A 230,686-nucleotide genomic window follows, 5' to 3' on the forward strand; every position below is an offset into this window, starting at 1 on the left:
CGATGGCCATCACCGGGTTGAGGCCGGGTAGGGCGCCAATCAAAATGCCCACCAAGGTCCCGACGAAGAGGCTAACCAAGGAACCAAACTGTAGGGCCACGGGCAGTGCATTGAACAGGGAATCAAACATAGCGTGTCACCCTATTTAGGAAACCAGGAAAAATTCGACGGGCAAGGGGCGTTTCAGCACCATTGCAAACAACCCGTATAACAGGATGATAAAGCCCACCGTAATACCTAGAACGACGATGGGGCGTCTTTCACCGAGCACCAGCGACAGTAGTATGATGAACAGCGTGCTAGTGGAGTAGAAACCCACCGTTGGCATGGCCAAGTAGTAGATCAGGCAACAGGCGACTGTCGCCATAAATCGTCCTGGGTGATCGATTAACGCGACAGCGATGCTACTCGACTCACTTGCCCCTAATCTCTGCGTAACGCCTTTAAAGATGAGAGAAAGTGAGAAAAGGCACATCAGAATGCCAACGCCCATAGGCACATAAGCTGCTCCAGCATCAAAGCCATTCCCCACCCCGACCACTGTGCAGCCGAGGATGAGGAAGGCGATGCCAGAGATAATATCTCTGAAGTTCATGAGTAAATTATCGTCCAGTCAGCATGGGTTAGTTTTTCTTAAGCCCAAGCTTGTCGAGTGTCTCGCCAATTGCTTCGGTTTCCTGTTGCAGGCGCGCACGAAGCGCTTCACCACGAACGAGGTTGAGTGTTTCACCTTGAGCAGCTAGGAACGTTTGGAACTCGGGGTGCTCTACTGCTCTTGCAACAGCATCGGCGATGACATTAACGCGTTGTTCATCCATACCCTCGGGTGCCAGCATCATGCGCCACAGTACGGTTTCCAGCTCGGGATGGCCGAGCGCGGCAAGTCCTGATGCCTGAGGGAGGGCTTCATTGTCGTCGGCGGAGGTCACGAGCAGACATTTTGCCTTGCCGTCTTCTACGTAGGGGAGCACCGGTGTGATGGAGCCACCGTAGATGTCCACGTGGCCGCCAAGGAAGTTTTGGAGTGTTTCACCGGCACCACCGAACGGAATGGGGCGCGCTTCAATGCCAGTGGCGTCGAAAATACGCTCTGCCGCTAAACGCATGGTTCCCCCAACACCGTCATTACCATAGGTGTACTGACCAGGGTTGTTTTGTAGCTCGGCTAGGAATTCCTCACCTGTTTCAGCGGGAAAGTCGGGGGCTACACACATGGTGTAAGCACTCTGAGAAGTGCTGGTGATCGGGGTCAATGTCTCGTAAGAGTACTGAACACGCTGCATGTGGGGCACGGTAGTGATCGGGCTATTCCAGGTAGAGAGCAGTGTGTAACCATCGGGCCTAGCCCGGGCAATTTGGTTTACCCCGATAGCACCACCTCCTCCAGCGACATTCAACACCGCTAATGACTCTCCTAACTCTTCCTGAAGGTACTGGTTAAGCATGCGCGCAACGTTATCAGTGCCGCCGCCAGCGGGTGCCGGTACGACTATTTCGATAGGACGATCCGGGTAGTCGTCAGCCATGACAGGCATAGCAGTAACTGCGGATAGTGCAACAAGAGACGTAAGCTGTAATTTTTTCATTGTTAGTTACCTTTTTTGGTAATGCAGGGTGTAAAGACGGGCATCAAATGCGCCCTTATGCGGGGTGATCACCGAGCGTGACACGGTAGCGGAATCGCTCGGGTCGTCCGTGTACCCGGCGAAACTCAATGACTCTTCCGGCGGGATTGCGGGCAATGCGTTGGATGACGGCGACCGGTGCCTTGGGAGCTAGCTCCAATTGCTGAGCGCTGGTCTCGGTAGCAATGCCGAATGAAAGCTCATCGGTGGCCGACGAGATTAAAATCCCGACTTTCTCCAGAAATACGGGATATAACAAAGGCCCCATCGCTTTTGGATTGAGCGATAAGAGTCCTTCGAAATCGGGTAGACGTAGGTAAAGTTCTTCAAACAGTAGCGGTTCGCCTGACCACAGGCGAACGCGTTCGAGTTTTATGCAATGGCTGACTGAGTCCTCACCAAAGGCTTTCTGCACCTCAGCAGGCAGCGGGACTTCCTGGCAGCTAAGAATTCGGCTTTCAGGAATGACGGGGATATCAGGATCATCCACGTCATGTACATGGAAGAAGCGAAACAGATCAGCTCGGAAAGCGGGTTGCTTAACGAAAGTGCCGGTACCTCGCCGCCGATCCAGCAGCCCCTCATCAACCAGCTGCTTCAGGGCCATCCGCATGGTGGCTAAAGCAACGCCATACTCTTCGGCTAAACGGTTCTCCGAGGGGATCATGTCGCCTGGTTTCCACTCACCATTGGCGATCCTTGAGCCTAATTGATCGCGGAGCTTGGCGTACAGGGGTAATCTTCCGTCCGTATTAGCAGAGAACTTGGCTCGCATAGGGGGCATCCAGTGGTCATTTTGATTTCTTGAGGTCATTGAAGACCCGTGTATACTTCTAGTCAACCAGTTCTCTAGAGAACTAGACTTATGTATAACAAGTTAGTGTATGTAAAATGCCCAGGTTTAGGTCAAGAGGTACTAACGGTGAAATTAGGTTTTGATTGCCATGCTCATGTTTACGGGTCCTTTAAGAACGTCCAGGAGTCTAACTACACTCCCTCCCGTCCTGCTCCTCTCGTGGATTGGCAAGAAAATCTCGAAAGCTGTCAATTAAGTGGTGGAGTCCTGGTGCAACCAAGCTTTCTAGGAAACGATAATCGGCAACTTCTTGAGATCCTCGCTAAGCTTGATCATGCTTATCGTGGGGTGGTTCAGCTCCCCAAAGAAACGACGATTGAAGAAATAGCCGCTCTTGATGCTACTGGGATTGTGGGCGTTCGGTGGAATCTTATTGAGGGGCGAAGTGCATTGCCTAACCTCAGTGATCCGCAATGGATAGACTTCCTGGATAATCTTAAAACCATGGACTGGCATCTTGAGTTGCATCTGGAAGGAAATCGGCTGCCTGAAATTTTCCCAGCGTTACACGAGCATGGTGTTAAGTTAGTCATTGATCATATTGGGTTACCCGTCGAGGCCGAACCCATGCAAGACCGGGGCTGCCGTCTTCTGCTTGAATCAGGACAGGCAGAGCGAACCTGGGTAAAGCTCTCGGCTCCCTATCGCTCACCGGTGGCAGACCTAAAACCGCATGTTCAAGCGTTATTGCACCATCTTGGGCGAGACCGATTGGTGTGGGGCAGCGATTGGCCGTGGACACGTCATGAGGATAAGCATACTTACGGCGATACCTTCAGATGGCTCAATGACTGGATTAATGACGCTGACGATCGACAGCATATTCTTGATACTAATCCCCGTTCCTTGTTCCGATTAGGCGCTTAATTGGGGGGGTATGACACCTCTGGCCTCGAGCCTACTCGTATTGATTGAGAAAGGAGGCATGTCTACGCAATGCTTTCGCGAGCAAAGAAGCGACATTGTGAGCTACCATCCTCGCGGTGAAGTAACAGACTGCTTCGGCTCATGTCGCGTGGTTCTCATCATCAAAAATTTTCTCAATGGGCAAACTAAAGGCGCGAGAAATCTGGAATGCCAGCGGTAAACTTGGGTCATATCTGCCATTTTCAATCGCGTTAATAGTCTGACGGGAGACGCCCAGGATTGTGGCTAAATCCTGCTGCGACCAATGGTGCTGGGCGCGCAGCGCTTTAAGTTTGTTTTTCATTGATATCGATGCTTAGCGATCATTAACCCAACGATCCACATTAGTCCCATGACGGGCCATACCCATAGCCATGGAAGATGAGGCGCACCGATGTTTTCCATGAAGCCATAGCTAAAAGTCAACAGTGCTGAGGCTGCGAATGCAAATCCCAGTGCTTCGAACTGAATCCGCAGTTGCATTTCATCCAGTCGTCGCAATTTCCGTACTACCGCCCAACACATAAATGCTGCAGGGATAATTGGGGAAAGGGTAATGATCGCGCGGGATACAAAATCGGCATACTGGAATTGATTCAGAGCGAACAATGACGCCACCAGCACGACCATGTAACACCCTAAAGCAGCGCCCATCTCGTAAAGATATCTCATCTATGCAGCCTCCAATGTAAAGCAGGCTTTACATTAATTAATGCTAGACTATAAGTAAAGCTCACTTTACATTTTCGGTACGTCACTTGATGTACTTAGGGATCTCAGCTTTGAAACCGACCTGCCTAGGCAGTAGATAGAAGGCCCACCGTGTCAATGTGTCTAAAAGGGGTTAATTCGCGGATAAGCAGTCCGCTCATGGCCGATAGCGACGCTATAGCCAGTGCAGGCGTTTTCCCTACCAAACCTCTGCCGGTTCTGCTATTTCCAAGCGTTATTCATTTCTAGCTAAGAGCGCTTTCCAGCTAACGTGTCGTTCGATACTAAGACCATCGTGCCGGAAGGGTAGGTGGTAGAGAGCAGTTTTACATTGAAACCGCGGCAGCAGGTGTCAACGCAAGCCTGTTATCAGCGGCAGGTAGACTTGCCGGCCCTCACGGGCCGGCGTTGTTGGATAAGGCTTCTAAGGTTAGCGAGCGATGCGAGTACTAGCATCGGTAAAGCCGATCAGCGAAATATCGACATCCATGCGTTCACCGCGTGGGCTAATCATGCTCAGGGTGGCCGTATTGCCACTGCGGAGCTGCTGTAGCATCGCTGGTTCAATGGGGGCGTCAGCGCGGCAGCCTTGTTCCTGGCAGACCTGATAGGGGAACTGGATTGGCTCACCGTTATCCACCACCAATTGCAAGCCTGGAGCTAGGCGTACGCCCAGCGGCACGAAGAAGCTCATCACCGGGTCATCGATCTGAGGCGGATAGTCGAGCACTACCTGCATCAACGGCTGGTTGCTGTCAGGTTGCGTGATCAATTGCGCCATCGCACACGGGGTTGGGCCTTCAGCATTACGCTGGCAGCGGACTTCCCAATCCTGGAACGATTCGGTGGTGACATCATTACCGGCCGCCCCCGGTTGTTGGCTAAAGGCGCTGGAAGACATCGCTAAGAGCGATAATAGCCCCATCTTGCATAGGTTTTTTGACAGGTTTTGAGTCAGATTGTGCGGCATTGGCGTACCCTCCTGTTGGTTCGCTGTTGGTGAATAATAACACGCACCATGCCTGCTTGTTCGCGTGAGGTCGAGCCCCTTATAACAACAGAGTTTAGCGGGGCGGTTTAATCTCCTGTCTGGGCATTAAAATTAAATTCAACTCAATCATGTGCTTAGAACACATTTTACTTGCTTAATGTCGGATAAGCTTGCGGGCATGTTTATCCGATTATAAATAGGGCAAGCTAACACGTATTGATCTTTGGCTTTTCTAGCATTGTTCAAGTTTTATGAAAGGTAGCAGAACACTGTATAAGCGGATCATAGAGGGTTTCTACAACCCTTCGTTTGGCTATAATTTTGCTACCAATTCCACTCGCTACGCGCCACGGCATCATGCGCATGAAGGCTTTCTGCATGCACGACCTTGAGTTTAAATGCGGCCACTCCTGGCGCCTTACGCAGTGCTCGATCAAGCCTTCTCACCGCGTCTTCACAGAACATCAGGTTCTGGCCATTGGCGAGGGCAAAGGCCTGCTCGTCGATACGCTTAACGGCCGTTTGCAACGCGGTACCGAGCGTCTTTTCAATGCGATTAATCGAACGCGCTACAAACTCATCTATCTGCAGTGTGTTGGCATCCTCTTCTGCAAGGCGCAGCGTGCAGTGAGCAAAGCTGCGCTGACTGTGAGGTGTCGCCAATATTCCCTCTTCACTGCCTAGCCACGCCGATACCGCCGCTTTGGTTAACGGGATTTCCGCAAAATCTTCATCAAAGGCCTGTTGAATTAATTGTCGTGCCAGCGCCGCCGAGCAGGGGCAGGTGGATGAGTAACCCACCTCAAGGTCAATATCAGCCTGGAAGCCAGTCGGCGTTACTTGGCAGCGCAGAGTAAAGGGGTAGCTTTTCCACCCGGCCAGTGGGCTAATCAGCGCCTCACGTTTAAGTGGCAATTCGCCTTTAAAGGTTAGATAGGCATGCTGTGAAAGCCCTTCGTGGCTTGCTAAAAACGTGCTTAATAATGCCTTTACTGCAGAAAGCGTTAACGCCTTCTCTTCTAACGTTTCCAGCGCCAAATAAAGGCGGGACATATGGATCCCGCGAGCGTCAGGGTTCTCCAGGCTCACCCCGGCATTGATCTTGACAGTTACGCTGCGGCTACCGAGCCGAATAGGTAGCGCGATACCTTCCATGCCCACCCACGTTAACGCCCCTGGCGAACGAGTAGTTTGGCTTGCGACATCGGGCAAGGTGAAAACGGTCATTCCTCTACCTCTTTGGATGAGTTAAAAAAGGTGTAAAGCTCCGCGACCGTTTCTGGTGCCACGTTTTGGGTGATGAAGACAAATCGTGAAACACGGTCGTGAACGCTGTTCGCTGGCAATGGCGCCGGGGGATGAAAAATATGCTGCACGCCATGTAGCGCCAGCGGCGTCTCTCGATCGGTAAGGTGCACCACGGCTTTAATACGCAGCATTTTGTCGCCCATCAACGACATCAAAATATCCAGCCAATTCTCCAGTGCCTCCGGTTTGATAGGCTCATTAACGCTAAAGCAGAACGCTTTAATATTGCTGCTGTGGTGGGAATGGTCGCTCGATCGGTGAGGACTCATCGTTGAATTTTTCAGTGGTGCTGAAAATGCGGAGGATGGTGTCTCAGCCTGATGCAGTGCGTAGCTGCTTGCTTTTAGCCACTGCTCTACTTGATAGCCTTGCGTATCGGTTCGGTAAAGCCCTGAGCCCACCAGTAAATCCGCCGAGAGTTCGCCGTTGATGACCTGCCACTGCTCCGCTGCCGGGTTTAACTTGGCCAATTGATTCGCCAGTCGGGAAACCGTCTCCTCACTAGCCAAGTCGGTTTTGGTGATTAACAGCTTGTCGGCCACCGCGACCTGATGCTGCGACTCCCGGTGAGCTTCCAGGGTCGCCGCGCCATTGGCCGCATCGACGCAGCACACGACGCTATCGAGCCTAAAGCGGTGTGCCAGCCAGTGATCTGTCATTAACAGCTGCAGTAGCGACGTAGGTTCAGCTAACCCGGTGGTTTCGATAACCACCCGAGAGGGCAGGGGCTTGTCTTGAGCCGCGATATCCTCGAGCGCTTCTTGCAGCGTCCGACTCAGATCACCACGCAGCGTGCAGCATAAACAGCCGCTACTCATTTCGATGACCGCTTGTTCATCGCTGTGGGTAAGCAACTGGTGATCCAAGCCGATATCGCCGAACTCATTGATCACCACCAACGTATTGCGCATGGAGGTTTGGTGAACCCAACGGTTGAGAAGGGTAGTTTTTCCACTGCCCAAAAAACCTGTCAATACATTGATCGGTAGTAGCGATGGCTCTTGCATAATGTCCTACTCCCACCTCGCTTTACGGTAATGGTGTTCTTTGCGCTCCTGACGCTCTTTGGCCTCAATACATAATCGTGCAGTAGGCCTGAACATTAGGCGTGGAATACCGATAGGCTCGCCAGTCTCTTCGCAGTAGCCGTAATCGCCATTCTCGATTCGCTTTAATGCCGCATCGATATTGTTGACCAAGCGGCTTTCCCGATTGGCTTGACGCAATGCCAGGCGCAACTCCTCTTCAAACGAGGCTTGGTCCGCCTCGTCGCTGTCGCGCTCGTGGGAGGCAATCGCGGTTTTCATCTCCTTTAAATGTGCTTCAAGTTCTTCGCGTTCGGCCAGCAGCCGCTGACGGAAAAACGCCAGCTGCTCGTCGTTCATATAGTCACTAGCCGGCATGGCCAGTAGCTTGGCTTCCCACTCTTTCATCGTTACTTCACGCTGTTTGTCAGCGTTGTTACTCGGGTCACTCATACAGCGATTCCGCCTAATTTTAACGTTATAACGTAGTATAAATGCGCCGGTGGGCACCGATCGCCCAGGGTGTAAGTCCGTCACATCAGGCTGCGCTCATTCGCTCAAGCAGACGCTGAAGATCGGTTTGGCGTTGATGATCATCGGGGGCTTGAACTTGCTCTAGCAGTTGCGCTATCGCCTGCTTGAGAGGTACTACGCCCAGGTCTTCGCCTTCACGAGTACGTATCGCAATGGTGCCTGCATCGCGCTCTTTCGCCCCCGCCACAAGCAAAAAGGGAATTCGCTGGAGGGTTTGTTCGCGAATTTTGTAGCCGATCTTCTCATTGCGTGTGTCTACTTCGGTACGTACCCCCACACCATTGAGTAGCTGGGCGACGTCCCGAGCATAAGCGGCGTGCTCGTCGGTAATCGACAGCACTACTGCCTGAACCGGCGAGAGCCAGGCCGGAAGCTTGCCCGCGTAGTGCTCGATCAAAATACCGATAAAGCGCTCCAGCGAGCCAAACAGCGCCCGATGCAGCATCACCGGAGGTTTGCGCTGGCCGTCCTCATCCACGTATTCAAGGCCGAAGCGCTCGGGCAGGTTCATATCCACCTGCAGCGTTCCGCACTGCCAGTCGCGGCCAATGGCGTCGCGCAGCACAAACTCCAGCTTAGGTCCGTAGAAAGCGCCTTCTCCCGGATTGAGTCGGTACTCAAGCCCCATGCCCGTTAGCGCCTGCTCCAACGCGCCTTCCAGAACATCCCAGGTGGCGTCGTCGCCCATGCGGTTTTCCGGGCGGGTGGAGAGCTTGATACTCACCTCCTCAAAGCCGAACTGACGGTAGATGTCCAGCACCAGGGCCACCACGTCGCGGCACTCGGCGTCCATCTGGCCGGGGGTGCAGTAGATATGCGCATCGTCTTGAGTAAAGTGGCGCACCCGGAGCAACCCATGGAGCGCGCCGGAGGGCTCGTAGCGGTGCACCTTGCCAAATTCACCCATACGGATGGGTAGATCACGATAGCTCTTTAAGCCGTGGCGGTAGAGCAGCACGCTACCGGGGCAGTTCATCGGTTTGAGCGCCAGCGAGCGGCCATCTTCGGTCTCGGTGGTGAACATATGCTCGCGATAGTTGTGCCAGTGGCCGGAAATTTCCCATAGGCTGCGGTCCATCACATCGGGGGAATTTACCTCCACATAGCCTGCGGCCTGCTGACGGCGGCGCATGTAATCAATCAGTGACTGGAAAATCGCCCAGCCGCGGGGGTGCCAGAAAACTGCGCCAGGCGCATCTTCCTGAAAGTGAAACAGTTCCAAGCCACGCCCCAGACGCCGATGGTCGCGCTTTTCGGCCTCTTCAAGGCGCTGTAAGTACGCTTTTAGCTGCTTTTTATCCGCCCAGGCGGTGCCGTAAATGCGTTGTAGCTGTTCGTTTTTGGCATCGCCCCGCCAGTAGGCGCCAGCTAACTTGGTCAGTTTGAAGGCGTTAAGGAAACGCGTGTTGGGAACATGAGGGCCACGGCACATATCCACGTATTCTTGATGGACATAGAGTCCTACCGCTTTTACCTCCTCGGGCATCTCTTCGATTAAGCGCTGCTTGTAAGCTTCACCGCGGGTTGTAAACAGCTCAGCCGCTTCATTCCGTGGGGTGATGCGCTTTACAACGTCATACTCTTGATCGATCAGCGCCTGCATGCGCGCTTCAATGGCGGCGAGATCGCTGGGCGTAAAGGGCCGCTCAAAGGCGATATCGTAGTAGAAGCCGTCTTCAATGACGGGCCCAATCACCATCATGGCGCTGTGGTAGAGCTGTTTGACGGCGTGACCGACCAGATGCGCACAGGAGTGGCGAATGATCTCGAGCCCTGCCTCATCGCGTGGGGTAATGATCTGTAGCTGGGCATCGCTGTGGATCATCTCGCAGGCGTCGACCAGTCGGTCGTTGAGCTTGCCAGCGATAGCCTGTTTGCCAAGCCCGGGGCCAATGGCATACGCCACCTCTGCGACACTGATGGGGTGGTCAAAGTGGCGTTGGGCGCCATCTGGTAGTGTGATGGTGACGGCCTGTTCGAGTGTGTTCGTGGTCATTGGGTAAACTCATAATTTATCAGAGGTTAGCAAGCGCTAGGTGACAGAAGTGATAGGGCGCGTGAAGAGCGCTTCGTTAGAGCACAAAAGCTATGTACAGCTATGTCTGCCGCTGGCTCGGGTAGCGGCGGGCGCTGAGCGCCAGCAGTACGCGCCGAAGGAGTGTTAGATGGGGGAACTCCACTAACATACCAATCACCAGGGCGGCATAGATCAGCGGTTGTCCAGGTAACGCGGTCATCGTGACCGCTAGCATCAAGGGGGCATTGCGGGCAGCGATCGTCATGGTGAGTAACGCGTGCTCCGGGTAATCCAGACGGCAGAAGCGGCAGATAATCTCGCTTAGCAAAAAGGTCAGCACGAAAAACACAAACACCGACAGCAGTAGTAAAGCAAACACACGGTGGTGAGCGAGCATCACGGCGATATTACCCGCGAATATTTGCATCACCAGCAGGGCGATAACCCAGGGAGTGGCGCGGTCTGCCCAGGTCAGGCACTGCGCAAAGCGTTGCGCGCCAAGTACGCGGCGCAGGATGTGATGCAGCGTTAACGCGGCAATCGCTGGGAGCACAAACCAGTAGAGTAGCGTTGTACCGATCAGCTGCACCTCAATGCTTCCCGTCTGCTGGGTAAACCACTGCAAATAGAGTGGATAAAGCAGCAGCTGGATCAGCATGTTGAGGGGAACCAGTGCCATGCCCAGCGCAATATTGCCTCCTGCCAGGCGGGTAAAGCCGAGAAACCAATCGGTACACGGCGCCATAAAGTAGATCACCAACCCCACCATCAATAGCGGATGGGCCGCCATGAACAATGCGGCGACGCCATAGCCAATCAGGGGCACGAACACAAAGTTGGCTACCAGGGCGATGGCCAAAAAGCGCAGGTTACTCGCCTGCTGGGCAAGCATCTCAAAACGCACACTGAAAAAGAGTAAGCCAATCATTGTCAGCAGCGTGGCATCGACGTTGTCGCCCAGCCACTGCCCACGAGCGGGGGCGAAATGGCCAAGTAACGCCCCACCAACGATCGCCGCCAAAAGCAGGCTGGAAGTTAGCGTTACACCGGGCAATCGTGGGCGAGATGAGAGTGTTAGCATTGGCACTCCTCACAGCATTCCTGATTGCCGAAGGCTCCCCATACTTGGTTATCGGCTTCTAGCACCCAGGCATCGATCTCCAAACGTTCGGCCAAGTAGGTGGCAAGCATGCTGAAGCGCTGGCGAAACTTGTAAATAAAGCAGTAGATTTGCGGGTCGTGGCGTACTTGCGGGCCGACTAAAAATAGCCCGGGCGTCAGGGTGGATTCATCTACCTCGTTGAGCCGTATCTGCCCTTGGTGATCCCGCTCCCACAGCGATTCGATCTGGCTTGCCCCGCCGCCGCTGATAAAACCCGTACCGAGTATAGGTGGCTGCTCACACGCCCATTGACGGCCGTCGGTGGCATGTATGCTAAACCCGGTGTCCGCATTAGCGATGACTTCGACAATATCCGCACCGAAGACAATCTCCAGCCGCCCGGTGTTGACCGCCTCGTCCAAGCGGCCACGGGTATAAGGCGAAAGGGAAAGGCTGGGGTCGTGGGGACTGCTGGGGTCCCAGGAGGATTTGCGCGCTAACAGGCGTATCGATCGCCCAAGTTGAACCAGATTGATCGCCGCATCGACGCCGCTCTCGTACCCACCGATCACTGAATAGCGAGGAGCGGTAAAGTCTGCCCAGTTTTCCACTTCGGCATAATGTTGGCACCAACTCGCCCCTGGGAATGGCGACAGCTCGGGAAACTGATACTCACCGGTAGCCCAGACCAGAAAGCGCGTCGTCAGTTCGCCCTGCTCGGTACTCAGAATAAAGCCGCCGTCCGCCGCGGACGCTACTTCCTGCACATGGCAATTTTCGCGGATGGGCAAATTGTGTTGTTGGGCAACAAAGCTCAAATAGTCTGCATACTGGGCGCCGCTGGGGTGCTCTACGCCGCAGTGCAGAGCGGGTGAGCTCAATGCATCCACGGCGTTGAGATCGGCTAGGCCGAAGGGGTTGCTGTAGAAAGAGGGGGTGATAAAGCGCGTTTGCGCAGGCCAGCGGCGCAGCGACTCCCCGATAAGCCCGCCCTCCAGAAGGGTGTAATCCAGATCGGGCAGTTTTGCCAACATAGTGGCCAAGCCTATCCCCGCCGGGCCAGCCCCAACGACAATCACATCATAGTGTTGCATTACGCGCCTCCCTGCTCATACCGTCACCGCGTCGGCGTACTGCCACTCGCTGCCATGCGGCGTGTCGTGGACCACTACGCCAGCCGCTTCAAGGGCATTTCGCAGGGCATCGGCCTGGGCGAAATCGCGCTGCTGGCGGGCGTGATGGCGTTCTGCTACTAGCGCATCAATCTGACTGACGGGCAGTCGGTCTGGCGAGGCTTGATCCGGTAATTCCCGCAGGGCATTTAAGGCGCTTACTGCCGGTTGCTGTAGTAAGCCGATTAACGCGGCAGAGGCGCGCAGTCGGTAGGCTGCAGTGCGCGCATTGTCTTCGGTAGTGGCATTACCAATAGCGCTTGCCAGCTCGTGCAAACGGCTAATCACCCGGGGAACATTAAGATCGTCGCGCAGCGCTTCCAGCACCTCGGCATCCGGCGCTACGTTCTTCCACTCAACCTGCTCATCCCCAGCGGCCGAGGCTAGGCGGCGGTACCAGCGCACCAGCGTTTGCCTCGCCTCAGCCAAGCGACGAGAGTTCCAATCCAGCGGGTGACGATAGTGGGTCGCCAGCAGCGCAAAACGGATCGCTTCACCGGGCGCTTGGCTGAGTAGGTCGCGCACCAGCAGTACATTGCCGAGCGATTTAGACATTTTCTGTCCGTCGACAGTAATAAAACTGTTGTGTACCCAGGTATGGCAGTAGAGCGCGCCGTGGGCGCAGGTGCCTTGGGCAATCTCATTTTCGTGGTGAGGAAAGATCAAATCCTGGCCGCCACCGTGAATATCGATGGTATGACCCAGGTGTTGGCCGATCATCGCCGTGCACTCCACGTGCCAGCCGGGGCGTCCGCGGCCCCAGGGGCTTTGCCAGCCGGGCATGGCTGACGTGGAAGGCTTCCAGAGCACGAAATCGAGGGGATTGCGCTTGTAGGGGGCAACCTCTACGCGCGCCCCCGCCAGCATATCCTCGGTGCGGCGTCCGGAAAGCGCTCCATACTCAGGGTAAGACGCCACATCAAAAAGCACGTGTCCCTGGGCCTCATAAGCGTGGCCACGGGTAATCAGTGTCGCGATCAGCTCGATAATGTCGTTAATGTGGGCAGTCACTCGAGGCTCTAAATCCGGCGACAACACCCCCAGCGCCTGCATATCCTCATGGTAAGCGTCGATATAGCGTTCGGTAATGGTGCCAATCGGTACCCCGGCCTCTGCCGCGGCGGCATTAATTTTGTCGTCTACGTCGGTAAAATTGCGTGCGTAAACGACCTCGGGGTAGTCATGCCGCAATAAACGCGCCAGTAAGTCAAAAATAACCGCGGGTCGGGCGTTACCAATGTGCGCGAAGTTATAAACCGTGGGGCCACAGACATACAGGGTCACCCGGTCGGGACGCTCGGTGCGAAGCGGCCCTTTAGTGCGTGTTAGCGTGTTATAGAGGCGAATTATCGATGTCATGTCGTCTCCACGATGGAAATAAGCGAGTCGCTATAGCAATGTCTAAGCGGGATCAATGGACATCAAAAGTCTTTTTTGATCGTTACCCAGGGAAGGGCTTCTATGCACTAAGCCGCGCTCTTCGCAGCCTTCCCAGCCGCTTCCTTTAAGTAACGCTATGTCACCCGGTGAAAGGCGTTGAATAGCGCTGGCATCGGTTGCTATGTCGGGTCGGGTGGGATGTGGCGCGCCCAAACCGTCACGGTTGATGGCGTGCTCCGGCAGCCATTCGCTGCCCGGACCGAAATAGGTGGTCACCATGCGCGCGGGGAGGTTGTCGCAATGAAACCGCGGGCACATGGCACTGTTGAGCAGGCGCACGCGTATGCCGACGGTCTGGGTATCAAACAAAAAAGCGATCGCTTCAGCGATGGTCGCCATATCGTCGATTAGTGGGTCAGCAGCTTCCGGCGCAGGAAGCCGTCGCCGTAAGTCGGCAATGAACGTTTCATCGGGATGACCCAGCCAGCTATATTGCCAGGCGCGGTCTGTTTGGCATTGTGCCTGCGCGCTAAAGGCGATATCGGCGGGAAGAGGCCGCTGAAAGATCGCGATATTAATGGCGTCTTCAAAGATACGCGGTAACACGCTGATGTCGTTATCGATGGCTGCATGCTCTGGCAGCATTAGGTGAGTAGCGGGTAGCGAAGACATAAATGGCTCCATAAGCGATGGTAAAACGGGATATAAGTAGTCACGCGGTAAACCGATGCAGCTCGGTCATCCACCGCGTTATTGATCCCTACGAGTAGAGGCGGGTTTGCCGCGTATAGAGAGGTGCTGGCATAAAAATCGCCAACTTTGGGTCACGAGCATGGCAAGAACAAACAGCACTGCGGCCAGAGAGACAATGGTCGGGCCTGTCGGTGTGTCAAACATGTAAGCGGCGCGCAGCCCGCCAGTCGTGGCTACCATCGCTATCATGGCGGCAATAAGCGCCATCTGTTCCGGGGTGCGGCTGAAAGGTCGCGCCGTGGCGGCAGGGATAATCAAGAGCGCAGCAATCAAGAGTGCGCCGACCACCTTGAGGGCGACGGCCACCACAATGGCCAGCGCTACCGTCAACACCAGCTGTTCACGACGCGGGTTGATATGGCTGGCATAGGCGAGTTCTTCGTTGAGCGTTGCAGTTAAAAGCGCCTGCCAACGCCATAACATCAAACTGATGACCAGAACGGCTCCCGTCCAGATAACCGCAAGGTCGATTTTGCCCACGGCCAAAATGTCGCCAAACAGGTAAGCATGCAGATCAATACGCACGCCGGAAACAAAGGAAACGGCCACCAGCCCAATGGCCAGGGCAGAGTGCGCGACTACCCCTAGCAGGGTGTCCATGGCATAGCCTTTGCCGCTTAATGTCGACACACAAAAGGCCATCAGCAGAGCAACGCCCATCACACCGGCGAAAATGGAGAGATTTCATAGCAGGGCCAAGGCCACCCCTAGAATAGCCGCATGGGCGGTGGCATCCCCGAAATAGGCCATTCGCCGCCAAACAACGAAGCATCCCAGCGGCGCTGCGGCTAACCCCACACCGAGCCCTGCCAATGCAGCGCGCCACATGAAGTCATCCAGCATGACGCAACACCTCCTTATCTTGTGGGTTCGCATGTTGGTGACGATAGAAAGCCAGTGCGCTAGCCGCTTGGTCACCGAAAAGTGCATGGTACTGAGGTGATGCGGAGACTTTCTCGGGTTGGCCTTCACAGCAGACATGCCTGTTCAGGCAGATCACGTGGTCTGCCGTGCGCATGACCACATGCAAGTCGTGGCTGACCATCAGCACCGCACAGTGGGAGCGTTGGCGGATCTGTTCAATGCGCTGGTAGAACTCGGCAACGCCCCGGTGATCCAGCCCCTGTGTAGCTTCATCCAGCAACAACAAAGAGGGACGCGATAGTAGCGCGCGAGCCAAGAGCACTCGTTGCAGCTGGCCACCGGAAAGATGATTCATGGCCGCATTCAACAGATGTTCGGCGCCCGCCTGTTCTAATGCTTCGGCAATATCACGGCTGGCATGCCGTTTGGGGAGGTTGATAAAGCGATGCACCGTCATCGGTAAGGTAGGATCCAGATGCAGGCGTTGGGGCACATAACCGATCTTCAGATCACGCGAGCGGACAATATGACCAGCGGAAGGTTTGATCGCACCTATCAGCGTCTTGACCAGTGTGGATTTACCGGAGCCATTGGGGCCAATGAGGGTGACAATCTGACCAGGTTTTAGCGACAGATTGATGTTTTCCAGGACCGGCTGCTGGCCAAATTGAACCGTCAACTGATCGGTTCTCAGCAACGCATTGTCTGTCAACGAGGTGCAATATTCAGGTATGCCTTTTGTTGATAGACGCGAAAACATAATAGGCTCCGAGTTGATTTATTGTTATGTTATAACATAATTTGTGCGAGTGCCAAGAGGTTAACGAGTCAGCAAAACGAAACAACTTAAAAGGAGCGCATGTAATGAAAATATCACTTGCCCGTATGACGTTGCCGGTACTGCTGGGATTTCCATTGGCCGCCATGGCCGATGTGCCGAAAGTCGCAGTAGACATCCCGCCGGTACATTCGCTGGTCAGTAAAGTGATGGGGGAGTTGGGGGAGCCTACGCTGTTTATGCAGCAGGGTGCCTCTCCCCATGGGTACTCGCTGCGCCCTTCGGAAGCAAAAACGCTGGATGCTGCTGAGTTAGTGGTTTGGGTCAGCAATGACTTAACACCGTGGCTTGCCAGCCCACTGACGTCATTAGCGTCAGATGCCGAGCATATGCAACTGATGGCGTTAGACGAAACGCAGGTGCTGAATTATCGCGATCGATCGACTGATCTCATGGGCGTTCATGATGATCATCACGACCACGACCACGACCACGACCACGACCACGACCACGACCACGACCACGACCACCATCATGATGGGGAAGACCCACACGGTTGGTTAGACCCACAAAATGCTCGCTTCTGGCTAGATGCCATTGCCGGTCGTTTAAGCGCGATGGATCCTGAAAACGCCGAGACCTATCAGAGTAACGCTACCCAGGCCAAAGCCGATGTGCTGGCGTTGCAAATGTCGCTGGAAAGCCAGTTTGCTGAGCAATCAGCACCGCGCTTTGTGGTCTTCCACGATGCCTACCAGTATTTTGAGCAGCGTTTTGACGTCCCTTCAGCAGGCGCTATTTCGCTGGGCGATGCCTCTGACCCCAGCCCGGCGCGCATTGAAGCCCTGCAGCAGCATGTGCGGGAGAATGATATCCATTGCGTATTCAGTGAGCCTCAATTCAACGCTACGATGGTAGAAAACGTCTTTGGTGATACACCGGCCGTGATGGGTGTTATCGACCCCTTGGGCGTTGAATTGCCCCTTGGGCCAACGCTGTACGACCAGTTACTGCTCCAGTTGGCCGATGCGCTTGAGAAATGCAGCGTGCACAAGGGGACATAGCGATCATTGCTATTAAGCAGTAAAAACTTCACAGGGCGACACTTAAACGGTGCCGCCCTGTTGTTTGATGCTACCAGGGATAAAGAGAGGGGCATGTTAGCGATGGTGTCCGGCGTGGCCACTAAAAGTGGTATTGAACGGTAGTATCCCCACCCAGCTATTTTCTTTGTTGGTGGACTTGCTCATTTTTTACTGATTTTTTGTAATGGCAATGCCGGATTATCTGGGTTATCACAAAGAGTTGGTGATGATTAGCGGTATTTTTGAACTGGCCGGAGCTATTGGTATTTTGGTTCCCAAACTCGCTTTTGGGCCGCATGTGGTTTGATCATCCTAATGGCTGCTGTCTATCCTGCCAATATCAATATGGCGTTACATCCTGAGCAATATCCAGAGTTGCCCAAACTATTGTTATATGCTCGCTTACCTTTACAGTTTTTCTTGGCTTGGCTTGGCTTGGCTTGTGGTCAATTAAAGCAGAAAAATTAGAGCGCAAAGAGGCTATTTAAATTATGAAGGGGTGTCGGCGTTGTCGATTTAATATAATCGGTGCCTAGACAATATTGCAGATTGGATATTGCTCTTGGCAGGGCACCGGAATGCTCAGCTTGCTAGGCTGGTTTAATTACCTAGGGAAGGTCTGAATAACTGCCGATATTCATCACCGCTCACTTGAGCCGAGAAAAAATCGAAAATTCAGACATTCTTCTCCCGTTCTTTGTGTATTTTTGCCCGTTTCCCGCTCATTGAGCGGAAAACGGGCGCAATCGCCCTATTCCCATAGGTATTTCTCACTGATCAGCAGGTTGCTGAACGCCGCCAGCAAGTGCAGGCGCTGAGTGTTTTTGGCCAGTCCACGATAGCGAGCCTTGCCATAACCAAAAACTTGTTTGATGTACCGAAAGGGGTGCTCCACCTTGGCACGGATACTGGCTTTGATTTTTTCGACTTTCTGTCGCCTGGCATCTAGCTGCTTGCGGGTGCCAGGCCGTTTGGCAATATACCAAGAGACATCGTTGCGGTGCTTGTGCTCGTCTCGTTTTTGAATACCAAGGTAACCGGCATCACCGAAGACGCGTTGCTCTTCACCGTGAAGGAGCTTATCGGCAGGCACAATGTCATGGACATTGGCAGCCGTGGTCTCAATGCTGTGAATCAACCCAAGCTTATCGTCGACACCTATGTGCATTTTCATGCCAAAGTGCCAAGAGCTACCTTTTTTAGTTTGGTGCATTTGCGGATCGCGCTCGCCTTTTTTGTTTTTGGTGGAACTAGGCGCAGAAATGATAGTGGCATCGACAATGCTCCCTTCGCGCAGCATCAGGCCATTTTTCTCCAGGTGGTTGTTCACTTCCTGGAACAGCACCTTGCCAAGGCCGTGGCGTTCCAGAAAATGGCGAAACTTGAGAATCGTGGTTTCGTCCGGCAATCGGTCCAGTTTCAAACCGGCGAATTGGCGCATGGACTCGATCTCGTAGAGGGCGTCTTCCATGGCCGGATCGCTCAGGTTGTAAAACAATTGCATGCAATGGACGCGGAGCATGGCAGACAGTTGATACGGAGGCCGCCCGCTCTCGCCCTTGGGGTAATAACGGGCTACCTTCTTCTCCAACTGCGTCCAGGGGATCAGCTTGTCCATCCGCTCCAGAAAGAGTTCGCGGCGGGTCTTTCGCTTCTTGTTCTGGTACTCGGCTTCTGAGAAGGTGATTTGATCCATGGCAGCACTGAATCCTATGCAGTTGACGATAGCCGTATTATCGCTGATGGCAGTGACTTTTTCAGAGCTTCCCTAGCACATTTTTTTCACTTTTCTTTGATGATTTTACAGCTTTCTTTTCTTTGGCCGTTAAAAGTGGTTTCTTTTTAGTATTTTTTTTACTGTCTTGTCCTTTGCTCATGATATTTGCCTCTATAAATTCATTATTTGACTTATTAAGCTGTATGAAGCCAGCTTTCGAGAATTGATATTAGCGTATAAAGTGTCAGGGCGCATGGTTATATAGTGAAGACCCTACTTAAAAGTAAACCTATCCTCACCTTGGCCTGATGAAATCATCAAAATGTAGCAATGTGTCTGACAGACTGAGCCTGGTTCCGCTACAAGCTTATCCTTTGTATCTAAAGCGTTAGGCTTATTTTTCAGCTTTGAGATACCGTTATATTTTTTATCGGATAGATGATCCGTAACGGCTGGCTAGGCTAGATATCATCAGCTCCTGTTATTGGCTTTAAGCCGAAGATTCATGCTTGCAGATGGCTGGGCAACATCCACTGTGTTGCCCAGCGCTACTTGAGCCACGTTATTCAGTGTCCGACCCACTAACTTCTGTCTCTACCTGCCCATGCCGCTGCATCCAGCGCATCACGATCCAGCACAGTGCGGCCCAGCTTGCCCCGGCTGTCCAACCGGCAAGCACATCGGTGGGCCAATGGACACCAAGGTAGACGCGGCTTACGCCCACCAGCAGGGTTAGTAATATCGCCAGAATCAGAAGATAAGCCTTCAGCCTCAAAGCGGGCTGAACGCGGGTGAGTAGCGCGGCCAGGGTGAGGTAGGTGACGGCAGACATCATTGAATGCCCGCTGGGAAAACTTGCGGTGTAAACCATGGCTTCATGCGGCACGAGATCCGGGCGAGGGCGATCAAAACCTATCTTCATCACGGTGCTGAGGAGAATGCCGCCGGGGACCGCGATCGCGGCAAAGAGGGCCGCGCGATAGCGTCCGGCGAGTAACAGGTAGCCCAGAGCGCCTAACGTGATGAGTACCAGCACGCCGACACCGCCAAGCGCAGTAAAGTCCCGCCCCATTTCTTCAACCCAGCCCGGCCCAATCGGGTCGCTAAGATCGGCGGGGTTGCGAAGGGCGAGCAGCAGACTCTCATCGATGGTCTGGGTATCTCCCTCGCTCACCTCATCGGCCAGGGTGACGAACCCCCAAATCCCGCCGGAAAGTACCGCGACGCATAGCAGCATCGCTATCTCGTGGCGGCCAAGCCGAGCCAGCAGGGAAAAGCTTTTGTGTCCAACGTGTCTAATTTTTTCATGGTGCTTCATTTGCAACTCCTTTGCTTTGAGAAGTGATACGCAACGTCTATTCTGACGCTCTTATGGTGTCAGTGTTATCAATAGCGCAGAAAACCGCTTACTTCTAAAGCAGGATGACGTTTTACCAGGGGGTCGTTTAGCAAGATAGTCAGACATTAACGCCGAAGGTCTTGCGACAATGCCGGGGCTGACCTGATGACGCTGCCTGAATTATTGTCGAATCGACGTTGACGTGTGGCATTCTGGAGCCGGACCATCCCTGTAGGATTCATGCAACCATTTGATAATACATATAATTCATAACCTACGTTAGGTTGGTAAAGTAGGCAAATGTTTTAGAATAACGCTAATAAACCATTTGCCTGAGGGGTAACAGAGTGTCTCTCATCGATACAGAAGTGATGCGGGGCCTTAGTACTCAAGGCGCGCTGTCTCCAGAAGACAAAGCGCTATTGCTGGGCCTTGAGCTCAGCCCTCGGTATATGTCGGCTAGCGAGGTGCTCTGGCAGGAAAGCGAGGATGCTGATCTGTTCTGCGTGGTCAAGGAGGGCTGGGCATACTCCTATCGCAACTTAAAAAATGGTTCAAAGCAGGTCCTCAAGTTTTACCTTCCTGGCGATATCATCGGTATTCGCGATTTTGGTTTCACTCGCCGCCTAGCGAGTGCGGCAATGATTAATAAAGGGGTGATTTGTCCATTCTCCTATCAACAGCTTTTTGAGCTCTTTGGGCGTTCAAGCCTAGCCGCCGGTATCGTGGCCACAGCAACGCGTCAGCAGGCGCAACTCTCCGAGCGGCTGATCTACCTCGGCAAGTATTCAGCCCACGAGCAGCTGGCGCACTTTCTCTACGAAATCTATCTGCGACTTAAGCGGATCAAGGCCGTTAAGGATAATAGCTTCTTCATGCCGCTCACGCAGGAGCTGATTAGCGACGCGCTGGGGATGAGCCCGGTTCACGTGAGCCGGACTTTCTAAATGCTGCGTGAGGAGGGGCTGGTGATCCGAAACCGTCAGCACGTGAAGTTACCCGACCCCGAAGCGTTGGCGCGGTTAGTCGAATTCAATGACAGCTATATCGATGAATTCCTACCGCCCTCTTTTTTTGAGCTTCTAAAAGCCAGCCCATAAAGCGCCGGTAGCCTCTATTGGCTGATAACAGCCCCCACCAAAGCCCCTGCTTCCATAAGGATCTGGTTTCACCAATAGCTATTACTCTTCCTCCAACACTTCCTCGACCCATTCCACCCACGTTTCAGTAAGGCGTTGGCCAAGCCGCAACGTAGGGTAATGGTTAAAAGTCTGCATGACAGATAGAGCTATTAAGCTTTGAACAGGGTACTCCTATCGACATGGATCTTATGCTAACTTAGCATCAACAACCTGTGAGGTAGCTTTCCATGTCGATTGAAATCTGGTTCGCCTTTGCTCTTGCGTCCGTCGCCTTGCTCGCTATTCCTGGGCCAACGATTTGGACCGTGGTTAGCTACTCCATTGCCCAAGGCAGGCGCGCTAATATTCCGCTTGTCGCTGCGGTGGCATTGGGTGACTCAACGGCGCTGCTCTTTTCACTGCTTGGCTTGGGAGCGGTGTTAGCCACCTCGGCATTCTGGTTCACCGTGATCAAATGGATCGGTGGTTTATACCTGCTGTATATGGGCATCAAGCTGTTGCGTGCCGGTATATCGTCGGTGCAGCCGGTAACACCGGCGGTATCAGGTTCGTGCTGGAAGCTCTTCACTAACACCTATCTTGTGACAGCGCTTAACCCGAAGGGCATTATCTTCTTCGTCGCCTTTTTGCCGCAATTCGTCAGCCCGAACGCCGATGCTGGGCAACAACTGTGGATACTTGCGATCACGTTCGTGGTGTTGGCAACGCTGAATGCCACTCTCTACGCCGTATTCGCAACGTCGGTGCGTAAGATGCTCGCATCGCGTCGTGCCCAGCGCCGCTTCAACTTGGTTGGCGGAACGTTACTCTCTTCAGCGGGTGTCTGGGCGCTGCTTGCCAAGCGGCCTGTGTAAGTAAAGGGCGGTAAATTGGATGATGGAAATGCTGTGCCTAGCGGGAGACAACGGTGAGTGAAACTCTTCAAGAACTGCTAAGGGAGCTTGAGCGATTTGGCCAACAAAACGATGCTGCCATTTCTGAACCCCCAAGACGAATGCTCAATATCACCCGTGATACGGGGGAGTTTCTATCGGTACTTGTTCAAGCAACCAACGCGCAACGAGTGTTGGAAATTGGCACTTCCAACGGGTACTCCACCTTGTGGCTGGCCCAGGCAATACAGAGGTTTGGAGGGCACGTTACCACCGTTGAACTTTCCGAATTCAAGCTTGCGATGGCCGCGAAAAATTTTGAGCGCTCAGGCCTCTCTGATGTCATTACCCAGCATCCAGGGGAGGCGGGAGGTCTGTTTGAGAGGTTGAAAGATGCCAGTTTCGACCTGATTTTTTTAGACTCAAAACGCTCCGATTATGTGCAATGGTGGCCTAATATCCAGCGAGTTTTACGCAAAGGTGGGCTTCTTGTGGTGGATAACGCCACCTCCCATGCAGGTGAATTGGCTGCTTTCATGGTGCAGGTATCGGCGGATCCCAATTTCACCACGTGCACCGTCCCCGTTGGTAATGGCGAGTTTCTGGCAACGCGGTGTGGGTGATGCCTGGCTTAGCGTTAAAGGCGCCTTAGCTGACCAAGAAAGCGTTAGTCGAATTTTGTTACTCGTTGAACTTAAACCCCTAGAATATAAATGGAATAAACCATGATCAGAGATGCGGTCAAAGGTGATTCGAAAGCCATCGCGCGCATTTATAACCATTACATCGAAAATACCGCTATTTCCTTTGAAGAAAAGCCGGTTTCTGGAGCAGTGATTCAAGCAAGGATAGAAAGCGTGCAGAGCGTAGGCTTACCTTGGATCGTCTTAGTGGAAGGCGACACGGTGATGGGCTACGCCTATGCGACGAAATGGAAGGAGAGAAGTGCCTACCGATTTGCAGTGGAAGCCAGCGTCTACCTTTCCAACCAGGCGCACGGTAGGGGCTTGGGTGCAAAACTGTACGAAACGCTCTTTTCCAAACTCAAAGAGAGTGGCATTCAGACGGTGATTGGCGGCATCACGCTTCCCAACCCAGCCAGTGTTGCGCTACACGAGAAAATGGGGATGAAAAAAGTAGCCCAATTTGAAAAGGTTGGATTCAAGTTCGAACAATGGCATGACGTAGGTTACTGGCAGCTGATTCTGACTACCTGATTGGAACACATGGCATCACCGAAAAATGTTCTTATAAGGGTCGGCACCGTTGCTAATTGAGTATTGAGGTTATAACAAGCGGCATTTCGCATGTGTTGAATGACCGTTTCTAGCCGAATCAAAAACTTTCCTTCATATTAACGGCAGGGTCAGATCACGATCCGCTAACGAGCACACGTTAGCCACCAATGTAGCGACAGCACTTAAGCGAGAGGATTGCACCAATGACAGGGACTCATAAACCATCAACGATCGCATTGTTGCGCGATAACCGCGTCAGAGTGGTTTTGGCTATCGCCGTCATTGCGATGGTTTGGGCCGCGGTGGCGCACACCATTGCCGGGACGCGTCAGGACAATTTGCAAGCGCTGGAAACACAGTTGGCTGAAACCGAACGCAAGCATCAGCAAATTCAGGCGCAGATGTCTGAGGTGGAAGCCGCAGAGCTTGATTTGGCAACGCTGCAGCAGAGAATGAACGCCCTTGGGGTTGAGCAAACGGAAGCGGAGGCGGCACTTGCTTCAACGCGCGCCGACATTGCCAATGCCCAAGAAGATTTGACTGCTTTACGCGGTGAGCGTGAAACCCGTGAAGAAGAAATTGAGACGTTTAACGAACAGGCAGAAGAAAGGCAGAGTCAGCTTGAGACGCTGAATCAGGAATACGCCGAGGTAGAGACCAACAAAGAAGAAGCCGAAGCCGCCCGCGATGCTGCTCAACAGGCGCAACAAGAAGCAGAAGAGGCTCGTAGCCAAGCTGAAGCTGACCTTGAAGCGCTAAACACCGAGATCGAAGAGGCCGAAGCTGCTCGCGATGCCGCACAACAGGCGCGTCAAGAAGCTGAGGAGGCCCGCAACCAAGCTGAATCTGACCTCGAAGCGCTGAACACCGAGGTTGAAGAGGCCGAAGCCGCTCGCGATGCCGCGCAACAGGCGCGTCAAGAAACAGAAGAGGCGCGTAGCCAGATTGAAGCAGAGCTTGAAGCGTTAAACAGCGATATCGAAGAGGCCAATACCCAACTTGACGCGGTCGGTGATCAGATAAGCGAATTAGAAGAAACGCGTGATGCGCTCAGCGTTGAAGTCACATCGCTCCGAGTGACGCGCGAACAAGCGCAAATGCCTGAGTGAAAGGTGTGTGAAGAGGAGGGTGTAAATGATTCTGTGTAACCGCCCGCGGGTGCAAGAACTGTTGTGTAAAGATCTCCATGCGTGGCAAGCAGCAGGGCTTAGCCCCCCGTCATCTCCTTCAACGTGAGCCCCAAAGCTTTTCGTGACGGCACGTTTGCTTCCCGTTTGCGCGAGACCATGGTCCGTTACGGCATCTCGCCTGGCCAGCTCCAGGTGAAGTTCACCGAGGGCACCCTCACCGAACGCTCGGATATTGTTCATCAGGAAATTCGTGAGCTTCACGAGAACTGACTTGGCTGCAGGCGCAAGGCTGCAACCGTATCCAAGGTTATCTCCTCGCTTACCCCCTTGAGAGCGAGGATTTCCGGGCGATGTTGCTAAACCCGTAAAGTATTGTGCTTATAAACATGTTCAGTACATTTTATGTGTGCGCCAGTAGAAGCCTGGTCATTTGGAAAGCAAAGCCCATTTCCTGGCGTAAACCGTCATGCGTTGGATGTCATCTGGGCTTTTTGCGTAAGCCAAGTGATGAGGCTGTCCAGTGGCATCGGTTTGGCAAACAGGTAGCCTTGGAAAACCTCGCAGCCTAGCGACATCAAGTAGTCGTGCTGTTCTACCGTTTCGATACCTTCGGCAACCACCCTAAGGTCAAGCTCCAGCGCCAAGGTAATAACGCCCTGGCAGATAGCGGCGTTCTTGTCGCTCTTGGCAGCATCCTGCACGAAGCTACGGTCGATCTTGATCTTGTCGATGGGCAGGTCGCGCAGGTAACTCAGACTGGAAAAACCGGTGCCGAAGTCGTCAATGGCAGTACTAACACCCATGCCGCTTAGGGCATGGAGGATATCGATGGCGCCGTCGGCATCACGCATCAGGATGCCTTCAGTCAGTTCCAGCTCCAGGTGCTCAGGTGCAAGGTGCGTCTCGTTCAGTACATTGCGCAACGTGCTGAGGAAGTTGGGGCGGTGAAACTGGAGGGGCGAGAGGTTGACTGCCATGCGTCCTTTTAACAGGCCTTGTTCGACCAATTGTTGGGCATCTTTGCAGGCCTGCCGCATTACCCAGCGGCTCAGCGGAATGATCTGACCGGTCTCCTCCGCAATGGGAATAAACGTCGCTGGCGAGATAAAGCCCTTGGTCGGGTGGTACCAGCGAACCAACGCCTCTAGTCCGTCGACATCGCCTGCGCGGTTCAGCAGGGGCTGGTAATGCAGGTTGAGATGGCCGTGCTCAATGGCTTCCTGTAGCTCGCTGCGCAGGGTGACACGCTGACTGAGCTTGCTGTCGAGATCGTCCGTGTACATCTGGTAGGTGTTACGACCTTGCTGCTTGGCTTTGTACATAGCCATGTCTGCGTGCTGAAGCAGTCGCTCGGGCTCATCGAGCCCAGCGCGATTTACGGCGATACCAATGCTGGCCGACACGTGCAGCTCGTGCTCATTGATCCGGTGGGGTTTATTGAGTGCTTCCAACAGCCGGCCGGCCACTTCTTCGGCCTCATCGGGGTGGCTCAAGTCGGGCAGCAGCAGTACGAACTCATCGCCACCCAAGCGGGCGAGCGTATCACTGACCCGCAACCCCTGCTGTAGCTTCTCTGCCACGCTGATCAAGAGCTGATCACCAACGTTGTGGCCGAGCGTATCGTTGATAGGTTTGAACTCGTCCAGGTCAACGAAGAGTACGGCCAACGTTTGGCCATTGCGAGCCGCCAATTCAACATCATGGGCCAGGCGATCACTGAATAGTGCTCGATTGCCAAGGCCGGTCAGAACGTCGTGGGTCGCCTGATAAGCCAGCTGGCTCTCCTGCTCCTTACGCTCGGAGATATCGTTGATAATGCAGATGAAGTGGCTAACCTGTTGGTTGGCATCCTTCACCGGCGACATGAACAGTTGATTCCAAAAAGGGGAGCCGTCGCGACGATAAGTGCGCACGGTGGTGGTCAGGCTAGTGCCGTGCTGGATCGCTGCTTGGATCTGCTTGGTGTCCTCAGTATCCGTTTCAGCACCGCTGAGAAGTAGCGGCGCGTGGCCGATGACTTCTTGCTCTAGGTAACCGGTAATCCGTGTGAACGCGTGGTTCACATAAACCACTTGTTTCTCTTCCGTACGAACGTCAATGATCATGGCGCCGTTGCCGCTCGCCTCAAGGCTTCGCTCCAGAATGAGCAGCCGCTCCTCGGCGGCAACGCGATCGGTGATGTCCTTGGCAATACCGAAGACCCCGCTGACCTCGCCATCAACCACTATGGGCACCATTGTTACTTCCAAATCTTGAGAAGCCCCTTCGCTTACGAAGCGCATGGTATAGCTGCTGGGGAGTCCGTTGATGGCGCGATTGAAAGCGGTCTCCGTACGCTCTACATCCTGATTGGAACACGCTGGTTCGCAGACGACTGAGCGGAAGTGCTTTCCCAGTAGGTCGCTTTCCGAGAGTCCCACGATGGCTTCCGTCACCGGATTGAGGCTTTCATAGGTGCCGTCACGGTGATGAGCAAATACCGCATCTGGGTTATGGGTGAACAGGGACCGGAAGCGCTGCTCATTGAGCTGCAAAGCGGCGGCCTGTTGGTTACGGAAGGCGATAAGGGCACGGCTGATGATCAACTGATAAGAGAATACTAACCCCATTAGGCCGAAGATCACCGGCAAAGCGCCGGGCAGGCTGCTCAGCGACAGCGGCCCATCCAGTGCTGTAATCGTGAAGGTTGGCCCGCCGGGCAGCGTCACCTCGCGGGAGGCAAACGCCCTCGGGATAAGGGCTCCGTGCGAACTTTTAGCAGCCAACGTGCCCCACGTTTGGTCGTTTGAGGTATACGTGATGGTGAAGCCACTCGTATCCAGATGACGCTGCAACTGGATGATCTCGGCTAAGTCGATAGCAGCCAGCATGGTGGTCTGCCCCCCATCAAGCGTCACCGCTAGTAGGCCATGGCTGCTACGTTCTGGATCAGGAAAACGCCAGCTGATAGGTAGATGGAATATATTTTGCTGGCGTAGCCAGCCCAGTGTCGCTGGGCCGGTCAGTTGATCCATCATCCATAGTAGGTTTGCGGGTTCGCGGCCCACTCGCCACCGTACTTGGGAGTCATCGCCTAAGTGAACGATGGCCAGCAAGCTTGGCTCGTCACGCATAAACGTTCGCATCTCTACTTCTTGAAGCTCGCGAACGGCACTACGACCCTCGCCTCTTAACGCCATCCAGCGCTCTGTTAGGCGCTCAACCTGTTTTACTCTTGACTCAATTCGCTGCTCCATGCCATCGGCGACATTGTTCACTAGCGTATCGGCAGCGGTGAGGCGGGCGTTGTACTGTACCCAGCTGCTGGCCAGCCAGATCATGATGCTGACCGTGACGCCTAACACACCGACGATAATGGCAGAGCGGGGCAGTGGCAGCGTCGGATAGGTACGCTGATGGGCAATAATCAGTAGAGCCGCGCCCAGCAGAAGGCAGAATAAGCTACCCATGGAGGTGAGGCCTGCCACCGAGACGGGTGGCGTCTGGGTGATCAGTGGATAAGCCAACGTAGCGACGCCGAGGATGATCGACGTCCAGCCGATCAAGCGATAACCTCGCCGAGTGCCCCCCGATGCCGGAGAAAAGAAACAACTCGTTCCCATGATTACCACCAGCAACGCAGGTACCCTGCCCAGGCGTGGCTGTCCGGTGAGCCATGAAAGCCCGTCGTCCGTTCCCGGTGCGAGAAGATCATGGCCAAGGCTATAACCACCCAATACGATCATCAGGCCACCGGCTAAACGTCGCCAGCGTGACTGGTGGCTCAGCAGGGCCAGCAGGCCGACGCTAACCAACAGCACGGCAAGGGTGCCATCAGGGCTCAAACGCCACTGTGGGGGTAGCGGAAGGTGTGCAACGCGGTCTAGCAGCAGGCTGCTGACACTGATCAGCAAACTACTAGTGAGTAGAATCAACAGCCAAGCCTGCATGGCGAGACGACGGTTACTCTGAGCCATCTTTTGTTGTTGTCCTTCGGCTATGGTGAGAAGCATTGTCACAATGGGCGGAAACGCTGGGAGAGGCCTTACTGACGGTCTTTTAGTCTACGGCGGCTAAAAATATTGCGCTGTTATACAGGAGTAAGCCTAGTGCGCAATTAGCGGTAAGTATTATAAAAGGATGTTATTAACGAACGCTTGTATTCATGTAAACAAATGTTTCAGTTAGAGGTTGAGGTGTTTTGTGACAGATAGCCCATTCCCTATGCCACTGTCCCTGCTACTTTTGCTAGCCGACGCTATCCTTATACTTCATGTGTTGTTTGTGGCCTTCGTGGTACTCGGCTTATTCGCAGTATACGCGGGCTATTTTCTGAACTGGCAGTGGGTGCGCAATCGCATTTTCCGCATCGTGCATTTGTGCGCGATTGGCTATGTGGTCGTTCAAGCCTGGTTAGGTGTCGTTTGCCCGTTAACCACCTGGGAAATGGCGCTTAGAGCAGAGGTGGGCGCTGGCACCTATTCGGGGTCATTTATTCAGCACTGGCTGCATAGCCTGCTCTATTTAACGTTGCCGGAGTGGGTGTTTGTGGTGGTTTATACGCTATTCGGCAGCTTGGTGTTGGCCAGTTGGCTGGTGGTGAAGCCGCATAAGCGTGTTCGCTAACTCACTCCAGTTGACTGTTTCGGTTAGTGGGGTAGCTTTACTTAGTGAACCCGAAAGAAATCGCCGCGTTACTCAGGGAGTGTGGGGCTTTGCCATTACAAAAAAAGCGGAACCAGGTGCATTGGTTAACGGGCCAATTTTGCGACGCTGGCAGGGAGTCGATGTATCGCCAGTCTATCCAGGAAAACGTTAGGTTGGAGTTTAGCCGTGCCTTAAGCGTCGCGACCTTAGTCTTTGGTATGTTTGCGATTTCGGATTACTACCTGCTTGGACTCACTAGCGAATTTTATCTGCTGCTTAGCATGCGTGCTGTGGTGGTAAGTCTTTGCCTTCTTATTGCCTTGATTGTTAGGTATGGGCTTGGCCATTCTTATCGCCCCTGGCTCCACGCGTTGCCATTGTGGATATTGGCAACGGGCATCATTTTGATTATTCCTTTACGCCCAGACAGTCTCCCCACCCAAATTACCGCTGTGGTGGTCGCCACTATGGCGTTCTATCTTCTAATTCCCAACCTGCTAACCGTGGTGGTGTTTGCCAGCCTTTACTTAAATATTGGCTTTTTAGTCGCTGCTGTTCTGTTTACGGAGATTGCCCTGATAACGGCGCTTCGCATCGTACTTTTGTTGATTATGGGAATCGTGGTGGGGTTCTTTGCCTTGCTTCGTTTGGAGATTCTTCAGCGCAAGCAGTATGCGTTGCTTCACGAAGAGCGTGATTATAACCACCAGCTGCACGCGGAAATAGCACATCGAAAATCGCTGGAGGCGCAGCTGCGAGTGGTCGCAGAGCGGGACGCGTTGACCAGCCTCAATAATCGGGGCCATTTTATGAAACTGGCCGAGGAGCTGTTACAGCGCTCACAGTCAGAAAAGATGCCGTTTAGCCTTTTTATGATCGATGTCGACCATTTCAAGCGTATTAACGATACCTGGGGGCATAGCCACGGGGATTGGGTGCTGATTAAAATCGCAGAGGCTTGCGCAGCGTCGCTGCGTCCATCGGATGTAATAGGGCGTTTTGGTGGGGAGGAGTTTGTAGTGGCCCTGCCGAACACTAACCCAAACGATGCGCAAATCATCGCTGAGCGCTTGAAAAAGAAGGTCGCTGAGCTGCCGTTAAAGGAAGAGATGAGCGAGCTGAGCCCAAGTGTCACCATCGGGGTGGCTGCAACGAATAGTGGTGAGGTCGATCTAGACTCTCTCATCACGCGGGCGGATCAGATGCTTTATGCTGGCAAGCGCGGCGGCAGGAACCAAGTCGTGGTGTGTCGCGATGGTATAAAAGAGGGCGAAGGCGGGGGGCGCCTTTAATCTTACTCAATAGGTGATGCGCGTGTACTAAACTTCGTTCAACACCACCTTACTTGTGAGCGAACCCATGCGGCACTTATACCTAATGCGGCACGCCAAGGCCAAACAGCCCAGTGGCGATATGACCGACCACCAACGGCCGTTGCGAAAGCGGGGTAAGCGACAGGCAGCGGCGATGGCGCATGTGCTGCAGCGCTGGCAAGCGTTGGAAGGGGAGATTTACGTCAGTACAGCGGCTCGCACGCGGGAAACCTTCGACGAGATCGCGGTGCAACTGCCTGAACATACTCTGGTCGATCAGGTTCACTTCGATGAAGACCTTTACACTTTCGATGGCGCCGGGCTGCAGGCATGGCTCAAAGCGTTACCGGATGAAGCCGAAAGGGTGCTGGTGATTGGGCATAACCCGGCGCTGCATGATCTGGCCCGTTGGCTCGATAACACAGCGCCGCATTCGCTGCCCACCGGTAGCTTGCTGCATTTCACGCTGTCTGGCACTGCCTGGAAAAGCGTGGAGCAGGGCGGAGCTAAACTGACGGGGTGCCTGACCCCGGAAGCGGCCAGTTACCCACTTTTCAAGCGCCTTGCCCCCCAGCCACCCAAACACAAAGGCGACACTGCCAGCCGAATATGCGCCATGCTGGAGCACCAGTATCAGATGATTCGGGCCTTGGAGCCTGGCGTCATCGCAGGTGTTGATCCTGAGTTTCTGCACCAGTACCGGGTCAATCTGCGCCGCAGCCGAGCAGTGGGTGAATCCGTGCACGCCATTACCCGAGTACCTGGTTTTAAGAAGATGCTTAAGCGGCTCAAGCATCGCGCCCAGGCCACCAGTGATCTCCGTGATATTGATGTGTTTCTGGAGGATATGGGCAAGACATCACCGCCGCTCTCGTCGGTTACTCGAAAGGGGTTAACGCAGTGGCTGCAGGCTAGCCAGCGGGAACGGCACCAGACGCTGTGCCAGCAGTTAAATGCACCGGAGTACGCTGAAGAGCTTGAGGACTGGCAGAGTTTTATCGTTTCCGATGATGTTGGGAAGGCGCTGTCAAAACTCACGCCAAAACGCATCAAGGCGGCACTAGACGAGCGCATCGCACGCCACGATGAGGATCTGGCGGCACTCTCATTGGACGCTCAAGGCGCCGAGTTCCATGAACTGCGCAAGGGCGTGAAGCGGATTCGCTATCTGGCTGATCTGAATCCGCAGACTCCCGAGCTGTTCCTGACTGAATTGAAGCATCGCCAGGGCCTGCTCGGGGAGTATCAAGACCTGTGTTCCCGTCAGGCTTGGCTGGATGCCTTCGGCGCAAGCCCCGATAACGACCCGCAACAACAGCAGGAGTGTTTTCAGTGGCGCGCTTCGTTAGAGAAGCCGAAGCTGGCGCTGCGCAAGAAAGTAGTGGCGTTGAAACCTCTCTCTAACGTTACAGCTTAACGTAACCAGGTAGCCTTGCCGCCAGTCGTCACGCAATATATGATCTGTATATGATTTATATTCGTTTCATATATTAGGTGGTGTGATGGGTATCGTAAAAATCAATGATCAGCTGCACGAAGATATTCGCAAAGCGAGCTCTGTAATGGTGCGCTCTATCAATGCCCAGGCGGAGTACTGGATAAAGGTAGGTATGCTCGCTGAGGCCAATCCGAGCATGACTTTTTCTGAGATTATGCGTGAGCAAATGAAACAAGCTGACGTTGAAGTAAGGAAAGTAGCCGGTGAGTGAGGTAGCGCTGAAAAACGAGGAGGAGTTGCGCTTAATGCGGACAGCCGGCCAGCTACTCGGATTGGTGTTCAGTCATCTCAACCAACGGATAGTGCCCGGCGTATCCACCATGGCTATTAACGATTGGGCCGAGCGTTATATCGTTGATCAACTGGAGGCTCGCCCGGCCAGTAAGGGGCAATACGATTACCAATACGTATTGAATGCCTCAGTGAACCACGTAGTGTGCCATGGCATTCCATCCGACAAGCAAACGCTCAAATCAGGCGATATCGTCAATGTCGATATTACCCTGGAGAAAGACGGCTTTATTGCCGACTCCAGCAAGATGTACCTGATTGGCGATGTCACTCCCTTTGCCAAGCGACTGGTCGATAAAACCTACGAAGCCATGTGGCAAGGGATTCAAGCGGTCAAGCCCGGTGCCACCTTGGGCGACGTGGGTTATGCGATTCAGCAACATGCTGAACAGCATGGCTACTCTGTGGTTCGTGAGTATTGCGGCCACGGCATTGGCCGGGAAATGCATGAAGAGCCGGAGGTGCTGCATTACGGAAAGAAAGGCAGAGGCTTGGCGTTAAAAGAGGGCATGGTGTTTACCATCGAGCCCATGATTAATCAGGGCAGGGCCAAGATAAAAACCAAGCGGGATGGTTGGACGGTGGTCACCAGTGACAAAACATTGTCAGCCCAGTGGGAGCACACGATTGCCGTCACTGCTTCCGGTTTTGAAGTGCTCACCCTTCGGGCTGACGAGCGTATTCCCGCTGAACTCAATCAATCTGGCGAAGATCATTAGGTGCGTTAAGCTGAAAGCACGACTCTCTGCATAGAGAGGCTTTGCTTTTTATGGGTAAGCACTTGAGCAGTAACATTTGAAAGCCAGACGAAATGGAGGTCAGCGATGGCTAAAAAACCGACAGGCCGCGGAAACGGTAACACACCCACTGGAGAAAACGGGGTGCTTGCCACCGTTTCGTGTAGCACCGAAAAGCTGTTGTTGGCGGCCCTGGAACGAGGCGGTAGCTGCCTAGAAACAGGGCGCTTTCTTATCAGCTTTCGTGACGGATGGATGGAAGAGGGTATCAAATCGTTAAAAGCACAGAACTTTCGGGTGGCTGATGCCCGTGACTTTACCGATCAGGCCGTCAGCCTGGAAGACGCGGGGGATGCCGAAGCGATGGTATTTCCCGAGCTAGGCGTGGCACTGGTAGGTGGTGATGCCTTGGAGCAACATGGCATGAGTGTGTTGGATAAGGTGTCAGCGGATAGTCCTATCGAAATCATTGAGCCGGAGTACTTTGCGTTTTCCGAGAGCTCTGATTTTAAAAGCTCTGATTTTAAAAGCTCTAATTTTAAAAACTCTGGCTTTAAAAACTCTGGTTCTAAAAACTCGGAGTATCTCCGCGGCTTCTTGAGCGCAGCGAGCACCATCGCGCGCGACTTGGGGGTCGACCTTGATAGGGGGGACTCCGATGAGGGGACTGAGTCTGACGCTCAGCGGTCGACATGGGGGCTAACCCGGTGCAGGGTGCTGCAAAGTAGTTGGAGTGGTGCAGGTATTAAGGTGGCCGTGCTGGATACCGGGATGGATCTTGGCCACCCGGATTTCGCTGGCCGGGAATTCGTTACTCGCTCGTTCGTTGGGGAGCCGGTGCAAGATATGAATGGGCACGGTACGCACTGTATCGGCACGGCTTGCGGCCCCCTGGCGCCGGGTGAAAACACGCAGCGTTACGGTATCGCATATGAAGCTGAGGTCTACGTTGGGAAGGTGCTGACCAACTCGGGCAGCAGTACCGGGGCGGGCGTGCTCGCTGGCTTGAACTGGGCTATCGCCAACCGGTGTGAGGTGATCTCGATGTCGCTTGGCAGCCAGAGCCCGGTGCAGGCCGCCTACACCCATGCGGGTGAAGCGGCGCTGCGTAATGGGTGCCTCATTATTGCCGCGGCGGGGAATTCTGCGACCAATACGGGCGCGCCTGCCAACTCGCCTACGGTGATGTCAGTCGCATCTCTCGATCCGAACCTGAAACCCTCCAGCTTTTCCAATCATGGCAAGATTGAGATTGCCGCGCCTGGGCGCGATATCTTCTCCTCATGGCCCCGGCCTACTCGGCATAAGGCGATCAGTGGCACCAGCATGGCGGCGCCACACGTGGCAGGCTGCGCAGCCCTGTGGGCGCAGTCGGATGCCTCATTGCGGGGAAGCAAACTTTGGAAGCAGCTGGTGGCTTCGGTGCAAGAGCTGCCGTTGCCTGAATCCGGCGTGGGAGCAGGGTTGGTGCAAGCACCTTAATGTGAGCAGATTATCTCTAGGCGGGTATCCCATGCGGCCCTGCCTAGGGAACAGACTTCGAAGGTAAGATCGATGGCAAATATAGAGCTCTGGATAGTGACGATTTCAAGCGACCAGTCGATTGAGGAAATAGCTACACGCCTTAGTGCAGAAGGGTTAACCATCCGGGATGTTCTTAAGGAGATTGGCTGCATCACCGGATCAGCAGACATTGCCACTGCGGATCGACTAAAGCATATCCAAGGCGTGGTGGATATTGCCCCGGATATTCAGATCGACATGGGGCCGCCGGGCTCTGAAAACACCTGGTAAGCAAAGAGGAAAAGTTGCTATGCGGTATGCAAACGCTTTTAGATATAAACAGTGGGCAAATATTGAACTTCTTTCATTCGGAGAGCGGCAAATTCATTTGCTTCCAGAAAGTGATGCGAATTTCTTTATTCGCATACTGAACCATACTGCCGTTGTAGATAGCATATTTATTAGTCGTATTTCTGGTACTCAAGAGCAGTTTGAGCGTCGGTCATAATCAAATGAATCAAGCAGAGCTATCAGTATAAGTGTTTGAACTTGGTTTTTGCATTGCCGTACTTAAATTGTTTTAGGTGTTACTATTTTTATTACATATCTAATTTCTACTCTAAGGAAGGATCATGGCGCTTACACTCATCATTATCGTGGCGATCATCGCCGCTATCGCGTTTTACGTCATCGGTATCTACAACCGACTTGTGTCGTTGAAAAATCGCTTTGAGAACGCTTTTGCTCAAATTGAAGTGCAACTTAAGCGTCGGCATGACCTGATTCCTAATCTGGTGGAGACCGCAAAAGGTTATCTCAGTCATGAGCGGGAGACGCTGCAGTCCGTGATAGAGGCTCGAAATACAGCCGCCGCTGGGCTAAAAGCGGCCGCGGCAAACCCAGGCAGCGCCAAAGCCATGGCAGACCTGAGCGGTGCAGAGGGCGCGCTGACACAGGCGATGGGACGGCTCAATGTGGTCATGGAAGCCTACCCGGATCTAAAAGCCTCAGAAAATATGCAGCAATTGTCAGAAGAGCTAACCAGCACCGAAAACAAAGTGGCCTTTGCGCGGCAGTCCTTTAATGATGCGGTGATGCACTACAACACTTATCGGCAGAGTTTCCCACCGGTAGCAGTGGCGGGCATGTTCGGCCATGGACAGGATGCCTCGTTGTTAGAGTTTGAAGACAGCGCCCAGATTCAAGTGGCGCCGACGGTGTCGTTCTAAGCTCAGGGAAAACGCGACATGGATTTTTTTACCGCGCAGGATAACGCTCGTCGTAAAACCGGGCGTCTGGTCGTTTTGATGGTACTGGCAGTACTTGCCCTGATTGCTGTTACCACGCTGGCAATTACCATCGCGCTGCATCTAATGGGGGAGCAATCTGCTACACAAACTAATCTTTCTGCTCAGGGTATGTGGTCGGCACTCTCGATTGAACTGGTCACTGGCGTTGCTATTGCGGTGTTGGCCGTCGTGGTGCTGGGCGGGCTATTCAAACGCAGTCAGCTAAGGCGTGGTGGCCGGGTAGTGGCAGAAGCCCTTGGTGGACGCGAGATCAACCTTAATACCCGTGATGCTGATGAGCGGCGTATTCTCAATGTGGTTGAAGAGATGGCGATTGCCTCTGGTACGCCAGTGCCCTCCGTGTATGTGCTGGAGGAGGAGAGCATCAATGCCTTCGCCGCCGGTTATCAAACCAATGATGCAGTGATCGGGATTACTCGCGGCACGATCCGAAACCTGACGCGGGATGAACTGCAGGGCGTCGTAGCTCATGAGTTTAGCCATATTCTGCATGGTGACATGCGGTTGAATATGCGCCTGATCAGCATACTGCATGGCATCCTAATCATTGGCTTATTGGGCGGAACATTGCTGCGTAGTATGCGCTTTCGGCGGGTCGGCGGTGGAAAACGCGACAACTCAGGCGCTGTCGTTTTAGCGCTGGGGGCGGCGCTAATGCTGATTGGTTCCGCAGGTACCTTCTTTGGCAATTTGATCAAATCGGCGGTCAGTCGGCAGCGTGAATATCTGGCGGATGCCTCTGCGGTGCAGTTTACCCGCAACCCTAAGGGGATTGGTAATGCGCTGGTTAAAATCGGCTTGCACAGCCAGGGTTCTCACCTGCAAGCGACACAGGCGGCGGAATTTAGCCACCTGTTCTTCGGTCAAGGCGTGCGGCAGGGCTTTAGCCAAATGATGGCCACCCATCCGCCACTGAAAGATCGTATCAAGCGGGTCATGCCGGACTGGAATGGCCGCTTCGAAGCCACTGTTAATGGCCACCAGAACGGGCCCAACCAGCAAACCGAGAATCACGAACCCGAAATTGAAGGCAACGATGAGCGGTCTGAAGCGGAGCCCAGATTTGGCTCGGGAACAGCAACGGGAGCGGGGGCAATGGCGGCTGTGTTAACAGGCGCCTCTGCTCAAACCGCCATTAACACCATGGGCCAGCCTGACCCGCGCCATCTTAAACAGGCTAGAGCCACACTAGATGCGCTGCCTGAGCGGATTAAAAGTGCCGCCCATGAGCCCTATGCTGCGCGCGCTCTGATCTACTCACTGCTGCTCAGTCAGGATAAGACAATGCGTCAGCATCAGCTTAAGGCATTGCATCAAGTTGCACTGCCAGATGTTTACCGAGCGCTGATGGATTATGGCCCTGAAATGTTGAGGCTGGATGTACAGTTACGCTTGCCACTGGTTGAGCTGGTGCTGCCAGCGTTACGGTCGCTCTCGATGGAGCAGGCCCAGCATTTTCGCCTCTGTATGGAACGGTTGATCGAGGCGGATGGCCAGGTCAGTCTGTTGGAGTGGACGCTATATCAGTTGGTGTTGAATAACATCGGCAAGCAAGGCAGTGGGCCCGCTAACCTCAAGATAAACGACCTGCAGCGGGAGTGTCAGATGCTACTGACGGTGCTTGCCACCGCCGGGCAAGATGACCCGGTTGAGATAAGCGCTGCACTCGATGCCGCTGAGAGTGAGCTGCCGTTCTCATTGAGGGCCACTGACGATATAAGTGATATGCATGCGCTTAGCCTGGCCGTTGAGCGTTTGCGGCGCTTAAAGCCTCTGCATAAGCCTGCGCTGTTGCAAGCGATGGCGCGCTGTATTGAGCACAGTGGCCGTATTCTGCCTGCCGAAGCCGAACTGTTCCGTGCCATGGCCGATATTCTCGATTGCCCCATGCCGCCACTGTTATCAGATGATGCATAGACAACAATTCGTGAAACAAGGAAACCTTAGCCATGGATGAAACGGAATCTTTAAATCGAGCCATCCATGAGGAGGTCGCGCTGTTTCCCTATGATCCGGCTTGGCCAACTCTATTTGAGCAGGAGCGAGACCGGCTACTAGGATTATTTCCAGATAAATTTCTAGCCATTGAGCACATCGGAAGTACCGCTGTTTCTGGTCTATCGGCCAAGCCGATCATTGATATCCTGGCTGGCGTTGACTCAATATCCTGGGCCGATGAGTTATTGGAGCCGTTATGCCGTGCCCAATATGCTACATCAATGGAGTACAACGCTTCTTTGGTGGGGCGACGTTGGTTAATGCGATGGGCTGAAGGACGTAGGACGCATCATTTGCATCTTATGGTGTATGGCAGCGAGGAGTGGCATCGTCGGTTGGATTTTCGCAATAAACTGCGTGTTGATACTGAGCTTTCGCAACGGTATGAGAAAAAGAAGCGCCTGTGGGCAGTAGAGTTTTCTTCAGACCGAGAAGCCTATACGGCTGCAAAGGGGGGCTTTATTGTCGATGCGCTACTGATGGAGGCCGATTGACATTGCTGTGTAATGAATCTTTGGACTTTGAGCATGCTACTTTTGGCCGCTAAGTAATTAAGGAAAATAACAGTGTTCGACTACTCGCTATTACATTGGATAACATTTCTTTCCGCGGCGGTGCTTCTGAATCTTTCGCCAGGGCCGGATATTGCCTACATATTGGGGCAAACATTACGCAGCGGTCGACGGCAAGGATTCGCCGCTATGTTCGGGATTTGGTCAGGAGCGGCGTTGCATGTAGTGATGGCCGCCGTTGGCCTTTCGGCAATTCTGGCGACATCCGCTCTGGCGTTTTCGATTGTTAAATGGGTCGGGGCGGCGTATCTGATCTGGCTGGGTGTCAAAATGCTGCTGTCGCGAGGCGATCAATTTATTGCAGCAGAAAAGCAGAGCCCCAAGCGCCTATCCTCGGTTTATTGGCAGGGTATGCTGGTGTCAGCGCTAAATCCCAAAGTGGCCGTATTCTTTCTGGCTTTTTTGCCACAATTTATCGTCGAGGGCGCTGGTCCTGCTCAGGCGCAACTTTTATTACATGGCAGCTTGATTATCGTGGTCGCCGCGGTAATAGAACCCCCTTTGGTACTGGCTGGAGCTAAGCTGGGTGCTTTTCTGAAGAGCAAACCGCGCGTTGGTTTATGGATGGATAGAAGCTTAGGGGCACTGTTTGTGGCATTGGGTGCACGACTGGCAGCGAGTGCTAGGTAGATACTCAAGGCACGGATTTCCCGAGTCAGCGATCTCCGTACCTTAGATGCTGGTTGTTCACATCACATAGCTTTAGGCTGGTTCGGGGGTTGGAGCGTCCTGGAACGCCACCTGCAGTTCATCAACCAGAGACTCAACTTTACCGACTGCCTCGGCAACGGAAGCGGCCAGTAGCTCACCGCCCACTTCCTGGCCTTCGATAGCAATGTAATGAAGGCGGGTAATGCCGATAAACCCTAGCGCCGTGGCTAGGTGGGGTTCCAGCTGGTTCATATGGGCCATTTCTTCTCCTGGTGCCATATTCACGCCGCCTCTAGCTGTGAGCACAACGGCATGCCTTTCTCGGTCTGTAAGCTTGGGTACAAAAGGGTCTATCGGATTGGTGTCATCGAACTCCACCGTTCTGCCGGCCCGCACCACTTGATCAATCCACGCTTTAAGGGCGGCTGGCATGCCAAAGTTATATTCTGCGCATTCATGCGTCCCATGAGCCGGTTCCGCTGGATGGGGTAACGGCAGACATTGCCATTCGCTATGGCGATGGCCGTTGGCCGGGGTTGGTAGCGGAGAAACTTTTTGATAACACCTTTATCCCGGCCTGTAGCCCTCGCCTTGGCCTGCGTGATGTAGCAAAGCTGCCTCTGCATCCGTTGATTCATTTTCGCCCTCAGGGAGAAGTGTCTGAGCCACTGAATTGGAGCTTCTGGCAGAAACACGCAAAGGTGCCTGGGTTGGATGTTAGTGCCGGGCTGGTGTTTTCCGATGAGACCCACGCGATTTCTGCTGCCGTTGGAGAGCAGGGCGTAGCGCTGATGAGCCGTCAGTTGATTAAGGATGAATTAGAGGAGGGGCGCTTAGTGCAACCGTTCGGCCCGGAATTGGTAGGCAAGCCGTTCTTTTTGGTTTACCCGGAAAGTCGTCAGCATGATCCAACGATTCTGGCTATACGTGAGTGGGTAGTGGCGGTGCCGGGTGGGTTGTGTGCTCAAGCGCACTAACGTGTGGGTATGATGGACTATCGTATAGGAGCTAAAAGGTGCAAGAAATCAAAGAGATTATAATCTCTGAGTTTTCAGATTTTAACGATGTGGGTGAGCTCATCATTGTGGTAATCCGGCTACTGCTGGCGGCTATTCTCGGGGGCCTGTTGGGGCTCGAGCGAGAGCAGCGAGGCAAGCCGGCCGGTATACGGACCCATATGCTGGTCTGCATGGGAGCTGCTTTATTTATCTTTATTCCCGAGCAAGCGGGTATTTCTGATTCAGAGATGAGTCGTGTTATTCAAGGTGTCATTGCAGGCATCGGTTTTCTTTGTGCGGGCACTATCATTACTCGAAAAGATGAGCAGGCGACTTCAGGGCTCACCACGGCGGCCGGTATTTGGCTGACTGCCGCCATTGGGGTAGCGGTTGGTCTGGGGCGCGAGCAGACAGCCGTTTTGTGTACGTTGCTGGCCTGGATGGTGCTTTATGTGGTGCCTTTCTTTTCGCGCCCCATCAGCAAGAAAAAAGCTTCCTACTCAGGGCATGATGAAGATAGTTCCGATGTTTAATGGCTTTGATGTAAGGGCGTTGTTATTTATTGGTAGTGCCCCGTTTGGATTGAAAGTTACTCCTTGCGATATAGCACCATACCGGCGTGATACAGCACGCCATCTATAAATTCGCCGTCTGCAGTAAAGCCGGTGTCGTCCCAGTATTCGATATAGTTACCCGTCACCTGATACCGCCCTTGGTAAGCGCTTTCACGCTCACCGCGGGCCTCGTCGTAACGATTGTTGGCTAAAAGTTCATGACGAATGCGACCATCTTTAGTGACCCACATTCCAACATACGGGTGGTCTGTCATGGGGGCATTTCCTTCGTTCGGGGTGGTTTGAGCAGTGGTGGCCGCTGGAAAAATAGTGATAATGCCAGCGACCACCAGTGCCCGTGTCCAGTATATGGAAGGCTTGGTTTCTTGCATGTGAAGTCACTCGTGCTTAGGCGCACACCCGGCAACAGCTCGGGCGTGACGCAAGGGGTGTTATTGGCTGGCGGTAGGCCGCACCACGATGTCGCTGGTGTCGACGTCATCGGGTTGGTTAATGGCATGGGCTATGGCTGAAGCGATCGCCTCGGGCTTGAGCGCAATCTGACGGTAAACGTCGATCGCTTTTGCGGTTTCAGCATCGGTGATGGTATGGGCCAGTTCCGATTCCACCACACCTGGGTAGACACAGGTCACGCGTATATTGTCGGTTTCCTGGCGTAGGCCATCGGAAATAGCGCGAACCGCATATTTGGTGGCGCAATAAACGGCGGCGGTGGGCATAACGGTGAGGCCGCCAATAGATGAGATGTTGATCACCTGACCGCTCTTCTGGGCCTGCATCGTCGGCAGAATGGCAGCAATGCCATTGAGTACGCCGCGAATATTAACGTCGATCATGCGGTTCCACTCATCAACCTTGAGCGCCGCTAAAGGGGAGAGTGGCATTACGCCAGCGTTGTTGATGATCACATCAATGCGACCATGGGTATTGATCGCGAAATCCGCAAACGCCTGCATGTCTTCAAGATTGGTGACATCCAGCGCCTGAAAATCCACTGTGCCACCCTCTGCGCGCAGGGAGTGGGTCAATGCTTCCAGCCGGTCGGTGCGGCGCGCACCAATGATCAAGCGGTGCCCTTGGCCTGCCAGCCAGCGGGCAGTGGCCTCACCGATACCGCTGCTGGCACCGGTTAATAAAACAACTTTAGAAGATGGGGTTGATAACGTCGTCATTGGATAATCCTCTCGGTGGTTGACCTTGAGGAGATTAAGCTGCCACGGCGGGCATCAGTATAGGCGTTCCTATTGCATCATTGCCTAATCCTATTTGATTGTTAATAGCGTGCGGCGCGTTAAGCCACCCAGCATGTATATTACTCTTAAGAGGTGCCCGGCGCGGCGAGTTAATTCCGGTGCGGCATGCATATATAGAGGTGGTTAACATGACATTGAAGAGCGATGCTGAGGTTTACCGTAAGATCGTCGAGTGCTTATACCAACTGGCACCCCACGAAGGCTATACCCAGTCGTTATTGGATGGCGTGCGCTTTATGCGCTCTAACCGCCCACTGCAAAATACCTCGGTGCTTTACGAGCCGAGTATTGTCATTATCTGCCAGGGCCGAAAGCGTGGTTATTTGGGGAATGAGGTCTATATCTACGATGCACAGCATTACTTGGTGTTATCGGTGCCCCTGCCATTTACGTCGGAAACAGAAGCCAGCCCTGAAGAGCCAATGCTGGGGATTGCGATCCGCCTGGATGCAGTAGTGATCGCTGAGTTGGTGACGATGCTGGAAGCATCGGGAGGGCCGCCATTAGAGGCGCCGCGTGGAATGCTTTCCAGCCCGCTGGAAGCGTCGCTGGCCGATGCAACGTTACGGCTGCTGAGTGCGCTTGCCTCCCCAACGGATGCGCATATACTCGCCCCTTTTATCGTCAGGGAGATCTGCTACCGGGTATTGACGGGAGAGCAGGGGGGCAGTGTTCGAACAGCACTCTCCCGCTATGGCCAATTTGGCAAAATCGCTAAGGCGCTCAACCGTATTCATGCCCACTATGCCGATCCGCTGGAAGTCGCCAGCCTGGCCAATGAAGCAGGCATGAGTGCGCCAGCCTTTCACGTTCACTTCAAGGCGGTGACTCAAACCTCGCCTATCCAATACATTAAATCCACCCGTTTGCACCATGCGAGGCTGCTAATGATACGTGACGGGGTAACGGCAGCCGCCGCCGCTAGTCGGGTCGGCTATGAGAGCCCCTCCCAGTTTAGCCGCGAATTTAAGCGTTTTTTTGGCCGCCCGCCAGCAGAGGAAGTGCGCACCATGAAAGCGAGCCTTGATCTATTGCCGCCGACTCACCTGGTCGATATCGCTGTGCCTCACTGACTTTAAGTCTAAAAATACCCCTCAATCGCTACTCATATACCCTTTACTGCGCTTGCCTGGCTTACTCGAGCGGGTTCCCGTACTTTTCCTTTTCGTATATATAGCTTTTTCTCGGTTTTCCCGCGCGCTTTGCCGGGCCCCGGCTTCGCCTTGTGTTGTTTGCAGGCTCTGCCTGAGCTTTCTATGGGTGAGTAGGCCACGAAGATTATCCAATAATGCATGCTGCTGAAAAGCCTCGGGGTCGTCCTGCTGTTCGGCAATCTTGGCTAGTTGCTGTTCTCCACCGGAGGTGATCAGGGCTACTTGGAGTAGTCAACAGCTGTCATTAGAATAGTAGTGAGCCTGGGTAGTGCTATATATGATGTTATTCTTTACGCGACCCATTTTCGGCCATTTTCGGCAAATTCCACAACAAGTTCAAACACGTTATCGCACTTTTCTTTAAACACCATCCGGTCGTAGCTCGCAGATAAATCTTTGTGGAGTACTTCTTCAATTGCTGCTTTTACTGTTCGTTGTGTTTGGCCGTCCTTCCACCAATCCTGCACCAAGACTTTGGGGGAACCTTTAAGCAGCCGAATGATTAAAGCTTTAGCTGCTAGCTTGACTTTCTGTTCCTCTGCTTTGGTCAATTTGTCTTTCTTTAGGAGGTCATAAAGCTCTAATTCTTCCTCCGATAGCCCTTCACGACTGTGGCGTTCGGCTTCCTCTGTCAAGTTACTGACGTACTTTACTAAGTCTTCATAATAAGCATCTGCTGAAGAACTACCTGCGTTGTATTGGTCGATGATCTCCTGAAGACGCTGAGCAAAGTCTATTCGAGTGTGGTTCTGCTCAAGCAAATGCTGCAACTTATCTTCAATGAAGGCCCGAAGTTCTGCAATCTCTATGTAGACGATCGTTGCGTTTAATGACCTCCAGTTCGCGGGCATACTTTTTCTCCAGTTTTTCCTGCTGCGCTTCGTCCAGGTGTTCGTTTTCCAGCAATTCATAGAACTCATCACCTAGATCGTCGTTCTGGATGAGTACCTTCGGCACGCGTTTCTCGTAGAACAACGGGACCGTGGCCTTATCTTCCATCGCCTGCTGGAAGTTGTACTCGGATACATAATCGCCGAACCAGCTATTGGTTTTGCGATCACGGCCCAGGAGAGGCGTGCCGGTGAAAGCAAGGAAGTGAGCACCCGCAAGACCTGCCCGCATGTTTTCTGCCAAGTTCTTGTATTGGGTACGGTGGGCCTCATCCACCATCACGATGATTTCCCGATTTTCCTTTTCCGGGTCGAACAGCCGGGGATACTTACGACCCTTGTCGTACCTGAATTTCTGAATCAGGGTGAAAACCACCTTCTTGTTCTGCCCCAGAAACTTGCGCATTTCTTCGGCATCGGCCGGTTGAGCGGCATCCTCTTTTCGAACTGTTTCAGTATTGAGGAAATTCCGGTAGATCTGTCTGTCGAGATCCTGCCTATCGGTAACTACCACAAAACTAAAATTACCCGTGGCCTTCCGGAAAATCTTGCGAGCGTAGAAAATCATCGAAAAGCTCTTGCCCGAGCCCTGGGTATGCTAGAACACCCCCAGTTTGCCATCATGCTCCCGGCGTTTTTGGAACCGCTTAAAGGCGTTATTGACGCCCAAAAACTGATGGTTTTGGGCGATAATCTTGGTTTCGCCCTTATGAAACAAGATGAAGTTCTCGATATAGTCCAGCATCCGAGAAGGTTCGAAAAGACCGTTTGCCGCTTGTTCCAGGCTAGTGGCCTGCTCGGTAATTTTCTTGCGATCTATCGCTTCATTTTCGCTTTTGACCCGGAACCAGTTGAAAAAGTGCTCCCATCCAGCCGTGAAGCTACCTATCCGAGTTTCCAAGGCATTAGAAAGCATACAAAAAGCGTTACAGTGAAAGAGCTGGGGAATGTCATGGCGATAGCTGCGAAGGTTATCTTCGAAAGCATTGCGGAGCTTTACATTAGAGTTTTTCAGCTCAACAAACACCAACGGCAGGCCATTGATATACAGAATTACGTCCGGACGACGGTAGGTAGCTTTTGGTGCTTGGCCTATCGATTTAATCCATAGCTGGGAGACCGCCAACCAGTTGTTTTGTATTGGGTCATCAAAGTGAACAAGGCGAACCTTTTCGTACTGCTTAATACCTTGCTCATCATCAAACTGGACGGGTACGCCATCCCGAATCAAATCGTATAATTCACGGTTGGCGGCAATTGGCGACATGGCCTTGCGCCGATTCATCACCCGTTCAATGACGTCATCAATGTTGCGTTCTGGAATGCTTGGATTCAGTGCCACGCAGGCTTTTTTCAGCTGCACCGGGAGTATTACATCTCGTTTATCAGTGCGCTGGGAGCCATCGTTCAAATTTTCTGGCTTTGCGGTATAGCAATCCAGCACATCAAAACCATGGATATGCTGAAGGCGCTGTAATAACGCTTGTTCAAGATTATCTTCTGATATAAAGCTAGCCATCGACTTGCCGACTCCATGGTCCGGGTGGGTGCCAGATTTTCTGCACGGGGTCGGCGGCTGTTTTCTCTATCACGGGAGCAAGAAATTCCAACACCGCTGCGACAATCTCCGAAAACGCCTCCGGCACATGGGGTTGGCCAAGACGCTTACGGAAAGCCTGCCATTGTGGCTGCTTGCTGTCCACAAATGCGGTAGGAAAAGGATTGGTTTCAGGGAGTTCCGTATGCCGGTTGGCAAAGGTTCTTGTTATAGCGCCAGCTAGGTTCGAAAGTGTAAAAGAGTGCTGCCGCGAGAGTGACCAAATATCGTAAAAGTCTTTCATGCGGCTGTTTATTTCGCCCAGCTTAATCATCGCCTGAAATTTCTCAGCAATGGATGATTCTGGTGAGTAACAAAGAATTTTGTCGGTGGGAAAGTCCAGTAGGGCAGGAAATGTCTGCCAGGAAGGCAGCGGGAAAATAATGTCGCCAAAGCCAATATCCAATTGCATGGGAATTTTGGCGTTGCCGAGCAAACCTGTAAACGTCACCCTAATCCCTTGATAGTCGGCGTCTTCGGTAATGGCTTCGGCTTTCAACGTGTTTGCTTCAAACGATAAACCATCATCCACAACGCCCGTGGCCAGCATATCGCTCACTTGGGCCAGAATAGCCTCTGGGCGATTGCTGGTTTGGCCCAGCATATCGATATCACGCGTCGGTCTAATATCCGGCCCCTGCATAACCCATAGCAGCAGGGCGCCCTTAAGGGTAAAACTGCGTTTATGGGTCGATTGGCTAAGCCGGTAAAGAAAACGCTCCATGGCGTAGTACTGCAGTAATTCCTGAAAGGGGCGTTTTTCTTCTCGGGATTTGTTCAGCAATTTCTGGCGAACAGAGGCGGTGATGTTTTGGGCCACGATCATCTCCTTTCACTTTGCGTGAGCTTTCTTCACAGCTTGGCTTCCACATAAGGCGCCATGACCTTACCGACGCGACAGATATTGGCGTATGTCATCAGCTTCCCAGGCAGGAAGGTTTTACGGGTGCGGTAAAGCTCCAGAGCCTCCAGCACCACATCCATGCCGATGCGATTACGGAACTTGAAACAGTCCGCCAGGGTTTTCTCCGGGTTGTAGACCTTTAGCGTGATGCCATCTACCTCGACCGGCTCGATACCTTCACTGAAGGCCTGCCCTGAGAACCGGTAACCGGCCACCGGCGGATAATCCAAAACCGGCAGGCGGGCATCCCGCTCCACCGCCAAATGCACCTGGTGGGGAATCTGTGTGGTGATGCCGTGCCAATCCAGCGCCGAAATGAGGCATAGCACGGCATGGGGAAAGCGGGTGGCGGCAGCCACCAGATCCGGGTTTTCAATCGGCGGCAGATTCACTAGCCTGTACAGACCGCGGCTGAGCGGCTCGATAAGCCCTTCATCGCGGAGCTGATAGAACTGGTACCGGCTAATGCCCTGGGCTAACGCCTCGCTCAGGCGAAGCTTTCCGTCGTGCTGGTGGAACAGGGTTTCGAGTTGTGCCCGGGAGGACCGGGCGGAGCTGGGGTCAGACAAACTGTCACCACTTATTGATATCTGGTGACAGTTTGTCTGATTGCCATTGAAGGTTCAAGCCGCGGCTTCGTCCGCGCTGTCCGACTGATCGTTCTGCATGGAGGGCGGAAACTCAATATCCAGATTTTCCACGGAAAGTTTGCCTGAAATCAGTCGGGGAAGGAGTTGGCTCTTCGTCTGTTCTAGCTTCAAATTAATCATTGCCAAATAATCTAGCTGAGCAATAATCGGCTCAACTACTTCATCAAAACCCTTGGGAATCGACTTTTCGGGGACAAGCACAAGTTGGTTATCGAGGAAACTCTCAAACTGATAATTACTGATTCCAGTCGACTGAACCTGATAGATGCCAACCAAGTCCTGTTCATAGAAGAGTTTTAAGAAATACTTCATGAAAAGAGGCGACACTTTTTCTCTATCGAATCGAATGTGCTTGCAAAAACTGGCACAAATTATATCGTTGTCAAAAACAGACAGCATTCCTCGGGTTAGCATCAAGTTGCGACCTAGCAACTGATCTTTACTCCCGCCAGAGGCTTCAAAAACGAAATCATGTTCCTGCATCCTGCGGCTTTTCAGATTTGAGGGTTTGAGAAACCGGAATTTTTTTGGACTGAAATCACCAGAGGAGTGCCGCATGCTCTTGGGTAATGGTCTTTATAGCTTGCTCGTATTTGTTATCGGCAAATTTCAGAAAGATCAACCCGAGCACCGGGGTGGCATATTCGCTCGACTTGAGATCCGAGTTGGCACGTAAGTTGTCAGCGGCGGACCAGAGGTCATCTTCAAGCTGTTTGAGTTGGTCAGCATTCATGGTGTGCGCGAACTTCCTATACGGACGATGACAAAATTGGGGCCTGACTCTAATAAAAAAAACAGAGGGATGACAGGCTTTATTGAAAGAAGGTCTCTTACCAGTGTGATGCGGACAACGCTTGGCTTACGTCCAGTTGTTACGTAAGCGCTCCACTAACCCCATCTATGCAGGCTTCGCTTAGACCGGTAAGGTCTCTTTCCACTGCCAGGGCAGCAGCGTATGGAGCTCATCAGCGTCGAGGGTGGGCAGGGTCGCGAAGACGTACTGCAAGTAGTCGTAGGGCGAAAGGCCATTGGCTTTGGCGGTTTCGATCAGGCTGTAGATCGCCGCGCTGGCGTGAGCACCGCTCGGGGTGTGGCTGAACAGCCAGTTTTTACGCCCCACCACGAACGGGCGGATAGCGTTCTCCGCCAGATTATTGTCTAGCGGGATCAGGCCATCGTCCAGGAACCGGGTCAGCCGAGGCCACTGGTTATCCAGGTAGTGCAGGGCTTTACCCAGCGCACTTTTGGGCAGCACCTGGGCCAGTGACTTGTCGAGCCAGGTGCGCAGTTGGTCGATTAACGGGCGACTCTTCTGTACACGCAGCGCGTGACGCGCCTCGGACTCAAGTGCCTTCGCCTGTTTTTCCACGCCGTATAGCTTACGGATCTGGCTCAGCGCCCAGTCCGCTTTGCCGGTTTTGCCTTTGGGCTGCACCTTCTGGGCCTCGACGAACTTGCGCCGGGCATGCGCCCAACAGCCCGCATGGGTGATCCCATTACGGCGCACGATCTCGGCGTAGCCTTCATAGCCATCAGTGATTAAGCGACCCGCATAGTCGCCCAGCAGGTCAACGGGCACCCGTCCGGAGCGGCTGGCCGCGTAGTCGAACAAGACCACCTGCTGGCCCGGCGGGCCACCCCGCTGCACCCACATATACGAGGTGGCACTGGCGGCACGATCCGCTTCTTGATTGACCTGGAGCGTCGTCTCATCCATGTGGATCAGCGGGGCGTTTAAGAGGTGCTGGCGTAGCGTGTCGATCAGCGGGATGATCCGTTCCCCCGCCTGCACCATCCAGCGTGCCAGGGTATTGCGGGGGATCTCGGCGCCATGGCGGGCAAAGATCTGGCTCTGCCGATAAAGCGGTAGCGCGTCCTGGTATTTAGCCGTCGCGATATAGGCGAGCAGCGTGGCGCTGGCATTGCTCTTGGGCAACAGCTTGGCCGGCGCTGGGGCGGTGTTGACGCCCTCTTCGCACAGCGGGCAGGCATATTTGTGTCGCACATAGCGGATCACCTCGATCCGGGCAGGCACCACATGCAACTCCTCACTGACCTCTTCACCGATCACCTTTAGCGCGGTGCCATCATCGTGGCAGTGGCGAGCATCGTCGGGCAGTTCATGGATGACGTCGACGCGCGGCAGCTCCGGCGGTAGCGCAACACGCCCGCCGCGTGTGCGACGCTTGGCAGGCGTGGCGGTGTCGATCGTCGCGTCATCAGCAGTAGCGTCGCTCTCCGATGCGTCTTCCTCGTCCACCGCCACTTCCGCTTCATTGATCAGAAGATCCCGCTGGTCGACACGGTATTTCTCAGTGGAAGGGCCGAACTGACGCTCCAGGGCAAGCCGGAACTGTTCAAACAACGACTGCTTGGTGGCCTCCCACTGTGCTTCCTTTTTCTCCATCAACGCCAACAGCCGCGCATTTTCAGCGTCAGCAGCGGCCAGCTTGCGCTCAAGCTGGGTAACGGTCGGTGAGGAGGAAGCGGCGTTTTTCATATCGCATAGTTTACCAAAAACGCCCCTAAAATAGGAGAGCTACGGCTAGCCAACCCGCTGAAAATCCAACGCTTTGTGAGGCTGCATAGCCTTCAGGTTATAGCCATCCAGCAACCAGTTAAGTTCTTGACCCGTTAGCGTCACTGTGTCGTCCTTCAGGTGGGTGGGCCATTTAAACCGCTCACGCTCCAAGCGCTTGTACCACACCACAAAGCCGTTACGTTCCCAGAACAGCAGCTTCACTTTATCGCGCTGGCGATTACCGAACACGAACAGCGCTTGATCAAACGGGTTCAAGGCCATGGCTTCCTGAACTAGCAGTGCTAATCCATCAATTTGCTTGCGCATATCGACGGGTTCTCGGCACAGGTACACCTTCAGATCAGTGCCTGGGCGAATCATACGACCACCTCCACCGCGACAAACCGTGCGGGACGATAACGTGGAGGCACGGGAAACCCCTGCACAATTAACCGATTTTCCCACGCCATCAGGTCGGCTAACGTCACGGCTTGCGCTTCAGCATACGCACTTAACGGCATCTGCAACGCGGCGGCATAAGACAGGTGCCCTAACCAAAATGCTTGAGTGGAACTGAGGTCGCGACTCATGATGATCTCCAATGCTAAAGAGACCACCAGTGTGATCAGCCAACGTTAATATGGGTAGATGGGGTTTATGGCGCGCTTACGTTGTTACGGTAGCCACAAGCACCATCAGCGTTGTTTGGCAGGTTTGCGTTTTGCATAGCTGGTGCGTTTGGTTTTAGTGCTTTTTCTCGTTTTCGCCGCGCCACCGTCCTCACCCTGTGCGCTCTGCAAACTCTGCCTAAGCTTTGCTGCATCGCTATGGGTCAGTAAGCCACGTAGATCATCCAACAGCGCTTGCTGAAACGCGCCAGGGTCGTCCTGTTGTTCGGAAATCGCCCGTAGGCGTTGCTCCCATAACGCGGTGCGTTCTGGCGTGCTAACGGCGCTGGGTAGGGCAGTGATCAAGGCAGTGCCAAGCTTGGTAGCGCGCAGGGCCTTTTGTTGGCGTACCAGGTAGCCGCGCTGTACCAGGGTTTCGATAATCCCCGCCCGGGTGGCTTCGGTGCCCAAACCGTCGGTGTCACGCAGGGTGCGGCGCACTTCTGGGTCGTCTACATAGCGGCCAATGTTCATCATGGCCTTGATCAGGCTGGCGTCGGAAAACGGTTCCGGCGGGCGGGTCTCTTTCTCTTCAACGCCTGCGCCAAGTGCCTGGCAGGTCTCCCCTTGGGTGAGTGGGGGCAGTGGCGGGGTTTCATCGCGGGTGGTGAAGAGCGGCTTCCAGCCGGGATCGAGAATGCTTTGCCCACGGGCGCGGAAGGCTTCATTCAGTAGTGTAAACTCCGCTTTGACTTCAAAAGTGCGCAGCGGGCGATAGAACTGCGCCATCACATTGCGCACGATCAATCTAAAAACATGGCCTTCGGTGTCGGAAAGCTGACTGAAATCTGCCGGTTTGCCAGTGGGTGCGATCGCATGGTGCGCACCGACCTGCTTATCGTTCCACGCTTTGGAGCGTAGCGTAAAGTCCGCCCCATTAAGCCACTGCTGGATCGCTTGATCGTTTTGGCAAGCGCCAGTCAGGCTGCGTTGAGCTAGCTGGAGATGCTCCTCTGGCAGGTAGCGACAATCGGAGCGCGGGTAGGTGATCAACTTGTGGCGCTCGTAGAGTCGCTGGCAAATATCCAGCACCATCTGCGCGGATAGCCCGTGGCGGCGGGCAGCATCCACCTGCAGCGCGGAAAGTGAATAGGGCAGCGGCGGTGCCTGTCGTTTCTCCTGCTGGCCGAGTTTGGTCAGTTGTCCTGATGCACCGGGTAACTTCGCCGCTAGGTCATCCGCGGGCGCACGATCAATCAAGCGCCCTTGATCATCGAGTGGTTCATGCTCTTTGGGGGCCCACCAGGCGCGCAGTTGGCCCTGGGCCACCTTTAAATCCACCCATAGCGGATAAAAAGGGTGGGGCACAAAATCACGGATGGCGTTGTCGCGGCGCACAATTAGCCCTAGTACGGGTGTTTGTACGCGGCCAACAGAAAGCACGCCGTCGTGCCCCGCTTGGCGGCCAGTGAGCGTCCAGGCGCGGGTTAGATTGATGCCATACAGCCAGTCAGCACGGGAACGCGCCTGAGCTGCTAGAAAGAGCGGCTGGTACTCAACGTTGGAGCGCAGCTTGGCAAGTGCCCGGCTGACGGCGGGCTTGTTAAGATCGCTAATTAGCAGCCGCTGCACCGGGCCGCGATACTTCATGTACTCGATCACTTCCTGCACTAACAGCTGGCCCTCGCGGTCCGGGTCGCCAGCATGCACGACATCGGTGGCCTGTTTGATCAGTTTGCGAATCACCGCCAGTTGGCCGCGTGCTTTAGAACGAGGCATCAATTTCCACTGGTGCGGCACAATAGGGAGTCGATCTAAACGCCACTGTTTATCGGCGGGATCGTAGGCCTCCGGCGGCGCTTGCTCTAATAAATGCCCCAGGCACCAGGTGACCGTGGTGTCGCCACACACCATCGCGCCATCCTGGCGTTTGCTATAGCCCGGTAACGCCTCGGCAATGGCTTGGGCGAGGCTGGGTTTTTCGGCAATTATCAGGCGCATAGCAGCGAAGCCTTCATCGTATCCTTTGATGGTGCCTATGGTAGCAGACGCTTTCACGGTTAGTGACTGGCATTAGAGGGTTAGGGCAGTAAGGCAGTAGAGTGATGCGATAAGTTTTCAATGCTGTTAGTTTGTACAAAGTGTGTATAGATAATCGCTTGTAGTGAGACTGAGTTGGGTCATCGGGATGGGTTTTTAAGGGGTATAAGCATGCGCGAACAAGGCAGAACACGACGTTTGATGGGGTTGGGCGCACGCACCGGTGGAGCGTTGCTGAAAACCCGCTTGGGCGGTCAGGCAGATTGGCGCGCCCTGGGCGAAGCGCTATTTGAAGGACTTTCAGAGCTTAAAGGCCCGGCCATGAAGCTTGCGCAAATCATGTCGCAATGGGATGACCTGTTGCCCCCTGATCTTGCCGAGGAGTTAGCTCGCCTGCAGCGTCAAGCCGAACCCATGCCGTGGCCGCGGATTCGAGAAGCGTTGGTACTGCAATATGGTGATATCGACTTCTACTTCAGCAAAATCGAGGAGCGGCCGTTTGCCAGTGCCTCCATGGGTCAGGTGCACCGTGCCACCACCCCTGAGGGTGAAACGGTGGTGCTCAAAGTGCAGTATCCGGGCCTTGCCGATGTATTAGAGAGTGATTTGGTTCAGGTGCGGCGCATTATGCGGTTAGGCCGTTGGTTTAAGGTGCCACAGGCGCGGTTGGATGCCTTGTTTGAGGAGCTCGCCGAAAGCCTGAGGGGAGAGCTGGATTATCACGCTGAAGCCGATGCCTTGGCCCGTTACCGTGAACGTTACAAAGATGACCCCAGGCTTGCCATTCCCGAGCCGCTGCCTGCGCTTTCCGGGCAACACGTGCTGGCGATGCGCTTTGTCGACGGCACGCCGTTGCGAGAGTTGGCGGATGCCGATGATGCGACGCGCCAGGGCATTGCCCAAACATTAGCTGATTGGATTACCCAGGAGCTATTTACCTACGGCGAACTGCACGCTGACCCCCATGCGGGTAACTTCGCTGCCGATGCCCAAGGGCGACTGGTGATTTACGATTTAGGCGCGGTGATCGCCGTGCCGGAGGCGCGCATCAAAGCAATGATGCAACTGCTTGATGCCACGTTAAAGCATGATCCCATGGGCATGGATGAGGCGCTGATGCAGATGGGCGGTCGCCAGGGGCAGGGCGCGCCGTTAGCGCTCTATCGCGAATCGGCGGAGTGTATCGCGCCGCTGTTCGCGCCGGGTGAGCAGGATTTCAGCGATGTGCGGGTACATCGTCGTTTACGTGAGCTCACGCCAAAGGTCTGGGCGGCCATGGACCGCCTGCAGCCACCTGCAGATACACTGCTGCTTTCACGCGCGCTCAACGGTCACTACTGGAATCTTGTGCGTTTAGGCGCGCGATTGGATATGAATGAGCGTACGACCCCATTGTTACAACGGGCCCATTAACGATAAACCGATTGCCGCTGCGAGGGCGTCGGCCTTCGTGATAAACTATGCCGCTTTCATTTTAGACATCGATTACGGGTCATCGTAAAACACAGTGGAGACGGCAATGCTGGCGGTATGGGTCGATCAGCTGCTGGGATTTGCCTCCGGGGCACTCTCGGCAATCAGGCAACAAGAACACTATCCGGACTTCATGACCTGGGTGCGCGCCAAAGGGGCGGACTCATTTGCAGGCGATGTGGCAATGGCTCAGGCGTTGGCGCCCGTGCTGTGGTCGCAAACGCCGCTGGAGCGGCTTAATTTTGCCTGCGAGCCACTCGCTACGCCGGGGCGTAATGAGCCTTGCTGGTGCGACTCTGGGCGTAAGTTCAAGCAGTGCTGCTACAAGATTGAGTTTCCCACCGATATCCCTGATCAGATGATGTGGATGCTGTCGCTACGTGAGTGGAAAGGCGCCACCTTGAAAGCGGCGTTAGATAGCCAGCACGCGCCCCCTCAAGCGCTGCTTGAAGCCGGGTTGATCGCCGCTGAAAGCGGCCAAACAGGCCGCGCGATGCAAATTCTTGAATCGCTGTTCGACGGTAGCGACTGGTCACGTCTGCCGGAGCAGGCGGAACCCGCGTTTGAAATCCTGCTGGATATTTATCAAGAGCGCGGGTTCACCCGCAAACGCGCCGATTTGCTTGACGAAGTGATGGAACGTGGGCCGCTGTTCTTACGCGGCGTTGCTCTTGAACGACTGTGCTTGATGCACCTCGATAACGATGATCTGGATAGCGCTCGCGGGGCATTCGTGAAAGCCCAACAGGCGCTGCCTGACTCGCCTACCCTGGCTTATATTGAAGCCATGCTGCTGCTGCATGAAGGTCATGAGCAGGAAGCCAAAGAGCGCGCCAACTTCTGGTATCGCCGCCTGGTTCGCCAAGGCGAGCTGGACGAAGATCAGTTGGAGTTTCTAGCCGCACTGGCGGATAACCCCGGCGCGACGCTGGCTGACCAATTGCTCAGCGCAGAAGAGGATCTCGCTACTCCGCTGGTGGCGCTTCAAGCATTGCTGGCCGCGCTGCCTACCGCGCCCAAAATCGATGTCAGCGCCGACCCTGAAAGTGACCGATTGCTGTATAACACCAGCGCCCGTGAAGCCACGCTGTTTGCTGGCTGGCATGAGCAGTTTCAAGTGCTGGTAGACGAAGATGTCGCGTTGGGTTTTCGCGATGACCCCTGGGGTAATGCCATTGAGTGGATGTCGGCGTTGTGCGCGCACCCTGAGTGGCTAGATGCCCCGCAGGTAGTGCAAGACTTAACGTTGGCACTTACCAGTCGCTTTGGCAGCCTTCCCTGGATGGCACCAAGCCTGCTGGAGCCACTGGCGCTGCGCCTCTCGCGCTGGTTGGAGCAAGCCCGCGCCGAAGGCGACGGCAACCTGTGTTGGGACGATGCCAACAACGCGATGTTGCTACGTACTGGCTTGGCGCTGGTAGTCGGTATGGAGCGCGGCGCGCGTCAGCACTCTCGGGAGTTGGCTGAAGAGTTACTGTTGATCGACCAGGAAGATAGTTTAGGGCTGCGCGAGCTGGTCCTGGATCAACTGCTGCGGGATGACCGCAACGAAGAAGCGCTGGCGTTAGCCGAAGAGAATGACGACGATGGCTCGCTGGTGTTGGGGCTTTTAATGGGTAAAACCCTGGCGCTCTATCGATTAGAGCAGCATGAGGCGGCAGAAGCCGCCCTTGGCGATGTGCAGGGCCATAACCGCTACGCATTAGAGCTAATTTGCGCAGAGAGCCCTCGGCCTTCCATGCCTCACCCCGATGGCCAGGTTGACCCTGGCTCACGGGCGGAAGCGTGGCAGTACCGCACCTTGATGCGCGATCAGTGGCGCACTACGCCAGGGGCCTTGGATTGGCTCGAAACACACCGCTAGTCCAATTTTCTCTTCACTCGTCTAAGCCTTCAAGCCTGTTTAAGCAGGCTTGGGGGTAGGCACTAGCTGCTTGTCTCGGCTGATCCAAATCGCCAGGATAATGGCGGGCAGGCCCAGTAGCGTTGCGATGACAAAGAAGCTTGGGTAGCCCTGTGAGGTAACGACCAAGCCGCCAAACCCGCTCAAAAACTTTCCTGGTAGCGTCATTAGCGATGAGAACAGCGCGTACTGCGTTGCGGTATAGGCGCGAGATGTGAGGCTGGAAAGGAAGGCGATAAACACCGCGCTGGCTAAACCGTTGGCGAGGTTATCGCCGATAATCGTGACCACCAGCATGGGCAGTTGGTTACCCACCAAGGCAAGCACCGCAAACAGCAAGTTCGTTACCATCACCAACCCCGCGCCGAAGATCAGCAGTGGGCCGATGCCGTAGCGGGCCACGAAAAGTCCGCCTAATATCCCGCCAGTAATACTCATCGCAATGCCAAATATATTGGTCACGTTAGCAATCTCTGCCAGCGAAAAACCCAGATCGATATATAGCGGATTAGCCATGGAGGCCATGGCCAAATCGCTGATTCTAAACACCGCAATAAACACCAAAATCCACAGCGCTTTTACACCATAGCGGCTGAAGAAGTCAGTGAATGGGCAGACCAATGCCCCAATACTCCAGGCGCCTAAGCGGCGTAAGATTTTCGGTTTGCCGCGGCTGGCGCGAATAAATGCGCGGACTTTGGGTTCATGAATAAGCTGAATAGAGAGCGATGCCCGTTTGGGTTCTGGTCGCAGCAGCACTGTAAGCACGCCAATGCTCATTAGCGCCGCCATGCTCATATACGCCACATCCCAAGAGGCCGACGCTGCGATATACAGCGCACCAGCACCGGCAGCCAGTAAGCCACCGCGATAGCCAATAATATAGGTCGAGGCCATGGCGGCCTGAACATCGTCATCGGCAGATTCAATCCGGTAGGCGTCGATGGCGATATCTTGCGTCGCTGAACCAAAGGCGACCAGCAGGGCAAACAGCGCCACCCAACCGAGATTACCCACCGGGCTTAAACTGGCGAGCCCCACCAGTCCAGCCGCTATGGTCGCCTGAGCTAACAGCATCCAGCCGCGGCGCTGACCGAAGGCGCGGGTCAATAGCGGTAGCGCTAATCGGTCAACCACCGGTGCCCAGAAAAACTTGATCGAGTAGAGCATGCCAATCCAGGCAAAAAAGCCGATGGCCGCAACTTCGACACCATCACTGCGCAGCCAGGCGGAAAGCGTGGAAAATACCAGCAGAAACGGCAGGCCTGCAGAAAACCCCAAAAACAGCATGGTAATAACGGGCGCACGACAATAAATAGCCAGTGCAGCAAGCCAACTGCGCTGGGGGGTGGGGTTTAGCATTAAACGCTACTCCAAGTGGAAAGACGCTGGCAACGGCCAAGTGGTAAACTGATGCAGTGTTCGATTACAAAGCCGACAGCTTACCGGAGAGGAGTTTTCCATGTCGATTACGGCGCATCAGGTAGTTACCTTGCACTATGTCCTCAGCGACGTGCTCAACGATGGCAGCAAGCAGGTATTGGATGACTCCCAGGCGCGCAATAAGCCGTTGGAGTACTTGCATGGGCACGACAATATTGTTCCTGGGCTAGAAAATGCGTTAGCGGGCCAAGCTGTTGGCGCCGAGCTAAGCGTTCAGCTCATGCCTGCGGATGCCTACGGTGTGCGCAACGAGGCGCTAATTCAAGAAGTTAGTCGCGGCTCTTTTGGTAACGCTGAGTTGCAGCCGGGTAGCCGCTTTCAAACCGAAGGCGAAGCCGGGCCGCAAATTGTCACGGTACTCGAAGTCGATGGCGACCGCGTCACCGTTGATACCAACCACCCCTTAGCTGGACGCACGCTGAACTATAAAGTGACCATATTAGACGTACGTGAAGCTACCCGTGCAGAATTAGCCAAAGGCCACCCGTTACCGCCAGGTACCGAGCACAGCAAAGTCGAAGACCGCAAGGTGCTGTAGTGCTCATCACGCCCAAAAATTGATCGGTATCAATTTCCTGTTTAACCATCTTCCCCTGCCTGCCGTAACTTGACCCAGGTCAGCATTCTTCCGCCATTGAGTGACTAGTATCAACGCATACATCACGGCGGGAGGATTCACCATGTATTGGGATGACACAATTGTTTTCGGCTTGGCCACCGTCGCGTTAGTGATCGCTTTTATGGTGGGCTGGGTTGGCTTCGTGATTCGCGATCATCTGCGTAAAGATGAGCGCAAAAAGTAGCTTATCCCGTTCATGTAAACCTTGTCAGGGGAGGGGGTTTGCTAACTTAGTAAACTTCCTTTTGCCAGCCCATATTGGGCTGGCTTTTTTATCTGGTAAATAACCAATAGTTTCTAAAAGCGTAGCAAGTTGAAAGTAGCTAGCGTGCGTTGAAGAGCAATGCAGGTCTTGCTCTGGTAAAGTTCGTTGAAGGAATGAACACACCAGGAAGCTTAGCCATGAACGCAGTTGCCTTACACCGCAGCCCATGGGTTCGAGCACGTAATCGATTAGCGTGCGTGTTGATGTTTGTAAGTATAACGCTCCCCACGGCGGCCTTTGCCCAGACGCTCAATATGATTAACGGCGATGTGACGCAAAAGATTGTCCTAAGTGATTTGCGCACTATCTCTGACACCACGTTTACTCTCTATGACCCCTATCAAGGGCGCGATGTTATAATGCAAGGCATAACATTTCGTAGCTTCCTCATTGATCAATTTGGCGATGTGCCGCCAGCGCTCCACTTTATCGCCTGGGACGATTACGAAGTTACCCTTGAAGGGTGGGATGACCCCAACTGGTATTTAATTACCACCGAAGATGGCGACCCGTTGACCATTCGTACACGAGGTCCTGTCCGGCTAGTAGAGCGCGATTATAATAAGCGGGGCAATCGTGATGTTGAGAACCTACGTGATTTCAACGACTGGATCTGGATGATTCGTAGCATAGAGGCGAAGTGGTGACACATAAAGTCAAGCCTGCTGTTCCGCCATCACAAAAGCCGCGATCAATAGCGCGTCAGCATCGCTATTTCACCTGGCTTTCGCTGAGTTTGATGAGCTTTTTGGGGCTGATGGTGCTGATTGTCTATGAGTCACGCTGGGTCTACCCGGAAATACAGGCTTACTTTAGCCAAACAGGCAGTTTAACAGGTCAGCAATTAGCCACTCGATCACGTGTTTATCTGCAAAATGCCCAATCCGAGCTGTTAGCAGATCAGCCTGAGCAAGCGGTGTTCGATGCTACGATTATTAATATTGAGTTGGCCTATGGTTTATCCGATGTGCATGTTTATCGGAATCAGTACGAGTGCATGGCAACAAGCCTGAATATTTTAAATCGTGTATTAGCACAGTTAGAGGCGCGTGAAATTGATCGTGTTAACGCGGTGAGCGAGTTGTTTGCTCCGATCGCTTGTTTAACAAACATTGAGATGAGCCAGTTAGACCAGCGCGGTGCAGCGATCAATGATTTCTCCGCAAGTACCCGCCAACATAACCAAGTACTGACGTATTCCAGCCTATTGATCTTCGTGATGGGGCTGGTGTTTTGGTGGCTTCATGAGCGCCAATTACGGCGCACCGATCATGCAACCCAGGAGACTTTCGAGTGGATGCAGCGCGCTATGCGTGACCCACTCACTGGCATTGGCAATCGCAGTGCTTTGCATCAAGATGTGTTAGCGAAACAGCACCAATCGTTGGGGCTGATCCTTCTTGATATCGATTTTTTCAAGCAGTACAACGATGCTTATGGGCACCCGCAAGGTGATATGCTTTTACGCCAATTAACCACTTTGATTGGGCAAACGCTTAATAATGAAGCGCAGCTCTACCGTTTGGGCGGTGACGAATTTGCGGCACTCCTTCTCTGCCCCGACACTGAAACGCTGAAAAGTTACTGCCACCAGTTGATTGAAGGGTTGCGTGAAGCTGATTTTTCACACCCCGCCCATCCCGATAAAAAAGGCGTCACCTTGAGCGTTGGCGGCAGCTGTTTTGTAGCAGCTGAACATACGTTTTCCCACGCCTACGAAGCCGCCGATAAAGTGCTCTACCAGGTGAAAGCAGCAGGACGTGATGGCTGGCAGGTTACTGAAGACGCATAATCTCTGCATACAGGGGGCGAGCCTGCCCAGCAGCTCATTGCGTGCGCCAAAAAAGTAATACCTTCCTCCTGCATCGATCGTAGGCTGTCCACCCAGGCGCTCGTAGAGCGTCGTTTGGTTGCGATTGTGTGCACAGCTGGCCAGGGGTAGGGCGATGGTCGTCAACATCAGAGCCATTAAATAACGGTGCATTGTTATGTCCTTTTGGATGAGCTCTCGCAGTGAACTTAAAACGCGGCCTGGAGTGAAAAGGTACCCGCCGCGCTGGGAATGCTGGTAAGCCTATAAAAATTTCACTCGAACAAGTGCGTAAGGACATGGCCGAACTGTTGGACCAGTTCTTGGCGGTCGGCCTGATTGAAGCTGCTGAGCAGGCTGCTTAACGCTGTGGAGGTTAGCGCCATGTGTCTCGCCACGCATGCATGACTCGCTCCGGGTACCAGGTTTTCCCCAAGCTGCCGTTATAGCGCGCTAGCGCGCGGGTAAAGTCGCCATTTTCAATAGCTAAATAGTGCGCCAAAATCGTACAGCCGTAGCGCAAATTACGCGGCGGATGGGTTAAGTCGTCGATAGGTAATCCTAGCTCGCTAACCCAAAAGGGCATAATTTGCATCAAGCCGACAGCACCTGCTGATGAAGTAGCATCGGCTTTGAATGCGCTTTCCACTTGGATTAAGGCTAGGACCAAATCAGGCGGCAAACCAGCTAGCCTGGCTTCTTGATAGATGCGCGTTAGCAGAGTTTGACGCTGCTCTGGATCATCAATAAAGCGCGCTAGCGGGGAGTCCATCTGCATGCGCCACTGGCGTGCTGCCCATTGTTGTTGAGCCGTTTGATGCTGTTGGTTGGCCGCTTCTAGCGTAGGACGCAGGGCCGGTGGCAGCGGCTGTGCTGGCGCAGGCCCTGCAGCGCTGAGCAGCAGTATGCCTAGCGCCAGCCTAACGGTTAGCCACCGCGTGGCGCTGAACAAAACACTAGATGCGGTGGCTGTTTTGTTGGGGTTAGCGGGCCTTCTCACGCAAAAAGTCGATAATTTGATCTGCGGGCACCATGGTTGCTTCGCTATCCCGGCGGCCTTTGTACTCCAGCTCGCCATTATCCAAGCCGCGATCTCCAATCACCAACCGATGGGGTATGCCTATCAGTTCCAGGTCGGCAAATTTGACGCCGGGGCGAGTGTCGCGGTCATCTAACAATACGTCGAGACCAGCGGCGCTGAGTGCTTGGTAAAGGCGCTCAGACTCTTCACGGACACGCTGGGACTTGTGCGCATTCATCGGCACTAATGCCACTTGGAAGGGGGCAATGGCGTTAGGCCAGATAATCCCGGATTCGTCGTGGTTCTGCTCAATGGCGGCGGCGACCACGCGGGTCACGCCGATACCGTAGCAGCCCATCCACGGGTGGCTGGTTTTGCCGTTATCGCCCAATACGTTGGCGTTCATGGCCTGGGAATATTTTTGGCCAAGCTGGAAAACGTGACCGACTTCAATACCGCGCTTGATGGAGAGCGTACCTTGGCCATCGGGAGACGGATCGCCTTCAACGACATTGCGTAGATCGGCAATCTCGGGCAGGGCCACATCGCGCTCCCAGTTAATACCGAAGTAGTGCTTGTCATCCACATTGGCACCGGCGCCAAAGTCGCTCATTAGTGCCACGCTGTGATCGATAATCACCGGCATCTTTAAGCCCACCGGGCCCAGTGAGCCGGGGCCGGCACCCACCGCCGCGCGAATCTCTTCTTCACTGGCCATGGTTAGCGGCGCAGCGACGTCGGCCAAGTTTTCTGCCTTAACTTCGTTGAGCTCATGATCGCCACGAATCAGCAGCGCGATCAGGCCGCCTTCGGCTGCGTGAACCATCAACGTTTTGATGGTTTTTTCAATCGGCAGCTCGAATTGCTTCACCAGGGCAGCGATCGTTTTGGTGTTCGGGGTATCGACCAAGCGCAATTCTTCGCAGGGCTCGGCACGGGTGGCCTGGCTGCCAAGCGGAGCCGGTAGCGCCTCGGCCTTTTCCATATTAGCCGCGTAGTCAGAGGAGTTGGAGAACACGATATCGTCTTCGCCGGAATCCGCCAGCACGTGAAATTCGTGAGAACCGGTGCCACCGATAGAGCCATTGTCGGCAATCACTGGGCGAAAGTTCAGCCCTAAACGCGTGAAAATGCGTGTATAGGCATCATACATATCTTGATAGGTCTGTTTCAGTGAGGCTTCATCCAGGTGGAAGGAGTAGGCATCCTTCATAATGAACTCACGCGAGCGCATTACGCCAAACCGCGGACGGATTTCGTCACGGAATTTGGTCTGAATCTGGTAGAAATTGATCGGCAGTTGCTTGTAGCTGGCGATCTCTTTACGCACTAGGTCGGTGATGACCTCTTCATGGGTCGGGCCAACGCAGTAGTCGCGATCGTGACGGTCTTTTAAACGTAACAGCTCAGGGCCGTATTGCTCCCAACGGCCAGACTCCTGCCAAAGTTCTGCCGGCTGAACGGCGGGCATCAGTACTTCTTGTGCACCGGCGCGGTTCATCTCTTCGCGCACGATGGCTTCTACTTTACGCAGCGTACGCAGGCCAAGCGGCAGCCATGTATAAAGCCCTGAGGTTAAGCGGCGAATCATCCCGGCGCGTAGCATTAGCTGGTGGCTAATGACTTCGGCGTCGGCCGGGGTTTCTTTCAGAGTGGCAATCAATAATTGGCTGGCGCGCATGGGTTAGAGCATTCCTTAGAGCTTAGAAAATAGCGTTTAGAAGAAAATGTGCTTGGAAGAAGCCTTACTCACCATCGGGGCTTAGCCCCATTAGCGTTGAATAGGGCCATTGTACGGCCTAGCGGTTAAAGCGGCAAAATAGTGCTTATCGACAAATCATCTATGCTTTTGGCAGGCTGTGCTAGACTACGCTGGTTTAGGGCGCGATGGTCGGCAAGGAATAGTAATAAAAAAAAACGCTGCGCCACAGCAGGTTAGGCCGACTATGGTTACTTTTCTGATTGAGGGATCTTTCCATGCATCAAGCAGTTCGTCGCTGGTTGACAGGCGCCGTGATTGGCGTTTCCATCGTGTCATTAAGTGGTTGCGGTACATTGTTTCATCCTGAGCGAAAAGGCCAGATGAGTGGCGATATTGATCCGGTTATCGCTATCGCCAATGGGGTAGGGTTACTGTTCTTTATCGTACCTGGGGTGATTGCCTACGCCGTGGATTTCTCTAATGGCACCATCTATCTGCCCGGCCGCAACAGCGCCTCAGTAGATGTTCACCACTTAGACGACGCTATGGATGTGGCTTCCCTGGAAAAAATACTCTCTGAGAAGGCTGGTCAGCCAGTGAGCTTAGAGAGCGAGTTAGTCATGATTGAAGAAATGGGTAGCCTTGATGAAGCGCTGGCCATGGTGCGTATGTCAGGCGTGCTGGACGAGGAAAAGCTTTCCGCGATGTAACGTTTAACGTTGCTCGCTAAAACCCAGCCCGGCTTTCTGCCGGGCTGGGTTTTTTTATGCTGAGTATGCGTTACGCATACTGGGCTGGATTGGGAACGCTGGGAAAACGCGGTGGATATGCTTCCATGTAAGCGTGGCAAGCGCGTAGAAGGCGAATATCATCAAACTTGCCGCCAGCGAGTTGGAAGCCAACCGGCAAGCCTTCATTGGTAAACCCGCAGGGTACCGATGCGGCGGGTTGCTGGCTGAGGTTAAAGGGGTAGCTAAACGGCGCCCACTCTTCCCAGTCCTGCATACCGCTGCCTGGGGGCACTTCCTGATTAATTTCAAACGGACTGACTGCCACCGAGGGTGTCATCAGTAAATGATACTCTTGATTGAAGTGTTCCAGGCGTTGCGTTAATGCCGCGCGGTCGGCCAGGGCACGAAACAGCTCAACGGATTTCCAGGGCTCCGCTTCGCGGGCATTGGCTACCATGTCGGGATCTAAAAGCGTGCGCTGATGTTGGCTCGTTTGCGACCACTGCTCTAAGGAGGCGGTAAACCATAGCTTGCGAAATGTCTCCAGTGGTGACGAAAAGCCTGGGTTTACCTCGACGATTTGAGCGCCCAACTCCTCCAATCTCATGGCCGCTTCACGCACACGCCCGGCAATTTGTGGATCTACCTTGGCGTAACCAAGATCCGCGGAGTAGCCAATCCGCAGCCCGGTTAATCCTTTGTCCAGGTCGACCCCCCAGCACTCAGGCTGCCCGCGAGTGGCGTAGGGGTCACGATAATCGTAGCGACCTATCACATTCAGCATGCTGACAGCGTCGCGCACGGTGCGTGTCAGTGGCCCCAGATGTGAAAGGCTGGGCTCTTTTGCGGGCGGCCATTGAGGTGTCCAGCCGTAGGTGGGCTTGAAGCCAAATACCCCCGTAAACGCCGCGGGAATACGGATCGAACCGCCTGAATCGCCACCCTGGTGAAGTACGCCCATATTGAGGGCTGCGGCCACAGCGGCTCCGCCGGAGGAGCCGCCAGGGGTCAAACGGGTATCCCAGGGGTTGGCCGTGGCACCAAAGACGCGGTTGTCGGTGACTGCTTTCCAGCCGAATTCGGGCGTATTGGTCTTGCCCAGTATCACTGCCCCTGCTTCGCGTAACATGCGGGCCGGAGGCGCATCGGTATCGCATGGCGCGTCGGAGGAGGTGAGTGACCCTTCCCGGCAGGGCATGCCTGCCACCTGAGTCAGGTCCTTCAGCGATACCGGCACCCCATCAATCGGGCTGAGCGGTTTACCTTGCCCCCAGCGCCGTGCCGAGGCTTTTGCCGCTGATTCGGCGCCCTCGGCATCCACGTGAACATAGGCGTTCACGTCCGGGTTGAAGCGCTCGATCCGCTCAAGGGCGGCTCGGGTCGCTTCGAGGGGGGAAGCCTCACGGCTTTCGAACAAGTGCGCTAAGGTCTGAGCATCCAGGCTGCCAAGATCGGTGTCGCTCATTGCATACTCCTTGCGTCGGCTGGGCTTGGGAAAGGAGTCTAAGGGTAGGCAAGCATTGCCTGGGGTGCAAAAGCCGCAGCCATACAGAGTTTAATGGCTCGGCGTGGCTTCTTCGGACGCCTGAGCGCGCAGCCAACTGATTTCCTCGGCCCATATAGCTGGCTCGACGGTTTCCAGTATCAGGGGAAGACCGTCAATCCGGGCATCCTGCATGATGGTGGTAAAGGCGGGTAGCCCGATATTGCCTTTGCCCAGGCTATGGTGGCGATCCACACGGCTGGCGAATCCGCTTTTGGCATCGTTCAAATGCATACCTCGCAGGTAGTTGAACCCCACTACTTTGCCGAGCTCATCGAGCGTTGCCTGTGTGGCTTCTGCACTGCGCAGGTCATAGCCAGCGGCAAACGCATGGCAGGTATCAATACATACGCCCACGCGGGTTTTATCGTCTACATGCTCAATGATCTCAGCCAGATGCTCAAAGCGCCAGCCCAGGTTGGTGCCTTGCCCGGCGGTGTTTTCAATCACTGCCGTGACACCCTGAGTATGCACAAGCGCTTCATTAACGGACTCGGCAATACGCCTTAAACAGTCACTTTCGCTGATCTTGTTTAGATGACTGCCTGGGTGGAAATTGAGCAGTGTTAAGCCGAGCTGCTCGCAGCGCTGCATTTCATCTAAAAAGGCCTCCCTGGATTTGGCTAGGCCTTCCTGCTCCGGGTGACCCAGATTAATCAGGTAGCTGTCGTGGGGTAAAATTTGCCCAGGTGAAAAAGCGTGTTTAGCGCAGGCATCACGAAAGGCTTGAATTGCGTCATCGGTGAGGGGCTTGCCCTTCCACTGGCGCTGGTTTTTGGTGAACAGCGCAAAGGCATCAGCACCGATCTCCACCGCCCGGTGAACGGCTTGGTCTGCGCCGCCAGCGGCGCTCACGTGGGCTCCCAGGTATTTCACAACGGACTCCTTGTCATTGTTTGAACGTACTCAAGCATCTGAATGGATCAATGGCTATCTAGAAAGCGCTTGAATGCAGCGGGTTCGTCGGTAATCACCCCGGAGATACCCCAAGCCCAGCGGCTATGGAAGGCGCTGGGGTCATTGGCGGTATAGCACAGGATCTGGTAGCCGTCCCGTTGCATGGCCTCGACTTGGGCGCGCTTCAGGCGTGACCAGGACGGGTGCACACTAAAAGCGTCAATGGCTTCGCACTGTGCTCGCCAAGTTTTGGGTACGCCATTATACAGCACGCCTAGCGCCAGACGCTCCTTGCCTGCTAACTGGCGGCAGTGGGTCAGGGCCTCGGTATTGAAGGAGGAGATGATCAGCCGTTCGGGGGGCAGGGTGTCCAGCATCTCGGGCAGGGCGCGCTCCACCAACGCGATGGGGTCGCGTCCTTTGTTGACCTTGATCTCCATGTTGACGCCCATTTCCAGCTCGTTAAGTAGCGCCAGCATCTCTCCCAGGCTGGGCATCTTTTCACCTGCAAAGCGATCACCAAACCAGCTGCCCGCATCCAGCGTTTGCGCTGTTGCCCAACTCATTGAGGCCAGGCTGCCTCGCCCGTTCGAGCAGCGCGACACGTCGGCGTCGTGCCAGATGACCGGGGTGCCATCACCGAGCAGCTGCACGTCCAACTCTACCCAGGTGGCGCCCGCCTGATGGGCGGCGCGCACTGCGGCCAAGGTGTTTTCGGGAGCAGCGGCAGAGTAGCCGCGGTGGGCAATCAGCGAGGGAACTTGAATAGCGGGATGCGTCATGACAGCGCTCTAAGCCTTGGACGATAAAGGAGTGTAGATTCTAGCATGGGTGCATGACAGCAGGATTTCATCGCGCCAGCGTCCCGCCGCAACTGGTGATAGCGTACTAGCTTGATTTATAGCACGCGACGCGCTTGTATAGCGGCATCTGTTGTCTTGACTGTCTTGTACAAACCCAACAATGAAAGGAAACCCTAATGTCAAAGCGTATCCAATTTGCCCAGACCGGCGGTTCCGAGGTGCTTGAACTGGTCGACGTGACCCCCGCTGAACCCGGCCAGGACGAAGTGCGTATCGCCAACAAAGCCGTTGGCCTCAATTTTATCGATATCTATTTTCGTACCGGTCTTTATCCTGCTCCCGCGATGCCTTCTGGCCTTGGCACCGAAGGCGCCGGTGTAGTCGATGCTGTCGGCGCTGGCGTGACGCACTTAAGCGTCGGTGATCGTGTCGCGTATGCCCAAGGGCCTTTAGGCGCTTATGCAGAACTGCATACGTTACCTGCGGCGAAAGTGGTCAAGCTCCCCGATTTTGTTGATTTCGAGACGGCAGCGGCCAGCATGCTCAAGGGCCTGACCGTGCAGTACCTGCTGCGCCAGACCTATGAGCTGAAAGGCGGCGAAACCATTCTGTTCCATGCGGCTGCCGGTGGGGTAGGGTCGATTGCCTGCCAGTGGGCGAAGTCATTAGGCGTCAAGCTGATTGGTACCGTCAGTTCCCAGGAAAAAGCGGATCTGGCCATGGCCAATGGTGCCTGGGCGACGATCAATTACAGCGAAGAGAACGTGGTCGAGCGGGTGCGCGAGCTGACTAACGGCGAAATGTGCGATGTGGTGTATGACTCGGTAGGCAAGGATACCTGGGAAATGTCGCTGGACTGCCTGAAAACGCGCGGCTTGATGGTGAGCTTCGGCAACGCTTCGGGCCCGGTGGATGGTGTCAATATCGGCATCCTCAACCAGAAGGGCGCGCTTTACGTGACTCGTCCCAGCCTGAACGGTTACGCCGACACGCGCGAGCGTCTGGAAATGATGTGCCAGGAGTTCTTCGCCATGCTCGAGAGCGGAAAGATCAAGATTGACATCGCCAACCGCTATCCGCTGGCAGAAGCGGGTAAGGCCCAGGACGCCCTACAGAGCCGTAAAACTACCGGCTCGACTATTCTCTTACCCTAATTCCTTCCTACATACGCACCTACATACACACCCAACTGACGCATTCGGCTCTCATCGCTTGCCACGTTATTGGCAAGCTGGTCAGGGCCGAATGCCACGGTCGGCTATTCAACGGGCGATGCGTATGCAGGGACTATACCTGTGTATAGTAAACGTCTAATGTGCGTGGAGAATAGCCATGCCTGTGGCGTGGCGTGCATCAATCGTATGCTGCCGCTATCAAACGGTGGCAAGGGAGTAGGAAAAGGATGTCGGCTGAGGATATGAGTGTTGAGAGCTCAGGTGTTGAGAGTCTTAATCTTGAAGCGCTAGGTCTTGAGTGGTTGGCGCTTACGCCAAGTACGCTGGTGTTTATCGTGCTTGGCCTGACGCTGGTTGCGTTCATATGGGGGCGCTTTCGCTACGATCTAGTCGCGTTGGCGGCGTTGCTGGGATCGGTCATGCTCGGGCTAGTGCCTGCCGAGAACGCCTTTATGGGTTTCGGCCATCCGGCGGTGATTACAGTGGCTGCCGTGCTCGTACTTAGCCGGGGCTTTGAACGCTCCGGTGTGGTCGATATTATTTCCAATCAAGTGCTAAAAGTGGGTGAAAACCTGCTGCTTCAGCTATTAGTGCTGGTGGGTACCGTCGTGTTGTTATCGGGCATTATGAACAATGTGGGCGCTCTCGCACTGCTGTTACCGGTGGCGATGCGGTTGGCTCGTGAACATAACACCTCGCCCTCTTTACTGCTGATGCCGCTGGCGTTTGGGTCTCTGCTCGGCGGCCTGACAACCTTAATCGGCACGCCACCCAATATCATTATTTCCAGTTACCGGCGCGATGTGACGGGCGAAGCGTTCAGCATGTTTAGCTTTTCGCCTGTCGGGATTGCGGTGGCGCTGGCGGGGCTTGTGTTTATTGTGCTGGTAGGCTGGCGCTTGACGCCGAAGCGCAGCGGCCAAGCCTCTACCGATGAAATGTTCGATACCGCCAACTATTTGGTGGAATTGAAAGTAGGTGAAGAATCGAAAGCCAAAGGCTTAACTTTGCAGCAGCTGCGCGATGAGCTGGACGAAACGATCCCCGTGTTAGCGGTCGTTCGCGATGATAACCGTCGTGCTGGCTATAACTTCCACGGTGCCTTGGAAGAGGGGGACATTCTGCTGTTGGAAGCAGGACCCGATGAACTCCAGATGCTGGAAGATAAGGTGGGGCTTAGTGCGATAGCCGAACTGGAAGAAGAGGCGGAAGACCCTGAACACACTGCAAGCGGCGAAGAGGGCGAGAAAACTGGCACGGTTGAAGCGAAAGATACGGCACACGATCGGCAGCCGGTGGATACCGAAGGCTTGCAACTGATTGAAGCCGTGGTACGTAATGATTCTATGATGATCAATCGCAGCGTGCGTCAGTTACGCCTGAATCACCAGTTTGGCCTGCACCTAGTGGCCGTGGCCCGGGATGGCGGTCGTTTGAAGCAGCGCCTGCGCGATATCCGCTTTAAGAACGGCGATGTGTTGCTGCTGCAGGGCAGTGAGAATGAAATGTCCGACAGTCTGGCCTCCCTTGGTTGCCTGCCATTGGCTAGCCGGGAATTGCACTTGGGGCAGCCGCGCAAGCTGGCCATGTCGATCGCCATTTTTGCCTTAGCCATCATTGCCATGCTGTTCGATCTGCTGCCCGCGGCAGTCGCCATGAGTACCGCTGCTTTGATTTCGCTACTGATTGGCGTATTGCCGTTGCGCGAAGGGTATCAAGCCATCGACGGCCCTGTGATCGTGCTGTTGGCCGCGATGATACCCGTGGGGGAGGCGCTTGAAACCAGTGGCGGCGCCGACCTGGTTGCCGATGCACTGTTACGGTTTGGTAGCGACTGGCCGGTGGTGGTCACCATGGTGGGGCTGTTCCTGCTCTCTATGCTGCTCTCGAATGTGGTCAACAACGCGGCGGCTGCGCTGCTGATGGCGCCGATTGCAGTCAGCCTGGCCAACGGGTTCGATGTCTCGCTCGATCCGTTCTTGATGGTGGTGGCCGTAAGTGCTTCCTGTGCGTTTTTAACTCCCATCGGCCATCAGTCGAATACACTGGTGCTGGGCCCAGGCGGCTATCGGTTCAGTGATTACTGGAAGCTGGGGCTACCGCTTTCGCTGGTAGTACTGGCTGTCGCTATCCCGCTGATTCTTCTGGTATGGCCGCTGTAAAAGACGTCTAACGGTCCGGCCTGTCGGTGTGATGCTAGCGAAGGGGGGGGATGAAGGCTATTAGGTTTCGAAAATTTTGCTAACCTATTACGTTCAGAAACCAATAAAAATCGAACAGGCTGGGCTTATGAACCAACAATTTCGTCAGGATGCCATTGTCGAGCTAGTTCGTCAGCACGGCTACATGAGTATCGAACAGCTCACCGACCACTTTGCGGTGACACCGCAGACCATTCGGCGGGATTTGAATACCCTGGCTGATGAAGGCCGTGTGCGCCGTGTGCATGGCGGTGTAGGCATCGAATCCAGTACGGTGAATACCGCCTATAGCACGCGCAAGACGCTTCACCTGGAAGAGAAGGAGCGCATTGCCCGCTGTTTGGCGCAACACATACCCAACCACTCGTCGCTGTTCATCAACATCGGTACCAGCAATGAAGTGATTGCCCACGCGTTGTTGGAGCATCAGGGTCTTGAGATCATTACTAACAACCTGAATGTGGCGGCCATTCTTCAGCATAAAGAGGATTTTACCGTGATCATCGCCGGGGGGCAGGTGCGTTCTCGCGATGGCGGGATTATCGGCGAAGCCACCATCGACTTTATCAATCAGTTCAAGGTGGATTACGGCATCATCGGCATCAGTGGCATTGACGAGGATGGCTCATTGCTGGAATTTGACTACCAGGAAGTACGTGTCGCCCAAGCGATTATTGCCAATTCGCGACGCATCTACCTGGCGGCAGACTACTCCAAATTTCACCGTAACCCGGTGGTGCGGCAGGGCAATCTGGAGCAGTTGGATGCGCTCTTCACCGATCGCAAACCGCCGGAAGCGATCCAGCGCTTGCTGACCCAGCACGATGTAGCGCTGTATATCGCCTAGCCTGGCCGTCTTTGTCGCAGTTTCATCCTTGAGCATTTCGAGCGGCTGGAGTAGCCTTAAAACATAATAAAGCGAAAGCAAGTCAACAAAATCGAAAGACAATACAACAAAGCGAACTCGATATGTCCTCTTATATACTCGCCATTGATCAGGGTACCACCAGCTCGCGCGCTATTCTCTTTGACCGCGAAGGTCAGGTGGCGGCCGTCGCTCAGCAGGAATTCACCCAGCACTTCCCTCACGACGGCTGGATCGAGCACAACCCCGAAGATATCTGGGAAACGGTGGTGGCCACCTGCCGAGAAGTGATGGCCAGGGCCGAGATTACGCCAGACCAGATTGCCGGTATCGGCATTACCAACCAGCGTGAAACCACCATCCTGTGGGATCGAAAAACCGGCAAGCCGCTCTATAATGCCATTGTCTGGCAGGATCGGCGCACTTCGGATTTGTGCCAATCGCTGCGGGATAAAGGGCATACCGAGATCGTTCAAGCCAAGACTGGCCTGCTGATCGACCCCTATTTCTCGGCGACCAAGCTTGCCTGGCTACTGGATAATGTCGAGAGCGCACGTGAAAGCGCTGAACGGGGGGAGCTTGCCTTCGGCACTGTCGACAGCTTTCTGATCTGGCGATTGACCGGCGGGCAGCAGCATGTGACCGATGCTACCAACGCATCACGCACGGCGCTGTTCAATATTCATACCCAGGAGTGGGACGACGAGCTACTGGCACTATTCGATATACCCGCCAAACTGCTGCCCGAGGTGAAAGATTCCAGTGATGATTTCGGTACTACCGAGGCGCACTGGCTGGGCGCACCGCTTCCCATCGCAGGGGTGGCCGGGGACCAGCAGGCCGCGTTGGTCGGGCAGGCGTGCTTTCAGCCGGGGATGGGCAAGAGTACCTACGGTACCGGCTGCTTTATGATTGTGAACACCGGTGAGACGCCCTCGCTTTCGCGTAATCGTTTGTTGACCACGATTGGCTACCGACTTCACGGTAAGCCGACCTATGCCATGGAAGGTAGTATTTTCGTGGCCGGGGCGACGGTGCAGTGGTTGCGCGATGGCCTGAATCTGTTTGCCGATGCATCAGAAACCGAAGCACTGGCTCAGAAGACCCGCAGTGGACATAGCGTTTATCTGGTGCCAGCTTTTACCGGTTTAGGGGCGCCGCACTGGGACCCAAAAGCACGTGGCGCGATTTTTGGTTTAACCCGCGATACCGGTATTGCTGAAATAGTCGCCGCGGGGCTCCAGGCGGTGTGCTACCAAACCCGTGACCTGCAGCACTGTATGAATGACGATATGGAGGCGCCGCCGGGCAATTTACGGGTTGACGGCGGCATGGTGAAAAACAGCTGGGTGATGCAGTTTCTTGCCGATATGCTGGGTGTGCAGGTGGATCGCCCCACTATATTGGAAACCACCGCGCTGGGGGCTGCTTATTTAGCCGGACTGCGCCTGGGCTGGTATCAAACTCTGGAAGAGATCGAACAGCTGTGGCGCTGCGAGAAGAGCTTTATGCCCACCATGGAAGAAGCCACACGTGAGCAGCTTTACCAGGGTTGGTTGGATGCAGTGTCGAGAGTCCGCTCTACGCCTTAGATAATGACCTGAATTCAACTAATAAGTGCAGCACCCCTACTTAAGCACACTATCTATTGTCACTTTCGATTCTTTATAATGCGGCGGCCAATTAAGCAATTGGCCGCCTTTCTTCGCTTTTAGCGCCCCTCATGAAAGTCTTTAACACCATTAACGCTTATTGAGCGTTTATGTAGTCGAGTTACAACCATGCCTGCGGCCAATGACGCATTGTGAGCTTTTCTGCTGTAGCCCATAGTGAGGTCATGGATCAGGAAGGTGACTCGTTATCCCGAATCACTGAACTAATCCCTGCTACAGAACGATAGCGCTTCAGTATTACCCTAGCGCTAAAGGGCGAAGGTCTTGTAACGCTTGTGACCGTTTCGCAGTTACCGAACTGGGCACTTATCCGGCCCAGCATGAGTAGCAACGTCACCATACGTCGTTAATTAAGATGGCTGCTTTTAAACCGATTGGCGGTTAGGCAGCGGATGACCATACCATGAGGTAGTACTAATGAACTGCATCGAACTGAGCCAACAAGCCAATAGCATCGCCAGCTCCTTCAGCAAGCAAGATCTCGCCAGGTTGGTTGTGGCGCTGAAGGGTAATCGTGAGTCACTGCAACATGCGGTTGAGGTTATCGACACGGTGGATAGTCGTTCAGGCTGCACACTGGAAGAGGCCTGGGATGAAGTGCTCGCGGGAGACTCTCAACTTCGTATTGAAGATGAAGAGTAAAAATAAAACAATTGCTTAAATAACCATTAGCCCTCTCATTGATATGAGGGGGCTTTTTAGTTTTATAGACAATTAAGCATTGGCCACGGGTGTAAAAGGCAGTGACGTGTCCCGGTGTTGTTCGAAGTAACTGTTAAAACGCTCTTCCGCGTCGTCGCCAAATAATACCCGGCAGGCTTCTTTCAGACCGTTTGAATGGCGCAACTGCTCATGGGGCACAACCAGCGAAACCTTGGCCCGTCGGCGTAGAAAGTCTTCAAGCTGGGTGATCATTTCGTGTTCGCGGGCATGCTCAAGTTCACAGCGAATATACTCGGTGCCCTCAATCAGAATTTCACCCTGGGCAGGATCCTGGCGGATTTTTTCCAACATCTGAATAGCCTGGTCGGCATAACGCCGCCAGAGCCGTGTGGAGAGCAGCTCAGATGAAGTCTGGGCGGTCATGGCATCCAGGTTCATGCGCTTGGCCTGATCCATAAACTGCTGCTTGACGGGGTTGGGTGGTTCGCCGTACCAGTGGAATTTAGGGTCTGTGAGGGTAACGCCCAACTGGCTGATCTCTTCGGCAATTTCATCACCCACATTCAAGCAATCGGTGAGCTTGCCGCCAAAGATACTGATATGCGCGCTTTCGGCATTAGTGTCGACTACATGCTTGCGCGATAGCTGCAGGAAGTCTCGATCGTTGCCTTGATCATCTTTGATCGCTAATGGTCGTACGCCGCAGCGGGTAGAGATAATATCGTCCTGGCTCAATGGCTTGGCCAGGGTCAGACGTTTGTTGATATTTTCCAGCACAAAGGCGATATCGTCAGCGGTGACTTCCACCTCAGGATGCTCCATATGGGTATCGGTAGTCCCGATGCAGGTACGGTTACCCATGGGAATGACAAAGAACAATCGGCCATCGTCAGCAAAAAACGCCAGCACTCGCTGGGAATCCGTTAATTGCGGAACGATGAGGTGAATGCCTTTGGAGTAGAGGTGGTGGTGAGTGGTTTTTTGGCCGGTCAGCTCATTATGCTGATCCACCCACGGGCCGGCTGCATTGATGAGTACCTTGGCGCGTATATCGAAAGTACTGCCATCCATCACGTTGCGTGCCTTGGTCACCCACAGGCCATCCTGGCGCTCGGCGCCGAGTGATTCGACGTAGTTGGCGGCAATTGCACCGTAGTTAAGCGCTTGGCGAACAAAGTTGAAGACAAATCGAGCGTCGTTATCGTGCAGGTAGGCGTCGGAATACTCAAAACCGCCAACGGCCCCCTCAATGTCGATGATTGGCTCTTCCTGCTTGATTTTATTCGGCGAGAGCAGACGCGGCAGTTTGGTGAAGCCGTTGCCCATCAGCCAGTAAAGCCAGGTGCCCGCCCACAGGTAGCGTGGAGAGTGGCGGAAACCTTTTGAAATAGTGGTCAGGAAACGAATCTCCTGCACCGTAGAAGGGTAACTCTTGATCAAGTGATTACGGCTTTTGCATAGTTTACGAACCAGGGCAAAATCCTTGCTTTCCATATATTTAATTCCTCCCCACACTAAGTTTGAGGAGTGCATGCTGGTACTGCCGGCGAAGTCGCCGCGGTCAATTAGTGCGACTTTTGCGCCTTTGCCAGCCAGTGCTGCTGCAGTGGCCGCGCCATTGATGCCGCCGCCAATAATCAGAGCATCAAAGGTCTCGTTAGGTAGCTTCTCAATGTTTCTATTTCGCAGTTTCATAGCGGATCCAATTAACCAATCAATAGCCCGGTTGCAGTGGGTGTTCTCTCTTTTGCTCTGGCATACCGCCAATGAAACCCTTGGCAGGGCGGGCGACTGCCCGCCCTGCAAGCTTTGACGCGTATTTTTCCTAAACTTAGTTTTTCTAAAGTTAGTTATTATTAAGCTTAGTTACTCTTGGCGCGTACCGGCGGCCATCCAGGCTTCCATCATTTCATCGTAAGGAACGGTGGTGCCTTGCGGCATTTCGTTATCCAGCTTGGCTTTCGGGGCGCCTTCCTGATCCAGCCAGACCTGTGGATCCTGCTCTTCGTTAAGTACAGGTGCGTAGCTGTCGAAGACGTTAGCGCGGGCCAAACGGTTCATGGTGCTGTCCAGGTCTGCCGCTAGCTTGTCGAGACCTTCCTGGGGTGTGACTTCACCACTCATGACCGGTGCAAGATTCTGCCACCACAGCGGCGCCATGCGTGGGTAGTCAGGTACGTTGGTACCGGTCGGTGTCCAGTTGGACTCGTTGGGGCTGCGGTAGAATTCCACCAGGCCACCCAGCTTGGGTGCCATTTCGGTCATCTGCTCAGAGAAGATGTCAGACTCACGAATCGGCGTTAAACCATGCATGAGTTTTTCCAGCGAGGTGGTTTTCGCCACGGTGAACTGGGCAAATAGCCACGCAGCGGTGCGGCGGTCTTCCGGTGTTGAGTCGAAGAACGTCCATGCGCCCACGTCCTGGTAGCCAACCTTCATCCCCTCTTCCCAGTAGGGGCCGGTGGGGGAAGGAGCCATGCGCCACAGCGGATTACCTTCATCATCGGTCACGGCAACCGAGGGGTCGGTCATGTCAGCTGTGAACGCGGTGTACCAGAAGATTTGCTGGGCAATATGGCCTTGCGCGGGCACGGGGCCTGCTTCACCAAAGGTCATGCCCTGCGCTTCTTCAGGTGCGTAGTCGCGTAGCCAATCGACGGCTTTCTGCATCGCAAACACGGAGGCCGGCGAGTTGGTAGCACCGCCACGGCTAACGCTGGCGCCTACCGGCTGGCTATCTTCATTGACGCGGATACCCCAGTCATCCACTGGGTTACCAAAGGGAACCCCTTGGCTGCCCATGCCCGCCATGGAGAGCCAGGAGTCGTGGAAACGCCAACCTAGTGACGGATCACGACGACCGTAATCCATGTGACCGTAAATCTTGGTGCCGTCTATCTCACCCACGTCCTCGGTGAAGAACTTGGCGATATCTTCGTAAGCGGTCCAGTTGGTCGGTACGCCGAGCTCGTAGCCGTAGATTTCCTTAAACTGGGCCATCAGGTCGGGGTCGGTGAACCAGTCATGGCGGAACCAGTAGAGGTTAGCGAACTGCTGGGTCGGGAGCTGGTAGATGCTGCCATCTGGGCCGGTACCATATTGCAGGCCGATGAAGTCATCCAGGTCCAGCGTGGGCAGGGTGTAGTCGGCCCACTCGTTCTCCATCGCTTCAGAGAGGTTGATGGTGGTGCCATAGCGGATATGCGTGCCAATGGAGTCTGTATCGTTGACGAAACCGTCATAGATGCTGTTGCCCGACTGCATCTGGTTCTGCATGGTATCCACGACATCACCTTCACCAATGATGTTGTGGGTCACGTTAATGCCGGTCAGCTCGCTAAAGGCTTCCGCCAACACTTCACTTTCATACACGTGAGTGGTGAGACCTTCGGCCACGGTTTGAATGTCCATGTCACGGAAAGGCTCGGCAGCCTTGGCAAACCACATCAGCTCTTCGATCTGCTCGTCACGGCTTAGCGTCGAGTTCTGGAAGTGCTCGTCGACCAAGCGTTCAGCAATGGCGCGGGCATCCTGTTCCTGCGCTGACAGCGTACCCGATGCCAGTAACAGACCGGCGGCGAGGGTTGTCAGTTTGAACTTAGTCAGACTGGACTTGTTGTAGTGCTTTTGCATGGTGACCTCGTTTTGTTGTGTTCTTCCCTGATGGCTTGGCCGTCCTTGATACCGAATAACGCTGGCGAGCTTTTTTCGAAACCCTGCTAAGGGCTATCCCCAGCGCATTAAAACCAGTAGCCATACGGCTGATACCGCTAGTGCGATCCAGATGGATAATGAGGTGAAACCAATCACTCCCAGGTGGATAAAGGCCGCCGAGAGCAGGCCGATAAACAGCCGGTCTCCGCGAGTAGTGGCAATGGGCAGGAACCCCTTGCGCTCTATGGTGGGAGACAGAATCTCCCATATTGTCATCCCCGCCAGCATGGCAGCGATTGATGAAAAGAATATGGCGGTGGGCATAGTCCATACCATCCAAGACATGGTGCGCTCTCCTCAGGTACGGCCTAGGGCAAAGCCCTTGGCGATATGGTTACGGACGAAATAGACCACCAGAATGCCGGGAATAATGGTCAGTACACCGGCGGCGGCCAGGGTGCCCCAGTCAATTCCGGAGGCTGTCGAGGTCCGCGTCATGATCATGCCAATCGGCTGGGCATCGGTGGCTGTTAGCGTGCGTGCCAGTAGCAGTTCCACCCAGGAGAACATGAACAGGAAGAACAGCGTGACGCCGATCCCGGAGCGGATCATCGGAATGAAAATCTTGACGAAGAAGCGCGGAAAGCTATAGCCGTCGATATAGGCGGTTTCGTCGATCTCCTTAGGCACGCTGCTCATGAAGCCTTCCAGAATCCAGATCGCCAGCGGAATATTGAACAGGCAGTGGGCCAGCGCGACGGCAATGTGGGTGTCGAAAAGGCCCACCGAGTAGTAAAGCTGAAAGTAGGGCAGCAGGAAGACGGCGGGGGGAGCCATCAAGTTGGTCAGCAGCCAGAAGAACAGGTGCTTGTCGCCAATAAAGGTGTAGCGGCTAAAGGCGTAGGCGGCGGGTAGCGCGACGCAGATGGTGATGAGCATATTCATCGCCACATAGAGCATCGAGTTGACGTAGCCCATGTACCAGCTTGAATTGGTGAAGATGCCGATGTAGTTATCAAAGGTAAGGTTTTGGGGCCACAGTGTCATGGAGCCCAGAATTTCGCTGTTGGTCTGCAGCGACATGTTGATTAGCCAATAAATGGGCAGGATCATCAGCGCCAGATAAAGGCCAAGCAGGATACGCGAGCGCCAGTGCGCGCGGGCAGTGCGGTTCCGCCGCTTGGCCGGTGAAACCTTGCTAAAAATGCTGTTGTACTTTTCACCGCGCTGGGTGTTTTCGAGTTGATAGCTCATGTTAGGTACCTCCATGCGGCGATTTGTCTTTCTGCATATTCATAATGGTGGTGTAGAACACCCAGCTCACCAGCAGAATGACCAGGAAATAGATCAGCGAGAACGCTGCAGAAGGTCCTAAATCCTGTTGGCCGACCGCCATCGTGGTTAGCGATTGGCTTAAGAAGGTGGTGGCGCTGCCCGGCCCGCCGCCTGTCAGTACAAAGGGTTCGGCGTAGATCATAAAGGAGTGCATAAAGCGCAGCAGCACAGCGATTACCAGCACGTTGGTTAGCTTGGGTAGCTGGATATAGCGGAACACGGCCCATTTTGAGGCACGGTCAATACGCGCTGCCTGATAATAGGCTTCGGGAATCGAACGTAGGCCGCTATAGCACAGCATGGCCACCAGCGGGGTCCAGTGCCATACGTCCATCAGAATGATCGTTACCCAGGCGTCGCCGGCATTGCGGGTGATGTTGTATTCGACGCCTAACTCGCGCAGGCCCCAACCCATCAAGCCAATATCGCCACGAGTAAATATTTGCCAAATACTGCCCACCACGTTCCAAGGAATCAGTAGCGGCAAGGTGATCAGGATCAGCACTGCCGAGGCTTGCCAACCGCGTTTGGGCATAATCAGCGCGATGCCAATCCCAAGGGGGATCTGAATGGCAAGAATAATCAGCGAAAATGAAATCTGGCGCAGAAACGCTGCTTGCAGCGCGTCATCGTTGAGCATGCTTTTAAACCACTCGGTGCCGGTGAAGAAGCTCGCATTCGGACCAAGCACGTCCTGCACCGAGTAGTTGACCACGGTCATCAATGGAATGATGGCGGAGAACGCCACCAGCAACAGCATGGGTAACACCAGTAGCCAGGCTCTGTTATTGGGTACTTTGTTATTCATGGCCAGCCTCCACCAGATATTCATCGATATATAGCGCCACATGGGCGGCGTCGAAGTGCGCAAACGCCGCTTCACTCACTGGTGAGTGTCCTTCAGGCAGGCGGGCTTTAAAGGTTTGCTCGTTGAGCTTGAAAGTCAGCAGGGAGTAGGTGCCCAGGTCTTGCACGCTAATTACTTGAATCGGCACGCTGTTGGCTGAAGAGCTTGAGGAAATCGCAATAAACTCAGGGCGAATACCTAGCTTGATATTGGCTGAGCTAGCGTTGGCGACGGCGTGCTTCATGTGCTCGCTAACCGGTAGCGGCTGTGCGCCGAACATCACTTGTCCGTCACGGTGTTCCACGGCCATAAAGTTCATGCCGGGGCTACCAATAAAGTAACCCACAAAGGTATGTGCGGGGCGCTCGAACAGCTCTCTCGGCGTACCGAATTGCACCACCTGACCCTCATACATCACGGCAATTTTATCCGCGAAGGTCGAGGCCTCGAGCTGATCGTGGGTCACGTAGATCATGGTGATGTTAAAGCGCTCGTGAATCTCTTTGAGCTTGCGGCGCAGTTTCCACTTTAGCTGCGGGTCGATCACGGTGAGCGGTTCATCAAACAGGATGGCCGTGACGTCGTCACGTACCAGTCCACGGCCCATGGAAACTTTCTGCTTCTCGTCGGCGGTTAGGTTCTTGGCTTTACGATCCAACAGTGGCGTCAACTCAAGAATGTCGGCGACTTCGAGTACCTTGGGTTTTACCCGGTACTCGGGGGTATTCATATTGCGCAGGGGAAAGGCGAGATTGTCGAACACCGTCATGGTGTCGTAGATCACGGGGAACTGAAAAACCTGGGCAATATTGCGCTCTTCAGGGGGTAGCTCATTGACTCGCTGGCCGTCGAAAAGCACGTCGCCCTCTGAAGGTTCAAGCAGGCCCGAAATAATATTGAGTAGCGTCGATTTACCGCAGCCCGATGGGCCCAGCAGCGCATAGGCGCCACCCTGGTGCCAGACGTGATCCATCTGCCGGATGGCGTAATCCGCCGCGCCCTTGGGCGTTTTTTCGTAGGAGTGCGCCAAGCCTTTTAGTGTGATCTCAGCCATGGGCAGCTCCTCCCTGACGCGCAGGAATATGGACCGTGTGGCCCTGCTTGTCGAAGGCGTAAAGTTGATGGGTGGGGAAGTAGACTTTCAGGGGTTCATTAACACTAAACTGGTGAATGCCCGCTAGGTGCAGCACTAAGGGGAAACGTTCGTGGTGAACATGTAGGAAGGTTTCTGAGCCGCTGATTTCCGCTACATCCACATGGACGTCCAGCGCCAGGTCATCGGCGCGTTGTGGCTGCAGGGTGAGGTGCGAAGCGCGGACACCAAAGTCGTAATCACCCGGTTCAAGGCGCTTTAGCTTGTCGTCACAGGGAAAGTGTAACGTTTGGTCAAAAGTGATTTCGCTGTCGGTCAATTGGCCGGGGACGATATTGATCGGGGGTTCAGAGAACATTTCTGCGCTAAAGCGACCATTCGGTTCGCGATAGACCTGCTCGGTAGGGCCGTATTGAAGAAGCTTACCCTCATGCAGCACCGCTGTGTTACCGCCCAGCGCTAACGCTTCATTGGGTTCGGTGGTGGCATACACCGCAATGCAGTTACGCGCTTTGAACAGATCGCGCAATTCATCGCGTAGTTCTTCACGCAGTTTATAATCCAGGTTGACCAGCGGCTCATCAAACAGAATTAACTCAGCATCCTTCACCAGTGCCCGGCCCATGGCGGTACGCTGCTGTTGGCCGCCGGAGAGTTCCTGTGGGTAGCGTTTGAGCAGGTGTTCGATATGCAGCATTTCAGCAATTTCGCCAACCCGCTTATCAATTTCGCTTTTAGGCTGTTTGGCCAGCTTAAGCGGTGAGGCAATGTTGTCGTAAACAGTCAGGCTGGGGTAGTTGATAAACTGCTGGTACACCATGGAGACATTGCGTTTTCGCACGGAAACATTCGTTACATCTTTGCCGTCCATGATGATTTTGCCCCGGGTGGGCGGTTCAAGCCCTGCCATTAGGCGCATCAGCGTGGTTTTCCCGGCGAGCGTTCGCCCAAGCAGCACGTTGAAGGAGCCTGGCTCAAGGGCTAGATCAACGCCACTGATATGCGGCACACCGTTAACGATGTGATCGATATTTTGCAAATGTAAGGACATGCCGATCTCGCTAGCGTCATTGTTATTGGAAATAGCGGTTGGAGAGTGCTATTTAAATGCGACTTGTTAGGGCTAATCGCTTTCGTTTACGAAAGGCTAGTTGATCGTTTGCGAACTTGCAACGCGTTTTTGATCCATCGGACTACGCATTTAGGCGTAGAAAGTGAACACAAAAAAGCCGACTCCTGCATGCCAGGAGTCGGCTTTCTTTACAGGTAATGCTTTGAAAAAGAGGTATTACTTAACGTTTTCCTCGGCCTGCTTTGGCGCTGGCGCAGGTTTTTCGTTGTGATCGATCAAGGTGGACTTATTCTTGGCAAAGGCATCGTAGGTGAAATCGTCCACGGTCAGCATTTCCAGAACTTCGGCCTCAAAGGTGCGCATGAACTCCGCATCCTCGGCACTGATCAGGCCTTTTTCCAGGCCAGCCTCAACGCGTGCTTCAGGGTGCAGTGCTGTTTGCGGTAGCTCGCCTTTGGCATAGGCTTTGTTCACCGTGCGGTAAAGCGCCTCAGCGCGATCGTAATCGATCAGCAGGGCGTTGTAGCGCGCCAGCGGGTTACGCTGTTCACCGTCATCCGTGTCCCATGTGTTTTCCAAAAGCTTGGTACGTAGGGCACTGTGAGTGGATACACGCCTGGCAATGTCGCGAGCCAAGTCATCGTGAGGTTTATTCCAGCGGCGGCCGGTCGGCATCACCACAGCATTAAGCGTTTTGCCTAGCGCGCGGTTAGGTAGATTGTCGAAAATCTCCACAAACGCCTGTTCGGCACGCTGCAGCAGGAAACGACAGCTGTAATGCAGTAGTGCTTCCTCACCTTCTACTTTACTGCCCGCTTGCCACTGCTTGAGCACCATCGAAGTTAGGTAAAGATTAGACAGCACATCTCCCAGCCGCGCAGAGATCATTTCGCGTTTCTTGAGCGCTGAACCCAGGCTTGCCATGGCGGCGTCGGCGCACAGGCCAAAGCCAGCGGAGAGACGGGCAATATCCTGAGCATAGACGGTGGCGGGGCCATCGAAGGGCACGCTGGCTTTGCCGATGCCAAAGCCCAAAGTAAAGGCGCGGGCCGCGTTACCAAAGATCAAGCCCGCATGACCAAAGAAGGCTTTATCAAACGCCTGCATATCATTGGCGTCTTTCGCCGCCAGCTCGTCCAGCACGTAGGGATGGCAGCGGATAGCACCCTGACCAAAGATCATCAGGTTGCGGGTCATGATGTTGGCGCCTTCCACGGTAATCGCCACTGGGTTGGCGCTGTAGCCGATACCGAGGTAGTTACGTGGGCCAAGGGTCACCGCCTTGCCGCCGTGTACGTCCATGGCGTCGCTAAGCAGCACGCGCTGGAACTCGGTCAGCTGGCTTTTCAGGATGGCCGAGGGCACCGCAGGCTTTTCGCCATGGTCGATCATGTTGGCAGTTTGATACACGGTGGCCTGGGAGATATAGGCAAGCGCCGCCATGCGAGCGAGGGGCTCTTGTACCCCTTCCATTTCGGCCACCGGTACGTTGAACTGGCGACGAACGCGGGTGAAACCGCCGCTCCAGCCTAGGGCGTAGCGTGCGGTGCCGGTCGCGCCTGAGGGTAGTGTGATGCAGCGACCAATAGACAGGCACTCCACCAGCATCCGCCAGCCTTGGCCGATCATGTCCGGGCCACCAATAATGGTATCCAGCGGTACAAAGACATCTTTACCGATAATCGGGCCGTTCATAAACGGGCTGCCGATGGGGTGGTGACGACGACCGATTTCCATGCCATCGGTATCGCGGGGAATTAACGCCAGCGTAATGCCGCGATCTTCTTCGTCACCGAGCAGCTTTTCCGGGTCAAACAGACGGAAGGCAAGACCAACGACTGTGGCGATGGGCGCCAGCGTGATCCAGCGTTTTTCAAAGTTAAGGCGCAGGCCAAGCACTTCTTCGCCATTGATAGTCTGTTTGCAGACTACGCCAGTATCAGGCAGCGAGGTGGCATCGGAACCTGCGCGCGGGCCGGTGAGGCCAAAGCAGGGGATTTCACGGCCATCGGACAAGCGCGGCAGGTAGTGATCTTTCTGCTCTTGGGTACCGTATTTAAGCAGCAACTCGCCAGGGCCGAGGGAATTGGGCACACCTACGGTGACCATCAGGGTTTCGTTGGCAGAGAGCTTCTGCAGCACCATGGACTGCGCTTTGGCCGAGAAGCCAAGGCCGCCGTACTCCTTCGGAATAATCATGCCGAAGAAGCCCTCTTTTTTCAGGTAGTCCCACAGCTGCTGGGGCAGGTCGGCGCGCTCTTGGGCGATATCCCAGGCGTTGCACATACCCGCGGCTTTGGCGCACTGATTATCCAGAAAGGCTTGTTCATCGTCGCGCAGGCCATCATCTTTGAAGGCGAGCAGCTTTTCCCACTGGGGTTTGCCTGAAAATAGCTCGCCGTCCCAAGAGACGCTGCCTGCTTCCAGAGCCGTGCGCTCGGTGGCGGACACTTTGGGGGCGACTTTCTTAAAGGTGGCGAATAGGCGTGGAGTAAGCCACTTGCGACGCAGCGTGGGCAGGCCTGCCACGGCTACTGCCGCAGCGCCAAGAAGCAGCAGGCCACCAATGATTTCCGCGTCAAACAGTAGGCCAACAAGGCCTAATACGCCAAGTACAGCTAGCGCCGCGGGGGCGCCTGCTTCGCGACGCATGACCACGAGCAAGCCGACAATGGCGAGCACGATCAGAAGTAGGGTGAGCATAGGTTATCTCTCTTTTTGCTGGCCACTGTTGCAGGCCGACTGTTGTTAATAAAACGCGAGTAACATGGTTGTTGAGATATTGAGTCGAACACTTGTTTGAATATTGGCAGATGGGGGCTATCACACGCAAGTTTTTAGGCACGTTTGGCGCAGCTTGTTCCTTTAACGTAGCCAAAAAAAACGCCATGGCGGCAAGCCATAGCGTTTGGAGTGGTAAACAGGCTAAATGTTCAAGCGCGTTTGGCCGGTGCACCGTTTGCCACATAGTAGTCAACGCTGGCGCGGGGGAGCGGCTCGTGCCCCTTAATACGGTCGGCGATTTTCTCCGCCAGCATGATGGTGGGCGCATTCAAGTTACCGGTAGGAATCACCGGAAAGAGGGAGGCATCGACCACGCGCAGACCTTCAATCCCATGCACGCGCCCTTGGCCATCGGTGACCGCCATCTCTCCTTCGCCCATTCGGCAACTGCCACACGGGTGGTAAGCGGTTTCTGCGTGCTGTTTAACAAAAGCATCTAGCTCAGCGTCCGTCTGAACGTTCGGACCAGGCGCTATCTCACGCCCTCGGTATTTATCAAACGCAGGCTGGGCGACGATGTCACGGGTGAGGCGGATCGCATCACGGAACTCTTGCCAATCTTTTTCTTTGGCCATGTAGTTGAACAGAATGCTGGGTGCCGCGTGTGGATCCGTTGACGTCAGGCGGATACGACCGCGACTTTCTGAGCGCATCGAGCCAACATGGGCTTGGAAACCATGTGCTTCTACCGCGCTTTTGCCGTTATAGCTGATAGCGATGGGCAGAAAGTGGTACTGAAGATTGGGCCACTCCTCTTCATCACTGCTGCGGATAAAGCCACAGGATTCAAACTGGTTGCTGGCGCCCACGCCGGTGCCATTGAATAGCCATTCGGCGCCAATCTTAGGCTGGTTGTACCACTTTAGCGCTGGATAGAGCGAGATAGGTTCTTTGCATTCGTATTGAATGTACATTTCCAGGTGATCCTGGAGATTTTCACCCACGCCGGGCAGGGCATGAACCGTCTCGATATTCAGTTCGTTCAGCAGTTCCGGGTTGCCAATACCTGAACGCTGCAAAATCTGCGGCGAGGCGATGGCGCCGCCACACAGAATTACTTCGCGGCGTACATAGGCCTGCTGTTTTTCACCTTTCTGCTCATAGCGAACGCCCACCGCACGCTTGCCTTCAAACTCGATCACATCGGTAACGGCATGGGTTTCGATGGTCAGGTTATGGCGCTTTTTGGCGGTATCCAGGTAGCCCCGGGCCGTGGATGCGCGGCGGCCTTTGGGCGTGACGAAACGGTCCATGGGGCCGAATCCCTCTTGCTGGTAGCCGTTGACGTCTTCAGTCTCTGGGTAGCCTGCCTGTTTACCGGCTTCAATAAAGGTGCGATAGAGCGGGTTGTTGGTGGGCTTTGGCGTGGTCACGCTCACCGGTCCATCGCCGCCGTGATAGCTGTTGGGCCCAATGTCGCGGGTTTCGCACTTTTTGAAGTAAGGCAGGCAGCTCAGGTAGTCCCAATCTTCGAGACCGGGTTGTTTGGCCCAGTTGTCGTAATCAAGCGCATTGCCGCGGATATAGCACATGCCGTTAATCAGCGAGGAGCCGCCCAGGCCTTTGCCGCGGCCACATTCCATACGGCGGCCGTCCATATAGGGTTCGGGGTCGGTTTCGAAAGCCCAGTTATAGCGCTTACCCTGAAGCGGGAAGGCAAGGGCGGCCGGCATTTGAGTGCGGAAATCGAAGCGGTAGTCCGGCCCACCCGCTTCTAGCAGCAGTACGCTGACGTTGCTGTCTTCGGTGAGGCGAGTGGCGAGCACGTTGCCCGCCGAGCCTGCACCGATAATGATGTAATCAAATTCGCGTGGTTGAGACATGGTGAGTTACCGAGGCTGAAGATGGGGCTGGGCTTCCTGGCGGTAGCTTTACGCGAGGGCGCTGTGAACCCATCCCTGGGCGCTACTTTTCCCATCCCTGGGAAAAGACCCTCGCTACAAGCCACCCCCAGCGCCCTGGTCAGTTATTGCGCGGAAAGTAGCACTTTGATTTAAAACACTGACTCAAATGGCCCCATCTCGATTTGAACTGACTTGGTTTGGGTATAGTGATTAAGCGTCTCGATACCGTTCTCACGACCAATGCCAGATTCTTTATAGCCGCCAACGGGCATTTCGGAGGGTGACTCGCCCCAGGTGTTGATCCAGCAGATACCCGCTTCCAGCTGGTGAATCACACGGTGGGCGCGGTTCAAGCTTTCGCTGAAGACACCAGCGGCAAGGCCGTAGGTGGTGTCATTGGCGCGACGAATGACTTCTGCTTCGTCATCAAAGGCGAGTACCGACATTACTGGGCCGAAGATCTCTTCGCGCACAATGCGCATTTCGTCGGTGCAGTCGGTGAAGATCGTCGGTGCCGCCCAGGCACCATTGGCAAAGCTGCCGGTATTCCACTCGTCGCCACCCACGAGCAGGCGAGCGCCTTGCTCCTTGCCCAGAGCAATATACGAAAGCACTTTCTCTTGATGTTCAAAGCTAACCAGCGGGCCAAAGTTGACGCTGGGATCCATCGGGTCGCCTGCTTTGATACGCTTGACGCGCTCTACCAGCTTGGCTTCAAAGACCTCTTTAACGCTGCGTTCAACAAATACCCGCGTGCCGTTAGTGCAGATTTGGCCGCTGGAGTAAAAGTTGGCCATCATGGCGGCGTCTGCAGCGCGATCAAGGTCGGCATCTGCAAAAACTAGTAGCGGCGATTTGCCGCCTAGTTCCATGGTGACGTCTTTTAGCGTCGAGCTAGCGGCGGCGGCCATGACTTTTTTGCCGGTGCCCGCTTCGCCGGTGAACGAGACTTTGGCGATACCAGTATGCTCAGTGAGCATGGCGCCTACACGGCCATCGCCCTGTACCACGTTAAAGACGCCATTAGGCAGGCCGGCTTCTGTGAAGATTTCCGCCAGTTTCATCACGGTTAGCGGGGTCACTTCGCTGGGCTTGAATACCACTGCGTTGCCTGCCGCAAGCGCCGGTGCGGCTTTCCAGCAAGCAATTTGGATCGGGTAGTTCCAGGCGCCAATGGCGCCAATGACACCCAGCGGTTCGCGGCGGGTGTACACAAAAGAGCTATCACGCAGAGGGATCTGGCTGCCTTGAATAGCAGGCGCCAAGCCAGCGTAGTACTCCAGCGCATCTGCGCCGGTAACAATATCGACACTGGCGGTTTCGCTGATCGGCTTACCGGTGTTGCGGGTTTCCAGCTCAGCAAGTTCATCATTGCGTTCTCTTAGCAGCGCGACGGCGCGCAGCAGAATACGCGAGCGCTCCATGCCAGTCATCGCGGCCCACTCGCGCTGGCCTCGCTGGGCAGCGGCGACCGCGGTGTCGACATCAGTTTGGCTAGCTTGGCCGATAGTGGCCAGCAGGCTGCCATCAAACGGGTTGGTAACGGTAAAAGTATCGCCTGAGGTGGAGGCTACCTGGCGACCATCAATATAAAGAGGCTGTACGTCTTGAGCGGCCATGTCGGTCTCCTTGAATATAAAAAATTAACTGTTCGTGTGGGATGCAGGCGTTGTACATCCATAATGAGCAAAAAGCTGATCGAGATAAGTGTGCGCAAGAAGGCGGGCTTCGTCAGCATCTAATCCTTCTGGGGTAAGGGCGCCACGTAGCCACAGACCGTCGATCATGGCAGCCAAACCACGCGCTGCGTTGCGGGCTTCTGCGCGGGCCATTACACGTCGAAACTGGTGACATAAGTTGCTGTAAAGACGACGATCATTGACGTTTTGCAACCGCTGTAGCATGGGTTTATGCATGCTGCTGGCCCAGAACGCTAACCACGTTTTAGCGGCGGGGCCGGTGACCTGGGTGCGGTCAAAGTTACCCTCAATAATGGCGCCAATATGAGCACGGGGAGAGTCGTCTTCCAACGCATGTCGGCGCACCGCAACGGCCCCGGTCAGGTCGGTCAGGATTTGCCGCATTGTCGCTTCCAACAAGCCATCTTTACCGCCAAAGTAGTGACTGATAATGCCCGCTGAAACACCCGCATGACGTGCAATGCGCATGACGGTCGTTTCGGCCAGGCCGACTTCATCAATGGCTGCCATGGTTGCGGTAATTAACTGCTGGCGGCGTATCGGTTCCATTCCCACCTTTGGCACAGCGCTCTCCTAATTCGTTGAATGCCTAGCAGGGCCACTGCTTGAAACCCAGGCGTAGACATGATTACCTAACCATGATGGCATTTTTTTATTGAACGTTCAATCAATAAAAGGCGCCGACGATTTCTATGCACTGCGACCACGGCAGCAACTGAGTGTTCGTATCTATGTAATTAGCAATAAGCTTATAAAGGGGCAACGATGATGAACAGAACTTCTTCACGCTACGTAGGTGCTTTATTGTTGGCAGCGGGTCTGCCAACGGCGGCTTTTGCAAACGAGTGCAGCAGTGTGCGCTTTGCCGAAGTGGGTTGGACGGATATTACCGCCACCACTGCGCTCGCCAGCGAAGTCCTCGAAGGGCTTGGCTATGAACCAAGCGTGGATACGGTTTCCGTGCCGATCGCCTACGCAGGCATGCGCAACAATGATTTTGATGTCTTCCTGGGTAACTGGATGCCTTCGATGGCTTCTATCAGCGACCCCTATATCGAGCGTGGCGAGGTTGAGCGCCTGGTGGCTAACCTGGAAGGGGCGAAGTACACCCTCGCGGTGCCCCAGTATGTTTACGATGCCGGTGTGACATCGGTTAACGATCTGGCAGAGCATGCCGACCAGTTTGATCGCAGCTTGCACGGCATCGAGGCGGGTAACGATGGCAACGAGATGATCGAGCAGATGATCGACGACGATGCCTATGGGTTGGGCGATTGGCAGGTAATAGATTCCAGTGAAGCGGGGATGCTCGCGGAACTGCGCGCTCGAGTGCCCAATGAGCAGTGGATGGTGTTTTTAGGCTGGGAGCCGCATCCCATGAACTCTAACTTCGAGATGGCCTATCTGTCGGATGCCGATGACTATTTCGGTCCAGATTTAGGGGGCGCGACCGTGCACACCAACACCCGAGCAGGGTTCGTGGAAGAGTGCCCGAACGTAGGTACTTTGCTGCGCAATATGACCTTTACGCTGGAGATGGAAAATCAGCTAATGAGCTCGATCATGGATGATGGTGAAGATCCCCGTGATGCCGCGCGTGACTACTTGAAGGCCAATGATAGCGTGCTTGACGAGTGGTTAGACGGCGTGACCACACGTAACGGCGAGCCTGGTGCTGAGGCCGTGCGTACTGCTATTCAATAAGTCAATTTCGATACGCTTTGTTGACTAGCAGGGCAAGCCGGAATCCGGCTTGCCTTTCATCGTTTAGGTAGGCATAATCTGCACCCGTTGATGAGGAAAGGCTACGTAGCTCAGCTGGTTAGAGCACATCACTCATAATGATGGGGTCCCCTGTTCAAATCAGGGCGTAGCCACCACATCAGCATTAGCACACTCACGTAATAACAGAGTGTGCCGTTATGGTGGCCCCTTAGGTCCTCCCGCAACGCTAAACTGCGAACCCCGCCAGGCCCGGAAGGGAGCAACGGTAGTGGTGGCTGCGTGTGCCGGGATGTGGCTTTTGGGGCCGCCTCCATTTTGGCTTTTCTAGTCTGTTGTGATATGAATTCCAGCCAAAATGCCATATTTTCCGGTTTGTCGTGACATAACCTATCTTTGTAGTAATTCTACGAAATGGGGTGGAGTCATTTATAAACACAAGCTCAGCCACCCCCGTGTCAGAAACTCTATAAATTTGTAGCGCAAAGGTAGTGTTCAGAATTCTGTGTCATTTCTTTAGACTGAACCGAAAAGAGATGACTTATGACCAAACCTATGTTCGATATGGATGCCGCACTTCAAGCTCTGCGTGAGGGCAAAGACCTCACCGGCAAAGACGGTATCCTGACCCCGTTGATCAAGCAACTCACCGAAGCCGCCATGCAAGGTGAGCTGGAGGCCCATCTAGCCTCGGAGGACACAGCCAACCGCAAGAACGGTTCCAGTCGCAAGACCATGAAGGGGCCGACTGGCAGCTTTGAGCTGGACGCACCGAGAGACCGGACCGGCTCCTTCGAGCCCCAGATCGTCAAGAAGCACCAGACCCACCTTACTGACGAACTGGAACGTAAAATCATTGCCCTGTTCGCACTCGGTAACAGCTATCAGGACATCCGTACGCACATCGCCGAGCTGTATGGTGTTTCGCTCTCCAACGGCACCATCAACGCCGTCACCGACAAACTGCTACCGGAGCTGCAAGCCTGGCGTGAGCGTGACCTGGAAGCTATTTACCCCATTGTCTGGCTCGACGCCATTCACTACAAAATCAAAGAGAATGGTCGCTACGTCAGCAAAGCGATCTACACGCTCCTTGGCCTGAACATCGAGGGCAAGAAAGAACTGCTCGGCCTCTACCTCTCGGACCAGGAAGGTGCTCACCACTGGCTCAGTGTACTCACGGACCTCTACAACCGGGGCGTCAAAGACATCCTGATTGCCTGTATCGATGGACTGAAGGGCTTCCCCGAAGCCATTGAGTCGATTTACCCCGACACCGAGATCCAGCACTGTATCATTCACCAGATCCGGAACTCGATGAAGTACATTGCCTCGAAAAACCAGAAGGCCTTTATGGCCGACCTGAAAGCCGTCTACAAGGCTGCCACGCTCAATGCCGCCGAACTTGCGCTTGATGACCTGGAAGCCAAGTGGGGTGATAAATATCCCATGGTTATCAAGTCCTGGCGGGACAAGTGGCCCACGCTCTCAGCCTACTTCAAATACCCCGATTACGTGCGCAAGGCGATTTACACCACCAACGCGGTGGAAGCCGTACACCGCCAGTTCCGCAAGCTCACCAAGACCAAGGGCGGCTTCGCCAATGAGAACAGCTTACTCAAGCTGCTCTATGCCGGTATACTCAAGGCCTCTGAGCGCTGGACGCACCCCGTGCAGAACTGGAACTTGACGCTGTCACAGATGGCCATCCACTTCCCAGGGCGCTTGGAACATCACATCAGCCTATAAGGCTGGTTGGCTGACACAGAGTTTTGAACACCCTCAGCGCAAAATCCATAACAGTAATAACTGTTGACTCGCTGCTCGAATTTTATGCATCCGCTATTTTCTTCATTCTTTAGTTTTACCTAGCTGCATAAACAAGGGTGCTTTGTCCCTGGATTAAATATTAAGTTTGCTAAACCAATAAATATAAAATTATTAAGGTTCCAACTCCTGCAGCTCCTAATGCGTCGAGCGTATCGAACAAATCATTTTCAACCATTTTCAATTCACTGAGAGAAAAATAGCGACCGAGTAACTGTGATATACCATTTGACGTTACACTTAATATGGCGATGGTGATCTCGATGTTTTCTATTCCCGTTAACCACAGCAGAGTCGCTAGTAAAGTAACTAAAACAACGCTGGCTCTAAAGGAAAGCCATTTAGCAGAATGAATAGAGGCGTTGACACCGCCTACCAAGTCCTCCGAGGTTGCCATTTTTTTGGGTAGAAGCCGTCTCCAAAAACCTTGGCTGGAGCCCAATAAATGCGATAAAACCATGTGCATACACCAGAATAGTTGAGCAGAGTGAAAAGCAGCTTGCCATGGAATACTTAACGATCACTTAAGCATTCATTAATTGGCGAGGCTCCGGCACGTTTGGCTAATATCTTTTGCCTGCTGGTAAACGTCCGTTGCTACGTCAAGCAAACCCAACACGCTGTGAAATAAGTTATCGTGCGAGGCGGCTTGATCAGAGACTTGGCGTAAGCAGTCCGTATCAAGCCCTTGCTGCTGTGAAAATGAGTTGGACAGCCACCACACCATAGGCACATGCGTCTGTTCGTCGGGGGCAATAGCGTAGGGAATGCCGTGCAGATAAAGCCCTTTTTCGCCAAGTGATTCACCATGATCCGAGAGATAGATCATCGCCGTTGCGTATTCATCCTGATGCTTTAACGTCTCAATCACCTGATCCAATACGGTGTCGGTATATAGAATGGCGTTGTCGTAGCTATTGGTAATGGCCTCTCTTGAGCACGTGGCTAAATCAGCGCTGTTGCAGGTGGGCACAAAACGCTCATAAGCAGGAGGGTAGCGTTGGTAATAGCTGGGTCCATGGTTGCCTAGCTGATGCAGCACGACCACCTGATCTGCTGAGGTACCGCTAATTTGCGTGGTTAATGCTTGAACCAGTGCTTCATCAAAGCAACGTCCATCTTGACATAAAGACGCATACTCCTCTGGCGAGAGCGCTTTTGTTGTCACTCCGTCGCAGACACCTTTACAGCCTGACTGGTTATCAAGCCAGGTGACCTCTAACCCGGCGTGGGCTAATACGTCCAGCAAGGATTCATGTTGCTGAGCATACGATTTAGCGTAATCGGCACGCCCTGGTAATGAAAACATGCAGGGTAATGAGACTGCTGTGCTTGTACCGCATGAGAAAACATCTGAAAAATTGATAACGTCAGGCTGCAGGGCAAGTTTAGGTGTGGTTTGGCGTTCATAACCATTTAACCCCCAATTCGCCGCCCGTACCGTTTCGCCCACCACGATGACGAGAAGTGTGGGTTTGTCACCCGCTTGTGAGCTGATACTGGCGTCCTCACCCACTGGGGAACGCACCGTATTCGCGGAAGCGTGTTGGCTGGAAAGCGCCTGCGCCATCGAAACAATATAATTACCTGGGGTCACCAAGTAGCGAAGCTCTTTATTGTTGCGCATGAGTGACGATACTTCTTGATAAGATAAAAATAGCGCTAACAGCAATATAACAGCGCTGGCAAGGCAATAAGCCGAGCGACGCAACATTGCCTTCTTCCAGGTTGAAGGTGTGATGTTAACGCGCCAAATCATGACGGTAGGCAAGCCAAAAAAGATTGCCAAATGAATCAGTAAACCAGCTGTGAGAAGTTCCTGTGCTTCGTTAGTGTCCGTTTGAAGCACATTGTCTAGCATGGAGGTGTCAAAATAGGTGCCGTAGTAACTGGTAAAGTAACTGACAAAGGCGGCAATCAGAAACAGCAAGGTTAATAAAGGTTTTACCAGCGTTCGAAAAGCAAGGCTCACGAAGACCAAATAGTTAAGGCAGGTCATCACCAAAAACATATTGGCAAAGGTTAGCCACGCCTGGACGGCAAGAGGGTCATAGCCAGCTAAGGCTTGTTGCCAAAAAGGGACATTGTAAAAAACACTGAATATGACAACGCCCCATAAGACAAGCTGCTCCGTACTTAATGTGGGGCGATAATGCCAAGCGGTGCCTACAATTTTTGAAGGCAATGATAGCAATGGACGCATCGAAAGGCTCTCTATATGAAAAGATTAATGAACGCTGGGGGGTAATAAGAATCTTGAAAGGACAAAGCTTACGGTCCAACAAATCATGACGGTCCAGAGGTCGTGGGAGAGAAAGTGCGCCCCGCGGAACTGTTGAGTGATCCCAAACGTAAGGCCAAGCCCTACACCCAGTGCAAGCCCTGCCCATCGCCAGTGGGGCCGTATGGCGGTAAAAAAGAAGTACAGGGCTATCCACGTATATCCTGCGCTGGCATGCCCGGCGGGAAAGCAGGCGGACGCTGGCACTGAGGGCGGGCGTATGTCGAGCAGGCCAATAAAGCCTCGATCTCCCCCATAGCGAATTAAATCCCAAGGGCATTCCATGCTCACCAGGTGTTTAATCGTCGCAACCAGTAACGCCGAAAGTAGTGTTGCGGAAAAAAGATATAAAAGCGGAGTGCGATACTCTTTGAGACGAGTCACCATGGTGCTTAGTATCAATAGGAGGAGTATGGCTAAACCCATCGCCAGGCTTAGCCATTTACCGCCTTTGTGAAGGATATCCTGAGTAATAAAGGCCTCTTTCCATGCCCAGGTATTACCCTGAAGGCGATATAAAAAGTCGGCTAACGTAAAATCAATGTTTAAAATGCTGAAAACTGACATGGCGAGTAGAAATAAAAACCAAGCGGATGCCAAAGGTTTGAGAACATTTAGTTGAGTAGTACGCATAGCCATACACCCACCGTCATGAAAATGGTCAACATAACGGCGGCAGCCCCCATGTCTTTCGCACGCCCGCTAAGTTCGTTATGTTCTAGTCCGATACGGTCAATGGTGTTTTCGATAGCAGAGTTGATGAGTTCCACTACCACTACAAGAGTGAGTGAAGAAAACAGCAACGCTTTTTCTACGGAAGTGACATCAGCAAAAAATAAAAACGGGTAGAGGACAAGACAGAGCATCATCTCTTGTCGAAAGGCAGATTCATTTATCCAGCAAATTTTTAAACCCGACACTGCATTCATAGAAGCGCGGAAGATGCGTTTAACACCCGTGCCATTAGGTTTTGACGTCGTTGAGATAGGCAAGACAGTACTCTCGATAACGTAATAGTAGGGTCACTATAAAGCGCAAAACTTAACGAACAGTTATGCGCTTTAATTTAGTAACTAGAATACAGAGGGTCAGCACTGGGTGGTGGAGTTACCCACTGTGTTGGTTGGTTTGTTGCCGAGGCCGATTGAACGGGAGCCGTTGCGTTTTGTCCGTCAAGATTAGCGCGTATGGCTTCTATTACCGTGCTGATCTCTGGGCGCCACAGAATAGTGTCATAGGCTTCTCGTGGTACGAAGGCGAGTGATTTTTTCTGGCGTACTAGGGAAATGGTGGCGACATCGAGTGCTGCCGCTAAGTGCATAGGCCCGGAGTCTGGCGTCACGAGTAACTGCGCACGCCCTAGAACAGCGGCAAAGTGACGGATAGGAAGCGGTGGGCATAAGCTACCATACAGCGATGACCTCAAACGCTGCTCAATAGGCGCTAGAAACCTAAACTCCTCCGGTCCAAGAAAAACGACATAGCGCATTTTACGGGCTTCCATGGCATTAATGAGCATTAACCAAAATTCCAACGGCCAACGTTTGTTTTGATGCCCACCAACGAAGATCGCAATAAAATTAGTATCTGATGAATCATCGCTATGAAGGCTGACTAGCTGTTGTATTTTTGTTATTGCCTGATAGCGTTCCTGCTCCGTTAACTGGAGCAATGGCCGATTACGGCAAGCGACACCGAGCGGACGAGTCAAATTAACGATGGCATCGTAGGCATGGGATGACCTACCTTCCGCCTCAATGCTGTACCAGCGCTGATGGCCTTTACGTGATCCCATGCTGTACCGTGCCCCTATTAACCGAGTCACGATAAAGCCGCTCGTTGATCCTCCGCTCACTTGTACTGCTAGGTCATAGCGTTGTGCTCGTAAGCGTCGTAATAATGTCACACACTGCCAAGGACGGAGAATGGCGGCTCTCGACAGTAAATGAAAATGATCAACAGGACGTTGCTGCAACAGTGGCCATGTTTTATCAGTCGCTAAATAATCAATGCGCGCGGAAGGAAAACGGTCACGAAAAGCATCGATGACAGGGGTGCTGATTAGCGCGTTGCCCAGACGAAAATTGGGGCGAATAATGAGAATTTTTTCTATGCCCACAAGGCTGTCAATGGTTTCTGGTGCAGGCGCTTTGACGATATACCGTATTCCTCCCAGTAAATATCGCTTCATTCTTTTTTCTAAAAAACGGGCCATTATTTTTAAATAATAGTTTGTTCTAATCAGTGTTAGTAAGTGCATACTCTGGCGCTCTATTCAGTTAATAGACAATGGTCTGCCTACGGCAGCGACAAGGAAGATTCAAAATGACTGCCAGTGAAGGCGCTGATTTAGCTTTGCCCATGGCGAAAGAGGCAGCTTGAGCCTAAATAACTTAAAGAAGAATTAAACCGCGCAAGAGATTCGCAAAAATAGAGTGTTAGGCTTGCTGATTGAATTCAGATGAGTCTGCTTTTTGGGAAGTAAGTTGCCGAATTTAAGAAAAGCTTAAGTTTTGGTAGCCAAGATAGCGGGTTGTCGATTGAGGGGATCAGCATGCGCGCACTGCTAATAGAAGATGACCCCTTGCTTGGGGATGGTATCAAGACGGCGCTAGAGCGTGAGGGCTACACGGTCGATTGGTTTATGCTTGGCCGAGAGGCAATCAGCGCTATTGGCAGCGAGACCTTCAGTGTGATTATTTTGGATCTTGGACTGCCCGATATGGACGGTATGCAGGTACTGCATTTACTCCGACAGCTATCTACTCTGCCTATTCTGATTTTGACGGCCCGCGATGCGATGGAAGACCGTATTGGCGGTTTAGATGCGGGGGCGGATGACTATGTGCTCAAGCCTTTCAATTTGCAGGAGCTACTCGCCCGTTTGCGTGTCGTAATGCGACGCGCTGAGGGGCGTGCCTCGCAAATATTGACGCTGGGTGCACTGAGTATTGATGAGGCTCTCCATGCGGTGAGTTGGCGGGGCAAAGACGTAAAGTTAGGCCGACGCGAGTATGCCTTATTACTAGAGCTCGCTAGGCACCCGGACAGGGTACTATCTCGCCCTCGCTTAGAAAATTTGCTTTACGGCTGGGGCGAAGAGGTAGAGTCCAATACGGTGGAAGTTCACATTCATCATCTGCGTAAAAAGCTTGAAAAACATCTGATTATTAACGTGCGCGGGATTGGCTACCGACTGGATAGTCAGGCGCAATGAGATCGATACGGCGTTATCTGCTTCGCACGCTAGCCATTACCATGGTGGTCGCTGGGGGCGTTGCGGTTACCGCGGCTTACTTAATTACGGATCACGAGCTAGAAGAAATTCTCGATACACAGCTCAGTCTGCATAGCCGGATTGTGGCTGGCCAACTCGATCCAAACGCTACCATCGACGACTATGCTCGCCTTGCTGCGCGCATGGGCCTTCCCGCGCATCCAACCCAGCTATATCGTGACGGTATCGCCGTGCCCGTGAGCAGCTCTGAATCAGGTCCCAAGCTTTACCACGAGGAAGAGCTTAAATTAGTACTGGGTTTTTGGAATGCCGATGGCTCACCCAGGCTGTTAGGGGGCAAATGGAATGATGCAGGGCCTTTCCCCGCGCCTTTAGAGGAGGGTTTTCGCTGGGAAAGCTACGATGGTCACCGCTGGCGGGTTTTCAGCATGTTCGATGTTGCCAGCGATACCTGGATCAGCATGGGACTACGGGGTTCGTTTCATGATGAAGTGGTGGAGCGCATCACCTGGAACAATTTATTGCCGATGCTCTTGTTGCTGCCACTCCTTCTTTGGCTGATGAGTAGAGTTATCCGGCGGGGTGTTGCACCCATCCAAGCACTTTCCAGCCAGGTACAAGGTCGCTCCGCCCACGACCTGCGTCAAATCAATAATCCGGTTCCTCAAGAGCTTAATGGATTACGCCAATCACTAAACGACTTTATCACCCGGTTGAAAGCCACGTTAGAGCGCGAGCGGCGCTTCACTGCAGATGCGGCCCATGAATTACGCACGCCCTTGGCAGCGCTGAGAATCCACTTAGATAATGCGCAGGCAGGGGGAGAGCAATCATTACAAAAGGCTTATGTCGGGGTTGAGCGGCTTCAACGGGTGGTAGAACAGCTGCTCATTTTGGCTCGTTTGGATCAAGTTGCCACAACCTCACCGGCCACTATTGACCTCTATCCGATTATTGCTGAATTGATAGCCGAGCTGTGGCCACTCGCTGATGAGCGAGATCAGCACTTGAGGCTAACAGGCTTAACCTGGTTGGAGGTTCGCGCCGACGAAGTCGAGGTGGGAATTCTCTTTCGTAACCTACTGGATAATGCCTTGCGCTATACGCCGGAAGGCGGTCAAGTGGAGGTAGAGTTAGCGCTTTGGGAGGGGTTGCCTCAACTCACGGTGAGTGACACTGGCCCCGGCCTCCCCGAGGCACTGTTGGATAAAGTCACTGAGCGCTTTCGGCGCGCGTCTGGCCAGGGTACCACCGGCAGCGGGTTGGGTTTATCGATTGTCTCGGAGTTGGCTCAGCGCCAGAACGCACGCCTTACGCTTAGTAATCGTACGCCCAATGGCCTGGCGGTCAGTGTGGTGTGGGAGCAAAACCAACATCAGGATCGCTGATTAGCTTGCAGTGCTTTTCTTTGGAACAAGTGATTGAATCTAAATGCATTTCAACCGTTATATGCACCAGAGAATCGCACTGTTGCTACAAGCGCTGGCTAAAAATATGCCCTGAAGGCTGTTGCCACACAGCTATCTGCCACTCTCCCTCTGGAAAGAAAGGGGAAATCAATCACGAGGTGAGGCCATGCAACATACAGAGCACCATCGATCTAACCGTTCAGGTTGGCTGCGCGCAGCCGTCATGGGCGCGAATGATGGCCTTGTCTCGACTAGCAGCCTGATACTCGGCGTGGCAGCAGCGAGCACCGCGCATAGCGACATTATGTTGGCCGGTATTGCGGGGCTAGTGGCCGGGGCTATGTCGATGGCCGCCGGTGAATACGTCTCCGTTAGCTCACAGTCTGACACCGAACATGCGGATCTTGCGCTTGAGCGCCAAGCGTTGATAGAACATTTTGATGCTGAACTGGAAGAGCTGGCAGCGATTTATGAAGCGCGTGGGTTAACACCGGCGCTAGCCACGCAAGTCGCTGAACAGCTGATGGCAAGCGATGCGCTAGGCGCTCACGCCAGAGATGAGATTGGCATCACCGAGACAAGCCAAGCGCGCCCACTCCAGGCGGCCTTTTCATCGGCTGTGACCTTCACGGCTGGCGCCATGTGGCCGTTGCTAATCGCCTGGTGGGCGCCGCCGCCATTGCTTATTCTTCTGGTGGCGCTCTTCTCGATACTGTTTTTAGCCTTTCTAGGGGCGGCGGCTGCCCGTGTGGGTGGCGCGCCGATACTCAAAGCCTCGGTGCGCGTAATGTTCTGGGGCGCATTGGCGATGACCTTGACCTTCGGCATAGGCCGCTTGTTCGGTGTCGTGGCATAAATAAGGGATAGTGCAGCCATTGCTCTGTGTCAAACAGGTCTGAAAAGGCCACTCGTGCAAAATTAAGGAGTGGCCACTATCATTGCATTGTCTTAACAGCATCTTAATTAAGACTGAACATCATGAGCCTTAGTGTTGGGGTTAGAGGTAGGGCGGCGGCGATAGCCATGCAACATGCTAGCGATCAAATTATCGCCTTGCTTGAGGCTTTCTACCACAGCACCCAATACATGCAGTGGTACTAGAAAAAGAATCGCGTTGGCCATGAATTCGTGGGTTTCTTCAACCCAGCCAACCCCCCAGAAACGATCCGTTTCTTCCATCATGTAGCCAGTAAGTCCCAGACCGAGGATTAGCCCAAGCAGCACCAGCATCATGATAGCGCCCAGCGGTGTATGGGTAATGCCGGTTTGCTCTATCTTGCTGTCGCGACCGCGCAGCACACATTGAAGTCGGCTCACGGTAGGCCAAAAGCTCCGCCAGCGTGCACTCCAGGGACCGATAAATCCCCAAAGGATGCGTACGACGATTAATGCCACCAAGGCATAACCGACCCATTGGTGTATATCGCCCCCTTCTTCGGTTAGCCATAAGTTGACGGCTACGCCAGCAACCAAAGCCCAATGTACCAACCTGACCAACGGGTCCCAAACACGGATACGGGTATTATCGGCCATGGTAACCTCCTGATCAGTCTTCGACTTCCTGCTTCACGATGCTGGCATCTACTGGGTTGAAATAGATCTCTACCCGGCGCTCCTGCTCGTCCCAGCCGTATATCTCGTAGCAGTTTCCCTCGGTGACCTTAAATTCTTTGATTTTGTAACCCATCTCGCTGATACGTTCTTCCATATCAGCTTGGCTGATCCATTCGTCACTGGGGGCATCAGTACAATGAGTCTCGGCCAGCGCAGCCGTGCTAGCCGTCAGTAACAACGCCGATGTTATAATCTTAGTGATGTGAGTTCGCATAAGTAATACCTCTTTTCGATGATGGGTGGCTGTGCAAGACATATTTGTCGATTGGCACAAGGATCATCCTAAATGAGGTAACTTATGGCAGGCTTAAAAAAAGGTAAGCAGCAAAAAAACTGATTATTGAGAACGTTTCTCTGGCGCCTGATGGGCAGATAAGTGAATAGCTGGGTTCGCTTTCAATTTCTTCGCAGGTTGCGGTTACCCCAGGCGATTAGGCCAACGACAGATCGCGCTGGCTAGCCATCGGTTTTATCACCTGGATTGCCAATTTACCGGGGCGGGGGAGTCGATGGTACTGTAAGGCGCTTTCGCGCAAATCGTCTGCCATGTGATTTACCTCGCTCGCTTTCGCTCACGGCGATAACGGTGACCACATCGCCGATCTTGTTTTTGTTTTGTATTGCTAATCGCCTAGCCACAATTCCATTTCTACAAGCCTTCCTAATTTTTAAATTAGTGGTCTCCGTTGTTTTGTCAATTTTTGTAATCTCAGCGACTAGTAGTTGGCGCTGTACACTTCAGGTGGGATCTACTTAGACGTCGTGTGAAATCTTTCAGTGGCAGCCCCGCTTATGAGGGTATTGAATCCCCTCGTGGGCTGCGTGCGTTATCGGTAGCGGGGATGATGTTGCGAGCTTTAGAAAATTGCGTCGACTCAGTTGCAGCATTATTTGGCATTCCAGCGTTATCATCGGCAGGATACCGATGTCTCGACGTCACCCCATTTTCAGTAGCAGCCGAGTTTAGAGTCAGAAGTAACTTTATCGTGTTTTAACATCAGTTGCTCGGCATAGGCTGAAGGTGTCAGTCCGCCAAGACTCTTCTTCGGTCTTTCCTCGTTGTACTCCCGCCGCCATGCTTCGATGACAACCTTGGCGTGATGAAGACTGGTGAACCAATGCTCATTCAGACATTCATCTCGAAAACGCCCATTGAACGATTCGATGTAGGCGTTTTGATTGGGTTTTCCAGGTTCAATTAAAAACAGGGCAATGCCATGTAGATGAGCCCATAACAGCATGGCACGCCCACAAAATTCCTTTCCATTATCCGTACGAATGGCGCTAGGTAGGCCACGTTGTAAAGCCAGTTGATCTAGAATCCGTGTTAACAACAGTCCCCCGATGGCACGTTCAGGCACGATAGCCACGGCTTCATGGGTAGCATCGTCGACAATGGTGAGGTTCTTTAACACTCGCCCGTCGGCCGTACGGTCAAACACAAAATCCATTGACCAGACCTGGTTGGCGGCACAAGGACGGCCAAGGGGCTTTCGCTCAGACGCAGGAACCTTCTTGCGCTTGCGGCGTTTTATCTGCAATCGAGCCGCCGCGTAGAGGCGTTCGACGCGCTTATGATTGACCCGTTCAGAGTGACCTCCATCTCCAGTAGCGACTCCTCGAGCAGCTTTTTCAAGCGTCCATTTTCGGCTTCGAGTTCTTTGAGTCGTTTGGTATCGGATACGCTCATGCCGCCAAACTTGCTGCGCCATAGATAGTAATTAGCTGCTGAGAAACCGTGCCGACGGCATAGCTCCTTGATGGGCAGTCCTGCTTCTGCTTCGCCTAGAAAACCAATGATCTGTTCTTCTCTGAAACGCTTCTTCATGTCCAATCTCCTGACTCATAGAATCGGACTCTAAAGTGTAGCGCTATTCAATCAGGGGGTGACGTAATGCTTCTGGATCCTGCCGACACGCTGGTTCTGCTGCTTGATCATCAGTCCGGCCTTTTCCAGACTGTCAAAGATATCCCGGTCGCTGCCCTTCGCCGCAATGTAGAGATGATTGCCAAGCTTTGTACGCTGCTGGAAGTTCCGGTGATTACCACGGCTTCGGAGCCTGCTGGCACTAATGGCCCGTTAATGCCGGAAATTCACCAGTTTGCTCCGCATGCTATTTATGTGCCGCGCAAGGGGGAAGTGAACGCTTGGGACAATGATGATTTTGTAGCCGAGGTCCGATCGAGGGGTCGCAAGACGCTCGTGATGGCTGGCGTTTGGACCAGTGTCTGCGTGATGTCTCCCGCACTTGATGCTCGAGAATCTGGTTATGAGGTCTATGCTGTAATTGATGCATCAGGTGATCCAAGCGAAATGGCATCTCGGGTCTCCCTTGCACGTTTTGTTCAGAGCGGTGTTAAGCCGACCACAACCAACTCACTGTTGTCTGAATTTCATCGCACCTGGGCTCGTCCGGAAGCAGCCGACCTTGCTCAGCTTTATGGGCTTGTCGCGCCAAACTATGCAGCTGTTACCGAAAGTTATTTACGGGCACAGCAGGCAGCGAGGGATGCCGGTTAAGGTAACTGTGTTTTGCCTGCGCAAGTGCCTGCAGCGCTGGTGATGACAATCATGGCTGGGGTTTGGGTGGTAGTTTTTGTGCCTATATGCAGAGGTTTTAGAGTTCACTAGGAAACGAGCTTTGTGTCATTAATGAAGAATGTTAAGCGCTAGCTTTTTAACCGCCTGCACTTCGTTCATGCTTTTTTTTGGGGCAGCCAATGACTTACGGTTTTATGGATATAGCTCTTACGCCCAGTGTACAAGCTGCTCAGGCAGAGATGGGCGTAGACCATCTCTGGTCTGGGTTCAAAGGCAATCGCACGTTTGACCGCTTCACAGATCAAGAAGCTACGTTCATTGCACAGCGAGATACCTTCTATATCGCATCTGTGTCAGAAACCGGCTGGCCTTACGTTCAGCATCGCGGAGGGCCTCCCGGTTTTCTCAAAATGATTGATGACCGGACGCTCGCTTTCATGGATTATCGAGGAAACCGGCAGTACATCAGTACTGGCAATTTCAAGGCCAATGATCGCGCCTGCCTGATTTTAATGGATTACCCTCGACGTGCTCGCCTCAAGATTTACGCACACGTTGAAAAGTTGGCGCTTGATGCTGATGCGGTGTTAGCTAAGCAAGTGGTGGATAAGGATTACGTGGCGAAACCGGAAAGGATATTCCGGCTGCGGTTGGAGGCATTCGATTGGAATTGCCCGCAACATATCACTCCACGCTTCACAGAAGAAGAAATCGCCAAAGGGATTCAGCCGCTTCGTGATCGTATTGAGCAGTTGGAGCGTGAGAATGCGTTGTTACAGGTTCAGCTCGAACGTCAAGAGGGCAGCGATTGATGATCCTAACGCTTCGTATGCAGCTTTTCGTAGGGATTAAAATTGCTAAACCAGTACATCAGAATCTTGAGGATGAACGTCTTGCAACTATCCCATCCGACAATCTCCACAAAGGATAATCACGTACAGTTCTGCCGAGCTTGATTACGGAAATCGTAACCTTTCAGCTTGTACATTCATCGCGCACCTTACAACGTCACATCGTGCCACTTTGAGTGATGTGCAAAATGCGCCTTTACAAATGGGCATAGCGGTACGGCTTTCTCTGATGGGAGCAATAAGTGTCGGCCGACAGCATGCCACATTTTCCTGCCTCTCATGTCTGGAGCCAACCCTATGAGCTGGATGCCTGATATAGAGCCTAAATGTCCTTCCGCAGGTAGTCTGAACGACATAAAGACACTGATTATTCCCCGAGCACGAGACCTGGGTGGTTTCGAGGTTCGCCGTGCGCTTCCCGCTCCAAAACGTCAGATGGTGGGTCCGTTCATTTTTTTCGATCAGATGGGGCCTGCTGAGTTTCTTAAAGACGAGGGTATTGATGTTCGCCCACATCCTCACATTGGGCTTGCCACGGTTACTTATCTGTACCAGGGGGAGTTCCAGCACCGCGACAGTCTAGGCACTAATCAAATAATTCGTTCTGGTGCTGTTAATTGGATGGTGGCGGGTAATGGGGTCACCCATTCGGAGCGCACCAGTTCTCTCACTCGTCAGAACAAACATTCTATGTTGGGGATACAGACCTGGGTGGCGCTTCCCGAAGCTTATGAAGATAAGCCTGCCAGCTTTGAGCACCACAGCGAGGAGGCGCTGCCAATGCTGAAAGGTGAAGGCAAAGAAGTGCGCTTGATTCTAGGCACGGCTTGGGGAGAGCGGGCACCGGTACAAACCTTCTCTGAAATGTTCTATGCGGATGCCGTGCTGCAGCCAGGAGCAAAGCTCCCATTGCCGGATGACCATGAGGATCGTGGTATTTATGTCATGTCCGGTAGTGTCATTATTGCAGGGGAAACATTCGACGCTGGCCGCATGATGGTATTCCGACCAGGCGATACTATAACGGTGGTGGCGGGCGAAACAGGCACTAGGTTGATGCTACTGGGCGGTGAAACGCTAAATGGCCCCCGCTATATATCTTGGAACTTCGTCGCTTCTTCGCAGGAAAAGCTGGAGGCCGCAAAGCAGGCTTGGGTAGAAGCGGATTTTGAAAATGGTCGCTTTCGCCTTCCTCCAGGAGATGATGCTGAGTATATCCCTTTTCCTGGTCAGCTCGGTAAATGACGTTTTACAAAAATCTAACTGCCTGAGGCAGTTAGATTACTTCTACAAGTGAAATAATAATGATTAGCTGACCATTAGGCTAAACCGCGGCCGCTGTTTAAGTCACAAGGAATACATAACTCACGACGGGTTCTTTAAGAGGAAATTGCTAGCCGATGGCAGAGAAACTACTACTTAGGGGAGTCTGAATGCAACCATAGCACTGCATTAAACTGCAAGCTTATCTGGTTCAAGTATTGTTACTAGGAATGCAAGATATCTTGAAAGATTCTTGATCTGCGTCACCACGTTTAAATTTTCCAGTTTCATACTGGTTGCAAAGGCTAATGCTGGCACTAGCCGTTATACGCTCTTTTCCTTTTGAATGACTCGTTAGTCTAGGATGCCGAATCGTGCCCTCCACGCTGAGAAAAGTCGTATGGCGAATGTTAATAATTGCCGGAGTTGTATTCATTGCCGGTGTGTTGGTGTGGCTGGAGTTTCGACCTGAGGGGTTGGGTGATGGTTTTGCCAGCGGTAATGGGCGAATTGAAGCGACCGAAATCGATATTGCTACCAAGCAGGCGGGTCGTATCGAAGCGGTGCTTGTTGGCGAAGGAGAGCAGGTCGAGCCGAATCAGCTCTTGGCGCGTATGGACATGAAAGTGCTAGAAGCCGAACTGGGGCAGGCCAGGGCACAGGTTCGACAGGCCGAGAGTGCAACACGGACCGCGCAGGCACAAGTTGCTCAACGACAGAGCGAAAAAACGGCTGCTGAGGCCGTCGTGTTGCAACGTAACGCTGAGCTGTCTGCAGCACACAAGCGTTATGACCGCACCCGGGCATTGGTGGCTCGCAATGCCTTGTCGAGGCAGCAACTCGACGATGACTTGGCCAGCCTGGAGAGTACCGAAGCCGCGCTGGCCGCTGCACGTGCGGGTGTGCTCTCCGCTTTGGCAGCCATCGAGGCAGCCGATTCAAAGGTTATTGAATCTCAGGCGGCCATTGAGGCAGCCAGCGCTACGGTGGACAAGCTGGAGGCAGATCTTGAAGACAGTCAGCTGCGTAGTGACCGGGTGGCAAGGGTTCAGTATCGTGTCGCCCAGCCCGGTGAAGTGCTGCCAGCCGGGGGCGTGGTACTCAATCTCGTCGATCTGACCGATGTCTACATGACCTTTTTCCTGCCCGAGCGTCAAGCTGGGCGTGTTGCGCTGGGTGCCGACGTGCACTTGGTGCTGGATGCAGCGCCTCAGTATGTGATCCCGGCTAACGTCAGCTACGTCTCCAGCGTGGCCCAATTCACTCCCAAGACCGTGGAAACAGCTAGCGAACGTGAAAAGCTGATGTTTCGGGTCAAGGCCCGTATCGACCCCGCGCTACTTGAAAAGCACCTAGACAAAGTCAAAACCGGTTTGCCGGGCATGGCCTATCTCAAGCTTGATGATACGCTCGATTGGCCCGACGAACTGAAGGTTAACGTGACACCATGAGCATTGATGGATCTGTGGTGCGGCTGGAAGGTGTTAGCTTGCGCTATGGTTCAGTGCATGCGTTATCCGGCCTAAGTTTGGCCATTCCCGCTGGTTGTATGGTGGGGTTGATCGGGCCCGATGGCGTCGGTAAGTCCAGTCTGATGGCCCTGATTGCCGGTGCTAGAAAAATTCAGCAGGGTAGGGTTGTCGTATTAGACGGCGACATGGCGGAAGGGCGGCATCGCAAACAGGTGTGTCGGCGGATTGCCTATATGCCTCAGGGGTTGGGAAAGAACCTCTATCCCACCCTGACAGTCTTTGAAAATCTCGATTTCTTCGGCCGTCTATTCGGTCTGGATCGCCAGAACCGGCATAGTCGTATTGGCGAACTTTTGCATAGTACTGGGCTGGCTAGGTTCACGGAACGCCCTGTCGGCAAGCTCTCCGGCGGAATGAAACAGAAGCTGGGGTTATGCTGTGCGCTAATCCACGATCCCGACCTTTTGATACTCGATGAACCCACCACGGGCGTCGATCCTTTATCACGGGCTCAGTTTTGGGAACTAATTGGGCGGATACGGAGCAAGCGTCCAGGTATGAGCGTATTAGTCGCCACTGCCTATATGGAAGAGGCGCGAAGTTTCGACTGGTTGGTGGTCATGGATGATGGGCAGGTATTGAATACTGGCGCGCCTAACGATCTGCTAGCAGCGACGGGAAGTGCAACGCTCGAGGAAGCTTTTATCAGGTTGTTGCCCGAGACTAAACGGCGCAGGTATCGCGAGTTCAAAATATCGCCCCGCCAACCTGATGCCAATATAGCCATCGAGGCCCATGGACTGACCAAGCGGTTCGGCGATTTCGTCGCCGTGGATCACGCCGACTTTCGTATCGAGCGCGGTGAAATATTTGGTTTCCTGGGATCCAATGGTTGTGGGAAGACCACCACGATGAAGATGCTCACCGGGCTGCTATCCGCCAGCGAAGGAAAGGCATTGCTGTTCGATAAGCCCGTCGATCCGCGCGATATTGCTACGCGCAGTCGGGTGGGCTACATGTCTCAGGGTTTTTCTCTCTATACAGAACTGACGCTACGTCAGAACCTTGAATTGCATGCGCATCTGTTTCATCTTCCTAAGGCTGAGCGTGCCACACGCGTGAGGGAGATGCTGGATCGCTTTGATCTCACGGCAGTGGCTGACAAATTACCGCCAGCGCTTCCACTGGGAGTGCGCCAACGGCTTTCGTTGGCGGTGGCTGTCATTCACCGACCTGAATTATTGATTCTCGACGAACCCACCTCCGGAGTGGATCCAATAGCACGTGATGACTTCTGGCTGCTGTTAGGGCAGATCTCCCGTGGAGAGGGAGTGACGATTTTCATCTCCACCCACTTCATGAACGAGGCAATGCGCTGCGACCGGGTTGCTTTGATGCATGCCGGGCGCGTATTGGCTACCGACACCCCTGAGAAGCTACTAGCGTCGCGTGGCTTACCCACACTAGAAGCTACCTTTATGGCGTACCTGAAAGAGGCTAGCAAGATAGATGAAGCCGAGTCCGAAAAGCCGACAACTGCCTCTCTAGAATCGCACCCGGCGACCCGGTCTGGCAGGCTGACCGTTAGCCTGCGCCGAATGTTCAGTTACACCCACCGAGAGACTTTGGAGCTACGTCGCGATCCGATACGTGCCACGCTGGCGCTGCTGGGTAGTCTGATCCTAATGTTTATCATGGGTTATGGCATCAATATGGATGTCGAACATCTGACCTATGCCGTGCTCGATCGTGACCAGACCACGACCAGCCAGGCCTATTCTCTCAATCTAACGGGATCGCGTTACTTCACCGAGAAGCCTCCTCTGACCGACTACACCGATATACAGCAGCGACTACGCAGCGGTGATATCAGCCTGGCGGTGGAAATTCCGCCAGGGTTTGGCCGCGATCTCAAGCGTGGCAATGTGCCCAAAGTTGCTTACTGGGTCGATGGTTCTATGCCGGTCAGGGCCGATACTATCAAGGGGTATGTGGAGGGGATTCATGCGGACACTTTAGCTCGCTTGAGCGAAGGGGCTGGAGCTTTTTCCCCTCCCGTCGAGATTGCCATTCGCTACCGCTACAATCCCGACGTTAGAAGTCTGCCAGCCATGGCCCCGGCGATGATCCCACTGCTGCTCATGCTGATACCGGCGATGCTGACTGCCTTGGGAGTCGTACGTGAGAAGGAGCTTGGCTCTATTATCAATCTCTACGTCACGCCGGTTTCTCGATTGGAATTTCTGCTCGGCAAACAGTTGCCCTACATAATGCTGGCGATGATCAATTTCATCACCCTGGTGGCGTTCGCCGTGCTGGCCTTTGGCGTGCCGGTGAAGGGTAGCCTGCTGACATTGAGCCTAGGCGCGCTGATCTATGTCATCTGTTCCACGGGGATGGGATTGTTGATGTCATCGGTTCTGCATAGTCAGATTGCCGCTATCTTCGGTACCGCCATCGCTACACTGGTGCCTGCGATCCAGTTTTCGGGGCTACTCTCTCCAGTTTCCGCGCTGCAAGGGGGTGCGGCTGTCATTGGACATATCTATCCCACCAGCCATTTTTTGATTATCAGCCGAGGCGTGTTTTCCAAAGCGCTCAGTCTGGGAGATCTGACACCGTATTTTCTGGCCCTGCTGATCACCATCCCCGTACTGACGTTATTGAGTGTTTGGGGTCTCAGGAAACAGGAGCGCTGATATGGCCAGGCTTGCCAATATTCTGCAACTGGGTATCAAGGAAATACGCAGCCTGTATCGCGACCCGGCTCTGATGTTACTGATCATTTACTCGTTCACTTTGGGGATCTACCTGAGCGCCACTGGTGAGCCTGAGGCGCCGTTCCGAGCTAGCGTGGCCGTCGTCGACGAGGATCGGTCTCAGGCATCCTTGCGTATTGTTAATGCCTTTCAACTTCCCTATTTTTTGCCGCCCGAATTTATCGATATTGGCCAGATGGATCGCGGCATGGATGCGGGGCGTTATACCTTTACACTCAATATTCCGCCTAACTTTCAGCGTGACCTGCTGGCCGCTCGCCAGCCGACCATTCAGTTGAATGTCGACGCTACCCAGATCAGCCAGGCATTCACGGGAGCTGGGCATATCCAGCGGATTATCAGTGATGAGGTGGCTGATTTCATCGGAGCATACCAGCAATCATCGCCGGGCCGCATTGAGGCAGTGGTTCGTGCTGAATTCAATGCTAATCTCAACCGAAGTTGGTTCGGCGCCATTAATGAGGCTATCAATCAAATCACCATGTTGTCGATTATCCTGACAGGAGCAGCGTTGATCCGTGAACGAGAGCACGGCACCATTGAACATTTATTGGTCATGCCGGTCACCTCGTTCGAGATCATGTTGGCCAAGGTCTGGTCGATGGGGTTGATCGTGCTGTTGGCTTCGGTCTTCGCACTACGCATCATCGTCGAGGGTTGGCTGCAAGTACCTCTTCGCGGCTCGCAGACGCTCTATCTTTTCGGCGCCACGCTACTGCTATTTGCGACCACATCAATAGGGATTTTTCTTGGCACATTGGCGCGCTCGATGCCGCAACTGGGCCTGTTAATCATTCTGGTACTGATTCCCCTGCAGATTCTGTCGGGTGGGATGACCCCGCGTGAAAGTATGCCTGAGCTAGTGCAGCGCATCATGTTTGTCGCCCCGACCACTCACTTTGTCGAACTTGCTCAGGCCATTCTCTTTCGTGGTGCCGGATTGGGAATTGTCTGGCCGCATTTATTGGCGCTGGCGATCATTGGCGGTGCGTTTTTTTTGGGCGCCCTGTTAAGGCTCAGAAAAGCACAAGAATGATACCGCCAGCTACTTTCGGCGCGTTGTTCATGGCCGAACAAACCCAGGAGCAGTTGGATCAACGGCAACGTACATCAATGCAGCATTCATCAAGCAATAGGGTCAGCTCTATAAGTGGCCATGGACTAGCGACTTAATGGAAGGGCAGTCCTGCCGCTCTGAGCCGTCCTTTTAGTCGCTCAATCTCCTCAAACAAGTCGGCGACCAGAGCGGCTAGCTCTGGGACAGCATCGAAATCGTACTCCATTTGGCGAAGGCGGCGAGCCCGAATAAGATCGTAGCTGGTGAATCGCCATTGAGAGACGTAGTGAGTTCCATCGCCGAGCATGCCGCTCTCGACCCGCTCTTTCACCCATTGCCTTTCTACGGCGCATGCATGCGCGAATTCTTCCAGTGTAAGGGTAGCTTCGTCGAGTATTTCACCATCGACTATGTTGTTTTCAACCATGATCTACCTCTTTTGACGCGGGTTGAATGGTATGTCACGAGCCATACTTTCATACAGTTGGCGTGCCTTCTCGGTATTGGCCGGAGGTAGTACCACGTTCAGGACGAAATAGAGATCACCAGGCTCAGAACTGGGAATACCTCGGCCTTTCAATCGTAACTTTCTACCGCTTTGGGAACCTTTGGGCACTTTCAGTTGAACGTGTCCAGAGGGTGTGGGCATCGTGAGAGATGTGCCGAGAGCTGCCTCCCAAGGTGCAACCAGCAGGGTTGCGAACACATCTTTGCCTTCCACGCGATAGTCGGGGTTCGGTGTAAAGTGTATTTCCAGATAAAGGTCGCCGGACTCGCCCCCACCTGCACCAGGGTGGCCCTGTCCCACTAAGCGGATATGTTGACCTTCAGTGATGCCCTTAGGAATGCGCACCTGGAGATTGTGCTGCTGAAGGTAGACATTTCCTTGTGGATCAGTCTGTGGTGCATGCAAAGTCACCGCGCGTGTTGCACCGTCATAGGCGTCACGCAAGTCGATGAAAACTTTCGCATGACGATCCAATCCACGCATATGGTGATGTGACCTAGAGCTTCGCCGACCAACATGGCTAAACAGATCGGTGAAGAAGTCACTGAACTCTCCAAGGTCGACATCTTCGTAATTTCTGCCCGAGAACTCGAAACCTGCATCCCAATCTGGCGGCGGTCGGAACTCCTGCCCAGCACGATAATGCTCTCCCAGTTGGTCGTAAGCCGCACGTTTCTCGGGATCGGTAAGCACCGCCTTAGCCTCATTGATTTCCTGCATACGCAGGGCAGCATCGGGCTCCTTGCTAATATCAGGATGATACTTTCGCGCCAGCTTGCGATAGGCCTTCTTGATGTCGGGGATGGCGGTAGCTCTATCGATCCCAAGTATTTGATAATAATCCTTGAACTCCACGAATCACTCCATACTTGTTCGGGCTAAGGGGCGAAACATTCATTTAGCGAATGTCCGTTGACCGACTAGATACCACTTTTGTTATTTTAAAGTGCCTATCCTCGTCTTATAGTGACCATTATCAATAAATCCACACTTTGCTATAATAGGTTAGCCAAAGTAGTCATTATGTTTTTTTAGTCGAGCCTATCGTACCTATGGGTCAAGAGTGCTTTATATTCGATCCGTCGCTGGCCTGTCAGCTATTTCTGCTACTTCCCCGATGGGCGGAAAATCTTGGGCGGTCAGCGTCTCGCGCTCTAGCAGCATAGCGGCACCGGTCTCCAGTACCTTGCGACGGCGGGTCAGTATCTGGGTGGCTTTATCAAAAGCGTCGTCGACCAGTCTGCGTATGGCAGTATCGATTTCACGGGCTGTTTCCTCGGAGTAGGTCTTGGGCTTTGCAAGCCCAAATTTGTCGCCTAGAAATGCTTGTCGGTCTTCCTCATAAATGACTTGTCCGCCTTCCTCACTCATTCCGAATCGGGTGACCATGCTACGGGCAATATCGGTCACCTTGGCCAGATCATCAGCCGCTCCAGTGGAGATTTCGTTGAAAATCATGCGTTCGGCGGCTCGGCCGCCCATCAGCACTGCCATGCGACTCTTTAGGTCGGCAACCGTTTGCAGGAAACGCTCCTCTGTTGGGCGCTGGATTGTATAGCCCAAGGCGCCAACCCCACGTGGAATGATAGAGATTTTGTGTACGGGGTCCATTCCAGGCAACGAAGCGGCGACGAGAGCATGGCCCATTTCGTGATGCGCTACTACGCGTCGCTCATGTTCATTAAGCACACGGCTTTTCTTCTCCAGACCGGCAACGATGCGTTCCACGGCGAGTGTAAAGTCGCTTAATGTCACCGCATCGGCATCACGGCGCGTGGCTAGCAGAGCCGCTTCATTGACCAAGTTGGCTAGATCAGCACCGGTAAACCCTGGGGTCAAGGCGGCTATCTGCTCGGCATCGACATCAGACGCCAACTTGTTGAGGTGTTTTAGATGTACATTGAGAATGGCAATACGTCCGCGACGCTCGGGGCGATCGACCAAAACCTGACGGTCGAAGCGTCCTGCACGCAGCAGGGCGGGATCAAGGATCTCGGGTCGGTTAGTCGCGGCCAGAAGTACAATCCCAGATGATGTATCAAAGCCATCTAGCTCAGTTAGTAGCTGGTTGAGGGTCTGTTCCTTTTCGTCATGACCGCCACCGAGCATACCAAGCCCTCGGGCGCCGCCGAGTGCATCCAGCTCATCAATAAAAATGATGCACGGCGTGGCTTTTGCTGCTTGCTCAAAGAGGTCTCTAACTCGGGCTGCCCCCACGCCGACGAACATCTCTACGAACTCGGACCCTGAAATCGAAAAGAAGGGAACGCCAGCTTCGCCAGCCACGGCACGGGCCAGCAGCGTTTTGCCAGTGCCAGGAGGGCCAACCAGAAGGATGCCCTTCGGCACGTGAGCCCCCAGGCGACCATAACGCTGTGGGTCGCGCAAAAAGGCCACTACTTCCTTGAGTTCATCCTTGGCTTCGTCAATGCCAGCCACGTCGGCGAAGGTCACCTTGGTTTCGGTCTCAACATAAACACGGGCTTTCGATTTGCCCAGTGTCATCATGCTGCTGAGGCCTCCCTGACTTGATACCATACGGCGCAGGAAAAATCCCCAGATAGCGAATACGAGCAGGAACGGCAAGAGCCAAGAAAGCAGAGAGGTCAGCCATGACTCACTAGGCGCACCATTGAAAGTGACATCGTATTGGGCTAGGTCATTGGCCAAGGTCGGGTCGATGCGATAGGTGGTAAAGCCAGCAGTACCGTCGGAGAGCGGCGCATTGTAGGTGCCTTTGATCCTATCGGAACTAACGTCCAAGGTGTTGATGATGCCTTGCTCAAGATGATGACGAAATTCGGAATAGGGAATGGGTTCGTAGGAACGCCCCGCCGCAATGAAATCCTGAGCGAACAGGATAAAAACAAAGACAAAAATAAAAAAGAGGATAAATGCTTGATAACGTTTGTCCATTCTAACCTCAATGCAGCTTCCTAGAAGGCCCTACTGAAGGAGATTTTGCCATTGTTACAGGTCGGCGCAGCTTTTACAGCGGGTCGTGTAGGGCAAGGCCTCGAGACGTTCTGGTTCAATGGGGTTGCCACATTCCTCGCAACGGTCTCCGACCTGGGCAGCGATACGTTCCAAAGCGCGTTCTGTCTGAACCAGTTCTACCCTGGCTTCTTCCTCCAGCCGTGCGACCACTTCGTCGTTTTGAACCTCTAGCGCCTGATCATCGAGATCCTTATTCAGAGCGCCACTGCTTCGATGCTGGTGGTCTTCGTAGTGATGGATGCGGGCTTTGAGCTCTAACCGTAGGCTGTCTAGCAAGGCCTTTCTATCTTGAGTAGACATAATGTACCCGTTAATGTTGGTTAGTAAGTTGCTCTATTGAGCGGAATATGGCCTCTAATACACTTGGTACAGCTCGCGTTACGCTCAAACCTGTTTTAATCGGGCCGACGGTGGCGTTACACCATCACGGATTTCTGAGTAAGGTCAAACAGCATGAGCGCTAGAACTTGTCGCTGTGACTAAAGATCTTCCAACTTTTCCGCGTCTCGTATCATGCGCATGATTTCGTGTTGTTCTAAAGCGAGGAGGCCATTCAATAATTCCTCGGTGGACGAGACTTCAGCCCGCGTCGATAAATAGCGATAGAGATCAATAATACGATCATGTACTGCTAGCAAAGAGCGCAGGACATCGTCGGTGCTCATGTTGGCAAAGTCTAAATTACCCAGTGTTTCAAGCTTGAAAGGGTACTTGTCAAAGTATTCTGCACACCAAGTTTGGAGCGCGGCTTTCTCTGCATCTTCCTCGCTCAGCGCTATAACCCGGCTAAGCTCTTGTTCATGTTGGGAAAGATAGTCAAGTAACATGCGCAGTTTTTCATGCTGGGTGTCCCTGGCGGCGCGCTTCAGTTTATCGGCTAGGTTGGCATGCAACCGCCGGGTCAGTTCCAGTATGTCTTTAATGGTTTCAACCGTCATGCCCTTGTCCTATCTCAGGTTAGTCCTTTAGAAATAGTCGCGTGATCCTCGCAGAATTTTTAGATTTCACACCAAATGCGCTCTCTTAGATCATCACTGAGCTTTGATACCTTATGCACACGTTTTAACGTCGCTTCTGTCATATCACTAGTGATTTCGTGATAGCAGGACAGCATAGATGACGGCGTTAGCAGGCCCTCAAGACCCAGCATGCAGCTTGTCAGCTTGTTGCAGGAAACCGCCACGGTTGCAAAGAAATCGAGTTCGTGACGCGTTGCGTCATTCAGTGTCTCTAGCCAAATTTGCTGCAACTTGATCGCTGTGGTAGTGGATTCCATCCAAGGTTGAGACCATAAAACGAGCAAGTTTTCTGTGACGGATGCTTTCAAAGGCTGTTTTGTAAGATCTGACGTTACCATTTTTTTGTCCTCTCTGAAGGTAAGGCCGTATAGAAGGCTTTAATGGTGTTGTAATATTTTATGTTTTTACCAGCCAGCCGACACTGACGTTTTATTATGCCTATACAAGCAGTTAGCTAGAGCCCCGGTCATATCTTTCAAATAGTATAAATGACATAGGTGCACAAAAACTTGACCTTCGTCAGCTTTATAGCTTTGTTTTTTTATGCGTGCATGGTTGTTATAAACTGTCAGATTAAATAGTTAAGGCTTGATTAGCCTGTAAGGATAAAGTTTTAGTCATTAATGGCAATGATTCATGCTCTCTTCCCAAAACAGCTCGGTTGTTAAGGTTCTATGAAATATGTCTCACTATAGGCTGGTATTTTAAATGCAGGAGCGTTTTAAAATATTCGCCTCTAATGTCATGGCTGTATTTAATAAGCTGTTTTTCCGTGAATGATAAGGTGTTGTTTTAAGTCCTTATGCTGAGTTGGCTTTTTTGAAAAAGTGGTCGTTGCCGAGACAGGTTGATTGCGCTAGATCAATATTATTATGAATAAATGATTTTATTTGCTTGATGAGCTTCCCTTCAAGGGACTTTACGCTATAACTGTCCATAGCTTTCTAGTAGTGACTGTGAGCAAAGGATTGGTTTGTACACAAAGCAGCATACGAAACCAGCTAAGAAAAGGGTAACGAAAACTAGTGTTTACGGGGTTTAGGGACGTCGCATGAAGGTCATGGTGCTTGAGCAACAGGGTGGATCGTTGCAATGTCAGGAAAGGCCCATTCCTACGCCGGGAAAGGGGCAGGTACTGCTGAAAGTTGAAGCGTGCGCCGTGTGTCGCACTGACCTGCATCTGCTTGACGGAGAGCTGCCGGACATCCGTTATCCGATTGTTCCTGGGCACGAAATTATAGGTCGTGTTGTTAAGTGTGGCCCTGATGTAGTGCTAGAGAAGGGAGTACGCCTGGGCGTTCCTTGGCTAGGGTATAGTTGCGGTGAATGCCGCTACTGTTTGCACGGGAAGGAGAACCTTTGTGATCAGGCGCGTTTTACCGGGTACCAGATAGATGGTGGTTTTGCTGAATATACCTTAGCGGATCATCGCTTCTGCTTTTCTATCAGTTCCCACTATAGCGCTGCAGAAGCAGCACCACTGATGTGTGCTGGCCTGATTGGCTATCGTTCTCTGGTTATGTGTGGCGATGACCTGCAGCGTCTCGGTATTTATGGCTTTGGCGCGGCGGCACATATTGTGGCCCAGGTCGCAAAATGGCAGGGCATGGAAGTGTACGCCTTTACTCGCCCAGGGGATGAGGCGTCTCAGCGATTTGCGCAGCACCTGGGGGCGACATGGGTAGGTAGCTCTGAACAGTTGCCGGAAGCGCCACTGGATGCAGCTATCATTTTCGCACCTGTAGGAGAGCTGGTACCCCTTGCGCTTCGTGCTGTGCGCAAAGGGGGAGTCGTTGTCTGTGGCGGTATACATATGAGTGACATTCCCTCTTTCCCGTATGCGCTGCTTTGGGGAGAGCGGCAATTGCGCTCGGTAGCCAATCTGACTCGCCAGGACGGTAGGGCATTTTTATCATTGGCCTCCCAAGCGACAATTCAAACTAGCACAACCTGCTATCCGCTCCACGCCGCTAATGACGCGCTTAAGGATCTCAGGGAAGGCAAATTAACCGGCGCTGCAGTATTGGTGATGGAGACACCACCAGCATCTGAGATGTTCGATGTCGATTCGTAAGTTGGGTACTTTTTTTCCCGCACCACGATCACTTTGCTGGATGCCATACCCGTGATACCGGCCTTTAGCAGCTACTTGCCAATGGCTTGTGAGTACATCATGTTATGCGAGAAATGGCAAAAGGGTTTGGTTTTGTGGTTTATCCAGCCAGTGATGAAATGAATATTGTGACAGTCACGCTCAAGTTGTAATGGTGCTCGCTTATTCCCCTTCGTCGCTTCTGCCAGGGAGTCAGGATGGAAACGCCTACTGCCGATACCAGTTTGTTATTAGATAACTCGTCTTTGGGAGTTCATGCTAGGCATGCTGATAAGGTCCTTGCGGACTTTAAGACTTCATCATCGGGTCTGACAGCAGGCGAAGCGACTAGGCGCTTGGCTACGTACGGACACAATCAATTACCGAAAGTGGCCGGTCGACATCCCTTGTTTCGTCTTCTTGCCCAGTTTCATAACGCATTGATCTATTTTCTGTTGGCGGCAGCGCTTGCCGCTTTGCTGCTAGGGCATTTCGTTGACTCTGCGGTTATTTCGGCGGTGGTTTTGGTCAATGCCCTGGTTGGATTTATTCAGGAAGGTAAGGCCGAAAAGGCGCTGAGTGCGATCCACAATCTTATCGCTCCCCATGCCTATCTGGTAAGAGAGGGAAGGCGAGTCAAGGTGCCCGTGGAAGAGATTGTACTTGGAGATATCGTGTCACTTGAGCCAGGGGATCGGGTACCTGCTGATCTGCGGCTTATTCGTACGAGTGCTTTGCGTATCGAAGAGGCCATTCTGACGGGCGAGTCGGTGGCGGCAGAAAAGCGGGAAACACCAGCGCCCAAGGACGCTGCATTGGGTGACCGGCACTCAATGGCCTATTCCGGGACGCTGGTGGCTACCGGGCAGGCGATCGGTGTCGTTGTGGCAACGGGCGGCGCTACGGAAATCGGGCGCATCAGTGCTTTGCTGCGTGAAGTACAACCATTGACCACACCGCTGCTGCGCCAGATTAACCATTTTGGGGTGTGGTTTACCTGGATCACCCTGGCGGTGGCGGCCTTACTATTTGCCTTTGCGGTATTGGTACGTGGCTATGCTTGGCCGGACGCGCTGATAGCTGTCGTTGCCCTGGCGGTGGGGGCTATTCCTGAAGGCTTGCCAGCGGTCATCACCATTACATTGGCTATCGGCGTACAGCGCATGGCGCGTCGTCATGCAGCGATCCGGCAGCTACCGGCGGTGGAAACACTAGGCGCTACTTCAGTTATCTGTTCAGACAAGACCGGCACCTTGACGCGTAACGAGATGACGGTGCGACGGCTGGAAATCCCTCATGGTCGGTACACGGTGACAGGCTCGGGTTATGGGCCGGAAGGGCGGCTGGAAGCTGCTTCTACAGATGACACTGCTGCGCATAAACAGCGGCTAGAGAGTAGTTGTTTAGTGCTATCGGGAGTGCTGTGCAACGATGCCCAGTTGAACCAGGAAAATGGTGCCTGGCATGTGATAGGTGATCCTATGGAAGGGGCGCTGGTGGCGTTGGCGATGAAAGCTGGTTTGGAGCCGGAGCTAACCCACCATGAATGGCCGCGGCTTGATGAGATCCCCTTTGATGCTAAGCATCGCTTAATGGCCACGCTTAATCGCCATTCAGCAGGCGATGGTCGGATTTTTGTCAAGGGCGCTCCCGATGAACTACTGCAGCGATGTGTCGCCCAGATAGATGGTGAAGGGACGGCCGCGCTAGACCAAGACGCCTGGGGCGCCAAGGTTGCGAACGCAGCCGCCCAGGGAGAGCGAATACTCGGCTTTGCCGTTAAAGCAGTAGCTCCAGATGCTGATAAGCTGGCTTTTTCCGACCTGGATGGGCTCGTCTTCATTGGCCTAATAGGGTTTATCGATCCCCCGCGCGAGGAGGCGGTGGCCGCTATTAAAGAGTGTCACTCCGCGGGTATTGCGGTGAAAATGATTACCGGTGATCACGCTGAAACGGCAGCGGCGATTGCTCGGCAGCTAGGATTTGGAGAGGATCCACACGTCCTGACGGGGCGTGAACTCGATGACATTTCAGACACTGACCTGCCTGCTATCGTGACCGAAGCCAGCGTGTTTGCGCGGACCAACCCTGAACATAAACTGCGTATCGTTCGTGCCTTGCAGTCGACGGGGGCGATCGTGGCCATGACCGGTGATGGCGTTAATGATGCGCCGTCGTTGAAGCAGGCAAATGTCGGTGTTGGCATGGGCCATAAAGGGACTGATGCGGCGAAGGAGGCCTCCCAGATGGTCTTACTGGATGATAACTTCGCCTCCATCGTCGCTGCGGTGAATGAAGGGCGAGTTGTCTATGACAATATCCGCAAAGTAACCGCGTGGACTCTACCCACTAATGGCGGCGAGGTATTGGCGGTCATTGCCGCTATCCTGTTTAACTTCTCAATGCCGATGTCTGCGGTGCAGATTTTGTGGATTAATCTGGTTACGGCGGGCACCCTTGGCCTAGCACTAGCATTCGAGCCAGCAGAGCCCAATGTCATGCAGCGCCGCCCTAGGCCCGCCAACCAAGGATTGCTGACACCTTTTCTGATCTGGCGGGTAGCGCTTGTTTCGTTCCTTTTTCTAGCAGCGGTGCTGGGCGTATTTTTTTACTCACTGGGGCGTGGGGATGAGCTGCCGATGGCTCGCACCTTGGTGGTCAATTTGATCGTCGTATTGGAAATTTTCTATCTATTTAATGTGCGCTATCTACACTACACCTCATTTAGTTGGCAGGGGTTACTGGGCACTCCCGCTGTGCTGTCTGCTGTCGCTGTGGTAGTAGTTGCTCAGGCGATGTTTACCTACTGGCCTGCTATGAATGCCCTTTTCGATACGCGTCCGTTAGCGGTTTTGGATGGGGTATTAATCATCAGCGTCGGCATGGTGATGATGGCTATATTGGAAGTCGAAAAAATAGTGATGCACCGAACAGGCTGGTTAAATCAATAAACAGAGGTAGGGGAGTGTGTCTAGGATTAAGCAAGTACGTGCTCGGCTACTAACGCTTGATCCATTTCCTGTATGGCTGTTTATTGGCTTCATATTGTTTTGGCTATGGCTAGCCATATCGCCTCATTATCGATCGGATTGGCTACTTGAGAATATACTGGTCTTTGTAGCGGTGCCCGTGTTGGGTTGGATGTGGTATCAGGGAGGCGTCTCGCCTCTGGCATGGTTAAGTATTTTTCTCTTTTTAGTATTTCATGAAATTGGCGCTCACTATACCTATTCGGAAGTGCCCTATGACCAGTGGTTGAAAACCCTGTTTGGGTTTTCTTTGGATCACTGGTTTGGCTTCGAACGTAATCAGTACGACCGATGGGTGCATTTTCTTTATGGGCTGCTCCTATTTCCATTGATGAAGGATCTTACGAAAGGGCTATTTCTATATGAGACAGTTTTATGCCGTTTACTACCTATATTGATGATTTTATCCCATTCGGCATTTTATGAGATTGTAGAGTGGTTGGCGGTTGTGCTCTTCCCGGGGGAATTGGGGGAGTCATACCTAGGTGCCCAGGGAGATATGTGGGATGCGCAGAAGGATATGACATTAGCACTTTTAGGAGCTTTCATAGCAAGTACATTGAGTGTGTCAGTGCGCTATTTGGTAGCTAAAATTAACTCAGCCACCAATAAATAGGCAGTTTTAAGAGTGGGTAGAGGCTATTTTAAATACATCAATGCACCACTGAAAGGAGTGATAGCATTGTGCTTTACTACTGCTAAAAGTTACATAGGATGATAGATAAGTAATATTGGCTTTAGTGTTTTATTGTTGATTTAATCATATGAAAAGCTTGCAGTTTATTAAGTTGTTTTATAGCGTTTCTTTGAGGCGTGATGCAGTAAGTATATAATATTTTATAGGGTTTTGACATGGAGCTTGTATGATTTCGTCTTAAGACTTACTTGGTTGCTGAAGTCGCTAAAAGTTATTACCTATCGTTTGTGTTTTTTATTTATTTCTCTAATTGTATAGGGTTGATCCCACTATATATTAGTGGGCGCCGGTCAGTTTCGTTAGATAGCCAGGCTCGAAGAACACAATGTGAATAGCGTCTTCATCAAGCTAGCCATACAGGAGCTATGCTTTTCTGACATAGCTGCCTGGGGCGTTTTCGAGAGGTGGGTAGGGTTGTGAACCAACATGAGGTGCCTCGACAAGGGGGCCTGACCTTGCTGCCAACCATGATTGCCATGCACCCCACCAGGAGCCTGGCTTAACTGCTGTACGCTCCAGCCAAGTGTCTGGATCAATATAGGAGTCACCTTCAAAGGCGGTGGCTATTCGATAATGCCGATGCGATTGTTCAGGGGGACTAATAATACCCGCGTTATGACCACCGCTAGTGAGCAAAAAAGTAATCTCCGGTGCATCTGCAAGAAGGTGCAACCTATAGGTGGATCGCCATGGTGCGACATGGTCCCACTCTGTGCCAACACAGAAAATAGGTATTTGTATATCGCTAAGCGCCACCGGGCGGCCTTCTACCCGCAAGCGTCCTTCGGCTAAGTCATTATTTAAAAATAGGGTACGCAAGTATTCAGAATCCTGAATCCGTGAAGCCGGCGCCGACACTTTCCCTATCACCGCCAGCGAGCACTTTTTGATCATTCGCCCCGTGCAAGTTGGCTTTCGCAAGCCCGTTATTGCCAAAACCCACCGTGCTGATCGGTGCTGACGGCCCGTTTTGTCATGCCTTTCCACCCGCCAGGCACGACATATCTGGCGATCGCGTGTCGCTTGGAACTGCTTGTGGATAGAGTGTCGCCGATTGACGGTCAGCATGGCGTTCCTCGTGGATAACGCAGTCGGCTCCGCAGCGTCTTGAGCACCGTCATGCGCCCGATATCCTGCCCGAAGTCGAGGATGATCTGCCGTGCCTTGTGAATCACGAGAGCCGCACGGTGCACCAACTCTTGTAGCACGGTGCGCAGCCGGCGCCGCTTGGCCGGGTGGCGAACCGGGCTCAGCTCGCCGGTCATGCCCAGCTGTCCCATCAGGCGCAGGATGTTGTAGGCCAACTGGGCGAGATGCAGGATCAGATCGTTGGTGGCGAACTTGCCGGACGGCAAGCGCTCCAGGTCGAGATCGGTCTTGATCTCGCTGTGAAACTGCTCATGGGTGGCATGCGCCTGGTAGCGCTTGATCACCGCCTCCGGCGCCTCGTCCAGGCTGGTCCACCAGCCTTCCAACTCATAGTCCGGTTCGAGCAGCAACTGGCCATCGCGATCGGCGGTGCGCTCGACCAGGCGCATCACGCGTTGGACGACGTATTCGGTCTTGTTGTCGTCGTGGATCGAGACGGTCTGCGTCCACAGCGCCTGGCGCTTGCCAGGACGCAGCTCTTCCCAGTAGTCCGCCGCCACCGCCAGCCAGGTATCTCGATCAGCCGTGGCCGAGCCACGCGGGTTCCATTTGACGACATAGTCGAGCCGGCGCCCCTCGTCGGCAAAGACCTGGCGTTGCTGTTCGAGAAGCGCCAGGTGCGCCTGGCTGTCGAAGCCGCTGTCCTCGCGTAACAGGATCGGTTGCTTGGTCAAGCATTGGGCGCGAGGCAGTACCCGCTCCAGGAAGGCGTTGCTCTCCTTCATGGTGTGCTGCTTGCCAGGCCGCAGTTCCAGACCCAGGCACCACCCTTCGTTGCCCAGATAGGCGGCGATCGGGGTGTAGCCATCGACCTTCTGGTAGGTCCGCGAGACGCCTTCCTTCTTCGAGTTGCTGTTGTCCATGACGAAGGTGTCGATGTCCAGGCAGACGTGCGTCGTCTCGGCGGTGATCGGTGCTTCGATCAGTGACAGCAGGGTCGTGGACCAGGTGGCGGTGCGCGCCTGCAGGTCGTTGGCGGCAAGTTTCTCCAGCCGCTGTCGCAGCGTCGCCGCGCTCGGCACCTTCTGCAGGGTCAGCAGTTGTTGGAAGGGCTTGTCGCGGCGGAAGTTCTCGACAGCGTCATAGTCGCTCATGCCCAGACACAGCAGGCCCAGGTAGCTCTTGATCACGTCACTGGTGCGCATGCCCAGCGTGGTGGGGAAGCGGCTGTCGATGCTGTCGACGCCAGCGATCTCGAAGCATTGCCCGATGATGGACAGCCCGGCGTGGCTGGTGAGGGTGCGGCGACTGGCGCGGAACTTTATGTTGGGCATGGCACTGTCTGGGTGAATGGCGATAATGGCTATATTGCCATGCAGGTCAGTGGGTTAGAAGTGCTTCCGGGGGCCGGTCTCACGGATTCAGGGAAAGGTCAACGGTGCCTTGATGCTCCTGGGAATGACCTAAACTTCCGTCAGCGTACTTAACCCAGCCCTCCCATCCAAGGACTCTCGTAGTCTTTCCTCTAAGAATACGAAGCAATTCCATTGCATCGGCATACCCGACGACTATTTCATCCTCTACCGCTGATCTGTTTATTATTTCTTCGTAGCTATACATGACGGGGACACATTAACGCTTAAGCACAGCGGCGCGAGTTTACGAGCGTCCGGCGCCCGGTAGGGCGCGAACTGGTGCGTATGGTTACGTGTTTAATCACGACTCCGCCTCCCGTGCTTAATGTAATAATGAGGTATCGCTACTGCGCCTAAAAGCACCATGTACGATATCCACCAACCTCGGTTTTGTAGCTTCCGAAGACCGCTATCACGAATGCAAACTGCCAGTGTGATGACGGACATTAATAGCACTACTACCCATAAAGCATCTACTATTCCCTTTGGGACTACCCTTTCTCCCGAACCCCAATAATAGGGCACGTTCATATTGAAAGCGACAATATATGCTACCGCCAAAACGATCGTAACAATCAGTATCGTCTTCTCAAGCTTACTCATAGATACACGTAACAGTGATTATACGCCCTTCAACATAACACTATTTTCATCCGCTGCAATTCTGGCGGCCGCCGCTTTCAGGTCCGCTCTCTGACTCTGTGCCATCTCGACAAGCTGGCTGGTCGGAGGCAGGTCTTCGAGCGTCACATCAAGCTCGCCGGTCACCCCAACGGCATCGGAGGGGGACACCCCGAGCACTTCGGTAAGGTCAATTTTTGATTGCTCGAGCTTTTGTTCCGCCGAGGCTTTTTGATTCCGGGCCCTGGCAAGCCCAATGACTGCGGTATTGAGATCAATCCGGGTTTGTTTACCCTGTTTTACGGACATTTCAACCAGGTCTTTGGTGCGTTGCATAAGTTCAACGGCACGGGTTGCGGTTTCCAACTCTTTCTGAGCCAGCAGTATCCGGAAATAGGCGGCCCGCACCCGCGCCTTGGTGGCTACCTTCAGGTATTCAAGCTCCTGTTGCCGGGACGTGAGATTACTCCGGGCACGCGACTGCCCAAGGTCGCCGCGATTACCCATCCAGATCTCCTGAGTAACCCTCACCCCATATTCCAGGGACTCGTCGGCCTGATCCGGGGCCTGACGGGCCCCCAACTCAAACTCTGGATTGCTCGGCGCCCAGCGGCTGGCATGATCAAGCTGTCCCTGCTGTATCGAGACCGCGGCCCGCCTCAAAGCCAATACCGGGCTATTCTCGAAAGCCATCACCATGGCCTGGTTCAGGGAAACAGCCTGGCTGGCTTTGGCCTGCTGATATTCTTTCAGCGACACACTCTCTTTTGCCTGGGCCGACACCATAGGAGAGACGGCCAAGGCTCCCGGAACTATCATCGCGCACAACAACAATCGTTTGTTCATTCAGTATCATCCTGGCTGTTTGACTGAGGTCAGTGAGTCAGCATTTTTGCGTGGGAATCTGGAACGACCTTACAGACAAACCTTTAATACAGTTTGAAATTCAGGCACCGGATAAGAAATGAGCTTTGGCGGCAGGGGGGGCAGAGGTAAGGGCGAGGATGTCGAGTCACCGGGCGTCAAGGCAGGCGCACGATGGTGGGTTCTTGCATGATAAATAAAAACCGGCCCGTCATTTGGGCCGGCTTTTTATTCTGGATCTGAATTGCTTGTGATCACTTGGCCGATCAGAAACTCCTGCTCCAACCCAGCCAGAACTTCGGATCATCCGAGTTGACAGAGCCAAGCGCGTCGGTTGACTCAATGTCCGCGTACTCCACGTTAACACTGAAAGAACCGAAGTTTCCCGCATCCTTTGTAACGTTGGCGGCGACGTGTGAATAACTTGCCTCGCCGACAGAAGCCTTGCCGTCATCAGCGAAGTCGTAATAGCCAAGCGTCACACCGGCACTGTAGCTGTCCTCCAGAGGCACCCCAACAGAGGCGTAGTAATAGGCATCCCCCTGCACGAACACCCCATCACCACTGGTGTCGCTGTTGATCGTGTAGGCCAGGCCGATGGCCGCAATGCCATAACTGATCTCGCCGTACAGTTCGCCGAAGTCGATGGAGTCCGGCGCGTCAGGATACGCATAATAAATGTACCCAACGTCATAACCCAGTTCTTCCACAGAGCCGGAGAATCCGGCATAAAGATCAAGCTCATAGCTGGTGCCGTCACCAAAATCGACATTGGAACCCCAACCACCGGCGTAGAAGCCCGACGCATGCTCATAATCCAACCCTCCCTGGACAGCCGCAGCCCCGTCTGTCTGGGTGACGCCCCGGAACAGATAGTTGCTGCTGGCGCTCACATTTGAGCTGACGTCAGCGCTAACAATGGCGGGCGCAGCCTGAAGTGCTGCAAGCAAAGTGATACTGATAAATCCGGATTTGGTGAAAAACTGCTTCTTCATAATGGATACCTTCGGTTGGGTTTCATTGCTCCAAATATGATTTAGCAAAAGTCTTGCCACATCTTATTTATTCTTGTTTATCATTATTATAGAGACAAATCGGCACATTCTGAGCTTGCCCCCGAAAAACGACCCAACACCTAGCGCCCCAGAACCTGTCACCGGCCCGGACCAGCGCCCTGTTTTGATGCATTCTCTGTAACCATTCTCCTGAATCCGTGAAGCCGGCGCCGACACTTTCCCTATCACCGCCAGCGAGCACTTTTTGATCATTCGCCCCGTGCAAGTTGGCTTTCGCAAGCCCGTTATTGCCAAAACCCACCGTGCTGATCGGTGCTGACGGCCCGTTTTGTCATGCCTTTCCACCCGCCAGGCACGACATATCTGGCGATCGCGTGTCGCTTGGAACTGCTTGTGGATAGAGTGTCGCCGATTGACGGTCAGCATGGCGTTCCTCGTGGATAACGCAGTCGGCTCCGCAGCGTCTTGAGCACCGTCATGCGCCCGATATCCTGCCCGAAGTCGAGGATGATCTGCCGTGCCTTGTGAATCACGAGAGCCGCACGGTGCACCAGCTCTTGTAGCACGGTGCGCAGCCGGCGCCGCTTGGCCGGGTGGCGAACCGGGCTCAGCTCGCCGGTCATGCCCAGCTGTCCCATCAGGCGCAGGATGTTGTAGGCCAACTGGGCGAGATGCAGGATCAGATCGTTGGTGGCGAACTTGCCGGACGGCAAGCGCTCCAGGTCGAGATCGGTCTTGATCTCGCTGTGAAACTGCTCATGGGTGGCATGCGCCTGGTAGCGCTTGATCACCGCCTCCGGCGCCTCGTCCAGGCTGGTCCACCAGCCTTCCAACTCATAGTCCGGTTCGAGCAGCAACTGGCCATCGCGATCGGCGGTGCGCTCGACCAGGCGCATCACGCGTTGGACGACGTATTCGGTCTTGTTGTCGTCGTGGATCGAGACGGTCTGCGGCCACAGCGCCTGGCTGTCGAAGCCGCTGTCCTCGCGTAACAGGATCGGTTGCTTGGTCAAGCATTGGGCGCGAGGCAGTACCCGCTCCAGGAAGGCGTTGCTCTCCTTCATGGTGTGCTGCTTGCCAGGCCGCAGTTCCAGACCCAGGCACCACCCTTCGTTGCCCAGATAGGCGGCGATCGGGGTGTAGCCATCGACCTTCTGGTAGGTCCGCGAGACGCCTTCCTTCTTCGAGTTGCTGTTGTCCATGACGAAGGTGTCGATGTCCAGGCAGACGTGCGTCGTCTCGGCGGTGATCGGTGCTTCGATCAGTGACAGCAGGGTCGTGGACCAGGTGGCGGTGCGCGCCTGCAGGTCGTTGGCGGCAAGTTTCTCCAGCCGCTGTCGCAGCGTGGCGGTACTCGGCACCTTCTGCAGGGTCAGCAGTTGTTGGAAGGGCTTGTCGCGGCGGAAGTTCTCGACAGCGTCATAGTCGCTCATGCCCAGACACAGCAGGCCCAGGTAGCTCTTGATCACGTCACTGGTGCGCATGCCCAGCGTGGTGGGGAAGCGGCTGTCGATGCTGTCGACGCCAGCGATCTCGAAGCATTGCCCGATGATGGACAGCCCGGCGTGGCTGGTGAGGGTGCGGCAACTGGCGCGGAACTTTATGTTGGGCATGGCACTGTCTGGGTGAATGGCGATAATGGCTATATTGCCATGCAGGTCAGTGGGTTAGAAGTGCTTCCTGGGGCCGGTCTCACGGATTCAGGAGAATGCATACGGTAGGGCATGCGCGTTGCATCGGTGTTCCAGGCGAGAAGGTCGTTAATGGGTTGCCTTGTGCCTAACAAATACTCGTTCACGACCCGGGACCAGATTAAATCGTTAGAGCGCAGTACCTGGAATACCCCTGACATTTGTTTCGTATCGAGAATGCCCTGAGCCCACATTAAGTCTTCAAGGAAAGCGAGCTGCTTTTCATCAATAAAAAGCATTAGTTCACCAGCTTCTCGGAAGTCCGTTTGTGCGGCGAAGAGTGTCATTGAGGCCAAGCGGTTGGCTCCATTTCTGGCCATCGCAGAAGCGGTAATGGCCAACAGGGTGCCGCCCAGGCAGTAGCCAACCGCATGTATCTTCTGACTAGGAAATAGGGTTTCGATGACATCGAGACTCGCCAGAATGCCTTGTTGGCGGTAGTCATCCATCCCAATATCGCGATCTTCGTCCGTTGGGTTGCGCCAGGAAATTATAAAAACCGTATGGCCATGATCAACTAAGTACTTAACAAGCGAGTTATGGGGGGACAAATCTAGGATGTAATACTTCATGATCCATGCAGGCACAATGAGTATAGGCATCGCATGTACTTCTTCTGTAGTAGGGGTGTACTGGATTAGCTCGATCAGATGGTTGCGAAAGATAACCTTGCCCGGTGTAATTGCTACATTTTTTCCAACGACATACATTTCAGCACTCGCTGACCTTTTGCCGAGATAGTGGTTTTGGATATCTTCACAGTAGTGCTGCAGGCCTTGCATTAAGTTGGCTCCAGCGCTCTCAACGGTTTTTTGGAGCACAGCGGGATTAGTCAGTAAAAAATTGGAGGGGGAGAACACATCAAGCCACTGGCGGGCACCGAATTCTACTGCCTGCTCGTGATGCGGGGATAAGCCGCGTAGTCCGGTAGTGGCGTTATGCCACCACTGCTGTTGAAGAAGAAAGCCTTGATAAAGCAGATTATAGGGGAAGTAACGCCAGGCAGGGTCACGAAAACGACGATCCTGGGGCAGGGGGGCAATACAAGGTGTGGCATTGGGGTCGAAGGCCGAATGGCTAACCCAAGACAACAAGCGTAGCTGTTTCTTCATTGCTTTTTTTACTAGATGAGCCTGAGTTCCAGGAGAAAGCTGGAGGCTTGATAGCCAGTCCAAGTAAGTTAGCATGGCCGATGTAGGAGAAATGCCAAGTGTTAGCCCTGCCAGTGATGCTCGTACCAGCCTGTCCAATTGTTGGTATTGTGTCTCATCATAAATCATTGTTATTAACCCTAGAAGCTGAGCGTTAGTTTATCTAGCAATAACATTTACTTACCTTTACTGATTCACTTCACCTGAGTGCCAGGTGTCGCTGATGCCACTGTGCTTTAAGCTGCCCGCATATATAACAAAAGCAATAATGAAAAAACATTGTGATATGAAATTCTATTGATAGGTTTAATATGGGTTGAAATTAACTACTACACAATAATTTTACTACCATTTTATAGGTGAGCTGGGGTGAAGCTGGTATTAATTGCTCTGGATCAAGTTTTTGCATATTAGTGCTTTTTATTACATGTACCACCTTTTAAATAAAAGTATTTGCGCTATAAATATACCATGGCTTGTAATGTAGCCATTGAAAAAAAATGAAGGATAAAGATGCAGTTTATCCCTTTTATTAAGTAAAAGAACTACATAGGAGTAGTGTCATGGAAAAAGCAATCAGCAAGCCTGTAATGTCGGAAAAAGATACGAGTTCACTTCCAAGTAAGCGCTCTTTAAGCCCGCTGGAAGAGTTTGATCGTATGATAGAAGGTTTCTTCGAGCGCAGCTGGATGAAGCCCTTTTTCAAGGAAGACTTAATAAAAGAACGGCTAGGTTTTTTCGGTCAACATAACCCTAAAGTTGACATCATTGATCGAGACACAGAAATCGAAGTGCGCGCTGAGATGCCAGGGATTGACCGGAAAGAAATAGACCTTGAAATAACCGAACATGCCGTGATGCTAAAAGGTCAGCGTTCCGAAAAAACCGAGGAAAAACAGGATGAGTATTACCATTCAGAAATTTGGCAAGGTTCCTTTTCTCGGACGATTGCCCTGCCAGTAGAAGTGGATGCTAAACATGCTGAAGCCAAATTTAAGGATGGCATATTGACAATCACTATGCCAAAAGCCAAACAAGCTTCACGGCGTAAGCTTGAAATCAAGTAGATAGAGTGAGTATTTCTAATTGATAACAAGATTGTCTTGCAAAACTACAGGAGTACAAATGATGCCAAAGTCAGACAGTCAAATTCAGAAAGATGTGCTTGCCGAACTTGAGTATGAACCCACTGTTCGTGCTTCGAATATTGGGGTAGAGGTTAACGACGGCATTGTGACATTGGCAGGCCATGTGGATAGTTATGCAGAGAAGTGGCATGCAGAAATGGCAGCACAGCGAGTTAGCGGTGTTAAAGGCGTTGCCGTTGAAATGGACGTAAATCTGCCTGGAAATAACAATCGCACTGATGCAGATATTGCTCGTGCGGTTAAAAATACACTGGAGTGGAATGTATACATTCCACATGACCCATTAAAGATAATGGTTGAAGACGGTTGGGTGACGCTAACCGGCGAAGTCCCTTGGGAGTATCAACGGCGTTTGGCTGCTAGTTCCATACGCTACTTGACAGGGGTTACGGGTGTGAGTAACCAGATCGTTCTCAAACCTAAGCCTACCGCTGCTGCTGTTAAGGCCGATATTGAGGCCTCACTTAAACGTAGGGCTATTCAGGATGCCAATGCGATCAAAGTCGAGGTGCACGATCACGACGTCATACTAAGTGGAAAGGCACACAGCATCGCGGAAAAAGACTTAATACACCATTCTGCATGGAGTTCGCCCGGCGTATGGAAGGTAATAGATGATATAAGGGTTTGAAGGTGACAGGTAATAAAATTTCAAAACGTAGAATGGTCATCGAATCTCTAGAAGGGTTCGATGACTCTATCTTTTTGCCTGCTTTTTTTGTTGGAGTGATCCTCTCTCCGGAACTCAGTATCAAAGAACCTAACCATCAAATTTGGCTATAACGCACGCCCTTTACAAGCCTACCTGGAACGGAAAAGTATAACTACACCCGGCAACTGATGTTGGCGGAAGGCCGTATTGCGCTAACCCCTGTGGAGTTCGGTGTAATGCGCTACCTGGTTGAACATTAGGGCAAGGCAGTTTGCCGCCGTGAGCTTTTGCAGCATGTCTGGGGCACCCGTTATCAGGACGGCAGCAATGTGGTTGACGCCGTTGTTCGTATCTTGTGCCGCAAGCTTGGTAACCAGTCTGCGCGGGTCGAGACGCTCACAGGCGTGGGCTATCGTCTGCGTTGAGAGGCCATATAAGCTTTAAATTTATCCTTATTAATCAAGTTAAAGAAACGATGATTTTCTTAACCTTTTTATTTAATTAATATTTATGGTTATTTTTTAACCTATGTTACATTTTTATTACTGACTAAAAAGGTAACGTATATCATAGTAATTGAACGGCTATTACATTTAGCTTCCGTTATTAGCGTTTTCCTCAAATCGACAATATACGCTTGCGTCCAGCTAGCTATCGCGGTACTAACAGTTATCTCTTAGCTTCGGGTAACACGATGAAAACGCTGCTGCGATGGCTGCTCACTCTCGTAGCGCTTTTAGCGCTGCTGCTAGTGGGGCCTGTATGGATATTGGCAAGTAATCAAGTGGTAACAGAAGGACATTGGTCATCGTTGGATCGCTCCTCCGCTGGGATCGCCCCAGACCCAGCAGCGATCTCCGAAGCCGTGGTGCAGGTCTATTCTGCCCGCGCCTATAATTGGCGCGGGGCGTTTGGCGAACATATCTGGATTGCAACGAAAGCAGAGAATGCTGATAGCTACCGGCTGCACCAAGTGTTGAGCTGGCGTCGCCCTACGGTAGTCTCTTCTATTGATACCCCCGATCGTGCCTGGTTTGGTAACCCGCCCACGCTGCTGGCCGATTACCGCGGTGATGCGGCTGCACAATTAATACCCAAGATAGAATCAGCTGCTGCTGACTACCCTCAAGCCGACCTTTATCGCGTATGGCCCGGGCCTAACAGCAACAGTTTTATCGCTTGGGTGATTCGTGAAGTACCAGACTTTGAGGTGACGCTGCCCGTTACCGCTATCGGCAAAGATTATATTTTCAACGGTATTTTGGCACCTGCGCCAAGTGGCACGGGGTACCAGCTCTCATTAGGCGGGGTGGCCGGTATTATGCTGGCGCTAGAAGAGGGCATCGAAATTAATGTTCTCGGCTTGAGTTTTGGTATTGATGTGATGCGTCCTGCCTTGAAGCTGCCAGGTATAGGGCGCCTTGGAATGCCCGCACAAGTAGCGAGCGGTGAGCTTTAATTTTCTGCAACCTGCGCTTATCCCATCACAGGGGCCTTGAAGTTTAACCCGATAGCTTCTTGATGAGCATTTAGCTTTTCTGCTGCTGTTCGGTAAATCGCTGCATTATATCCAGTGTTTCATCGCTCACGTGGTGCTCCATGCCTTCAGCATCAATACGAGCAGTGGCATCTTTGACCCCAAGCGCGCGTAAAAAATGCAATACGATATCGTGCCGAGCGCGTGAGGTTTCTGCCATTTTCTGGCCTGCCTCGGTCAGAAACAGAGAGCGGTAGGGCTTGCTAGTCACCAGCTCAAGCTCATTTAGACGCCTGATCATTTTCGATACGGTTGCCTGACTCACCGCCATGCGGTTGGCAATGTCCGCCGCACGCGCTTCGCCACGATGCGTCAGTAAATCCCCAATCAGCTCAACGTAGTCTTCAATCAGCTCGGTTTCATGGGCATTACGCACCGTTGCATACTGCTGAGCATGCTGCTCCACGGGCGGAAGGGCATCACCATGAATGCTTGGGGCGGTTAATGAAGCGTTCGGTTTAGAATCAGTCATTGGCAAATTATATCGGAAGCAGCGGTAATAATCATTGGATCGTACTTGGGATAGTAGCCTATTTTTACGCAACATTGTTAGCCAAGGCTAAACTGTTTGCAAAGTGTTTTTCCTCTTGAGTTACAGTCTACTTATCAGTAATACAAAAGAGATGAATATAGCTTTGAGCCTACCGCTATGGTTAAACACAGCAATGGTTAGAGCGCTTAGAAGCGATACCTGAGGAGCGACGGGTACTGTTAAGTGTGGCAATGTTCAGGCATTTGGTGAGCCGATTTCGACGCAGCGTAAAGCGGGGCATATTGCTTATATGGCTCAGCGTGAAGCGATTGAATGGGATTTTCCTGTCTCGGTGTGGGAAACCGTTATGGGTGGCCGCTATGGGCATATGCGTAATGACCCCTTGTGGCGCCGTCTGCTGCCTTCACGTTGGTATGATTCCCGCCATGGTGAGGCGGTAAAGAGCGCGCTAGATGCGGTGGATATGCTGGCGTTGGCGAAACGCCCGATTGGCAAGCTATCCGGTGGGCAGAAAAAGCGTGTTTTACTTGCCCGTACGCTTGCTCAGCAGGCGGATATTTTACTGCTTGATCAGCCACTGGCGGGTGTAGACCCACCTAGTGAGCGGTTGATTTTAGACGTGCTGGCCGGTGAGCGAGAGGCCGGACGAACGGTAATCATGGTCACTCACGATATGCCGGGGGCACGGCGCTACGTCGACCATGTGGTGTTGATCGACCGCTTTATTCGTGGGATCGGCTCGCCTGATGAGATGCTCAGCGATGCCAAGTTAGCTGAGCTTGCGGTGAGTTCTACCGAGCAGTCGGAGAATGATGTGCAGGTCGATAAAGCATCTCCCTTAACGGCAGCGCAGGGGTAACTAACGTGGCAGAACTAATGGCAACACTTGGCCTGTTTGGCGATGCGATCTCCCATGCGGTGCTGCCTGTTTGGCAATGTGCTGGGTGTTCAGCAATCGGCACTATTGCTGACCTTGGTGGCCAGCGTGATTGCCCTGCTGGTGGTGTGGCTCGCTTATTGGCAGTTGCTGCTCTACGCGTTTGACCCCCAGCAGGCTTAGGCGCTGGGTTTTAATACCAGTGTGATTCACTACGGTTTGATCTTGCTGCTGACGCTTACCATCGTGGCGAATTTAGAAACGGTGGGCATTATTTTAGTGGTCGCAATGCTGATTACTCGAGGCGCCACGGTGCACTTGCTCACGGACCGCTTTAAAACAATGATGTTGATTTCAGTGGGCGTGGGCATGGGCGTTAGCTCAGCGGTCATTGGTCTGTGGCTTTCTGTGGTGTTGGATGTTGCTTCTGGCGGCACCATTGTATTGGTCGCTATCAGTTGGTTTTTTATGGCGCTGCTATTTTCGCCCAAGCAGGGTGTATTGATGCGCCAACGGCGTCGCTGACGCATGGGCCAGCCTTAGGGAATAGTGCCAATTACTCACAAAAAGTAGGGCGTTGCGAAACTTATGGCAGCGCCTGATCGGCCGATTCGGAAAGTGATTTCATCTGGTTTTTTACCCCTACGGCATCCTCTACATCAAGCTGAAAAGCGATACCCGTGCCAGGTGTCTCATCAAATTCGCCCACTTGGGCAATCGCCTCAAGAATATGGCGGCTGCGGTGTTCCTCCGCCAGAAACAGCAGCATATCCCGTTGAGCGGTAATCTCCATGCCAAAAATTCCGTGGGCTTTATTTAACCCTTCGCCTCGAGCGTTATTGATCACAGTGGCGCCCGTAGCACCTGCATGGCGTGCGGCTTCAATAATGGCATCGGTTAGTTCGTCTTCCACCATGGCGACAATAAGTTTAAAACGCATCGTGATCTCCTTTTCTTACTAGTTTGCTTTTTAATGGCGATGAGGCATTGGCTGTGCTTCGTCGTGTGGCCCGCCATTGAGCAATTTGGGCATAACCCATTACGGTAATAATAGGAAATAAACAGGCAAGAGCGATCATGCCAAAGCCGTCCATTACCGGGCTGCGTCCAGGGATTTCTGTTGCAAGTCCTAATCCTAACGCGGCAATAATCGGCACCGTTATGGTAGAAGTAGTGACGCCACCTGAGTCAAATGCCAAAGGGATGATAGAGCGGGGGGAGCGCAGGGTTTGGCCAATTACCAATAAGTAGGCGGCGAATACGAACCACTGTAAAGGCCAGCCCATTACAATACGCCACGCACCTAACGTAATACCAAAAGCCATGCCGAGCGCAACCGCAATGCGCAGCATCAATGGATCAATCGTGCCGCCGGAAATCTCGCCCGCCTTGATTGAAACCGCAATTAGTGACGGTTCTGCAATCGTCGTGCTGGCGCCAATCGTAAAAGCAAAGATATAGACCCAGTAATAGTCACTCCAGTGGCGTTGGGCACCCTCGGCTAAACTAGGCAAAAACTCATAGTGGGTGAGTTGGGTTGCCATTAACTCACCCATGGGAAACAGGGCTTGTTCCAAACCGACTAAAAAAAACGACAATCCTACCCAAACCATAATAAAACCCACCAAGATTTGCGGCAGATGTTTGACAGGCTTACGAATGACTAAGTATTGGAAGCCAAAAACAATCGTCGCGATGGGCAGGATATCTAGCAGCGTTCCCCAGAACGTAGTGATAAGGGTCATGGTGCAACTCCTGGAATCAGGTGGATGCCAATAATGCCAAATAGCAGCACAAAGATAATCGGCATTACTGATGCCAATGCAATTAGCCCAAAGCCATCAAGCATAGGACTGCGACCTTTTATCGAGGAAGCTAGACCAACGCCCAGTGCCGTGACTAGCGGCACGGTAATCGTCGATGTCGTAACGCCGCCTGAGTCGTAAGCGATACCGATCATTTCGGCGGGAGCAAGAAGCGTCAGTAACAGCACTAATACGTAGCCGGCAATGATCATTAAGTGCAGTGGCCAACCTTTAAAGATACGTATGACGCCCACGACGACTGCCGTCCCAACAGAGAGTGCCACCACCAGCCGCAGAGCAAATGCAAAGTTGCTTTGTGCCGTGCTGGTATCGCTTATCAAACCGCCTTGGGCCACCACTTCAGCAGCGCGGGCAGCAATGGCAATCAATGCGGGCTCCGCCACGGTTGAGCCAACGCCTAATGCAAAAGCAAACAGCAGCAGCCATGTAATCGAGCCTTTTTTTACAAATGCGCGTGCTAGGTTCTCGCCTAGGGGGAAAAGACCCAGCTCAAGGCCTTTAATGAAGAGTGTCAGGCCAATGACAACAAATAACAGGCCGAGAGCCAGATCGAGTACCTCTATGGCTTCGGGGAGGGGCTGACGGATAACCACTAACTGAAAAAACGCCATCACCACTACCACCGGCGCGAGATCACGCAGGCTGTCTTTAAATTGGTGGGCAAGGGATGCCACAAAATCCATTAAATCTTCCGCGTATCAGGGAGGGGCGAATATTAACTACCCACTATTGGGCGTTATCTAATTAGGCGCTGGGTGTTGATAAAAGAGTGTAGGGGAAAATAAGTACTCAAAACTTGATCCTGCGCATAAAGATACCGTTGAGTTTTCAATCCACACTCAACAGAGTTGACTGCCAAACAGCAGCAGCGATGGGTCGAGGTTTTGCCAGCCCCACCAAGCGAAGACCAAACCGCCAAGCAGGGCGGCGGCGACTATCACGGCGCTAAGCATTTTGGTGGCATTCATGGCATCACCTTGGTTAATGTGCTGCGCTCAAGGGGCTTCTCATTGATATACCAGTGTAGTGCAGCCGCCACGAGGGAGAGCACAATGGCAATTTTCCATACGGTGTTGTAGTTGCCGGTAAGATCATAAAAATAGCCGCCAAGCCAAACGCCCATAAATGAACCAAGCTGGTGAAACAGAAATACGATTCCGCCCAGCATGGAGAGGTGGCGTACACCAAACACTGAAGCCACGATGCCATTGGTTAACGGAACGGTAGAGAGCCATAGTAACCCCATGGCGATACCAAATGCGTACGCACTCACAGGGCTTAGCGGCAAATATACGAACGCCGTAATCACCACGCCGCGAATCAAGTAGAGCCAGGTTAGCAGCTTGGGTTTTGACCAAATGCCACCCATCCAGCCAGCGGTATAGGTGCCGACAATATTAAATAAACCCACTAACGCCAGCACCGTTGTTCCTACCTGAACGGCAATACCGTTATCAAATAAGTAGCCGGGTAGGTGGACGGCAATAAACACCACCTGAAAACCACACACAAAAAAACCTAGGCAGAGTAGCCAAAAGCCTTTTTGGCCTGCTGCTTCGTTGAGCGCATCTTTAAGACTTAGATCGGCGGCTGTTTTGGCCGAGGGCTTGTCACGTAACATCGCTCCCAATGGAATGATGATGGTGGCAATGGCCGCCATTGCCATTAACGCAGCGGCCCAACCAAGCCACTCAAGAAGCCCCAGTGTGCCGGGCAGCATGGCGAATTGCCCAAACGAGCCAGCGGCGCTCACAATACCCATGGCCATACTGCACTTTTCGGGGGCCACCGCGCGGCCTACAGCGCCCAAAATGACAGAGAACGTAGTGCCTGATAAGCCTAGGCCTATCAGAAGACCTGCGCTGAGCGTCATGCCTAGCACTGAAGTGGAAAGGCTCATAAACAGCAGCCCCAAGGCATATAATAAGCCACCAGCAACGATAATCTTAGCCGCGCCGAAACGGTCAGCCAGCGCGCCGGTAAAGGGTTGTGATAAACCCCAAACCAGGTTTTGTAATGCGAGCGCAAAGGCAAACACGCCGCGTCCCCACCCCAGCTCGCTGCTGAGAGGTTCCATAAAAAGCCCAAAGCCATGGCGTAAACCCATGGCGGTGGAGATAACTAAGCTTCCTAAGATAATCAACAGCAGCGCGTGATTGCGAACGAGAGCCATGGTGTTCTCTTTATTTGCAGGCTTACAGTTAGCTCACTATCGCATGCGTTGTGCGCTTTTAGAAGCTGCCAAATAGGGTGCCGAGCGTAATGACACTAATCAGCGCCGTAATCGGTAGCACGATAGTCACCATCGCCACATTGGCGTAAGACTGGCGGTGCGTTAGGCCACAAATGGCCAATAGGGTAATGACGGCGCCTGAGTGGGGAAGGGTGTCCATACCACCCGCTGCCAGGGTTGCAACGCGGTGCATCAACTCTGGATTAATCCCCGCTTCTTGGGCCATGGCTAGGTATTCGCTGCCCAGGGTCTCTAGGGCAATAGAGAGCCCGCCAGAAGAGGAGCCGGTGATCCCGGCTAATACGCTCATCGCCATGGCTTCTGAAATTAAAGGATTGCCTGGAAACGCTGTCAGCACGGAATCGCGAATAATCGCAAAGCCCGCCATGCTGGCAATAACGGCGCCGTAACCCACCTCTGAAGCAGTGTTGAAAACCGGTAATAGCGAACCTAAACACCCTTTATTGATACTCGCTTTAAGATCTAGCCAATGCTTCCAGCGGGTAATGATTAGCCATGTAGAGGCCGTTAGCAGTGCGATGAGTATGGCCCATAACCCGGTTTGCCCAGAGGGCGAAACGTTTTCAAACTCTTCGCTAATAAAGCTTAAATCAATGGCTGGAAATACGCCGTAGGTAAACAGTGCGTTCAGGCCAATGACCATCACTATCGGTATCAGGGCCACCGGCAGTGGCATAGCAGTGGTGGGTTCATCTTCATCGCTGGCGTCCACTTCACGCTCAGTATGCTGACCATAGTCTTCGCCGTTGTGAGCCGCTTTTTTAACTCGCGATTGTAGGTAGCAAGTGCCCAGCCCAAGCATGATCAGCCCGGCAATTATGCCTAAGCCAGGTGCTGCAAAGCTGTTGGTTTCGAAATAGGGGATGGGGATTGCATTTTGAATTGCTGGCGTACCGGGCAGTGCGGTCATGGTGAAGGTGAATGAGCCAAGAGCAATGGAGGCTGGAATTAAGCGCTTTGGCACATTGGCGCTACGAAATAGCTCACGGCTGATCGGGTAAATGGCAAACGCCACCACAAACAGCGATACGCCCCCATAGGTCAATATTGCGCAGGCCATGACCACGGTAAGCACGACGTGGTGAGTGCCGAGCTTTTTGACGATACCGTTGGCAATTGACTGCGCCGCGCCTGAGTCGGCCATTAGCTGACCAAACAGAGCGCCTAATAAAAACAGCGGGAAGAATTGGATAACATAGTTACCCAGCGCCCCCATGAACGTATCGGTGTAGATCGGCAACAAAAATGCGGCATCCCCCGAGAGCAGCACCGCCAAACCCGCCATCAATGGTGCCAGCAATAGCACTGAAATTCCCCGGTAAGCGAGGAACATCAATAACAGTAGCGAAATGACAATGGCAAGTATGCTCATGCGAGCTCCTAAGCGAAGGTTAAAGTAGCGAATGCTGAATTTTATAAAAGAGAGGATGGTAGGCAGCATGGTGCGATGCAGCAAGAGAGCCTCGACTAAAGTCGCAATCAAAGAGGGGTAAACCTTAGTCTTAGGTTTGCCGTTTTAATCTGCTAAAATCCGCTCCCTTCGCCGTTAATGACCTCTTAATAGCTCTAGGGATTTCCATGAATGCAGTAATTCTTGCGGTGCTGGTGATGGTGGCGCTATCGCTGGCCCGTGTCTCGGTGGTATTCGCGCTTGTGGTGGGTGCGTTAGTCGGTGGTTTAGTAGGCGGTTTATCGCTTGAGCAAACGCTGGATGCTTTTAATGAAGGCGTGGGCGGTGGCGCCCAGGTGGCACTGGCTTACGCTACGTTAGGCGCTTTTGCAGTGGCTATTTCCCGCTCTGGCTTGCCGGATATGCTGGCTAACCGTTTGATAACGTTACTAGGCAAGGAAACGACCGCGGCACATCAGGTGCGGGTCAAAATGTTGCTGCTAACGGCGGTTTTGCTGGTGGCAATCTCTTCACAAAACGCTATCCCGGTACATATCGCCTTTATACCTGTGTTGATCCCGCCGCTGTTAACCGTGATGAATCGTTTGAGGCTGGACCGGCGGGCAGTGGCGTGTGCGCTAACGTTTGGTCTAACCGCGCCTTATATGCTGTTGCCAGTAGGCTTTGGGGCGATATTTCTAAACGATATTTTACTGGCTAACTTAAACAGCGCGGGTGAGCCGTTGGGGTTAGAAATCACCCGCGGAATGGTGCCCATGGCCATGGCAATACCGGTCGGGGGCATGGCTTTAGGCCTCATCGTTGCACTGCTATGGAGTTACCGGCGCCCCCGTGACTATCAGGCACAGGATATTGCCGCGAATGTTTCTGAAGCGCATGCGCCTGCTAAACCGCATATGCTGGGTCTGGTTATGTCTGGGGTAGCGATCGTCGCAGCCCTCGGCCTGCAGCTGTATAGCGGTTCGATGATACTAGGTGGTTTGGTAGGGATTGGCCTGCTTTCAATGGGCGGTATCTTTAAGTGGCGTGAAGCGGACGATCTGTTTACCAGCGGTATGCGCATGATGGCGCTGATCGGTTTTATCATGATTTCGGCGGCGGGTTTTGCTGAAGTGATGAGAACCACTGGAGAGATTGATGCCTTGGTATCAGGCGCGTTTGCCTTGCTCGGCGATAACCGTGGCCTAGCTGCGCTGGTGATGCTACTGGTTGGGCTATTTATTACCCTGGGTATTGGCTCATCGTTCTCTACCATTCCGATTATCGCAGCGATTTTCGTGCCGTTGGCAGTTCAGTTTGGTTTCTCGCCAATGGCGACCGTTGTACTGGTTGGCACCGCGGCGGCGCTGGGCGATGCTGGCTCGCCAGCGTCGGATTCAACCTTAGGGCCTACGTCTGGACTGAACGTTGATCGTCAACACGATCATATTTGGGACAGCGTGGTGCCGACATTTCTACACTACAACATTCCGTTAGTGGGCTTTGGTTGGCTAGCGGCGATGATGCTCTAAATATCTTGCGGCAAAACGACTCTATTAGAATCCACAAGGGACAACGCTGGTTGTCCCTTTTTTATTTAACCCGTTAGTGTTTGGGTAGGTGAGATTCAAACGCGCTTAATAGCCCCCGCAGCAGCGAAAGTTCTTTGCGGCTGGGCTGGGCGCGGGCGAAGAGGGCTTGAAGCTGCTCTTCAGTGCGCGCGTGGGGCTGGGTTAAAAAGCCGCTCTCCTGCATTAAGCGACCCAGATGGGCTTGAAAGTGTAGGAACTGTTCACGGGTGGGCGGCGTTGCCTCCAGTGGGCGCTGATAAGCAAAGCCGCTATCTCCACCTTTACGCCAGGCTCGGTGCACTTCATAAGCAAGAATCTGCACCGCCTGAGATAAATTCAGAATGCCGTAATCAGGGTTGGCGGGAATGCTCACTTGATGCGTACAGCAGCGGATTTCATCGTTAGTCAGTCCGGAACGCTCTCGTCCCAATACCAGTGCCACTGGCGCCGTTTGTGCGCTCTGAATAACGTCTGCCGCCATCTCATCGGGTTCGTCAAAGTGGGGCAAGGGCAGGCTGCGCAAGCGTGCGCTGGCACCCACCACCTGAACGCAGTCGTTAACCGCCTCCTCCAGTGTTGTGACTACCCGTGCATTGTCCAGAACATCAGTGGCCCCTGCGGAAAGGCGAGAGGCTTCTTCATCGGGAAACATGCGTGGATTCACCAGCACCAGTTCGGTTAAGCCCATGGTTTTCATGGCTCGCGCCGCAGCGCCGATATTGCCTGGGTGAAAGGTCTGAACGAGTACAATACGAATATGCTGCAACATGCGCTGATTTCGCCCTATAGCCTTATAAAAATCGCGCTGATAGTACCACGTTAGCTCTGCGCAATGGGGCGCAGGCAATGAGCCGAACGACTCACAAGAACGCAACAACCCCGCACGGGGCGGGGTTGTTGGTGACTGCTTTAAAAGCTAGCAGTCTTGAGCAGAGGGCTCAGGGGTGCATTACATCATGCCGCCCATGCCACCCATACCGCCCATGCCACCCATGTCTGGGCCAGCGTCTTTCTCTTCAGGATCTTCAGCGATCATGCATTCGGTGGTGATCATAAGACCAGCAACAGAACCAGCGGACTGCAGTGCAGTACGGGTTACTTTAGCCGGATCCAGAACGCCCATTTCGAACAGGTCGCCAAATTCACCCGTTTGTGCGTTGTAACCGAAGTTGCCGGTTTCATCTTTCACACGGTTGATAACAACGGCAGGCTCTTCACCAGCGTTAGAAACGATCTGACGCAGCGGAGACTGCATAGCACGAAGCGCCATATTGATACCGTGATTCTGGTCTTCGTTTTCACCGGTCAGGCCTTGTACTTTCGCCATAACGCGAACCAGTGCAGTACCGCCACCAGGCACCACGCCTTCTTCAACGGCTGCACGAGTAGAGTGCAGGGCGTCTTCAACGCGGGCTTTCTTCTCTTTCATTTCCACTTCGGTGGCAGCACCGACGCGGATAACGGCAACACCGCCTGCCAGTTTGGCAACGCGCTCTTGCAGCTTCTCTTTGTCGTAATCAGAAGAGGTGTCTTCGATTTGCGCGCGGATCTGATTAACGCGTGCTTCGATATCGCCTTCTGCACCAGCGCCATCGATGATGGTGGTGTTCTCTTTAGACATAGTCATGCGCTTAGCGGTACCCAGGTGATCCAGGTTCGCTTGCTCAAGCGTCAGGCCGACTTCTTCAGAGATAACCGTGCCGTTGGTCAGGATAGCGATGTCCTGCAGCATGGATTTACGACGGTCACCGAAACCAGGCGCTTTAGCAGCGGCTACTTTAACGATACCGCGCATGTTGTTAACCACCAGCGTAGCCAGTGCTTCGCCTTCGATATCTTCAGCGATGATGGCTAGCGGCTTACCTTGTTTAGCAACCGCTTCGAGAACCGGCAGCAGCTCACGAATGTTGGAGATCTTTTTATCCACTAACAGGATGTAAGGATCTTCCAGTTCAACCGTCATGGTGTCCTGGTTGGTAACGAAGTAAGGAGACAGGTAGCCGCGATCAAACTGCATACCTTCAACGACTTCCAGCTCATCTTCAAAGCCACGGCCTTCATCAACAGTGATGACGCCTTCTTTGCCGACTTTTTCCATCGCTTCGGCGATAATTTCACCAATGCGCTTGTCACCGTTAGCAGAGATGGTGCCTACCTGAGCAATCGACTTGGTGTCGGTGCAAGGTACCGACATTGCTTTGATTTCTTTAACGGCAGCATTAACGGCTTGGTCGATGCCGCGCTTAAGATCCATCGGGTTCATGCCGGCAGTAACGCCTTTCAAACCCTCAGCGATAATGGCCTGGGCCAGAACGGTAGCGGTGGTAGTACCGTCACCAGCGGCGTCAGAAGTCTGTGAAGCGACTTCTTTAACCATCTGCGCGCCCATGTTTTCGAACTTGTCTTTCAGTTCGATCTCTTTGGCGACAGAAACACCGTCTTTAGTAACGGTCGGGGAACCGAAAGATTTTTCCAGTACCACGTTACGGCCTTTAGGACCGAGGGTTACTTTTACCGCGTTGGCAAGAACGTCAACACCGCGCGCCATACGCTTACGGGCATCATCTGAAAACTTAACTTGTTTAGCTGACATATCTGCTACTTCCTAAATTGAATGCAAAAACGTGAAAGTAAATAATCGAGGCGCTCATCAATCAAATGTGAGCCGCAACGACTGTTAGCCTTCAACAACCGCAAGAATATCGGCTTCGCTCATGATCAAGACTTCTTCGCCGTCGACTTTCTGTTTCTCAACGCCGTAGCCATCTTTAAAGATCACGTTATCGCCAACTTTAACGTCGAGAGGGCGGACATCGCCATTTTCCAGAATGCGGCCATTGCCGACAGCAAGAATTTCGCCACGCGTCGGCTTTTCTGCTGCATTGCCCGGAAGCACGATGCCGCCAGCGGTCTTCTGCTCTTCTTCAACGCGACGGACGATGACACGATCGTGCAAAGGACGGATATTCATTCACGTTCTCCTGAGTAGGGTTGAAGCCCTGATGAGGGCGGTTAGTCTAAAAGTGTTCTCGAGGGAGTGACCCGCGAGAAGTGAAGACCTCACGGTCTTCCTTGTTAATGGCAGCTACCGTCTAGATCGCTGCCGAATTTGTGTACTGGGTGAAAAATGGGGGCTGCGGTTGGTCTTTCAAGGGGGCGAGTAAGAAAAAATTGCTTTTTTAGCAATTTTCTTCCAGTCCGAGCCTTAGTCGCGGCGTGGGGGCTCGTCTCTGCTAATAAAATCACCCTCAATCGGACCTTCCTGTTGGGAGGTGTTTGGGGTGTGGTAGTCCCTTGGTCGGGCCGAGGAAGCGTTGGGGTCTTGCTGCTGGCTGGCGATTTTTTTCAGACCTAGCCAAGTAAGTGCTTTAAACATCAATTGGCGTGCGCTAGGTATCAGGCATGCAAGGCCCAGCGCATCAGATAAAAAGCCTGGCGCCATTAATAAGGCACCACCAAAAATAAGCGCGGCGCCAGTCAATAGTTCACTAGAAGGAATTTCGCCGGCCTGCATACGCTGCCGCGCGCGTGCAAAGGTTGATACGCCTTCTTTACGAATAAGATGTAACCCGGCAAAGCCTGTGCCAAGTACTAGGAGCAGGGTGGTGAGTAGCCCTATTTGGCTACCCATCGAAAAAAGCACCACAAAATCAAGTAGGGTGAACAGTGATATAAAAATAAGAATAGGCATGACTAACTCCAGAAAACGCTAGAAATAGCGACTCGATAACCGTCTTAATTGCGTAATATGGTGACATAAATGTAAATAGCAAGCAGCTAACATTGCGCCTTCCAGCGGCGATGTAGCTCGATTAATGCCCATAATTCCTCTATGCTGCAATGCACAATGAACTGGTTGTATTTCTCGTAAGGAGTCAATAATGGTACTTGCCGATAAAGTAATCGCCGTCACCGGTGGGGCGCGTGGATTGGGTTATGCCATGGCACTGCGCCTGGGTAAGCAAGGCGCACGCATGGCGCTGTTGGATATGAGCGCTGAAGCGCTTGATCAAGCGGTATCAGCACTTGCTACAGAAGGTGTCGATGCTCAAGCCTTTGTGGTGAATGTTGCAGACGAGGCTTCTGTGACCCAAGCGTTTGCCGATATTGCTCAGCGTATGGGGCCGATCAGCGGTTGCGTTAATAACGCGGGCATTACTCAGGATGCACTACTGGTAAAGGCCAAAGAGGGACAAGTGGAAAAACGCATGTCGTTGGAGGCATGGCAAAACGTCATAAACGTCAATTTAACCGGCGTTTTTCTGTGTGGTCGCGAGGCTGCCACGCAGATGATCGAAATGGGGCATGAGGGTGTGATTGTCAATATCTCCAGCATTTCCCGGGCAGGTAATATGGGGCAAAGCAACTATGCCGCTGCAAAAGCTGGCGTACATGCGCTAACGGTCACCTGGAGCAAAGAGTTAGCGCGCTATGGTATTCGGACAGGCACCGTGGCCCCGGGGTTTGTGGCTACCGAAATGACCGCCTCAATGCGGCCCGATATATTGGAACGTATCTCATCAAGCGTGCCGCTAAAACGCCTGGGTGATCCGGATAATATTGCTCAAAGCGTTGCGTTTATTCTTGAAAACGACTATTTCACCGGGCGTATGATTGAGTGCGATGGTGGGTTGCGGCTGTAGCATTTACTTGCTGTAACCAGAATGGGCGGCCTAGCATGGCCGCCCATTGTGCACGGTTAAAAGAGTCCCCTTAAAAGGCCGTGCTTAAAATCTGTTCTTAAAAACCGAGCTTAAAAATAGTCGCGACTAATCTTTCGCTGAAAATACATCTCCAACCGCAGTGTCATGGCCCAGCGTGGGTCATAGCTAACATCGCGTTGAAAATGCAGTTCCGGAATCACATCGGCAAATAAAATGCCTTTATGGATGTCGCGGCGATAGCGTGTTTGCAGGTAGTAGTTAGTCATACGAGGATTTGAAGCGCTTTCACCGATAGCAATTGCCGAGTAGCGCAATGCGCTGCGGCGGTTAATGCGGTGATTGATTTCGGCAATTTCACTGTATTCCAGCTTATCTTCCTCTTCGCGCCACTGAACCGTAGAAATAAACCGCAAATGGCGGCGTTCGCTCAATTGGCGGCCGATATCCCAGCGCGTTCGTGCCGAATAGCCTTCATTGTTAAACCAGGAAACCCGGTTGTTCGACTCAAGCTGCCAAGGCCCTTCACCAAGCTGCCACAGCCGTTCGCTGGTAAAGCGAACATAAGGATCCAGAGGGAGGCGCAGACGAATACCAGCGCCAACGCGGTTGCTCCAATTTTCGCGCTTATCACGACTTTCTAGCCAATCCAGGCCTAACGTAGAGCTACGGCGGTCGCGCTGGTCATTGGTAAGACGCCCTGATCCTTGCTCTTCAAGTGTACCTTGCGACTCTTCAGGATCACTCTCGATCACCAGGCGTAAGCGTTCTTCCGAGGTAGGTAGGTCTATACGGTAACGAAGTGAAGTATCGCCGCGCGTACCATCCCCCTCCATCCAATCGATTTCTTGGCCAAAACGAAGATAAGACTCGTTCTTGGTCTGCATATGGTCGTCGGTGCCAAAGAAACCATCAATTCGGCGCGACGTGTTATCTACCCAATTACCTACGCTTTCACGAAACGGTTCAACGCGCTCTTCCGCCCAGGCAGGTAGGTCACTGTCAGCTTCTTCGGCATAAGCGCTAGCCGCAACCGTGGTCATTATGCCGAGCCAGCAGAAGGTTAGGATTTTATGCATCGAATGGTCTCAATCAAAGGTGCTCGCTGTTCAATATCAGCTTTGCAAAGGTAAGGGTTTAACGTGCTTTATGAGTCTCGATCTCTTTTGCCCATTCAAGTACGCGCTTACGTTGGCCACGGCTATTGAGTCGGTCTGTGTCAACGCTAGCCGGAATAAGCTGGCGGTTGGGCGATGCGTCTAGATCAAGATTAAAAGACCTTGAGGCGCCAGTGGGCATATCTTCAGAGCCGTAAATGGCAATGACACGAATTTCGAGTTGTATATTCTGCTCATGAAGCAGGCTGTCATCAATTTCCCAATATTGCTTAACCTGATTGACAATGTCGCCAAACGACTGAATATTAAGGTAATCCCCCGATGCTAACGGGCCTTGATGGGTGCGGTAGCTGGCTTCCTGTTGTTCGCTGCCGTGTTGCTGGTACTCCACCACATCCAGAGAGTAACTCTTTTTTTGAGTATGCAGCACCGCCACAAGGTGTTGAACATAGATTGCTTCGCTGCTCATATTGCTGATTAAGCAAATAGCATCCACACCAATCCCTTTGCCACGGTTAATGATCACTCGAGGGCGACGTTGGCGGACATAGCCGTTATAAAGCAATTGGGCATAGAAAACCCAGACGAAGAGGGTGCAAATACTTGCTATTGCCGAGATGGCTTGGGCATTATCGTTGAGCCATTCCATTATTAGAGATCCTTCTCATAGCTATTGGAGGTAGTCATTGGCGATAGTATTGGTGTCAATTACTCGCAGTAAGCCATTTCACATTGAGGCATAGACGAGTATCCGGTTAGTCGTTTTAACAGAGCCTAGCGGAAAAGAGGAGCTAAGTCAGCCTGTTAAAAGTATGTAATTTGGCAAATACTAAGCACGGAAAAAATAGCATTGAGCCATTAATGATTTAAAGCGAGGAATAAAAACGCAAAAAAAGCCCTAATCTCACCTAATCTAGGTAAGTATTAAGATATTTTGAAGGAGGGAGTAAATCTAACTTATTGAAAAATAAAAACTAATTGGTGCGGATGGGGAGACTCGAACTCCCACACCTTACGGCACTAGAACCTAAATCTAGCGTGTCTACCAATTCCACCACATCCGCTAAGACGAGGCGTATATTATCAACTTCGTGATAGAAGTCAACCATGAGTTTAATTAATATTACTACCTCGATCGGGGAGAAGGCATGAATGTAAAACAATGGCTACAACGTGGCGGCCATTGGCTAAAGCAGGCCATGCCTGGCTATTGCGCCTTTTGTTTGGCACCCGCCTTGGCGGGGCGGGGGTGGTGCACCGCCTGTTTGGTCGGGCTGCCGTGGAACCTGCATGCCTGTCGCCAGTGCGGTGACCCTGTTTCCCATGGGGCTAGCTTGTGTGGGCACTGCTTAATTGACCCACCGGCATTTTCGACCACCCAAGCGGGGCTTTTATATCAGGGGCCTATTAAAGAGCTGGTACATGATTTTAAATTTCACGCCTCTCCGCGGGCGGGTACGTTGTTAGCAGAGTTAATGGTATTAACGCCGCCGCCTACCCAAGCAGACGCACTGTTGTCGGTACCTATGCACCCAGCGCATGCTCGGGCGCGAGGATTTAATCAATCGCAGTGGTTAGCCGAGAGACTCAGTCGCCAGCTTGGTGTGCCATTGGTGTCTGCCAGGCGAGTAAAGGATTCTCCCTCCCAGCGCACGTTGAATCGCCGCCAACGGGTTGCCAATCTGGCGGGTGCCTTTGTCTTTGAATCACCGCCCCCGGCGCATTTATTAATAATCGATGATGTTGTTACGACGGGTTCAACGGGGCACGCACTGGCGCGCGCGGCGTTAGATGCGGGAGCAGAACGTGTGGATATTTGGGCGACCGCGCGGACACCCCTGGGTAAGGATTGATAGAATAGTCTTTTCGCTTACTCAATAGCGCTTTCGCCAACCCAGGAGTGGCCTATGTCACACCCGTTTAGCTCTCTTTCGCCTGATTTAGTGATGTCTGCAGTGGAGTCGCTGGATATCTGGCCTGCGGGCGAGCCTTTTGCGCTAAATAGCTATGAAAACCGTGTGCTGTTGTTTCGTGATGGCGACGGCAAAAACTGGATCGTTAAATTTTATCGACCTGATCGCTGGTCAGACGCGGCGATTCAGGAAGAGCACGATTTTTTACAGGAGCTCGCTAGTCAGCAGGTGCCGGTAGTTGCGCCTTGGCGTGATAGGGCGGGTGTCTCGTTACACTATTTTAAAGCGTATCGATTTGCGCTGTTTCCCCACTGCCCAGGTCAGGCGCCAGAGTTAGATAATCCATCGCACTTATTTGCCATGGGGCAGGTGTTAGGGCGGTTGCATAAAGTGTCGGCCAAAAAAACGTTTCAGCACCGTCCTCGGCTAGAAATGGCGAGTGGTATTTTAGATGCTCAGCAGCGAGTGCTGGCCAGTAATTGGCTGAACCGTCATCAGCGCCGGGCCTACGATAATGTAATTGAAAAGGTGCATCAGCAGCTTGTAAAACATACTGTGCCCGCCAGTAGCATGATTCGCTGCCATGGTGATTGCCATTTGGGCAATGTGCTGGGGCGTGATGAGGACTTTACGCTGGTCGATTTTGACGACTGTATCATGGCGCCTGCTATGCAGGATATCTGGATGCTACTGCCCACGGATGACCCCCAGGGGTGGCGATCATATCTAAGTGAAATTACCGAAGGGTATGAGGAAACCTGCTCATTTCCTACTGATCAGATGGCGTTGATAGAACCACTGAGAAGTTATCGTTTAATTAGGCACTCAGCGTGGCTGGTCTCTCGCTGGGATGATCCCGCTTTTCCCCGTGCTTTTCCCTGGCTGGCGGATAGTGGCTATTGGGATCAGCATATCCGCCAATTAGAGCAGCAGTGCCTGCAGTTAGACAATCCCCGCTGGCTGGCGTAAATAGGGGCGATTTAATCTGGTACGGCCTCTTCGCGGGGCACGGGGTTAGCGACGCCTTCTCCGTCAACTTGGCGGCGTTGCTCGTTCAATTCTTCAGAGGGGTTGTCCTGCTCTTTAATCTCTAGGGACTCATTCAGCGTAAGAACGAACGTTTTTCCAGGAGAAAGCGTGCATGGAGTGCCTTCGCACGCGATGCCGTATTGGCCATCTTCGGCATATGCGCTGGCGCTGAATTCACCCGTAAAAATATCACTGTCTGCATCGTGTGTTTCAATGCAGGTGGCATCTTTCGTGGTAACACGAATGCGCTCATCGACTAATTGGGCATTGCCCACGATGACGCAATATTCCGGCAGCGAGTGCGAAGCTCTCTCAGCTTGAGTGGGGTGTAGCAATATGTCGTTAAGACGTGCTTGGTTTGACTCAAAGGTAAGCTCTTCAACAACCTCAACGCCAACAGTCGCTTCGTTGGGCAGTGAAAGTGTCGCTTCTGCGGCGAAAGAAGGTAGCGGTGTGGCGAAATAAAAGGGGACCGCAATGGCGGTTAACCAAAAGGGCGTTGGCTTAAATGACATGGCGAACTCTCAATGGTGGTGCCTGAAGAAGTAAAGGCAATCAATAATAATGATTTATCATAGCACAGGCCCCTAGGTTGCAAAGTGAGCACCGCGGCGCTCTGCCGCAGTTAGAGAAGCCAACAGCAGGCGAGATGCGGTAAAATAATGGAATTAATTAATATTTGTTGTGCGTTTTTTATGAAAAGTATACTTTTTGTACAACTTGGGTAGAGAAAGGCGGTGGTTAACGCCCCTCTAGTGGTAGTTTTACTTTTTTCATGCGCAAAGGGTTAGAGACCTAGGTGACCGTTTGGACGCGATTGCGCACGGTTTTGATACAGTTTTTGAAGAGGCTTAATATGTCCGATGATATCGCCGAGCACTATCGCCAGATAATTTCAGCACTAGGCGAAGACCCAAACCGTGAAGGGCTACGAGATACGCCGAAACGTGCAGCCAAGGCTATGCAGTTTTTGAATGCTGGCTACTCTCAGTCTTTGGATGAGATCGTTAATGGTGCGGTGTTTGAATCGCAAACGGATGAAATGGTATTGGTGAAAGACATTGAGCTCTATTCAATGTGTGAACACCACCTGCTGCCTTTTATCGGTAAATGCCACATTGCCTATCTGCCAAACGGTAAAGTATTAGGATTGTCTAAGTTTGCCCGTATTGTCGATATGTTTGCGCGCCGTATGCAGATCCAAGAGAATTTAACCCGTGAGATTGCAGATGCTGTTCAGGAAGTGACTCAGGCAACGGGCGTTGCTGTGGTCATTGAGGCGCGTCACCTCTGCATGATGATGCGTGGCGTAGAGAAGCAAAATTCCAGTATGACATCATCGGTAATGCTGGGTAGTTTTCGTAGCAATCAGGCGACTCGGCAAGAGTTTTTAATGCTGATTAACTGAGTCAACTGTCGGTAATTAGCGAGTAAAGCACGCGGTAAACTTGGTCTAAAGGGGTGTTTCGTCTTAGCATGAAGAGGTTAATGAGCCTATAAGGCCATCATTTTGGTCAGGAGTCTGTCATGGAAGCGCTAAAAGAAACACAGCTGTATTGCCCCTTTGCCTATATAGACGGTAGTTGGGTCGCGGCGGATAGCGGCGAACAGATCACCGTATTAAACCCGGCAACCGGCGAAGCGATTGGCGATATTCCCCGCTTGGGAAAAGTTGAGACCGAGCGGGCGATAGACGCGGCGGATGCTGCACTACCGGCGTGGCGTGCCCTTACCGCTCAGGAGCGAGCGGATTTGCTGATGAAATGGCACGATCTGATGATGGAGCATCAGCAGGATCTCGCCATGCTGATGACCTACGAGCAGGGTAAGCCGCTCAAGGAAGCGGCGGGCGAAATTGCCTATGCGGCCAGTTTTCTGCGCTGGTTTGCCGAAGAAGCGCGGCGCGTTTATGGCGAAACCATTCCTGCCGCTAAAGCTAACCAGCGCATTGTGGTGACTAAGCAGCCCGTCGGTGTTGTGGGGGCCATTACGCCCTGGAATTTCCCTGCGGCGATGATTACCCGTAAGGCTGGCGCGGCACTAGCAGCAGGCTGCACGATCGTGGTTAAACCTGCTAGCCAGACGCCGTTTTCAGCCACTGCGCTCGCGTTATTGGCAGAACGTGCCGGTATTCCTCGCGGTGTGTTCAACGTGGTGCCGGGCAGTGCCAGCGATATTGCCCAAGCCATGACCCAGTCGCCCAAAGTGCGCAAGATTACCTTCACTGGCTCGACCGAAGTAGGGCGCAAGCTAATGGCGCAAGCGGCGGAGCACGTGCAGAAGATCTCGCTTGAGTTGGGCGGCAATGCGCCGTTTATCGTGTTTGAAGATGCCGATTTAGACGCCGCCGTAGAAGGCGCCATGGCCGCTAAATTCCGTAACGCCGGGCAAACCTGTGTTTGTACTAATCGCTTCCTGGTTCAGTCCAGCGTGATTAATGCCTTTTGCGAAAAGCTAGCGGTTGCCATGAACAGCGAGCTGCATGTCGGCGATGGCACTAAGCCGAATATTAATATCGGTCCGCTCATCGATGGCAATGCGGTTAAAAAAGTCAGTGAGCATGTGCAGGACGCCATCGATAATGGTGCAGAGCTGTTGTTGGGCGGGCATCCACACCCGTTGGGTGGCAACTTCTTTACGCCGACGCTGATCAGTTTTGCGACTGATAAGATGAAGGTGGCCCACGAAGAGACCTTCGGCCCGCTCGCGGCTGTCTTCCCGTTTGACGATGAAGAGACTGCGATTGAAATGGCCAACGATACCCAGTATGGCTTGGCTTCTTACTTCTACTCCCGCGATCTCTCCCGCGTATGGCGCGTGGCTGAGGCGCTTGAGTACGGTATGGTCGGGATTAATACCGGCGCCATTTCTAACGCCGCTGCGCCGTTTGGGGGTGTCAAAGCCTCAGGCTTAGGCCGTGAAGGCGGCCATCAGGGCTTGGAAGAGTACCTTGAAACCAAGTATCTATGTATTGATCTTGGCTGAGCCCTGAGCCCTAGTGTTCTTTTTTAAGTAAGACGGGATAAAAAAGCCCCCATCAGCGCGCTGCTGATGGGGGCTAGTTTTTTACAGCATCAGTTTGATGCCGATAGTGTGGCTAAACGTCGTGGCTGATCTTAGTGACGGAAGTGGCGCATGCCGGTAAACACCATGGCAATGCCTGCTTCGTTGGCGGCGTCGATCACTTCCTGGTCGCGCATGGAGCCACCCGGTTGAATGACGGCGGTAATGCCTGCGGCTGCCGCGGCATCAATGCCGTCGCGGAACGGGAAGAAGGCGTCAGACGCCATCACTGAACCAGGCACCGAAAGGCCTTCGTCGGCGGCCTTGATCCCGGCAATTTTAGCCGAGTAAACGCGGCTCATTTGGCCCGCGCCAACGCCCACCGTTTGGCCCTCTTTGGCATACACAATGGCGTTGGATTTGACGAACTTGGCCACTCGCCAGGCAAAGGCCAGATCACGCAGCTCCTGTTCGCTAGGGGCGCGCTGGCTGACCACCGTCAGGTTGTCACGGGTGACCATTCCGTCGTCACGTTCCTGCACCAGTAACCCGCCGTTGACACGCTTAAAGTCTAGCGCAGGCTGCTGCTCGCCGGGCCAGTGGGCGCTGACGTCCAGCAAGCGTACGTTTTGCTTATTCGCCACAATGGCAGCGGCTTCATCGCTGACCCCGGGGGCAATAATCACCTCGACAAACTGGCGATCAATAATTGCCTGGGCCGTTTCGGCGTCCAGCGGTGTATTGAAGGCAATAATGCCGCCAAACGCACTGGTCGGATCGGTGGCAAAGGCTTTGTCGTAAGCGGCTAAGGCGGTTGCGCCAATAGCGACGCCGCAGGGGTTGGCGTGCTTAACAATCACGCAAGCCGTTTCTGTAAAAGCTTTTACGCATTCAAAGGCGGCATCAGTATCGGCGACATTGTTATACGAAAGGGGTTTGCCTTGGAGCATTGTGGTGGTAGCGACACTAGGCTCGCTCGCCTGGGAGTCTACGTAAAAAGCCGCCTGCTGATGCGGGTTTTCGCCGTACCGCATGTCCTGCTTTTTATCGAGCTGCAGGTTAAAAGTGCGAGGGAAGGTCTTATCGCTAGCATTCACTTGGCGACCCAGGTAGTCAGCAATCGCGCCGTCGTAGCCAGCGGTGTGTTCAAACGCTTTTACTGCTAAATCAAAACGCGTGGCGCGACTCACCTGGCCATCCTGGGCGGCCAACTCACCAAGTACCCGCGCGTAGTCACTGCTATTGACCACAATAGTGGTGTAGGCGTGGTTTTTTGCGCAGGCACGTACCATGGTTGGGCCGCCGATATCGATATTTTCAATCGCATCTTCCAGGGTGCAATCAGGCTTGGCAATTGTGGCGGCAAATGGGTAGAGGTTGACGACCACCATGTCGATCGGGGTGATGTCGTTCTCGGCCATGACTGCATCATCCTGACCACGGCGCGCCAAGATGCCGCCGTGAATTTTTGGATGCAGCGTTTTAACCCGGCCATCCATAATTTCGGGGAAACCGGTGTGTTCGGATACTTCTTTCACTGCAATAGCATTTTCCTGCAGTAGGCGGAAGGTGCCACCCGTGGAGAGCAGTTCAACGCCGTGCTCAGTAAGGCCGCGGGCGAATTCTACAATGCCGGTTTTGTCAGAAACGCTCAAAAGAGCGCGGCGGACGGGGGTGGCGCTACTGTCAGTCAAGGAAGAACTATCAGCCATGAGAGGATTATCAGCCATAAGAATGCTCGTATGCAGAGTCGAGAATAGAAAATAACAACGCCCCAGGGTTATGGGGCGTCACCTTCGATAAGTCCGTATTGCTTGAGTTTTTTACGCAGGGTGCCGCGGTTCAAGCCGAGCACATCCGCGGCACGGGTCTGGTTGCCGTCGGTGTGCTCCAAAACGCAGGCGAGTAATGGTGCCTCTACTTCGGCCATCACCATGGCATAAAGGTCGCTGGCTTGGCTGCCATCTAAATGCTCAAAGTAGCGGCGCATTGCCGTTTCAACAGCCTCTCTAAGCGGCTGTGGCGGTGAGCTAGCAGCGGGATCTGCAAGCGTGCCCGTTAAATGGGAGTAGCCTTCGCTGGCACGGGTGTCGCTAGAAGAGTAGGTGTCGCTAGAGAGAAGATCGCGTTCGGTCATGCAGCATGGCTTCCTTTGGCTAGCAAACGTATGGCAGCACCGGGGGCCATCACGTCGTTGATCCAATCAAATTGCGTTTCAGGTGACGCTAACGCATTGAACTGCTGCTTAAGCGCGCGCTGCTGAGGCTGCGTAAAGCGTGGGTCGTCGCTGAGGTACCAGCCGACATGTTTGCGCGCAATACGCACACCCATAGTCGTGCCATAAAACTCATGCAACGCCTCGACATGCCCGTGTAGCACGTGGCGGCGCTCCACAAGGGTGGGTAGCGCCAACCGTTCTCCATGCTGAAGATAGTGGTTAATCTGTTGAAATATCCACGGGTTGCCCTGAGCACCACGGCCTATCATGACGGCATCAGCGCCGGTATAAGCGAGTACCTCGGCGGCTTTTTCCGGACTTGTTATGTCGCCATTGGCTATCACCGGTATCGAGAGGTGAGATTTTATCTCAGCAATCGTGTCGTACTCTGCCTGTCCAGTATAGCGCTGCTGGCGGTGACGGCCATGTATGGCGAGTGCTTGAATGCCTGCTGACTCAGCTAAGCGGGCAATTCGCAGGGCGTTGTTCGTCTCGGCGCACCAGCCGGTGCGAATTTTCAGCGTTACTGGAATATCGACCGCTGAAACTACTGCGTCAAGGATCTCGGCAACCAAGGCTTCATCGCGAAGGAGCGCCGACCCAGCGGCTTTGTTGCAGACTTTTTTCGCGGGGCAGCCCATGTTGATGTCGATGATCTGGGCGCCCAGTTCGGCATTCAAGCGCGCCGCCTGGGCGAGCATCTCGGCATCGCCGCCGGCGATTTGTACCACGCGCGGGTCGGGCTCTCCGCGATGGTCCATCCGTAGCTGCGATTTGCGCGTGTGCCATAAGCTGGGGTCTGACGTCACCATTTCCCCCACCACCCAGCCAGCACCCAGCCGCCGACACAGCTGGCGAAAAGGCCGGTCGGTGACGCCGGCCATGGGCGCGAGAATTACCCGGTTGGGTAATGCATACGTCCCAATGGTGACGGGCTCATTGGTGGCTAGTGCATTGGCTACAGTCATGGCGTTAGGCTTTATGTGTGCTGGGCTAGCGGCGAGTAGGCGTTTCAAGGGGGCGTATGATACGCCTACTCGGTGATGGGGTGAAGGCCGTTTGCCGCTTTAACGCGGACGCTGGCCGTTAAGTCGCACCCAGCCTTCGCGAATCACTGGCTCCTCCATGGCGATTCCCTGTGCGGCATAGACTTCATAAACCTCATTTGCCTGGTTCGCCAAGATGCCGGATAGCGCAATGCGGCCGCCAGGGGCCAGATGCCCGGCAATCATTGGCGCAAGCTCAACCAGCGGGCCCGCTAAAATATTGGCGGTCACAACAGGATAGCCGCCGCCATCGCTTAACTGCTCTGGGTAATAAAGAGTTAAATCCGGCTCGGCAATACCGTTACGCTCGGCGTTGTCACGGCTGGCTTGGAGTGCCTGCGGGTCTATATCGGTGGCATCAGCATGGCTAGCGCCGAGCTTGAGCGCGGCGATAGCGAGAATGCCGGAGCCACAGCCCACATCCAGTACGGTCTGCTGGGCTAAGTGCCCAGCAACGGCCAGTTCATCCAGCCACTCCAAACACAGCGCTGTGGTCGGGTGCGTGCCCGTTCCAAAGGCCAGGCCGGGGTCGAGAATCAAGTTAACGGCGTCGGCATGGGGCGGTTCGTGCCAGCTTGGTACGATCCACAGCCGCTGACCCATCTGCAGCGGTGTGAAGTCATCCATCCATTCCCGCTCCCAGTCCCGGTCAGCCAGTAGCTCATATTCGATGGTGGGGCAGGGCTCCTCAGGCATCTTTTCGGACCATGCCGCCTCAATACGCTCCAACATGCTTTCGACGCCCTCCAGGTCATCGTACAGGCCGGTCAGAATGGTATCTTCCCACAGCGGTGTAGTGCCACGCTCTGGCTCAAATACCGGATCATCGTGGGCGTCCTGAAGGCCAATGGCCGTCGCTCCTTCGTCAAGCAGCAGTTCTTCGAGGAACTCTGCCTGTTCGGGAGCAACGTGGGCTTTGAGTTGAAGCCAGGGCATGGAGAGTCTCCGCGGGGCGAATTAAAGGCAAATACAGTAAAGACAGAAACGGGGTGGACATAGCCACCCCGTTGGGCATCAAGCATAGCGCTGGAAGACGTTAACTGCTGAGTTTCTTTTCCAGATAATGAATGTTGACACCGCCTTGACGGAAATAGCTGTCGCGAACTAAATCCTTTTGCATGTCGATATTGGTTTTAATACCTTCCACCAGCAGCTCGTCGAGGGCATTGCGCATGCGCGTCAGCGCTATTTCACGGTCGGCGCCCCAGGTGATCAGTTTGCCGATCAGTGAGTCATAGTGCGGCGGCACGGTGTAGCCGGTGTAGAGGTGGGAGTCCATGCGGACACCCAGACCACCCGGTGCGTGAAACAGCGTTACCTTGCCGGGCGAAGGCATAAAGGTGCGTGAATCTTCAGCGTTAATCCGGCACTCGAAGGAGTGGCCGTTGAGCTTTACATCTTCCTGGCGAATCGACAGCGGTAGGCCCGAGGCAATACGTAACTGCTCTTTAACGATATCGACGCCGGTGACCATTTCGGTAACAGGGTGTTCTACCTGAACGCGGGTATTCATCTCAATGAAGAAATACTCGCCGTCTTCGTACAAGAATTCAAAGGTGCCTGCGCCACGGTAATTGATCTTAATACACGCCTGGCGGCATGCTTCAAGCACTTGGGCGCGGGCTTCCGGGTCCAGGCCTGGCGCAGGAGCTTCTTCAAGCACTTTCTGGTGACGACGCTGCAGCGAGCAGTCGCGGTCATAAAGATGAATCGCGTTACCCTGGCCATCGGCTAGCACCTGTACTTCGACGTGGCGCGGCTTCTCAAGGAATTTCTCCATGTAGACCGTACCGTCACCAAAGGCGGCGTGGGCTTCAGTGCGAGTAACGGTGATTGCCGAAAGCAGGTGGCCTTCGGTGTGTACCACACGCATACCGCGACCACCGCCACCGGAGGCTGCCTTGATGATCACCGGGTAGCCGATGCGACGCGCGGTGGCTAAATTGGTCGCGTCATCGTCACCCAAGGGGCCGTCTGAGCCTGGCACCGTGGGAACGCCCGCTTCCTTCATCGACTGGATAGCACTGACTTTATCGCCCATCAGGCGAATCGTCTCTGCGCGGGGGCCAATAAAGGTAAATCCCGAGCGCTCAACCTGTTCGGCAAAGTTGGCGTTTTCAGACAAAAAGCCGTAACCGGGGTGAATAGCGGTCGAATCAGTGACTTCGGCCGCACTGATCAGGGCCGGAATATTTAAGTAAGACTGCGCTGATGATGCCGGTCCAATACACACGGCTTCATCCGCCAGGCGAACATGCATGAGTTCACGATCAGCTTTGGAGTGTACCGCTACGGTTTTAATGCCCAGTTCTTTACAGGCCCGTAGGATACGGAGGGCAATCTCGCCGCGGTTGGCGATAAGTACCTTGTCCAGCATGGGAGAGTCCACCCGTGTTGAAAATGAAGGATTAAGCGATGACGATCATGGGTTGATCGAATTCGACCGGCTCACCATCTTCTACCAGGATGGCTTCCACCACGCCGTCGCGGTCAGCTTCAATCTGGTTCATCATTTTCATGGCTTCAATAATACAAATGGTATCGCCTTGCTTGACGCTATCACCGACTTCTACAAACGACTTGGCGCCCGGCGCTGGGCTGCGATAGAAGGTACCTACCATCGGCGAATTGACCGCTTCACCACGGTAGCTGGCGCCCTGAGGCTCGGCTTCAGCGGTAGGTGCCGAGGCAGGAGCGGGGGCTGGTTGGTAGCCAGGATGCTGCGCATATTGCGGCATCGGCTGCGGCTGCCAAGAAGCGCCATTAGGATGGCGGCTGATGCGAACGGACTCTTCGCCTTCCTGAATTTCAATCTCGCTAATATTGGACTCTTCGAGCAGCTCGATCAGTTTCTTAACTTTGCGGATATCCATGGCATAGCCCCATCAATGTCATAAAAGAAGATTATGAGAAATAATCACACAGTAACCGTGGCCTATAGGCGAGTTGCTGTGCGGCGCTGCGCGGCTCATCTATAGGCGCAGTAAACCAAATTTAAAAATGAAGAGAACGCTGCATGTTAGCGAACGTTACCCCGTTCTCACCCCTAAAAAAGGAAGTTTTTAGCTAATATGGGAGCGGAGTTTGCCGAAAAAGTGCCAGGATGTCCAGCGACAGCCTAAGCCAGTGCTTAAACTGACGATGAATGCAGATTTAAACAACTGTTTGACGATATTCGCGTCAAAACGTTGCTTAAGTGCCTTAGTGGGCAAGGCTCGTAGGGTGGTGGCTTAACTATTGGCAAGCCACTGGCTAACGGATTTAAGATGTTCATGCAGTTGGGCGGCGGTGACTTCGCCTTGAATGCGTGCATCCCGAATCTCTTCGCCTTGAATGAAAAACAGCAGGCTTGGCGGGCCGAAAAGATTGAACTGATCCAGTAGCTCACGACTTTGTGGGTCGGTCTGAGTCACGTCTGCGGCAATTAACGTGTAACCCTCTAGTGCCGCTGAAACACGTGGGTCAGGATAAACATCGCGCTCAAGCAGCTTACATGAAATACACCAGTCCGCGGTAAAGTGAACAAACGCGGGCCTATTAGCACTGTTCGCTTGAGCGATGGCTGCCTCAAGCGCTGAAAGCTTATCGACCTCAACAAAATCAAGCTCTGCCACTGGAGACTCTCCGGACACACTGGAGGTGGCTGCAAGGGGGCGCAGCGGGTTACTACCACCTTGCGCGGCACCAATGACCAGCAAGACACCCCACGCCAGCAGCAAAACCCCTAGTGTTTGACGTGCCCGCGGCCACCCTTGCGGCTGATTGAAATTCAATGCACCCAACGCGAGTGCTGTGCCGATCGCGAGTGATGCCCATAGAAGTAGTGCAATGGGCGCAGCGACTAAACGCTCGATCATCCAAATTGCCACGCCCAGTAACAACAGGCCAAAGGCAATCTTTACGCCATTCATCCAGGCGCCCGAACGGGGTAACAGCGTGGCGCCAAAGGTGCCGACTAAAAGAAGCGGTACGCCCATGCCAAGACCCAGCGCAAAGAGCACCGCGCCCCCCATGACTGAATCGCCGGTTGAGGAAATGAAGACCAGTGCTCCGGCTAATGGCGCGGTAACGCAGGGTGATACCACCAGTACTGAGAGCGCGCCTGCTAACGCTAAACCCGCTGGGCCACTACGCTGAGCGCGAGCCTGCCAAGCGTCAACACGGTTGGCCAAGCGAGGCGAGAGATTCAGCGTAAATGCCCCGAACATCGCCAGTGCAAAGAGCGTGAAGAGTACGGCGAAAGTGATAAGCACCGGTGCCGACTGTAAGCGCGCCTGCAGATTAAGGCCGGCGCCGAACAGCCCCATCAAGACCCCGACTAGCGCGTAGGTCAGCGCCATGCCCAGCACATAGCTTAATGAGAGGGCAAAGGCGCGTGGGCGGGTGGGGTTCTGGCCTACAACGATTGAGGAGAGAATCGGGATCATTGGGAGTACGCAGGGGGTAAAGGTAAGCCCAAGGCCGGCAATAAAAAACAGTCCTAACGCTAACGGTAAGCTCGCATTGCTAATCAAAGCGCTAAAGCGTCTATCTTCGCTTTGGGGTCCTGCGAAGTCACTCTGTGAAGTAGAGGTAGCGGTTTTACTGGCGGCGCTATCTCCTTCTTGCCAGTTCGCAAATTGACTGGGCGGCTCAGTCTCACTCGCTTGTAGGCTCAAGCGTTCCGGTGGATAGCATAGCCCTGCATCCGCGCAGCCTTGAAAGGTTAACTCAACGTTTAGCGGGCCTGCGTAGGGGGCGCTGATCGGTACTTCAAATACCACTTGGTCGCGGAAGATGTAAACATCGCCCATGAATTCATCGTTGGTGAATGTGCCTTCGGGGATGCTGAGTTCGCCAAGTGTTATACCCTCAGTCTGACTGGAGACAGCAAACTGATGCCGATAAAGATAGTACTCATCGGTGATATCGATGCCGATAAAAAGCGTTTCTCCATCGTGCCAAGCGGTAGGCTGAAAGGCTTCCATTACCGGTAAAAATTCATCTTGGTTGCTAGACGATGAAAACCATTGGGCGTGTGCGCTCAGCGGTAACCAGCCAAGAAAAAAAACAAGTAAGGGAAGTAGGCTCAGGCGTTTAAGAGATAACACGGTGCGTCCTTAATCAATGGCATCGCAAGCTAGGACAAATAGCATACCGCAACCTTGAATCTCTCGCGTATACGCTGCGGTGACGTGACGCGGTCGCTAATGGTGCGTTAATCCTAACAACCTAAAAGGTCGCCCGAAGGCGACCTTTTCACATACACAGAAGCAACTTTACAAACCGATTACGCTTTCTGGTAGGCGGTAACGGATTTTTCAATCGCTTTGCGCGCAGCGTCAGCGCCTTCCCAGGACTCAACTTTTACCCATTTGCCTTTTTCAAGATCTTTGTAGTTCTCGAAGAAGTGGGCGATTTGCTGGCGCAGCAGCTCAGGTAGGTCAGTGACTTCCTGAATGTCATCATAGAGCGAGCTAAGCTTGGCGTGGGGCACGCAAATCAACTTGGCATCTTCACCGGCTTCGTCGGTCATGTTTAAAATGCCTACCGGACGAGCGCGAATAATGCTGCCGGGTTGAACCGGGTGTGGGGTCACGACCAGCGCATCCAGGGCGTCGCCATCGTCGGCTAGGGTATGCGGGATAAAACCGTAGTTGGCGGGGTAGAACATGGGGGTGGCCATGAAGCGGTCAACGAGTAGCGCACCCATGTCTTTATCAATTTCGTATTTGATCGGATCGTGGTTGGCTGGAATTTCGATCACCACATAAACGTCGTTGGGGAGATCCTTTCCAGCAGGGATATTATCGAAGTTCATCGTTGATTCCTTGGTAGTACTGTGGCTTGAGTCGTGCAGAGGTTAGGTAATCGTTACAGAGTCGTTGATGGCGAAGAATTATACGAACATGACTACGCGATTACCAATGCGACATAGGTGGGCCGGTGTGGTTTAGCCGTTGCCCTATTATGAGGGAAATCAAAAAGGAGCGCATATAAAAGCGCGCTAATACGATAGAGACGTTTGTTGAGCATCGTTTCTGCTTCGCTGCGTGTATCATAGGCAGGGTTTATTGACAGTGAAGTCCCTCGATCGAGTCGGCAGCCTAGGAGGATGACTTGTCGCACGCCCAGTTGCTCATCAGTTATGGTCAAGCATTTGTTGCGCCGGACCGGCGCCTGCACCGCAGCTCAATGTCGGTTCGCTTTCCTGAAGCGCCGCTGCTGCGCGCCAAAGGTGGCTGTGCCGTCATCAGCGACTCTATCTCACGCAATACCATGGCCAAGCAGGCCGGTGATTTAAGCGTGCGCGGCTTTCTGGCCGATTACTTCTCGACCCCTGATCACTGGGATGTCAAAACATCGGCGACGAGAGTGCTGCGCGCGCTCAATAGCTGGTGCTATAGCCAAAGCCAGCATGTGAAAGAGGGCAGTTTTGTTTCCTCCATGTCGGCGATGGTGTTCCGTGGCCGCGAAGCGCATCTGTTTCACATGGGCGACACGCTGGTGTTCCGTTTGCGCGGGGCCGAGTTTGAGCAGTTGAGTCGTGATCATGTCACCGACTTAGGGGGGTACCGTTATCCTTCCCGGGCGCTGGGCATGGATGGCAGTGTTGATATCGATTACACCCATATAGCGCTCAAACAGGGTGACCTGTTCTTGTTCACCACCCAGGGTGTGCGCGGTACGCTGCTGCCTTCCGACTATGTGCGCTTGATCCGCCAAGATGCCAGTGATCTGGATGCCGCCTGCGAACGGCTTGCCGATGAAGCGAAGCAGCGCGCCCAGGATCGTGGCTACGGTGGCGATCAGTTCTGCTTCCAGTTGGTGCGAATCGATGAGTTGCCTGACGAAGTGACAGAGCATCCCGGGCAGCTTTATGGTGACCTGCCGATTCCGCCCGAGCTGGCGCCAGGGGAGCGTTTAGACGGCCTTGAAGTTCTCGCTGTGCTGTCTCGCACGGCGCAGTCGCGGGTTTATCGCGTCCGCGATGTGCATAGTGAACGTGAAATGGTCATGAAAGCGCCCAGCCCGGAACTTTCGTTGCGCAACGCTTATCTGGAGCACTTCCTGCTTCAGCAGTGGGTGGTCGAGCGCGTCAATTCTCCGTTTGTGGTCAAGGTGATGGAGCCGTCGCGGCCGCGCCGTTATCTCTATTACCTGATGCAGCACATTGAAGGTGAAACGCTGCGACAGTGGGCCGAACGCCATCCTCAAGCCAGTTTAACGCAGCGCTTAGATATTGCTAACCAGCTGGGTAAGGCGGTGCAGGCGCTGCATCACCGGGAAATTGTTCATCAGCAGATCAATCCCGATAATATTCTGATCGACCCGCACGGCAAGCTGGTGCTTACCGATTTTAGCGCCTGCCATATGCGCGATGGCGAAGGGCACCGCCACTCGGGGGAGTTGCTCCGCCAAATTGGCTTTAACGAGCACACCGCCCCTGAGTATGCGTTGGCCGACAGCATTGGTCGGCGCAGTGACCAGTACTCGCTGGCATCCACGACCTACTGGTTATTGACCGGTGCTTTGCCCTATACGTTGACGCCCAATCGCCTGCGCAGCCATACCGATCTTGAAGAATTAACCTACCGCAGCGCGCGCACAACTAACCCTGAGATATCCCAGGACTTGGACGATGCGCTACGCCGTGCTTTGGATCCGCAGCGGGCTCTGCGCTTTAGGCGTCTATCGGAGTTCTTGCATGCCCTTAGGGTGCCGCTGGGGCGGTTGCCGAACCGGGAAGAGAGCCGCCAGGAGCCGCGGCGTTTCTGGCAGGGGGTAGCAGGTATATTGCTATTGCTGCTCGTGCTTTCCTGGCTGTTGCGTTAGTCGTCAGCAATAAAAAACGGGGCGATGAAATTATTCATCGCCCCGTTTTTTATTACCGCACAGCTTGTTTCGCTGCGCGGAGTGTTTACAGCGTAAAAGTAGGCAACTTGCGCTCTGCTTTTGCCAGTTTCAGCTTGGCCACTTTCGGCAAGCCATTCTCAAACGGGGGGAAATCCTCGCCCTGGATCAATGGTGAGAGGTAATCCCGGCACGTCTGGGTAATCGCAAAGCCGTTGTCGCTGATAAAGTCGCGGGGCATAAATTTCTCTTTATTGGCCACCTGTGACAGCGGGGCAGAGATGACATCCCACTGGTAAGGTGACTGAGAAATACGACGAATAGCGGGCATCATGGCATTTTTGCCTGCCAGTGCCAGCGTCACCGCTTCGCGACCCACCGCATAGGCTTGTTCAACGTCGGTTTTTGAAGCCAGGTGACGCGCGGCGCGCTGTAGATAATCGGCCACCGCCCAATGGTACTTATAGCCCAAATCCTGCTTGATCATACCCGCAAGTGTCGGTGCGACGCCGCCTAATTGGCGATGGCCAAAGGCATCGGTATTGCCTGCGTCAGCTAGGAAAGTGCCATCTTCGTAGCGCGCGCCTTCAGAAACCACGATCACGCAGTAGCCATATTGTTTAACGCTTTCTTCAACCCGCGCCATGGCCGCTTTACGGTTAAACGCAATTTCCGGAAATATGATCATGTGCGGCGGCTCGCCTTCGCCTTCGCCCGCTAAACCACCGGCAGCGGCGATCCAGCCCGCGTGGCGACCCATTACCTCAAGCACAAACACTTTCGTTGAGGTAGCGCACATGGAAGCGATATCCAGCGAAGCTTCCAGGGTTGAAGTGGCAATATACTTGGCCACACTGCCAAACCCTGGGCTGTTGTCGGTAATCGGCAGGTCGTTATCGACAGTCTTAGGCACGTGAATGGCGGTGAGCGGATAGCCCAGCTTCTCGGAAAGCTGAGAGACCTTCAAGCAGGTATCGGCGCTATCGCCGCCACCGTTATAGAAAAAGTAGCGAATATCGTGAGCTTTAAAGACTTCGATCAAGCGCTCGTACTGGGCGCGGTGAGTATCAATGTCTTTAAGCTTATAGCGGCAAGAGCCAAAAGCGCCGCCTGGTGTATGGCGTAGGGCTGCAATCGCTTCATCACTCTCTTGGGTAACGTCGATAAGGTCTTCCGTTAAAGCCCCGATAATGCCGTTATGACCGGCGTAAACCTTGCCAATCTGATCGGGTGCCTGACGGCAGGCTTCGATAACGCCGCAGGCGCTGGCGTTGATCACGGCGGTGACGCCACCGGATTGGGCGTAAAAAGCATTATGCTGGGCCATGGAAACGTCTCATCTCCTGAAAATGGATAAAATTAATCGATATCGTTTTATCACCGCCACACACGCGCTAACCGGCATTGTCGGTGGTAAAGCACATTGCTGTAATGCGGCAAAGTTTAGCGTAAAGCCTGGTTTTCTGCATTAGCGGCTCTCTGCATTAGCGGCTCTCTGCATTAGCGGCTAGGCGGCGGATGCCAGGTGCTAATCAGTGCTATCCATCTCTTGTTCGCGCTGAGCAAGCTGCCAGCCGCCCAAATCTTTATAGCGATTTACCATGGAGCAAAACAGCTCGGCGGTTCGCTCAGTATCGTAACGGGCGGAGTGGGCAGCTTTATTATCAAACTCAATGCCAGCTGCACGGCAGGCGCGGGCAAGCACGGTTTGTCCATATATCAAGCCAGCCAGAGTGGCTGTATCAAAGCTAGAAAATGGGTGAAATGGATTGCGCTTAATGCCGCAGCGATTCACCGCCGCGTTCAAGAAGCCTTGATCGAACGCCGCATTATGACCAACTAAGATGGCGCGAGTGCAATCGTGAGCTTTGATTGATTTACGTATAGGGCGAAAAATTTCATTGAGTGCTTCAGCTTCGCTAAGCGCGACCTGGCTGCGTAACGGGTCATCCAGGTTAATGCCGGTAAAATCGAGCGCCGACTGCTCAACGTTCGCCCCTTCAAAGGGGTGAATGTGGTAAGCATAGGTAGCATCAGGCAGCAGGTTGCCTTCCGGATCCATGGTCAGCGTAACGGCAGCAATCTCAAGTACGGCATCACCTTGGGCATTAAATCCCCCGGTTTCTAAATCAACGACCACCGGCAGGTAACTGCGAAAACGTTGGGCCATTAATTCGCGGGCAATTGCCTCGCTCATGCAGCTCTCCTTATGTTCAAGCGAGTAATAGTAAAGCGAGTAATCATTCGACATTAGCGGCAAGCCGCCGCTTTGAATGGAGTGATTCTAGCAGCTTTAGCCCCCAGGCGTCGTTGACGGTATTCGCTGGGCATTGAGAACGCTATACTCAGTGTCTGTCTCAAATCCAATCGCTTTTTAAAGGAGCAAAGAATGTCCGATGTCAAAAAGGTTGTGCTGGCATATTCAGGCGGCCTGGACACATCCGTTATCGTTAAGTGGTTGCAAGAAACCTACAACTGCGAGGTAGTGACTTTTACTGCCGACATCGGTCAGGGCGAAGAAGTCGAACCTGCGCGAACTAAAGCGCAAGCGCTTGGCGTAAAAGAGATTTACATCGAAGACCTGCGCGAAGAGTTCGTGCGTGATTACGTCTACCCAATGTTCCGCGCTAATACTATTTACGAAGGTGAGTACCTGCTGGGTACCTCTATCGCCCGGCCATTGATCGCCAAGCGCTTGATCGAAATTGCCAATGAAACCGGCGCCGACGCTATTTCACACGGTGCGACGGGTAAAGGTAACGACCAAGTTCGCTTTGAGCTTGGCGGCTATGCCCTTAAGCCTGGCGTAAAAGTAATCGCCCCTTGGCGTGAGTGGGACTTAACCTCCCGCGAAAAGCTAATGGCGTATTGCGAAGAGCATAAAATTCCGGTCGATTTTGCCAATAAAAAGAAAAAATCACCGTATTCCATGGATGCCAACTTACTGCATATCTCTTACGAGGGCGGTATTTTGGAAGATCCTTGGGCTGAAGCAGAAGACGATATGTGGCGTTGGAGCGTCTCTCCTGAAGCCGCACCAGATACCCCTACCTACGTTGAACTGACGTATGAAAAGGGTGATATCGTGGCCATCGATGGCGAGCCGTTGAAAGCTCACGAAGTGCTGGAAAAGCTCAACAAACTAGGTGGTGATAACGGCATTGGCCGTTTGGATATTGTTGAAAACCGCTACGTGGGCATGAAATCTCGTGGCTGCTATGAAACGCCCGGGGGCACCATTATGTTGCGTGCTCACCGTGCCATTGAATCACTAACGCTAGACCGCGAAGAAGCCCACCTGAAAGATCAGCTGATGCCGAAATACGCGGAAGTGATCTATAACGGTTACTGGTGGAGCCCTGAGCGTCGCATGCTGCAAGCGGCCATCGACGAGACCCAAAAGAATGTAGCGGGTGTCGTGCGTATGAAGCTCTATAAAGGTAATGCGACCGTCGTGGGTCGTAAATCCGATGAATCGCTATTTGATGAGTCGATCGCTACGTTTGAAGATGATGCGGGCGCTTACAACCAGAAAGATGCCGAAGGCTTTATCAAGCTGAATGCTCTTCGCCTGCGCATTGCTGCTGGCAAAGGCCGTAAGCAAAGCTAATTTTTAAAGCGCATATGTTGATAGGGCGGCAGCTAATCGCTGCCGCCCGGCATATTAAGGAACCCCTATGTTCAAAAAATTATTATCCGGACTCTTTGGTAGTGATCGTCAGGCTGCTCCCGGCGCTACCACCAAAGCGGCTGATGCCGTGGAATACAAAGGCTATGAGATTGTGTCTCAGCCGGATGATCAAAGCGGTCAATACCGCGTTAGCGGTTGGATTCGTAAAGCTGATGCCAGCGGTGAAACCCTTGAACACCGTTTTGAGCGCTCCGATATGCTGCCAGGTCGCGAAGCGTGTGATGCCATGCTGGTCACTAAAGCGCAGCGCTATATCGATGAAGTCGGAGAGGCAATGTTCGAGCCTGACCCACGTCGTGCTGGCGACAGTACAGAGTAAGCCGACACAAACGTTCGTAAAGGAGAGGCGTATGCGAGTAGTACACCAAGCCTCGCCCTGGCGCTCCTTATTCAACGAGCATGGACGTTTTAACACCGTGGCGCTCGACGCGCCGCTCCAGCATCTTTTCTCAAAACTCTCTTTACCTCAGACTTCTATTGCCGACGCCTATGCGTGGCAACCCTCCTTGGTTGAAACACTGATACATTACGATTTACCCGCTTGGCGTATTAGCCAAGTCATCAGTGATCATAATGCCTGGCTATATCGTCGAGCGATTGCGCAATCCCTTGATGAACTGCAGGCGCAAGGGTGGGGCACACCACCGGTCAATTACTGTGTGTTGATGTTAGGTTCGGCGGCCCGCTACGAGAGCCTGCTCGGCCCCGATCAGGATAATGCGCTGATTATCGATGATTACCCTGACCATCGGCATGTTGAGATTGACGGCTACTTTCAAGCCCTGGGCGAGCGGTTTACTCAACGCCTGGATGAAGCCGGCATTCCACTGTGCCGCGGCCATGTGATGGCCCGCTGGCCCATGTGGCGCAAGCGGATAAGTGAATGGCATGCACAGCTTGAAATCTGGAGCGCGGATCGGCGTGTAAAGCGCGTTCAGCAGACCAATATTTTGCTCGATTTTGCCCCCGTCGCTGGCAATTCAGCGCTTGCTGAGCAACTGGGCGTGAGCATCGCTTCAATACTTCCTAAAGCGTCACTATTTATGGATGAAATGGCAGCGTTACTTGATCAGTTGCCGGTCGCGCTGGACCGTTTTGGGCGAATCGCCTCAAGTCCGCATCTCGATGCCCCGCACGACCACGCCGTTAATCTTAAACACCAAGGCTTAATGCCGCTGATCAGCGCAGCGCGTTTGCTCTGCGTTCGTCATGGCCTGCGTGAAATAGCCACTCGAGAGCGCTTGATAAGGCTCAGTCATGTGGAAAATGTGCTGCCTAGGACGCAATCCGACCTATTGCTGGCAGTCTTTGAGCGACTTCAGCAGCGCCTGTTGGATCAACAGCGTATCAACAAAAGCGCTGGCCAAGCCGCTGACGGTTGGGTGGATCTTCGCCGCCTGCGTGAAGACGAGCGCCTGCTGTTAAAGTTTGATCTGCAGCAGATTAGAGCATTTATTCAGCGCGCCAAAAGTGCTTAGCGGAATAGCATCAAGCGTGAGTGTCATTCGGCGCCGCGGGTAGCTCCAGTGTTAAACATGCGCCGCCCAGCGTTTTGGCATCCTCAACCCAGAGGCGTCCACCCAGATGGGCGATAATTCCACGGCTAATGGGTAGTCCCAAGCCACTCCCTCTGGGGCGCCCTCTGGGAATATCGTCGTTCTGCTGTATCTGATGGAATTTTTCAAACACCCGTTCACGCTCATCCGCGCTAATGCCGGCGCCGTTATCCTCTACGCTTAAACGGAAATGGCGGCGATGGTGATAGAGCGACAGGCGCACTTTAGGCTGGTTTCGATCAGCAAACTTACTAGCGTTATCAAGCAGGTTAATAATCACCTGTTCTAAACGATCATGGTCGCCAACCACCATCGCTGGGTCTGCTTCTAAATGAACCTCTAATTGGATACCACGCTCTTGGTGCAAATGCGCAATGGCGTCAATGCTATGTCGAGTAAGGGCGGCAAGGTCGAGTGGCACCGGGTTAAGCGTTAAACGGCCACTTTCCAGCCGGGCAAGGTCGAGAATTTCTTCGATTAAGCGCGAGAGCCGTTGGCTTTCGAGAACGATGACACCCAGAAAATGCTGGCGCTTTTCATCGGACAGCTGGCCGCTATCGCGCAAAATTTCGGCAAAGGCGCGGATGGAGGTAAGCGGCGTGCGGAGCTCATGACTGACCATGGCGACAAACTCATCTTTCAAACGATCCAGCTCCCGCAGCCGCTCATTAGCGCTGCGCAACTCTTCGCCGATCTGGACGAGCTCTTGGGATTTCTGCTCCAAGCGACGGTTGTACTCAAGGGTTTGTGAGGTGGTATCCAGAATGCTGAGAATCGACTCAATATCCAGTGCTTCGCCACGGACCACTGAGTTGATCAACACGCGGGCTGAAGAGCTGCCCAGAGCCCCCGCCAATGCCTGCTCTGCACGTGTAATCAACTCGGCGGCAGCGGGCTCGTCCGCCACAAATGCGTTTTTGGTACTGCTGTGGCTGAATACTCGGCGGGTAGTCTGGGCACCTAGATAACGAACCAAAAGCTCTTTGAGTGCCCCCTGAGTGGTTTGACCGCGCATTAATGACGCAGAGAGTGATGTTGTTTGTAGATTGGGGTGCATGGCTTCGGTGAATAGCGCCGCCTGAGTTTGCTCCAGGGGCGTTGGGCGGGTAAACAGCGAAACACCGACCAGCAACCCGACGTTGACCAGCATGCTCCAGAGCAGCGAGTGGGTGTAAATATCCCAATTTTCGAGTCCAAACAACGCATAGGGTTTCAACCAGCCGATTCCCCATGGCCCGTTTGTAAGTAGCGTGGCATCCAACCAGCCCGACTGGGCAAAGCCCGGCAACAGTAGCGTATAGCACCACACCAAGAAACCCGCGATTAAGCCTGCTGTGGCGCCCTGGCGAGTCGCACCACGCCAGTAAAGGCCTATCAATAGCGCCGGTGCAAACTGTGCCGCACCTGCAAAAGAGACTAGCCCAATGGTGACCAGGCTGTATGAGTCGCCAATGAGTGCATGGTAGAGATAACCCAGCAGCAGAATAAGCACGATAGCGACCCGGCGAATACCCAGTAGCCAACCGGCAAGTTCGCCTTTGGTACTTAAATGTAAGCGCCGTGAGCGCAGCAGCAGTGGCATCACCAACTGGTTGCTAACCATGGTGGAGAGGGCGATTGTCTCGACGATCACCATGCCGGTGGCTGCTGAAAGCCCCCCAATAAAGACCAGTAGCGGCAGGCCTTCTAAACCTGCTGAAAGCGGTAGCGTCAGAACAAAGCTATCGGGATCACCTGCGCTCGCACCTAGCAGCAGGCCTGCCAGGGCGATAGGGATCACAAACAGGTTGATCAACAGCATATAGAGGGGAAATAACCAGCTCGCTCTGGCTAAATGCTGTTCATCGACATTCTCAACTACCAGTACCTGAAACTGGCGGGGCAGGGTTAAAAAGGCCAGGAAGGCGAGCACCAACATGCCCACCCAGCCGGTGGCGCCACCAGGAACGTTGTCCAGCCGCATGCTATCGACCAGCGCTGGCGTGGCCGCTACCTGCGCAAACAGCGCCGCGGGGCCTTCAAACATCACAAAGACCACGAACACACCGACGGCCATAAAGGCGACTAGCTTCACCAGGGATTCCAGCGCGATGGCGGCCACCATGCCTTCGTGGCGTTCGCTAGCATCCAAGTGGCGGGTGCCAAAGAGAATAATAAATACCGCCAGCACCAGCGCGACCCAGAGAGACTTATCCATCCAAAAGTGTTCATCCACCAGCGTCGTGTCGGCCGCTTGTGGATAGTTGATAAGGACTGCATGGCTAACGGTAATCGCCTTCAATTGCAGGGCAATATAAGGCGTGATACTGATCAGGGCCATTAAGGCCACCAGTGCGCCTAAGCTGGTACTTTTACCGTAGCGGGCACTGATAAAATCGGCAATGGACGTAATGCGCTGGCGGGCGGCAATGCGCACCATCTTGCGTACCACGAAGGGTGCCAGCAGCATGGCGAGGGTGGGGCCAAGATAGATGAGTAAAAAGCTGGGGCCGAACTCTGCGGCGCGCCCCACGCTGCCGTAGAAGGTCCAGGCTGTGCAGTAAACGGCAATGGAGAGGGCATATACCGTGGGCGAGCCGATCAGCGATCGCCCTTGCTCGGCCCGCCGGTCGCCCCAGGCGGCGACCACAAACAGCAGCGCTAAATAGCCAAAGGCAGTGCCCAGGATGACGGCGTCAGTACGCATCATCAGCGATCCGCACGGTATTCCATTAGCCAAGCCGTCAAACCGATGACGACTGCCCAAGCGCAAAACAGATAAAGCGGTAACCAGCCGATGTTAAGGGAGGGAAGACGGTCTATTACGATTATCAGCGGTGGACAGAACAGCAGTAAAGCGACCGCTACCAGGGCCATTAAGCGTTCGCTTTTGCGCGGTTTACTGCCTGAGTTTTTCATGTCGCTGTGTCCTTCATAAGGCACTCGCATCCTGTCGGTCAAAGGCATTGGCTTGCAGCGCTAACAGCTGTTCCAGGGTGTCGACGCCGCGGGCCTCTAAGCGTGGCAGCAGGGCTAGCCAGAGTTCTGCGGTGACTCGAGCATCACCTAAGGCAGTGTGGCGGGTGCCGGGAGGGAATGCCAGATCGTAGCGCTGGGCGAGGCTATCCAGGTCATGTCCGTCCAAGGCTTCGTCCAGCGCTCGTGAAATCAGCAGGGTATCGATGACGGGAATATCAAAAGTGACGCCTTTGTGACTGATGGCAAGCAGATCGAATGCGGCGTTATGGGCCAGCAAGACGGCTTCCCCTACAAAGTCACGAAAGCGGGTAAGTACGATATCCAGCGGTGGGGCGCCAATGACATCAGCATCGGTAAGGCCGTGAATGGCCGTGCTGGCGGCAGGTATAGGTCGCTGAGGATCGACTTTTTGATCAAAGGCCTCGCTTGCCAATAGTCGCGCGTTGACCACGCGACAGGCACCAAGACTGATCACCGTATCGCCTCGGCGCAGCTCAAGTCCGGTGGTTTCGGTATCAAACGCCACGACCTCCAAGCTGCGCAAGGAACGACTAGCCAGCGCTTCATCCGGCGGAGGCAGGTCGGCAATTCCAAAATCATGAAACTCGGGGCGCGGTGGTGCCGTTTCACGCGGGGCACCAACGCGCTCAACGGCGGGGAGCGGAAGGCGCAGGCGGGCATGCACACCATCATCGTCAGTCAGACTCCAGATGTCGCTGGCGTGTTGGCGTAGCACGTCGGCAACACTGGGCGTTAGGGGCAGCGAGCTGAGCGGTTGCTGGCGCCACTCCGCCAATTCATGTTCGGGGATCGCTTTGCCGCGCCAGATAAGATCTAAATAGACGCGTTTATTACCCAGGCATATCTCACCTTCAAAGCCGCTCTCAGGAAGGTGGGTATTGAGGTGCTTCACTAAAGAGTCGAACAGAGCAATCAGTGCGGGTGCATCGCCTTTAAACCAAGCGGGCATTCCCACTGGGGTAATTAAGCGATGCTTTGGATCTAGGCGTTCATCCAGGGCTTGCCAGAAATCGTTCGACCACATCGGCGTTAAGCGCTCGCCCTGATGCTGCATATCATCGAGCAGTTGGCCGATTTTGGCCACGTTGTCGCCTAACGTGATGCCTTCCTCATGAATGACGCGCTCAAACCGTTGACGCAGCAATGACGTGCTGGCGTCGTTTTGATGGCGGAGTTGGATCAGCGCATCGGCGGCGCTGGTGAGACTGGCGGTATGCTGGCGTAGGGGGGTCAGCATATCGGCCAATTCGGCTCTTACCCCCATTTCACTCGACCACGACGCCGTTGCATCGCCAAACGTCAGCAATGTTTCGCCATCGCTACCCGGCACGCGACGCAGTATCACTTTGAGCCAGCGGTTATCGCAGGGGGCGAGCAGCTCTCGCGGGGAGCCGTCGTTAGGCAGTTGGCTGAGTGCTTGCTGCAAGCTGGCCACAGGGAGCAGCGCTTCAAGTCGTTTGCCCAGGCCTAACCCTGTATTACCTTCAAAGAAGTCTTCTGCCGCTTGGTTAAACAGCATCACACGACGGTGGTAGTCACATAAAAGCAGGGGCGTTTCGAGTACCTGCAGCAGTGTTTCCAGCTCCTGACGAATGCGCGCCGCACTGCGTGCGCCGTCGGCGTGGGCAGTAGCGAGGCGGCTACGATCTTCGCGCCAGCTTTCGCGCACACGGCGTAAATCTGGCCCCAGCCCTTTTAGCCAACCCTCGGGTGGGTGTTCGTCACGGGCGTCGGGATTGGCAACCAAACGTGCCAGCTGAACCTGTAAATGACGCAGCGGTGTAAACAGCATGCGTTCAAGCACTAAGCCCACCAAAAATAGGGTCGCGCCGCCGGAAAAGCTGCCTAGCCATAGCGCCATGCGGGTGACGCCTGTGGGCGCGAGCTGAGCATCCAGCCAAGCGGCAAAAATAGCCCCGCCCAATAAGCTGATGCCGCTTAGCGAGAGCCATAGGCCAATCAGGCGCTGGCGTTTGGGCAGCCCACCTCGGGTCATGGCTGCTCCTTAATGAGTAGCGCTTTGACTTTTTCCACCAAGGATTGGGTGGAAAAAGGCTTGGTAATGTAGTCATCAGCGCCCAGCGCCATGCCTTTTTCACGTTCTACATCACGGCCGTGAGCGGTGAGCATAATAATCGGCAGTTGGGCGGTGGCCTCTTCGTTGCGTAGGCGTTCTAAAACGTCAAAGCCGCTAATCCCCGGCAGGCTAATATCGAGCAAGAGTAGATCAGGCTGGCTATCGGTAACACGTGCTAGCGCCTGTTCACCATCTTCGGCTGTTACTACCTCAAACCCTGCTTGCTCCATTAAGAACTCAAGCGATAGAACAATGTTGGGTTCGTCATCGACGACGAGCACTTTGGCCATGGTGTTCTCCAGCTTTTATTTGTTTTAACGATGCATGCTTGCAGTCTAGATAGATCGAGACTGCCAGCCAAGACGACCTTGGCCGAATGCACCGGCAGATAAACTGCTAGCAGCGAGCAATTGAGCCTGGTTTGGTACACTGCTTAGCTCCTGTGCCATGGCTTAACATGCTATGTCTTAAAGTGCTATGTCTTAAAGTGCTATGGCTTACCACTGATCTGCTTGCTAAGGCTGTGAATGCGCGTACTACTGTTATCCGCCTACGAAGCGGTGAGTCATCGCTACTGGGCGCAGAGTTTAATGGCGCAGCTTGATGAAGTGTCTTGGACGCTCCTGACTCTGCCGCCACGTCATTTTGCCTGGCGTATTCGTGGCAACCCTTTAAGTTGGATGCTCAAAGAGCATGACGCCCTTAGCCAGCCCTATGATGTGGTGTTAGCGACGTCGATGGTTGATTTAGCCACCTTGATCGGATTGTTTCCTCATCTTGGGCGAGCAAAAAAAATTGTCTATTTTCACGAAAACCAGTTTGCCTATCCTAAGTCTAGCGATCAGATACCCCAAGTAGAGGCCAAAATGGTCAATCTCTACACGGCGCTAGCGGCGGATAGTGTGGTGTTTAACAGTGCCTATAATCGTGACTCCTTTATCGATGGTGCACGGGCGTTTTTGAAAAAAATGCCGGAAAATCTGCCTGCGGCAAAGCCACTGGAGGCGCTGCGCGAGCGGTCTCAGGTTTTACCAGTACCCATTTCTGAATGTTCAACATCCCGCCAGCAAACGGCTGTTCAAAAAACGGTGCCACAGCGCATTGTCTGGAATCACCGCTGGGAGTATGACAAAAATCCTGATGACTTCTTTGCCGTGCTGTTCGCGCTAAGCGATGCCGGAGTGGCGTTTGAGCTGGCAGTGCTAGGCCAGCGCTTTCGCCAAGCCCCGGCCATTTTTGACGAAGCCGAGCAGCGCTTAGCCAAGCATATTGTGGCTTGGGGGCCGCAGCCCGAGGAGGCGTACCGTGAGTTGCTAGATAGCGCAGGCATTGTGGTTTCGACCACCTGGCATGAGTTTCAGGGGTTGGCGATTATGGAGGCGGCCCAGCGTGGGGCACTGCCTCTGGTGCCGGACCGGCTTTGCTTCCCGGCTTTATATCCACCTGGCTACCGCTACGACGGCACCCGAGAAGGGCTGTATGAGCGACTCAATGCTTGGCTGACAAATCCCGCCGCGCGTCCTGTCACCCTTGATACTTCGGTTTGGGAGTGGCCCGCTTGGCGCGAGGCCTACCGCCAACTTCTATCAGTCGAGCCGGTCTAATCGCCGCGTCGGCCAGTGCACCACGGCGGTATGGCGACGCATCTTCTGTGCAAGCGCCGGGTGCTCACGGCGGATTGCCTGCTCGGCAAACTCTGACAGAAAGTGGGATTTCAACTCCGCGCGGGCGCGGTCGACGCCGCTGTGCTGGTAGGGCGTTGAAGCCAACAGCATAAAGCCATCGTCTGGGATGCGTCCGGCGTGCATATTGGTGTCAATGATAGTGGCCGCCGTGCCAATGGGCACTGCTAAGTCCGGCCCGTAGGGGCCAATGATCAGGGCGGTATTGGGTAGGTGCAGAAAATCAAAGCCCCGGCCGATGCAGATCACCCATTCGCGGTGCTCGATATCGAGCTCCCGCTCGACGCCATGCAATTCGCTAACGTGGGCAAGGTTACCTTCCAGCAGAGGCAACAAATCGCGTTGCATCTCATGCGGCATATCGGGGCAAATGGCATTCAGTTGACTGCTTAGCCCTTCTGGGGCTCGGCCAATCCACTCGCTGACATCGAGTGGCGTGCCGTCTTGGCCATGAATCACCAGCGCATCGCTGTCGGTTTCAAAGCCGCATACCAGCGGGTAAACCTGTTGGTGGTCATGACCAAATAGCTTGCCCGCCTGTTCGGCAATATCATAGGCGTGCGCTTTCGCCGCTTGGGTATCACAGTTAAACCCGGCGCAGCCGCGGGCTTGGTTACCACGGGAAAAATGGTAGGTGATCAGCATTAGCGTGCTGCGCCCCGCCTGAGCGGCATTGATAACCGTCTCGGTCAGCAATTCCCCCAAGTAGGGCCAGCCTAGATCAAAAATACCGCCCAGGTTACGAAACGGGGTAATGATCCCTAACGGCGTGCGCGTGGCGTGGGGAATATGAATGCGCCCATCCATGCACTTCATGACGACGATAGATGTCGGGTGCTGTGCCATATAACGTTGCCGCGCCAGCCATGCCCCTGGACTACAAAAATGCTCGGCGTGTTGCCGAGACAGATCCAGTAGCGCATCAATACGCTGCTCAATGGGCTGATCATGCAGTAGCGTGGCAGGGGTAGGCATGAAGGACTCCGTCTAGGCGATTTCAGTTTTGTCTTTATAGTCGCACAAATCCTCAATAATGCAGCTACCGCAGCGGGGTTTGCGGGCAATGCAGGTGTAGCGGCCGTGCAGAATCAGCCAGTGGTGAGCATCTTGCAGAAAAGCCTTGGGTACATGGCGTAGCAGTTTCTGCTCCACTTCAACGACATCTTTGCCTTTAGCGATGCCGGTACGATTGGATACCCGGAAAATATGCGTATCCACCGCCATGGTGGGCTGACCGAACGCCGTGTTGAGAATCACATTGGCGGTTTTACGGCCGACCCCCGGCAGGGCTTCTAACGCTTGGCGGGTGTTGGGTACTTCGCCACCGTGCAGGTTGACCAGCATATGGCAGGTTTTCATCAGATTTTCGGCTTTGGTGTTATATAGGCCGATGGTTTTGATATGTGCTTTAAGTTCGTCGATACCCAAATCAATGATCGCTTGGGGAGTATTCGCTACCGGGTAGAGCCGTGCGGTGGCTTTATTGACGCCCACATCGGTGGCTTGGGCGGAGAGCAGTACTGCCGCAAGCAGTTCAAAGGGGGTGCTCCAGTTCAGCTCAGTGGTGGGGTGCGGGTTCTCTGCCTGAAGGCGAGCAAAAATTTCATGACGCTTTTGGGCATTCATGGCGGGTCTCTTGATAAATGCGAATGATGAATATGAGCAACTGTTTACACGTCGATGTTTGAGTATCTTGCCAACTATTTAATCGTGCCGGTGACCCGCACGCGACGCTCAGGCCGAGGCGTTGTGGAGACTGGCTTGGCGCGTGCAGCGCTGCGTTGGTCAATGACGTTTTTCAGCGCGATTAACATACCTGCCACAAAAAAAGCCCCAGGCGGCAGCACAAAAAATAGGAACTGGTAGTCGTCGGCTATTGTCAGCTGCCAATTGGCGGCTTGAGGCCCAAACAGCAGCGCCATATCGCTGAATAGTGTGCCTTGGCCGAGTAGCTCGCGTAGCGCGCCCAGCAGTACCAGTACGGCGCCAAACCCTAGCCCCATCATAAAGCCATCAATGGCCGCTGGAATGACAGGTTGGCGCGAGGCAAAGGCATCCGCGCGGCCTAAAATGGCGCAGTTGGTGACAATCAGCGGAATAAAAATCCCCAGCACTTGATAGAGCGGGTAGGCGTAGGCGGCCATCAGTAGCTCAGCGCAGGTCACAAAAGCAGCAATCACCATCACGAACGCGGGCAGGCGCACTGCACTGGGTACCTGGTGTCGAATCATTGAAATCACTGTGCTGGCGCTCACCATGACCAACAGCGTGGCAAGCGCCAAGCCCAGCGCATTCACTACACTGCCGCTAACGGCTAACAGCGGGCAGAGCCCCAGCAGTTGAACCAGAGCAGGGTTGTTCGACCACAGCCCATCTCGGGCCAGTTGGCGCCATTGGCTTATTGGATGGAGGCTCATGCGCCGGGCTCCTTGAAAGTAATGGGTAACGGAGTGTCAGCGGCATATTGCAGCGCTTCATGTACGGCATTCACCACGGCGCGAGGCGTTATCGTTGCACCAGTAAAAGCATCAAAGTGACCGCCGTCTTTAGCTACCGCCCAGTCTTCCGGTGGCAAGCTCGCTAACCCTAAGCCATTAAATCGCGTAATCCAGTCGCTGCGGCTCCGCTCAATATCGTCGCCTAGCCCAGGGGTTTCCTGGTGTTGAGTGACGCGCACACCGCTAATGCGCTGCTGTTCGTCAATGCCGATCAGTAGGCGAATTTCACCGTTATAGCCTTGCCTGGTGAGCACCGGCAAAATGACGGCACTGTTCTCGCTGTCGCTTACCCACCAGCCTTGGCTGTCGCTTTTTAACCCCAATGCTTCGGGATTAGGCAGGGTAAAGGTGCCTTCTATCACCTGGGTGACGGGTATATTTCCCAGCGTTTGGGGGAGTACTTCGTGTAGCTGACGGTGCTGGTAAGCCAACTGATGGGTCGCTATTCGCTCGGCGGTAAGTGCTCGAGTGAGTGCAACGCTACCCGCAGTAACCAGAGCAAAGGTGCCCAATGCGAGAGCACCGCGCTGCATGGCTTGGAAGAGCGTCATGGCTGCTCACCCCGGGAGCTTTTTGGCTGCCCCGTCGGGCGTGGCACGCTGTACAGGTCTATCAGCGGTACGCATAGATTCATCAGCAACACCGCAAACGCCACTGCATCCGGGTAACCGCCAAAGGTGCGAATAATGATAATCAAGGCGCCGATACCGGCTCCATAAAGTAGTTTGCCGCGACGGCTGGTGGCGGCGGAGACCGGGTCGGTGGCGATAAAAAACGCCCCAAACAGCGTCGCCCCGGTAAGCAGGTGAAAAAGCGGTGAGGCAAAGTGGCTGGGGTCGCTGAGATAAAACAGTGTGGCAAGTAGTAATACGCTGCCAAGCATCGCCACCGGGATGTGCCAGCTAATAATTCGCTTTACGAGTAAAAGGATGCCACCCGCTAACCAAGCAAGGGCTACCCAGCGCCAGGCATTAAGCGTCCCATCGGGCAGTGGGTTAGTTGCCCAGAATTCGCTGGCAAGCACTGCCTCGCCTTTGTGTTTAAAGGCATCGAGCGGTGTGGCACCACTTAGGCCATCTAGCTGAGCCGTAGGTAGCGTTCCAGTGATTTGTGCCCACAAGCCCTCCGGGAGTAGTTCTTGGGGTGGCGCCCACAGCGTCATGTAGGTAGGAAACGACACCAATAGCAGCGCATAACCGATCATGGCCGGGTTAAAAGGATTGTGGCCTAAACCACCGTATAGCTGCTTGCCCACCACGATGGCGGCGATCATCCCAACGCCGATCAACCACCAGGGGCTAGCGGGGGGCAGCGAAACGCCGAGCAAAATAGCAGTGAGTAGAGCGCTGGCGTCATTCAATGTAACGCGAATGGGCCGCTTGCGGAGCCGCAGAACCGCGGCTTCAAGCGCTACACCCAATACAGCGGCTATTAATATATTGCTGAGTACGCCCAGACCAAAAAAGTAACTCATGGTGGCGATGCCCGGCAGCGTCGCCACGATCACCCTGCGCATTAAGCTTGCTGTGGGCGGCACGAAAGTCGTCACGGGGGCGTCGTTAACGCCTGACGCGTGCATCATGCTCATGAAGACTCCTCGCTTGGGGAGGGGGCAGAGTCTGCTTGCTGTTCCTTCGCCTGGGCAAGCTGAGATTCGGCTGCTTTCAGGTTCTCTTGGGCAGTGGCAAGCTGCATCTCCAAATCATCTAGCGGCTGTTTGGGGTCTTCCTGGGCGACGCGTGCCAGGGTCTTTTCAGCTTTTTTAACCGATGCCTTGGCAGCGGCATGGGCAATTCTTAGGCCCCGTAAATCGACCTTTTCACTGCTGGCAACTGCGCTGGTCGGCGTGCGACGTTGTTGCGATTTGCGCGCTTCTTTGCGTGCCTGTTTTTCTGCCTCTTCCCGAGCGAGCCGCGCTTGGCGAAACTCAAAACGGTGCTTGGCGTACTCCGCTTTTGCTGTCTCAATCCGCTGCAGGCGTATCCGGCTTTTAGCCTCGCGGTAATCCACGACTAGCGGAATATGGCTGGGGCAGACGTAGCTGCAAGCGCCGCACTCTATGCAGTCGAACAAATGATAGCGCTCCATCTTGGCATCGTCGTTGGCGCGGGCGTACCAGTGCAACTGTTGGGGTAGCAGCGACACCGGGCAAACGCTTTCACACTCACCACAGCGTATGCAGGGCGATTCCACAGGGGCAGGTGGTAGTTCGACAATAGTCGCCGCGATTAAACAGTTGGTAAGTTTGGTAACCGGCGTATCGAGTGTTAGCAGCGGCGCTCCCATCATGGGGCCGCCCTGAATCACTTGGTGTAATGCTGTGTGATCTAGTCCGACTTGTTCCAGCATTTCTTTGATGGAGGTGCCCAACCTTACCCAGCGATTACCGGGCTGACTAATCGCTTCGCCTGTTAGCGTGACAACCCTGGACACCAGCGGCTGACCATCACGCACGGCATGTAGTATTGCCAGCAAGGTGCCGGGATTATGGCACAGCACGCCCACATCGGCGGGCAAGCCGCCGCTGGGAACATGACGGTCTAGCAGTCGCTTAATCAGTTGGCGCTCGCCGCCGCTGGGGTAGCGGGTGGAAATTACTTTGAGCTCAACGGTAATCGGCTGGCTCTTCTGTATCGCCTGACGCAGCGCTTCAATGGCCTCGGGTTTGTTATCTTCAATGCCAATAACGATATGTTGCGCGCCACACAGTTTGGCGCTTATCTGGGCGCCTTCGAGTACGTCGTTAGCGTAATGTCGCAGGGTGAGGTCGTCGGCGGTGATATAGGGTTCGCACTCCGCAGCGTTAATCACCAAGGTGTGGATCGTATGCCGTTCAACCACTCTCGCTTTAATATGCGTGGGGAACCCAGCACCGCCTAATCCAACAATCCCACTCTCGTTTAAGCGTTCAAACAGCGCATTGGGGGCGGCGCGTTGCCAGTCGAGGCTGGGTAACCGGAGCCACTCATCCTGACCATCGCTATCAATGATGATTTGGGTGGCGTTAACCTCGCTCACCGTTCCGCTAATACTGGCGTGCAGATTACTGGAGATCATGCCTTCGCGCTTGGCAATGACGCTACCTACTTTGACTGTATCGCCCGGCGCGACACAGGGCGTGGCGGGCTGGCCGCTGTGCTGTTGCAGCGGCAGCGTCACTCGGCCAGGTAATGGCGCGTCAATCAGCTCGGCCTGATTCGATCGCTGTTTGCGCTCGGGCGGGTGAATTCCACCGGGGAAATCAAAGGCGTTCGACATCAAGACACCCCTGGTGCGGTTTGGCGGTCGCTGGCAATCATGTTTGAAGAGTGCGCTGTTACCGGTTGCCAATGGGTGAGCGGTGACGTTCGCGGTAGCATATCGATACAATCCACGGGGCAAGGGTCAAGGCACAGGTCGCAGCCGGTACACTCATCTTCAATCACGGTATGCATTAACTTAGCCGCACCAATAATCGCATCGACCGGGCAGGCTTGAATGCACTTGGTACAGCCGATGCACTCCGCTTCACGAATAAACGCCACTTTTGCTTCGCTTTGAGCTTCGCCGTCCAGGGGCTCAGGCTCCCGGCCTAATAGATCAGCGAGGGCGTGGATCGTCGATTCGCCACCTGGCGGGCATTTATTCAGTGCATCGCCTTGGTTAATCGCCTCGGCATAAGGGCGGCAGCCTGGATAGCCGCACTGGCCGCACTGAGTTTGCGGCAATAGTGCATCAATTTGTTCCACCAGTGGGTTATCTTCCCGCTTGAAGCGTTCGCTCACCACGCCTAGCAGGGCACCAAAACCCAGGCCTAAGCCGGTTAATACCGCAACGGCGCTAAGCATGCTGATAGCATCGAATGTGTCACTCATTATGCGCTACCTTCACCCTTGTACTAATCCGGAAAAGCCGAGAAACGCTAGCGACATAAGGCTAGCGGTCACCATGGCAATCGCCGCACCTTGAAACGGTTTAGGAATATCCGCGCCTGCCAAACGCTCACGCATGGCAGCAAATAGTACCAAAATAAGCGAAAAACCCAGCGCTGCTCCCAAGCCGTAGAGGGTGGTATGAAAAAAGCTCAGTTCGCGGTTAAGCGATAGCAGCGCTACGCCCAATACCGCGCAGTTGGTGGTAATAAGCGGTAAGAATATTCCCAGTACTTGATGCAGTAGTGGGCTTAATTGACGAACCATAATTTCTGTAAATTGAACCACCGCGGCGATCACCACAATAAAGCTGATAGTGCGCAGGTACGTCACATCCAGCGGCACCAGCAGCCCATGATAGACCACGAAGCTAGCGGCTGACGCCAGGGTCAGTACGAAGGTGGTGGCCAGGGACATGCCCATGGCCGACTCCAACTTATTAGAGACGCCCATAAATGGACATAGACCCAAAAATTGAACCAGTACGAAGTTATTGACCAGCGCAGTGCTGATCAAAATGATAAATAGCTCACTCATGATGGCGCACTGTGCGAAGAAATTGTGGCGTTGGCGAGCGAAGGCGTATAAACCTTGGCGCAGTGGCGCCCTGCAGCTTTGGCTGCGTAAAGCGCTTGGTCAGCGGCCGTCATTAATCCGCTGGGCGTCATCACACCTCCTATATCCAACTGGCTAATACCAATGCTGACGGTGACATACGAGGCCACTGGCGACATCTGGTGAGGATGCTTTAATTGGTCAATAGCATCACTAAGCGATTGGCTTTTTTCCATTGCTTGGGTGGCGGTGTTCGCAGGCAACATAGCACTGAATTCCTCCCCACCTGTGCGCGCGATAAAAAAACCATGGGCAGTGGCAACGTCATGCATCGTCTGCGCTACTCGTTGCAAACATATATCGCCTTCGGGGTGTCCGTAATGGTCGTTAAACAGTTTGAAATGATCAATGTCGATCATCATTACCGACAAGGGCTGACCTGTGTTCAAGGATATATTAACGACCTCTCGCAGGCGCTGATCGAATAATCGGCGATTGGGCAGACCGGTCAATGGGTCGTGGGTAGAGAGTTCGATAAGCTCAGCGTTGAGCTGTTGTTGATGCTTGAACTGCTCTTGAAAGGCGCGTGCTAGGACGCCAATTTCATCTCCGCGTCCTAATAGATTGCTTGATCCCTTTAGATCCACGCTGGCTTGCTGAGTAAACTGGGTCAGAGTTCTGAGTGGCTTCAGAATAATATGCTCCAGTAGCAGCAGAACAAGGCCAATCACTAATAGCATCAAGCAGGCTGTCCATAAAAGTACGTAGCGAAACGTTTCTAGACTGGCCAAATAACTGGTGCGATTAAGCTGGGTTCCCAATGCTAACTGCTCGTTATGCGGGTAGGTAGTTAAATAGCGCTGCGCCTGGATCGTATTGCCTGAGATAGTGACGGCTGTGTCATTATTGATACCGCCTTCCACCATCGAAAGCGTCGTTGGTAGCCCTGTATAGTCTTCTATGATCGTCAACCAGGCATCGTCCATTGGCCTCACTTTGAATAGCCATCCCTGGGGCGGGCCGCTCTCATCAGTTCTCACAATGGGATTGGATGCTACCATTAGCGGCGTTGTACCCGCATACAGCCTGCTTTTCCCCTGTTCTGGATCTTCTTTAATAGAAGACTGCATTGTGCGAATCAGCCCCGACATCCAGCGGCACTCACGTTCTGCGGTATAGCAAGTGTGGTATTGGCCGGTAGCAGGATTGAGACCTGCTAGAAAATGTACATCGCCCTCCGCATTGAAAAAGGCCATTAGCTGGTAGCGCATTTCTTCAAACATCTGTTGGCTAAAATTGGTATCCGTATAGCCAGGGTAGTTACCCTGAATAAATTCATAGGTATCGTCCCAGATCGACCAGTCTCGCGCTTGGGCTAGTAGTTCTTGTTGGCTGATATTGAGGCTGCGTTCAATTTGCGCTAGTTCCTGGATTACTACCGCACGCTCTTCCTTATGAAGTGCGGGAAATATTACCCACTTGCTCAAGGCAGCTAAGGAAATAAGGGCTAGTAATAACACCCCGCCCAAGGCGGCCAGAAAACGAAAGCGCAAAGATCGAGAGAAGCGTTGAACCATAGGGTATGCCTAAGCGAAACGGTGACGATGTAAGATAGATTCAAAAATAAAAGGGGCAAAGGCGTTTAGCCTCTGCCCCTTTGGCATGGCTCTATAGTGATTAGGTGACCCGCTGGCCCGGTTCGGCACCGGTATCTGGGGAAAGCAGATAAATACCTTCTTCATTGGCTGAGGCTAGTACCATACCTTCAGACATTCCAAAGCGCATTTTACGCGGAGCCAAGTTGGCAACCATAACCGTCAAGCGACCTTCCAGTGCTTCAGGCGCGTAAGCAGAGCGAATGCCTGAGAACACATTGCGCGTTTCGCCCCCCAGGTCGAGGGTCAGTTGCAGCAGCTTATCAGCGCCTTCCACGTATTGGGCTTTGGTGATACGCGCAATGCGCAGGTCAACCTTGGCAAACGCCGCAAAGTCGATTTCAGCGGCGATGGGGTCATCCGCCAGCGGGCCTTTGGGCGTTTCTTTCAGTTTTTGCTCTTCCACAAGATCTTCCTTCGACGCTTCGATCATCGCATCGATTTTATCCCGGTCAACGCGGGTCATTAGTGGCTTGAATTTATTGATCGAGTGATCGGTCAGGACAGCTTGGCGCGTGTGCCAATCCAACGACTCGACATTAAGAAATTCGCGGGCTTGCTCAGCCATCGCCGGCACTACCGGGGCTAGATACACCATCAACTGACGGAACAGGTTAATGCCTACCGAGCATATATCCAGTACTTCGCCATCGCGCCCATCCTGTTTAGCCAGGGCCCAGGGCTCTTTATCAGCAATGTAGGTATTGGCCTCATCCGCCAGTTCCATAATTTTGCGCATTGCCCGGCTAAATTCCCGGGCTTCAAAATCTTCGGCAATATCGTCACCGGCGGCAATAAAGCGGGCGACCATCTGTGGCTCAGCGCAGTGAGCCGAGAGAGTGCCACCGCCAATTTTTTTAACAAAACCGGCGCAGCGGCTAGCAATGTTGACTACTTTGCCGACTAAATCTGAGTTTACCCGCGCGGCAAAGTCTTCCAGGTTTAAATCCAAATCATCAACTTTGGAGGTAAGCTTTGCGGCAAAGTAGTAGCGCAAGTATTCCGGGTTGAGGTGATCGGCGTAGGTGGCGGCTTTAATAAATGTCCCGCGGGATTTCGACATCTTGGCACCGTCTACCGTCAGGAAGCCGTGGCAGTTGACGGCTGTCGGCGTGCGCAAGTCAGCGCCATGCAGCATGGCGGGCCAGAAGAGCGCATGGAAGTAGACGATATCTTTGCCGATAAAGTGGTACACCTCGGCATCAGAGCCTTTCTTCCAATAGCTGTCGAAGTCGATACCTTCGCGATCACACAGGTTCTTGAAGCTGGCCAGATAACCTATCGGCGCATCCAGCCAGACATAGAAATACTTGCCAGGTGCGTCGGGGATTTCAAAGCCAAAGTAGGGCGCGTCGCGGGAAATGTCCCACTCGTTAAAACCGGACTCAAACCACTCCATCAACTTATTACGGATTTGCGGCTGAACGTGACCGTCGTCAATCCAGCGCTGTAGGAAGTCGGCAAAGTCGGGCAGCTTAAAGAAGTAGTGGGTTGAGGTGCGTACTTCGGGCGTTGCGCCAGAAATTGCTGAGACTGGATTAATCAAGTCAGCGGGGGTGTAGGTAGCACCGCACTTTTCACAGTTGTCGCCGTACTGGTCCTCTGAACCGCATTTAGGGCAGGTGCCTTTAATAAAGCGGTCGGCTAAAAACAAGCCTTTCTGGGGATCAAACATCTGCTCAATATCACGCGTGGCAATATGACCTTTATCGCGCAAGCGCTTATAAATCATTTCACTGAAGTGGCGATTTTCAGTGGAATGAGTCGAGTGATAATTATCGAACCCAACACCAAAACGGGAAAAATCGGTTTGATGATCCTTGGAAACCCGCTCAATAAGCGCTTCGGGGGTTATACCTTCTTGCTCGGCGCGCAGCATAATGGCGGTGCCATGGGCATCATCAGCACATACGTAGTAGCACTGTTGACCACGGCTTTTCTGGAAACGAACCCAGATATCCGTCTGAATATATTCAAGCAGGTGGCCGAGGTGAATAGCTCCGTTGGCGTAAGGGAGCGCGCTAGTCACCAAAATATTGCGCGTGGCGGTAGTAGACATGGTGAAGGTTAATTCCGAGTGAATAAGGGTGCCGATCAGGCGGTAACTAAAAACACGGCGAAGTCACTGTGGGCTTCGCCGCTGGCTTTCCTTAGCAACGATTAATACGATGCTTTATACAACATTTAATACAAGGCCTGCTCTTCCTGAACCACTTCGCGCAGCAGTTCTAAAAAAAGCTTATCAGCCTCAGAGTGCTCAGCCGGATCTTCCGGAATATGCACGCTGGTAGTATCGGAAATTTCGTTAGCAATCCGTGCCATGGCCGCGGGGCTGTTGCCTTCGGTCAGTTGCTGCCTGGCGATCACAAGGGATTGCTCAAGAATTTTGGGGTCTTGAAGCAATTTGCGAATAAAGCCACGCAGCTCATTGATGACACGTGTTTTCTGGATTTCTGAACCGGACATGGGAGTCTCCTTAGGATCGCGAACGACGACAGGGCCAAGCGAAGCCAGTCAATGCGTTGACCATAGCATTTTTTCTGCCAACGGGCATGAGTTGCACGGCATTAAACCTGCAGATTAAAACGCTGGTTTAAAGCGTCAATCGACCGGCTTTGTGCTTGACGGGGTTCGCGTATTGAGCAAGCCAATATGGCCTTAACGCCTCAGGTACATCGGCAAGTCGTGCATTGAAACGCTCCCTGTCTTGTTTAGTAATCGCTTTACGCGCTACTAATTCCGGTGCTTCACCCAATGCTTCAAGCGCTAAATAGTGGCTGGGAAAGAGGCGGTACCCGCCAATCACCTGACGATCAATCTCCGCGGCCACTTCGTCTGGCGTTGCCATATCAGCACCAACTGGCGTACCAAAATGCAGCCGCACGCGTCCCTTAGAGCCGGTAATGCCAGCCACAATGGAGCGAATATCTTCAAACTCACTTTTGGCGTAACTGCCTTGGGTGTCAATATCGTACAGCTCCTGGGCTTTTTGCACGTCGCAGGGGTCATATTCATAGCTAATCGACACCGGCACCAGTTTTAGCTCAGCGATGGCCTCACCAAAGACCATGTCGCGCTCTGAAGCACGTCTCGCCATGATTAGCATTTTGATGATCGCAGGCTCGGTATGGTCGATACCGTTCTTTGCCCGGCCTTCACGTTGTGCCATCCAGATGGAGTGCTGGTCTTCGGTAATCGTGTGGCGAATATAGGCCGAAAGCTGTTGATACGCTGCCAGCATTGCCCGTTTGCCCCGTGCACTACGCGGCACAATAAAGCTTTTATTGAGTCGCATTAGGTCAGTGACATAGGGCTTTTTGAGCAGGTTATCACCGATGGCGATACGCACGGTGTCACGATTCGCTTGATAGAGCGCATAGTTGACGAAAGCAGGGTCCAACGAGATATCGCGGTGATTACCAATGAATAAGTAGGCGCCCTTGGGGTCAAGCTTATCAAGCCCAGTGACTTCAAAGGCATCCGTGGTGGTACGAATCATGCGCTCCATATAATGCGCAATACGCATTTGAAATTCGTAGACCGATGTAACTCCTTTCACTTCACGACGGACCGCGCGACTGGCAAAGCCACGCGCCAGTGACGGCGCCCAGCGTGCCAAGCGCGGAAGCCGAAAGCGAGTCAGCGCATCCAGCAACTCGTTGTCCCGTGAGAGCCTAGCAAGAACATCGGCTACTTCATGATCCATAAAGGGCCGAATGTCAGCCCACGGGTCTGTCTCGTTAGCGGTATTAGTAGCGTTATTGTGATGAGTCATGCGAACCGTTGGATGATAAACCGTTGGTGATTAGGAAGAGTGTCGATTATGAGCGTTAAAGCGAAGATTTATAGAGCTATTGCTAGAACACTTTTTAGAACTATTTATTTTAGAGCTATTTATTGAGCTGCGGGTTCCCGCTGCGTCTCGCCACCGAGCCACTCTATCAAGCGCGGAATATCGGTAGATAGTGCCTGCGCCATTAAAATAAAGTCTGTTTCCAGGCGGGCGAGCGCATCGTCACCGTCGTCAGCATGGTCCGCCTCTTCAATGAGGGCATCGCCAAAGCGCAACGATTTCAGCGCCAAATCATCGTGCAGCACGAAGCTTAACCGGCCTTCTAAGCTCACAGCGAGTTTGCTGGCCTGGCGGCCGCTTTCGAGTAACTGCTGGATTTCATCACTGTCTAAATCGACTTGGCGCGCGCGAAGTACGCCGTCATCGCCTTTCGCTTTGAGCTCGACTTGATCACCCAGCTGCAGATCGACAGGGCGGCTAGCCACATCGCCCAGCCAAGTGGTCATGGCGCGAATAGGCAACGTTTGCGAACTCAGCGGGGTGACTTTCAAGCTGCCCAGGGTTTCGCGCAGCAAATCCAGAATGTCTTCGGCGCGGGTTCTTGAGCTGGCATTGATACCGATCATCTGGCCATTAATATCCCACCAAAGATCAATTTTCTGGCTACGCACAAAAGCGCGGGGTAATAAATTCTCGGTTACCTGCTCTTTAAACGCGGTTTTCTCTTTGCGGGTAACTTTACGGCTTTCGCTGGCTTCGATATCGGCGACGAGCTCGTCGACTTCTTCTTTGACTACCGAGGCAGGCAGTAGCCTCTCTTGGCGAAGGGCGGAAAGAAGGCGATGCGATTGAATTTCGTGAACGAGTTGCCCGCCGCCCATACGTCCAGCGGGTGCAGTCCAGCCCAGGCGGCGTGCATCAGCGTTGCCGAGTGGTTTGGCGGCATGCTCTTGTAAAGCGCTAGCGAGCGCATCGCTGGATAACTCGGGCGCGTCGTGCAGGCGGTATAAATGCAAGTGCTTAAACCACATGAGGCCAATCCTGTTCAAAAGGTGGCACATTATGGCGAAAGCGGGGCATTCCTACCAGTGGATGCCATTAATCGTCTCTGTTGCACGTGTTTCAAACTTGTGTTTGATTGAGGGTTTGCCAACTAAATACGATCTACCAATTAATTGCATTGTTTAACTGATCAGTAGGAGGGGTTATGAGTACATCGTTGTCACGGGTTCAATTACGCGTTCGTGGCTATCACTTGGATGGCTATGGGCATGTGAATAACGCTCGCTACCTGGAGTTTATGGAAGAGGGCCGTTGGGATTACTTCGATCAACATCCAGCGATGATCAAGGAGCTCCATCAGGCTGGTCGGGCGTTTGTGGTGGTTAACTTGAATATTGATTATTTGGCCGCGGCGTGTCACGGCGATGATTTAGAAATCATGACGGGTATCGTCGACGTCGGTGGGCGTAGCGGCCTCTGTCATCACCGCATCGTGCGCAAAGACGGTACCGTCATTGCCCAGGCAGATTTGACCTTCGTGCTGCTGGATATGCGGGCTAATAAAGCCGCTGCCATTGAGGGCGAGGTGCGTGAAGCGTTAACGGCGTTAATCTTGGAGAAAGAGGCATTTACCCCCTAAACGGCTTTGGTGAGCTCCCTGGCTGCCCTTGCTGCTTTTGCAGTGGTATGATGGCGAAGTATTTGCGCGCCGCTCCATTGAGTTTTTAGGGGCGGTGTTTTTAAGCGCTTTCAACTCTCGCAGTGCCAATGCAGTGCAAAGGATCTGACTTTCATGGGTGACATCGCCAGAGAAATCTTGCCCGTCAATATTGAAGACGAGCTTAAACAGTCGTATCTCGACTATGCGATGAGCGTCATTATCGGCCGCGCGCTTCCAGATGTGCGGGATGGCCTTAAACCGGTTCACCGGCGTGTGCTGTTTGCCATGCATGAACTGGGTAATGACTGGAATAAACCGTACAAGAAGTCGGCGCGTGTCGTCGGCGATGTCATCGGTAAATACCATCCGCACGGTGATAGCGCGGTATACGACACCATCGTACGTATGGCGCAGCACTTTTCGATGCGTCATGTGCTGGTCGACGGCCAGGGCAACTTCGGTTCAATTGATGGGGATAACGCGGCCGCCATGCGTTATACCGAGGTGCGTATGTCGCGCCTTGCCCACGAACTGCTCGCTGACCTGGAAAAAGATACCGTCGACTGGGTCGATAACTACGACGGTACCGAGCGTATTCCTGCGGTATTGCCTACCAAAACGCCCAATTTGCTGATCAATGGCTCCTCGGGCATTGCGGTAGGTATGGCAACCAATATTCCACCGCACAATATGCGTGAAGTGATTGATGGTTGCTTAGCCTTAATCGACGACTACACGCTGACCGTGGATGACCTGATGGAGTACATCCCCGGGCCTGATTTCCCCACCGGGGCGATTATCAATGGTCGCGCGGGTATCTTGTCGGCCTATCGTACCGGCCGTGGGCGTATTTATGTGCGCGCCTGCCACACCATCGAACATCATGATAAAACCGGTCGCGATCACATTATTATTAGTGAGCTGCCGTATCAGGTGAACAAAGCGCGGTTAATTGAAAAGATTGCCGAGCTGGTGAAAGAGAAGAAGATCGAAGGCATCGCTGAGCTGCGCGATGAGTCGGATAAAGATGGCCTGCGCGTGGTGATTGAAATCAAGCGCGGCGAGTCCGGCGAAGTAGTGGTCAATAACCTGTTTGCCCAAACGCAGCTGCAAAACGTGTTCGGGATTAACATGGTGGCGCTGGAAAATGGTCAGCCACGCACGCTCAACCTCAAAGAAATGCTGGAAGCCTTTATTCGCCACCGGCGAGAAGTGGTTACCCGGCGAACGCTGTATGAGCTGAAAAAAGCCCGTGAGCGTGGTCATTTGTTGGAAGGCTTGGCCGTTGCTATCTCGAATATCGACGAAGTGATCGAGCTTATCAAAGCTTCACCCAACGCGGCAGAAGCGCGTGAAAAGCTCCTCGCTCAAACTTGGCAGCCTGGTCAGGTGACCGCCATGTTGGAACGGGCCGGGGCTACTTCTTGCAAGCCAGAGGAGCTGGAAGAGGGCTTTGGATTAAATACCGCGGCCACCTCCTATCGGCTATCACCTGCCCAGGCGCAGGCGATTCTTGAGTTACGTCTGCACCGTTTGACGGGCCTTGAGACCGAGAAGCTGCTCGATGAATACCTGACGATTCTTGAGAAAATTGCTGAGCTTACTGAGATTCTGGCATCGCCTGATCGGTTGATGGAAGTGATCCGGGAAGAGCTGCACGCCGTGCGTGATCAGTTTGGCGATGACCGTCGTACTGAAATTCAGGCCAGCCACCTGGATCTTTCGATTGAAGACTTGATCGCCGAAGAAGACATGGTCGTGACCGTGTCGCGCTCTGGTTACGCCAAGACGCAGCCGCTGTCGGATTACCAAGCCCAGCGTCGTGGTGGTCGCGGTAAGTCTGCCACCGCCATGAAAGACGAAGATGTGATTGAGCACCTTCTGGTGGCGTCTACTCACGATACCGTGCTGCTGTTCTCCAATCGCGGCAAAGTGTACTGGCTGAAAGTGTATGAAATGCCCAACGCCAGCCGTGGCTCGCGTGGCAAGCCGCTGGTCAATATGCTGCCGCTGGAAGAGGGCGAAGCGGTTAACGCGATCTTGCCGGTGCGCGACTACAATCCTGATAATTACATCTTCTTTGCCACGGCCAAAGGTACCGTCAAACGTACCAGCCTTGAGCAGTTCTCGCGCCCGCGTAGCGTAGGTCTTATCGCCATTGACCTTGAAGAGGGCGACCGCTTAGTGGGCGCTGCCATTACCACCGGTAATGATCATGCCATGCTGCTGTCGTCTAACGGCAAGGCCATTCGCTTTGAAGAGGGTAAAGCCCGCGCCATGGGTCGTACTGCTCGGGGCGTGCGTGGTATGCGCTTGGCCGGCGATGCGGAAGTCATCAGCTTGATTATTCCCAAGAGCCAGCAAATCGACGCCGAAGCGGATGCCGAAGAAGAAACTCAGAATGGAACGCAAGAGAGCGTCGTGACCGAAACCGCCGATGGTCAGATCTACATTATGACCGCCAGTGAGAACGGTTACGGTAAACGCACGCGCCTGGAAGAGTTCCCGCTGCGTGGCCGTGGTGGTCAGGGTGTTATCGCCATGCAAACCAGCGAGCGTAACGGTTCGCTAGTCGCGGCGATGCAGGTTTATGACAGCGATGAAATGATGCTGATCACTGACCGTGGCACGCTGGTGCGTACGCGTGTTGAAGAGGTTTCAACCACCTCGCGTAATACCCAGGGCGTGATGTTGATTCGTCTGGGTAAAGAAGAAAAATTAGTCAAAACCGTTCGTGTTGATGAGCCCGCCGAAGTCGATCTGACCGCTCTTGAGGAAGGTGCCGAAGAGGGTGCCGAAGCTAGCCTTGAAGAGCGACCTGAAGACGTTCAGACGAGCGAATCATCCGATGACGCACAGGAACCGGGGACTGATGACACGTCATTATAATTTCTGCGCAGGGCCAGCGGCCCTGCCAGTAGCCGTACTGGAACGCGCCCAGGAAGAGTTACTGGACTACCATGGGCGCGGCCTTTCCGTCATGGAAATGAGCCACCGCAGCGACGAGTTTGTTGCTATTGCTGAGCGTGCAGAAGCTGATTTTCGCGAGCTTCTAGGCGTGCCAGATAACTATAAAGTGCTGTTTTTGCAGGGCGGCGCGAGTATGCAATTTGCCATGCTGCCGATGAACCTGCTGGGACAGGGCGGTAGCGGCAACTTCATTCAGACCGGTATCTGGGGCAAAAAAGCGCTCAGCGAAGCAAAGCGCCTTGGGTTCGCTTGTCATGTTGCCGCAAGTAGCGAAGCTAATGGCCACATGGCGGTGCCTGCGCTGGATACCATTAGCGTTAGCGATGACGCGGCCTATTTACACTACACGTCGAACGAAACAATTGGTGGCTTGGAGTTTGACTATACGCCCAATGTGCAGCGTGCCGATGGCGCTAGCGTACCGTTGGTCTGCGATATGTCGTCAAATATCCTTTCTGGGCCGATCGATGTTAGCGATTTCGGCGTGATCTACGCGGGCGCGCAGAAAAATATCGGCCCCGCTGGTTTAACGTTAGCCGTTGTTCGTGACGACTTGTTAGGCAAAGCCCAGGCCAACATTCCTTCGCTGTTTGATTACAAAATGCTGGCCGAAGCGGGTTCGATGGTGAATACGCCGCCGACCTACGCTTGGTATTTGGCGGGCTTGGTCTTTCAGTGGCTAAAAGACGACATTGGTGGACTAGCAGCGATGGACGTCATTAATCAGCGCAAAGCCGATAAGCTTTATGCGGCGATTGATGCCAGCGACTTTTATAGCAACCCGATTGCTAAGCACAATCGCTCGCGTATGAACGTACCGTTTGTCTTGGCCGATGCGGCGCTGGATAAAGCGTTTTTACAACAAGCCGATGCGGCGGGGCTGCTCAATTTAAAAGGCCACCGCAGCGTCGGCGGTATGCGGGCTAGCCTATATAACGCAGTGCCTGAGTCTGCGGTAGATGCGCTGATCGCATTTATGGCCGATTTCGAACAAACAAGGGGCTAAACACCATGTCCGACACGTCGATCAATCTGGATGAGCTGCGCCAGCGAATCGATCAGCTCGATAGCGATATTCTGAATCTGATCAGTGAGCGCGCCAGTTGTGCCCAGCAGGTGGCGCATGTGAAGCTGGCCGAAGATAAAGATGCGGTGTTCTACCGCCCTGAGCGAGAAGTGCAGGTGCTGCGGCGCATCATGGCCTTGAATAAAGGCCCACTTGATTCAGAAGAGATGGCGCGGCTGTTTCGCGAAATCATGTCGGCGTGTTTGGCATTAGAGCAGCCGGTTAAAGTGGCCTATTTGGGCCCTGAGGGCACTTTCACTCAGCAGGCGGCGCTCAAGCACTTTGGTGAAAGTGCGGTTAGTTTGCCCATGGCGGCGATTGATGAAGTGTTTCGTGAAGTTGAGGCGGGCGCTGTGCATTACGGCGTGGTGCCGGTGGAAAACTCCACCGAAGGGGTAGTCAATCACACTCTTGATACCTTTATGGACTCCTCCATTAAAATTTGTGGCGAGGTGGTGCTGCGTATTCATCATCATCTGTTGGTCAGTGAGACGACCCGCCGCGATAAAGTGTCGCGTATCTATTCCCACCCGCAATCCTTCGGGCAATGCCGGAAATGGCTCGATGCTCACTATCCCCATGCGGAGCGCGTGCCGGTTTCCTCTAATGCGGAAGCGGCTAAGTTAGTCAAAACCGAGTGGCATAGCGCGGCCATTGCGGGGGATATGGCAGCGAAGCTATACGGACTTACTCACATTGCTGAAAAGATTGAAGATCGGCCCGATAACTCGACGCGGTTTTTGATTATTGGTAACCAGGATGTGCCCATGGCAGGCGAAGACAAAACCTCCATTGTCGTCGCCATGCGCAATCAGCCGGGGACGCTCCACGCTCTGCTTGAGCCGTTTCATCGTCATCAGATCGATTTAACCCGTCTCGAAACGCGCCCTTCGCGCACTGGCGTTTGGAACTATGTCTTTTTTATCGACTTTAAAGGCCATCGTGATGAGCCCAAGGTCGCGGCAGCGCTTGAAGAGGTGCAGCTGCGAGCAGCGGACTTGCGTGTGCTGGGTTCCTACCCGATAGGGGTACTGTGACATTAATGGATGGAAGCAGCGTAACAACATCATCTTGTCATGAGTCGCGCTTATTAATTGTTGGTCTGGGATTGATTGGTGGTTCGCTTGCGGCAGCCCTGCGCGCTTCAGGATTTAAGGGGCAGATTGTTGCCTGTGATCCTGATAAAAATGAAATCGCCCGCGGTATAGAGATGGGGCTGATCGACTCAGGCGGTACCCATCTTGCGGCGCAGGTGAGTGGCGCTACCATGGTGGTGCTGGCGGTGCCGGTGCTGGCAATGGAAAGTGTAATGACCCATTTGGCGGGTGTCCTGGCATCTGCGTCACCGAGTGTGGTTATTACCGATGTTGGTAGCACCAAGGCCGCTATCCGCGCCTGCGTCCAACGAGTATTTGGTCAAGTGCCTACCAATATGGTGCTGGGACACCCTATTGCCGGTTCAGAGAAAAGTGGTGTGGCGGCGGCGAATCCACGCCTTTATGTGGATCATAAGGTGATACTTACCCCCGAGCCCAACGTAGATGCCGACGCTTTGATGCGAGTGCGTTGCTTGTGGGAAGCCTGCGGTGCCGATGTGCTGGAAATGGACGTAGAGCGCCATGATCAAGTGCTGGCGCGTACGAGCCATTTACCCCATCTGCTGGCGTTTTCATTAGTGGATACGTTGGCACGCCAAGATGAGCGCTTAGAGATTTTCCGTTATGCGGCCGGTGGTTTTCGTGATTTTACCCGTATCGCGGGTAGCGATCCGGTCATGTGGCGAGATATTTTTATCGCTAATAAGCAGGCGGTATTGGCATCGTTGGATGATTTTGAAGCGGGGCTTTTGCGCTTGCGTCAGGCGGTAGAAGCCGGTGACAGCGATGCGCTGATTGCCACCTTTGATCGGGCCAGCCATGCCCGGCACTATTTCGACTCCTTATTGAATAAAACCAGTTATCAGGCGGAATATCATATGCAACCACAAGGTAAGGTCACCTACCGTGTGCAGCCGGGCGGTCAAGCCCAGGGGCGCTTGCGCGTACCGGGCGATAAATCCATGTCGCATCGCTCCATTATGCTGGGCGCGCTGGCAGAGGGTGTTACTGAAGTAAAAGGCTTTCTGGAAGGCGAAGACAGTCTGGCGACCCTGCAGGCGTTTCGTGAAATGGGTGTGGCGATCGAAGGGCCACATCAAGGTAAAGTCACCATCCATGGCGTTGGCATGCACGGTTTAAAAGCCCCCGCAGGGCCGCTCTATGTAGGCAACTCGGGCACCGCCATGCGGCTGTTTTCCGGCCTGCTCGCGGGTCAGGCGTTTGATAGCGAGCTAACCGGCGATGAGTCGCTGACCAAGCGCCCCATGGGGCGCGTGGCTGACCCGCTACGCTTAATGGGAGCCACTATTGATACGGCTGAGGGTGGTCGCCCACCGCTTAAAATCAGCGGTGGCGCCAAGCTTAAAGGCATTTATTACGATATGCCCATGGCCAGTGCCCAGGTGAAATCCTGCCTGCTGTTGGCGGGGCTGTACGCGGAGGGCGAAACGCGGGTGCGCGAACCTGCGCCGACCCGTGATCATACCGAGCGCATGCTCAATGGCTTTGGTTATGCGGTTTCCCGAGAAGGCGATACCTGCTGGCTGCAGGGCGGCGGTAAGCTAACAGCGGGACCGATTGATGTGCCTTCTGATATCTCTTCCGCAACCTTCTTCTTGGTTGCGGCGGCGATTACGCCAGATGCTGATATCACGTTAGAGCACGTGGGAATTAACCCTACCCGGATAGGCGTCATCAATATTCTGAATTTGATGGGGGCCGATTTAACGCTTGAGAACGAGCGCGAAGTAGGCGGCGAGTCGGTAGCCGATATTCGTATCCGCTACGCACCGCTGAAAGGCATCGATATTCCCGTTGATCAAGTCCCGTTAGCGATTGATGAATTCCCCGCACTATTTATTGCCGCCGCCAACGCCGATGGCGTGACTCGCCTAAGGGGCGCCGAAGAGCTGCGCGTCAAAGAATCTGATCGCCTCCAGGCAATGGCGGATGGCATGGCTATTTTGGGTATTAAACACACCCTGCTTAACGACGGTATAGATATTGCCGGCAATGGCGATGCGCAAAAAGCGAGCTACGGCGGCGGGCGTATCGATAGCCTGGGCGATCACCGTATTGCCATGGCGTTCGCGATTTCATCACTGCGTGCGAGTGCAGAAATTGAGATTGAAGACTGCGCTAATGTGGCGACCTCTTTCCCAGATTTCGTTGAACTAGCCACGCGCATCGGCATGCGCGTTAGCGTGGAGGGTGCGCATGAGTGATCGCGCTTCAGCTGTTCCCGTTCTCACCATTGATGGCCCAGGCGGGGCGGGTAAAGGCACCATTAGTGGCTTAGTGGCGGAACGCCTGGGCTGGCATTTACTGGATAGTGGCGCACTTTATCGGCTGACGGCTCAAGCGGCGGTTAAGCATAACGTAGCCGTTGACGATGAGGTTGGGCTTGCCCGCTTAGCGGAGCAGTTAGATGTAGCCTTTCCGGTTGAAGGTGGCCAGCCGCGCACGTTGCTAGAAGGAGAAGACGTTGGCCAGGTGATTCGTACCGAACAGGCTGGCGAGCGTGCCTCACAAGTAGCGGCGCTACCTGCCGTACGCCAAGCACTGCTGCAGCGCCAGCGCGATTTTTGCCAAACGCCAGGGTTGGTCGCGGATGGGCGTGATATGGGCACAGTGGTCTTTCCCGATGCCCCGCTAAAGATTTTTTTGACGGCAAGCGCCGATGAACGGGCGCGTCGACGTCATCTGCAGTTGCAGGAAGCCGGGGTGAATGCTAGTCTTTCGAGTCTTTTAAAGGAGATTCAGGCACGCGATGCACGCGACACGCAGCGTAGTGTGGCTCCTCTCAAGCCGGCAGATGATGCCATTACGCTTGATACCACGCGCCTGAGCATACCGGAAGTGGTTGATCGACTGACCGAACTGCTCGCCCAAAGAGGGCTGGTAAGCGGCGTGTGATTCTCCCTTGCGGCGTTTTTGGATAGGTGTCACGACGTGGCAGGGCACTAAACTCACATCGGTGAGCCCGGTCAGGTCTAACCAGCGTTAACACCTCCAAAGGCTGAGTGACATTAGGCCCGCACTTGCTGGTGGTGCGGAGAAGGCATTTATGCCTCAACAACGTAATTACGTAGGAACACCATGAGCGAAAGCTTTGCTGAGCTGTTTGAACAGTCTCTTAACGACATCAACATGGAGCCAGGCGCAATTGTCGCGGCTCAGGTTGTCGACATTGACGGTGACTGGGTTACTGTCAACGCTGGCCTAAAATCTGAAGGTCAGATTCCGGCGTCACAATTCCGCGATGAACACGGTAACCTGAACATCGCTATCGGTGACGACGTGCACGTTGCACTGGAAGCCGTTGAAGATGGCTTCGGTGAAACGCGTCTGTCTCGTGAAAAAGCCAAGCGTGCAGAAGCTTGGAAGATTCTGGAAGCAGCCTTCGAGAAAGACGAAATCATCAAGGGCGTTATTAACGGTAAGGTTAAAGGCGGCTTCACAGTTGAAGTTGACTCTATCCGTGCCTTCTTGCCTGGCTCGTTGGTTGACGTTCGTCCGGTTCGCGACACTGCGCACCTGGAAAATAAAGAGCTGGACTTCAAAGTCATCAAGCTCGATCCGAAGCGCAACAACGTTGTGGTATCACGTCGTGCGGTTCTGGAAGCAGAGAACAGTGCCGAGCGCGAAGCGTTGCTGGCTACTCTGCAAGAAGGCCAGCAGATTAAGGGTATCGTTAAGAACCTGACAGACTACGGCGCTTTCGTAGACCTGGGTGGTGTTGACGGCCTGCTGCACATTACAGACATGGCGTGGAAGCGTATCAAGCATCCGTCCGAAATCGTTGCCGTTGGCGACGAGATCAACGTCAAGGTTCTGAAGTTTGACCGTGAGCGCAATCGCGTTTCACTGGGTCTGAAGCAGTTGGGCGAAGATCCGTGGGTCAACATTAAAGAGCGTTACCCAGAAGGCATGAAAGTGCACGCAGTCGTCACTAACCTGACTGACTACGGTTGCTTTGCCGAGCTGGAAGAGGGTGTTGAAGGTCTGGTGCACGTCTCTGAAATGGACTGGACTAACAAAAACATCCATCCGTCCAAAGTCGTTCAAGTGGGCGATGATGTTGACGTTATGGTATTGGATATCGACGAAGAGCGTCGTCGTATTTCTCTGGGTATTAAGCAGTGCACTGCTAACCCTTGGGAAACCTTCAATACTGACTACAACAAGGGCGATCGTGTTTCCGGTACCATCAAGTCAATTACTGACTTCGGCATCTTTATCGGCCTGGAAGGCGGTATTGACGGTCTGGTTCACCTGTCTGATATTTCTTGGACTGATACTGGCGAAGAGGCCGTACGCAGCTTTAAGAAAGGCGACGAAGCTGAAGCCGTTATCCTGTCTATTGATCCTGAGCGTGAGCGCATCTCGCTGGGCATCAAGCAGATGGATTCTGACCCCGTTGCTGAGTACCTGTCAGTCAACGATAAGGGCAGCATCGTAACGGGTCGCGTCATTGAAGTTGATGCTAAAGAAGCTCAAGTTGAATTGGCGACTGACGTTATTGCTGTGCTGAAAGCCTCTGAGATCAGTGCTGACCGCGTAGAAGATGCGCGCAATGTGCTGAATGAAGGCGACAGCGTTGAAGCGCGTATTGTGAGTGTTGATCGCAAGAGCCGCCAGATTAATCTGTCGGTTAAAGCGAAAGACCAGGACGATACGCGTCAGAATCTGAAGAAGATTCGTGAGCAAGAGCCGGAAACTGCGGGTGGCCCGACTACAATCGGCGACCTGATCAAGCAGCAGATGGGCCAAGACTAATTATCGATTAGTTATTGGTTGATAAAAGCGCCGCCCTTATGGGCGGCGCTTTTGTTTGTAAGTGTTGAACGCTTCTAATAGATGACACATAGATTCACATAGCAATGATGCGCTATTAGGGTTATAAAACACTTTAAATAGCAGTTGTGTTTTTAAAAAACGATTAGTAATTGAGTAAAAATCAACTAGACTGTTGTCAGTTAGTCTTTTTGCAGCAATAATGTCCCAGCATTCTGAACTAGTAGGTGCCAAGGTTGTCAAGTTAGCACCTAAACCAGTTGAACCCCTTTCAGTTGGACCCCGTTCAGTTGGATACGATACTAAAGGAACCTCGATGTCATTACTTAACGAATATATCCAAAAAGAACAGCAGCTGAAGCAGCTTCAAGAAGACCTACAGCGCTTAGAAGGCGATCAGCGCCTTAAAAGCGAGTTGGAATTCAAGGCCAAACTTGAAGCGCTTATGACTGAGTTCGGCAAGCGTCCCAGTGACGTCATTGCTTTATTAGATCCCGCTTCTGACCAGCGTAGTGTTAAAACGACGGCTAGTGGCAATGCGCGCCGTAAGCGTCGTCTTAAAATTTATAAAAACCCTAAAACTGGGGAAGTCATCGAAACGCGCGGCGGCAATCATAAAGGTCTGCGTAGCTGGAAGGATGAGTACGGTGATGAAGCCGTCGAATCCTGGCTGGTTCGCATGGAAGATTAAGCAAGTTAATAACCGGCATTTCTTTACAGGAGTGCCGGTTTTTTTATGATCTCTGCTCAGCGGTGCCTCAAAGACGTTATCCTTCCTGCTGGCCTATAAGCGGGAGCCGAAGCTCTAAATAATGTGCTTTCCATAAGACCTGAGGCGGTTGGCCGCTTACGTGAAAGCTATCCTGACTGTAAAGCACGTGCGTGATGGTCTGCGCCAATGCATCATGAAGATCAGCTAAATCACCAAAGCGCGTACTTGAATAGTAATGGGTTGGAATATCGACCCGCCGATAAGGCACCGGTAAGGCAATGTCTTGAGCGTTATCTGTTTGTTCAAGGTAAAAACCTACGTCTGTGCGGTAAGAATGATAATATTCATTATTAAGTGCATCCACTTTGGCCGATAGTATAGCAGGCAGTGAAATGGTGGTTGTCGATAGGCTTAATCGCGCCGGTAAGCAGGCTAGCTGCTCGTTATGATAGCTTGGCATCCCTTAGCCCTTTAATACGCTCGGGAGCTTGATAGAGGCGCATTCGGATCATTTGGCGGTCACTGGCTTTTTGGATGTTCGTCTTGAGGCCTGAATTAGGCATTGAATATGACAACGCGCTTTTTAGTGGTTCCGAAAATTGCGCGGCCTGAGCTGATAGCGACGCTGAAATGCGCGTGAAAAGGATGAATGATTATGATACCCACAACATATCGCAATTTGCGCTATATTGAGAGGCGTAAGGGCTAACAATACAGCCGCCCGTTCTAACCGTCTTTTTTCGCGGTAGGCGCTCGGCGTAATTTGAAAGCTTTGGCGAAATTGGCGCCGTACTTGGGAAGACGAATAACCAATATGGTTAATCAGGTCTTCAATACCAAGCGGCTTATCAAGTGTGTCCTGCAGCCAGATCTTAGCTCATGTCATCGCATTGAACATTATCTGGCCTCTCATGCGTGAATCGGACAGGTCGTGCTTATCTCGCCTGTAGTGCACTCTCCCTGTGCGTTAGTGTTGGTAACCTAGCTGAAGAGCAAATGTTCAGCGTTTAGATAAGAGTTGAATCTCTGTTCAGGCTACTTGTCGCTATGTTGATGCTAAGCATCAATTTTTGAGTTATCGCTGACTGTGGCGTATTTGATAAAATGTTTGTCACCCTCGTGTGCCTAATGATGTTGCCTTTATGCTGGCAACAGGGTGGAAGAGGCAAGTTTGCTCGTTATCTTTATGCGTTTGTGCACAGTTTTTGCAAAAAACGCTACGTATGTAGCCATGTCGACCATTTCAAGCAAGGTGTAAATGAAACATCGATGAAATATCAAAAGGTTCAAAAGCCGGTAGATGAGCGTGAGAAGCTGCGTAAATTTCGTGAACTAGACGATGCCTTTGCGCAGGCGTTACGTCAGTTAGACGATCCTGAAAGCGATTTTGATATACCGACGGGGCCGCCGGTAAGGTCGCTTGCGGCATTGGAGCAAGATGATGTAGAAGCCAAGCAGAAGGAACAACAACAAGAGCAGGAGCGTGTGTTCAAACAGCGCTTTGAAGCTTTGCTGAATGAGTATGGTATTGACCATGGCGATCTGGCCGAACTGGTCGAAACACTACTTGGCTATGGGTTATGGCAGCAGGATCAAGTGCCAGGTAGGGATCAAGTGCCAGGTAGTTAGCACCTCTACTATATCCTACGTGTGGTATTGCTAACGGTAGCGGTAAACGCGCAAACTCGGCAGAAATACATCTGGCTCAAGCTTTTCATCGCGCCGCCGTGCCCGTGTGCGGGTGGTGGGGGGCTGTAAAGCGGGCAGGTTTATGTGTGGCAGTCGCTGGTCATTGTCTGGCACGAAGATAGGCATGGCGGCATTCAGCGCCCGCCTTGTATGGCCATCATCGAGTGGCTCGGTAAAAAATAGATTTGCCCGCATAAGGGGAGCCTGCGTTTGCACCTGGGCGAGCACTTCGCCGCTTGGGATTCCGGCTAGTTTGCGTAGTTGAATACGGATATGCGCTGCATCGGTATCAAGCTTTAAAAGCTTTTGCTCAGCCTCTTGAACGCTCAGCCGCTTTATGGAGCGACCACTGCTATACCACGCAAAGCGAACCCGTGAAACGGGGGCTTGTGCGATGGGCAGTTGACGCCAGCTCTGCTTAAGATGCAGACGGGCAAGCCCATTGCGCCGTAACGCTTCATCAACGTAGGGATGGCGTTGCGGCAGGCGGCTTTTGGCGTCGCTCAAGGTTTGTGGAAAAGCCTGTTTAATATGCTGTAGCAGCTCAGCAAAACTTTTTTTAGCTTGGTTCACGGTGTCTACCGCTGCCAGTAATTCATCATTAGCAGCCACAATGGCAATGTAGTTGCGCGTTTCGCGACCATCCTGATCTTGTTCATGCCACATATCGAAAAGCGCTTCGCGTAGCCAGTGGCGAGCGGGAGTGGCTTGATGAAAGACCCACGATGCCGGTTGTTGGCGTTCAAAAAGCGAAACAGCGGTCTCAATCGTGTTAATTAAAGTGTCAAACTGCTGCTCCAGCTGAAGCAGCAGATGATAGGCCGAAGGCGATGGTTGCTCAGGCATTGTGGTAGCCATGTGGATTGCGGGACTTAAAACGTCGATTGCCTGGGTGCGTTAGGAGAGCGGCGCATCCTTGTCGGCTTGCGCCAACAGTGTCTCTATATCAGCTTCATCCATCGCCGATTCGCCCGATATGCGGTGCGACTCATCGGCCCAGGCACCTAAATCTAACAGTTGGCAGCGTTTGCTGCAGAAAGGGCGATAGGTGCTCTCAGGCAGCCAAGGCACGGGCTTAGCGCACTGAGGGCAACTAACTTCAAGGGGGGAATCGTTTGCAGGGCGAACCATAAAAACTCCAATTGCGTTAACGGGGGCGATATCTCAGTCGTTAAGCAGTTGACGGTAGCGTTGATCCAGCCGCACCACTTGCTCCATCATGCTGCGGTGGTCACCGCTGTTATCTATCACGTCATCTGCCTGTGCTAGCCGCTGTTCGCGGGAAAGCTGGGCGGCGAGAATAGCATGCACTTGGCTTTCGCTCACCCCATCACGTTGCTGGGTTCTCGATAATTGTAGCGCTTGTGGTACATCGACCACGACCGCTCGGTTGACCAGCGCATTTTGGCCCGACTCAAATAGCAGCGGTGATACCAGCAGCACATAAGGCGCGCCTTGTGTTTTAAGCTGCGCTAAGTGCTGCAATAGACGTTCTCTTATTTTGGGGTGTGTGACTGATTCTAACCACCGCCGCTGCTCTGGGTCTTTAAAAATAATAGCGCGTAGGGCCGCGCGATTAAGCGTGCCATCCTGATGGATGACCTGGTCACCGAAGCGGTTTTTAATGGCTAATAGTGCCGGTTCGCCAGGTAGAACGATTTCTCTGGCGACATCGTCAGCATCGACCGAGGCAGCGCCGAGCGTTTCAAAGGCGCGCGCAACCGTCGATTTGCCCGACCCAATGCCACCGGTTAATCCGATAATCATCTGCTGCCTCACTTAGCTCAGTTTTCAATAACCCAAATTCACTAGCTCAGTTTTAATAGCCCAAATTTAATAACCCAGCTTTAATAAAAAAATAACAATCGTTAAACGTTAAATAAGCAGGCTGAGATACAGCGCCATTAGCTCATCGCCAACTAATAACGCTACCCAACCAGCGAGGGCAAGAAAAGGCCCAAAGGGTAATGGTTTGCCACGTAAGCGAGGCGCGCAGGCCTGCGCAGTTAAACCAACCACCGCGCCAAGCCCTGCGGAAAGTATCAAGATAAGTGGTAAAAAGCTCCAGCCTAGCCAGGCGCCCAGCGCGGCCAGCAGCTTAAAGTCGCCAAAGCCCATGCCCTCTTTACCGGTGACGAGTTTGAACAGCCAATAAAAACTCCATAGAGAAAGATAGCCCACCATTACGCCAATAACGGCATCGGAGAGCATAAACGGCTGGAAGAGTAGCTGAAAAAGTAAGCCTGCCCACAGTAGCGGGAGCGTAATGACATCTGGCAATAACTGGGTGCGAAGATCAATTACGGCGAGTGCTAACAGCATCAGGCAGGCGCCGTAAATAAATAATGACTCTGCAGTGAGGCCATGGAGTGCCACTACCGCCAAGGCCAGTAGGCCACCGGCCATTTCCACTAGCGGATATTGTATGCTGATGCTCGTTTGACACCCTGCACACCGCCCGCGGCGTTTAATCCAGCCAATCAGCGGCAGGTTGTCGTGCCAGGCAATCGGGGTTTCGCAGCGGGGGCACATTGAGCCTGGTGTGGCCAAATTGAAGCGTGGCGAGGGCTCCTCATCCAGCTCAAGCGCTGAACGCGCTTCACGGCGCCAATGGCGCATCAGCATGACCGGTAGGCGCGTAATAACCACATTAAGAAAACTGCCTAAGCACAGCCCAACCAATAAAGCCATGAGCCATATAATCAGGGGAGGGTAATGCATGAATGTCCTTATACGAGTGGGTTAGTTTGAATGGATGAGTTTGAATGGATGAGTTTGAATGGATGAGTTGCCGGGGTAAGGCACTATAAAAGGCCGCGCCTAAGTTAGAGAGCCGAGCCTAAGCTGAAGATTGGCAAGTATATAGACACAACGACGCCGCCCACCAGTACGCCCAATACGACGATAATAATCGGCTCCATTAGGGAGGTAAGGGCGTCGACTTTATTGTCGACTTCTTCTTCGTAATAATCAGCGACGCGGTTCAACATGGCATCCAACGACCCCGACTCTTCGCCGATGCTGACCATTTGAATTGCCAGGGGAGGAAAGCGGTTGGTCATGCGCATGGCAAAGTGTAGCTGCTGCCCGGTCGCGACATCTTTACGGGTTTGTATGACGGCGCGTTCATAAACTTTATTGCCCACGGCCCCAGAAGCGGTCTCTAAACCTTCCATCAACGGTACGCCGGAAGCAAAGGTCGTTGCTAAGGTGCGCGCAAAACGGGCAAGGGCGGATTTATGCATAATGTCGCCGATCACCGGTAAGCGAAGCACCAAAACGTCCATGCCATAAGCCATTTTGGGTGAGCGTTGAACGCTTATTTTGATGGCCAGCACCGTGGCCACCAGGCTACCCAGGGCCACAAGCCAATAGCGCTGAGCAAGTTCGGATAAGTTAACGGTCATTTGAGTCAGGGCAGGAAGCTCCGCATCAAAATTATTAAACATGCTTTCAAACTGGGGGACGACTTTAATCAGCAGCAGCAGGGTGACCGATATGCCGACGATCATCACGGCGCTAGGGTACCAAAGGGCTTTCTTAACGCGCGCTTTTAGTGATTCCACTTTCTCTTTATAAGTCGCGACACGGTCCAGCATCTGATCCAGCGCACCGGCTTGTTCGCCAGCATCGATGAGGTTAACAAACAATTGATCAAAATGTTTTGGGTGACGGCGTAACGCATCAGAAAAGCTTGAACCCGATGAAACATCGCTCCTCATCTGCTCTACCAACATCGCCATGGCGGGCTTTTTCAAACTTTCGCCGACGACTTGGAAAGCCTGTAACAAAGGAATACCGGCGCGAATCATGGTCGCCATTTGGCGCGCAAACACCATCACGTCGGTAGGCTTAATACGGCCTGCGCCGCTGAGGCTGTTTATTTTGCGAATGCGCTTAACATTGATGCTTTGCCCCGCCAGTTCAGCCGTTACCTCCGCTTTATTACGGCCAAGGGTTTCGCCGCTCAGTGCTCTGTCTTGAGGGCCTTTGCCCGCCCATTTCCAACGATAAAGTTGAAGAGATGGGCGACGCTTACGCCGAGCGTTTGCCATTGTTTACTCCTTACTGACGCGGTTAATTTCTTCAAGGCTGGTAATCCCCCGCATGACTTTTAATAAACCGCTCTGGTGCAAACTGGGGTAGCCTTCGCGGCGCGCCTGCTGATCGATATCCATCGCGTTGGCGTTGCTCATAATTAATTGGCGCATGGCTTCCGTAATGGGAACGACCTCATAAATACCCACGCGACCTTTATAGCCATGGGTGCAGTGCTTACAACCTACCGGCTTGAAAATAGTGGCCTGTTGAATTTCTTCATCGCTAAAGCCCTCTTTGCGCAGTGCCTCGTGGGGGATAACAACCGGCTCCTTGCAGCGTGGGCAGAGTTTACGCGTTAAGCGTTGGGCAATAATCAGGCTAACAGCGCTGGCGATGTTAAACGACGTTACCCCCATGTTCGCCAGCCGCGTGAGCGTTTCGGCGGCTGAGTTAGTGTGCACGGTAGAAAGCACCAAGTGGCCTGTCTGGGAGGCTTTAACGGCAATGTCAGCGGTTTCTAAATCCCGAATTTCACCCACCATGACCACATCCGGGTCTTGGCGCAGAAATGCCCGTAGCGCACTGGCAAAATCAAGCCCAATTTTAGGTAACACGTTGACCTGATTAATACCGGCTACTTTAATCTCAACCGGATCTTCCGCCGTGCAAATATTGCGCTCCACTTTATTGAGAATATTAATGCCGGTATACAGCGACACGGTTTTGCCACTGCCAGTGGGGCCCGACACCAGTATCATTCCCTGGGGCTGATTGAGGGCACGTTCATAAAAGTGACGTTGATCATCAGTAAAGCCTAATTGCTCGATGCCGAGCTGGGCCGCGGAGGGGTCGAGTATACGCAATACCAATTTTTCGCCATACACCGTGGGCAGTGAGTTGACCCGAAAATCGAGCGAGCGCGTGCGCGATAATTTAAGTTTTATCGCTCCGTCTTGGGGCAGGCGCCGCTCAGAAATATCCAGCCGCGCCATAATTTTCAAGCGGGCGGCAACACGGTTACGCATGCCTAAAGGAGGGCGTGCGACCTCAATTAAGATGCCGTCAATACGAAAACGGATACGATACTGCGTTTCGTAAGGCTCGAAATGAATGTCGGAGGCACCACGACGAATCGCATCTAATAAAATTTTATTAACAAACTTGACGATGGGGCCATCATCACTGTTTTGGGGGGCCTCTTCCAAAGGCACTTCGCTGTCTTCGGTAACACTCAGCGTCGATAGCTCATCGTCGAGGTCATTAAACTCGTCCAGCATGCCACGTTCGCTTTGCGTTAATGCTAAATAGCTACTCAGCGTGGTGGCTAGCTGGTCCATCGGGGCTAATATCCCTTCAATGCTAAGCCCAGTGGCAAACTGTAACTCATCAAGCTGGGTAAGCGTGGCGGGGTAAGGCACGGCCACGGTTAAACGGTGCCCATGACGGGCCAAAGGCACCACATTTAAGCTTTGCAGAATCCTCACTGGGTAGTCAGCAACAGGGGGCAGCGAGCTAATACGAACAGCTTCTAAATTGATAACCGCTAGCCCGTACTCGTACCCTGCGGCAATCGCCGCGGCGGTGGGGGGCACAAGCCCGCTTTCAACCACGTGTTCTAACAGTGAAATATCGTTTTCCACGGCGGCGCTAGCGGCCGCCGCCGCCTGCGCTTCGGTTAGCAAGCCGTGCTTGATTAAACGCTGAGCAATACCGCGCTGCCCGCCGCGTGCGGCGGCGTGGCTTAGGGTTGACTCATAACTTAATGTTGATTCGGTAGTCGCTTGGCTCATCGGACGCTCGCCTGGGTTCCCACAATGCGGCTCACTTTTACCACAGTTAGTCGCTGAGGACAGTAGTGATAACGTAATGAGAGGGTAATCCTAAAGTGGCAGGGCGCTGGTTAATATTGGGAGGAGAGTGGAATGAAAGTGGAATAAGGGTGGGTTGAGAATAGGGTGATCAAAGTAGTCCTTAATTCATTGAAAACTCGTCAAATGTAAGTTAGTGTGGTATTTGTAACGCCAGAATTCAAAAGCCGTCATCCCGATGGTGTTTCACCCAAAAAAGCATTCTTTCTATACCGGCTATACAGGGAACAAACGATATGCAAAGCACTTTTCAACCGATTACCCGTAACACCAAACAAGGCGGTTTTACGCTGATTGAGCTATTGATTGCCGTAGCCATTATTGGCGTATTGGCAGCTGTCGCCATCCCTCAGTACCAAAACTATATAGCGCGCTCTGAAGCGACTTCTGGCCTAGCAACGGTGACGGCGTTTAAAACTGAAATCGATCAACAGATTTATGCCGAAGGAACAGCAGCAGCTGATGCTTCATTAGAAGAAGTAACGACAGATGTAGGGACAGTGAACTGGACTGGTTCTGCCGGTACATTAGTGTTTGACTTCGTCGGCGGAGTAAATGACGATGGTACGATTACCTGGACTAGAGACGCGGACGGCGAATGGGAATGTGTGCCTAATGATCTAGATAGCTCTATCACAGAGCTTCGCGGTTGTGGGACGGCTACGACTACAGAATAAAAGTTTGGTTAATGTCATTAACCTTTTAGTATAGAGCAATATGGCGGCTGGCTTTTGGCTGGCCGCTTTTTTTAGCCTATGACTACTTGCTTAACCCTCATGAATGACAACTCCCTTATCCTTCCTCAATCCCTGCGCATTTATTCTTTAGACTGTCAGCTCTAACCTTGAGCGAGGAGCTTACAGTGACCCCTACCAAACTGATTATCCTAACTGCCTGTGGCGCACTGCTACTCAATAGCGCTGCCTTTGCCCAACCCGACCATGCCCCGGCTCACGGTGCGCGGGATAAGGGCAACAGTAGTCAACACCAGACTCAGCAGCACGACGCTCACCATACCGAAAGTGCTCAAAATGAGCGGGTTGATTTACCCCGCATTAATGAGGGTGAACTGCGCCAGTTATTGCGCCAGCACGATGCGCCGCGAGCTGAATCATTGCCGCCGGGTGTTCAGCGCAATTTAGAGCGCGGTAAGCCGCTGCCGCCGGGTATCGCCAAGCGCTTTGATGGACGGCTAGCCGCTCAGTTACCGCAATACCCAGGCTATGAATGGGAGCGGGTCGGGGCGGATGTTGTCTTGATCGAAGCAGCCACCCGCGTTGTGGTGGATGTTCTGGTCGATGTTTTGCGCTAACAAGCATGATGGGAAGTCGGCATGACTCGAAAATTACCTCTCGGCGGCTTATGGTAGAGGCTCTTAGCAGCATCGCCTTCTAAAGGGAGATTCAATGAGCGACGACACATTAGCGGCACGTCTTGAGCTAGCTATTGCCATCGCCGAAGAAGCCGGGCAGATGATCATCCAGGCGCGTGAGCAACAAGGTTTTTCGCAGCGGTTGAAAAAAGACAATGAGCTGGTGACCGATGTGGATGTGGCCGTTGACCAGCTCATTAGCCAGCGGCTGGAAGAGCATTTTCCTGGTGAAGCCCGGCTGAGTGAAGAGCTCGCCCCCGAGAGCGCTGTGCATGTGCAGGCGCCGCAGCTTTGGGTCGTGGACCCCATTGATGGCACGGTCAACTTTGCGCAGGGGTTGCGCCATGTGGCGGTGTCCATCGGCTGGATGGAAGAGGGCATTGCTAAGGTCGGTGTTGTACACGCACCGTTTTTAGGCGAAACCTTTAGCGCGGCAGAAGGCGGTGGGGCTTTTTGCAACGGCCAGGCCATCCAGCCTAGCCGTGCTGATTCACTGGCTCACACCCTGGTAGGAACGGGATTCCCCTACTGCAAAGAAGGGCGCAAGCACCTTTTAAAGCGGTTAGAGGCGGTACTTGTTGAATGCCAGGATATCCGCCGTAATGGCGCGGCGGCCCTCGATCTGTGCGATGTGGCCTGTGGCCGCTTAGATGCGTATTACGAAAGCGTCTCGCCCTGGGATTTTGTCGCGGGCTGGGTCATTGCACGCGAAGCCGGGGCGCGGGTAGGCCACTTATATGAACCGCCCAAATCGGTGCCCGAAGACCTCTACCCAGAACACTTGCTGGTCGCTGCGCCGGGTGTCTATGACGCCATGGCCTATCTGCTGCTCGACGCTGACCAACACTAACGAGAAAGGCTGGATCGCGTTAAGGTGGTGAATGACAAATACTTGAAAAGAAAGCGCTATAAGGGCTTTTCATTTATGCAAGAAACCGCTAGTATACGCACCGTCTTGAGGCAAATATGTAGCAGCCAATAAAGACAGCGGAGCGTGGCGCAGCTTGGTAGCGCGTTGCAATGGGGTTGCAAAGGTCGCAGGTTCGAATCCTGTCGCTCCGACCAAGAACATAGAAAACGGTCACTTAGCTAATTGCGACAGTGGCCGTTTTTGTTTGTCAGCGTTTCAGGAGGCCTTTGGCACGCTGCGCTCACCGCGTTAATCAGAGATGCCCTAGACGGAGCTCGTCTTGATGCCTCCAACGATATCGTTCAGTTGACGCTGCTTAAATCGCATCTCGCCAAAACTGCACCGATGTTTCTGACACTATGCCCTGCTGAGTACCAATATCTATTACGGCTTTCTGAAAAGCCTGAGCAAGCTCTGGCGCATGGCACAACGCTAACGAAAGGATCATACGAGTAATGCGTAGATGATTATGGCCACCCGCTTTCAACCAAGCATGCGCTTGGATCGAGAGGTTGGGCTGTGCTGTGATGACATGGTTTTCGCGTTCCAGCCTAAAAAAGTCCAACATTACATCAAGGGACCGTTGCTGGTGTAGGCGTAAGGATGATTCTCTCTCAAAAGTCGCTTGCACTTCGGACGTCAGTAAAGGCGCAAAGGCGTTAAAACGGCCCATTTCCGGAGTAGGAAACAGCCACTGAATATAGTCGTGGTGTGTTCCAGGCAGGAATAGCGGAGTCTCCAGATGTTTTCGAGTCGACGCCCCTTATGATCGTGGCCTTCTCCACGATTAAACGCTCATCATTTCCCATTATGCTCCCCGCACTAACGGTTCGTAGTGCCCATGTAACACCATTTCGTGTGTATGGAGTTCGGTGTCTGGGTCAATTCGAGCTTCAATTCGTTCTAGCGCGCGGACATAGGCTGCGGGTAATCCGTGTCCTCTTGCGCCAGCTAACACATGGCCTTGTACCGCGTATAGGGGCGCATACCCATGGAAGTAATTTTGCCAACATATGCCTGTGCTTCAAATTGTCCTTCACCCGCCAGGTCAATTACCGTCAGCCAGGTTTCACCGTAGGCAGCGTTGAGCCCTTCATAACGATCCAGTGTCAGTTTATGGTGCGAAGCGACTTCCCAGATAACGCCGTAGACCGCCGACTGATCGGATGCCGGTACAATATCGCACTGGCCAGAGCTGTCCCCGCCTTGCTGATGAAAGCCAAGCGATACGCCGGTAGAAGGGCGGTGGTGACAAAGCGCGCTGGAATCCGCGCGGCTAAGCGCTGGGATGACATATTAGAGCCATAAGCAAAAAAGAGCACCGTTATCTCCTTTCGGTAGGTTGGCTATCGTTGGCAAGTTGTTAAGAGGTCGCGTGCGCCAGTACGTTGACATTGGCGCCCATGGCCATCAGCCACCACAGCGTTTGTTGATCATCGGGCACCTCGGCTTTTAGCTGTTGCCAGTTGCTATCGGGTAGTGAGGTCAGCCGCTGAGTTTCCGATAGTGGAGTCTCGCTGAGCAACCACGCGACTTGTGGCGCTACTTGGGCGACGAGTATGACGGGGGCTTTGCCTTGCAAATATTCAAACGCTCCACCCGCTATGCAATTGTCTAAGTCAAAGCCATGCAAAGGTCATCAGGTCGAATCACTGATATTGGCTGTTTCGATGCGGTGCATGACGAACTGACGAATATCGTCATAGTCGTTCACTGTCGCCGACAAATACGTCACGCTGTGTCGGCTTACGAGCCCTTGGGGATGAAGGGTGAAGCACTTTTCTGTTTTGGACGCACGGTATAAATACACGACATCTACCGGTTTCTGCTCCAGCAGGGCTTGAGAAATGATTTGCCACGTCATTTCATTAAGCGCCGCAGGAATAAGCGCTTTGCCATTGGGGATGGCGCGAACTTTACGTGCCCATTGGCTCAAGCCGTTAGAACTCATCCTCATCAAGCAGCCGCCGCGCATCCGTAAAGTGCAGCGATAACTGCCAACGTATCCATAGCATGCCTTTCCTCAAGGGTGAGGTGTCATAAGCTACGGTATGGGTGCGACAACTTAGGCCGCATAAAAGCGAAGAATATCTATTGCTGTTTCGATAGCCAAGCTTGAATGGGGAACTGATCTCTCCTGAGTGGTGTACGAGAAGTAAACTGTACCTTGGCTCGGCTTTCGCCATGAACCTGATGCATGATCGCAACCATTCACTAACTGGCTCGCACGGTTAAAAATCTCAGGTGGCTTTTGAGCATTTATAACCTTCAATAGCAAAAATATTAGTCTTCTGCTCTGGTAGCTAGTTCAATGTAATGATATCCTCATTATTATTAGTATTTGATAGCTTATTATTAGTCTCGCATTGCGGCACAGGATGTCGCAGCCTTCGGTTACTTTCTTGCCATACCTTTTGTTGCTACTTAGTAAAACAAAGATTCTTGCTTGTCGGCCCTCTAAGAGCCAGACGCCTGTGCTTTTATCCGCGACGGTAAAAATAGATTGACTGCCGCGTGAACGCCAATGCAACGAGGGATGTTACATCCTTGCCATCGAATAAAAAGGCCTGCTCCTCTAAAAATAGAGGGAGGAATACAGGTTAGCGAGAGAGATATTCGCGAAAAAAGCATTTGGCATCATGCCAGAGAGACGTGACTAAACCAGTCGCGCAATAGAAAAGTGGCTCAAGCCACTCATCCAAAAATGGAACATTAGGGATCATTAAAATGAAAATGCTCAAGTTGACTGCTGCTCTTGCCGCCTTATCACTGGTGACAGGCTGTGCCTCCATCGTTGGTGACAAAGAGCAAGGCATCACGATTAACAGCAGCCCGAGCAATGCCAATGTGTTGATCACCGATGAGCGCTCTATGCAGGTTCACTCGGCTACCACGCCGACGACTGTGCAATTGCGTAAATCTGACGGCAGTTACTTCGGTGGTAAGACTTACAATGTGGAAATCTCCAAAGATGGCTACGAAAGCCGCACTATGATGATTAATTCTAGCCCAAACGGCTGGTTCATTGGTGGCAACCTGATCTTTGGCGGTTTGATCGGTTGGCTGATTGTTGATCCTCTGTCTGGCGCTATGTATAACCTTTCACCTGATATCCTCAATGCAACACTTGGTGAAAGTGTTGCTACCAGCGATGACGGTAATTCCGAGATTACGCTTGTTTTGGTTGAAGATGTGCCTAGCCATTTGCTTGATCAGATGGAATATCTCGGCCAAATCTAAGCCATTAACAGCACCGCCTCCGGGCGGTGTTTTTGTACTGTGATTTCAGGAACCAAATACCATGACTCATCGCATATTCGCATTTGCTGCCGTTGCTCTTACCGCGGCGCTCTTAACTGGGTGTGGCTCAGTTGGCGTTCAGCCTGTCTCAATGGGGACTGCTAAACCTGCTAATTGCGAATTGAAACAGTACGTCAGTGAGCGCGATATTGAGCGGCCCTACGAAGTTGCCTGTATGATTTCTTCTCAAACCGGCACCACGCTCGGGCATGATAAAACAGCCTCAGCCGCGATCAACAATGCGCGGGCGGAGGCCTGCGCCTGTGGTGCTGACGCCATTGTCGTCGAATCCTCCGAGGAAGAAGGAATCACGCTGTTTACCTGGGGGCAGGGAAAGGCACAGCTCAAAGCTGTGCGCTACCAGGACTAAAATAAGCCCCGTCTGGTGCGCTAGTCGGGGTATTTGCTCTATACATAGGATTTAAAACATGGCAGCCAACTATAGCCCTAGTGTCATGCTTAATATTGCCAGTGGCAGCAACAGCACAAAGCAGCACTGAGTATGCGTACGCCGGCCGCTTTGGTAAATGTATGGATGTCTCTGGTGGAGTGACTGTTGAAATACTGAACTGCATTGCTGATGAGATTGCTACTCAAGATGCGCTTTTGAACGGGGCCTATAGCGATGCCCGCCGCGATCTTTCCGAAGAACGCCAACAGGTGCTGCTAAACGCCCAGCGCCACTGGATCAACTATCGTGATGTTAACTGCGATTTCTACACCACCATCGGAGGAACACTCGCACAAGTAGCCAGCAATGAATGCTTCCTACGTGAAACCGCCGAACGCGCTGCTGAGTTGGAAAATATGGTGGGTTGGTAAAGCTAAGGACTTGAGTAGGCACTAGGTCGTAGGCTGTTGCAAATTGGTTTACAGTAATGCTCTGCACGTTAATAGGGTAAACCTTTTGTGACGCTTTCGTTTAGCTACAACTCAGACCTCATTGGTGGTGGATTGATGGTGCGTGAAAGCCGTGCAGTTGCAGCGCTATTGCTGGGCGAGGTAGACGACGCACACTGGCATCAAGCCATCATCGTTGAAAACCGGCTACAGAAGAATCGCCCAGCGACAGCCAAGCGTGCAGCGCAGGCCATCCGTAAACGCTTAGAGAAACTGGAACCCTCTTTTTGGAAAGCCCTGCACGATGGAGACGATCAGCTAGCGTCACAGGTATCGTTTTGTGCTGCCATGGCACGCAACCTGCTGATGGTGGAGTTTCTTGAAAGCGTGGTGGCCGATGCGTTTTTAACGCGGTCTGAAAAGCTTCAGTCCTATCAGTGGGATGAGTTTCTTGCCGAACGTGCTAACCGCGATGCAGCGATTGCTACCTGGGCAGAAAGTTCAAGGCGCAAAATGGGTCAGGTAGTGTTTCGGATGCTGACAGAGGTCGGCATATTGGATTCCAGCCGATCACGTCGGCTTCAGTCTTTCTTGCCCCGCCCAGAGCTGAAGATGCTGCTTGAAACCCACCGCCATACCCGTTTACAAAATTGTCTTCAAAAATTGCGCTAAGCATTTATCTGTTGGAAAAACTCATTATTGAACTAATGAAAACTAAGTAGACCTTGCGGCTATGACTGTAAGCAACGTAATCTTGCCCGCAATATGCCCAAAACATGCCCGACATAGAGACGCTCCGCATGTCACATAATGAGCAGCACCTACCACCTACCAGCGTTATGTTCCATGAGGATGACCAGCTTCGGGCACGATTAAACCAAGTCGCCGAGAAAATCACTCGACCGGATTTTTTAGCAGGCCAAGGGTTAGGTAACGAAATCGGCTTCTGGATTTTTGATTACGCTCCTGAGCACGAGCTTCAGGTACGTGCCTATCTGAACTTCCTTCCCTCGTTAATGGCGCGCCAATACGGCCATTTCAAGGTGGCCCAGGTTAACTTGCTTCACGTGCTCAAAGACTATCTGACTGAGCGCGGCTTTCTTGATAAAGCCATTGCCATGCAGAAAAACAAAGGCGATGCAGCACTGCTTAAGGCACTGCGTGGGCCACTGCACATGGATAAGTTTGCCCCTTACCTCATCCGACACTCTTTGTCGCATGACCCTGATATCGTGCTACTAACCGGTGTCGGTAGTCTATGGCCAATGGTACGAGCGCATAGTTTGCTGAACGCGCTGCATGGCCCGTTAGGGCATAAGCCTTTGGTACTGTTTTACCCAGGCCACTATGACGGGCAAACGCTTACCCTGTTTAATCAGATTAAGAGCAATAACTACTATCGCGCTTTTGCGCTCGTGCCCTAGCACTTATAAATGAGCGCGTGGAAATGAGCACTTAGAAATGAGCACAAGATAGCAAACCGTGCAGCGTGTTACGTTCACACGTTAATGACTGTTACCACTCGTGGTGTTACCAAGCCGCAGGTCATCGCGGTTTATGTAACAGACTGTTTTTAAAAAGTTTATAGGATTTAAACATTTATAGGACTGATATGCGCATTCAAGAGCTTTTCCTCAAGCCGCTCAACCGGTCAATCAATGGCGTTGTAAAGGCTGATCAGCGTGACCAGGAAACTATCTACCAAGAGCTAGATGAGTACGTGGTCACCAATGAGTTAGAAAAGCACTTTCGCGCCTTTTTTGAATCCTACACCACCCCGCTAGACGACCCCTCCATCGCCAACCGCGTGGGCGTCTGGGTTAGCGGTTTCTTTGGGTCGGGTAAATCCCACTTTTTGAAAACGCTCTCTTATCTGCTGGAAAATACCGAAGCTTTTGATGCCAACGGCCATGCCAAGCGGGCGGCGGATTTCTTTGACGAGCAGAAGCTGGTGGACAGCTCCATACGGGCTGATATCACTAACGCAGTACGCGAACCCGCCCATGTGGTGCTATTCAACATCGACAGTAAGGCCAGCTCTAACGACGATGGCAACCCCATCCTCAACGTCTTTCTGCGCGTATTTAACGAGTACCAAGGCTTTAGCTCGGATTACCCGCACATTGCCCACATGGAGCGCCACTTAGAAAAGCGGGGCGTGTATGAGCCCTTCAAGCAGGCGTTTAATGACGCCAGCGGCATGGCGTGGGAAGAGGAGCGGGACGGCTATCAGTTCTACCAAGATGACATCGAGCAAGCGATTAGCGTTGCGTTAGAGCTTTCCCCGGAAGCTGCCCATAAATGGTTTGAAGAGTCAGAAGCCAATTTTAGTGTTTCAGTGGAAAACTTCTGCCACTGGGTGAAAGAGTTTTTGGAATCCCAATCATCCACCCGGCGCATGGTGTTTATGGTGGACGAAGTCGGCCAGTTTATTGGCAGCGACACCCGCCTTATGCTCACCCTGCAAACGCTCACCGAAAACCTGGGCACGATTTGCGGTGGTCGCGCTTGGATTGTGGTGACGTCTCAGGCGGATATGGACGCAGTGCTAGGCGAAATGACCGCCTCAAAAGCCAACGATTTCTCTAAGATCGCCGGACGCTTCAAAACCCGCTTATCGCTCTCAAGCTCCAACTCTGACGAAGTCATCCGCAAGCGCCTGCTGGTGAAAACCGACCCGGCACGCGCTGAGCTGGAAGGTGTGTTTGAAGCCAAAGGCTCTATCCTGCGTAACCAGCTGACCTTTGACCGCTCAGGCCCCACGCTGAAAAATATTGAAGGCGTGGATAGCTTTATCGCCAATTATCCCTTCGTGCCGTACCACTTCCAGCTGGTGCAAAAAGTCTTCGAAGAGATCCGCAAGGTAGGGGCCACCGGCGCGCATCTTGCCTATGGTGAGCGCTCAATGCTCGATGCTTTCCACATGGCCGCCAAAGCCGTGCAAGAAAAATCGATTGGCGCGCTGGTGCCGATGCACTGCTTTTATACGGCGATAGAAGGCTTCCTTGATACGGCCGTAAAACGCACCATCGACCAGGCCAGCGAAAACCCCGTGTTAGAGGCGTTTGATGTCGAAACGCTGCGCACGCTGTTTATGATCCGCTATGTGGATCTTGTCAAAGGCACGGTCGACAACCTCGTTACGCTATCGCTGACTCAAATTGACGACGACCGAATTGCTATTCGTGAGCAATTAGACGCGACCTTAGCGCGACTAGAAAAAGAGAGCCTGATTACGCGTAATGGCGATGAATATCAGTTCCTCACCAATGAAGAGCGCGACATTACCCGCAAGATCAAAGCCACCGAAGTCACCAGTAGCGATGAGAACAAAGAGCTCTCCAGCCTAATTTTTAAAGACCTGTTGCGTGATCGCGCCAAATACCGCTACCCGTTGAACAAAACCGACTACAGCATTGGCCGCTACCTGGATGGTCACACACTAGATGGTCGCTACCAGAGTCAGCTAAGGGTAGAGGTGGTGTCACCCTTAGACGTGGAGTACGTGCAGCTTAGCGACGCGGGCTGTATTCACAAAAGCGGCGACAATGGCGGGCAGGTGCTGATTAAGCTACCCGACGATAAGCGCTTTACCGACGAACTGCGTACGCTGTTAAAAACCGACAAGTTCATCCGCTTGAACCTATCGGCCAACGACCACAGCGTCGAGCGCATTCTGGCCGACCGTGGCCGGGAAAACCAAGAGCGTAAAAAACGCCTACGTGTTCGTCTGGAAGAAATGCTATTAGATGCAGACGCCTATGCGCTTGGCCAAAAGCTGGAACTCAACCGCAGCCAGTTAAGCACCCGCCTGGATGAAGCTTGCCGCTACCTGCTGGAAAACACCTACAGCAAGCTGGGCCAGCTGACGGTGCTTAACCCAGAGCCTATGCGTGAACTGCAAGCCGTGTTAACAGCCGATGATATCGGTACGCAAAATCTTAACTTAGACGGGGAGGAGGGCAACGCCCAGGCAGTAAAAGAGGTGGAGCAGTATATCTCGCTGCACAGCGGCGAGCCGGTGCCGCTTAACCCGCTTATCGAACGTTTTAGTAACCGACCTTTCGGCTGGCCGGAAGGCGAAACGCTGCTGATTCTAGGCCGCCTACATACCGCTGGCCGTTTGACCTTCCACACCGCAGGCCCCGCGCTCAGCGGTAAAGAAGCCTTCGAGCTGCTTAATAACGCCCGCCGGCGCAGTGAAGTGCGCATTCAGAAAAAGCGCCAAACCGAAGATGCAGTGCTGAACAAAGCCCGCAACCTCACCAAAGACCTGTTTGGCCAGCTAGGCCCCGCAAGCGAAAAAGAGCTATTCAGCTACTATGTGGATCGCTTATCCCGCTGGCGCCGCGAGCTAGAAGCGTACAAAAGCAAAACCGACGTGGGCAATTTCCCAGGGCGAAAAGCCATTGAAAGCTCGCTGCTGGAAGTAGAGCGGCTATTGCGCTTAGACGACAGTTTCGACTTCTTTAAGGCAGTGGCCAGCCAGCAAGACACGCTGCTCGATTTAGAAGAAGACTACCGCGACCTAAGCGACTTCTTCACCAAGCAGCTCACCACCTGGCAGCAGCTGGAACAGGCGCGCGTAAGGTTTGGGGTTAACCACCTGGAGCTAGAAAAACACCCCGAGGCCCAGCAGGCACTGGCCGAGTGTGAGTGCATTTATAGCGCCGATGCCCCCTACGCCATGTTGAACAAAGTAGATGGCCTGGTGCGAACGTTGGATGACATTAATACCCGCTTGGTCACCGAAAAACGCGAACACGCCATTGCACGTATCGACACGCGCATCGCCAAGGTGAGCGCTGAAATTGCCAAAAGTGGTATTGGCAACGCCGAACTCAGCAACCGCTTGTTGCACCCGCTGCAGCAGCTCAAAGCGTCGGTCAATCAGTCGGTCAGCATCGCCCAGATCTACCAACTGCAAACAGAAACGGCCGTTGAGCAAGAAGAAGAGAGCCTGGATGCGCTTCACAACGCCCAGGCTGAGGTAGCCAAGCGGCAGCCGCCCGCGCCTACGCCTGCTGGAGGCGACTCCACCGCGCCGACGGCCACCCCAGGCAGCCAACCGCCCGCAGGGCACACGGCGGCAAGAGATAAAACTTACGATCCCCACACCGCAACAGCCCCAGCAGCAGTCAATGCCCCCAAACCCGTGGCAAGGGTACGCGTCAGCGACGTACTCAGCCGCGTGCATAGCGGTGTGTACCTGGAAAGCCAAGCGGAAGTGGATGCGTTTATGGAAGAGCTGAGAAAAGAGCTGGAAGGGTCGCTTTCAGCGGGCAAGCGGGTACAGGTGCGGTAGTGTTCGATTATGTTTGTTGACAGTGGCAACGACTAACGCCAAGCCTAAGCATCCCGGTTGGCAGGGTGTCGACGAGCAGGTTACACTTTAAAAATAACCCGTTCAGCCGCGTCGGGTCTGAGCGATACCGCAGAGGTGAGTCATTATGCATGCCAACGTCAAGCAGCTGCGCTTGCAAACCAAAGCTTTGATTGCCGCTACCCAGCGTGGCGAGACCGTAGAGATCACCTTTCACGGCAAGCCCTGTGCCCGCCTGGTGGGGGTGGCGTCTGCCACGCCTGAAAAGCGCTCGGCCCCCAACCCGGCGTTCGGCCTCTGGGCGGATCAGGGCGAGGCAAGCGCCCAGGAGATCGACACACAAGTCCGCCGTTTGCGCGCGCCGCGCTCCTTCGAGGGCACCGACTGATGCTGGTGGACACGGATGTACTGATCTGGAATCTGCGCGGCAACCCCGCCGCCGCCCAGCGCCTGGATGACGCGCCGGGTTTTTGGCTCTCTGCCGTCACCTATATGGAACTGGTGCAGGGCATGCGCAACAAGCAGGAGCTAAGGCAGCTACGCCAGGCACTGATCTACTGGCAAGCAAGCATCCGCCATCTGGAAGAGGGGATATCCTCGCGTGCCATGTTTCTGGTCGAAAGCTATGCGCTCAGCCATAACATGCAAATGGCCGATGCCCTGATTGCCGCCACCGCGATGGAGGCAGGGGTTCCTTTGCTCACCGCCAATGACCGCCATTACCGCCATATCGATGGCCTGGAAATCGACGTTTTTCGCCCTGAATAGTTCGCCCTGAGTCAATCATCACTTGGCGCAGTAATGCCCACAATAAGCTACCGTCGCGTGTCCCAGGACGCGGGACAGTGAGACGGAAAGCAATATAAAAAATCAACAGGCCACTCATGACTGCCACAACCATTGAACAGCGGCTCAGTGAGCCAGAAGGCAAGCAGCTTGAGTTCAAGCGTGACCTGTCATCGCCCAAGCCACTGATGAAAACCTTGGTCGCTTTTGCCAACACCGCAGGTGGCCAACTTATCATTGGCGTTGATGACGACGGCACCGTGCCAGGTGTGGATGACCCGCTGGATATGGAAGAGCGCCTTACCAGCATGATCGCGGATGCCATTCACCCCCGGCTACTGCCTAATATTGAACTGGTTAGCGTGGGTAAGCATACCCTGGTGTGTATTGAGGTGTTTTTGAGTAGCGCTCGCCCACACTTTTTCAAGGCGCTAGGCGAAGAAAAAGGTGTGCTGGTGCGGCTCGGGTCCAGTAATCGGCAGGCGGGGTTGGCGCTCATTCAGGAGATGCAGCGCCAAGCGAGCGGCACTACGTTTGATGTTCAGCCCATGCCCGAGCTGAGCCGTGACGACCTTGACCAAAACGCCATACAGCATACCTTCAGCAGCGAACAACTGCTTGATGACAACAAGTTACGAACATTACGGCTACTTGTCTCGTATCAAGGTCGCCTAGTACCCAGTGTTGGCGGAATTTTGCTGTTTGGCCGCGAGCGCCAATGGCACTTTGAAGATGCCTGGATTCAGTGCGGGCGTTTTCGCGGTACCGATAAGGTCGAGATTTTTGATCAGGCAGATATCCACGCACCGCTACCCCAAGCGGTAGATGACATCGAACTGTTTCTTAAAAAACATGCCTTCAAGCAGGCAGAGTTTGGGGCTATGCGCCGCCGCGATGTGTGGAGCATACCGCTGACCATCTTGCGTGAAGCAATTATTAACGCCTTGGTACACAGCGACTACTCCCAACGCGGTAGCCCTATACGCATTGCGTTTTTTGATGACCGTATTGAGATTGAAAGCCCAGGGCTACTGATGCCCGGCATGACCATTGAAGACATGAAACGCGGCGTTTCCATGATCCGCAACCCAGTGATTGCCCGCGTATTTCGTGAGCTAGGGCTGATTGAGCAGTGGGGCAGCGGCGTAAAGCGTATTTTTGCCGAGGCCGCCGCACAGGGGCTGCCAGAGCCGCATATTGAAGAAATTGCCAACCGCGTGCGGTTGAGTATCCGGCTGGCAGCGCCGGTTTCTATAGAAAATCCAACATCAGTGACCCAGTCAGTGACCCAGTCAGTGACCCAGTCTGAGAATATAGAACCACTGCTCCCGCTGCTGCAAATATTAAGCGATGGCCCGCTATCATCAGGCGAGCTACGTCAACACTTGCAGCTCAAGCATCGTGCTCATTTTCGCCAACACTACCTAACGCCTGCGCTTCAGGCTGAATTAATCGAAATGACGCTGCCCGAGAAGCCCAACAGTCGCCTTCAGCAATACCGCTTAACCCCTAAAGGCCTGCGCTTTTTGCAAGACACCCTCAAGGATTCACCATGAACACCGCCAACATCAAAAAATACGCCCCCAAAGCCCGCGCTCGCTTTATCGATACCATGACGCGCCAGGCGGCCCGTGTGGGCATTAGCCCAGATGGCAACGGCGGCGCTGTGATTGCCCCCCTGGAGCAAAAGGGCGATGTGTTGGTGATGACCGCCCAGGATGGCCAAACCCACACCGTGCCCGCCCACCTAAAACGCGCACGGGAAGCGCTGGCCGCGTGGGTACAGCGCGATGGCTTTACCCAAGCGATAGAGCAGGCCGCCTACAGCTGGTTCAACCGCCTGTGCGCCATTCGCTATATGGAGATTCACGGCTACCTAGACCATGGCCGCCGCGTGCTGAGCGGGGCAGGGGGCGAAGCCGGGCAGTTCCAGATTCTTGATGAGTGTTTAGAAGTAGACCTGCCAGGGTTGGATATCGCCCGCGTGCGCGAACTCAAGCTCGACGGCACCCAGGATGAAACCCTCTACCGCGAGCTGCTGCTGGCCCAGTGCCACGCCCTGCATGAGGCCATGCCGTTTCTGTTCGAGCCGCTGGACGATGCTAGCGAGCTGCTGCTGCCCAACAACCTGACCAAAACCGATTCGCTGATCCGCGAGCTGGTGGAAGCGATTCCCCAGGAAGACTGGCAAGATGTAGAAGTGATTGGCTGGCTCTACCAGTTCTACATCAGCGAGAAAAAAGACCAGGTGATTGGCAAGGTGGTGAAAAGCGAAGACATCCCCGCCGCCACCCAGTTGTTCACCCCCAACTGGATCGTTCAATACCTGGTGCAGAACTCGGTAGGCCGCCAGTGGCTGCAAACCTACCCAGGCTCGCCACTCAAAGGCCAGATGCCGTACTACATCGAGCCCGCTAAGCAGGAACCCGAAGTGCAGGCCCAACTGGATGCCATCACCCCGGCCAACCTCGATCCTGAAACAATCAAAGTACTAGACCCTGCCTGCGGCTCCGGCCATATTCTGGTGGAAGCCTATAACGTGTTGAAGGCTATCTACGAAGAGCGCGGCTACCGTACCCGCGACATCCCCAAGCTGATTCTGGAGAACAACCTGTTCGGCCTGGATATCGACGACCGCGCCGCCCAGCTGGCGGGCTTTGCGCTATTGATGAAAGCCCGTGAAGATGACCGCCGGATTTTAACCCGCAACGTGCGCCTGAACGTGCTGGCCATGCAAAGCAGTCAGCACCTGGATGCCAATACCCTATGGCGCGACCTGAACCTCACCGGCGACTGGCACCAGGGCCAATCCCAAGGCCTGTTTGATAGCCAACAGCAAGACCTTTCCAGCAACGATGCCACTTACAAAATCATTGCCGACTTGATCGAGCGCTTTCAAGATGCCAAAACCTTCGGCTCGCTGATTGAAGTGCCCAACGAACTGGAAACGCCACTCAAGACACTGCTTGATGAGCTGACCGAGCTAAACAATAGAGGCGATACGATGCAGAGAGCCGCCGCTCAGAGGCTGGTGCCTATCGTGCAGCAAGCCTGGGTTCTGGCGCAGCGATATGACTCGGTGATTGCGAATCCGCCTTACATGGGAAGTAAATATTACTGTAAAGATTTTTCACAATTTGTAAGATTTTCTTATGAGTCGTTTTTGCCTGATATGTATGCATGCTTTGCTATTACTGGACTAAAGTTAGCAAAGTTAGGCAGTTGTGTTGCAAACATTAATATCCCCGGGTGGCTGACAAACTCAACGTTCGAAAATTTCAGGAAAGAATTATTATTTGAATCACATATATACAATTTGATCGATAACGGTCGAGGTGTTTTTGGAGCAGATTTTGGCTCATGCGCATTTGTTATTAGGAAAGCTAAATCTGATGACTATAAGTCCACTTTTATGCGGCTGTATGAAAAATCTTCAGAAGTTAAATCAATTGAAGAAATTGAAAGATCCTTCTATGCACCTGATAAATATCTGATTTCTATTAGGGATATTAACGGCATACCTGGTTCACCACTGACATATCACGTGAGTGGGCTGTTAAGAAAAATCTACAAAAATACACCGCCCATATCTGAGGTTGCAAAAGCTTGTCAAGGTCTTTCGACATCGGACGATACTAAATTTGTTCGTTGCTGGCATGAAGTAAATATAATAGAGCCCACCAGAGAGCTTAAAAAATGGTATCCGTACAATAAGGGTGGAGTATTCAAAAAATGGTATGGGAATATCGAATATGTTATCAATTGGGAAAATAATGGAAGTGCTATTAAAGAAAAAAAACCTGCTTCTGTAATTAGGAATGAAAGGTTATATTTTAAACCAAGTGTTTCATGGCAAGACTATACGATCGGAGCTTTGTCGTTTCGTTATTATCCAGAAAATTTTATATTTGCCACTAATGCGCATTCAGCCTTCCCCTTGGAAGAAGAACTTCTGCTTGATGTTTTAAGTTACTGCAATTCGAAAGTCGTGAATTTCTTAACAAGGGCTATTGCACCGGGAGTTCACTTTAATAGTGGGTACTTTTCTTTAATTCCTTTTGATGAAAAAATATTAACAGAGGAAGTGCATGAAATATCAAGCAGTGCAATTAATTTAACAAAACATGACTGGGACTCATATGAAAGATCTTGGGATTTTCAAGAATGTCCATTAATTTTCAAAAGAAAGTCATCGAATAGCTTGCTCGAAATTTATAGAAAAGTACTTGATAATTGGCATGAATCCGTCCAAAAGATGCAAAGTATAGAGGAAGACAATAACCGCTTTTTTATCAAAGCTTACGGCCTGCAACATGAGCTAACTCCTGAAGTTCCCCTGGACGAAATCACACTCACTTGTAACCCACGCTACCGCTATGGCGGTAATCGCTCCGAGGAAGAGCTAGAAACCCTGCAGCGTTGCGACACCCTCAAGGAGCTGATGAGTTACGCCATCGGCTGCATGATGGGCCGCTACTCTCTGGACAAGCCCGGCCTGATCCTCGCCAGCCAGGGCGAAACCGTCCGCGATTACTTCGTCCAGATCCCCAAGCCAAGCTTCGTCCCGGATAAAAACGCCATCATCCCGCTCACCGACCAGGAGTGGTTCCCCGACGACGCCACCAACCGCTTCCGCGATTTTGTGAGTATTGTTTGGGGCGAAGAGAAGCTTCAGGAAAACCTCGATTTCGTCGCTGAAAGTCTTTGCTTGCACGCTATTAAACCCAAGAAGGGCGAAGCCGTGCTGGAGACCATCCGCCGCTACCTCAGCACCCAGTTCTTCAAAGACCACCTGCGCACCTACAAAAAACGCCCCATCTACTGGCTGTTCTCCTCCGGCAAGCAGAAAGCCTTCGAGTGCTTGGTTTACCTGCACCGCTATAACGAAAGCACCCTTGCCGAGATGCGCACTGACTACGTCATTCCGCTCACCACCAAGCTCGCCAGCTACGTGGAAAAACTAGAGCAAGACAAAGACGCCAGCACCTCCGCCGCCGAAGCGAAAGCAATCGAGAAAGAGCTAAGCAAACTCTACAAGCAGCAAGCCGAACTCAATACCTTCGACGAGAAGCTGCGCCACTACGCCGACCAACGTATCTCACTGGATCTGGATGACGGGGTGAAGGTGAATTACGGAAAGTTTGGGGATTTGTTGGCGGAAGTGAATCAGGTTGCAGGAAATAATAGTTAAAACTGCATAACTAATTATAGGTGGGGAGGGTGCACTAATGTTTTGGATCATCTTGGTTTTAGTGGTGCTTTTTATTGGCTATGTTTTCGATACCGGTACCGGTCGGCCTTCAGGGGCTTCGAAATATACAAAAGGCAAGGGATATCGTCCTACACAAAAACCAAGAGTCTCTGCTGATTTGCTACACCGCCCTCCTTCGAATAAGGAGTTGATAAAGCCGTTTCAGGATAAAGTGAAGGATAGTGAAATAACCAAAGCGCTGGCTCTACCATTAGCGGAGCAGGTTCGAAAACTAGATTCTTCTGTATATGAAGGAGTGATAGAACCCAGCAAAAATATTGCGGAATTTTACAATTCTGGTTTTTTATTGGCTGGAAAAAACACTGAAGTAGTCAGTAAGGGTAATGAAAAGCAGCGTACGTCAATAGGTCGTTTATTCGAAGAGCTCGATAGGTCGAAACAAGCGAGTGAAAAGCTTGTTCCTCATAGGTCTGAAAAAGAAATTTCTGTACCAGTCTTTGCTGTAAGGCAAGAAACAAAGCAGGCGCTTGCTAAACTCATGCGTGAGAATGAGATAAAAGCGTTTGTTGAAAAGAATTCTATTCCATTTCTTACTCATTTTACTGACTTCAGAAATTTGTCGGGAGTGATGTCCCAAGGCCTAGTGCCGAGAGCGGTTCTCGAGGCTAAGGGGGTGGATTTTATTTACAACGATGAAGTTAGGCTCGATGGAGTAAAAGGGAGTATTTCAGCATCTATAGCGTTTCCAAACTATAAAATGTTTTATAAGTACAGGTGTACATCTCCAGCTAGAAACTGGGTAGTGTTGATTATTGATAAATCTGTACTGTGGGAAAGTGAATGCCTTTTCTTTAAGCATAATGCAGCAGATAAAAGAATGATTTTTGAGGACAGAAAAAGGCTAGCTCAAGTCGCAGCTTTGAGCGGAGTTTATGATGATGAGGTGGGAGATATTCAACGAGATAACAATCTTCTTAAACCATATGACCCTACCGATCCGCAGGCAGAAGTTTTGGTGCTATCTTCTATTCCTCCAGATAAAATCCGTACTGTAGTGTTTGATTCAATTGGTGCTAGGGAATGGTTTTCCCGACGCTACCCTTTGCAGAAAGCAGTCTGCGATACTGCGTTCTTCTCCTCAAGAGAGTACGCAAGAAGAAAGAGGGTGATTTAGTATGGCTAACCGTCCCGTATTTGTTCCTATGAAAAATAGCGAAGTGCCTGGAGTAAAAGTGATTGATGTTGAGTTTCAATGGTTTCCTGGGATGGCGACATCCCAGAAGAAAAAATCAATAAAATCTCTTCATGAAGCTGTAAGGAAACTCGGGATTTCACCCGTTCTTGAGGTGTCAAGTAAATCTGAAGAAGAGATAGGTGTGTCTTTAAGTGCTTTCAACCTGATGATTGAAACTGCAAATAAAAAATATAAATTTTCAGTGGAATCAGCATTTCAGGCAAGTAAGGTATTCGAACGCGGCGGCCCCTATGCTGATTTGCTTAATAAGTCGTCTAAAGAGGCTAAAAGAGATATAAGGCTTAAGGAGTCTGGAAATCTGACTGGATTTAATTTCTTTGGGAAAGAGTTTCCTATTAAACCGGTAACTTTTTTTTATGATTGGCTTTATGTCCATTCTCTGAATCAAAATCAAGCGATGGCAAAAAAAGTGCTATATTTTTCAGGGTTTTCTGATATCGAGTTCAATCCTAAAAAATCTCTGAATTGTCAGGCACGTTCTCTGGCGCTCTACATTTCTCTAGTGTCTGCCGGTGCGTTGGAAGATGCGCTATCTACGCAGGATCGATTTTTTGAAATTGCATACCAATCAGAAAATGACAAAGGATCAACATCCTTCCAGGCTAGTCTTTTATAATAATTAGAGGGTTATACAGTTAGATAATGGATAACTTAATTGTTAGCTCTGTGCTTTAGGCGCTTTTCACACCGCGCTGAAAGCCCAAGAAATTATTAATCATCAAATGCTAAGTATACATAAACAAGACAGTCATAAGATGTGTTTCTAACAGCTCTACTTGGGAGTGATGCTACGATGAGGTTAATTTCGCCACTTCCGTACGAGAAGAATAAAACGCCAGTTCTGAAGGAAGTCTAGATGGCCAAGTATGAAGTAAAGCAAACTGCTGTCAGCCAGGTGTTGGCGGATGTGCGTAGCGATAAGATCGCGATACCTGAGCTGCAGCGGCCCTTTGTATGGAAAACTTCCCAGGTACGCGATCTGATGGATTCGTTATACAACGGCTACCCGGTGGGGTATTTGATCACATGGCAGTCAGTAGGAGCTAAGCTGAAAGGCGGTGAGGTGGCCGCACATCAGCAGATTTTGATTGATGGCCAGCAGCGAGTGACCGCCCTGCGGGCAGCGGTGGCAGGGCAGCCGGTGGTGGGTAAGCGTTACCAGAAAAAGCGTATTGCCATCGCTTTTAACCCGCTGACAGAAGAATTTGCCACTCGCACACCTGCCATCAGCAATAGCCGCCAGTGGATCGACGATATCAGCGAATTTTTTTCCGGTGGCAGCCAATTGAGCTTTCTGCGCCGTTATTTCAACGCAAATCCAGATGCCGAGGAAGAACAGGTCGAATCGGCGATCAATAAGCTGGCGGGTATCGAGCATGCTCAGGTGGGAGTGATTTCTCTCAACGATGATTTGGATGTAGAAACCGTTGCGGAGATCTTTGTACGTATTAATGCCAAAGGTGTGCCGCTTTCCAGCGCCGACTTCGTGATGAGCAAAATTGCTACCTATGGCGACGAAGGCCGTAACCTGCGCAAGTTGATTGATTATTTCTGCCACCTCTCGGTCTCCGGCCATGCCTATGACGATATCCGCGAGAACGACGAAGAGTTTGCTGCGTCTCCCCACCTGGATAAGATCCAGTGGCTCAAGCGCCAGTCGGATGAGCTTTTTCAGCCGGAATACACCGATGTGATCCGCATTGCGGGCTTGGTGGGATTTAGCCGGGGCAAGGCCGGAGCAATTGTCAGCGAACTCTCCGGTCTGGATCCGGAAACCCGCAAAATTGATGAAAGCCGCATTCCCGATGCCTACCAACGCTTTTCCGATGCGTTAGACCAACTTGTGTGTAAGACCCACCTAGAGCGCTTTGTAATGATGATTAAGTCAGCGGGCTTTATTGACGCCAGCATGATCGGTTCAAAAAACGCGCTGAATTTTGCCTATGCTTTGTACCTGCGTTTGCGCAACGATGACCAGCTAAACGAGGGCGAGCGGGCACGTATCGTTAAGCGCTGGTTCGTGATGACGCTGCTCACTGGTCGTGCGGTGGGCAGTTTCGAATCTACCTGGGAAACTGACTTACGACGCATCAGCGAACACGGCGCTGATGGCTACCTGCGAATTCTGGAAGAGTCAGAGCTTGGGGATGGTTTCTGGAAAGTGGCTCTGCTGCAGGAACTGGTATCACCTAGCAAGCGTAGTCCAGCGTTCCAAATCTACCTAGCGGCGCTAGTGAGTAAGGGTGTCCGCGGTTTTTTGTCGAAGTCGATTAATGTTGCCCAGATGATCGAAGGGCATGGTGATATGCACCACATTGTGCCTAAGAATTATTTGATAAAGAATGGCTTCCCGAAACAGGGTGACTACAATCAAGTGGCCAATTTTGCGCTGACGGAAACACCCATCAATATCGTTATTAAAGACCATCCTCCGCAAACCTATATGCCCAAGGTGAAATCACAATGCGACACCGGTGAGCTATCGTTAGGTGAAATTACTAATCTGACAGACCTTCAAGCTAACCTGAGAGAGAACGCTATACCGGACTTTATTGACACCGTCACCGCTGACAATTACCGCGATTTTCTTGCTGCGCGTCGCAAGCTAATGGCGCAGATGATCCGTGATTACTATGAGGCTTTGTGAATGCCTAGCTCAAAATAAATTGCACCGAGTTAATTACTCTCTTTAGTGCAATGTTGGCTTACTTACGCGTCAACAATGAACAACTAATCTCCAGCAACAACATGACAACAGTTGAACCAGCCATGATCGAAAAACCAAATATTTTTTCGTTTGCCACGACAGAGCTATCGCAGGATGCGTTTATTGCGTGGTTGCTGGCTTGGGCCGATTTGCGATATGAATCAGTAGATGCCCAACTTCATGGTTGTGCCAGAAAGCTTATCGCCGCATTTTTCGCAAAACATGGCAAGCCGGTTCCGCACTTTACCGAAGTTACCGTAACGCGCCAGAGCAAGAATATTGACGTGCTGTGCGAACTTGATGGCACGTTTGCGATTGTGATTGAGGATAAGACGCACACAGACGCGCACTCGAACCAGCTGGCTAAGTACCTTGCCGACATTCAAGGCAGGGGTTACCAGTCCTATAATACTCTGGCGATATACTTCAAAACAGGCGACCAGACCTGTTACAAGGCCATTTATAGTAATGGATTTCAGCCGTTCTCACGGCGTGATTTTCTGGACGTGCTAGAGGCAGAAGCAGGGACAAGCAACGCTATTTTTCACGATTATTTAGCGTGGCTGCAGCATTGGGATACGCGGGTAGAAGCCTATCGAACAAAGCCATTCGAGAAATGGGATGGGTACGCCTGGATAGGGTTTTACAAAGCGCTTAAGGAGCAGCTTGGCGAAGGCAACTGGGGCTATGTGCCAAACCAGTCTGGTGGGTTTCGGGGGTTTTGGTGCTGCTTTCAGGATGTCTTGCACGTTCAGTTGGTGGACAACCGAGAGCTTCGTTTTCGAATTGATGTGCCGGATGTCACTCAGAGAGCAGCGAAAAGGCGTGAGTGGTTCAATAAGATTGTTAAACATTCAGAGGCCTTTGGCTTGAAAACCAAAAAGCCGGCTAGGTTTGGTAATGGTCAATCAATGGTGGTCGCCGTTTTTGACGGTGAGGATTTTCGGCAAACTGATCAAAATGGGCATGTGGATCTGGATGCTACCGTGCGCTTGATCAACCAAGCAAAAGCTTTGCTGACAAGTTTAACGCCAGAGCCTGCCAAATAGGCAGGATTTCATTTTCCGACAAATAGAGTTCCTTTTGACATCCGCTAGCAGACCGATGTCATACACTGAGGCAAGCGTTGCCGTTAAGTAGCTTTTGTATGGGTGGTACGCACAAGCATGTATTTAACGTCGCTGTGCTTATGTCGCTCCTACAGATGCGCCAGCGCTTGCTGCTACTCGCGTGGTAGAATTTCACCTTAAACGTATGTTTTTGTTAACCATCTCTCAAAATACATAGATGGAAAGCGAAAGGTAATTGTTACCACGGTGTTTAATGGTAAAGAGGGTATATGCAGCTCGAACAACTCCAGCAGGGCCTAAAACATGCCTTCTTCACTGATCACCATCGCATCGTCTTCTGGTACGACGCCCCCGGCCACTTTGCCGAGTCGCTGAGTGAGCTCGCGCTGGAAGGCGTTCAGGTGATCACGATGGCGGGGGAGTCGACCCTGGGCGTAAAGCTACGTTTGGAGCTGGAAGAGCCTGACACGCCCACGCTGCTCTACTTTCCTTACGCCGAGCCAGCACCGGAAGACGACTGGCTGCTGGATATAAAGCTCTACTCCGGCCGGTTTTATGCGGATCGCGTCTCGATGATCTTTAATGAGCTGGGCTTGACGCGCCATGTGCTGCGCGATCATCTAGCTCAGCGGCAGGCGTTTTTAGCCAGCCGGAAACGTCTTGAAGGGTTAATGCGTTTAGTCAAGCCTTCCATGAGTGAAGATGAGCTGGACCTTGCGATGCTGGCCGTGGTGGTGGGGGCAGCGTCAATAGAGGTGGCGACGCTGCTGTTTCATCTGGCAGAAGAGGCGGTGACCCACGAGCTGGGGTTAGAGGCGAATCCGGCAGCTTTAGTTGAGTCCGAAAAGTACGCCCTGGTGCCTGCGTTTGTACGTGTCCTACAAGCCGAAGTCGGTTACCCCGCCAGCCGTGAAGAGCTGAGTGGTGAAACGCCTCTGAATTTCGGTCAGCTAATGTTGCGGTTGCTGATTACTGGCTATTGCGAGAGTATTTCTGATATTCCTGACTGGGCACGGCAGGTGGCGATTCCCTCTGTTAATGCCCGTGCATCTTCGCGGGCGTTGCTGACTCGCTGGCGGGATAGCTCGCGGTTTTACCCCGCGTTCGATGTGATCTCAGGTTGGGTAGCTGATGCGCAGCGTATTGATGACAAGCTGCATACTGTGCCGCTAGAGCAGCTAAGCCATGTGGCCACTTTTGAGGTGGTTGAGAAGCAGATCATTGTGGATCTCTGCCAAGCGATTCCCACCGCTGATGTTCGCGACCTGCGGCTATTCGATAGCATTATTGTTGAGCGGTTAGATGGCTATTGGGCGTCTCGGCATAAAAACGATGCCCGCCGCGAGCGTTATCGGCAGCTGTACGCAGCGCTCACCGCGGCTATTGCACTGTTCAGCCTGCGCCACCAACATGCCAAAGGGTTTCACTTTGAGAGCGTTGAGGCGCT

General features: G+C 53.2%; 212 protein-coding genes, 3 tRNA genes, 1 other RNA gene and 7 pseudogenes (2 of these 223 only partly in view). 98 read left to right on the forward strand and 125 right to left on the reverse strand.

The genetic code is table 11. The annotated features are described in order from the left end of the window. The 4 genes in view from ACXUPB_RS09230 to ACXUPB_RS09245 are tightly spaced (at most 55 nt apart) and all read right to left on the reverse strand, a layout consistent with a single transcriptional unit that may run on beyond the window. Positions 1–130 carry the 5' portion of a tripartite tricarboxylate transporter permease gene (locus tag ACXUPB_RS09230; protein ID WP_472956359.1) on the reverse strand. 1,361 nt of this gene lie to the left of the window's left edge, so the window shows 130 of its 1,491 coding nt (coding positions 1–130); its start codon is at positions 128–130; its stop codon lies beyond the left edge, outside the window. 15 nt (positions 131–145) lie between these two features. Beyond that, positions 146–595 (reverse strand): tripartite tricarboxylate transporter TctB family protein, encoded by a 450-nt coding sequence (locus ACXUPB_RS09235; RefSeq protein WP_246362451.1) that lies wholly within the window; start codon positions 593–595, stop codon positions 146–148. 28 nt (positions 596–623) lie between these two features. Beyond that, positions 624–1,586 (reverse strand): Bug family tripartite tricarboxylate transporter substrate binding protein, encoded by a 963-nt coding sequence (locus ACXUPB_RS09240; protein ID WP_179917324.1) that lies wholly within the window; start codon positions 1,584–1,586, stop codon positions 624–626. Between the two features lie 55 nt (positions 1,587–1,641). Beyond that, the gene (locus ACXUPB_RS09245; protein ID WP_246362448.1) at positions 1,642–2,409 is read right to left on the reverse strand and encodes a GntR family transcriptional regulator; all 768 of its coding nucleotides are present in this window, start codon (positions 2,407–2,409) and stop codon (positions 1,642–1,644) included. 81 nt (positions 2,410–2,490) lie between these two features. On the opposite strand from ACXUPB_RS09245, the gene ACXUPB_RS09250 reads away from it, so the two are divergent. After that, positions 2,491–3,348, forward strand: coding sequence for an amidohydrolase family protein (locus tag ACXUPB_RS09250; RefSeq protein ID WP_179917323.1), 858 nt, complete (start codon positions 2,491–2,493; stop codon positions 3,346–3,348). A gap of 139 nt (positions 3,349–3,487) precedes the next feature. Here the strand turns inward: ACXUPB_RS09250 and ACXUPB_RS09255 are convergent, their stop codons facing one another. The 13 genes and pseudogenes from ACXUPB_RS09255 to znuC all read right to left on the reverse strand — a co-directional run bounded on the left by ACXUPB_RS09255 (position 3,488) and on the right by znuC (position 16,004). Next, on the reverse strand, positions 3,488–3,691 hold the full coding sequence (locus ACXUPB_RS09255; RefSeq protein ID WP_179917322.1) for a helix-turn-helix transcriptional regulator: 204 nt from the start codon (positions 3,689–3,691) through the stop codon (positions 3,488–3,490). Then, complete coding sequence (locus tag ACXUPB_RS09260) at positions 3,688–4,059, reverse strand: hypothetical protein (protein WP_472956363.1); 372 nt, start codon at positions 4,057–4,059, stop codon at positions 3,688–3,690. Before ACXUPB_RS09260 ends, ACXUPB_RS09255 begins: the two co-directional genes overlap by 4 nt. 469 nt (positions 4,060–4,528) lie before the next feature. Continuing rightward, positions 4,529–5,068 (reverse strand): invasion associated locus B family protein, encoded by a 540-nt coding sequence (locus ACXUPB_RS09265; protein WP_339935715.1) that lies wholly within the window; start codon positions 5,066–5,068, stop codon positions 4,529–4,531. A 345-nt stretch (positions 5,069–5,413) separates the two neighbouring features. Next, entirely contained in the window at positions 5,414–6,316 is a 903-nt protein-coding gene (gene folE2 / locus ACXUPB_RS09270; RefSeq protein ID WP_339935714.1) for a GTP cyclohydrolase FolE2, read from the reverse strand. Next, the gene (locus ACXUPB_RS09275) at positions 6,313–7,404 is read right to left on the reverse strand and encodes a CobW family GTP-binding protein (protein ID WP_339935713.1); all 1,092 of its coding nucleotides are present in this window, start codon (positions 7,402–7,404) and stop codon (positions 6,313–6,315) included. The genes folE2 and ACXUPB_RS09275 overlap by 4 nt, the downstream gene beginning before the upstream one ends. A gap of 6 nt (positions 7,405–7,410) precedes the next feature. Then, positions 7,411–7,875 (reverse strand): RNA polymerase-binding protein DksA, encoded by a 465-nt coding sequence (dksA, locus tag ACXUPB_RS09280; protein ID WP_218927809.1) that lies wholly within the window; start codon positions 7,873–7,875, stop codon positions 7,411–7,413. 85 nt (positions 7,876–7,960) lie between these two features. Next, entirely contained in the window at positions 7,961–9,952 is a 1,992-nt protein-coding gene (thrS, locus tag ACXUPB_RS09285; protein ID WP_472956367.1) for a threonine--tRNA ligase, read from the reverse strand. 100 nt (positions 9,953–10,052) lie between these two features. Further along, positions 10,053–11,054 (reverse strand): arsenic resistance protein, encoded by a 1,002-nt coding sequence (locus ACXUPB_RS09290; RefSeq protein WP_179917317.1) that lies wholly within the window; start codon positions 11,052–11,054, stop codon positions 10,053–10,055. Then, a complete protein-coding gene (locus ACXUPB_RS09295) occupies positions 11,048–12,169 on the reverse strand; it encodes an NAD(P)/FAD-dependent oxidoreductase (protein WP_472956368.1) in 1,122 nt (373 codons plus the stop codon). Before ACXUPB_RS09295 ends, ACXUPB_RS09290 begins: the two co-directional genes overlap by 7 nt. Positions 12,170–12,184: 15 nt before the next feature. Next, positions 12,185–13,606, reverse strand: coding sequence for a cysteine--tRNA ligase (gene cysS, locus ACXUPB_RS09300; RefSeq protein WP_339935710.1), 1,422 nt, complete (start codon positions 13,604–13,606; stop codon positions 12,185–12,187). Between the two features lie 42 nt (positions 13,607–13,648). Next, positions 13,649–14,299: a DUF1826 domain-containing protein gene (locus ACXUPB_RS09305; protein ID WP_246362441.1), complete on the reverse strand. Its 651-nt coding sequence runs from the start codon at positions 14,297–14,299 to the stop codon at positions 13,649–13,651. A 78-nt stretch (positions 14,300–14,377) separates the two neighbouring features. Continuing rightward, a pseudogene (locus tag ACXUPB_RS09310) lies at positions 14,378–15,223 on the reverse strand (metal ABC transporter permease). Further along, positions 15,213–16,004, reverse strand: coding sequence for a zinc ABC transporter ATP-binding protein ZnuC (gene znuC, locus ACXUPB_RS09315; protein ID WP_472956370.1), 792 nt, complete (start codon positions 16,002–16,004; stop codon positions 15,213–15,215). The pseudogene ACXUPB_RS09310 and the gene znuC overlap by 11 nt, the downstream one beginning before the upstream one ends. Positions 16,005–16,108: 104 nt before the next feature. Between znuC and ACXUPB_RS09320 the strand changes: the two genes are divergently transcribed. From ACXUPB_RS09320 to ACXUPB_RS09330, 3 genes are all read left to right on the forward strand, one after another. Continuing rightward, on the forward strand, positions 16,109–17,086 hold the full coding sequence (locus tag ACXUPB_RS09320) for a zinc ABC transporter substrate-binding protein (RefSeq protein WP_472956372.1): 978 nt from the start codon (positions 16,109–16,111) through the stop codon (positions 17,084–17,086). A gap of 205 nt (positions 17,087–17,291) precedes the next feature. After that, on the forward strand, positions 17,292–17,414 hold the full coding sequence (locus tag ACXUPB_RS09325; RefSeq protein ID WP_281372583.1) for a DoxX family protein: 123 nt from the start codon (positions 17,292–17,294) through the stop codon (positions 17,412–17,414). Positions 17,415–17,422: 8 nt separating this feature from the next. Then, positions 17,423–17,575, forward strand: a complete 153-nt coding sequence (locus tag ACXUPB_RS09330) for a DoxX family protein (RefSeq protein WP_472956374.1) — start codon at positions 17,423–17,425, stop codon at positions 17,573–17,575. 283 nt (positions 17,576–17,858) lie between these two features. Here the strand turns inward: ACXUPB_RS09330 and ACXUPB_RS09335 are convergent, their stop codons facing one another. Together ACXUPB_RS09335 and ACXUPB_RS09340 are read right to left on the reverse strand one after the other, a co-directional pair. Then, a complete protein-coding gene (locus ACXUPB_RS09335; protein WP_101147219.1) occupies positions 17,859–18,803 on the reverse strand; it encodes an IS5 family transposase in 945 nt (314 codons plus the stop codon). 583 nt (positions 18,804–19,386) lie between these two features. Beyond that, positions 19,387–20,142: a phosphatase PAP2 family protein gene (locus tag ACXUPB_RS09340; protein WP_472956376.1), complete on the reverse strand. Its 756-nt coding sequence runs from the start codon at positions 20,140–20,142 to the stop codon at positions 19,387–19,389. 368 nt (positions 20,143–20,510) lie between these two features. Between ACXUPB_RS09340 and ACXUPB_RS09345 the strand changes: the two genes are divergently transcribed. From ACXUPB_RS09345 to ACXUPB_RS09375, 7 genes are all read left to right on the forward strand, one after another. Continuing rightward, positions 20,511–21,110: a Crp/Fnr family transcriptional regulator gene (locus ACXUPB_RS09345; RefSeq protein ID WP_339935081.1), complete on the forward strand. Its 600-nt coding sequence runs from the start codon at positions 20,511–20,513 to the stop codon at positions 21,108–21,110. Then, complete coding sequence (locus ACXUPB_RS09350) at positions 21,111–21,263, forward strand: hypothetical protein (RefSeq protein ID WP_339935080.1); 153 nt, start codon at positions 21,111–21,113, stop codon at positions 21,261–21,263. A gap of 269 nt (positions 21,264–21,532) precedes the next feature. After that, entirely contained in the window at positions 21,533–22,159 is a 627-nt protein-coding gene (locus tag ACXUPB_RS09355) for a LysE family translocator (protein WP_339935078.1), read from the forward strand. A 53-nt stretch (positions 22,160–22,212) separates the two neighbouring features. Next, positions 22,213–22,800 carry an O-methyltransferase gene (locus ACXUPB_RS09360; protein WP_339935077.1) on the forward strand — a complete coding sequence of 196 codons (588 nt, stop codon included), beginning with the start codon at positions 22,213–22,215 and terminating at the stop codon, positions 22,798–22,800. A 102-nt stretch (positions 22,801–22,902) separates the two neighbouring features. Then, positions 22,903–23,394 (forward strand): arsinothricin resistance N-acetyltransferase ArsN1 family B, encoded by a 492-nt coding sequence (locus ACXUPB_RS09365; RefSeq protein ID WP_339935076.1) that lies wholly within the window; start codon positions 22,903–22,905, stop codon positions 23,392–23,394. A gap of 224 nt (positions 23,395–23,618) precedes the next feature. After that, positions 23,619–24,524 carry a coiled-coil domain-containing protein gene (locus tag ACXUPB_RS09370; RefSeq protein WP_179915987.1) on the forward strand — a complete coding sequence of 302 codons (906 nt, stop codon included), beginning with the start codon at positions 23,619–23,621 and terminating at the stop codon, positions 24,522–24,524. A gap of 123 nt (positions 24,525–24,647) precedes the next feature. Then, a complete protein-coding gene (locus ACXUPB_RS09375; RefSeq protein ID WP_339935075.1) occupies positions 24,648–24,815 on the forward strand; it encodes a hypothetical protein in 168 nt (55 codons plus the stop codon). A 194-nt stretch (positions 24,816–25,009) separates the two neighbouring features. On the opposite strand, the gene ACXUPB_RS09380 is transcribed toward ACXUPB_RS09375, so the two are convergent. Next, positions 25,010–28,501 carry a sensor domain-containing protein gene (locus ACXUPB_RS09380; protein ID WP_472956378.1) on the reverse strand — a complete coding sequence of 1,164 codons (3,492 nt, stop codon included), beginning with the start codon at positions 28,499–28,501 and terminating at the stop codon, positions 25,010–25,012. A 247-nt stretch (positions 28,502–28,748) separates the two neighbouring features. Between ACXUPB_RS09380 and ACXUPB_RS09385 the strand changes: the two genes are divergently transcribed. The 11 genes from ACXUPB_RS09385 (at position 28,749) to ACXUPB_RS09435 (ending at position 39,023) form a co-directional block, all read left to right on the forward strand. Then, complete coding sequence (locus ACXUPB_RS09385; RefSeq protein WP_179915997.1) at positions 28,749–29,150, forward strand: DUF2784 domain-containing protein; 402 nt, start codon at positions 28,749–28,751, stop codon at positions 29,148–29,150. Between the two features lie 161 nt (positions 29,151–29,311). Beyond that, positions 29,312–30,463, forward strand: coding sequence for a GGDEF domain-containing protein (locus tag ACXUPB_RS09390; protein WP_472956380.1), 1,152 nt, complete (start codon positions 29,312–29,314; stop codon positions 30,461–30,463). 67 nt (positions 30,464–30,530) lie between these two features. Continuing rightward, a complete protein-coding gene (locus tag ACXUPB_RS09395; RefSeq protein WP_472956381.1) occupies positions 30,531–31,901 on the forward strand; it encodes a CHAD domain-containing protein in 1,371 nt (456 codons plus the stop codon). Between the two features lie 85 nt (positions 31,902–31,986). Then, on the forward strand, positions 31,987–32,193 hold the full coding sequence (locus ACXUPB_RS09400; RefSeq protein ID WP_008956699.1) for a ParD-like family protein: 207 nt from the start codon (positions 31,987–31,989) through the stop codon (positions 32,191–32,193). Then, positions 32,186–32,992 (forward strand): type I methionyl aminopeptidase, encoded by an 807-nt coding sequence (gene map, locus ACXUPB_RS09405; RefSeq protein ID WP_472956383.1) that lies wholly within the window; start codon positions 32,186–32,188, stop codon positions 32,990–32,992. Before ACXUPB_RS09400 ends, map begins: the two co-directional genes overlap by 8 nt. Positions 32,993–33,097: 105 nt before the next feature. Continuing rightward, positions 33,098–34,492 carry a S8 family serine peptidase gene (locus ACXUPB_RS09410; RefSeq protein WP_472956385.1) on the forward strand — a complete coding sequence of 465 codons (1,395 nt, stop codon included), beginning with the start codon at positions 33,098–33,100 and terminating at the stop codon, positions 34,490–34,492. A gap of 72 nt (positions 34,493–34,564) precedes the next feature. Beyond that, the gene (locus tag ACXUPB_RS09415; RefSeq protein ID WP_179915981.1) at positions 34,565–34,804 is read left to right on the forward strand and encodes a hypothetical protein; all 240 of its coding nucleotides are present in this window, start codon (positions 34,565–34,567) and stop codon (positions 34,802–34,804) included. A 341-nt stretch (positions 34,805–35,145) separates the two neighbouring features. Next, the gene (locus ACXUPB_RS09420; protein WP_179915980.1) at positions 35,146–35,742 is read left to right on the forward strand and encodes a LemA family protein; all 597 of its coding nucleotides are present in this window, start codon (positions 35,146–35,148) and stop codon (positions 35,740–35,742) included. Positions 35,743–35,760: 18 nt separating this feature from the next. Continuing rightward, entirely contained in the window at positions 35,761–37,740 is a 1,980-nt protein-coding gene (locus ACXUPB_RS09425) for a M48 family metallopeptidase (RefSeq protein ID WP_472956388.1), read from the forward strand. Positions 37,741–37,772: 32 nt separating this feature from the next. Continuing rightward, the gene (locus ACXUPB_RS09430) at positions 37,773–38,315 is read left to right on the forward strand and encodes a GrpB family protein (RefSeq protein ID WP_472956389.1); all 543 of its coding nucleotides are present in this window, start codon (positions 37,773–37,775) and stop codon (positions 38,313–38,315) included. Between the two features lie 72 nt (positions 38,316–38,387). Next, positions 38,388–39,023 carry a LysE family translocator gene (locus ACXUPB_RS09435; protein ID WP_472956391.1) on the forward strand — a complete coding sequence of 212 codons (636 nt, stop codon included), beginning with the start codon at positions 38,388–38,390 and terminating at the stop codon, positions 39,021–39,023. Between the two features lie 72 nt (positions 39,024–39,095). On the opposite strand, the gene ACXUPB_RS09440 is transcribed toward ACXUPB_RS09435, so the two are convergent. Continuing rightward, positions 39,096–39,476: an NAD(P)H-dependent oxidoreductase gene (locus ACXUPB_RS09440; RefSeq protein WP_472956393.1), complete on the reverse strand. Its 381-nt coding sequence runs from the start codon at positions 39,474–39,476 to the stop codon at positions 39,096–39,098. Positions 39,477–39,490: 14 nt separating this feature from the next. Here ACXUPB_RS09440 and ACXUPB_RS09445 point away from each other — a divergent pair. Continuing rightward, positions 39,491–40,021: pseudogene (locus ACXUPB_RS09445) on the forward strand (LysR substrate-binding domain-containing protein); the annotation flags it as partial. A 38-nt stretch (positions 40,022–40,059) separates the two neighbouring features. Further along, complete coding sequence (locus ACXUPB_RS09450) at positions 40,060–40,575, forward strand: MgtC/SapB family protein (protein ID WP_472956395.1); 516 nt, start codon at positions 40,060–40,062, stop codon at positions 40,573–40,575. 56 nt (positions 40,576–40,631) lie between these two features. On the opposite strand, the gene ACXUPB_RS09455 is transcribed toward ACXUPB_RS09450, so the two are convergent. Together ACXUPB_RS09455 and ACXUPB_RS09460 are read right to left on the reverse strand one after the other, a co-directional pair. Then, positions 40,632–40,988 carry an Atu4866 domain-containing protein gene (locus tag ACXUPB_RS09455; RefSeq protein ID WP_472956396.1) on the reverse strand — a complete coding sequence of 119 codons (357 nt, stop codon included), beginning with the start codon at positions 40,986–40,988 and terminating at the stop codon, positions 40,632–40,634. Positions 40,989–41,048: 60 nt separating this feature from the next. Beyond that, positions 41,049–41,789, reverse strand: coding sequence for an SDR family oxidoreductase (locus ACXUPB_RS09460; protein ID WP_472956398.1), 741 nt, complete (start codon positions 41,787–41,789; stop codon positions 41,049–41,051). Positions 41,790–41,998: 209 nt separating this feature from the next. Here ACXUPB_RS09460 and ACXUPB_RS09465 point away from each other — a divergent pair, with 209 nt between their 5' ends. Next, positions 41,999–42,943, forward strand: a complete 945-nt coding sequence (locus ACXUPB_RS09465; protein WP_472956400.1) for an AraC family transcriptional regulator — start codon at positions 41,999–42,001, stop codon at positions 42,941–42,943. Positions 42,944–43,314: 371 nt separating this feature from the next. Here ACXUPB_RS09465 and ACXUPB_RS09470 read toward each other — a convergent pair whose 3' ends face one another. The 11 genes and pseudogenes from ACXUPB_RS09470 to ACXUPB_RS09520 all read right to left on the reverse strand — a co-directional run bounded on the left by ACXUPB_RS09470 (position 43,315) and on the right by ACXUPB_RS09520 (position 52,195). Further along, positions 43,315–43,875 (reverse strand): type I restriction enzyme endonuclease domain-containing protein, encoded by a 561-nt coding sequence (locus ACXUPB_RS09470; RefSeq protein ID WP_472956402.1) that lies wholly within the window; start codon positions 43,873–43,875, stop codon positions 43,315–43,317. Then, positions 43,802–44,500 (reverse strand): annotated as a pseudogene (locus tag ACXUPB_RS09475) (DEAD/DEAH box helicase family protein); the annotation flags it as partial. The pseudogene ACXUPB_RS09475 and the gene ACXUPB_RS09470, both read right to left, overlap by 74 nt. Before the next feature lie 12 nt (positions 44,501–44,512). After that, complete coding sequence (locus ACXUPB_RS09480) at positions 44,513–45,433, reverse strand: type I restriction endonuclease (protein WP_472956404.1); 921 nt, start codon at positions 45,431–45,433, stop codon at positions 44,513–44,515. Then, positions 45,426–46,331 (reverse strand): nucleotidyl transferase AbiEii/AbiGii toxin family protein, encoded by a 906-nt coding sequence (locus ACXUPB_RS09485; protein ID WP_472956406.1) that lies wholly within the window; start codon positions 46,329–46,331, stop codon positions 45,426–45,428. Before ACXUPB_RS09485 ends, ACXUPB_RS09480 begins: the two co-directional genes overlap by 8 nt. Positions 46,332–46,363: 32 nt before the next feature. Next, positions 46,364–46,984, reverse strand: coding sequence for a type IV toxin-antitoxin system AbiEi family antitoxin domain-containing protein (locus tag ACXUPB_RS09490; protein WP_472956407.1), 621 nt, complete (start codon positions 46,982–46,984; stop codon positions 46,364–46,366). A 54-nt stretch (positions 46,985–47,038) separates the two neighbouring features. After that, positions 47,039–47,548 carry a restriction endonuclease subunit S domain-containing protein gene (locus ACXUPB_RS09495; RefSeq protein ID WP_472956409.1) on the reverse strand — a complete coding sequence of 170 codons (510 nt, stop codon included), beginning with the start codon at positions 47,546–47,548 and terminating at the stop codon, positions 47,039–47,041. 55 nt (positions 47,549–47,603) lie between these two features. Further along, on the reverse strand, positions 47,604–47,798 hold the full coding sequence (locus ACXUPB_RS09500) for a type I restriction-modification system subunit M N-terminal domain-containing protein (protein WP_472956410.1): 195 nt from the start codon (positions 47,796–47,798) through the stop codon (positions 47,604–47,606). A 180-nt stretch (positions 47,799–47,978) separates the two neighbouring features. Next, positions 47,979–49,565, reverse strand: a complete 1,587-nt coding sequence (gene tnpC, locus ACXUPB_RS09505) for an IS66 family transposase (RefSeq protein WP_179917454.1) — start codon at positions 49,563–49,565, stop codon at positions 47,979–47,981. A gap of 45 nt (positions 49,566–49,610) precedes the next feature. Next, on the reverse strand, positions 49,611–49,967 hold the full coding sequence (gene tnpB, locus ACXUPB_RS09510; RefSeq protein WP_179917453.1) for an IS66 family insertion sequence element accessory protein TnpB: 357 nt from the start codon (positions 49,965–49,967) through the stop codon (positions 49,611–49,613). Next, the gene (locus tag ACXUPB_RS09515) at positions 49,964–50,176 is read right to left on the reverse strand and encodes a hypothetical protein (protein WP_179917452.1); all 213 of its coding nucleotides are present in this window, start codon (positions 50,174–50,176) and stop codon (positions 49,964–49,966) included. The genes tnpB and ACXUPB_RS09515 overlap by 4 nt, the downstream gene beginning before the upstream one ends. A 105-nt stretch (positions 50,177–50,281) precedes the next feature. Next, complete coding sequence (locus ACXUPB_RS09520) at positions 50,282–52,195, reverse strand: DNA topoisomerase III (RefSeq protein ID WP_472956413.1); 1,914 nt, start codon at positions 52,193–52,195, stop codon at positions 50,282–50,284. 210 nt (positions 52,196–52,405) lie between these two features. Between ACXUPB_RS09520 and ACXUPB_RS09525 the strand changes: the two genes are divergently transcribed. Further along, positions 52,406–53,647, forward strand: coding sequence for an ABC1 kinase family protein (locus tag ACXUPB_RS09525; protein WP_472956414.1), 1,242 nt, complete (start codon positions 52,406–52,408; stop codon positions 53,645–53,647). A 106-nt stretch (positions 53,648–53,753) separates the two neighbouring features. Continuing rightward, positions 53,754–55,571, forward strand: a complete 1,818-nt coding sequence (locus ACXUPB_RS09530; protein ID WP_472956416.1) for an SEC-C metal-binding domain-containing protein — start codon at positions 53,754–53,756, stop codon at positions 55,569–55,571. Positions 55,572–55,610: 39 nt separating this feature from the next. Here the strand turns inward: ACXUPB_RS09530 and ACXUPB_RS09535 are convergent, their stop codons facing one another. Further along, entirely contained in the window at positions 55,611–56,972 is a 1,362-nt protein-coding gene (locus ACXUPB_RS09535; RefSeq protein ID WP_472956417.1) for an AmpG family muropeptide MFS transporter, read from the reverse strand. Positions 56,973–57,072: 100 nt separating this feature from the next. Here ACXUPB_RS09535 and ACXUPB_RS09540 point away from each other — a divergent pair, with 100 nt between their 5' ends. From ACXUPB_RS09540 to ACXUPB_RS09555, 4 genes are all read left to right on the forward strand, one after another. After that, positions 57,073–57,591: an FKBP-type peptidyl-prolyl cis-trans isomerase gene (locus ACXUPB_RS09540; RefSeq protein ID WP_472956418.1), complete on the forward strand. Its 519-nt coding sequence runs from the start codon at positions 57,073–57,075 to the stop codon at positions 57,589–57,591. 142 nt (positions 57,592–57,733) lie between these two features. Further along, a complete protein-coding gene (gene ccoM / locus ACXUPB_RS09545) occupies positions 57,734–57,856 on the forward strand; it encodes a cytochrome c oxidase subunit CcoM (RefSeq protein ID WP_008956688.1) in 123 nt (40 codons plus the stop codon). A gap of 218 nt (positions 57,857–58,074) precedes the next feature. Then, positions 58,075–58,584 (forward strand): hypothetical protein, encoded by a 510-nt coding sequence (locus ACXUPB_RS09550; RefSeq protein WP_472956420.1) that lies wholly within the window; start codon positions 58,075–58,077, stop codon positions 58,582–58,584. Positions 58,585–58,676: 92 nt separating this feature from the next. Beyond that, positions 58,677–59,729 carry a GGDEF domain-containing protein gene (locus ACXUPB_RS09555; protein ID WP_472956723.1) on the forward strand — a complete coding sequence of 351 codons (1,053 nt, stop codon included), beginning with the start codon at positions 58,677–58,679 and terminating at the stop codon, positions 59,727–59,729. Positions 59,730–60,123: 394 nt separating this feature from the next. Here ACXUPB_RS09555 and ACXUPB_RS09560 read toward each other — a convergent pair whose 3' ends face one another. Then, positions 60,124–60,654 (reverse strand): lytic transglycosylase domain-containing protein, encoded by a 531-nt coding sequence (locus tag ACXUPB_RS09560; protein ID WP_472956725.1) that lies wholly within the window; start codon positions 60,652–60,654, stop codon positions 60,124–60,126. Between the two features lie 76 nt (positions 60,655–60,730). Then, on the reverse strand, positions 60,731–62,449 hold the full coding sequence (locus ACXUPB_RS09565; RefSeq protein ID WP_472956422.1) for a proline--tRNA ligase: 1,719 nt from the start codon (positions 62,447–62,449) through the stop codon (positions 60,731–60,733). Positions 62,450–62,745: 296 nt separating this feature from the next. Here ACXUPB_RS09565 and ACXUPB_RS09570 point away from each other — a divergent pair, with 296 nt between their 5' ends. Continuing rightward, positions 62,746–63,180 (forward strand): hypothetical protein, encoded by a 435-nt coding sequence (locus ACXUPB_RS09570; protein WP_035563605.1) that lies wholly within the window; start codon positions 62,746–62,748, stop codon positions 63,178–63,180. A gap of 70 nt (positions 63,181–63,250) precedes the next feature. Here ACXUPB_RS09570 and ACXUPB_RS09575 read toward each other — a convergent pair whose 3' ends face one another. From ACXUPB_RS09575 to ACXUPB_RS09585, 3 genes are all read right to left on the reverse strand, one after another. Then, positions 63,251–64,666, reverse strand: coding sequence for an amidase (locus tag ACXUPB_RS09575; RefSeq protein WP_472956423.1), 1,416 nt, complete (start codon positions 64,664–64,666; stop codon positions 63,251–63,253). A gap of 90 nt (positions 64,667–64,756) precedes the next feature. After that, positions 64,757–65,620 (reverse strand): deoxyribonuclease IV, encoded by an 864-nt coding sequence (gene nfo / locus ACXUPB_RS09580; protein ID WP_472956425.1) that lies wholly within the window; start codon positions 65,618–65,620, stop codon positions 64,757–64,759. 47 nt (positions 65,621–65,667) lie between these two features. Beyond that, positions 65,668–66,423 carry a glycerophosphoryl diester phosphodiesterase gene (locus ACXUPB_RS09585; protein WP_472956427.1) on the reverse strand — a complete coding sequence of 252 codons (756 nt, stop codon included), beginning with the start codon at positions 66,421–66,423 and terminating at the stop codon, positions 65,668–65,670. Positions 66,424–66,620: 197 nt separating this feature from the next. Here ACXUPB_RS09585 and ACXUPB_RS09590 point away from each other — a divergent pair, with 197 nt between their 5' ends. The 5 genes from ACXUPB_RS09590 to ACXUPB_RS09610 all read left to right on the forward strand — a co-directional run bounded on the left by ACXUPB_RS09590 (position 66,621) and on the right by ACXUPB_RS09610 (position 73,000). Continuing rightward, positions 66,621–67,598, forward strand: a complete 978-nt coding sequence (locus ACXUPB_RS09590) for an NADPH:quinone reductase (protein ID WP_335597252.1) — start codon at positions 66,621–66,623, stop codon at positions 67,596–67,598. A 248-nt stretch (positions 67,599–67,846) separates the two neighbouring features. Continuing rightward, positions 67,847–69,781, forward strand: coding sequence for an SLC13 family permease (locus ACXUPB_RS09595; RefSeq protein WP_472956428.1), 1,935 nt, complete (start codon positions 67,847–67,849; stop codon positions 69,779–69,781). Positions 69,782–69,908: 127 nt separating this feature from the next. Continuing rightward, positions 69,909–70,667, forward strand: coding sequence for a DeoR/GlpR family transcriptional regulator (locus ACXUPB_RS09600; protein WP_035563623.1), 759 nt, complete (start codon positions 69,909–69,911; stop codon positions 70,665–70,667). Between the two features lie 122 nt (positions 70,668–70,789). Further along, complete coding sequence (gene glpK, locus ACXUPB_RS09605; RefSeq protein WP_472956430.1) at positions 70,790–72,277, forward strand: glycerol kinase GlpK; 1,488 nt, start codon at positions 70,790–70,792, stop codon at positions 72,275–72,277. A gap of 498 nt (positions 72,278–72,775) precedes the next feature. Further along, entirely contained in the window at positions 72,776–73,000 is a 225-nt protein-coding gene (locus tag ACXUPB_RS09610; RefSeq protein WP_008956668.1) for a hypothetical protein, read from the forward strand. 72 nt (positions 73,001–73,072) lie between these two features. Here the strand turns inward: ACXUPB_RS09610 and ACXUPB_RS09615 are convergent, their stop codons facing one another. The 11 genes from ACXUPB_RS09615 to betI form a co-directional block, all read right to left on the reverse strand. Then, positions 73,073–74,716, reverse strand: a complete 1,644-nt coding sequence (locus ACXUPB_RS09615; RefSeq protein WP_335597255.1) for a glycerol-3-phosphate dehydrogenase/oxidase — start codon at positions 74,714–74,716, stop codon at positions 73,073–73,075. A 171-nt stretch (positions 74,717–74,887) separates the two neighbouring features. Continuing rightward, complete coding sequence (locus tag ACXUPB_RS09620) at positions 74,888–76,654, reverse strand: ABC transporter substrate-binding protein (RefSeq protein WP_472956433.1); 1,767 nt, start codon at positions 76,652–76,654, stop codon at positions 74,888–74,890. A gap of 93 nt (positions 76,655–76,747) precedes the next feature. Beyond that, entirely contained in the window at positions 76,748–77,020 is a 273-nt protein-coding gene (locus ACXUPB_RS09625) for a DUF2160 domain-containing protein (RefSeq protein ID WP_008956665.1), read from the reverse strand. Between the two features lie 12 nt (positions 77,021–77,032). Continuing rightward, positions 77,033–77,929 (reverse strand): carbohydrate ABC transporter permease, encoded by an 897-nt coding sequence (locus ACXUPB_RS09630; RefSeq protein ID WP_035563637.1) that lies wholly within the window; start codon positions 77,927–77,929, stop codon positions 77,033–77,035. 1 nt (position 77,930) lies between these two features. Next, the gene (locus tag ACXUPB_RS09635; protein WP_035563641.1) at positions 77,931–78,818 is read right to left on the reverse strand and encodes a carbohydrate ABC transporter permease; all 888 of its coding nucleotides are present in this window, start codon (positions 78,816–78,818) and stop codon (positions 77,931–77,933) included. Next, positions 78,811–79,911, reverse strand: coding sequence for an ABC transporter ATP-binding protein (locus ACXUPB_RS09640; protein WP_035563644.1), 1,101 nt, complete (start codon positions 79,909–79,911; stop codon positions 78,811–78,813). The genes ACXUPB_RS09635 and ACXUPB_RS09640 overlap by 8 nt, the downstream gene beginning before the upstream one ends. Next, positions 79,904–81,001 carry an ABC transporter ATP-binding protein gene (locus tag ACXUPB_RS09645; RefSeq protein ID WP_035563647.1) on the reverse strand — a complete coding sequence of 366 codons (1,098 nt, stop codon included), beginning with the start codon at positions 80,999–81,001 and terminating at the stop codon, positions 79,904–79,906. The genes ACXUPB_RS09640 and ACXUPB_RS09645 overlap by 8 nt, the downstream gene beginning before the upstream one ends. A 237-nt stretch (positions 81,002–81,238) precedes the next feature. Beyond that, positions 81,239–83,725: an acyl-CoA dehydrogenase gene (locus ACXUPB_RS09650; protein ID WP_035563652.1), complete on the reverse strand. Its 2,487-nt coding sequence runs from the start codon at positions 83,723–83,725 to the stop codon at positions 81,239–81,241. A gap of 230 nt (positions 83,726–83,955) precedes the next feature. Continuing rightward, complete coding sequence (gene betA / locus ACXUPB_RS09655; protein WP_035563655.1) at positions 83,956–85,629, reverse strand: choline dehydrogenase; 1,674 nt, start codon at positions 85,627–85,629, stop codon at positions 83,956–83,958. A gap of 170 nt (positions 85,630–85,799) precedes the next feature. Further along, positions 85,800–87,269, reverse strand: a complete 1,470-nt coding sequence (betB, locus tag ACXUPB_RS09660) for a betaine-aldehyde dehydrogenase (protein WP_035563658.1) — start codon at positions 87,267–87,269, stop codon at positions 85,800–85,802. Positions 87,270–87,293: 24 nt separating this feature from the next. Next, the gene (betI, locus tag ACXUPB_RS09665; protein ID WP_035563660.1) at positions 87,294–87,899 is read right to left on the reverse strand and encodes a transcriptional regulator BetI; all 606 of its coding nucleotides are present in this window, start codon (positions 87,897–87,899) and stop codon (positions 87,294–87,296) included. A gap of 216 nt (positions 87,900–88,115) precedes the next feature. Between betI and ACXUPB_RS09670 the strand changes: the two genes are divergently transcribed. From ACXUPB_RS09670 to ACXUPB_RS09685, 4 genes are all read left to right on the forward strand, one after another. Beyond that, positions 88,116–89,054 carry a choline ABC transporter substrate-binding protein gene (locus ACXUPB_RS09670; protein ID WP_423841381.1) on the forward strand — a complete coding sequence of 313 codons (939 nt, stop codon included), beginning with the start codon at positions 88,116–88,118 and terminating at the stop codon, positions 89,052–89,054. A gap of 99 nt (positions 89,055–89,153) precedes the next feature. Then, positions 89,154–89,230, forward strand: a tRNA-Met gene (locus tag ACXUPB_RS09675). Between the two features lie 52 nt (positions 89,231–89,282). After that, positions 89,283–89,379, forward strand: an RNA gene (gene ffs, locus ACXUPB_RS09680) — signal recognition particle sRNA small type. Between the two features lie 236 nt (positions 89,380–89,615). Next, on the forward strand, positions 89,616–90,821 hold the full coding sequence (locus tag ACXUPB_RS09685; protein WP_035565815.1) for an IS256 family transposase: 1,206 nt from the start codon (positions 89,616–89,618) through the stop codon (positions 90,819–90,821). Between the two features lie 169 nt (positions 90,822–90,990). Here ACXUPB_RS09685 and ACXUPB_RS09690 read toward each other — a convergent pair whose 3' ends face one another. The 5 genes from ACXUPB_RS09690 to ACXUPB_RS09710 form a co-directional block, all read right to left on the reverse strand. Beyond that, on the reverse strand, positions 90,991–91,359 hold the full coding sequence (locus ACXUPB_RS09690) for a hypothetical protein (RefSeq protein WP_179915933.1): 369 nt from the start codon (positions 91,357–91,359) through the stop codon (positions 90,991–90,993). A 75-nt stretch (positions 91,360–91,434) separates the two neighbouring features. Further along, positions 91,435–93,102: a phosphoethanolamine transferase gene (locus ACXUPB_RS09695; protein WP_179915932.1), complete on the reverse strand. Its 1,668-nt coding sequence runs from the start codon at positions 93,100–93,102 to the stop codon at positions 91,435–91,437. Between the two features lie 24 nt (positions 93,103–93,126). Beyond that, entirely contained in the window at positions 93,127–93,813 is a 687-nt protein-coding gene (locus ACXUPB_RS09700) for a phosphatase PAP2 family protein (protein WP_281662025.1), read from the reverse strand. Further along, the gene (locus ACXUPB_RS09705) at positions 93,795–94,172 is read right to left on the reverse strand and encodes a diacylglycerol kinase (protein ID WP_281662026.1); all 378 of its coding nucleotides are present in this window, start codon (positions 94,170–94,172) and stop codon (positions 93,795–93,797) included. Before ACXUPB_RS09705 ends, ACXUPB_RS09700 begins: the two co-directional genes overlap by 19 nt. A 74-nt stretch (positions 94,173–94,246) precedes the next feature. Beyond that, on the reverse strand, positions 94,247–95,440 hold the full coding sequence (locus tag ACXUPB_RS09710) for a glycosyltransferase family 9 protein (RefSeq protein WP_281662027.1): 1,194 nt from the start codon (positions 95,438–95,440) through the stop codon (positions 94,247–94,249). A 294-nt stretch (positions 95,441–95,734) separates the two neighbouring features. On the opposite strand from ACXUPB_RS09710, the gene ACXUPB_RS09715 reads away from it, so the two are divergent. From ACXUPB_RS09715 to ACXUPB_RS09725, 3 genes are all read left to right on the forward strand, one after another. Continuing rightward, positions 95,735–96,397 (forward strand): response regulator, encoded by a 663-nt coding sequence (locus ACXUPB_RS09715; RefSeq protein WP_179917413.1) that lies wholly within the window; start codon positions 95,735–95,737, stop codon positions 96,395–96,397. Next, positions 96,394–97,806: an ATP-binding protein gene (locus ACXUPB_RS09720; RefSeq protein WP_472956438.1), complete on the forward strand. Its 1,413-nt coding sequence runs from the start codon at positions 96,394–96,396 to the stop codon at positions 97,804–97,806. Before ACXUPB_RS09715 ends, ACXUPB_RS09720 begins: the two co-directional genes overlap by 4 nt. A 187-nt stretch (positions 97,807–97,993) precedes the next feature. After that, the gene (locus tag ACXUPB_RS09725) at positions 97,994–98,683 is read left to right on the forward strand and encodes a VIT1/CCC1 transporter family protein (RefSeq protein ID WP_022523387.1); all 690 of its coding nucleotides are present in this window, start codon (positions 97,994–97,996) and stop codon (positions 98,681–98,683) included. Positions 98,684–98,790: 107 nt separating this feature from the next. On the opposite strand, the gene ACXUPB_RS09730 is transcribed toward ACXUPB_RS09725, so the two are convergent. The 3 genes and pseudogenes from ACXUPB_RS09730 to ACXUPB_RS09740 all read right to left on the reverse strand — a co-directional run bounded on the left by ACXUPB_RS09730 (position 98,791) and on the right by ACXUPB_RS09740 (position 101,269). Beyond that, positions 98,791–99,360, reverse strand: a complete 570-nt coding sequence (locus ACXUPB_RS09730) for a cytochrome b/b6 domain-containing protein (RefSeq protein ID WP_179917411.1) — start codon at positions 99,358–99,360, stop codon at positions 98,791–98,793. A 13-nt stretch (positions 99,361–99,373) separates the two neighbouring features. Then, entirely contained in the window at positions 99,374–99,655 is a 282-nt protein-coding gene (locus ACXUPB_RS09735) for a PepSY domain-containing protein (protein WP_022523388.1), read from the reverse strand. Positions 99,656–100,388: 733 nt separating this feature from the next. Continuing rightward, positions 100,389–101,269 (reverse strand): annotated as a pseudogene (locus ACXUPB_RS09740) (IS3 family transposase). A gap of 66 nt (positions 101,270–101,335) precedes the next feature. Here ACXUPB_RS09740 and ACXUPB_RS09745 point away from each other — a divergent pair. The 6 genes from ACXUPB_RS09745 (at position 101,336) to ACXUPB_RS09770 (ending at position 109,385) form a co-directional block, all read left to right on the forward strand. After that, positions 101,336–101,962 carry an isochorismatase family protein gene (locus ACXUPB_RS09745; protein WP_179917410.1) on the forward strand — a complete coding sequence of 209 codons (627 nt, stop codon included), beginning with the start codon at positions 101,336–101,338 and terminating at the stop codon, positions 101,960–101,962. A gap of 200 nt (positions 101,963–102,162) precedes the next feature. After that, positions 102,163–102,795 (forward strand): pyridoxamine 5'-phosphate oxidase family protein, encoded by a 633-nt coding sequence (locus tag ACXUPB_RS09750; protein WP_179917409.1) that lies wholly within the window; start codon positions 102,163–102,165, stop codon positions 102,793–102,795. Positions 102,796–103,131: 336 nt separating this feature from the next. Then, entirely contained in the window at positions 103,132–104,079 is a 948-nt protein-coding gene (locus tag ACXUPB_RS09755) for a pirin family protein (protein ID WP_179917408.1), read from the forward strand. 392 nt (positions 104,080–104,471) lie between these two features. Next, on the forward strand, positions 104,472–105,548 hold the full coding sequence (locus ACXUPB_RS09760) for an HlyD family secretion protein (protein ID WP_281662028.1): 1,077 nt from the start codon (positions 104,472–104,474) through the stop codon (positions 105,546–105,548). After that, a complete protein-coding gene (gene rbbA / locus ACXUPB_RS09765) occupies positions 105,545–108,268 on the forward strand; it encodes a ribosome-associated ATPase/putative transporter RbbA (protein ID WP_179917251.1) in 2,724 nt (907 codons plus the stop codon). The genes ACXUPB_RS09760 and rbbA overlap by 4 nt, the downstream gene beginning before the upstream one ends. 1 nt (position 108,269) lies before the next feature. Continuing rightward, positions 108,270–109,385 carry an ABC transporter permease gene (locus tag ACXUPB_RS09770; protein WP_281662029.1) on the forward strand — a complete coding sequence of 372 codons (1,116 nt, stop codon included), beginning with the start codon at positions 108,270–108,272 and terminating at the stop codon, positions 109,383–109,385. A gap of 133 nt (positions 109,386–109,518) precedes the next feature. On the opposite strand, the gene ACXUPB_RS09775 is transcribed toward ACXUPB_RS09770, so the two are convergent. The 6 genes from ACXUPB_RS09775 to ACXUPB_RS09800 form a co-directional block, all read right to left on the reverse strand. Continuing rightward, a complete protein-coding gene (locus ACXUPB_RS09775) occupies positions 109,519–109,833 on the reverse strand; it encodes a chaperone modulator CbpM (RefSeq protein ID WP_179917250.1) in 315 nt (104 codons plus the stop codon). 3 nt (positions 109,834–109,836) lie between these two features. Next, entirely contained in the window at positions 109,837–110,769 is a 933-nt protein-coding gene (locus tag ACXUPB_RS09780; RefSeq protein ID WP_179917249.1) for a DnaJ C-terminal domain-containing protein, read from the reverse strand. 213 nt (positions 110,770–110,982) lie between these two features. Continuing rightward, positions 110,983–112,830 (reverse strand): ATP-dependent zinc metalloprotease FtsH, encoded by a 1,848-nt coding sequence (gene ftsH / locus ACXUPB_RS09785; RefSeq protein WP_179917248.1) that lies wholly within the window; start codon positions 112,828–112,830, stop codon positions 110,983–110,985. Between the two features lie 54 nt (positions 112,831–112,884). After that, the gene (locus tag ACXUPB_RS09790; protein ID WP_472956442.1) at positions 112,885–113,211 is read right to left on the reverse strand and encodes a TraR/DksA family transcriptional regulator; all 327 of its coding nucleotides are present in this window, start codon (positions 113,209–113,211) and stop codon (positions 112,885–112,887) included. Between the two features lie 179 nt (positions 113,212–113,390). After that, positions 113,391–113,849 carry a hypothetical protein gene (locus ACXUPB_RS09795; RefSeq protein WP_472956444.1) on the reverse strand — a complete coding sequence of 153 codons (459 nt, stop codon included), beginning with the start codon at positions 113,847–113,849 and terminating at the stop codon, positions 113,391–113,393. A gap of 59 nt (positions 113,850–113,908) precedes the next feature. Further along, complete coding sequence (locus tag ACXUPB_RS09800; protein WP_472956445.1) at positions 113,909–114,268, reverse strand: hypothetical protein; 360 nt, start codon at positions 114,266–114,268, stop codon at positions 113,909–113,911. Between the two features lie 713 nt (positions 114,269–114,981). On the opposite strand from ACXUPB_RS09800, the gene ACXUPB_RS09805 reads away from it, so the two are divergent. The 3 genes from ACXUPB_RS09805 to ACXUPB_RS09815 all read left to right on the forward strand — a co-directional run bounded on the left by ACXUPB_RS09805 (position 114,982) and on the right by ACXUPB_RS09815 (position 119,667). Beyond that, the gene (locus ACXUPB_RS09805) at positions 114,982–116,004 is read left to right on the forward strand and encodes a zinc-dependent alcohol dehydrogenase family protein (RefSeq protein ID WP_472956446.1); all 1,023 of its coding nucleotides are present in this window, start codon (positions 114,982–114,984) and stop codon (positions 116,002–116,004) included. Positions 116,005–116,240: 236 nt separating this feature from the next. Further along, on the forward strand, positions 116,241–118,973 hold the full coding sequence (locus ACXUPB_RS09810; RefSeq protein WP_179917243.1) for an HAD-IC family P-type ATPase: 2,733 nt from the start codon (positions 116,241–116,243) through the stop codon (positions 118,971–118,973). A gap of 16 nt (positions 118,974–118,989) precedes the next feature. Next, positions 118,990–119,667: a DUF2238 domain-containing protein gene (locus ACXUPB_RS09815; protein WP_179917242.1), complete on the forward strand. Its 678-nt coding sequence runs from the start codon at positions 118,990–118,992 to the stop codon at positions 119,665–119,667. 444 nt (positions 119,668–120,111) lie between these two features. On the opposite strand, the gene ACXUPB_RS09820 is transcribed toward ACXUPB_RS09815, so the two are convergent. The 6 genes from ACXUPB_RS09820 to ACXUPB_RS09845 all read right to left on the reverse strand — a co-directional run bounded on the left by ACXUPB_RS09820 (position 120,112) and on the right by ACXUPB_RS09845 (position 127,724). Further along, positions 120,112–120,567, reverse strand: coding sequence for a hypothetical protein (locus ACXUPB_RS09820; protein ID WP_472956447.1), 456 nt, complete (start codon positions 120,565–120,567; stop codon positions 120,112–120,114). A 242-nt stretch (positions 120,568–120,809) separates the two neighbouring features. Beyond that, positions 120,810–122,171 carry an IS1380 family transposase gene (locus ACXUPB_RS09825; RefSeq protein WP_074210231.1) on the reverse strand — a complete coding sequence of 454 codons (1,362 nt, stop codon included), beginning with the start codon at positions 122,169–122,171 and terminating at the stop codon, positions 120,810–120,812. A gap of 702 nt (positions 122,172–122,873) precedes the next feature. Further along, positions 122,874–123,719: a TolC family protein gene (locus tag ACXUPB_RS09830; RefSeq protein WP_197746125.1), complete on the reverse strand. Its 846-nt coding sequence runs from the start codon at positions 123,717–123,719 to the stop codon at positions 122,874–122,876. A 284-nt stretch (positions 123,720–124,003) separates the two neighbouring features. Beyond that, a complete protein-coding gene (locus ACXUPB_RS09835; RefSeq protein WP_062363658.1) occupies positions 124,004–124,732 on the reverse strand; it encodes a TorF family putative porin in 729 nt (242 codons plus the stop codon). Between the two features lie 440 nt (positions 124,733–125,172). After that, entirely contained in the window at positions 125,173–126,366 is a 1,194-nt protein-coding gene (locus ACXUPB_RS09840; RefSeq protein WP_472954664.1) for a transposase, read from the reverse strand. 29 nt (positions 126,367–126,395) lie between these two features. Further along, entirely contained in the window at positions 126,396–127,724 is a 1,329-nt protein-coding gene (locus ACXUPB_RS09845) for a PHA/PHB synthase family protein (RefSeq protein ID WP_472956449.1), read from the reverse strand. 434 nt (positions 127,725–128,158) lie between these two features. Here ACXUPB_RS09845 and ACXUPB_RS09850 point away from each other — a divergent pair, with 434 nt between their 5' ends. From ACXUPB_RS09850 to ACXUPB_RS09865, 4 genes and pseudogenes are all read left to right on the forward strand, one after another. Next, positions 128,159–128,662 (forward strand): Hsp20/alpha crystallin family protein, encoded by a 504-nt coding sequence (locus tag ACXUPB_RS09850; protein ID WP_035558697.1) that lies wholly within the window; start codon positions 128,159–128,161, stop codon positions 128,660–128,662. Positions 128,663–128,720: 58 nt separating this feature from the next. Next, positions 128,721–129,374: a BON domain-containing protein gene (locus ACXUPB_RS09855; protein WP_246362407.1), complete on the forward strand. Its 654-nt coding sequence runs from the start codon at positions 128,721–128,723 to the stop codon at positions 129,372–129,374. Between the two features lie 293 nt (positions 129,375–129,667). After that, positions 129,668–129,820, forward strand: a pseudogene (locus tag ACXUPB_RS09860) (winged helix-turn-helix domain-containing protein); the annotation flags it as partial. Positions 129,821–130,089: 269 nt separating this feature from the next. Beyond that, positions 130,090–130,854, forward strand: coding sequence for a DUF3750 domain-containing protein (locus ACXUPB_RS09865; protein WP_179917240.1), 765 nt, complete (start codon positions 130,090–130,092; stop codon positions 130,852–130,854). 70 nt (positions 130,855–130,924) lie between these two features. Here the strand turns inward: ACXUPB_RS09865 and mntR are convergent, their stop codons facing one another. Beyond that, positions 130,925–131,404 (reverse strand): manganese-binding transcriptional regulator MntR, encoded by a 480-nt coding sequence (gene mntR / locus ACXUPB_RS09870; RefSeq protein WP_035558690.1) that lies wholly within the window; start codon positions 131,402–131,404, stop codon positions 130,925–130,927. Between the two features lie 244 nt (positions 131,405–131,648). Between mntR and ACXUPB_RS09875 the strand changes: the two are divergent. Continuing rightward, a pseudogene (locus ACXUPB_RS09875) lies at positions 131,649–132,284 on the forward strand (metal ABC transporter ATP-binding protein); the annotation flags it as partial. A gap of 66 nt (positions 132,285–132,350) precedes the next feature. Then, positions 132,351–132,827, forward strand: a pseudogene (locus ACXUPB_RS09880) (metal ABC transporter permease); the annotation flags it as partial. A 61-nt stretch (positions 132,828–132,888) separates the two neighbouring features. Here the strand turns inward: ACXUPB_RS09880 and ACXUPB_RS09885 are convergent. From ACXUPB_RS09885 to ACXUPB_RS09910, 6 genes are all read right to left on the reverse strand, one after another. Further along, a complete protein-coding gene (locus ACXUPB_RS09885; RefSeq protein ID WP_179917239.1) occupies positions 132,889–133,242 on the reverse strand; it encodes a P-II family nitrogen regulator in 354 nt (117 codons plus the stop codon). Beyond that, complete coding sequence (gene umpB / locus ACXUPB_RS09890) at positions 133,232–134,047, reverse strand: Na,Li,K/H(+) antiporter subunit UmpB (RefSeq protein ID WP_179917238.1); 816 nt, start codon at positions 134,045–134,047, stop codon at positions 133,232–133,234. Before umpB ends, ACXUPB_RS09885 begins: the two co-directional genes overlap by 11 nt. Continuing rightward, positions 134,044–134,811: a DUF1538 domain-containing protein gene (locus tag ACXUPB_RS09895; protein ID WP_179917237.1), complete on the reverse strand. Its 768-nt coding sequence runs from the start codon at positions 134,809–134,811 to the stop codon at positions 134,044–134,046. The genes umpB and ACXUPB_RS09895 overlap by 4 nt, the downstream gene beginning before the upstream one ends. Positions 134,812–134,967: 156 nt before the next feature. Then, complete coding sequence (locus ACXUPB_RS09900; RefSeq protein ID WP_281372642.1) at positions 134,968–135,096, reverse strand: hypothetical protein; 129 nt, start codon at positions 135,094–135,096, stop codon at positions 134,968–134,970. Next, the gene (locus tag ACXUPB_RS09905) at positions 135,093–136,301 is read right to left on the reverse strand and encodes an MFS transporter (RefSeq protein WP_179917236.1); all 1,209 of its coding nucleotides are present in this window, start codon (positions 136,299–136,301) and stop codon (positions 135,093–135,095) included. Before ACXUPB_RS09905 ends, ACXUPB_RS09900 begins: the two co-directional genes overlap by 4 nt. A gap of 58 nt (positions 136,302–136,359) precedes the next feature. Then, the gene (locus tag ACXUPB_RS09910; protein ID WP_179917235.1) at positions 136,360–137,754 is read right to left on the reverse strand and encodes a GntP family permease; all 1,395 of its coding nucleotides are present in this window, start codon (positions 137,752–137,754) and stop codon (positions 136,360–136,362) included. A 206-nt stretch (positions 137,755–137,960) separates the two neighbouring features. On the opposite strand from ACXUPB_RS09910, the gene ACXUPB_RS09915 reads away from it, so the two are divergent. After that, positions 137,961–139,304, forward strand: a complete 1,344-nt coding sequence (locus tag ACXUPB_RS09915; protein WP_179917234.1) for a Na+/H+ antiporter family protein — start codon at positions 137,961–137,963, stop codon at positions 139,302–139,304. Positions 139,305–139,377: 73 nt separating this feature from the next. Here ACXUPB_RS09915 and ACXUPB_RS09920 read toward each other — a convergent pair whose 3' ends face one another. From ACXUPB_RS09920 to ACXUPB_RS09935, 4 genes are all read right to left on the reverse strand, one after another. Further along, a complete protein-coding gene (locus tag ACXUPB_RS09920; RefSeq protein WP_179917233.1) occupies positions 139,378–140,112 on the reverse strand; it encodes an RNA methyltransferase in 735 nt (244 codons plus the stop codon). 180 nt (positions 140,113–140,292) lie between these two features. Further along, positions 140,293–141,936 carry a chaperonin GroEL gene (gene groL, locus ACXUPB_RS09925; RefSeq protein ID WP_179917232.1) on the reverse strand — a complete coding sequence of 548 codons (1,644 nt, stop codon included), beginning with the start codon at positions 141,934–141,936 and terminating at the stop codon, positions 140,293–140,295. A gap of 84 nt (positions 141,937–142,020) precedes the next feature. Beyond that, positions 142,021–142,314 carry a co-chaperone GroES gene (locus ACXUPB_RS09930; protein WP_008956441.1) on the reverse strand — a complete coding sequence of 98 codons (294 nt, stop codon included), beginning with the start codon at positions 142,312–142,314 and terminating at the stop codon, positions 142,021–142,023. Between the two features lie 234 nt (positions 142,315–142,548). Further along, the gene (locus ACXUPB_RS09935; RefSeq protein WP_179917231.1) at positions 142,549–143,034 is read right to left on the reverse strand and encodes an FxsA family protein; all 486 of its coding nucleotides are present in this window, start codon (positions 143,032–143,034) and stop codon (positions 142,549–142,551) included. Between the two features lie 190 nt (positions 143,035–143,224). Here ACXUPB_RS09935 and ACXUPB_RS09940 point away from each other — a divergent pair, with 190 nt between their 5' ends. Further along, positions 143,225–143,986: an SDR family oxidoreductase gene (locus ACXUPB_RS09940; protein ID WP_335597578.1), complete on the forward strand. Its 762-nt coding sequence runs from the start codon at positions 143,225–143,227 to the stop codon at positions 143,984–143,986. Positions 143,987–144,096: 110 nt separating this feature from the next. Here ACXUPB_RS09940 and ACXUPB_RS09945 read toward each other — a convergent pair whose 3' ends face one another. The 3 genes from ACXUPB_RS09945 to ACXUPB_RS09955 form a co-directional block, all read right to left on the reverse strand. Then, positions 144,097–145,083, reverse strand: a complete 987-nt coding sequence (locus ACXUPB_RS09945; protein WP_179917229.1) for a hypothetical protein — start codon at positions 145,081–145,083, stop codon at positions 144,097–144,099. Positions 145,084–145,141: 58 nt separating this feature from the next. Further along, positions 145,142–145,771: a hypothetical protein gene (locus ACXUPB_RS09950; protein ID WP_179915206.1), complete on the reverse strand. Its 630-nt coding sequence runs from the start codon at positions 145,769–145,771 to the stop codon at positions 145,142–145,144. A 330-nt stretch (positions 145,772–146,101) separates the two neighbouring features. Then, positions 146,102–146,186 (reverse strand) — tRNA-Leu (locus tag ACXUPB_RS09955). Between the two features lie 84 nt (positions 146,187–146,270). On the opposite strand from ACXUPB_RS09955, the gene ACXUPB_RS09960 reads away from it, so the two are divergent. Next, on the forward strand, positions 146,271–146,975 hold the full coding sequence (locus ACXUPB_RS09960) for a double zinc ribbon domain-containing protein (RefSeq protein ID WP_472956452.1): 705 nt from the start codon (positions 146,271–146,273) through the stop codon (positions 146,973–146,975). 54 nt (positions 146,976–147,029) lie between these two features. Further along, on the forward strand, positions 147,030–148,004 hold the full coding sequence (locus ACXUPB_RS09965) for a serine/threonine protein kinase (protein WP_472956454.1): 975 nt from the start codon (positions 147,030–147,032) through the stop codon (positions 148,002–148,004). Positions 148,005–148,015: 11 nt separating this feature from the next. Here ACXUPB_RS09965 and ACXUPB_RS09970 read toward each other — a convergent pair whose 3' ends face one another. Continuing rightward, entirely contained in the window at positions 148,016–148,579 is a 564-nt protein-coding gene (locus ACXUPB_RS09970) for a TraB/TrbI/VirB10 family type IV secretion system protein (RefSeq protein ID WP_179915200.1), read from the reverse strand. Between the two features lie 341 nt (positions 148,580–148,920). Here ACXUPB_RS09970 and folE point away from each other — a divergent pair, with 341 nt between their 5' ends. Both folE and ACXUPB_RS09980 read left to right on the forward strand, forming a co-directional pair. Then, complete coding sequence (gene folE / locus ACXUPB_RS09975; protein ID WP_179915199.1) at positions 148,921–149,472, forward strand: GTP cyclohydrolase I FolE; 552 nt, start codon at positions 148,921–148,923, stop codon at positions 149,470–149,472. A 119-nt stretch (positions 149,473–149,591) separates the two neighbouring features. Beyond that, positions 149,592–151,049: an NAD-dependent succinate-semialdehyde dehydrogenase gene (locus ACXUPB_RS09980; RefSeq protein WP_035558642.1), complete on the forward strand. Its 1,458-nt coding sequence runs from the start codon at positions 149,592–149,594 to the stop codon at positions 151,047–151,049. A 131-nt stretch (positions 151,050–151,180) separates the two neighbouring features. Here the strand turns inward: ACXUPB_RS09980 and purH are convergent, their stop codons facing one another. From purH to ppa, 8 genes are all read right to left on the reverse strand, one after another. Beyond that, complete coding sequence (gene purH / locus ACXUPB_RS09985) at positions 151,181–152,797, reverse strand: bifunctional phosphoribosylaminoimidazolecarboxamide formyltransferase/IMP cyclohydrolase (RefSeq protein ID WP_472956457.1); 1,617 nt, start codon at positions 152,795–152,797, stop codon at positions 151,181–151,183. A gap of 50 nt (positions 152,798–152,847) precedes the next feature. Then, positions 152,848–153,204 carry a DNA-binding transcriptional regulator Fis gene (gene fis, locus ACXUPB_RS09990; RefSeq protein ID WP_335597572.1) on the reverse strand — a complete coding sequence of 119 codons (357 nt, stop codon included), beginning with the start codon at positions 153,202–153,204 and terminating at the stop codon, positions 152,848–152,850. Further along, positions 153,201–154,253 carry a tRNA dihydrouridine synthase DusB gene (gene dusB / locus ACXUPB_RS09995; protein WP_472956459.1) on the reverse strand — a complete coding sequence of 351 codons (1,053 nt, stop codon included), beginning with the start codon at positions 154,251–154,253 and terminating at the stop codon, positions 153,201–153,203. Before dusB ends, fis begins: the two co-directional genes overlap by 4 nt. Positions 154,254–154,352: 99 nt before the next feature. Continuing rightward, positions 154,353–155,267 (reverse strand): 50S ribosomal protein L11 methyltransferase, encoded by a 915-nt coding sequence (gene prmA / locus ACXUPB_RS10000; protein WP_472956460.1) that lies wholly within the window; start codon positions 155,265–155,267, stop codon positions 154,353–154,355. A 100-nt stretch (positions 155,268–155,367) separates the two neighbouring features. Further along, positions 155,368–156,708 carry an acetyl-CoA carboxylase biotin carboxylase subunit gene (gene accC / locus ACXUPB_RS10005; protein WP_472956462.1) on the reverse strand — a complete coding sequence of 447 codons (1,341 nt, stop codon included), beginning with the start codon at positions 156,706–156,708 and terminating at the stop codon, positions 155,368–155,370. 31 nt (positions 156,709–156,739) lie between these two features. Then, complete coding sequence (gene accB / locus ACXUPB_RS10010; protein WP_179915195.1) at positions 156,740–157,204, reverse strand: acetyl-CoA carboxylase biotin carboxyl carrier protein; 465 nt, start codon at positions 157,202–157,204, stop codon at positions 156,740–156,742. A gap of 357 nt (positions 157,205–157,561) precedes the next feature. After that, on the reverse strand, positions 157,562–159,421 hold the full coding sequence (dsbD, locus tag ACXUPB_RS10015) for a protein-disulfide reductase DsbD (protein WP_472956464.1): 1,860 nt from the start codon (positions 159,419–159,421) through the stop codon (positions 157,562–157,564). Positions 159,422–159,600: 179 nt separating this feature from the next. Next, positions 159,601–160,131 carry an inorganic diphosphatase gene (gene ppa, locus ACXUPB_RS10020; protein ID WP_035558619.1) on the reverse strand — a complete coding sequence of 177 codons (531 nt, stop codon included), beginning with the start codon at positions 160,129–160,131 and terminating at the stop codon, positions 159,601–159,603. Between the two features lie 299 nt (positions 160,132–160,430). Here ppa and ACXUPB_RS10025 point away from each other — a divergent pair, with 299 nt between their 5' ends. Next, complete coding sequence (locus ACXUPB_RS10025) at positions 160,431–162,146, forward strand: bifunctional protein-serine/threonine kinase/phosphatase (RefSeq protein ID WP_035558617.1); 1,716 nt, start codon at positions 160,431–160,433, stop codon at positions 162,144–162,146. Between the two features lie 85 nt (positions 162,147–162,231). Here ACXUPB_RS10025 and ACXUPB_RS10030 read toward each other — a convergent pair whose 3' ends face one another. After that, the gene (locus tag ACXUPB_RS10030) at positions 162,232–163,491 is read right to left on the reverse strand and encodes a 6-phosphofructokinase (protein WP_035558614.1); all 1,260 of its coding nucleotides are present in this window, start codon (positions 163,489–163,491) and stop codon (positions 162,232–162,234) included. A gap of 201 nt (positions 163,492–163,692) precedes the next feature. After that, positions 163,693–164,361, reverse strand: coding sequence for a ribonuclease T (gene rnt / locus ACXUPB_RS10035; RefSeq protein WP_008957300.1), 669 nt, complete (start codon positions 164,359–164,361; stop codon positions 163,693–163,695). A gap of 192 nt (positions 164,362–164,553) precedes the next feature. Between rnt and ACXUPB_RS10040 the strand changes: the two genes are divergently transcribed. From ACXUPB_RS10040 to ACXUPB_RS10050, 3 genes are all read left to right on the forward strand, one after another. Next, positions 164,554–165,774 carry an argininosuccinate synthase gene (locus ACXUPB_RS10040; protein WP_035558611.1) on the forward strand — a complete coding sequence of 407 codons (1,221 nt, stop codon included), beginning with the start codon at positions 164,554–164,556 and terminating at the stop codon, positions 165,772–165,774. A gap of 67 nt (positions 165,775–165,841) precedes the next feature. Further along, positions 165,842–166,174, forward strand: a complete 333-nt coding sequence (locus ACXUPB_RS10045) for an HlyU family transcriptional regulator (RefSeq protein ID WP_179915192.1) — start codon at positions 165,842–165,844, stop codon at positions 166,172–166,174. A 31-nt stretch (positions 166,175–166,205) separates the two neighbouring features. Next, entirely contained in the window at positions 166,206–167,333 is a 1,128-nt protein-coding gene (locus tag ACXUPB_RS10050; protein ID WP_472956468.1) for a DUF294 nucleotidyltransferase-like domain-containing protein, read from the forward strand. Positions 167,334–167,343: 10 nt separating this feature from the next. Here ACXUPB_RS10050 and ACXUPB_RS10055 read toward each other — a convergent pair whose 3' ends face one another. The 4 genes from ACXUPB_RS10055 to ACXUPB_RS10070 are packed head-to-tail and all read right to left on the reverse strand — an operon-like array spanning position 167,344 to position 172,757. Then, complete coding sequence (locus ACXUPB_RS10055; RefSeq protein WP_472956727.1) at positions 167,344–170,097, reverse strand: ATP-binding protein; 2,754 nt, start codon at positions 170,095–170,097, stop codon at positions 167,344–167,346. 2 nt (positions 170,098–170,099) lie between these two features. Beyond that, positions 170,100–170,309 carry a hypothetical protein gene (locus ACXUPB_RS10060; protein ID WP_472956470.1) on the reverse strand — a complete coding sequence of 70 codons (210 nt, stop codon included), beginning with the start codon at positions 170,307–170,309 and terminating at the stop codon, positions 170,100–170,102. A gap of 13 nt (positions 170,310–170,322) precedes the next feature. Further along, the gene (locus ACXUPB_RS10065; RefSeq protein ID WP_472956472.1) at positions 170,323–172,386 is read right to left on the reverse strand and encodes a 3'-5' exonuclease; all 2,064 of its coding nucleotides are present in this window, start codon (positions 172,384–172,386) and stop codon (positions 170,323–170,325) included. Continuing rightward, complete coding sequence (locus ACXUPB_RS10070; RefSeq protein WP_035558598.1) at positions 172,383–172,757, reverse strand: response regulator transcription factor; 375 nt, start codon at positions 172,755–172,757, stop codon at positions 172,383–172,385. Before ACXUPB_RS10070 ends, ACXUPB_RS10065 begins: the two co-directional genes overlap by 4 nt. Before the next feature lie 237 nt (positions 172,758–172,994). Between ACXUPB_RS10070 and ACXUPB_RS10075 the strand changes: the two genes are divergently transcribed. Continuing rightward, positions 172,995–174,071 carry a tRNA-queuosine alpha-mannosyltransferase domain-containing protein gene (locus ACXUPB_RS10075; RefSeq protein WP_472956475.1) on the forward strand — a complete coding sequence of 359 codons (1,077 nt, stop codon included), beginning with the start codon at positions 172,995–172,997 and terminating at the stop codon, positions 174,069–174,071. Here ACXUPB_RS10075 and ACXUPB_RS10080 read toward each other — a convergent pair. From ACXUPB_RS10080 to ACXUPB_RS10140, 13 genes are all read right to left on the reverse strand, one after another. After that, positions 174,054–175,124 carry a hypothetical protein gene (locus ACXUPB_RS10080; protein WP_335597564.1) on the reverse strand — a complete coding sequence of 357 codons (1,071 nt, stop codon included), beginning with the start codon at positions 175,122–175,124 and terminating at the stop codon, positions 174,054–174,056. The genes ACXUPB_RS10075 and ACXUPB_RS10080 overlap by 18 nt on opposite strands. Before the next feature lie 12 nt (positions 175,125–175,136). Continuing rightward, positions 175,137–175,775: an endonuclease III gene (gene nth / locus ACXUPB_RS10085; protein WP_035558592.1), complete on the reverse strand. Its 639-nt coding sequence runs from the start codon at positions 175,773–175,775 to the stop codon at positions 175,137–175,139. Between the two features lie 74 nt (positions 175,776–175,849). Then, the gene (locus ACXUPB_RS10090) at positions 175,850–176,551 is read right to left on the reverse strand and encodes an electron transport complex subunit E (protein WP_335597587.1); all 702 of its coding nucleotides are present in this window, start codon (positions 176,549–176,551) and stop codon (positions 175,850–175,852) included. 11 nt (positions 176,552–176,562) lie between these two features. Continuing rightward, a complete protein-coding gene (gene rsxG / locus ACXUPB_RS10095; protein ID WP_281662037.1) occupies positions 176,563–177,198 on the reverse strand; it encodes an electron transport complex subunit RsxG in 636 nt (211 codons plus the stop codon). Further along, complete coding sequence (locus ACXUPB_RS10100) at positions 177,195–178,235, reverse strand: RnfABCDGE type electron transport complex subunit D (protein WP_335597563.1); 1,041 nt, start codon at positions 178,233–178,235, stop codon at positions 177,195–177,197. Before ACXUPB_RS10100 ends, rsxG begins: the two co-directional genes overlap by 4 nt. Then, a complete protein-coding gene (gene rsxC, locus ACXUPB_RS10105) occupies positions 178,232–179,905 on the reverse strand; it encodes an electron transport complex subunit RsxC (protein ID WP_335597562.1) in 1,674 nt (557 codons plus the stop codon). Before rsxC ends, ACXUPB_RS10100 begins: the two co-directional genes overlap by 4 nt. Further along, positions 179,905–180,501 carry an electron transport complex subunit RsxB gene (gene rsxB, locus ACXUPB_RS10110; protein WP_281662040.1) on the reverse strand — a complete coding sequence of 199 codons (597 nt, stop codon included), beginning with the start codon at positions 180,499–180,501 and terminating at the stop codon, positions 179,905–179,907. Before rsxB ends, rsxC begins: the two co-directional genes overlap by 1 nt. A gap of 12 nt (positions 180,502–180,513) precedes the next feature. After that, positions 180,514–181,095: an electron transport complex subunit RsxA gene (rsxA, locus tag ACXUPB_RS10115; RefSeq protein WP_007114112.1), complete on the reverse strand. Its 582-nt coding sequence runs from the start codon at positions 181,093–181,095 to the stop codon at positions 180,514–180,516. Beyond that, positions 181,092–182,690, reverse strand: coding sequence for a sensor domain-containing diguanylate cyclase (locus ACXUPB_RS10120; RefSeq protein WP_472956480.1), 1,599 nt, complete (start codon positions 182,688–182,690; stop codon positions 181,092–181,094). The genes rsxA and ACXUPB_RS10120 overlap by 4 nt, the downstream gene beginning before the upstream one ends. 100 nt (positions 182,691–182,790) lie before the next feature. Further along, a complete protein-coding gene (metG, locus tag ACXUPB_RS10125; RefSeq protein WP_472956482.1) occupies positions 182,791–184,827 on the reverse strand; it encodes a methionine--tRNA ligase in 2,037 nt (678 codons plus the stop codon). Between the two features lie 125 nt (positions 184,828–184,952). Next, the gene (locus ACXUPB_RS10130; protein WP_035558576.1) at positions 184,953–185,234 is read right to left on the reverse strand and encodes a hypothetical protein; all 282 of its coding nucleotides are present in this window, start codon (positions 185,232–185,234) and stop codon (positions 184,953–184,955) included. A 127-nt stretch (positions 185,235–185,361) separates the two neighbouring features. Further along, positions 185,362–186,543 carry a 1-acyl-sn-glycerol-3-phosphate acyltransferase gene (locus ACXUPB_RS10135; protein WP_035558574.1) on the reverse strand — a complete coding sequence of 394 codons (1,182 nt, stop codon included), beginning with the start codon at positions 186,541–186,543 and terminating at the stop codon, positions 185,362–185,364. A gap of 119 nt (positions 186,544–186,662) precedes the next feature. Next, complete coding sequence (locus ACXUPB_RS10140; protein ID WP_472956484.1) at positions 186,663–187,592, reverse strand: recombination-associated protein RdgC; 930 nt, start codon at positions 187,590–187,592, stop codon at positions 186,663–186,665. A gap of 176 nt (positions 187,593–187,768) precedes the next feature. On the opposite strand from ACXUPB_RS10140, the gene ACXUPB_RS10145 reads away from it, so the two are divergent. The 8 genes from ACXUPB_RS10145 (at position 187,769) to ACXUPB_RS10180 (ending at position 198,845) form a co-directional block, all read left to right on the forward strand. Continuing rightward, positions 187,769–188,203 (forward strand): acyl-CoA thioesterase, encoded by a 435-nt coding sequence (locus tag ACXUPB_RS10145; RefSeq protein WP_472956486.1) that lies wholly within the window; start codon positions 187,769–187,771, stop codon positions 188,201–188,203. 153 nt (positions 188,204–188,356) lie between these two features. Then, positions 188,357–191,113: a DNA gyrase subunit A gene (gene gyrA, locus ACXUPB_RS10150; RefSeq protein ID WP_472956488.1), complete on the forward strand. Its 2,757-nt coding sequence runs from the start codon at positions 188,357–188,359 to the stop codon at positions 191,111–191,113. Continuing rightward, entirely contained in the window at positions 191,097–192,200 is a 1,104-nt protein-coding gene (gene serC, locus ACXUPB_RS10155) for a 3-phosphoserine/phosphohydroxythreonine transaminase (protein ID WP_035558563.1), read from the forward strand. The genes gyrA and serC overlap by 17 nt, the downstream gene beginning before the upstream one ends. Positions 192,201–192,205: 5 nt before the next feature. Then, entirely contained in the window at positions 192,206–193,297 is a 1,092-nt protein-coding gene (gene pheA, locus ACXUPB_RS10160; RefSeq protein ID WP_035558560.1) for a prephenate dehydratase, read from the forward strand. Positions 193,298–193,302: 5 nt separating this feature from the next. Beyond that, a complete protein-coding gene (locus tag ACXUPB_RS10165; protein WP_472956491.1) occupies positions 193,303–195,582 on the forward strand; it encodes a bifunctional prephenate dehydrogenase/3-phosphoshikimate 1-carboxyvinyltransferase in 2,280 nt (759 codons plus the stop codon). Then, positions 195,575–196,273 (forward strand): (d)CMP kinase, encoded by a 699-nt coding sequence (gene cmk, locus ACXUPB_RS10170; RefSeq protein ID WP_472956493.1) that lies wholly within the window; start codon positions 195,575–195,577, stop codon positions 196,271–196,273. Before ACXUPB_RS10165 ends, cmk begins: the two co-directional genes overlap by 8 nt. 183 nt (positions 196,274–196,456) lie before the next feature. After that, positions 196,457–198,136, forward strand: coding sequence for a 30S ribosomal protein S1 (gene rpsA / locus ACXUPB_RS10175; RefSeq protein ID WP_280106683.1), 1,680 nt, complete (start codon positions 196,457–196,459; stop codon positions 198,134–198,136). Positions 198,137–198,470: 334 nt separating this feature from the next. After that, on the forward strand, positions 198,471–198,845 hold the full coding sequence (locus tag ACXUPB_RS10180) for a histone-like nucleoid-structuring protein, MvaT/MvaU family (protein ID WP_008957328.1): 375 nt from the start codon (positions 198,471–198,473) through the stop codon (positions 198,843–198,845). Positions 198,846–198,921: 76 nt separating this feature from the next. On the opposite strand, the gene ACXUPB_RS10185 is transcribed toward ACXUPB_RS10180, so the two are convergent. Beyond that, the gene (locus ACXUPB_RS10185; RefSeq protein ID WP_472956495.1) at positions 198,922–199,326 is read right to left on the reverse strand and encodes a hypothetical protein; all 405 of its coding nucleotides are present in this window, start codon (positions 199,324–199,326) and stop codon (positions 198,922–198,924) included. A gap of 123 nt (positions 199,327–199,449) precedes the next feature. After that, positions 199,450–199,737, reverse strand: a complete 288-nt coding sequence (locus tag ACXUPB_RS10190) for a helix-turn-helix transcriptional regulator (RefSeq protein WP_472956729.1) — start codon at positions 199,735–199,737, stop codon at positions 199,450–199,452. A 398-nt stretch (positions 199,738–200,135) separates the two neighbouring features. Here ACXUPB_RS10190 and ACXUPB_RS10195 point away from each other — a divergent pair, with 398 nt between their 5' ends. Next, positions 200,136–200,495, forward strand: coding sequence for a hypothetical protein (locus tag ACXUPB_RS10195; RefSeq protein WP_179915214.1), 360 nt, complete (start codon positions 200,136–200,138; stop codon positions 200,493–200,495). 30 nt (positions 200,496–200,525) lie between these two features. Here the strand turns inward: ACXUPB_RS10195 and ACXUPB_RS10200 are convergent, their stop codons facing one another. From ACXUPB_RS10200 to pilB, 6 genes are all read right to left on the reverse strand, one after another. Then, entirely contained in the window at positions 200,526–201,401 is an 876-nt protein-coding gene (locus ACXUPB_RS10200) for a DNA replication terminus site-binding protein (protein WP_472956498.1), read from the reverse strand. A gap of 51 nt (positions 201,402–201,452) precedes the next feature. After that, a complete protein-coding gene (yacG, locus tag ACXUPB_RS10205; RefSeq protein WP_179915176.1) occupies positions 201,453–201,686 on the reverse strand; it encodes a DNA gyrase inhibitor YacG in 234 nt (77 codons plus the stop codon). 33 nt (positions 201,687–201,719) lie between these two features. Continuing rightward, on the reverse strand, positions 201,720–202,322 hold the full coding sequence (gene coaE / locus ACXUPB_RS10210; RefSeq protein WP_035558541.1) for a dephospho-CoA kinase: 603 nt from the start codon (positions 202,320–202,322) through the stop codon (positions 201,720–201,722). A 108-nt stretch (positions 202,323–202,430) separates the two neighbouring features. After that, positions 202,431–203,276 (reverse strand): prepilin peptidase, encoded by an 846-nt coding sequence (locus ACXUPB_RS10215; RefSeq protein WP_472956500.1) that lies wholly within the window; start codon positions 203,274–203,276, stop codon positions 202,431–202,433. Positions 203,277–203,380: 104 nt separating this feature from the next. Then, entirely contained in the window at positions 203,381–204,610 is a 1,230-nt protein-coding gene (locus ACXUPB_RS10220; RefSeq protein ID WP_472956502.1) for a type II secretion system F family protein, read from the reverse strand. 3 nt (positions 204,611–204,613) lie between these two features. Beyond that, positions 204,614–206,386, reverse strand: coding sequence for a type IV-A pilus assembly ATPase PilB (pilB, locus tag ACXUPB_RS10225; protein WP_472956504.1), 1,773 nt, complete (start codon positions 206,384–206,386; stop codon positions 204,614–204,616). A gap of 314 nt (positions 206,387–206,700) precedes the next feature. Here pilB and ACXUPB_RS10230 point away from each other — a divergent pair, with 314 nt between their 5' ends. The 4 genes from ACXUPB_RS10230 (at position 206,701) to ACXUPB_RS10245 (ending at position 208,901) form a co-directional block, all read left to right on the forward strand. Then, positions 206,701–207,141, forward strand: coding sequence for a pilin (locus ACXUPB_RS10230; RefSeq protein WP_472956506.1), 441 nt, complete (start codon positions 206,701–206,703; stop codon positions 207,139–207,141). A 185-nt stretch (positions 207,142–207,326) separates the two neighbouring features. Then, complete coding sequence (locus ACXUPB_RS10235) at positions 207,327–207,776, forward strand: anti-virulence regulator CigR family protein (protein ID WP_472956508.1); 450 nt, start codon at positions 207,327–207,329, stop codon at positions 207,774–207,776. A gap of 94 nt (positions 207,777–207,870) precedes the next feature. Next, positions 207,871–208,686 (forward strand): inositol monophosphatase family protein, encoded by an 816-nt coding sequence (locus tag ACXUPB_RS10240; RefSeq protein ID WP_472956510.1) that lies wholly within the window; start codon positions 207,871–207,873, stop codon positions 208,684–208,686. Positions 208,687–208,824: 138 nt separating this feature from the next. Next, a tRNA-Pro gene (locus ACXUPB_RS10245) sits at positions 208,825–208,901 on the forward strand. A 161-nt stretch (positions 208,902–209,062) separates the two neighbouring features. On the opposite strand, the gene ACXUPB_RS10250 is transcribed toward ACXUPB_RS10245, so the two are convergent. From ACXUPB_RS10250 to ACXUPB_RS10265, 4 genes are all read right to left on the reverse strand, one after another. Continuing rightward, a complete protein-coding gene (locus ACXUPB_RS10250; RefSeq protein WP_472956512.1) occupies positions 209,063–209,419 on the reverse strand; it encodes an opioid growth factor receptor-related protein in 357 nt (118 codons plus the stop codon). A gap of 278 nt (positions 209,420–209,697) precedes the next feature. Next, positions 209,698–210,036, reverse strand: coding sequence for a gamma-glutamylcyclotransferase family protein (locus ACXUPB_RS10255; protein WP_472956731.1), 339 nt, complete (start codon positions 210,034–210,036; stop codon positions 209,698–209,700). A gap of 73 nt (positions 210,037–210,109) precedes the next feature. Further along, on the reverse strand, positions 210,110–210,328 hold the full coding sequence (locus ACXUPB_RS10260; protein ID WP_472956514.1) for a WCX domain-containing protein: 219 nt from the start codon (positions 210,326–210,328) through the stop codon (positions 210,110–210,112). Positions 210,329–210,385: 57 nt separating this feature from the next. Continuing rightward, complete coding sequence (locus ACXUPB_RS10265; protein WP_472956516.1) at positions 210,386–210,703, reverse strand: WYL domain-containing protein; 318 nt, start codon at positions 210,701–210,703, stop codon at positions 210,386–210,388. Between the two features lie 770 nt (positions 210,704–211,473). On the opposite strand from ACXUPB_RS10265, the gene ACXUPB_RS10270 reads away from it, so the two are divergent. The 15 genes from ACXUPB_RS10270 to pglZ all read left to right on the forward strand — a co-directional run. Next, positions 211,474–211,986, forward strand: coding sequence for a hypothetical protein (locus ACXUPB_RS10270; RefSeq protein ID WP_472956518.1), 513 nt, complete (start codon positions 211,474–211,476; stop codon positions 211,984–211,986). 61 nt (positions 211,987–212,047) lie between these two features. Further along, positions 212,048–212,416 (forward strand): hypothetical protein, encoded by a 369-nt coding sequence (locus ACXUPB_RS10275; protein ID WP_472956520.1) that lies wholly within the window; start codon positions 212,048–212,050, stop codon positions 212,414–212,416. Positions 212,417–212,577: 161 nt separating this feature from the next. Continuing rightward, positions 212,578–212,868, forward strand: coding sequence for a lysozyme inhibitor LprI family protein (locus ACXUPB_RS10280; protein ID WP_472956522.1), 291 nt, complete (start codon positions 212,578–212,580; stop codon positions 212,866–212,868). A gap of 87 nt (positions 212,869–212,955) precedes the next feature. Next, positions 212,956–213,558: a DUF1819 family protein gene (locus tag ACXUPB_RS10285; RefSeq protein ID WP_472956524.1), complete on the forward strand. Its 603-nt coding sequence runs from the start codon at positions 212,956–212,958 to the stop codon at positions 213,556–213,558. 128 nt (positions 213,559–213,686) lie between these two features. Further along, positions 213,687–214,310: a DUF1788 domain-containing protein gene (locus ACXUPB_RS10290; protein WP_472956526.1), complete on the forward strand. Its 624-nt coding sequence runs from the start codon at positions 213,687–213,689 to the stop codon at positions 214,308–214,310. A 188-nt stretch (positions 214,311–214,498) separates the two neighbouring features. Beyond that, a complete protein-coding gene (brxC, locus tag ACXUPB_RS10295; RefSeq protein WP_472956528.1) occupies positions 214,499–218,191 on the forward strand; it encodes a BREX system P-loop protein BrxC in 3,693 nt (1,230 codons plus the stop codon). Between the two features lie 145 nt (positions 218,192–218,336). Beyond that, positions 218,337–218,597: a type II toxin-antitoxin system Phd/YefM family antitoxin gene (locus ACXUPB_RS10300; RefSeq protein ID WP_008956850.1), complete on the forward strand. Its 261-nt coding sequence runs from the start codon at positions 218,337–218,339 to the stop codon at positions 218,595–218,597. After that, entirely contained in the window at positions 218,597–218,977 is a 381-nt protein-coding gene (locus ACXUPB_RS10305) for a PIN domain-containing protein (RefSeq protein WP_472956530.1), read from the forward strand. The genes ACXUPB_RS10300 and ACXUPB_RS10305 overlap by 1 nt, the downstream gene beginning before the upstream one ends. Positions 218,978–219,093: 116 nt before the next feature. Then, positions 219,094–220,551, forward strand: a complete 1,458-nt coding sequence (locus ACXUPB_RS10310) for an ATP-binding protein (protein ID WP_472956532.1) — start codon at positions 219,094–219,096, stop codon at positions 220,549–220,551. Then, the gene (pglX, locus tag ACXUPB_RS10315; protein ID WP_472956534.1) at positions 220,548–224,186 is read left to right on the forward strand and encodes a BREX-1 system adenine-specific DNA-methyltransferase PglX; all 3,639 of its coding nucleotides are present in this window, start codon (positions 220,548–220,550) and stop codon (positions 224,184–224,186) included. The genes ACXUPB_RS10310 and pglX overlap by 4 nt, the downstream gene beginning before the upstream one ends. A gap of 37 nt (positions 224,187–224,223) precedes the next feature. After that, entirely contained in the window at positions 224,224–225,381 is a 1,158-nt protein-coding gene (locus ACXUPB_RS10320; protein WP_472956536.1) for a DarT ssDNA thymidine ADP-ribosyltransferase family protein, read from the forward strand. A gap of 1 nt (position 225,382) precedes the next feature. Beyond that, positions 225,383–226,078, forward strand: coding sequence for a DarT1-associated NADAR antitoxin family protein (locus tag ACXUPB_RS10325; protein ID WP_472956538.1), 696 nt, complete (start codon positions 225,383–225,385; stop codon positions 226,076–226,078). 240 nt (positions 226,079–226,318) lie between these two features. Further along, a complete protein-coding gene (locus tag ACXUPB_RS10330) occupies positions 226,319–228,109 on the forward strand; it encodes a GmrSD restriction endonuclease domain-containing protein (RefSeq protein ID WP_472956540.1) in 1,791 nt (596 codons plus the stop codon). 101 nt (positions 228,110–228,210) lie between these two features. After that, a complete protein-coding gene (locus ACXUPB_RS10335; protein ID WP_472956542.1) occupies positions 228,211–229,218 on the forward strand; it encodes a PD-(D/E)XK nuclease family protein in 1,008 nt (335 codons plus the stop codon). A gap of 290 nt (positions 229,219–229,508) precedes the next feature. Beyond that, positions 229,509–230,686: the 5' portion of a BREX-1 system phosphatase PglZ type A gene (gene pglZ / locus ACXUPB_RS10340; RefSeq protein ID WP_472956544.1), read on the forward strand. Its footprint extends 1,453 nt past the window's final position; only the first 1,178 of its 2,631 coding nucleotides appear in the window; it begins with the start codon at positions 229,509–229,511; its stop codon lies off the right edge, out of view.

It is taken from the genome of Vreelandella sp. DA03-1M (genome assembly GCF_055725665.1).

Coding starts and splice junctions, on each gene's coding strand:
- ACXUPB_RS09320 (WP_472956372.1), top strand. CDS start 16,109: ATGAAAATATCACTTGCCCGTATGACGTTGCCGGTACTGCTGGGATTT.
- ACXUPB_RS10330 (WP_472956540.1), top strand. CDS start 226,319: ATGGCCAAGTATGAAGTAAAGCAAACTGCTGTCAGCCAGGTGTTGGCG.
- ACXUPB_RS09900 (WP_281372642.1), bottom strand. CDS start 135,096: ATGAATGCCACCAAAATGCTTAGCGCCGTGATAGTCGCCGCCGCCCTG.
- ACXUPB_RS10310 (WP_472956532.1), top strand. CDS start 219,094: ATGACTGCCACAACCATTGAACAGCGGCTCAGTGAGCCAGAAGGCAAG.
- ACXUPB_RS09530 (WP_472956416.1), top strand. CDS start 53,754: ATGCTGGCGGTATGGGTCGATCAGCTGCTGGGATTTGCCTCCGGGGCA.
- ACXUPB_RS09650 (WP_035563652.1), bottom strand. CDS start 83,725: ATGCTCACCCTACTTCTGATCGTGCTCGCCATTGTCGGCTTGCTCGTG.
- ACXUPB_RS10075 (WP_472956475.1), top strand. CDS start 172,995: ATGCGCGTACTACTGTTATCCGCCTACGAAGCGGTGAGTCATCGCTAC.
- ACXUPB_RS09805 (WP_472956446.1), top strand. CDS start 114,982: ATGAAGGTCATGGTGCTTGAGCAACAGGGTGGATCGTTGCAATGTCAG.
- ACXUPB_RS09770 (WP_281662029.1), top strand. CDS start 108,270: ATGGCCAGGCTTGCCAATATTCTGCAACTGGGTATCAAGGAAATACGC.
- ACXUPB_RS09600 (WP_035563623.1), top strand. CDS start 69,909: ATGAACCAACAATTTCGTCAGGATGCCATTGTCGAGCTAGTTCGTCAG.
- dusB (WP_472956459.1), bottom strand. CDS start 154,253: ATGACTGTAGCCAATGCACTAGCCACCAATGAGCCCGTCACCATTGGG.
- ACXUPB_RS09850 (WP_035558697.1), top strand. CDS start 128,159: ATGGAAAAAGCAATCAGCAAGCCTGTAATGTCGGAAAAAGATACGAGT.
- ACXUPB_RS09290 (WP_179917317.1), bottom strand. CDS start 11,054: ATGCTAACACTCTCATCTCGCCCACGATTGCCCGGTGTAACGCTAACT.
- ACXUPB_RS09555 (WP_472956723.1), top strand. CDS start 58,677: ATGAGCTTTTTGGGGCTGATGGTGCTGATTGTCTATGAGTCACGCTGG.
- ACXUPB_RS10140 (WP_472956484.1), bottom strand. CDS start 187,592: ATGTGGTTTAAGCACTTGCATTTATACCGCCTGCACGACGCGCCCGAG.
- ACXUPB_RS09470 (WP_472956402.1), bottom strand. CDS start 43,875: ATGCCCGCGAACTGGAGGTCATTAAACGCAACGATCGTCTACATAGAG.
- ACXUPB_RS09595 (WP_472956428.1), top strand. CDS start 67,847: ATGTCGGCTGAGGATATGAGTGTTGAGAGCTCAGGTGTTGAGAGTCTT.
- ACXUPB_RS09275 (WP_339935713.1), bottom strand. CDS start 7,404: ATGCAAGAGCCATCGCTACTACCGATCAATGTATTGACAGGTTTTTTG.
- rsxA (WP_007114112.1), bottom strand. CDS start 181,095: ATGAGTGAGCTATTTATCATTTTGATCAGCACTGCGCTGGTCAATAAC.
- folE (WP_179915199.1), top strand. CDS start 148,921: ATGTCCGATGATATCGCCGAGCACTATCGCCAGATAATTTCAGCACTA.
- ACXUPB_RS09775 (WP_179917250.1), bottom strand. CDS start 109,833: ATGGTTGAAAACAACATAGTCGATGGTGAAATACTCGACGAAGCTACC.
- ACXUPB_RS09845 (WP_472956449.1), bottom strand. CDS start 127,724: ATGATTTATGATGAGACACAATACCAACAATTGGACAGGCTGGTACGA.
- ACXUPB_RS10335 (WP_472956542.1), top strand. CDS start 228,211: ATGACAACAGTTGAACCAGCCATGATCGAAAAACCAAATATTTTTTCG.
- ACXUPB_RS09645 (WP_035563647.1), bottom strand. CDS start 81,001: ATGTCCTTACATTTGCAAAATATCGATCACATCGTTAACGGTGTGCCG.
- ACXUPB_RS09380 (WP_472956378.1), bottom strand. CDS start 28,501: ATGGCTCAGAGTAACCGTCGTCTCGCCATGCAGGCTTGGCTGTTGATT.
- ACXUPB_RS10230 (WP_472956506.1), top strand. CDS start 206,701: ATGCAAAGCACTTTTCAACCGATTACCCGTAACACCAAACAAGGCGGT.
- ACXUPB_RS09410 (WP_472956385.1), top strand. CDS start 33,098: ATGGCTAAAAAACCGACAGGCCGCGGAAACGGTAACACACCCACTGGA.
- ACXUPB_RS09440 (WP_472956393.1), bottom strand. CDS start 39,476: ATGCCAGCCGCCCTTAAAGCGTGGATTGATCAAGTGGTGCGGGCCGGC.
- purH (WP_472956457.1), bottom strand. CDS start 152,797: ATGGCTGATAATCCTCTCATGGCTGATAGTTCTTCCTTGACTGACAGT.
- ACXUPB_RS10325 (WP_472956538.1), top strand. CDS start 225,383: ATGGCTAACCGTCCCGTATTTGTTCCTATGAAAAATAGCGAAGTGCCT.
- ACXUPB_RS10040 (WP_035558611.1), top strand. CDS start 164,554: ATGTCCGATGTCAAAAAGGTTGTGCTGGCATATTCAGGCGGCCTGGAC.
- ACXUPB_RS10120 (WP_472956480.1), bottom strand. CDS start 182,690: ATGGTTCAACGCTTCTCTCGATCTTTGCGCTTTCGTTTTCTGGCCGCC.
- betI (WP_035563660.1), bottom strand. CDS start 87,899: ATGGAACCGATACGCCGCCAGCAGTTAATTACCGCAACCATGGCAGCC.
- ACXUPB_RS10030 (WP_035558614.1), bottom strand. CDS start 163,491: ATGGCCCAGCATAATGCTTTTTACGCCCAATCCGGTGGCGTCACCGCC.
- pilB (WP_472956504.1), bottom strand. CDS start 206,386: ATGAGCCAAGCGACTACCGAATCAACATTAAGTTATGAGTCAACCCTA.
- rpsA (WP_280106683.1), top strand. CDS start 196,457: ATGAGCGAAAGCTTTGCTGAGCTGTTTGAACAGTCTCTTAACGACATC.
- ACXUPB_RS10270 (WP_472956518.1), top strand. CDS start 211,474: ATGAAAATGCTCAAGTTGACTGCTGCTCTTGCCGCCTTATCACTGGTG.
- ACXUPB_RS09895 (WP_179917237.1), bottom strand. CDS start 134,811: ATGGATTTTGTGGCATCCCTTGCCCACCAATTTAAAGACAGCCTGCGT.
- rsxG (WP_281662037.1), bottom strand. CDS start 177,198: ATGACGCTCTTCCAAGCCATGCAGCGCGGTGCTCTCGCATTGGGCACC.
- ACXUPB_RS09630 (WP_035563637.1), bottom strand. CDS start 77,929: ATGAGCTATCAACTCGAAAACACCCAGCGCGGTGAAAAGTACAACAGC.
- ACXUPB_RS09415 (WP_179915981.1), top strand. CDS start 34,565: ATGGCAAATATAGAGCTCTGGATAGTGACGATTTCAAGCGACCAGTCG.
- ACXUPB_RS09635 (WP_035563641.1), bottom strand. CDS start 78,818: ATGAATAACAAAGTACCCAATAACAGAGCCTGGCTACTGGTGTTACCC.
- betB (WP_035563658.1), bottom strand. CDS start 87,269: ATGGCCGCTCAAGACGTACAGCCTCTTTATATTGATGGTCGCCAGGTA.
- ACXUPB_RS09525 (WP_472956414.1), top strand. CDS start 52,406: ATGCGCGAACAAGGCAGAACACGACGTTTGATGGGGTTGGGCGCACGC.
- ACXUPB_RS10320 (WP_472956536.1), top strand. CDS start 224,224: ATGTTTTGGATCATCTTGGTTTTAGTGGTGCTTTTTATTGGCTATGTT.
- ACXUPB_RS09535 (WP_472956417.1), bottom strand. CDS start 56,972: ATGCTAAACCCCACCCCCCAGCGCAGTTGGCTTGCTGCACTGGCTATT.
- ACXUPB_RS09885 (WP_179917239.1), bottom strand. CDS start 133,242: ATGCGTTTTAAACTTATTGTCGCCATGGTGGAAGACGAACTAACCGAT.
- thrS (WP_472956367.1), bottom strand. CDS start 9,952: ATGACCACGAACACACTCGAACAGGCCGTCACCATCACACTACCAGAT.
- accB (WP_179915195.1), bottom strand. CDS start 157,204: ATGGATATCCGCAAAGTTAAGAAACTGATCGAGCTGCTCGAAGAGTCC.
- ACXUPB_RS09430 (WP_472956389.1), top strand. CDS start 37,773: ATGGATGAAACGGAATCTTTAAATCGAGCCATCCATGAGGAGGTCGCG.
- accC (WP_472956462.1), bottom strand. CDS start 156,708: ATGCTGGACAAGGTACTTATCGCCAACCGCGGCGAGATTGCCCTCCGT.
- ACXUPB_RS09610 (WP_008956668.1), top strand. CDS start 72,776: ATGAACTGCATCGAACTGAGCCAACAAGCCAATAGCATCGCCAGCTCC.
- ACXUPB_RS09915 (WP_179917234.1), top strand. CDS start 137,961: ATGAATGCAGTAATTCTTGCGGTGCTGGTGATGGTGGCGCTATCGCTG.
- dksA (WP_218927809.1), bottom strand. CDS start 7,875: ATGAGTGACCCGAGTAACAACGCTGACAAACAGCGTGAAGTAACGATG.
- ACXUPB_RS09395 (WP_472956381.1), top strand. CDS start 30,531: ATGCGGCACTTATACCTAATGCGGCACGCCAAGGCCAAACAGCCCAGT.
- cysS (WP_339935710.1), bottom strand. CDS start 13,606: ATGACATCGATAATTCGCCTCTATAACACGCTAACACGCACTAAAGGG.
- ACXUPB_RS10195 (WP_179915214.1), top strand. CDS start 200,136: ATGAAATATCAAAAGGTTCAAAAGCCGGTAGATGAGCGTGAGAAGCTG.
- ACXUPB_RS10220 (WP_472956502.1), bottom strand. CDS start 204,610: ATGGCAAACGCTCGGCGTAAGCGTCGCCCATCTCTTCAACTTTATCGT.
- ACXUPB_RS09830 (WP_197746125.1), bottom strand. CDS start 123,719: ATGAACAAACGATTGTTGTTGTGCGCGATGATAGTTCCGGGAGCCTTG.
- ACXUPB_RS09625 (WP_008956665.1), bottom strand. CDS start 77,020: ATGTCTTGGATGGTATGGACTATGCCCACCGCCATATTCTTTTCATCA.
- ACXUPB_RS10200 (WP_472956498.1), bottom strand. CDS start 201,401: ATGCCTGAGCAACCATCGCCTTCGGCCTATCATCTGCTGCTTCAGCTG.
- ACXUPB_RS10265 (WP_472956516.1), bottom strand. CDS start 210,703: ATGAGGATGAGTTCTAACGGCTTGAGCCAATGGGCACGTAAAGTTCGC.
- ACXUPB_RS09720 (WP_472956438.1), top strand. CDS start 96,394: ATGAGATCGATACGGCGTTATCTGCTTCGCACGCTAGCCATTACCATG.
- ACXUPB_RS09950 (WP_179915206.1), bottom strand. CDS start 145,771: ATGGAATGGCTCAACGATAATGCCCAAGCCATCTCGGCAATAGCAAGT.
- pheA (WP_035558560.1), top strand. CDS start 192,206: ATGTCCGACACGTCGATCAATCTGGATGAGCTGCGCCAGCGAATCGAT.
- ACXUPB_RS09840 (WP_472954664.1), bottom strand. CDS start 126,366: ATGCCCAACATAAAGTTCCGCGCCAGTTGCCGCACCCTCACCAGCCAC.
- ACXUPB_RS09500 (WP_472956410.1), bottom strand. CDS start 47,798: ATGAATGCTGACCAACTCAAACAGCTTGAAGATGACCTCTGGTCCGCC.
- ACXUPB_RS09540 (WP_472956418.1), top strand. CDS start 57,073: ATGTCGATTACGGCGCATCAGGTAGTTACCTTGCACTATGTCCTCAGC.
- ACXUPB_RS09425 (WP_472956388.1), top strand. CDS start 35,761: ATGGATTTTTTTACCGCGCAGGATAACGCTCGTCGTAAAACCGGGCGT.
- ACXUPB_RS10300 (WP_008956850.1), top strand. CDS start 218,337: ATGCATGCCAACGTCAAGCAGCTGCGCTTGCAAACCAAAGCTTTGATT.
- ACXUPB_RS09940 (WP_335597578.1), top strand. CDS start 143,225: ATGGTACTTGCCGATAAAGTAATCGCCGTCACCGGTGGGGCGCGTGGA.
- ACXUPB_RS09755 (WP_179917408.1), top strand. CDS start 103,132: ATGAGCTGGATGCCTGATATAGAGCCTAAATGTCCTTCCGCAGGTAGT.
- ACXUPB_RS09865 (WP_179917240.1), top strand. CDS start 130,090: ATGAAAACGCTGCTGCGATGGCTGCTCACTCTCGTAGCGCTTTTAGCG.
- brxC (WP_472956528.1), top strand. CDS start 214,499: ATGCGCATTCAAGAGCTTTTCCTCAAGCCGCTCAACCGGTCAATCAAT.
- ACXUPB_RS09905 (WP_179917236.1), bottom strand. CDS start 136,301: ATGGCTCTCGTTCGCAATCACGCGCTGCTGTTGATTATCTTAGGAAGC.
- ACXUPB_RS09295 (WP_472956368.1), bottom strand. CDS start 12,169: ATGCAACACTATGATGTGATTGTCGTTGGGGCTGGCCCGGCGGGGATA.
- fis (WP_335597572.1), bottom strand. CDS start 153,204: ATGACCGAACGCGATCTTCTCTCTAGCGACACCTACTCTTCTAGCGAC.
- ACXUPB_RS09465 (WP_472956400.1), top strand. CDS start 41,999: ATGACATTGAAGAGCGATGCTGAGGTTTACCGTAAGATCGTCGAGTGC.
- ACXUPB_RS09795 (WP_472956444.1), bottom strand. CDS start 113,849: ATGACGGTTGAAACCATTAAAGACATACTGGAACTGACCCGGCGGTTG.
- ACXUPB_RS09590 (WP_335597252.1), top strand. CDS start 66,621: ATGTCAAAGCGTATCCAATTTGCCCAGACCGGCGGTTCCGAGGTGCTT.
- ACXUPB_RS09690 (WP_179915933.1), bottom strand. CDS start 91,359: ATGGTTTTATCGCATTTATTGGGCTCCAGCCAAGGTTTTTGGAGACGG.
- ACXUPB_RS10180 (WP_008957328.1), top strand. CDS start 198,471: ATGTCATTACTTAACGAATATATCCAAAAAGAACAGCAGCTGAAGCAG.
- ACXUPB_RS10280 (WP_472956522.1), top strand. CDS start 212,578: ATGGATGTCTCTGGTGGAGTGACTGTTGAAATACTGAACTGCATTGCT.
- ACXUPB_RS09810 (WP_179917243.1), top strand. CDS start 116,241: ATGGAAACGCCTACTGCCGATACCAGTTTGTTATTAGATAACTCGTCT.
- ACXUPB_RS10290 (WP_472956526.1), top strand. CDS start 213,687: ATGTCACATAATGAGCAGCACCTACCACCTACCAGCGTTATGTTCCAT.
- ACXUPB_RS09350 (WP_339935080.1), top strand. CDS start 21,111: ATGCTGCGTGAGGAGGGGCTGGTGATCCGAAACCGTCAGCACGTGAAG.
- ACXUPB_RS09400 (WP_008956699.1), top strand. CDS start 31,987: ATGGGTATCGTAAAAATCAATGATCAGCTGCACGAAGATATTCGCAAA.
- ACXUPB_RS10065 (WP_472956472.1), bottom strand. CDS start 172,386: ATGACCCGAGGTGGGCTGCCCAAACGCCAGCGCCTGATTGGCCTATGG.
- ACXUPB_RS09930 (WP_008956441.1), bottom strand. CDS start 142,314: ATGAATATCCGTCCTTTGCACGATCGTGTCATCGTCCGTCGCGTTGAA.
- ACXUPB_RS09790 (WP_472956442.1), bottom strand. CDS start 113,211: ATGTCTACTCAAGATAGAAAGGCCTTGCTAGACAGCCTACGGTTAGAG.
- ACXUPB_RS09330 (WP_472956374.1), top strand. CDS start 17,423: ATGGCTGCTGTCTATCCTGCCAATATCAATATGGCGTTACATCCTGAG.
- ACXUPB_RS09420 (WP_179915980.1), top strand. CDS start 35,146: ATGGCGCTTACACTCATCATTATCGTGGCGATCATCGCCGCTATCGCG.
- ACXUPB_RS09325 (WP_281372583.1), top strand. CDS start 17,292: ATGGCAATGCCGGATTATCTGGGTTATCACAAAGAGTTGGTGATGATT.
- ACXUPB_RS09615 (WP_335597255.1), bottom strand. CDS start 74,716: ATGAAACTGCGAAATAGAAACATTGAGAAGCTACCTAACGAGACCTTT.
- ACXUPB_RS09695 (WP_179915932.1), bottom strand. CDS start 93,102: ATGCGTCCATTGCTATCATTGCCTTCAAAAATTGTAGGCACCGCTTGG.
- ACXUPB_RS09365 (WP_339935076.1), top strand. CDS start 22,903: ATGATCAGAGATGCGGTCAAAGGTGATTCGAAAGCCATCGCGCGCATT.
- ACXUPB_RS09800 (WP_472956445.1), bottom strand. CDS start 114,268: ATGGTAACGTCAGATCTTACAAAACAGCCTTTGAAAGCATCCGTCACA.
- ccoM (WP_008956688.1), top strand. CDS start 57,734: ATGTATTGGGATGACACAATTGTTTTCGGCTTGGCCACCGTCGCGTTA.
- ACXUPB_RS09265 (WP_339935715.1), bottom strand. CDS start 5,068: ATGCCGCACAATCTGACTCAAAACCTGTCAAAAAACCTATGCAAGATG.
- ACXUPB_RS09825 (WP_074210231.1), bottom strand. CDS start 122,171: ATGCCCAACATAAAGTTCCGCGCCAGTCGCCGCACCCTCACCAGCCAC.
- ACXUPB_RS09305 (WP_246362441.1), bottom strand. CDS start 14,299: ATGTCTTCGCTACCCGCTACTCACCTAATGCTGCCAGAGCATGCAGCC.
- ACXUPB_RS09835 (WP_062363658.1), bottom strand. CDS start 124,732: ATGAAGAAGCAGTTTTTCACCAAATCCGGATTTATCAGTATCACTTTG.
- ACXUPB_RS09935 (WP_179917231.1), bottom strand. CDS start 143,034: ATGCCTATTCTTATTTTTATATCACTGTTCACCCTACTTGATTTTGTG.
- ACXUPB_RS10165 (WP_472956491.1), top strand. CDS start 193,303: ATGGATGGAAGCAGCGTAACAACATCATCTTGTCATGAGTCGCGCTTA.
- ACXUPB_RS10070 (WP_035558598.1), bottom strand. CDS start 172,757: ATGGCCAAAGTGCTCGTCGTCGATGACGAACCCAACATTGTTCTATCG.
- rsxC (WP_335597562.1), bottom strand. CDS start 179,905: ATGTCGAACGCCTTTGATTTCCCCGGTGGAATTCACCCGCCCGAGCGC.
- rbbA (WP_179917251.1), top strand. CDS start 105,545: ATGAGCATTGATGGATCTGTGGTGCGGCTGGAAGGTGTTAGCTTGCGC.
- betA (WP_035563655.1), bottom strand. CDS start 85,629: ATGTCTCAACCACGCGAATTTGATTACATCATTATCGGTGCAGGCTCG.
- mntR (WP_035558690.1), bottom strand. CDS start 131,404: ATGACTGATTCTAAACCGAACGCTTCATTAACCGCCCCAAGCATTCAT.
- rsxB (WP_281662040.1), bottom strand. CDS start 180,501: ATGAGTGACACATTCGATGCTATCAGCATGCTTAGCGCCGTTGCGGTA.
- ACXUPB_RS09700 (WP_281662025.1), bottom strand. CDS start 93,813: ATGCGTACTACTCAACTAAATGTTCTCAAACCTTTGGCATCCGCTTGG.
- ACXUPB_RS09460 (WP_472956398.1), bottom strand. CDS start 41,789: ATGACGACGTTATCAACCCCATCTTCTAAAGTTGTTTTATTAACCGGT.
- ACXUPB_RS09565 (WP_472956422.1), bottom strand. CDS start 62,449: ATGCGCGCCAGCCAATTATTGATTGCCACTCTGAAAGAAACCCCGGCC.
- ftsH (WP_179917248.1), bottom strand. CDS start 112,830: ATGGACAAACGTTATCAAGCATTTATCCTCTTTTTTATTTTTGTCTTT.
- ACXUPB_RS09685 (WP_035565815.1), top strand. CDS start 89,616: ATGACCAAACCTATGTTCGATATGGATGCCGCACTTCAAGCTCTGCGT.
- ACXUPB_RS10275 (WP_472956520.1), top strand. CDS start 212,048: ATGACTCATCGCATATTCGCATTTGCTGCCGTTGCTCTTACCGCGGCG.
- ACXUPB_RS09335 (WP_101147219.1), bottom strand. CDS start 18,803: ATGGATCAAATCACCTTCTCAGAAGCCGAGTACCAGAACAAGAAGCGA.
- ACXUPB_RS10185 (WP_472956495.1), bottom strand. CDS start 199,326: ATGCCAAGCTATCATAACGAGCAGCTAGCCTGCTTACCGGCGCGATTA.
- ACXUPB_RS09515 (WP_179917452.1), bottom strand. CDS start 50,176: ATGAGTCGCGACCTCAGTTCCACTCAAGCATTTTGGTTAGGGCACCTG.
- ACXUPB_RS09455 (WP_472956396.1), bottom strand. CDS start 40,988: ATGCAAGAAACCAAGCCTTCCATATACTGGACACGGGCACTGGTGGTC.
- ACXUPB_RS09745 (WP_179917410.1), top strand. CDS start 101,336: ATGCTTCTGGATCCTGCCGACACGCTGGTTCTGCTGCTTGATCATCAG.
- ACXUPB_RS09980 (WP_035558642.1), top strand. CDS start 149,592: ATGGAAGCGCTAAAAGAAACACAGCTGTATTGCCCCTTTGCCTATATA.
- ACXUPB_RS09945 (WP_179917229.1), bottom strand. CDS start 145,083: ATGCATAAAATCCTAACCTTCTGCTGGCTCGGCATAATGACCACGGTT.
- glpK (WP_472956430.1), top strand. CDS start 70,790: ATGTCCTCTTATATACTCGCCATTGATCAGGGTACCACCAGCTCGCGC.
- ACXUPB_RS10055 (WP_472956727.1), bottom strand. CDS start 170,097: ATGCGTACTGACGCCGTCATCCTGGGCACTGCCTTTGGCTATTTAGCG.
- groL (WP_179917232.1), bottom strand. CDS start 141,936: ATGTCAGCTAAACAAGTTAAGTTTTCAGATGATGCCCGTAAGCGTATG.
- ACXUPB_RS09710 (WP_281662027.1), bottom strand. CDS start 95,440: ATGCACTTACTAACACTGATTAGAACAAACTATTATTTAAAAATAATG.
- tnpC (WP_179917454.1), bottom strand. CDS start 49,565: ATGAAAAACGCCGCTTCCTCCTCACCGACCGTTACCCAGCTTGAGCGC.
- tnpB (WP_179917453.1), bottom strand. CDS start 49,967: ATGATTCGCCCAGGCACTGATCTGAAGGTGTACCTGTGCCGAGAACCC.
- ACXUPB_RS09640 (WP_035563644.1), bottom strand. CDS start 79,911: ATGGCTGAGATCACACTAAAAGGCTTGGCGCACTCCTACGAAAAAACG.
- ACXUPB_RS09670 (WP_423841381.1), top strand. CDS start 88,116: ATGATGAACAGAACTTCTTCACGCTACGTAGGTGCTTTATTGTTGGCA.
- ACXUPB_RS09370 (WP_179915987.1), top strand. CDS start 23,619: ATGACAGGGACTCATAAACCATCAACGATCGCATTGTTGCGCGATAAC.
- ACXUPB_RS10045 (WP_179915192.1), top strand. CDS start 165,842: ATGTTCAAAAAATTATTATCCGGACTCTTTGGTAGTGATCGTCAGGCT.
- ACXUPB_RS09965 (WP_472956454.1), top strand. CDS start 147,030: ATGTCACACCCGTTTAGCTCTCTTTCGCCTGATTTAGTGATGTCTGCA.
- ACXUPB_RS10135 (WP_035558574.1), bottom strand. CDS start 186,543: ATGACTCATCACAATAACGCTACTAATACCGCTAACGAGACAGACCCG.
- ACXUPB_RS09715 (WP_179917413.1), top strand. CDS start 95,735: ATGCGCGCACTGCTAATAGAAGATGACCCCTTGCTTGGGGATGGTATC.
- znuC (WP_472956370.1), bottom strand. CDS start 16,004: ATGTTTTCGCGTCTATCAACAAAAGGCATACCTGAATATTGCACCTCG.
- yacG (WP_179915176.1), bottom strand. CDS start 201,686: ATGGTTCGCCCTGCAAACGATTCCCCCCTTGAAGTTAGTTGCCCTCAG.
- ACXUPB_RS10100 (WP_335597563.1), bottom strand. CDS start 178,235: ATGAGCATGATGCACGCGTCAGGCGTTAACGACGCCCCCGTGACGACT.
- ACXUPB_RS09960 (WP_472956452.1), top strand. CDS start 146,271: ATGAATGTAAAACAATGGCTACAACGTGGCGGCCATTGGCTAAAGCAG.
- ACXUPB_RS09390 (WP_472956380.1), top strand. CDS start 29,312: ATGTATCGCCAGTCTATCCAGGAAAACGTTAGGTTGGAGTTTAGCCGT.
- ACXUPB_RS09730 (WP_179917411.1), bottom strand. CDS start 99,360: ATGGCCGATAATACCCGTATCCGTGTTTGGGACCCGTTGGTCAGGTTG.
- ACXUPB_RS09920 (WP_179917233.1), bottom strand. CDS start 140,112: ATGTTGCAGCATATTCGTATTGTACTCGTTCAGACCTTTCACCCAGGC.
- ACXUPB_RS09585 (WP_472956427.1), bottom strand. CDS start 66,423: ATGACGCATCCCGCTATTCAAGTTCCCTCGCTGATTGCCCACCGCGGC.
- ACXUPB_RS09725 (WP_022523387.1), top strand. CDS start 97,994: ATGCAACATACAGAGCACCATCGATCTAACCGTTCAGGTTGGCTGCGC.
- ACXUPB_RS09250 (WP_179917323.1), top strand. CDS start 2,491: ATGTATAACAAGTTAGTGTATGTAAAATGCCCAGGTTTAGGTCAAGAG.
- ACXUPB_RS10130 (WP_035558576.1), bottom strand. CDS start 185,234: ATGTCCGGTTCAGAAATCCAGAAAACACGTGTCATCAATGAGCTGCGT.
- ACXUPB_RS09550 (WP_472956420.1), top strand. CDS start 58,075: ATGAACGCAGTTGCCTTACACCGCAGCCCATGGGTTCGAGCACGTAAT.
- ACXUPB_RS09245 (WP_246362448.1), bottom strand. CDS start 2,409: ATGCCCCCTATGCGAGCCAAGTTCTCTGCTAATACGGACGGAAGATTA.
- ACXUPB_RS09255 (WP_179917322.1), bottom strand. CDS start 3,691: ATGAAAAACAAACTTAAAGCGCTGCGCGCCCAGCACCATTGGTCGCAG.
- nth (WP_035558592.1), bottom strand. CDS start 175,775: ATGAATGCCCAAAAGCGTCATGAAATTTTTGCTCGCCTTCAGGCAGAG.
- prmA (WP_472956460.1), bottom strand. CDS start 155,267: ATGCCCTGGCTTCAACTCAAAGCCCACGTTGCTCCCGAACAGGCAGAG.
- ppa (WP_035558619.1), bottom strand. CDS start 160,131: ATGAACTTCGATAATATCCCTGCTGGAAAGGATCTCCCCAACGACGTT.
- ACXUPB_RS09570 (WP_035563605.1), top strand. CDS start 62,746: ATGCATCAAGCAGTTCGTCGCTGGTTGACAGGCGCCGTGATTGGCGTT.
- ACXUPB_RS09340 (WP_472956376.1), bottom strand. CDS start 20,142: ATGAAGCACCATGAAAAAATTAGACACGTTGGACACAAAAGCTTTTCC.
- folE2 (WP_339935714.1), bottom strand. CDS start 6,316: ATGACCGTTTTCACCTTGCCCGATGTCGCAAGCCAAACTACTCGTTCG.
- ACXUPB_RS09750 (WP_179917409.1), top strand. CDS start 102,163: ATGACTTACGGTTTTATGGATATAGCTCTTACGCCCAGTGTACAAGCT.
- ACXUPB_RS09355 (WP_339935078.1), top strand. CDS start 21,533: ATGTCGATTGAAATCTGGTTCGCCTTTGCTCTTGCGTCCGTCGCCTTG.
- ACXUPB_RS10145 (WP_472956486.1), top strand. CDS start 187,769: ATGAGTACATCGTTGTCACGGGTTCAATTACGCGTTCGTGGCTATCAC.
- ACXUPB_RS09970 (WP_179915200.1), bottom strand. CDS start 148,579: ATGTCATTTAAGCCAACGCCCTTTTGGTTAACCGCCATTGCGGTCCCC.
- ACXUPB_RS09910 (WP_179917235.1), bottom strand. CDS start 137,754: ATGAGCATACTTGCCATTGTCATTTCGCTACTGTTATTGATGTTCCTC.
- ACXUPB_RS10215 (WP_472956500.1), bottom strand. CDS start 203,276: ATGCATTACCCTCCCCTGATTATATGGCTCATGGCTTTATTGGTTGGG.
- ACXUPB_RS10240 (WP_472956510.1), top strand. CDS start 207,871: ATGAGCGACGACACATTAGCGGCACGTCTTGAGCTAGCTATTGCCATC.
- coaE (WP_035558541.1), bottom strand. CDS start 202,322: ATGATTATCGGATTAACCGGTGGCATTGGGTCGGGCAAATCGACGGTT.
- cmk (WP_472956493.1), top strand. CDS start 195,575: ATGAGTGATCGCGCTTCAGCTGTTCCCGTTCTCACCATTGATGGCCCA.
- ACXUPB_RS09855 (WP_246362407.1), top strand. CDS start 128,721: ATGATGCCAAAGTCAGACAGTCAAATTCAGAAAGATGTGCTTGCCGAA.
- ACXUPB_RS09235 (WP_246362451.1), bottom strand. CDS start 595: ATGAACTTCAGAGATATTATCTCTGGCATCGCCTTCCTCATCCTCGGC.
- serC (WP_035558563.1), top strand. CDS start 191,097: ATGACACGTCATTATAATTTCTGCGCAGGGCCAGCGGCCCTGCCAGTA.
- ACXUPB_RS09735 (WP_022523388.1), bottom strand. CDS start 99,655: ATGCGAACTCACATCACTAAGATTATAACATCGGCGTTGTTACTGACG.
- ACXUPB_RS10305 (WP_472956530.1), top strand. CDS start 218,597: ATGCTGGTGGACACGGATGTACTGATCTGGAATCTGCGCGGCAACCCC.
- ACXUPB_RS10060 (WP_472956470.1), bottom strand. CDS start 170,309: ATGAAAAACTCAGGCAGTAAACCGCGCAAAAGCGAACGCTTAATGGCC.
- ACXUPB_RS09385 (WP_179915997.1), top strand. CDS start 28,749: ATGCCACTGTCCCTGCTACTTTTGCTAGCCGACGCTATCCTTATACTT.
- ACXUPB_RS09480 (WP_472956404.1), bottom strand. CDS start 45,433: ATGGCTAGCTTTATATCAGAAGATAATCTTGAACAAGCGTTATTACAG.
- ACXUPB_RS10050 (WP_472956468.1), top strand. CDS start 166,206: ATGCGAGTAGTACACCAAGCCTCGCCCTGGCGCTCCTTATTCAACGAG.
- ACXUPB_RS09575 (WP_472956423.1), bottom strand. CDS start 64,666: ATGAGCGACACCGATCTTGGCAGCCTGGATGCTCAGACCTTAGCGCAC.
- ACXUPB_RS10250 (WP_472956512.1), bottom strand. CDS start 209,419: ATGGGCCGTTTTAACGCCTTTGCGCCTTTACTGACGTCCGAAGTGCAA.
- ACXUPB_RS09520 (WP_472956413.1), bottom strand. CDS start 52,195: ATGCGCCTGATAATTGCCGAAAAACCCAGCCTCGCCCAAGCCATTGCC.
- rnt (WP_008957300.1), bottom strand. CDS start 164,361: ATGAGCGAGGCAATTGCCCGCGAATTAATGGCCCAACGTTTTCGCAGT.
- metG (WP_472956482.1), bottom strand. CDS start 184,827: ATGTCTACTACCGCCACGCGCAATATTTTGGTGACTAGCGCGCTCCCT.
- ACXUPB_RS10080 (WP_335597564.1), bottom strand. CDS start 175,124: ATGCCTACCCCTGCCACGCTACTGCATGATCAGCCCATTGAGCAGCGT.
- gyrA (WP_472956488.1), top strand. CDS start 188,357: ATGGGTGACATCGCCAGAGAAATCTTGCCCGTCAATATTGAAGACGAG.
- ACXUPB_RS09620 (WP_472956433.1), bottom strand. CDS start 76,654: ATGCAAAAGCACTACAACAAGTCCAGTCTGACTAAGTTCAAACTGACA.
- umpB (WP_179917238.1), bottom strand. CDS start 134,047: ATGACCCTTATCACTACGTTCTGGGGAACGCTGCTAGATATCCTGCCC.
- ACXUPB_RS09240 (WP_179917324.1), bottom strand. CDS start 1,586: ATGAAAAAATTACAGCTTACGTCTCTTGTTGCACTATCCGCAGTTACT.
- pglX (WP_472956534.1), top strand. CDS start 220,548: ATGAACACCGCCAACATCAAAAAATACGCCCCCAAAGCCCGCGCTCGC.
- ACXUPB_RS09495 (WP_472956409.1), bottom strand. CDS start 47,548: ATGCAGGAACATGATTTCGTTTTTGAAGCCTCTGGCGGGAGTAAAGAT.
- ACXUPB_RS09260 (WP_472956363.1), bottom strand. CDS start 4,059: ATGAGATATCTTTACGAGATGGGCGCTGCTTTAGGGTGTTACATGGTC.